This window comes from Angustibacter speluncae (assembly GCF_054777815.1).
In genome coordinates this window covers 35,600-215,626 of record NZ_BAAHAF010000086.1, presented here as the reverse complement: position 1 = coordinate 215,626, position 180,027 = coordinate 35,600, and the positions used below count along the sequence as shown (strand labels likewise).

Genomic DNA, 180,027 nt, shown 5'->3' with positions numbered 1-180,027 from the left:
GGCGGCCGCCACCGTCCCGCCGTCGCGCACCGCGATCGAGGTCACCGCGGCGGCGTCGAGCTGGGTCGCGGCGTCCGGCTGCGGGTTCGGCGCCCAGCGCAGCGCGAGCTCCTCCGCCGTGCGGGCCGCGGAGCTGCCCGGCAGCCGCGCCGCGACGGTCCCCAGCAGCAGCCGCGCCCGTGCCCCGTCACCGCGCTCGAGCGCCACCAGGCCGTCGAGCAGGTCGTGCACGGGATCGTCGGGGTGCGCCGGGTCGCTCGCGCGGGCCGCGACGAGCTCGCGCAGCACCTGCAGGTCGTCGACCAGGCCCGAGCGCCAGCGCGACAGCGCGCGGTCGTACGCCGCGAACGGGTGGGACGGGTCGCTCGCCAGCACCTCCTCCCAGAGCCCGACGGCGACGCCGTGCAGCCCGAGCTCGTGCATCGCCAGACCCTGGTGCACGAGGGCGTCCAGGTCGGGTGCACCGGCGCGCGGGGCGCGGCGGGGGTACGGGAGGCCGACGACCTCCGTGTGGAGGGCGACGAGCTCGGCCGCCAGCGCACCCAGGTCGCGCGGTCGCGTCCCGGGGTCGGGGTCGAGGGCGCGGTCGAGCAGGTCGGCCAGCGGCCGGGGGAGCGGGACGGCGGTGCGCGTGCGGCCGAGCCGGCGACGGCAGCCGTCGAGGGTGGCGCGGGCGTCCGGGCCGAGGCGGGTCGGCACCTTCCCGACGACGGTCTCGAGCACCGTGACGGCCCACGACCACACGTCCGTGGCCCGCGTGACCAGGCCCGGCCCGCGGCCGTCCAGGCCGTGGGCCTGCTCGGGCGAGCAGTACAGGGGCGTGTAGCCCGACAGGCCCGCCACCGTGGTGGCGCCCGGCGCCAGCGCGGCCAGGTCGGCGGGCAGCCCTGCGGCGCGCACCCGGGCGCGGGCCATGCCGAGGTCGGTGACCAGCGCCGTGCCGTCGCGACGCAGCATGACGTTGGCGGGCTTGACGTCCTGGTGCACCAGCGAGTGCTCGTGCGCGTGGTGCAGGCCCCAGGCGGTCTGGATCGCGACGTCGAGCACCCGGGCGAGCGCGGTGGGCTCGTCGCCGTCGTACAGCCGCCCGGACGCCATCGCGTCGGCCAGGCTGCCGCCGTCGACCCACTCGGCCACCACGCGGGGCAGACCCCGGTAGGTGCGGGCGACCAGGGCACCGACCACGTGCGGGTGCGGCGGCAGCGCGACCCAGGTGCGGGCCTCGTCGAGGAAGGCGAGCAGGGAGTCCTCGGTGAGCTGCTCGAGCCGGGGCGCCTTGACCGCCAGCTCGCGGTCCCACTCGCGGTGGCGCACCCGGTACACCAGGCCCTGGGCCCCGGCCGTGATGACGTCCAGCACCTCGAAGCTGCCGGACGCGTCGGAGACGACCTCGCCGACCTCCCACGTCGCACCGGGCGCGTCGAGCAGGTCGAGCGCCTCGCGCACGCCGGGACCGACGGCCTCGAGGGCGCGGTGCACCGAGCCCTCGGGGTGGGCGAGCAGGCCCCGCCACAGGTGGTGGAGCTCGGTGCCCGCGGTGGCGCGCGGGTCGGCGGCGGCCAGGTCGTGCGCCTCGCCGTACCAGAGGGTGCAGTGCGTGTGCGGTCGCAGGGCCGGTGGAGGCGGCGCCCCCGGGACCGGCGCGGGCGCCGCGAGCTGCGCCGCCAGGTGCGCGCGCAGACGCTCCGGGTCGTGGCCGCTGCGGCGCACCGCGGAGTCCAGGCGGCCCAGCTCGAGTCGGAGGTGGTCGACGTCCGGCGGCGGCTCCTGCCACGCGAGCGCGCGGCGCAGGTCGCCCGGCTCGAGCACCGACAGCAGCCCGAGCAGCATCGCGGGTGGAGCGACGTTGCGCAGGCCGGCGTGGTGGGCGCGCTCGCGCCCGAGCTGCAGCGCCATCCGCAGACCGGGGCTGACGGACGCGCGGACGGCGGCAGCGGGGTCGAGCACGTCCCGCAGCCTCGCACGCCCCGGCGGCCGGGTCGCGTCCGGTTCGCCTTCGGGCAGGTGACCGACGTCCGCACTCTCCCCCGAGTCGCCCCCGGCACGGGCGGACCGCAGGGTGGAGGCATGAGCGACGACACCACCGTGACCCAGTACACGCCTCGCGACCCCCGCACCGCCTACCCGCGGCCCGAGCAGCCGCCGCAGGACCAGGACGCACCAGGCCTGGCCCGGGAGATGACGCCGCAGCCGGACCACGGCGAGGACACCTACGTGGGTGCGGGACGGTTGGTGGACCGGGTCGCGGTCGTCACCGGCGGCGACTCCGGCATCGGGCGTGCCGCTGCCATCGCGTTCGCGCGCGAGGGCGCCGACGTGGTGCTGTCGTACCTGCCGGACGAGGAGGCCGACGCGCAGGAGGTGGTGGCGCTGGTCGAGGACGCCGGTCGCCGCGCGCTCGCCGTCCCCGGCGACCTGTCGCACGAGCAGGCGAACCTCGACCTGGTGGAGCGCACCGTCGCCGCCTTCGGCCGCGTCGACGTGCTGGTGGTCAACGCCGGCAAGCAGACGGCGGTCGACGAGATCGCCGACCTGAGCTCCGAGCAGTTCGACCAGACCCTGAGGACCAACGTCTACGCGCTGTTCTGGCTCACCAAGGCGGCCGTGCCGCACATGGCGCCGGGCACCAGCATCATCACGACCTCCTCGGTGCAGGCGTACACGCCCTCCCCGAACCTGCTCGACTACGCCACGACGAAGGCGGCGATCAACACCTACTCCAAGGCCCTCGCGCAGCAGCTCGCGCCCAAGGGGATCCGGGTGAACGTCGTGGCGCCCGGCCCGTTCTGGACGCCGCTGCAGGTGTCGGGCGGCCAGCCGCCCGAGGCGCGTCCCGAGTTCGGCGCGCAGGCACCGCTGGGCCGGGCCGGCCAGCCGGCCGAGATCGCGGCGACCTACGTGCACCTCGCGTCGGCGGAGTCGAGCTACACGACCGGTGCCACCCTCGCGGTCACCGGGGGCTCCCCGACACCGTGACGACCGGGCACGCCCGGCTCGGGTCGGGCCCGCCGCCTCAGGCGTCGAGGAGGACGAGCGGCAGCAGGTCGGGCATCTGCGTGACGACCACGTCGGCACCCGCCGCGAGCAGCGCGTCGGCCGGGGTGTGCGCGGCCCCGCCGGGGCTGTAGCCGACGACGCGGGCGCCCGCGTCGACGCCGGCGCGGACCCCGGTCACGGAGTCCTCGACGACGACGCAGCGCGCCGGGTCGACGCCGAGACCTGCTGCCGCAGCGAGGTAGACGTCCGGCCACGGCTTGCTGCGCGGGGTGTCCATGCCGCTGTGCACGTGGCCGTCGAAGGCGTCGAGCAGGCCGACCTTCGTCAGCTGCAGGTGCACCTTGTGCAGGTCGGCACCGGACGCGCACGCCACGCGTCCGAGCGCGGCCGCGACCGCGCGCACCGTCGCCGACGCGCCGGGCACCTCGACCAGGTCGCGCTCCAGCGCCGCGTTGCGGCGCGTCCGGAACGTCTGGAGCCAGGCCTCGTCAGGGCGGACGCCGGTGTGCTCCTCGATGACGTGCACCTCGTCCTTGAGCGCCTTGCCGACGAAGCGGCGGACCGACTCCTCCGCGGTGAGGTCCCAGCCCAGCTCGAGCAGCATCGCGCGCAGGACGCCGTTGGTGATCGGCTCGGAGTCGACGAGGACGCCGTCGCAGTCGAACAGGACGGCCTGGGGCGGGGGAGCGGGCATGGCTCCCGAACCTACGGCGTCGTGCGACGATCGCGACCATGGCCCCCCACCACGCGCACGCCGGCACCCACGACCCGCTGCGGCACCAGCTGGACGCGTTCGTCGAACGCCACCGGGAGTCGTTGCAGCACAGCCTGGACGGGCTCTCCGAGGAGCAGGCGCGTCGGTCGCTGGTGCCGTCCGCGACGACGCTGCTCGGGCTGGTCAAGCACGTGACGTTCGTCGAGCGGGTCTGGTTCGACGAGGCGGTCACCGGGCGATCGCGCGCCGAGATCGGCATCCCGCAGACCGTCGACGAGTCGTTCGCGCTGACCGACGACGACACGGTGGCGTCGGTGCAGCAGGCGCACCGCGACGCCTGGGCGGCCTCGCGCGCCGCGGTCGCCGACCTCGGCCTCGACCACGAGCTGCCGGGCAACCGCCGCGGCCCGCTGCCGCTGCGGTGGGTGCTGCTGCACGTGCTGGGCGAGCTGGCGCAGCACGCCGGTCACGCCGACATCCTGCGCGAGCAGGTACTGGCCTCGCCGGGGCCGCCGCCCTGACGTCAGCCCTGACCTCAGTCGCGCGCCAGCCAGCTCCGGAGCGCACCCAGCCGCGACGCGCGGGCCGGTCGCAGGTCGGTCGCCGTCGCGCTCACCAGGTGCTGCACCACCTCGAGCGAGCGGCTGCCGTCGAGCAGCTCGGGTGCCGGCGCCCGGCCGCCGAGGGGGACGGCGGGCACGTCGAGCTCCTCGTGGGCGAGACCGGCGACCTCGGTCTCGCCCTGGTGCAGCGCGAACAGCGTCGTGCCCCGTCGGCGGGCGTCGGCGAGGCGTTCGAGCAGCTGCTCGCCGGGGTCGTCGGGGGCGACGACGAGCAGCGTCGAGGACCGTCCCGCCTCGGCGAGCCGGTCGAGCCCGACGGCGAGGTGCGGACGCGCGCCCGGCGGCACCCGGTGCCGGACCAGGATGGGTACCAGCTCGGGCAGGCCCGCGCGCCGGGCGTCGTCACCGAGGTGCGCCGCCAGGTGCCACGGCTCGTCGTCAGGGGTGCCGACCAGCAGGAGGCCTCCGGCCGTCGAGGTCGTGCGCAGCCCCGACCCGAACGCCACGGCTCGCTCGAGCAGCGGGGTTCCCGTGAGCAGGCGGCGCAGCGTCGCAGCGCGGGTCTGGTCCACCCCCCAAGCCTGGCACCTCGCGCCGCGCCGGGTGGGACGTCGCTCAGGCGTGGTGGCGCGCGCGGTGCGCGGCGAGCACGTCGAGACCGAAGTCCGACACGGGGTCGCGCCACACCGAGTGCGCGTGGTTCGCGCCGCGCTGGGTGTTGTCCCACTCGGCGAGCAGGCGCGGCCCCTGCAGGCGGTAGTAGTGCGGCCGCCCCGGCTCGGTCGGGCCCGCCCAGGCGAGGTGCACCTCGTCGAGCGCGGCGTCGTCGTAGCGGGCGAGGGGCGAGACCTCGTCGGGCACGCGGCCGAGGTACGCGCCGAGCAGGTCGCGCAGCTGTCCGCGCTGCGACGCGTCGAGCTCGCGTCCGGCGACACCCTTGGGCTCCGCCGTCCAGGCGAGGACGGTGTGGTCGTCGTCGCTGAGACCCGCTGCGTCGTCGAGGGAGTCGCTGGCCGCTTGCAGCCGCTGCTGCTCGTCGGGGTCGGCGAACCGGCTGCGCCAGAGCCGGACCAGGGGGATGACGCGGTCGCCGGTTGCGACGCGGGTGCGGTTGCCGGTGACCAGGTCGGACGGCGCGCGCGGGCGCAGCAGCGCCCGCGCGGCCAGGTCGTCCGGCAGCGAGCGGACGAGGTCGCGGGCGAGGTCCTCGACGGCACCGAGCGGACGGCTGGTGGCGCCGCCGAGCAGCGGAGCCGACGCCGGGTCGGCGCCGACGAAGCACGGTGTGGTGGAGACGAGCTCGCCGCCGACGACCAGGTTGTTGAGCGACACGTGGTGCCCGCCGAAGCGCCAGCCCCACGGTCGCGTGCCACCGGGGTCGCCGAACACCCGCAGGTAGTACAGACCGGGGTCGCGTCCGCGCTCCCGGTCGAGGCGGGCGCGGAAGCCCTCCACGTGGTCGAGCACGTTCTCCAGCCCCATCGTGGTGGCGACGGTGACGTAGCCCGCCGTCGACAGGCCGGTGGCGACCAGGCGCAGGGCGGCGCGCTGCTGGGCCGGCCGCTGCTGGTGCACCGACAGGCCGCCGTGGTCGGTCGGGGTGTAGAACCAGCGTCGGCGCTCGTCGTCCGCGCCGTCGTCGGCGGGCGCGGCGCCGCGACCGAGGGCCCGCTGGTCCTCGTCGAGCAGGTGCAGCCACGCCAGCGCCGCCTCGGCCATCCTGTCGGCGACCGCGCGCCGTGCCGTGCCGGGAACGACGTCCTCCACGTCCGCACCGTACCCGCGGCCGGGGGCTACGCGGGGTCGTCGCGGTAGCGCCGCGCGAGCGCCGCGGCGCGGTCGTGCAGCGCGCTCCGCACGGACGGCGGCGAGAGCACCTCGGCGTCGTCGCCGAGCTGCCACGCCGCCCAGACCGCGTGCCGGTCGTCCTGGTAGGTCACCTGCAGGTGCAGCCAGCCGTCCGCGGACGGCGTCTCCGCCCGGACGGCGACCGCCGACGCCAGCAGCTCGTCGCGGCGGTGGCCGCGCACGCGCACGTCGACCACGACGTGGCCGTCCGAGAGGAACTGCTCGCAGCGGGTGCGCCAGAGCGTCGCCAGGTCGACGTCGTCGCAGCGCTGCGCGGGCTCGTCCAGCCGCTCGGCGGCGACGACACGGGAGAGCCGGTAGGTGCGGTCGGCGCCCGACCGTCCGGCGAGCAGGTACGTGCGGTCGCGGACGCCGACCAGGCCAACGGGGTCGACTGTGCGCCACCGCGGGTCCTGGCCGGCGGCCGCGTACAGCATCCGCAGCCGGCGGCCCTCGAGCACGGCGGCGCGGACCGTCTGCGCCACGTCGGCCGGGACGTCCTCGACGGCCGCCCGGCGCGAGAGCAGGTCGGTCTCGGGCTCGACGAGCAGGCGGCGCGACGAGGCCTCGGCGGCCAGCCGCTGCGCCTCGGGGAGCGCGTCGAGCACCTTGCGGCGGGCCGCCGCCAGGGCGGTGGCCGGGCCGAGCGACGCCGTGGACCCGCGTGCGCCGGCTGTGAGCAGGGCGAGGGTCTCGTCGGTGGTGAGCCCGGTGAGCTCGGTGCGGAACCCGGGCAGCAGCGCGAACCCGCCGTACCGCCCGCGCTCGGCGTAGACGGGCACGCCGGCGGCGGACAGCGCCTCCACGTCGCGCAGCACGGTGCGGGTCGAGACCTCGAGCTCACGGGCGAGCTGGTCGGCGGTCAGGCGTCCGCGCTGACGCAGCAGCAGCACCAGCGAGACGAGCCGGTCCGCGCGCATGGGCAGAAGGTACGACATACCTGACACAGGGTGTCGTGAATCACCGCTTCCCTCGGAGGACGGTCGGGCGACAGGCACGGCCTCTGACACGGAGGAGCGGACGTGACGGTGGAGAAGACGGCGGTCAACCCGGTGAGCTGGTCGCTGGCGCTGGGGTTCGACCAGGGAATGCTCGTGCAGGGCGGGACGCGGACGCTGCACTGCTCGGGCCAGACGGCGATGGACGCCGAGGGCACGCCGCGGCACGAGGACGACCTCGCCGCGCAGCTGGCGCTCGGCCTGGACAACCTCGAGGCGGTGCTGGCGGGGGGTGGCATGGCGCTCGGCGACCTGGTGCGGCTGGATGTGTACTGCACCGACGTCGACCGCCTGATGGGGGAGTACGGGGTGCTCGCCTCGCGGCTGGCGGCCGCGGGCTCGCGGCCGGCGACGACCGTGCTGGGGGTGACCCGCCTCGCCGTGCCCGGACAGCTCGTCGAGCTGTCGGGGACGGCGGTCGCCTAGCCGGGTGGTGCGCCGCCTGACGCGGACCGGCGCTGCCGAACCGCCTCGTACAGCACGACGCTCGCCGCGTTGGCGGCGTTGAGCGAGCTGGCCGAGCCGGCCATCGGGATGCGCACGGTCAGGTCGACGGCGTCGCGCCAGGCGGCGCTCAACCCTGTGGTCTCGTTGCCGACGAGCAGCAGCGTGGGCGCGGTGAGGTCGGCGTCGGACACGTCGGCCTCGCCGCGCTCGTCGGTGCCGACCACCTGCACCGGGACGCCGGCTGCGCGGTAGCGGTCGACCCAGTCGAGGACCGTGGCCGGGGCGGGGACCCGCACCGTCGGCACGCCGAACAGCGAGCCGGTGCTGGCCCGCACCGCGGCGCTGTCGTAGGGGTCGGCGGCGTGTCCCGCGACGACGACGCCGTGCGCGCCGAACGCGTCCGCCGACCGGATGACCGACCCGAGGTTGCCCGGGCTGGTGGGGCGGTCGAAGACCACGCCCAGGAAGTCGCGCGGGACGGGGACGCGCTCCAGGTCGTCGTCGGGGATGGCGAGCACCACGAGGAGCTCCGGTGCGTCGTCGGTCTTCTCGCCGAGCTCGGCCATCAGCTCGCTGCTCAGGGCGATGTGCTCGCCGCCCGCCGTGGCCAGCACGTCCTGCGCCCAGCGCGACAGCCGCCGGCTGCCGTCGACCAGCACCGCCTCGACCTGCCAGCCGTGCTCGAGCGCGACGGTCACCGGACGGACGCCCTGCACGACGAACGCTCGGAGCCGCTGCCGCTTCGTGCGGTTGGTGAGCAGCGCCTGCCACTGCTGGAAGCGCGCGTTGCGGGTGCTGACCTGCTGCAGCGCCGGGGACATGGTGTGACTCTAGGCGGTGCGCCGCGCCATCGTCTGGCAGACAAGAATTCGGGTGCGCGAGGTCGTCCTGGGTGCGAGGGTGGCGGCATGGACGTCGCGGACCTGGTCGACCTCGAGCGGCGGGACGAGCTGCCGCCGCTGCTGCTGTTCTGGGGGCACACGGGGGAGGGGGCCGGACCGTGGCTGCTCTCGCAGTGGTACCCGACACCGTTCACCGTCGACGGTGTGCGCTACGCCACGGCGGAGCACTGGATGATGGCCGCGAAGGCTCGCCTGTTCGGCGACGACGAGGCGCTGGCCCAGGTGCTGGCGTCGGACGACCCGCGGCGCGCCAAGGCGGCCGGTCGCGGTGTGCGTGGGTTCGACAGCCACCGGTGGGCGGACGAGGCCGACGAGGCGGTCGTCGCCGGGTCGGTCGCGAAGTTCACCAGCTCGGAGCTGCTGTCGTCGTACCTGCTCGGCACCGCGCCTGCGGTGCTGGTCGAGGCGAGTCCGGTCGACGCGGTCTGGGGGACAGGACTGGCTGCGGACCACCCGGACGCCCGCGTGCCCAGCCGCTGGCCGGGGACGAACCGGCTCGGCTTCGCGCTGATGGCTGCGCGGGAACGGATCTCGGCCACCCTGGCCTAAGGCGGACCTCTACCCGGGCAGGGGTTCGACCTCGACGACCTGGTGGGTGCCGAGGGGGCTGGTCCAGTGGTGGGCGACGACGTGGCCGGCCGGGTCGAGGCGCGCGGACACGCGCCAGAGGCCGGCGGTCTTCCAGCGGTGGCAGCGGCGGCTACGCGGCGAGAGGTTGGCGACGGACGTGGGGCCGCGCGGGTGCGGCACCTGGTGGTCGAGGTCGCACCGGGCGGCCGGGACGCCGCAGCCGGGGAAGGTGCAGACCGGGTCGCGGGCGCGGACGGTCTGGTCGATCTCGACGGTCGGGGTGTAGCCGCTCGTGGTGTGCCGTGGGCCGACTAGTAGCGCCTTGCGTGTCGCGGCGACCAGCGCGGCGCGCGTCCACCCGCTCGCTGGTGCGGCGCCGAGGCGGACGAGGCGGGTGAGGTGGCCGGTGTCGTCGGTGAGCAGCACGCACGTGGATGCGCCGCGGTCGAGCAGGTCACCGGCGGCGACGCGTGCGATGGCGGCGGTGCAGTGCACCGGTGCGCCGACACCGCGGACCTCACCGGGTGCGTCTGCTGCGTCGCCGCCGCCGAGGAGGGTGTCGACGTGCAGCACCACCCCGAGCTCGCGACGTGAGCCACCGCGCACGGGTGCGCCGTCGAGCACCGCTGCCTCCAACGCGTCGACCTCGGCCATCCCGAGCGTGCGGTCACCGAGCTCGTCCGTGCTCAGGGCACGGGCAGCGCCCTGGACCGCGTCGGCGATGGCGACGACCTGCTCGATCGGACCGGTCACGGTCAGCGTCGCGATCGCCGGGTTGCCGGGGTCGACCTCGACCCAGGTGCCGGTGCGTTCGCGGACGTCGCGGCGCACCTGCTCGTCGTGGTCGGTGCGGACTCGAGCCACCGCCTTGCGGACCCGGTTGGTGAACGTCTTCGGCTGCGGGCCGTCCCAGGGCCCGACCGGCCCGTTCCCCTGCAGCGGCGCGGTCGGCAGCGTGTCGAGCACCTCGGTCTCGACCTGTCGGGCGAGGTCGTGCGGCAGTCCCTCGGTCTCCCACGCCAGCACCCGGGCGCGGACGCCGTCGATCCGGCCGGCCTCCAGCGCCGCCAGCGTCAGCACCAGCGGACCGCAGAGCCGGGCGGCGGCGTCGACCTCGCGGGACGCGTGCCACCGCGCCAGCCCGGTCGCGGCGGCGACCTCGTCGGTCGAGATGGCGTGCAGGTCGTGCACCCCGACCACCCCGTCACGCGCCGCACCCACCAGCACCGGCAACCCGATCTGCCACGACTCGGTCGCGTGCACGTCGCGGGTGATCGCGTCGACCAGCCGCAACCTGGCCGCGTCGCGGGCGAAGTCGGTCAGGCAGTGCGCGCGCAGGTCGCCGACCAGGGTGCCCGCGTCGTCGTCCGACCTCATGCACCGACACTAGACCCGAGCACTGACAAAGGGTTTCGCGTCCGAACCGGCTGTGGACGACGACCCCGGGACCGGCAGGCTGTGGACGACGGGCGTGCCGGCGGCGCGGTACCAGAGGCGAGGTGCCCGGCACCTGCGGACGATCCGTGGCCCCCACCCGCACGACGAGGCTCGTGTCCTGTGAACACCTCGCACCTCGTCACCGCCCTCGTCGCCGTGCTGCTCGTCGCCGGCGGGTGCAGCAGTCCGGACCGGGCATCGGTCGTGCAGGACGACGGTGCGATGCGGGCGGCGCCACCAGCCGGCACGAGCACGACGCCGTCCGACGCGGCGCTGGGAGCAGAGGGCGGTGACCTCGACGGCGGGCGGGTGGGCGTCGACGCCGACGTCCCGGCCGTGGCGCGGCTCGACCCCGGGCTGCTCGACGCGCTCCGGGCCGCCGCCGAGGCCGCACAGGACGACGGGATCGTGGTCGAGGTGACCAGCGGCTGGCGGAGCCGCGCCTACCAGCAGCAGCTCCTGGACGAGGCCGTGGTCAGGTACGGCAGCCCGCAGGAGGCGGCGCGGTGGGTCGCGACACCGGACACCTCCGCCCACGTGTCCGGGCTCGCGGTCGACGTCGGCCCGACCGACGCGGCGTACTGGATGGCGCGGCACGGCTCGCGCTTCGGGCTCTGCCAGGTCTACGCCAACGAGATCTGGCACTACGAGCCGCTCGTCGACCCGGGCGGCACCTGCCCACCACCACGTGCCGACGGCACGTCGTGACGGGGGAGTCAGTCCACGATCGTGTCGCGTCCCTCGGCCTGCATCGCAGCGAGGCCGTCGAGCATCCGCTGCAGCACCTCCGGCTCGTGTCCCTCCCAGTCGGTCACCTCGCCGACGACGACCAGCGCCTCCTGCGACCGGAAGGAGCGGGTCGGGTTGCCCGGGAACCGCTTGTCGGTGACGTTCGGGTCGTCCTCGAAGGCACCGCGCGGTTCCACGACGTAGACGTGGCCGCGGTCGCCGGTGGTGAGTGCCGCCGCGAGCTCGGCCCCCCACGCGGCCGTCTCGACGAGCGAGCTGAAGTACACGTGGCGCAGCGGCTTGTCCGGACGGAAGTGCGACCGCCGGCCCGGGACGATCTGCGTGCCGACCGGCAGGGTGGCGGCGGTGCCGTGGAAGAACGGACCCGGGACCGCGTCGCAGCTGTCGAGGGTCACCGGCGGGTCGGCCGCTGCGTCGTCGCCGCTCACGAGCCGAACTCGCGCACGTACGAGTCGATCTCGCCGAGCACGCGCGCCTTGGTCGCGTCGTCGGCGAAGGAGCAGCGCACCGCGGTGCGGGCGAGGTCGGCGACGCCGTCGCGGTCGAGCGCGAGCAGGTCGGCCGCGATGGCGTACTCGCGGTTCAGCGTCGTGCCGAACATCGGCGGGTCGTCGGAGTTGACGGTGACGACCACGCCGGCGTCGCGGAACGCGCGGATCGGGTGCGCGTCGAGGGTGGCGACGGCGCGGGTCGCGAGGTTCGACGACGGGCACACCTCCAGCGGGACGCGGTGCTCCGCGAGGTGCGACAGCAGTACGGGGTCCTGGACCGCGGTCGTGCCGTGGCCGATCCGCTCGGCGCCGAGCAGCCGCAACGCGTCCCAGACGGTCTCGGGTCCGGTGGTCTCACCGGCGTGGGGGACGCTGTGCAGCCCGGCGGCGCGGGCGGCGTCGAAGTGCGGCGCGAACTGCGGCCGGGGGACACCGATCTCGGGCCCGCCCAGCCCGAACCCGACCAGGCCGTCGGGTGCGTGGTGGAGCGCGTAGTCGAGGGTGGCGTCGGCCGAGGGCAGTCCCGCCTCACCCGGGATGTCGTAGATCCAGCGCATCACCAGACCGAGGTCGCGCTCGACGGCGACGCGCGCGTCCTCGATGGCCTCGGTGTACGCCTCGATCGGCATGCCCACACCGTCCTCGTCCGGCCGCACGGAGGTGTAGGGGGTGCAGGTCAGCTCGACGTACCGGAGCCGCTGCCCGGCGGCCATCTCGCGCGCGATCTCGTAGGTCAGGTAGCGGATGTCCTCCGGGGTGCGCACCAGGTCGACGACGGCCAGGTAGACCTCGATGAAGTGCGCGAAGTCGCGGAAGGCGAAGAAGCGGCTGAGCTCGTCGGGGTCGCTCGGCACGGTGCCGGGGTGGCGCTCGGCCAGCTCGGACACGATCCGGGGCGACGCGGAACCGACGTGGTGCACGTGCAGCTCCGCCTTGGGCAGGCCGGCGATGAAGTCGTCCACGGGGAGAACTGTGCAGGACCGGCACCCGCTCGTCCACGGGGCGGCTATCGGCGCGACGGTCCGCGCGTCGACCGGCAGGATGCTGGTCGTGACGAGTGCGCTGGTGCGGCAACGCGAGCTGTGCGGACGAGCCCGGGACACCCACCTGGCGTGGCTGCTCGACGCCCTCGACGTCGACCTCGTGCTCGACGTGGGCGCCAACCGCGGCCAGTTCGGGCTCGCCGTGCGGGAGACGGGGTACACGGGGCCGCTGGTGTCGTTCGAGCCGGCGTCGCAGCCGCGCGCCGAGCTCGAGCGCGTCGCGGCCTCCGACGACGCGTGGTCGGTGCGGGCGGAGGCGCTCGGGTCGACGGCGTCGGACGCCGAGCTGCACGCCGTCGACGACGAGTCCGAGCTCGGGTCGCTGCGCGACGCGTCCGCCTTCGGACGGTCGTGGAAGGAGCAGCTCGGACGTACCCGAGCCGAGACGGTCGCCGTCCGCCGCCTCGACGCGCTCTGGGACGAGATCGCCTCGGGTGCCTCGCGGGTGCTGCTGAAGCTCGACACCCAGGGTCACGACCTCGAGGCGTTCCGCGGGGCGGGACGGCTGGTGCAGCCCGGGGGACCGGTGGTCGCCGTCCTCACCGAGGTGGCGTGCCTGCCGATCTACGACGGCGTCCCCACCATGGACGAGCACCTCGCCGAGACCGGCGCCGCCGGCTGGTCGCTCGCGGGCCTGTACCCGGTCTCGTTCGACGCCGCGTCGCTGCGCGTGATCGAGCTCGACGCCGTGCTGGTGCGGACGCCGTCCTGACGTCGGGCGTGCGGGTAGGGTGCGGCCACGGATCCGTCGGGGGAGGCGGTTCGAGGGGGAGCGGGGTGCGTCGTCGTGTACGGAGATCCACCGGAGAGCCTGTTCTGGCGACTGCTCCCGGTCGGCATCATCCTGCTGCTGTCGCTGTGGGGGCTCGTCCACCCGCGGTCGCAGTGGCGCCTGCTGTACAGCCGGCAGCGTCGCTACCAGCACATCCGCAACGAGGACGAGCAGGACTCCCGCGTGCGCCTGTACGGGATGTACGGCGTCTTCCTCAGCGTGGTGCTCGGCTGCCTGCTCGGCGTCGTGGTCGACCCGGCGAACCGCTGACCCCGTCCTCGCTCGGCGGCACCGGGGCTCAGGCGAGGTCGTGGACGACGAACGTGGCGAACCCCAGCTCGCCGCGCGCCGCACCCACCCACGCGTCCCGGTGCTCGCGCGCGACCTCGAGCACCTGCGCGCGGTCCCTGTCCGAGACGGCCTCGTGCACGGCCCAGTCGACGAGGGAGCCGCTCCAGCTGAGCTGGTAGTCGTCCCACTCGGTGAGCGTGCTGACGTGCCCGGCGGTCGGCTCGAACCCGTGCGACTGCAGGGCCTGCACGAAGCCGAACAGGCCCGGGTAGGCGTCAGCCGGCAGGTCCAGCGCGTCCAGCGTCGCCGGCGAGGGGCCCGCCTCCCAGATGCTGTCGCCGATCACGGCCTGACCACCGGGCCGCAGGTGCCGCCGCACCGCCCGGAGCATGTCGTCGAGCCGACCGAAGGCGTGGCTCGCGCCGATGCACAGCACCACGTCGAACGGCCCGTCGCTCCAACCGGACGCGTCGGCCTCGACCCAGCGGACGCGGTCGTCCAGGCCTCGGTCGGACGTCCGCCGGGCGGCCGTGGCCGGGAGCATGTGGTCGACCCCGACGCCCACCAGGCCGGGTCGGGCCAGCAGCAGCTCCTGCAGCCATTCGCCCTCGCCGCACCCGAGGTCGAGCGCGCGGGCGCCGTCGCCGAGACGCAGCCAGTCCAGCAGCTCCCGCACGCGTCCGCGCGACAACGGCGCGGCGATCGGGTGGCGGCGGTGGGCGACGTCGAAGATCTCGGAGCGCTCCATCACGTCGACGCTAGCCGGATCGGGGGACCAGGGTGCCGGGGGCGCGAACCGCGTAATGACATAATGCTCATTATCGGTACAGCGCCCGGAGGCGCTGGGACTGCGGCAGACGGATGAAACGTCGCACAGCGCTCCAGCCCGCACCGAACCGGGTCGATGGGGCACGGAGCCCGCCCACCGGCGGTTGGCCCACCGAACCAGGACGGAACCTCCATGTCCCGCGCACCACGTCGTTCCCGGCTCGGCGCGTCCGCCGTCGCCGCCGTCCTGCTGCTCGCCCCGGTCGTCGTGCTGGCGCCCGCCGCAGCCGCTCCGAGCCCGCACGCGAGCTGCGCCGACGTCCGGGCGGCGAACCCGGGTGCCCCCGACGGCGAGTACACGATCACCTCGTACGGGCGGACGCTGAGCGTCTGGTGCGCCGACATGGCCACCGCGCCCGTCGAGTACCTGACCCTGCAGCGCGGCGGCCCCGGCGTGAACGCGTCGTCCTCCAACAACAACTGGGCGCCGTTCGTGCAGACGCACTGGACCCGGATCGGCCTGAACCTGCCGACCGGCGTCGGCGCCCCGTTCACCTTCCGCCCGGGCGACGCACGCTTCAGCTCGACCACCGACGGGCTGGCGGCGATCGCCTACGGCAGCGGCAGCGGCTGCGGGTTCGCGCCCGGCCCGTTCAACATCGACCTGCGCGGCACGCCGTTCGCGGTCGGCCCCGGCGCGCTGGAGAGCACCGGCTGGCTGGGGCACGGCGACGTCTCGAGCTCCGACGGCGGCCAGGTGCTGTCCTCGCCGAACGCCCGGGGCGACTGCGGCGGCCTGGCCGTGCGGGCTCCCTACGAGCTCACCTGGATCGCCGCGGTGGAGCCGGTTGTGAGCACCTCGCCGAGCGACACCTCGGTCGCGTCCGGCTCGGACGCGGTGTTCACGGCGGCGGCGACCGGCGGCCCCGGCACCACCGTCGTCTGGCAGACCTCGCCCGACGCCACCACCTGGACCGACGTCCCGGGCGCCGGTGGCGAGACGCTCACGCTGCCCGCCGTCACGCGGTCGATGGACGGGCTGCGCGTGCGCGCCGTGTTCACCAACGACGAGGGCAGCGACACGACCGGCGCCGCCACCCTGTTGGTCGCGGCGGCAGCCCCGCAGGTCACCGACCCGGTCGCCACGTCGGTCTCCTCCGGCGGCACCGCGCACTTCGCCGTCACGGCCACCGGCGACCCCGCCCCGACCCTGCAGTGGGAGACCTCGCGCGACGGCACCACCTGGTCCCCCGTCGCCGGCGCCACCGCCGCGGCGCTCGACCTGCCCGGCCTCACGACCGCCGACGACGGCCTGCTGGTACGCGTGGTCGCCACCAACGAGGCCGGGTCGGACACCAGCGCACCGGCCGAGCTCACGGTCGACGCCTCGCTGCCGACGCTGACGGACCCGCAGGACCTGACCATCACCGCCGGCGGCGAGGCGCGGTTCTCGGTCGTCGCGACCGGTGACCCGGCGCCGGCGGTGCGGTGGCAGGTGGAGATCGCCGGCCTGTCCGGCTGGACGGACATCCCGTACACCGGCACCGAGCTCGCGCTGCCGGACGTGCCGTACCTGCCCTTCCAGCTCTCCTTCCGCGCGGCGGCGACCAACGCCGCCGGCGAGGTCTTCTCGGCCCCGGCGCTGCTCACCGTCGACGCGCTGGCGCCCGTCGTCGTCACCGCCCCGGCACCGGTCACGGTGGTCGAGGGCGACGACGCGACCTTCGCCGTCGAGGTCGACGGCGACCCGGTGCCGAGCATCCAGTGGCAGACCTCGACCGACGGCGCGGCCTGGACCGACGTCGACGGCGCGACGGACGACGCCGTGGTGTTCGCGGCCGCCGGCACCGCGCTCGACGGGCTCCTCGTCCGCGCGGTGCTGGAGAACCCGGGCGGCACGGTCGTGACCGACCCGGTCGTGCTCTCGGTGCAGGAGGCGGTCGTCCCGGTACCCGTGCTGCCGGGCACCGTGGTGCCCGTCCCGGTGCCGGCGCCCGTGGCGGCCGTCGTCGCGCAGCCGACCGTCGTCGCGCGGGCCGTGGTGACCCGGGCCGCGCAGACGCTGCCGCGCACGGGCGGTGAGGTGGCCGCCCTGGCCGCTGCTGCCGCGCTGCTGCTCGGCGGTGGCGGTGCGCTGACCCTGGTGTCGCGGCGGCGGCCCGCCTCGCGCTGACGCGACGGCGGCGGCGGCGCACCGATGAGTCGCGGCCGAGTGCGAGGTCCATCCCTGCGACCGCGGACCGCCCGCGTCGTGGACCCGCAGGAGGCAGCGTGCTGACCCAGGTGACGGACGGCGTGCACGTGCACCGCAGCGAGCTGCTGCGCAACAACGCCGTCGTCGTGGTAGGGCCGTCCGGCTCGCTCGTCGTCGACGCCGGCGTCACGGACGCGGAGCTGCGCTGCCTCGCCTCCGACCTCGACGCCCTGGGTGCCCCCGCGGTGGCCGGGTTCGCGACCCACCCGGACTGGGACCACGCGCTCTGGCACCCCGCCCTCGGCGCCGCGCCGCGGTACGGCACGGCCGCCTGCGCCGCGTTCCTGCACGACCTGCGGGCCGACCCGGGCTGGCGCACCAGGTTCGTCGAGGGGCTGCCGCCGGAGATCGCGGACGCGACGCCGGTCGAGCCCTTCGGCCTGGTGGACGCGCTGCCGCCCGGTGCGACCCACGTGCCATGGGACGGCCCGCGGGTGCGGGTCGTCGAGCACCCCGCGCACGCCGTGGGCCACGCCGCCCTGGTCGTCGAGGACGCCCGGGTACTGGTCGCCGGCGACATGCTCTCGGACGTGTTCGTGCCGATGCTCGACGACGGCCCGGACGCGCTCGAGCACCACCTCGTCGGCCTCGACGCCCTGGCGGCCGTCGCGGACGAGGTCGACGTCCTCGTGCCCGGCCACGGCTCGGTGGCGCGGGACGCCGAGGTGCGTGCGCGGATCGAGCTCGACCGCGCGTACCTGCTCGCCCTGCGCGACGGGCGGACGCCCGACGACCCTCGCCTCACCTCGCCCGAGCCCGGGTGGGAGTGGACGACCGGCATCCACGACGGCCAGGTGGCCCGGTTCGGGCGCGGCTGAATCCACGCGCCACCGGGCCGCTGATGGGACAGGATCGCGACCATGGCCTCCCGCACCTCGAACTTCTGCATCGACGCCGCCGACCCGTGGGCCCAGGTGCGCTGGTGGGCCCAGGTGCTCGACGACCACCGGTTCGTCGAGGACGACGAGATGGGCCCGGACGCCGAGGAGTGCTGGCTCGTCGGCCCGGACGACCGCGAGATCCTGTTCCTGCGCGTGCCCGAGCCCAAGACGGTGAAGAACCGGCTGCACTTCTGCCTACGGCCGACCGACCGCTCCCGCGAGGACGAGGTCGACCGGCTGCTCGGGCTCGGTGCCACGCTCGTCGCCGACCGGCGCAACGGGCCGGACGAGGGCTGGGCGGTGCTGGCCGACCCCGAGGGCAACGAGTTCTGCGTCCTGACGCGCTACTCCCCCAGCACCTGAGCACCCTCGCCACGCCACCACGCGGTGAGCCGCCAGGCCTCCGCGCGTCCCTGCTTCGCAGCGGCCCGGGCGACCGCCGGTCGCGTCGAGACGTCCATCAGGTTCGTCCCCATCGCCGCGAGCGAGGTCTCGTCGGGCACGACCGTCCGCACGTCGGCGCCCCCGGCCCGCAGCTCCTCGACCTGCCGGTCGAGGTCCATGCCCCACGCCGGCGGGTGCAGCGACCGGCCCCCGAGCGGTGACAGCACCAGCACCCGGGCGGAACCGGCTGCGAGGTCGGCGTTCTCGTTCCGCCGGTACCCGCCGTCGACGAGCGCCAGCCCGCCGGTGCGGAAGGCCGACCCGCCTCCCGAGGTGCTGGCGGCGACCGCGTCGACCAGGTCGACGCCGCTGTCGCGGTCGAGCACCACCGGGGTACCGGTCGTGGCGTCGACGGCGGTCAGCAGGACGAGCCGCTCCGGCCAGTGCCTGGCGGTGAACCGCGCCGCCACGGTCGCTCGCCAGCGGTCGGTGTGGTCGCGCGCCTCGAGCGCGAGCACGCCTGTGCGGGAGCGCATCTCGGCGGCGTCGGCCGACTTGGCGATGATCCGCCGGAACCGGTCGAGGTGGTCGGTGACCGAGCCGCCGGAACCCGTGGGGCGGGTCGCGGGTCGGTCGGTGCGCGCGGGCGGGACGGTCGTGAGGACGGCGTCGAGCAGCTCGGCCGGACCGGCGTCCGCGAGCTGCGCCGCGACGGTGGCGCCGGCCGAGGTGCCGACGGTGAGGTCGGGCCGGGTGACGTCGACCCCGGCCGCGAGGAGGCCGGCGAGCAGGCCGATCTCCCAGGCGTTGCCGGCGGACCCTCCGCCGCCGAGCACGAGGGCGCGGTCGCGGGGCGGGCCGGGCAGGAAGGGGATCGTCCCGTCGGGACGGACGAGCAGGGTGGTGCCGAACGGCGTGGTGGTCATGGCGGGTGCCTCTCGCTGGACGGGTGGCACCCCCGGCAGGTCAGGCCGGTGCGGTCGCGGACCGCGGGAGGGCACCCGGGACGGGTACGGCGTGCACGGGTCCCACCTCCTCGGGTCGGCTGGTCGACGAACGCACGGTCGCAGACGACCTCCTCTGGTGCAAACGCCTTTCGGGTCAGGCGTCCGCGTGCAGGTGGAGCTCGTTGCCCTCGGGGTCGGTGACGACCCACGCACCTGCCCGCTCGTCGGCCTCGCGCACCGCTCCCCCGGCGGCCGTCGCCGTGGCGATCCGGTCGTCGACCTGGCTGCGCGGGACGTCGAGGCGCAGGTGCACCCGTCCGCGCTGCTCCCGCCTGGCGGTGTCGTCGGCCTCCATCGGCTGGAGGAAGACCGGCACGTCGAGCAGGTCGGGGTCGACCACGTCGGTGAGGAAGTCGCGCGCGTCGTGCTCGTACCCGAGCACCGCGCGCCAGAACTCCCGGACGGTGGGGACGTCGACCGCGTCGATGCCCACCTGCAGGAAGCGCACCTCGTCCGGGGTCGCCACCAGGCCGAGCTCGTGCGCAGCGGCCTGGACGCCAGCGGCCAGCGACGTGAAACCTTCTGCCTCCCACAGGTCCTTGCCGCTGTCGACCACCACGGCGTCGTCACGCAGGTCGATCATCAGCGGCAGCCCGGCCGCGTCGGCCAGCGCCGCGGCGCGCTCCACGAACGCCACGAGCGCGGACCGCTCCCCCGTCCAGCGCGCCTTGGCCCCGAACACGACCCGCCAGTCGTCTGCGCCCGCGTCGTCCGGGAACCGGTCGTCGGCGGCCACGGGGACGAGGTCGGCCTCGTTGCCCTCGGGATCGGCGACGTTCAGGAAGTACGGCCACTCCTCCCCCGCCGGCGCCCGCTCGGGCGCGACCTCCCTGGCGGCGGCCCGGCCGAGCTGGTGCGGGCGCGAGACGTCGAGGTGCAGGCGGGTGCGCAGTGGCCGGTCGTCGTCGCGCAACCGCAGCCGCAGGACCGGGTCGCGCCGCAGCGGGTCGACCAGGTCGCCCCGTGCCTCGTAGCCGGTGACGCGACGCCAGAACCTGCCGACGGCGACAGGGTCCTGGACGTCCAGGACGATCGACAGCCGTTGCAGCGCAGCGTGATCTGCGGCCAGGCCCAGCGTCACTGCGGCCTCGTCGACCGCCGCCGCCTGGTCGTCCGACTCGGCGGTGACCCGGATGCCCGTCCGGCGGACGTCGACGTCCGGCAGCGGCCGGTCACCGGGGCGCGAGGCCAGCTCGCGCACCAGCGCCGCGGCGTCCGCGTGCGTCGAGGTGGGGAACCACGCGGTCGGGCGTCCGTCGAGCGTCTCCCAGATCACCCGCTCAGGCTCCCACGTAGTCGGCCAGGTGCTCCCCCGTCAGCGTCGACCGCTTCGCGACCAGCTCGGCGGGCGTGCCCTCGAACACGATCCGACCGCCGTCGTGGCCCGCGCCCGGGCCGAGGTCGATGATCCAGTCGGCGTGCGCCATCACGGCCTGGTGGTGCTCGATGACGATGACGGACTTCCCGCCGTCGACCAGGCGGTCGAGCAGCCCGAGCAGGTTCTCGACGTCGGCCAGGTGCAGGCCGGTCGACGGCTCGTCGAGGACGTAGACCTCGCCCTTGTCGCCCATCTGCACGGCCAGCTTGAGCCGCTGCCGCTCGCCGCCGGACAGCGTGGTGAGCGGCTGCCCGAGCGTGATGTACCCGAGCCCGACGTCGACCAGCCGCTCGAGGATCTTCGCGGCCGCGGGGATCGCGGCCTCGCCGCCGCCGAACAGCGCGCGCGCGTCGTCGACCGACATCTCGTGCACCTCGGCGATGTCCTTGCCGCCGAGGGTGTACTGCAGGACCTCGGCCTTGAACCGTCGTCCCTCGCACTCCTCGCAGGGCGACTCGACGGTGGCCATCGGGCCGAGCTCGGTGAAGATGACCCCGGCGCCGTTGCAGCCCTCGCAGCCGCCCTCGGAGTTCGAGCTGAACAGCGCGGGCTTGACGCCGTTGGCCTTGGCGAAGGCCTTGCGGATCGGTTCGAGCAGACCGGTGTACGTGGCCGGGTTGCTGCGCCGCGAGCCCTTGATGGCGCCCTGGTCGATGACGATGACGTCGTCGCGTCCGGCAAGGGACCCGTGGATCAGCGAGCTCTTGCCCGACCCGGCGACGCCGGTCACCACCGTCAGCAGCCCGAGGGGCACGTCGACGTCGACGTCGCGCAGGTTGTGGGTGCCGGCACCCCGGATCTCGACCACGCCGGTGCGCTCGCGCACCGCGTCCTTCACCCGCGCGCGGTCGTCGAGGTGGGTGCCGGTGATGGTGCCGCTGGTGCGCAGGCCGTCGACGTCGCCCTCGAAGCAGATCTCGCCGCCGCCCGACCCGGCAGCGGGGCCGAGGTCGACGACGTGGTCGGCGATCGCGATCGTCTCCGGCTTGTGCTCGACGACGAGCACCGTGTTGCCCTTGTCGCGGAGCTGCAGCAGCAGGTCGTTCATCCGCGCGATGTCGTGCGGATGAAGCCCGATCGTCGGCTCGTCGAAGACGTAGGTGACGTCGGTGAGCGAGGACCCGAGGTGGCGGATCATCTTGGTGCGCTGCGCCTCGCCGCCGGACAGCGTCCCGGCCGGTCGGTCGAGCGAGAGGTAGCCGAGCCCGATCTCGGAGAACGAGTCGAGCAGGTGCTGGATGCCGGCGACCAGCGGGGCGACGGAGGGCTCGCGCAGGTCGCGGACCCACGCGGCCAGGTCGCTGATCTGCATCTCGCACAGGTCGGCGATCGACTTCCCCTTGATCTTGGACGCGCGCGCCTCGGGCGTGAGCCGCGTCCCCTCGCAGTCGGGGCAGGTCTGGAAGGTGACCGCGCGCTCGACGAACCGCCGCACGTGCGGCTGCATCGCCTCGGGGTCCTTGGACAGCAGCGACTTCTGGATCTGCGGGATGATCCCGGTGAAGGTGAGGTTGACCCCCTCGACCTTGAGCTTGGTCGGCTCCGAGAACAGCATCGTGTCGAGCTGCTTCTTGGTGAACGCCTTGATCGGCTTGTCCATCGGCAGGCCCATGCCCTCGAAGAGCCGGCCGTACCAGCCGTCCATCGAGTAGCCGGGGATCGTGAGGGCGCCGTCGCGCAGCGACTTCTCGTCGTCGTACAACGCCGTCCGGTCGATGTCGTTGACCCTGCCCATGCCCTCGCAGCGCGGGCACATGCCGCCGAGGTAGACCTCCTGCTTGGCCACGCGGCGCTCGGTCCGTCCGCCCTTCTCGGTCGTCATCACCCCGCTCGCCTTGCGGGTCGGGACGTTGAACGAGTACGCCGTCGGCGGACCGACGTAGGGCTTGCCGAGCCGGCTGAACAGGATGCGCAGCATCGCGTTGGCGTCGGTCGCCGTCCCCACGGTGGAGCGGGGGTTGGCTCCCATCCGCTCCTGGTCGACGATGATCGCGGTGGTCAGGCCCTCGAGGTGGTCGACGTCCGGCCGGGCCAGCGTCGGCATGAAGCCCTGGACGAACGCGCTGTAGGTCTCGTTGATCATCCGCTGCGACTCGGCGGCGATCGTGGCGAACACCAGCGAGCTCTTGCCCGACCCCGACACCCCGGTGAAGACGGTGAGCCGCCGCTTCGGGATCTCGACGCTGACGTCCTTGAGGTTGTTCTCCCGGGCCCCGACGACGCGGATCATCTCGTGCGTGTCGGCGGCGTGCGGCGTCGTCTGCTTCCTGGCCATGCGCGGCAGTCTCCCCGATCGGTGGGCGCTGGTGTCGGTGTTCCGACCTCGGACGGCGCCCGAACTCAGCGCTGCTGCTGCTGGATCCTGACCATGTTGCCCGCGGGGTCGCGGACGGCGCAGTCGCGGGCGCCCCAGAACTGGTCGGTCGGCTCCTGCACGACGTCGGCGTCGCCGGCCTGCAGCCGCTCGAAGGTGGCGTCCAGGTCGGGCGTCGAGAGCATGATGGCGGCGTAGGTGCCCTTGGCCATCATCTCGGTGACGACGCGGCGCTCCTCGTCGGTGACGCCGGGGTCGGCGGCGGGCGGCGACAGCACGAGGTTGACGTCGGGCTGCCCGGGCGGACCGACGGTCAGCCAGCGGAGCCCGCCGTTCTCGACGTCGTTGCGGAGCTCGAAACCGAGGGTGTCGCGGTAGAAGCCGAGCGCGGCCTCCGCGTCGTCGTGGGGCAGGAACGTGGTGTGGATGCTCAGGTTCATGCCGACGACGCTAGGACCCGGCGTTCTGGCGCGCTTCTCGATTCCTGACCGGCCTGGTGACCTTCTTGACCTCGCACGCCGGCACGGCGTCGAGGTCGCCGACGACCTGCCGGCGGTAGGTGCTCGGGGGCACGCCGACCAGCTCGGTGAACCGGGTGCTGAAGGTGCCGAGCGAGGAGCAGCCGACCGTGAAGCAGATGTCGGTGACGCTGAGGTCGGTGCGGCGCAGCAGCGTCATCGCCCGCTCGATCCGCCGGGTCATCAGGTACGAGTACGGCGACTCGCCGAACGCCGCGCGGAACTCGCGGCTCAGGTACCCCGCGGACATGTGCACCCCGCGGGCGAGGGCCTCGACGTCCAGCGGCTGCGCGTAGTCGCGGTCGATGCGGTCGCGGACGCGGCGCAGCAGCACCAGGTGGCGCACCCGCTGCGGGGGCACCGCGGGCTCCGGCCCGCCCGGCTGGTCGCTCACGAGACCTATCCTGGCGCACTGCACGAGGCGTCCTGGCGTGTCACGCGTGTCGTCGCACCACTCCGGTGTCACTTCCGGCACTGAACTGGGGAAACGGTCAGCGAGCGAGGAGGGCCTCGACGAGCGTCTCGAGGCGGGCGCCGCGGGAGGCCTTGACCAGGACGGTGTCGGCGGGGCCGAGCCGGCGCACGACGTCCAGCGCGGCGGCCTGGTCGGGGACCCAGGTGGTGCCGGGCAGCACGAGCGGGCGCGCGGCCTCCCCGACGGCCACGACCTGCACGCCGAGCGAGCGCGCCACCAGCGCGACCGCCCGGTGGCCGCGCTCGGACGCCTCGCCGAGCTCGCCCATCGGGCCGAGCACGGCGTGCCGGTGGCCAGGTGGCGCGACCGCGGCGAGGGTGCGCAGCGCGGCGACCACCGAGGCCGGTGCGGCGTTGTAGGTGTCGTCGAGCACGACCGGGCCGTCGGCCGCCACGCGGCGCACGAGCCGCTGGTCCACCGGCTCCGCGGCGCCGAGCCGCTCGGCGACCAGGTCGAGCGGCACGCCTGCCGCGGTCGCCATCGCGGCGGCACAGGCCGCGTCTGCCACCTGGTGCTCCCCCACCACCCGCAACCGCACCGGCGCCGAAACGCCGTGCGCGTGCAGGACGAACGCGGGCCGGCCCTGGTCGTCGAGGCGGACGCCGGACCACGCGACGTCGCCGCTGCGCCCGAAGGTGATCACGTCGGCCGAGGTGCGGGACGCCATCGCGAGCACCCGCGGGTCGTCGGCGTTCAGCACGCAGGTGCCCGAGACCGCCTCCGCCAGCTCGCCCTTGGCGCGGGCCAGCAGGTCGCGCGAGCCGAAGCGCCCGAGGTGCGAGGTGCCGACCGCGGTCACCGCGGCGATCTCGGGCGGCGCGACGCCGGCCAGGTAGGTGAGCTGTCCGACGCCGCGCGACCCCATCTCGAGCACGAGGTCGGGACGCTCCCCTCCGGGCGTCCCTACCCCGTCCGTCCGGTCCCCGTCCAGGTCGGCGGGCGCGGTGAGCCGCAGCGCCGTCAGCGGGACGCCGAGCTCGTTGTTCTGGTTGCCGCGGGTCGCGACCGCCCCGGGCAGGCACGCCGCGAGCAGCCGCGTGGTGGTGGTCTTGCCGTGCGAGCCGGTGACGGCGAGCACCCGCGGGCGCACCCGGCGCACGACGTGGCGGGCCAGGTCGCCGAGCGCGACGACCGGGTCGGCCACCACGACCGTGGGTCGCGGGGTCGGCCGGCTGCCGAGCACGGCGTGGGCTCCGGCGACGTGGTCGTGGCCGTCGGCGCGCTCCCCCGCCAGCGCGACGAAGAGCCCGCCGGGCACCGGCGCGCGGCTGTCGAGGTAGGCCTCGCCGCGCACCACCAGGTCGCGGACCACCGCACGACGGGGGCCGGCCACCGTGCCGCCGGTCAGGGCGGCGATCTCGTCCAGGGTCGTCTCGAGCACACCACGACTGTCGGCCACCCGCTGGTGCCGCCGCCTCCACCTCGAGGACACCGCCGCGGTACCTGCGACGGATCCGGCCGACCCCGGTGGGCGCCGACGCTGGGTGCATGACGACGACCACGACCCGCGCCCCCGGCCCGGTGCTGCTGAGCGACCCCGCCGTCGCGGCCGTGCCGGTGCTCGGCCTCCCCGAGCCGCTGGTGCGGCTCGACCCGGCGTTCGGACCGGCCCGCGCCCTGGTGCGCGCCGGTCTGGCCGCGCGGCTCGCCGACGCCAGGTCGACCCTCCCGGACGGCATCGGGCTGCGGGTCGTCGAGGGCCACCGCCCGGCTGCCGCGCAGCGCGCGATCATCGCGCGCTACGCCGCCCAGGTGCGCTCCGCCCACCCCGGCGCGGACGAGCAGGTGGTGCACCGGCTCACCAGCCGCTTCGTCGCACCGCTCGCCGTGGCACCGCACGTGGCCGCGGCGGCCGTCGACCTCACCCTCGTCGACGCCGACGGCCACGAGCTCGACCTGGGGACGGCGATCGACGCGACGCCCGAGGAGTCGGCCGGCGCCTGCTTCCTGCACGCCGACGTCCCCGCGGCGGCGCGACGGCACCGCGACCTGCTGGTGCGCGTCCTCGGTGACGCCGGACTCGTGAACTACCCGACCGAGTGGTGGCACTGGAGCTTCGGCGACCGCTACTGGGCGCTGTCGACCGGTGCGCCGGCCGCCCTCTACGGCCCCGTCGTGGACGAGGACGCGCCGTGAGCGCCCTGCTCGACCTCGACGTCGCGCCGCAGGACGACCGCGCGCCCCTCGCGCGGCCCACCCGGCCGACGCTCGCCCTCGACCTGGACGCGGTCGCCCACAACACCCGGGTGCTCGCCGGACGCACCCGCGCCTCGGTGCTCGCGGTCGTCAAGGCGGACGGGTACGGCGCGGGTGCGACCGCGCTGGCCCGGACGGCGCTCGCGCACGGCGCGGTCGGCGTGGGCGTCGCGACGGTCGACGAGGCCCACGCCCTGCGTGCGGACGGCGTCACCGCGCCGCTGCTCGCCTGGCTGCCGACCCCGGGGGCCGACCTCGGTGCAGCCGTCGCGTCCCGCGTCGAGCTCGGCGTCGCGTCGGTGGACGAGCTGGCCGCCCTGCCGACCGGTGCGCGCGTGCACCTGCACCTCGACACCGGCCTGGCCCGCGACGGTGCCCCGGTCGCCCGCTGGCGGTCGCTCTGTGCGGCGGCCCGCGACGCCGAGCGCGCCGGCCGCGTCCGCGTGGTCGGCCTGATGAGCCACCTGGCGTGCGCCGACCAGCCGACGTCGCTGCGCAACCCGTTGCAGCGCAGGCGGTTCCGGCAGGGCATCGCGGTCGCCCACGCGGTCGGCCTGCGACCGTCCGTGCGGCACCTCGCCTCGACCGCCGCGGTGCTCGCCGACCCCGACTCCCACCACGACCTCGTCCGCGTCGGTGCCGGCCTGCTCGGCATCGACCCCGTCGGGTCGGGCCTGCTGCGACCGGCGGTCACGCTGACCGCGCCGCTCACCGCCGTCCGCTCGGCCGGCACGGGCACCGCCGTCGGCTACGGCGCGAGCTGGCGGACGCCGCGCCCGACCGTCCTCGGGACGGTGCCGCTCGGCTACGCGGACGGCCTGCCCCGCGACGTCGCCGGCGCGGCCGTGCAGGTCGGCACCCGGCGCGTGCCCGTCGTCGGGCGGATCAGCATGGATCAGCTCGTCGTCGACCTCGGCCCGCACGCTGCCGAGCGCCCCGGCGACCCCGTCACCGTCCACGGCCCCGGTGGTGCCGGCGAGCCGACGCTCCGCGACTGGGCGCGCTGGTCGGGCCGGCTCGAGGCCGAGGTGCTCGTCGGCACCGGCCCGCGCGTGCGCCGCACCACCACCTCCACCTGCCACCAGCACGAGATCACCCGGGAGTCCCGATGACCGTCCTCGCAGCACCGCCCACCGACCGGTGGACCCCCACCCCCCGCACCCGGGTCGCCGTGGTCGGCGGCGGCCGCAGCCCCGAGCACGACGTGTCGCTCGGGTCGGCACGCGCCGTCGCCGACGCCCTCGACGCCCTGCCCGGCCGCCCCTACGACGTCGTGCGCCTCACGATCGACCGGCAGGGCTGCTGGCGCGACGACGAGCACCGTCCGCTCGGGCTGGCGGGGGCGGTGCAGGTGCTGCGCACCTGCGACGTCGCGTTCCCCCTCGTGCACGGCGCGAACGGCGAGGACGGCTCGCTCGCGGCGCTGTTCGAGCTCGCGGGCGTGCGTTACGTCGGGTCCGGCCTCGGCGCGGGCGCCGTCGGGATGGACAAGTGGGTCACCAAGGCGGTCGCGCGCTCGGTCGGGGTCCGCACGGCGCCCGGCCGGCTGGTCGACCGGCGCACGGCCGGCGAGCTCGCCTGGGGCGGACCGGTCGTCGTGAAGCCGGTCGCCGCCGGGTCGAGCCTGTGCGTCACGCTGGTGCGCGAGGCCGTCGACCTGGCGCCCGCGCTGGCCGCGGCGTTCGCGCTCGGCCCGCGCGTGCTCGTCGAGGACGTCGTCGTCGGGCGGGAGGTCTGCGTCGCCGTGCTGGAGCGCCCGGACGGCACCCGGCTCGTCCCGCCGGTCGAGGAGGTGCTGTGCGACGGCGTGTTCGACCACTCGACGAAGTACGGCGGCGGGGCGCTCGTGCGCATCCCCGCGGCGCTGACGACTGCCGAGCACGAGGAGCTCGAGCGCGCTGCGCTCGTCGTCTTCGACGCCCTCGGCTGCCGCGGACTCGCGCGCGTCGACTTCTTCGTCACGGCAGACGGCCCGGTGCTGAACGAGGTGAACACGGTCCCCGGCATGACGCCCGGGTCGGCCGTCCCGCTGATGTTCGCCGCGGGCGGCACCGCCTACGGCGACCTGCTCGACCTGCTGGTGCGCGACGCGCTGGCGGGCGCGGTCGTGCCCGCGTGAGCGCGACCGCCGGTGTGGTTCGCTGGGACGCGCCGGACGACGACCGCGACGGAGGGGGGACGGGCGTGAGCGCCGCGACGACGACCGCCACGGCCCCCGACGCGCAGCCGCACGCCGCGCCCTCGCGACCGCAGCTGCACGGGTGGTGGCCCGAGCTGCTGCTCCTCGTGCTCGTGGTGGCCGCCGGCGTCATCGAGATCTCCGAGCGCACCGCGCTGCTCGGCTACGGCACCCGCACCACCGTGCTCGCCGCGGCCGGCGTGCTCGTCGTCGCGCTGGCGGTGGGGCTGGCCCGTCGGGCCCCGGCCGTCGCGCTCGGCGTCGTCTGGGTGCTCGGCGTGCTGCACCTGCTGTCGGCGGTGCCCCTGCTGCTCACCGAGGTCGCGCTGCTGGTCGTGGCCTTCGGCACCGCCCGCTGGGGCCGGATCCCGACGGCGGTCGCCGGGGCGCTGTCGGTGCCCGGCGGGGTCGCCGTCGCGGCGCTCGCCGTCGCGGCCGGCGTCTACCCCCGGCCGCAGGCCGACACCGAGCTGCTGCGCGACCTGCTCGACGTGGTGTCGAGGTTCGGGGGCTACGGCCTGGTCGGTGCGGTCGCCTTCCCGCTGGCGGTGCTCGGGTCCGCCTGGCTGGCCGGCCTGGCGCTGCGGTTCGCCGACCGCGCCGCCGCCTCGCGGCAGCAGCAGGAGGTGGCGCAGGAGGCCGAGGCGGCCGCCCGGCTCGAGACCGAGCAGGCCTTCGAGATCGCCCGGCTGCGGATGGACCAGGCCCGGCTCGCCCGCGACGTGCACGACGTCGTCGGCCACTCGCTCGCCGTGATCCTGGCCCAGGCGGAGTCGGCGCAGTACCTGCCCGACGACGACCCGGCCCGGCTCAAGCAGGTGCTCGCGACGATCGCCGGCTCGGCCCGGTCCTCGCTCACCGACGTGCGGCAGGTGCTGGCCGACCCCGCCGGCACCGACCGCCCCGCCCGGGTCGACGAGCTCGAGCGGCTCGTCGAGGGCGCCCGCGACACCGGCTACGACCTCGACCCGGTCGTGACGGGGGCGCCGCGTCCGCTGCCGCCCGAGCTGGCCGCCGTCGCGTACCGCGTGCTGCAGGAGATGCTGACGAACGCGCTGCGGCACGGCCGCCGGGACGCCCCGGTGCGGGTGGAGCAGCGCTGGCCCGACTCGTCCGACCGGGAGCTGGTGCTGCAGGTGCACAACGCGACGACGTCCACTCCGGCGGCGGCCGACCCCGGCTCGGGCCAGGGACTGGACGGCATGCGCCGTCGGCTCGAGTCGGTGGGTGGCCACCTCGCGGTCGTGCGCGACGACGAGCGCGGGACCTTCACGGTCACCGCGCGGATGCCGGTGCGCGCGTGATCTCGGTGCTGCTGGTCGACGACCAGGACCTGTTCCGCGCGGGCGTGCAGGTGATCGTCGACGCCCAGGACGGCATGCACGTCGTCGGCAGCGCGGGCGACGGCCTCGACGCGGTGCGGCTGGTCGACGAGCTGCAGCCCGACGTCGTCCTGATGGACGTCCGGATGCCCGAGATGGACGGGGTCGAGGCGACCCGGCAGATCTTCGCGCCCGAGCGGGTGGCGCGCCGCGACAAGCCGGTGCGGGTCGTCGTGCTCACCACGTTCGACCTCGACGACCGAGCGGCCACGGCGATCCGGCACGGCGCCAGCGGCTTCCTGCTCAAGGACACCACGCCGGCCCAGCTGGCCCACGCGATCCGCACCGTGCACGCGGGCAACGCGGTGCTGGCGCCGGGCGACCTCGCCCGGCTGCTCGAGCGCCAGCTGATGGGGGCGCCGCAGCCGCCGGCCGCGTTCACCACGCTCACCGACAAGGAGCGGGAGGTGTTCGACGCCGTGGCCCGCGGGCTGTCGAACGCCGAGACCGGGCGGCTGGTGTTCGCGTCGGAGTCGACGGTGAAGACCCACGTCGGCGCGATCCTGCGCAAGCTCGGCCTGCGCGACCGGGTGCAGATCGTGGTGTTCGCCCACGAGCACCGGCTGCTGGGCTGACCCGTCCCGCGCGTACCCTGAACCACGTGGTTCAGCACCAGACCCTCGACCGCACCTTCGCCGCGCTCGCCGACCCGACGCGCCGCCTCGTGCTGACGCGCCTCGGGCAGGGCCCCGCCACCGTCGGCGAGCTCGCCGCACCGGTCGGCATCACCGTCACCGGCATGTCCAAGCACGTGCGGGTGCTCGAGGAGGCCGGGCTGGTCAGCACCGAGAAGGTCGGCCGGACGCGCACCTGCCGGCTCGGCACCGAGCGCCTCGACGAGGCGATGGCGTGGATCGGCTTCTACCAGCGGATGTGGCAGCACCGCCTCGACGGCCTGCAGGCCTACGTCGCGACCGGGTCGGCGACGGTCGGGCTCGACGACGACGAGGCGCAGCCGCCCGGTCGCTGAGCGCCCCCGTCAGGCACCCGGCGGCAGCGACGGCCGGCTGGTGGTGGGGTACAGGCCGGTGACGAAGCCGAAGGTCCGCTCCCCCGTGCGCGGCAGCCGCGAGAACTCGTCGACCAGCTCCTGCACCCGCCGCCAGAACGGCTCGACGTGCTCGGAGCCGATCGGTGCGTACCGCAGGTTGGCGCGCAGCTGGTCGTCCCGGTGCGCCGGCCCGGACTCGGCCGCGGCGATCGGCAGGTAGTTCGTCACCAGCGGCAGCTGCTCGGGGTCGATCGCGCCGACGTAGTAGGTGCGGGCGGTGCGGCCGTAGAAGCGCTCGTCGATCGCCCGCACCCGGCGGGTGCGCACCACCTTGAGCACGCCCGCGTCGACCATCTGCTGCACGTGGTAGGCCACCGAGCTGCGCGGCCGGCCGACCGCCTCGGCCAGCTCCCCCACCGTGGCCGCGCGCTCGAGCAGCAGGTCGAGCAGGGTGCTGCGCAGCGGGTCGAAGACGGCCCGCAGCTGCGGCGTGGTGCTCACCCGCAGCAGGTCGTCGAGGTCGTAGTCCGGCGTCGACGACGCGTCCGGCTGATTGCTCGACATCTGTGGATCATTCCCCTACGGTCAACGATCGAGAAGGTTCGATCATAACGAGAGAGGGCGTGGACGTGGCCGACGTCGTGCTGGTGCCGGGGCTGTGGTTGCAGGGGTCGACGTGGGACGCGCTGGTGCCCCACCTGGAGCGGGCCGGGCACCGGGCCCGTCCGCTGACGCTGCCGGGCACCGACCCCGACGGTGGCCGCGCCGGCGTCGGCACCACCGAGCAGGTCGCCGCGGTCGTCGCCGCCGTCGACGAGACGCCGGAGGGCGTGCCCGTCGTGCTCGTCGGCCACTCGATGGGCAGCGCCGTGGTGCACGGTGCCGTCGACGCCCGGCCCGAGCGGGTCGCGCGGGTGGTGTACGTCGGCGGGTTCCCCGCGTCGTCCGGCAGGCCGCCCGCGTCCGGCTTCGGCACCGACGGCGACGACCTGCCCTTCCCCGGCTGGGACGCGATGGACGACGCCGACGTGCGCGACCTGGACGAGCCGACCCGCGCGACCGTGCAGGCCGCGATGGTGCCCTCCCCCGCCGGCCTGACCACCGACCCGCTGGTGCTCGGCGACGAGCGGCGGTTCGCCGTCCCGGTCACGATGGTCTGCCCGGAGTTCACGCCCGACCAGGTGCGCGAGTGGGTCGCCGACGGCGACCTGCCCGAGCTGGCGGCGGTGCAGGACGTCGACTACGTCGACCTGGACAGCGGGCACTGGCCGCAGGTCACCCGGCCCGCCGAGCTCGCCGAGGCGATCGCCGCCGCCGCGGCCCGCGCCGACGCCGACGCCGGCTGACCGGGGTGCGGCTGCTGCTGACGTCGGGCGGCGTCACCAACCCGAGCATCCACGCCGCGGCCGAGCGGCTGCTCGGCACGCCGGTCGGCGACTGCCACGCGCTCGTGGTGCCCACCGCGCAGTGGGGGCACCCGATGTGCGGCCCGGCGTCGGTGCAGCGGCTGGCCGCCGGCGGTGAGGGGTCGCCGCACCTCGCCGGGCTCGGCTGGGCCTCCGTCGGCGTGCTCGAGCTGACCGCGCTCCCCAGCATCGGCCCCGAGCGGTGGGTGCCGTGGGTGGAGCGGGCCGACGTGCTGCTCGTCGACGGCGGCGACGCCACCTACCTCGCGCACTGGGTGCGCGCGTCCGGTCTGCTCGAGGTGCTGCCCTCGCTGGAGCGCACGGTCTGGATCGGCGTGAGCGCCGGGAGCATGGTGATGGCGCCGCGGGTGGGCGAGCTGTTCGTCGAGTGGGCCGGCGCACCCGACGACCGCGGGCTGGGCCTGGTCGACGTCGCGATCTTCCCGCACCTGGACGCCTTCCCCCAGAACACGATGGCGGACGCCGAGCGGTGGGCGGCCGGGCTCGGCGTGCCGTCGTACGCGATCGACGAGCAGACCGCCCTGGTCGTCGTCGACGGCGTCGTCGAGGTCGTCTCGGAGGGACGCTGGCGCCGGTTCGAGGTCTGACCCCCGCGGGTGGCCGTCAGCCGTCCTGGGCGGCGAGCTCGCCCTCGCTGCGCAGGATGCAGAACTCGTTGCCCTCGGGGTCGGCGAGCACCACCCAGCCGCGGCCGTCCGGCGTCCGCAGGTCGGCCACCTCGCGGGCGCCGTGCGCGAGCAGGCGGGCCAGCTCCTCGTCGCGGGTGCCGTCGGCCGGGCGCAGGTCGAGGTGCAGCCGGTTCTTCACCAGCTTCTCGTCCGGCACCTCGAGGAACAGCAGCCGGTGCGAGCCGTCGGGCGAGACGACCATGCACTCCTCGTCACCGGGCTCGTTCGGGTCGCCGGGGACGTCGCCGTAGCCGAGGACGTGCGCCCACCAGGCCGACTGGGCGTAGGCGTCGCGGCTGTCGACCGTGGTGTGCGAGACGTAGGAGGTCATCGCCCCATGCTGGTCGGTCGCCCCCGCGGCGGTCGAGCGCGTTCGTGCGCTCAGGCCCGGTGGCGCGCCTTCTCGGCCTCGGCGGCCGGCTCCGGGCCGGTGCGTCCGGCCACGACGAGGGACCACAGCGCCCACAGCAGGCCCGGCACCGCGACGACGGTGACCGCCACGGCGATCGTCGTCCGCTCGGCGAGCGCGCCGGCCGCCAGCGCGCCCACGCCCTGGCTTGACATCAGCGCGCCCTGGGCGAGCGAGAACGCGGTCGCCCGGGTGGCGTGCGGCAGCCGGGACCCGAGGATGGTGCCGATCGAGACGGTCAGCGAGGCGAGCGCCCCGAGCAGCAGCAGCGGCAGCACGCCGAACACCAGGTCGGGACGGGTGAGCAGCAGGACGCCCGAGACGGTCAGGCACCCCACGACGGTCAGGGCCGAGACGCGCAGCAGCCGCTCGTGCGGGCCGGTGTGCGGCAGTGCGAACATCGCCACCAGCGCCCCGACGGCGATGACCGCCGACAGCAGGCCGGCCCGACCGGGCCCGCCGCCCGCGTAGTCCTGCGCGTACAGCACCACCAAGCCCTCGGCGGCCATCAGCGGCATGCACGACAGCACCAGCAGCAGCACGGCCGTGCGCAGCAGCCGGTCGCCGGCGTACACGCGTGCGGCGGTCGCCAGGTGCCGCGCCACCCCGCGCGGGTCGGACCAGGGCCGGGAGTCCTCCTCCTGCGTCGCGCGCGTGCGGGTGCGGATGGCCGCGACGAGCAGGCCGGACAGCGCGAACGTCGCGGCGTTGACCGTGAGCGCCCAGGACGGACCGACGACGGCGACGAGCCCGCCGCCCGCGGCGTACCCGACCAGCAGGCCGGCCTGGTAGGTGGCGTTGAACAGCATCAGCGCGTGCCCGTAGTGCTCGGGTCCGGCGAGGTCGGGCAGCGCCGCCGACCGCGCCGCCTCGAACGGCGGGCTGGCCGAGGACGCCACGAACACCAGCACCAGCACGGCCCACACCGGGAGCGGTGTCCAGGCGATCAGCAGGAAGACGGCGACGCGCACGACGTCGGTGACGACCATGACCGCGCGGTGGGTGAACCGGTCGGCGAGGGTCGACAGCACCTGCCCCAGCCCGAGCCACGGCGCGAGGGAGACGGCGGTGACGGCGGCGGTGGCGAGCGGCGACCCGGTGCGGTCGAGCACGAGGTAGGCCAGGGCGAGGCGGGCCGACCAGTCGCCGATCTCGCTGGCGACCTTGGCGAACCAGAGCAGGCGGATGTCGCGGTGCCGGAAGGGGACGACGAGGTCGCCGAGGCGTCGGCGCGTCCACGCCGCGAGCACCCTCGGGGCAGCCGTCCGCGGCTCGCTGTGCGAGGTCACCGGTCTCCCTGGTCGTGTCCCGTCCGCGGTGGCGCCCCGGGTCGGCCCGCCACCTCCCGACGCGCCGGGTGGGCGCGACGGCGTCGGATCACGAATGTCCGATCAACGGGCATGTGTACTGCATCGCGGACGCTCGCGGGAGGGTCGCGTCCCGATCCGTGGACGACGGACGGGCGCCCGTGCGGGGCGCGACCGTCGGGACGGGCGGTTAGGGTCGCGGCATGCACGCGCACCCGCTCGGGATCGACTTCGGCGGCTCGGGCATCAAGGGCGCCCCGGTCGACCTCGCCGACGGCGAGCTGGCCGCCGACCGCGTCCGCATCCCGACCCCGCAGCCCGCCACCCCGCAGGCCGTCGCCGAGGTCGTCCGCGAGCTGCTCGGCGGTTTCCCCGACCACGACGGCAGCGCCGTCGGCGTCACGGTGCCGGGGGTCGTGCGCCACGGCGTCGTCAGCTCGGCGGCGAACATCGACCACGCCTGGATCGGCACCGACGCCGACGCCCTGTTCACCGAGGTGCTGGGCCGAGACGTGCACGTGGTGAACGACGCCGACGCCGCCGGCGTGGCCGAGGCCCGGTACGGGGCCGCCAAGGGCGTCGCGGGGGTCGTCCTGGTCACCACGCTCGGCACCGGCATCGGCTCCGCGCTCGTCGTCGACGGCCAGCTGGTGCCCAACACCGAGCTCGGGCACCTCGAGGTCGACGGGCACGACGCCGAGTCGCGCGCCGCCGCCAGCGCCCGCGAGCGCGAGGAGCTGTCGTGGGAGCACTGGGCGCACCGGCTGACCCGGTACTACCGCACCCTCGAGCTGCTCTTCTCCCCCGACCTGTTCGTCGTCGGCGGCGGCGTCAGCAAGAAGGCGGACAAGTTCCTGCCGCTGATCGAGGTGTCGACCCCGATGGTGCCGGCGACCCTGCTGAACACGGCCGGCATCGTCGGCGCCGCCGCCCTCGCCCAGGTCGAGTCGGCGGCGCGGGCCCGCGCCTGACCGGCCGCCGGACGCGCGCGTGATCCTGGAGCGGTTGCACGTCGAGCCGCACCTGCGGCCCTCCGACGACCACTGGCCGCTCAGCGTGCCGGCGGTGCGCCAGCTCGCCGACGAGGGGCTGCGGCTGCACGCCCCGGTGACGTTCCTGGTCGGCGAGAACGGGTCGGGGAAGTCGACCATCGTCGAGGCGGCCGCCGAGTGCTTCGACCTCGACAACCAGGGCGGGCGGGCCAACCGCAAGTACGCCTCCGACCGGCCGCCCACGGCGCTGGGCGAGGTGCTCGGCGTCGAGCTCGGACCCGAGGGGCACGCCTGGCGGCGCCGCACCCGGCTGAAGCGGTACGGCTTCTTCCTGCGCGCCGAGACGGCCTTCGGCCTGATGAACGCGGTCGAGGGCTCGCCCGGGTACTGGGAGCAGCACACGTCGCTGATGAGCCACGGTGAAGGGTTCCTCACCGTGTTCGACGCGATGCTGAGGTCGCCCGGGATCTACTTCTTCGACGAGCCGGAGGCGGCCCTGTCGTTCCAGTCGACGCTCGTGCTGGCCGCGCGGCTGCACCAGCTGGCCGAGGAGGGCTCGCAGGTCGTGGTGGCCACGCACTCCCCCGTGCTGAGCGCGCTGCCCGGCGCCGACGTCGTCGAGCTCGGCCCGCACGGGCTGCGCCGCACCGCGTGGGAGGACCTGGAGGTGGTCGGGCACTGGCGCAGCTACCTCGACGACCCGGCGCGGTACCTGCGGCACCTGCTCGCCGACTGAGCGGCCCGGGAACAGGCCTGGACGTCCGGCGGTTCACGTAGTTGAATCCTGAAGGATCACCGAGGAGGACGCCGTGCCCGCGATCACCGTTCCCGACCTGACCGTCCTGCCGCGCATCACCCGGCCCGGCGCGGACGCCCCGCAGCGGCGCGTGCGGCAGGTGACGACCGCCCCGAGCGGCTACGAGGGCGAGGGCTTCCCCGTCCGCCGCGCCTTCGCCGGTGTCGACCTCGCCGACCTCGACCCGTTCATCCACATGGACCAGATGGGCGAGGTCGAGTACGCGCCGGGCGAGCCGAAGGGCACCGCGTGGCACCCGCACCGCGGCTTCGAGACGGTCACCTACATCATCGACGGCACCTTCGAGCACTCCGACTCCGAGGGCGGCGGCGGCGTCATCACCGACGGCGACACCCAGTGGATGACGGCCGGGTCCGGCCTGCTGCACATCGAGAAGCCGCCGGAGTCGCTGGTCGTGAGCGGCGGACTGTTCCACGGCGTCCAGCTCTGGGTGAACCTGCCGCGCGCCCAGAAGCTGCACGCGCCGCGCTACCAGGACCTGCGTGCGAAGCAGCAGTCGCTGCTCACCAGCGCCGACGGCGGCGCCCTCGTGCGGGTCATCGCCGGGGACGTCGACGGCCACCGCGGTCCGGGCAGCACCCTCACCCCGATCACCGTCGCCCACGCCACCGTCTCCCCCGGTGCCGGCCTCGAGCTGCCGTGGCAGGCCGACTTCAACGCCCTCGTGTACGTGCTGGCCGGTCGCGGCACCGTGGGCGCCGAGCGCCGCCCGGTGCGCAAGGGCCAGCTCGTCGTCCTCGGCCCGGGCGAGGCGATCACGGTCGCGGCCGACCGCAGCCAGAGCGCCAAGGAGCCCGACCTCGAGCTGCTGTTCCTCGGCGGCCGCCCCCTCCGTGAGCCGATCGCCGCGTACGGGCCGTTCGTCATGAACACCCGGGCCGAGCTGGTGCAGGCGTTCGAGGACTACCAGGCCGGCCGGCTCGGGCGGATCCCCCCGCAGCACGGGCCCGACCACGTCGTGACGACCTGACCGGGGCCCGCCCCTAGGGTTGGCGCCATGACCTCGACCGCCCCCCGGGCGACCGGCGCCGACGCCTGGTGGCGCGGCGCGTCGGCACCACGCAGCCTCGCCGACCTGCTCGTCCACCACGCCGAGACCGACCCCGACCTGCGCCTGGTGTCGCGGCGCGAGGGCTCGTCCTGGGTGCCCGTGACGGCGGCGGAGTTCCGGGTGGAGGTCGAGGAGGTCGCCCGCGGCCTGGTCGCCGCCGGCGTGCAGCCGGGCGACCGCGTCGCGCTGATGGCGAAGACCCGGTACGAGTGGACGCTGGTCGACCTGGCGATCTGGGCGGCCGGCGCGGTGGGCGTCCCCGTGTACGAGAGCTCGTCGGCCGACCAGCTGCGCTGGATCCTCGAGGACTCCGGCGCGGTCGCGGTGGTGGTCGAGAACCACGGGCACGAGCGGCTGCTCACGCAGGCCCGCGAGGCCATCGAGGGCGGCGGCCCGACGCACCACTGGGTGCTCGACGCGCGCACGCCCGAGGTCTCGCTCGACGCGCTGCGGGCGAGCGGGGCCGAGGTCGCCGCCGACGAGCTCGACCGCCGGCGTGCGGCCCTCGACCGGGGCACCCTGGCGACCCTGATCTACACCTCGGGCACCACCGGGCGGCCGAAGGGGGTCGAGCTCACCCACGGCAACTTCCTCGAGGAGATCTCCTCCGCGATCGAGTTCCTGCCGGAGCTGTTCGAGGACCCGCAGGCGTCCACCCTGCTGTTCCTGCCGCTCGCCCACGTCTTCGGCCGGATGATCCAGGTCGCGGTGCTGCAGGTCGGGGTGCACACGGGCCACAGCGACATCGGCCGGGTCACCGTCGACCTGCCCACCTTCTCGCCCACCTTCGTGCTCGCCGTGCCCCGCGTCTTCGAGCGGGTCTTCGACGGTGCGCGCCGCAAGGCGGTCAAGGCGGGGCGAGAGAAGGTCTTCGACGCCGCCGCGCAGACCGCGATCGACTACAGCAGGGCGCTCGACGCCGGCCGGGTGGGCCCGGTGCTGCGGGCGAGGCGGGCGCTGTTCGCCCGGCTCGTCTACGGCAAGATCCTGGACGCCCTCGGCGGCCGGGCCGCGTGGGCCGTCTCGGGCGGAGCCGCGCTCGGCGAGCGGCTCGGCCACTTCTTCCGCGGCATCGGCGTCACCGTGCTCGAGGGCTACGGCCTCACCGAGACCACGGCCGCGTGCACCGTCAGCACCCGCAGCGGCCAGCGCATCGGCACGGTCGGGCGCCCGCTCCCGCGGTTCGAGGTGCGCACCGCCGACGACGGCGAGGTGCTGGTGCGCGGCGGGCACGTGTTCGCGCGCTACTGGGGCAACGAGGCGGCGACCGCCGAGGCGCTCACCGACGACGGCTGGTTCCGCACCGGCGACCTCGGCCGCGTCGACGACGACGGCTACCTGTCGATCACCGGCCGCAAGAAGGAGATCCTGGTGACCTCCGGCGGCAAGAACGTCTCCCCCGCACCGCTCGAGGACGTCGTGCGCGGCAACCCCCTGGTCAGCCAGGCCCTGGTCGTCGGCGACGACCGGCCCGAGGTCGCCGCGCTGGTGACGCTCGACCCGGACGGCGTGCAGGCCTGGCTCGAGCAGCAGGGCCGCACCGGCACCGCGCTCGCCGACCTCACCGACGACCCCGACCTGCGGGCGCAGATCAGGACCTCGGTCGACGAGGCCAACCGCACCGTCTCCTCGGCCGAGGGGATCAAGCGGTTCCGCGTCCTCGCGACCGACTGGACCGAGGCGAGCGGCCACCTGACGCCGAGCCTGAAGCTGAAGCGGTCGGTGATCATGCGCGACTTCGCCGACGACGTCGAGGCCCTCTACGCCAAGCGGGGCTCTGCCGTCTGACCAGACCGCTCGTCCAGGTCAGAGGGCGGGCGGCCAGGCGAACCAGCCGAGGCCGCCGCGCCAGTGGCCGCCGGCGAGCAGGTGGCCGGCGACGGCCCGCTCCAGCGACGTCCGCTGCGGCAGGGCCGTGAGATCCGGCTCGCGCCGGCCGTAGACGAACTCGACGACCGACTGGTCGTCGGTGACCGTGCGCTCGACGTGGTGGAACAGGGCGCGGAACGCGGCGGTGTTCGAGCCCGGCCGCAGGTGCGGGCCGAGCTGGGGGTCGAGCAGCCAGGAGTGGCAGGTGGCCACCGCGACCGCCTCGTCCGGGAACCAGCGGGCGAAGAACTCGACGCCGCGACGCAGCGAGTCGGCGCACGCCTGCGGGGTGAACGGACCGCAGTAGTCCGGGATGTGCACGCCGAGCGCGTGGTCGCCGGCCGCCACCGGGGTTCCCTGCGCGGTGATCGACGCGGCGTCCTCGACGCTGAGCCGGCAGCGCTCCAGCTGCAGGCGTCCGAGCTGGACGATCTGGCCGCGCGCGTGCAGCGCGAGCCAGGACGCGTTCACCAGGCCGCCGCGCCCGGTGCGCCGGCGGGCGTGGGTGACGTGGCGGCCGACGTCGGGGTGCGGCGCGCGCACGACGTCGTCGAGCAGGCCCCGGGCGCGCCACCACGCGCGGGTGCGCGGGGCGACGGCCGCCAGGGCCAGCAGGGTCGCCCAGCGCGTCACCGGGTGGACGTCCGGCAGGTCGGGCGGCACCGGGTCGTGGTCGAGCGAGCCGAGGCGGGCGAGCAGCGCCCGCGCCGTGCGCTCGACGAGCCACCACGCCCGGGTGCCGGGCCCCGGGCGGGCGGCCAGGGCGAGCGGCACCTCGCGGTGGGGCACGGCCAGGTCGAGCAGCGCGTCGACCAGCGCCTGCCCCTCGGGCAGCGTGATCTCCTCGCCGGCCGGGGCCGGCCCCAGGGCCTCGAGCGCGGACAGCCAGGTGCGGCCGCCCTCGGTGCCGCGCAGCGCGTCGAGGTCGAGGTCGCCGTGGCCCGCGTCGGTGGTCACGAGGGGTGGGGTCCGGCCTCGGCGACGGGGACGGTGTCGTCCGGGTCGCTGCCGGGAGGGGGCGACCCGGGCGGTGCCGCCGCGACCGCCGCGGCCGCGATGGTCGACCACGCCTGCTCGCTCGAGCGCACCTGCGAGGCCGGGGCGCCGACCTGCCGCCGGTGCTTGAGCGCCGCCGCCGCGTCGGCCACGGCACCCTCCAGGTCGCCGGCGTCGAAGCGCACCTTCGCCCGGTGCTGGAGGACGGCGCCCACGAGCAGCGGCTCGTGCACCGCCCCGGCGTGCGACAGGGCGCTGGTGAGCAGCGCCTGCGCCACCGCGAGGTCGCCCTGCCAGTGCCGCACCTGGGCGAGCCGCACCGTCGCCAGCACCTCGGCGGCGGGGTCGTCGCCGCCCGCGCAGGCGTCGAGGTCGGCCTCGGCCAGCGTCCTGGCCTCGTCGAGCCGGCCGAGCAGGCGCAGCAGCGAGACCCGCTCGCCCCGGTGCTCGTCCTGCTCGCCCAGCGCGACCAGCCGGCGCTCGAGCGCGGCGGGGTCGGTCACGACCTGGCGCAGCGTCCGGTCGTCGGTGTGCCAGGCGTGCTCGAGCCCCGCCGGCCGCTCGCTCACCCGGGAGCGACCTCGTCGAGCGCGGCCAGGTCGTCGGCGGTCGGCTGCCAGCAGCCGGCGGCGACGTTGGCGCGCACCTGCTCCGGGGTCGTCGCGCCGGCGATGACGGACGCGACGGCCGGCTGGGCGGCGAGCCCCCCGATCGCGACGTCGAGCATCGACACGCCGCGCTCGTCGGCGAACCGGCCGATCGCCTCGATCCGGTCGAAGTCGGCGGCGGCCAGCCGCTCCGGGCGCGACGCCAGGCGGGTGCCGCCCGGCGCGTCCTCGCCCCGCCGGTACTTGCCGGTCAGCAGACCGGACGCGAGCGGGAAGTACGGCAGCAGCCCCACGCCGACCTGCTCGCAGGCGGGCACCAGCTCGTCCTCCGCGGAGCGGTCGAGCAGCGAGTACTCGTTCTGCGCCGACACGAACGGGGTCAGGCCCGACGTGCGCGCCGTCCAGTCGGCGTCGACGACCTGCCACCCGGCCAGGTTCGAGCTGCCGACGTACCGGACCTTGCCCTCGACCACGAGCTCGTGCAGCGCCGCGAGCGTCTCCTCGAGCGGCGTCAACGGGTCGGGGGTGTGCAGCTGGTACAGGTCGATCCAGTCGGTGCCGAGGCGGCGCAGGCTCGCCTCGACCGCGGTGCGCACGTAGCGGCGCGAGCCGCGGGCGCCCCAGTCCGGGCCGTTCGCGCCCTGCAGGTCGAGCCCGAACTTGGTCGCGACCACCGCCTCGTGGCGGCGGCGGCCGAGCGCGCGCCCGAGCAGCTCCTCGCTGCGGCCGGGCGTCCCGCCGTACACGTCGGCGGTGTCGAACAGCGTGATGCCCTCGTCGAGCGCGGTGCCGACGACCGCGTCGGTGGCGTCCGCGTCGATGCGTCCGCCGAAGTTGTTGCACCCGAGACCGACGACCGACACGGCCAGTCCGCTGGCCCCCAGCCGACGGTGGCCGGGGTGGCTCGTCCGTTCGGGTGAGGCTGCTCCGGACGGTGGGCTCTGGGGGGTCTGCGTCACACCAGGCACACTAGGGCCTCAGGTCGCGCGTGCGACCGGCCGATGGAACCGGTGCGGGGTCCGCCGCGTCCGTCTGGCGACGACGCGCTGCACCCGCCGACCGCGTACCCGACGAAGGCCGAGACGTTGACCTCCACCCGACGCCCGTTCCGCCCGCGCCACCTGCTGGTGGGCGCCCTGACCGCGCCGCTGCTGGCCGCGGGGCTGCTGCTCGCCCCCGTCGCGCAGGCCGTGGAGGGTCCGGCCGGCGAGGGCGAGACGGCGCCGCTGGACCCGGCCGGCGTGCACGTCCCCACCGCCGAGGAGCTCGCGGCGCAGCAGGCTGAGGCCCAGCGCCTGGCCGCCGAGGTCGTGAACAACCAGGACGCGCTGGCCAAGGCCAAGGCCGACATCGACCTGCTGACCACCCAGGTCGAGACCGCGCTCGCCGCCGAGCAGACCGCGCTCGCGGCCCAGGCCACCGCCGAGGCCGAGCGGGCGCTGCAGGAGCAGCGGCTCGCCGCCGCCACGGCGCTCGTCGGCACCCGCAAGGGCGAGCTCGGCCGCTGGGCCGCGCAGACCTACCGGCACGGCGGCACGACCGAGGGCGTCATGGGCTTCATGACGCTGCTCGAGTCCGAGAGCACCGACGACCTCGGCCAGCGGGTGCAGATGCTCGACACCGTGGGCGGCTGGCGCGGCTCGGTCGTCGACACGGTCGAGGAGGCCGAGGCGGTCCAGCGCGACGCCTCCCAGAAGGCGGCCGCCGCCTCGACCCGGGCCGGCATCGCCGCCGGCCAGGCCGTGCAGGCCAGGGCCGACGCCGACGCCGCCCTGGTGGCCCAGCAGACCAAGGTCGCCGAGTTCGGCGCGATCCTGGCCAAGGTGAAGACCGAGGCGCAGGCCGCCGGCGACAAGACCGAGGAGATGGCGCGCGTGCGCGCCGAGGCCGAGCAGCGCCGGCTCGCCCTCGAGGCCGCCCGCTACAAGGACAACCGGATCACCGGCCCGGTCGGCGACTGCCTCGGCAAGCCCACCGAGGTCTACGGCAACGGCATGATCCCGGCCGACGCGCTGTGCCCGCTGTGGGCCGCCCCGGGTCACCGGCTGCGCGCCGACGCCGCCCACGCGTTCAACCAGCTGAGCCAGTCGTACGCGGCCACCTTCGGCACGCCGCTGTGCATCACCGACTCCTACCGCTCGCTCGAGGGGCAGGTGGCGGTGCGCGCCGCCAAGCCGGGCCTGGCCGCGGTGCCCGGCACGAGCAACCACGGCTGGGGCACCGCCGTCGACCTGTGCGGCGGCGTGCAGACCTTCGAGACCCCGCAGCACCGGTGGATGCGCGACAACGCACCGCTGTACGGCTGGTTCCTGCCGAGCTGGGCGCAGCAGACCGGCAGCAAGCCCGAGCCGTGGCACTGGGAGTACGGCGGCTGAGCCCCCTCCTCCCCCACCCGCACCCGACGCCCCGGTGAGCCCTCGAGCCGCCGGGGCGTCGGGCGTCCGGGGCCGGTCTCGGGGAGGATGTCGGGAGTGGGCGGCGACGGGGCAGGTGACGGCACCGCGCCCTTCCGCCTCCGCAGCGTCGCGCTGACCGCCTACGGCCCCACGGTCGTGAACGCCCTCGGGCACGGCGCCGTGCTGCCGGTGCTGGCGCTGCGCGCCCGCGAGCTCGGTGCGGACGTCGGCACCGCGGCCCTCGTGGTGGCGCTGCTCGGCGTCGGGCAGCTGCTCACCTCGCTGCCGGCCGGGGCCCTGATCGCCCGCGTCGGCGAGCGGCGGGCGCTCGTCGGCGCCGGGCTGCTCGACATGGTCGTGCTGCTCGCGGCGGCCGCGGCCTCCTCGGTGCCCGCGCTGGCCGCGGCGGTGGTGGTCAGCGGGTCGACCTGGTCGGTGTTCCTGCTCGCGCGGCAGGGCTACGTCATGGACGCCGTGCCCGACACCCACCGCGCCCGCGCGATGTCGACGCTCGGCGGCAGCCATCGGATCGGCCTGCTGCTCGGGCCGCTCGCCGGTGCCGGCGCGATCACGGTCTGGGGCCTGCAGGCGGTGTTCGTCGTCGCGGCCGGCATGTCGCTGCTCGCCGCCGGGCTCGCGCTGCTCGTGCCCGACCACGGGCGCGAGCGGCGCGGCGCGGAGCACCCGACCCGGGTCGTCGACGTGCTGCGCGCCCACCGCCGGGTCTTCGCCGGGCTCGGGACGGCCGTGCTCGTCATCGGCGCCGCCCGCTCGCTGCGCACCGCGGTGCTGCCGCTGTGGGCGGAGTCGGTCGGGCTCGACGCGGAGCAGACCTCGCTGCTGTTCGCCGTCGCCAACCTGCTCGACGTGCTGATGTTCTACCCGGCCGGCGTCGTGATGGACCGGCGGGGCCGCACCCCGGTGGCGGTGGCCGTGGTGCTCGCCATCTCGCTCGGGGTGCTCGCGCTGCCGCTGACGTCCACGTTCGCGACCGTGCTCGCTGCGGCGTCGGTCATGGCGCTCGGGAACGGGCTCGGGTCCGGCATCGTGATGACCCTCGGCGCCGACTCCGCCCCGCCGCAGGGGCGCTCGCAGTTCCTCGGCGGCTGGCGGCTCTGCGGCGACGTCGGCGTCACCGGCGGCCCGCTGGCGCTGAGCGGCCTGCTCGCGGTCGTGCCCCTGGCGGTCGGCTGCCTGGTCGTCGGGGCCGTCGGGCTGCTCGGCGCCCTCTGGGTGCAGCGGCAGGTCGCTCCCGTCGACCGGGCCCGCCGCGCCGCCGGCCCGGGGGCATCGCCGGCGGCGGGATAGGTTCGGACGCCGTGACGGCCTCGCGCTACCTCGACGTCCCGACGCCCCTGGTGATGGCGCACCGCGGGTTCAGCCCGGAGGGGCTGGAGAACTCGATGGCGGCGTTCGCCGCCGCGGTCGACCTCGGGGTGACCCACCTCGAGACCGACGTGCACGTCACGGCCGACTCGCGGCTGGTCGCCTTCCACGACGACGTGCTCGACCGCGTCACCGACGGCGCCGGCTCGGTCGCCGCCCTGCCCTGGGACGTCGTCCGCCGCGCCCGGATCGGCGGCAGCGAACCGGTGCCCCTGCTCGAGGACGTCCTCGGCAGCTGGCCCGAGGTGCGGCTGAACGTCGACGTCAAGGCCGTCGGCGCCGTCGGGCCGCTGGTCGACGCGGTGAACCGCACCCGCTCGTGGGACCGGGTCTGCGTCGCGTCCTTCTCCGACGCACGGCGCCGCGCCGTGCTGCGCCGGCTGCCGACGGGCGTCGCGTCCTCCCCCGGCCAGGAGACCGTGGCGGCGTTCTGGGCCGCCAGCCGGGTGCCCACGCCGACCGCCGCGCTGCGCCGGCTCACCCGTGACGTCGTCTGCCTCCAGGTGCCGGAGCGGCACGGCCGGGTGCGGGTGGTCGACGAGCGGTTCGTCGCCGCCGCCCACCGCGCCGGCCTGCAGGTGCACGTGTGGACGGTCGACGAGGCCGACGACATGCACCGGCTGCTCGACCTCGGCGTCGACGGCCTGATCAGCGACCGCGCCGACACGGCGCTCGAAGTGGCCCGCGCGCGGGGTGCGCAGGGTCCATCATCGGACGCGTGACCGCGCCCCAGGGGACCGCCTCCCCGCCCGTCCCCGAGGGCGTCGAGCCCGACCCGTCCTCGCGCCGTCGGCAGCGACGGGCCTGGTACTTCTACGACTGGGCGAACTCGGCCTACGTCACCACGACGAGCACCGTCCTGATCGGCCCCTACCTCACCGCCGTCGCCCGGGCCGACGCCTGCCCCGACCTCGCGACGGGCGAGGTCTGCCGGGCGGACCTGTCGGTGCTGGGCATCCCGGTCGCCCCGGGGTCGCTGGTGGCGTACACCGTCGCGTTCTCGACGATCCTCGCCGCGCTGCTGCTGCCCGTCGTCGGTGCGATCGCCGACCGGTCGCGGCACCAGAAGCAGATGCTCGCCGGGTTCGCCTGGGTCGGCGCGGCGGCGGCCGCCTGCCTGGGCCTGGTCAGCGGCGGCAACTGGCAGCTCGGCGTGCTGCTGCTCGTCGTCGCCAACATCAACCTGGTCTGCTCGCTCGTGGTCTACGACGCCCTGCTCTGCCAGGTCGCGACACCGGACGAGCGCGACCGCGCGTCCAGCCGCGGGTGGGCGCTGGGCTACCTGGGCGGCTTCCTGCTGCTCGCGGTCAACCTGGGGGTGGTGCAGGGCCACGACGCGCTCGGCCTCACCGAGGGCGAGGCGGTGCGCCTCAGCCTCGCGACGGCGGGCCTGTGGTGGGGGCTGTTCACGCTGATCCCGGTGCTCGGGCTGCGCAACCGCGAGCCGCTGCACGTCCTGGAGGTCGACGGCGTCCCGGCCCGCGACGAGAGCGCGGCGGCCGCCGTGCGCGGGTCGTTCCGCCAGCTGCTGGTGACGCTGCGCGACCTGCGCGGCTACCGCAACACCTGGATGTTCCTGCTCGCGTACCTGTTCTTCAACGACGGCATCCAGACCGTGATCAGCAGCTCCAGCCTCTACGGGTCCGAGGAGCTCGGCTTCGAGCAGGCGCAGCTGATCCAGACGATCCTGCTGGTCCAGCTGGTCGCCGTCTTCGGCGCGCTGCTGTTCGGGCGGGCGGCGGTCCGGTACGGCGCCAAGCGGTGCGTGCTGGTCGGCATCTCGCTGTGGCTGCTCGTGGTGGTCATCGGGTTCGTCATGCCGGCCGGGCAGTTCGCGCTCTTCCTCGGGCTCGCCGTGCTCATCGGCGTCGTGATGGGCGGCACCCAGGCGCTGTCGCGCTCGCTGTACAGCCAGCTCGTGCCCGTCGGGCGCGAGGCCGAGTACTTCAGCCTCTACCAGGCCGCCGAGCGCGGGACGAGCTGGTTCGGCGCCGTGCTGTTCGGCCTGGTCTACCAGCTCACCGACTCCTACCGGCCGGCGATCGTCTCGCTCATGGTGTTCTTCGTCGTGGGCGGCCTGCTGCTCGCCCGGGTCGACGTCCGCAAGGGCATCGAGGAGGCCGGCAACACCGTCCCGAAGGTGGTCTGAGCGTCCCGACGCGCGGGACCGGCCGGATCGTCCTACTGTCGCGGGGCAGCCTTCACCAGACCTTCACGGCGGGGGTAGGAACAGCATCCGGCGGGCGCACGTTGACCGAAGTAACGGGCAGCGCGCCCGTGTGCAGCAGGTCACGGGGTACCCCCAGGAGGTGGCAGATGGCCGAGCGGAGCCTGAAGGGAAGCGGTCTCGGGACGTTCAGTCTCGAGTCCGAGGCAGGTGTGGCCGCGGCGCCGCGCCAGGTCGCCGAGTACGTCTGCGCCGCGGGGCACGTGACGACCCTCCCGTTCTCGGTCGAGGCCGACGTGCCGGCGCTCTGGGAGTGCCGCTGCGGCCTCGAGGCGCTGCTGCGCGACGCCGACCGGCCGGAGGCCGCGCCGGTGAAGCCGGCCCGCACCCACTGGGACATGCTCATGGAGCGGCGCACCGAGGCCGAGCTCGAGGAGCTCCTGCAGGAGCGGCTCGCCCTCCTGCGCAGCGGGCGGCTGCACAAGCGCAGCGCCTAGACGGCACGACCGGACGGCCTCCCGCCGTCCCACCACGACCGCAGGCCCTCGGGCGGGTGCTCCCCTGTTCCCCGCCCGGGGGCCTGTCGCCGTCCCCAGCCGGGCGTCCGTCTCCCCAGTTCAGTGACGGAAGTGCCACCGGAGTGGGAGGACGACACGCGTGACACGCCAGGACGCCTCGTCCGGTGGCAGGTGCCACTGCCCAGCCGACTCAGGTCACAGGTGCTTGCGGTCGTCGTCGACGACCTCGCCCCGCAGCACCTGGCCGCGCGGCGCGGAGGCCGGGCCGGGGTCGCGCACCGGCTCGCCCACGACCCGCGGGCCGGTGAACCGGGCGGCGCGGCGCTGCACCAGGTCGGCCAGCAGCCGGCGCGGGACGGCCCGGGTGAACGGCAGCAGGCACAGGATGCCGAGGACGTCGCTGAGGAACCCGGGCAGCAGCACGAGCACCGCACCCACCAGCACGAGCCCGCCGTCGAGCAGCCGCTGCCCGACCACGGGCGTCCGCGCGGACGCAGGGCCCCCGGCGACCACGCCGCCGTCGACGACGACCGGCGCCCCGAACCCCGCGGCCTCGCGCAGGCCGCGCCAGCTGCGCGGGACCTCCCGCACGAGCAGCGCGAGCCCGACGACCGAGCCGAGGACGAGCAGCAGCACGGTCCACCCGGCGCCGACCTGCTGCGCCACCAGCGCCACGACGACGAGCTCGAGCACCGGGACGACGACCAGCAGCGCGAGCAGCCACCGCGGCCAGCGCCGGCGCGGCGCGCTCACGTGTGCCACCGGCCCTCGCGCCGGCGGGCGAGCGCGTCGCGCGCCTGTCCGGCGCGCCGCCGCGCGCCCCACACGGTGACCTGGACGAGGGCCTCGCGGACGATGTCGCCGCTCATCTTGCTGACGCCCTGCTCACGCTCGACGAACTCGATGGGCACCTCGCGCACCTCGAACCCGGCCGCCAGGGCGCGCAGGGTGAGGTCGACCTGGAAGCAGTAGCCCTGGGAGCGCACCTCGTCGAGCGGGATCTTCTCCAGCACCTCGCGGCGGTAGGCGCGGAAGCCGGCGGTCGAGTCGCGCACCGGCACCCCCAGCGCCGCGCGGGTGTAGAGGTTGGCGCCGCGGCTCAGCCCCTCGCGACGCAGCGGCCAGTCGCGCACCGACCCGCCCCGCACCCAGCGGGAGCCGATGACCACGTCGGCGCGGTCGGGCCGGTCGAGCCGCTCCAGCAGCCGCGGCAGCTCCTCGGGCTGGTGGGAGCCGTCGGCGTCCATCTCGACGAGCACGTCGTAGCCCTCGGCGAGCCCCCAGCGGAAACCGGCGCGGTACGCGGCGCCCAGGCCCTGCTTGCCTGGCCGGTGCAGCACGTGCACGGCGGCGTCGCGGGCGCCGGCCTCGTCGGCCAGCTCGCCGGTGCCGTCGGGGCTGGCGTCGTCGACGACGAGCACGTCGGCCTCGGGGACGGCGGCGCGCAGCCGCGCGAGGGTGCCGGGCAGCGACAGCCGCTCGTCGTAGGTCGGGGTGATGACCAGGACCCTCACGCCGTCTCCTCCCCCTCGTTCGTCGTCGTGGCACCCGGACGGGTCGTCGCCCCCGCGGCCTCGCGGCGACGGCGCCGGACCCCGAGCAGGGCCCCCAGGATGCCAGCCGCCGCCAGCACCCCCTCGGGCCAGGTGCCGAGCCGCGAGGCGAGCGTGGTCGACGTCCGCAGCGGCACCTCGGCCTCCAGCACGGCTGCCTCGAACAACGCCGACCGCTCGAGCAGGGTTCCGTCCGGCGCGACCACCGCGCTCACGCCGACCGTCGACACGTGCAGCACCGCGCGGCCGCTCTCGACCGCCCGCAGCCGCGACATCGCCAGCTGCTGCACGCTCTCGTCGGACAGCCCGAAGGTGGCGTTGTTGGTCTGGACGACGAGCAGCTGCGCGCCGCCGTCGACCACGTCGGCGATCAGGTCGTCGTCGACCACCTCGAAGCAGATCAGGTCGCCCAGCCGCACGCTGCGCCCGTCGGCGAGGTCGACGTCGAGCACCCCGGGCTCGTCGCCCGCGGCGAAGTCGCCCGCCTGGTCGACCAGCGGGGTGATGCGGCGGAAGAAGTCGCGGTAGGGCACGTACTCGGCGAACGGCACGGGCGCTCGCTTGACGTAGTCGTCGACCGGGCCCTCCTCCGGCTGCCAGACCAGCGTGGTGTTGCGGGTGCGGCCGTCCTCGCCACGCACCAGGGTGCCGACCAGCGTCGGCGCGCCGATCTCGTCGACGGCCTCGTCGATGACCCGGGAGGCGTCGACGTTGCGGAACGGGTCGATGTCGCTCGCGTTCTCGGGCCAGACCACCAGGTCGGGCTGCTCGGACTCGCCCGACGCGACCCGCTCGGCCAGGTCGCGGGTGCCGCGGGCGTGGTTGTCGAGGACGGCGCGGCGCTCGGCGTTGAACTCCAGGCCGAGCCGGGGCACGTTGCCCTGGACGCCGGCCGCGCGCAGCGTCCCGGCCTCGGCACCGACCGGCGTGGGGACGACGAGCCCCGCCAGCAGGACGGCGGCGGCGGCGACGGCGCACGCGGCCACCGCGAGCGGCCGTCGGCGGCCCAGCCCGGCCGGCACGGCCTCCAGCAGCAGCAGGCCGACCGCCGCGACCGCCGCCGACACCAGCGGTGCACCGCCGAGGGCGGCGAGGTCGAGCGTCGGCGCGGTCGACTGCGAGAAGGCGAGCCGGCTCCAGCCGAACCCGCCGAACGGCACCCGCGCCTGCAGCGCCTCGACCGCGACCAGGGCACCGGCGCCGGCGACCACCCGCCACGCGACCGGGCGCAGCCGCGAGGTCAGGGCGAGCAGCAGCCCGAGCAGGCCGAGCAGGAGCGACTCGGCCGCCACCAGCGCGAGCCAGGGCAGGGCGCCCACCTGCAGGCTCGTCCAGTGCAGCAGGGGGGCGAGGAACGTGACGGCGTGGACGAGGCCGTGGGCGTAGCCGGCGCGACCGCGCCGGCCGCGGACCGCCGCGGCGAGGAGCGCGACGGAGAGGGGGGCGGCCCACCACCACGACCGGCCGGGGAAGGCCGTGGACGCCAGGACGCCCGCGGCGGCGGCGAGGGGGACGCTGAGGGCGAGCGGCACCGTCGGGCTGTCGCGCAGGACGCCGTCGGGGGTCGCAGGCACCGACCGAGGCTAACCGCGGCGCGAGCGCGGGGCGGCGGCGGGTGGCCGCCCGAGCGGGGTCGGTCGGCCCGCGCGCCCTTCGGGCCGAACCACGCCGTGCTGGGTGCGCGGCAGTGGCACGTTTTCTACGGAGCGCGCGGGCCCGACCTGGTCCCCGGTGCAGCCTGTCGGCCGCCGTGGTCTCGCCCCGGCGAGTCCCCTCCCACCGCTCGACGTGGCCGTCGTCGAGGGTGCGAGGTACCCGGCCGGGAGCCGAGCGCTGGTCGGACGTCGCGTGGACGACCGCGGGAGAAGTTACCGGGTGCAGCACGGGTGTCAACCCGCCCCTGACCTGCGGGTTCGGGGCGTCTGCGCAGGTCAGCGACACCGCCCTGTCACCCGGAATTCATCCGTACACCCGACCCCGGTCGGCGTGTCGCGCGGCGTGTCCGGTTGCGTTGCCGCGCAACGGGAGTCAGCCGGTCGGGCCCAGGACCTCGACCACGGCGGCCGCCAGGCCGTCGACCACCTCGTCGACCTCGGTGGGGGTGATGACCAGGGGCGGACCGAGCAGCACCAGGTCGCCGTCGGTGCCGTCGGCGCACCCGGTCGAGGAGTACAGCAGCACCCCGCGCCGGCGGGCCGCCGCGACGACCTGCTCGACCACCCGGTCGGCCCGGGCGAACGGCGCCCGGGTGCCCCGGTCGGCCACCAGCTCGACGCCCCGCAGCAGCCCGAGACCGCGGACGTCGCCGACGTGCGGGTGGTCGCCGAGGGCGGCTGCGAGGGCCTCGCCGAGCTGGGCCCCGCGCTCGGCCGACGCCTCGACCAGGCCGTGGTCGCGCAGCCGGGCGAGCACCGCGCGCCCGGCCGCCGCGCCGACCACGTGGTGCGAGTAGGTGAACCCGTGCGTGAAGCCGCCCTCGCGCAGGGCCGCTGCCACCTCGCCGCTGGCCACGGCGAGGCCGAGCGGCCAGTAGCCGGACGCGGCTCCCTTGGCGAGGGTGAGCAGGTCGGGGCGCAGCCCGAAGTGGTCGGACGCGAACCAGCGCCCGGTCCGCCCGAAGCCGGTCATCACCTCGTCGGCGACGACGAGCACGCCGTGGCGGCGGCACACCTCCGCGATCGCGGGCCAGTAGTCGTCCGGCGGCACGCAGGCGCCGAGCGCGGCACCGGCGACCGGCTCCGCGACGAACGCGGCCACCTGCTCGGGGCCGATCTCGAGCAGCAGCCGCTCGAGCTCGTCGGCGTGCCGGCGTCCGCAGCCCTCGGGGTGGGTGCCCGGGAACGGGCACCGGTACTCGTACGGCGTGGTGGTGTGCCGGGCTCCGCCCAGCCACGGCGCGTAGGGACGGCGCAGGCCGTCGCGGCCCGAGACGTCCAGCGCCCCGCGGGTGTTGCCGTGGTACGCGCCCTGCCGGCCGATCACGACGTGCCGGTCCTCGCCCCGCGCCAGGTGGTACGCCCGGGCCATCTTCAGGACGGTCTCGACCGCCTCGCTGCCGCCCGACACCGGGTACAGCGCCGGGTCGTCGACCGGGAGCAGCGGCGCCAGCTCGTCGGCGTAGGACTCCAGCGCCTCGGACGCGAACACCGTCCCGTGCGCGTACGCGACGCGGCCGGCCTGGTCGGCCACGGCGTCCGCGACCTCGCGGACCCCGTGGCCGATGCCCACCACCACGGCACCGCCGGCGGCGTCGAGGTACCGCCGCCCGGCGGTGTCGAACAGCTGGGTGCCGTCGCCGTGCGAGATGACCGGCGCGTCCGCGCCGGCGCGGCTGAAGACGTGCCCGGTCACCTCGCTCCCCTCCTGGCTGTCGGTCCGTCCGCCGGTGCCGTCAGGCGCCGACGGCCGCCATCGCCTCGCCGAGCACGCGCAGACCGGTCTGCACCTGCTCGGGGGTGATGACGAGCGGCGGCGACATCCGGATGGTGCGCTCGCCGCACTCCAGGACGAGCAGCCCGCGCTCGAAGCACGCGTGCTGCACGGCCTCGGCCTGCTCGGGGCTCGCGAACTCGACGCCGATCATCAGGCCGGTGCCGCGCACGTCGGTGACCAGCCCGGGGTGGCGGGCGTGCAGCTCGCGCAGGCCGGCGAGCAGGGTCTCCCCCACCGTGGCGGCGTGCTCGACGAGGCCCTCGCGCTGGATGACCTCGAGGGTGGCCAGGCCGGCGGCGCAGGCCACCGGGCTGCCGCCGTAGGTCGACCCGTGGGCGCCGGCGCCCCACTTCTCCATCAGCTCGGCCCGGGCCGCGAAGGCGCCGAGCGGCAGGCCGGAGGCGATGCCCTTGGCCGAGATCAGGATGTCGGGCTGCACGTCGGCGAGCTCGATCGCCCACATCCTCCCGGTGCGCCCCATGCCGGACTGCACCTCGTCGGCGACCAGCAGGATGCCGTGCTCGTCGCACAGCGCGCGCAGCCGCTGCACCCACTCGGCCGGCGGGACGATGTAGCCGCCCTCGCCCTGCACCGGCTCGAGGAAGATCGCGGCGACCTCGGTCGGCGGCACCTCGTAGCGGAACAGCTTCTCGAGCGCGGAGAACGTCGACTCCGGGTCGTGCGAGCGCGCGCCGGTCTCGGGGTCGACCACGTCGTACGCGAACGGCACGTGGTGCACGCCGGGCAGCAGCGGGCCGAAGCCCTTGTGGTACTTCGACTTCGACGCCGTCAGGCTGACCGCGCCGTAGGTGCGGCCGTGGAAGGCGCCGTAGAAGCTGATGACGTACGGGCGACCGGTCGCGTAGCGCGCCAGCTTGAGCGCGCCCTCGACGGCCTCGGCCCCGGAGTTGGTCAGGAACACGCGGGTGTCGCCCTCGATGGGCAGCGTCGCGGCGAGCGCGTCGCACATCTGCGAGTAGATCGGCAGGTAGAAGTCGCTGGCCGAGTAGTGCAGCAGCTCGCCGGCCTGGGCCTGCACGGCCTCGACCACCGTGGGGTGGCAGTGGCCGGTCGAGTTCACCGCGATGCCCGCGTTGAAGTCGAGGAACAGGTTGCCGTCGACGTCCTCGACGACCGCGCCGAGCGCGCGCCGCGGCGCGAGCGGGTAGGCGCGCGGCAGCGACGGGCTGGTCACCGCGGTGTCGCGGGCCAGGACGGCGCTCGCCGCCGGCCCGGGCAGCGCCGTGGCCACGTGCGGCACGCCGTGCTGCGCGATGCGGGTGTCGAGCGACTCGAGCGCGTCGGCGCTCGCGTCGGTCTGCGGGTCGACCTGGGAGGTCAGGGAGGTCATCGGGTCACCACCGTCTGGGACTGCTCGCGAAGGAACTGCTGGACGTAGTACAGGCCCCCACCGGCCTTGCCGGAGGTGCCGGAGCCCTTCCAGCCGCCGAAGGGCTGGACGCCGGGCCAGGCGCCGGTCGTGGCGCCGGCGGCGCGGTTGACGTACACCACGCCGGCCTCGATGGAGTCGAGGAACTGCTGGACCTCCGCCTCGTCGGCGGAGAAGAAGCCGGCGGTCAGGCCGAGCTCGGTGTCGTTGGCCAGGGTGAGCGCCTCGTCGAGGGTGTCGACGGGCACCACGGCCACGAACGGGACGAACAGCTCGTCCTTCAGCAGGCGGTCGCCCGCCGGCAGGTCGGTGACGACGGTCGGGGTGACGTAGTGGCCCTCGGCGCCGTCGGCGGAGCGGCCGACCACCTCGCCGCCGGCCACCACGCGACCGACCTCGCGGGCGTGCGCCACGGCGTCCTCGAAGCGCTGCACCGACGACGCGTCGACCACGGGCCCGACGAAGGTGTCGCGCGCGGTGGCGTCGCCGACCACGAGCTCGCCGGCCCGCTTCGCCAGGCCCTCGACGAACGCGTCGTACACCTCGCGCTGGACGTAGACGCGCGAGCAGGCCGAGCACTTCTGGCCGGAGAAGCCGAAGGCCGACCGGGCGATGCCGGCCACCGCGGTGTCGAGGTCGGCCTTCGCCGACACGATCGCGGGGTTCTTGCCACCCATCTCGCACACGACCGGCTTGGGGTAGTCGGTCGAGAAGGAGCGGTGGATCTGCATGCCCACTGCGTACGACCCGGTGAAGGTGAGGCCGTCGACGCCCGGGTGCGCGACCAGCGCCTTGCCGACCTCGTCGCCGCCCTGCAGCACGTGGAAGGCGTCGGCGGGCAGGCCGGCGTCGGCCAGCGCGCGGGCCAGGTGCTCGGCCGAGTAGGCGCCCTGCGGTGCGGGCTTCAGCACCACGGTGTTGCCGGCCACGAGCGCGCCGCCCGCGGGACCGGCCGACAGGGCCATAGGGAAGTTGAACGGGCTGATGACGCCCCACACGCCGAACGGGCGCAGCACGCTGCGGGTGCGCTCGGCGTCGGACAGCCGCTCCATCTCGACCGACCAGCCGTCGTGCTTCTCGACCTGGTCGCAGTAGTAGCGGATCAGGTCGGCCGACTCCTCGACGTCGCCGAGCGCCTCGAGCCGGTTCTTGCCGACCTCCTGGCTCATCAGGCCGGCCAGCTCGTTGGAGCGCTCGCTGATCAGGTCGGCGGCGCGGCGCAGGATCTCGACCCGCTCCTGCCACGGGCGGGCGCGCCACGCGACGGCCTCGCGGGCCGCGGCGGTGACGGCGTCGTCGACGTCCTGCGCGGTGGCCTCGTGCACCCGGCACAGCACCAGCGAGGTGTCGTTGGGGCTGCGCACCTCGATGGTGGGGCGGTCGCCGGTGCGCTGCTCGGCGCCGACGCGCACCGGCAGGGCGGCGCCGAACCACTCGCGCGCGGTGGTCAGGCCCTCCTCGTACGCGGTGTGCAGCTGCTCGTTGTCCGCGGACAGCGTCGCGTACGTGACGCGGAACCTGTCGGCCATCGTGCCTCCTCGTGGGTGGTGCGGGTGGTGGGTCGGGTGGTCGGGTGGGGTCTCAGCGGTCGGCGGTGGCGTCGACCAGGTCGAGGCCGGTGAGGGTGCGCAGGCCGGCCACGTCGGTGCCGTGCACCTCGCGCACGAGCACCCGCCCGTCGCGCGGCTCGAGCACGCCGTGGTCGGTGTACACGCGGTCGACGCAGCCGACGCCGGTGAGCGGGTAGGTGCAGCGCTCGACCAGCTTGCTGCGGCCCTGCTTGTCGAGCAGCGTCATCATCACCAGGGTCGAGCGGGCGCCGGTGGCCAGGTCCATCGCGCCACCGACGGCGGGCACGTCGTCCGGTCGGCCGGTGTGCCAGTTCGCGAGGTCGCCGGTGACCGACACCTGGAAGGCGCCGAGCACGCAGACGTCGATGTGGCCGCCGCGCATCATGGCGAACGAGTCGGCGCTGTGGAAGTACGAGGCGCCGGCCAGCTCGGTGACGGGCACCTTGCCGGCGTTCACCAGGTCGGGGTCGACGTCGTCGCCGTGCGCCTCCGGACCCATGCCGAGCATGCCGTTCTCGGTGTGCAGCAGCACGCCGCTGCCGGGCGCGACGTGCGCGGCGACCCTGGTGGGCATGCCGATGCCGAGGTTCACCACCGCGCCCGGGGCGATGTCGGCGGCGACCCGCCGGGCGACCTCGTCCGGCGTCAGCAGGGCGCTCACGGGACGACCACCACGCGGTCGACGTACAGGCCGGGGGTGACGACGGCCTCGGGGTCGAGCCCGCCGGTCGGGACGACCTCGCCCACCTCGACCGCGGTCGTGGTGGCCGCGGCGGCCATCACCGGGCCGAAGTTGCGGGCGGTCTTGCGGTAGACGAGGTTGCCGAGCCCGTCGGCGCGGTGCGCGCGGACGAGGGCGAGGTCGGCGCGCAGCGCCGTCTCCAGCACCTGCATCCGGCCGTCGAGCTCGCGCACCTCCTTGCCCTCGGCGAGCGGGGTGCCGTAGCCGGTGGGCGTGAAGAACGCGCCGATGCCGGCGCCCCCCGCGCGGATGCGCTCGGCCAGCACACCCTGCGGCACCAGCTCGAGCTCGATCTCGCCGGCGCGGTAGCGGCGGTCGAAGTGGTGGCTGTCGGCCTGGCGCGGGAAGGAGCAGACCATCCGGCGCACCCGTCCGGCACCGACGAGCGCGGCCAGGCCGGTGTCGCCGTTGCCGGCGTTGTTGCTGACGACGGTGAGGTCGCCCGCACCGGTCTCGAGCAGCGCCTCGAGCAGGTGCACGGGCTGGCCCGCCGGGCCGAAGCCGCCGACCATGACGGTGGCGCCGTCGCGGACGCCGGCGACGGCCTCGGCGGCGGTCTCGCAGACGGTCACGGGCACCGGTGGCCTCCCCCGGGACGCCGCCTGGGCGCGCGGCAGCGGACGGGCGAGGACATGCGGCCGAGGCTAGCAGGTGCGGGCGATTCTCCGGTGGAACTTGACGCAGACCGCAGGACGTCCTGTCGACGGCGGCCGCAGCGCGACAGTGACCGGTCCGTGGGCGTGCGCCGCGGGTCGGGCGTCCCGGGCGGTAGCGTTCCCCGGTGACCTACCGCGCGCTGCGCCTGCTGACCCTCGTGTGGCTCAAGGTGTGGTGCCGCATGAGCGTCAAGGGCGTCGAGCACGTCCCGCGGTCCGGTCCGGTGCTGGTGGCCTCGAACCACCTGTCCTTCCTCGACTCGATCGTCATCCCGGTGGCGGTGCCGCGCCGCGTGCGCTTCCTGGCCAAGAGCGACTACTTCACCGGCACCGGCCCGTCCGGTGCCTGGAACCGGTTCTTCTTCACGGCGGTGGGCGCCGTCGCCGTCCCGCGCGGGTCGCACGCCGACGCCCAGGCCGCCCTGCACCTGGCCAAGGACGTGCTCGACCGCGGCGAGGCCTTCGGCATCTACCCCGAGGGCACCCGCAGCCGCGACGGCCGGCTCTACCGCGGACGCACCGGCGTCGCCTGGCTGGCGCTCGAGACGGGTGCGCCCGTCGTGCCGGTCGCGGTACGCGGCACCGACCGCGTGCAGCCCGTCGACTCCAAGCTCGTGCACCCGCACAAGATCGTGGTCGAGTTCGGCGAGCCGGTGCCGGTCGAGGCCGTCGCGCACCTGGCCAGCGCCGGCCAGAAGCGGCGGGCCCTCACCGACCTGGTGATGGAGCGGGTGCAGGCGATGAGCGGCCAGGAGCCTGCCGGCGCCTACAACGACCACCAGTCGCCCACCGGCTGACCGGTCAGCGCTCGAAGACCGTCCGGCCGCGCAGCACGGACTCCCGGCACGCCGGCAGCGGTGCGCCGGGCGTGAGGTCGGGCAGCCCCGGGGTGCCAGAGCGCTCGTCGGTCGACCACGCCGAGACCCGCGCGTCGGCGGCCTGCACCACCAGCTCGCCCGCCTCCCAGACCGCGAACGTCGCCTCGGCACCGGGGACGAGCGCGCCGGCGCCGTCGACCAGCGCGGCGCGGTGCGCCCCGCGGGTGTGGGCGTTGAACGCCGCCCGGGCGCTGATCCGCTGCTCGGGCACCTGGTGGAAGACCGCGGCCCGGATCGTGCCCCACGGGTCGACCGCCGTCACCGGCGAGTCCGACCCGAACGCCAGGACGACGCCCGCGGCCGCCATCGAGCCGATCGGGTTGAGGGTGGGACCCCGGTCGGGACCGAGCCGCTGGGCGTACAGGCTCTCGCCGCCGCCCCACAGCGCGTCGAACGCGGGCTGCATGCTCGCCGCCACCGCCAGGTCGGCCAGCACCGCGGCGCTCGCGGCGTCGGCGCCCTCGACGTGCTCGAGCCGGTGCCGGCTGCGCCGCAGCGCGTCGGCCCCGACCTCGGCGGCCGCGAGCCGCAGGCCCTCGACCGTGGCGGCGACGCCGGCGTCCCCGATGACGTGGAACCCGCCCTGCACCCCGGCGAGGGTGCAGGCGACCAGGTGCGCGGCGACCTGCTCGGGCTGCAGGTAGAGGTACCCGCGGTGGTCGTGCCCGTGCGGCGCGGCCACGAGCGGGTCGTCGGCGTACGGCTCGGTGAACGCCGCGGTCCGCGAGCCGATGGAGCCGTCGACGTTGAGGTCGCCGGCGAGCCCGCGCACCGGAACCCCCGCCTCGCGGAGCGCGGCGACCAGGGCCTCGGCCTGCTCCTGCGACTCGGCCCGCTCCCCCCGGTACGGGACGACGTCGGGCAGGTCGTCGCGGCCGGTCAGCGCGACGAGGCCCACGAGGTCGCCGAGCGGCGCGATGTGCGGCGCGCTCATCTCGTGGACGGTGAGCACGCCCTGCGCGGCGAACCGGCGCAGCGCGGCCAGCTGGTACTCCTCGCGGGTGGCGGGGTCGAGCGCCGAGCGGGTCGCGTCGCGGACGACGGCGTGCGCCTCGCGCTCGACCCGGCCGCTGTCGTCCCAGCCGTCGTACCGGGCCAGGTCGAGCGAGGCGGCCAGGGCCGACGACACGACGGCCGAGTGCACGTCGACGCGGGCCAGGTAGACGCTGCCGCCGTGCGAGGCGCGGTCGAGCTCGGCGCGGGTGGGTGGGCGTCCCTCGGGCCAGGTGGTCTCGTCCCAGCCGGCGCCGAGCACCGGGCGGCCGCGCGAGGCCCGGGAGGCGGCCTCGACGGCCTGCAGCACCTCGGCGAGCGAGCGGGCACCGGCCAGGTCGACCCCGAGCAGCGCGATCCCGGTGTCGGTGGTGTGGGCGTGCCCGTCGACGAACGCGGGCGTCACGAGCGCGCCCCCGAGGTCGACCACCCGGTCCACCCCCGCGACCTGGGTGGCCGCGGCCTCCTCCGAACCGAGCCAGCCGACGACGCCGTCGGCGACGACCATCGCCGTCGCGAACGGGTCGGCCGGGGAGTAGATGCTGCCGCCCCGGTACAGGACGGTGCCGGTCGGCGGGAGGTCGTCGGTGGGTCGCACGGCGCCATCCTGCCCGCCGCGCCGCTCGCTACGGTGGCGGGGTGGACGAGCTCGAGGTCGACTACCGCCTGGCGGCGTACTGCGTCGTGCGCGACGACGCCGGACGCGTGCTGCTGGCCCGCTGGAACGAGGTCGCCGACCCGCTGTGGGCGGTGCCGGGCGGCGGGGTCGAGCTCGAGGAGGACTTCGCCGAGGCGGCCGTCCGCGAGGTCCGCGAGGAGACCGGCTACGACGTCGAGCTGGTCCGGCTGCTCGGCGCGGCAGCCGTGTACATCCCCGGTGAGGAGCGCATCGACCCGACCCGCCGCGGTGTCCCCGGCAAGGCCGCCCGCGTCGTGTACGAGGCGCGGGTCGTCGGTGGCGCGCTCGCGGCCGAGGTGGGCGGCAGCACCGACGAGGCCCGCTGGTTCGAGCCCGCCGAGGTGGGCGCGCTCCCCCGCGTCGCCCTGGTCGACAGCGCCCTGCGGCTCGCCGGGGTCGAGGTCGGCGGCGGCCCCGACGACGTCCTCCCCTCCGGGGTCTGACCGCGGCCCCTCCGGGCCGGCTCAGGGTCGGGGTGGGGGTCTCCCCGATGCCCGCTCCGCCTCGTGGCGAGGACGCTCGGTCCCGTGATCGACACGACCCCGCCGAAGCCGCTCGTCCCGGTGCCGCACGCCCTGCCCCGCCGGCGCACCGCCGAGACCGCGGACCGACCCTCGCCCGGCCGCCGCGTGGGGTGGACGGTGCTCGCCGTCCTGTCGTGGGGCGTGGCCGGGTACGCGCTGTACCTGGTGTCGACCGGCTTCGCGGCGATCCCGGACGGCCCGGGTGACAACGGCCTGCCGCTCGCGCTGCAGGTGCACGTCGCCAGCGCCGCCGTGCCGCTGCTGCTGTGGCCCGTGCAGACCGTCCGCGCGCTGCGCCGCCGGCACCCGGGCGTGCACCGGTGGGTGGGCCGGGCGTACGTCGCGGGCGTCCTGGTCGCCGGGACGAGCGGTGCGGTCGCGGCCGTGGGCACCACGGCCGGACCGGTGGCCGGCGCGGGCTTCCTGCTGCTCGGGCTCGCCTGGCTGGGGTGCACCGCCGAGGCGGTGCTGCGGGTGCGGTCCGGTGACGTGGACGGGCACCGGCGCTGGATGGTGCGCTCGGTCGCGCTCACCCTGGCCGCGGTCACGCTGCGCCTGTACCTCGGCACCGCGACTGCCGCAGGGGCGGACGTCGACGTGGTCTACCCGGCGATCGCGTGGCTGTGCTGGGTGCCGAACCTGGCTGTGGCGCAGCGGTGGCTCGTGCGGCACCCGCGCGCGTGAGGCTCAGCCCTCGCGCTGCAGCTCGATGAGCTTGCCACTGATCCTGGTGCGCTGCAGCGCCTTCCAGGTCGACTTCGCCATGTCGGCGGGCAGCTCGACGAGGGTGTGGTCGGGTCGCACGGTGATCTTGCCGAAGTCGCTCCGGCGCAGGCCCCCCTCGTTGGCCAGCGCGCCGACGACCTGGCGAGGCTCGACCTTGTGCCGCTTGCCCACCGAGATCCGGTAGGTCGCCAGCGGGGGCGTGTCGCCGCGCGGGGCACGACGGCCGGTGCCGGTCGGGTTCTCGGTGCGCGCACCCTTGCCGGTGGGACGCGAGGAGGGCGCCGACGGCGGGGGCACGACCTCGTTCGGGTCGAGCAGCAGCGTGGTGTCGCCCTGCAGCACCACGGCCAGGGCCGCCGCCACGTCGAGCTCGGGCACGTCGTGCTCGCGCACGTAGTGGGCGACGACGTCGCGCAGCACCGCGACCTGCTCGGACGCCAGGGCGGCCGTGATCTTGTCGTCGAAGCGGGCGAGCCGGCCGGCGTTCACCTCGTCGGCGCTCGGGCGCTGCATCGGGGTCAGCGGCTGCTTGGTCGCCTTCTCGATGTGGCGCAGCAGGTAGCGCTCGCGCGGGGTGACGAAGCTGATGGCGTCGCCCTTGCGGCCTGCGCGACCGGTGCGGCCGATGCGGTGCACGTACGACTCGGGGTCGGTGGGGATGTCGTAGTTGACGACGTGGCTGACCCGCTCGACGTCGAGGCCGCGGGCGGCGACGTCGGTGGCGACGAGGATGTCGAGCTTGGCGTCCTTGAGCTGCTGCACCGTGCGCTCGCGCTGCACCTGCGCGACGTCGCCGTTGATGGCGGCGGCCGAGTAGCCGCGGGCGCGCAGCCGCTCGGCGAGGGTCTCGGTCTCGTGCTTGGTGCGGACGAAGACGATGAGGCCCTCGAAGTTCTCGACCTCGAGCAGGCGGGTCAGCACGTCGAGCTTCTGCGGGTAGCCGACCTCGATGTAGCGCTGGGTGATCGTCGACGACGACGCGGCGCGACCGCCGACCTCGATCTCTGCCGGGTCCTGCAGGTACTTCTGGGCCAGCCGGCGCACCGCGGTGGGCATCGTGGCCGAGAACAGGGCGACCTGCTTGTCGTCCGGCGTGGCGGCGAGGATCGTCTCGACGTCCTCGGCGAAGCCCATGCTCAGCATCTCGTCGGCCTCGTCGAGCACGAGCACCTTGAGCGCCGACAGGTCGAGCGTGCCCTTGTCGAGGTGGTCCATCACGCGCCCGGGCGTGCCCACGACCACGTGCACGCCGCGCCGCAGCGCGCTCAGCTGCACGCCGTACCCCTGGCCGCCGTAGACCGGCAGCACGTGCACGCCCTTGGTGCGCGAGGCGTACCGCTCGAACGCCTCGCACACCTGGAGCGCGAGCTCGCGCGTCGGTGCCAGCACCAGCGCCTGCGGCGTCTTCTGCCTCAGGTCGAGCCGGTCCAGGATCGGCAGCGCGAAGGCCGCGGTCTTGCCGGTACCCGTCTGCGCCTTGCCGATCAGGTCGCGACCCTCGAGCAGGACGGGGATCGTCGCCGCCTGCACCGAGGTCGGGTTCTCGTACCCGACGTCGGACAGCGCACGCAGGACGCGCTCACCCAGACCGAGGTCCGCGAAGGTGGTGGCGGGCTCGTCGGGCGCGGGATCGGTCACCCGTCGAGGGTAGGCGCTCCGGAGGGTGGTGCCGCACCACCGAGCTCCTCGAACAGCGTGAGCTGGATCCCGCCGGGCGCCTCGAGCCGGGAGTTCAGCGAGTCCCACGGCGTGCGGGTCGGTGGTGCGACCACCGTGGCGCCGCCCTCGACGGCTCGCCGGGTGGCGGTCTCGGCGTCGGGCACCTCCAGCGCGAGGCGCAGGTGCGGCGCGACCCGTCGACCGACCTCGACCCGGTCGATCAGCTCGACCTGCGCGGTGTTCGACAGCTCCAGCGTGGCGCGGCCGGCGCCCAGGATCGTCACCTGCGCGCCCTCGTCGCCTGCGTACGCCTCCTCCTCGGGCATCCCGAGCACGTCGCGGTAGAACCGCAGCGCCTCGTCGTAGTCGTCGGCGTGCACCACCAGGCGCAGCTGCAGCACGGGTCGCTCGTCGCTCATGGAGCCATCGTCGTGGACACAGGAAGGGGAGAACAGCGGCGATCCGGCGGCACGCAGCCGCAGGAGCCCTCCGACTCCCCCGCCCGTGCCCACGAACGCGCGCGCCGGGCGGCGGGCGGGATCGGCAGACTGCCGCAGGTGCACGAGCCGCCGTCCCACGTCGCCGACGCCGAGGTGCTGCGTGCCGTGCGGGCGCACTGGGCCCCCGACGTCGACGCGGTCGAGCACCTGCCGGTCGGTTTCGGTGCGCACCACTGGGCGGCCTCGGTGGCGGGCGACCGGCGGTTGTTCGTGACCCTGGACGCGCTCGAGCCGCGGCACACGCCGGCCACCCTCGAGGGCGCGTACGCCGGCGCGGTCGCGCTCGCCGCGCAGGGGCTGGAGTTCGTGCTCGCGCCGGTGCGGTCCGCGTCCGGGACGTGCACCGTGCCCGTCGGCGGCGGCGCCCTCAGCGCCACACCGTGGCGCGACGGGACGAGCGGCGACGGCCCGCACGCCGACCTGGCGGACGCACGCCGGTCGGCGGCGCGGCTCTCCCGGCTGCACGCGGCCCGGGTCGGCGCCGACGTGCGGTCGTGGGCGCCGCTGGTCGGCCCGGACCTCGGCGACCGGCTCGCCGACCTCCTCGCCCGCGACTGGGACGGCGGACCGCACGGCGCGACCGCGCACGAGGCCCTGCTCGCCGGCCTCGACGACGTGCGCACCTGGACCGCCCGGTACCACCGGCTCGCGGCACGCACCGACCCCGCCACCTGGGTGCCGACCCACGGCGAGCCCCACACGCGCAACCTGCTGCGCACCGATGCCGGCGAGCTCGTCGTCGACTGGGAGTCGCTGGCCGTGGCGCCGCGCGAGCGCGACCTGGCGACGCTGGTCGACCACGGCCCGGGGTGGGAGGACGCCTATGCCTGGCCCGCCGGCCGCGTCGGGCCCGATCCCGACCTGCTCGAGCTGTTCGACCTGGAGTGGCGTCTCGACGAGATCGCCCAGTACGCAGTGCTGTTCGCGGGCGAGCACGCCGACGACGCCGACGCGCGCACCTCGCTCGGAGGGCTGCGGCACGAGCTGACCCGGCCGCCGAGAACGCGCTAGGCCGGCCGCGCGACGCCGACGTCGTGCAGGTGGTGCGCGAGGTCGTGCAGGCAGTACCGGCCGAGGGTCAGCAGCGTGAACCGCGAGCCGTTCGAGCGGGTGCCCGTGCGGTCCCACGCGTCGCCGTACGCGTGGCCGAACGCCTCGGCGAGCCCCCGCGCGTCGTCGGCGAGCTGGTGGGCGACGACGGCGGGGTCCTGCTCGTCGTAGCGGCCGCGCCGGGCCGACTCGTCCTGGTCCCAATTCTCGAACTCCGCGCCGTCGTGGTCGAGGACGAGCCGCACGCGTCCGGCGAACACCCGGCACACGTCGCGCACGTGGCAGCCGTACTCGAGCGGCGACCAGCGGTCGGGCGCGGGCCGCTCGCGCGCCCCGGGTCGCGCCAGCACCTCGGACCAGGGCGCGGTGAGCCGCTCGGTCGCGAGTGCGACCTCCTCGGCCGCGACGGCGGACGCCTCGAAGCCGCACTCGGGGCACGGGCGCTCGAGCACCCACGTCCAGTCCTTGGTGTCGGGAGCGATCGCGTCCTGGCCCATCCACCGATCCTCGCGCCGGCGTCGGCCGTCTGCCAGGGGCAGATCTGCCAACGGCAGCAACGGATCCGCCACCGCGCGGTTCCGCGCAGCATGGCGGGATGAGCGCACCCGACACCCGCACCGGTCCCCTGCCGGACCCCGTCAAGGACGGCCTCCTGCGCCAGCGGATCGTCGTCCTCGACGAGGCCCTCGACGACACCAACGGCACCCGCCTGCTCGGTCAGCTGTTCCTGCTGTCGGCCGAGGACCAGCGCAGCGACATCACGCTGTGGATCAGCTCGCCCGGCGGCTCGGTGCCGGCGATGCTCGCGATCGCGGACACGATGCGGCTCATCCCGAACGACGTGTCGACCCTGGCGCTCGGGATGGCCGCCAGCGCCGGGCAGTTCCTGCTGTCGGCCGGGACGCCGGGCAAGCGGTTCGCGCTGCGGCACAGCCGGATCCTGATGCACCAGGGGTCGTCGGGCATCGGTGGCAGCGCCGTCGACATCGAGCTGCAGGCGGAGGACCTGAGGTACACCCGCGACACGGTGCTGGGTCTGATCGCCGAGCACACCGGCCAGCCGCTCGAGCGCGTCCTCGAGGACTCGCAGCGCGACCGGTGGTTCACGGCCGAGGAGGCGCGCACGTACGGGTTCGTCGACGAGGTGCTCGACTCGCTGGAGCGGGTGCGACCGGCCGGTCGGCAGCCGGTGGGCCTGAGCGTGAGGGCCGCGCGATGAGCTCGTACACGATCCCGAACGTCGTGGTGGCGCACCCGCGGGGCGACCGCGTCATGGACGTCTACAGCCAGCTGCTGACCGAGCGCATCGTCTACCTCGGCACCGAGGTCGACGACGGCGTCGCGAACGCGCTGATCGCGCAGATCCTGCACCTCGAGTCGCAGGACCCGGACGCCGAGATCAACCTCTACATCAACTCGCCCGGCGGCCTGGTGACCGCGGTCTTCGCCGTCTACGACACCATGCAGTTCGTCCGCGCCCCGGTGGCCACGACCTGCATCGGGCAGGCGGCCTCGACGGCGGCGATCCTGCTCGCCGCCGGCGAGCCGGGCCGCCGCGCGGTGCTCCCCCACTCCCGGGTGCTGCTGCACCAGCCGTCCGCGCGGGGCCAGGGCACCATCCCCGACCTCATCCTGCAGGCCGAGGAGGTGATCCGGGTGCGGGCGCAGGCCGAGGAGGTGCTGTCGCTGCACACCGGGCGGACCGTCGAGGAGCTGCGGCGCGACACCGACCGCGACCGGGTGCTGACCCCGCAGCAGGCGGTCGACTACGGCGTCGCCGACGTGGTGATGCCGGCACGGCGGACGCCGCTGGGCGCGCTGACGGGCTAGGCCGCGCGCAGCTGGGCGACCGGATCGCCGACCGGGGCGAGCTCGGCGAGCCGGGCGCCGGCGCGCAGCTCCCCGACGGCCGTGGCGCTCAGGTCGACGACCGTGGTCCCCAGCGCGCCGGCGACGGCGGCGACCACCTCGGACGACGGGTCCTTGAGGCCGCGCTCGACCTCGGAGAGGTACTGCGGGGAGATGCCGGCGCGCTCGGCGGTCTCGACGAGGGTGCGGCCGCGGTCGTGCCGCAGGTCGCGCATCGCCGCGCCGAGCACGTCGCGCCACAGCGGCTCGGGCCGTCGGGCGCGGCGGGGGCGTCCGGGGGTGCGGGGCATCGTCAGCAGGTCACCCATGGGCCGACGCTACGCGCGTCGACGACGAGGTCGGGAGCGGTTCTGCTGACGGCGGAACCGGTGCGGCTCACGACCACGAGACCCGCTGCCCCTGCCGCCAGGCGGCGAGCACCTCGCGCCCGCGTCCGCGACCGACCACCTCGTCGCCGCGGTTCCACAGCCCGAGGTAGAGCTGGAGCCCGGTGCCGCTCAGCACCGCGTCGCCGTCGTCCTGCGTCGTCGGGCCGTGCGTCGTCGTGATCGCCTCGCCGACGTGCATCGTCCACTCCTCGTCGACGTCGGTCGGGCGCACGTGCACCGTCGCCGGAGTCCCCAGCACGGTCTTCGACCGGCCGCGGGTGACGAACCCGCAGAGCAGCTCGTCGAGGCCGTCGAGCGCGACCTCCGGCGTGATGCCGGCGGCGGCGGCCTCGAGCGCGGTCGGGGCGCGGCCGAGCGCGGCCGACCGGGCGTCGACCGCGTGCACGGTCGTCTCGTGCGCCTGCCGGCGGGCCCAGAACTCGCGGGGTGCCGGTGCGTCCCGCAGGAAGGTCATCGCCCGCAGGTCGGCCGGGGCCGCGCGCAGCGCGGCGAGCAGCAGCGCCAGCCCCTCGCGGTAGTGCGCGCGCAGGTCGGGGACGGACGCCAGCAGGTCGCGCTTCGACGGCACCGCCTCCGGGTCGCCGGCGGACAGGTGCGCCGCCGCCCAGCGGTGCACCATCGTCTGGTGGGCCAGCAGGTCGGCCACGGTCCAGCGCGGGCAGGTCGGCACCGGCGCCGCGAGGTCGACCTCGGCCACGTGGGCGGCCAGGCGCTCCCCGGCGTCGTGGACGACGTCGAGGTGCTGCTCGAACGCGAGGCGGGCCGGCACGGCGCCATCGTGCCGCAGTCGCGGTCCGCCGCCCACCCTCTTCACCGCCGCGCGGGTCGGGTCTACGGTGGCGAGCCTGCGGCGGGGCCCGGGCCCGGCCACGACCGGGGAGGCACCGGATGACCGCCACCAGACCCACACCCCGAGCGTCCCTGCCGCTCGCGCAGCAGCTGCGCCGGCGCAAGCCGCTGGCCGACCCGCGAGGCGGGTCGCACGCCGGGCCCGAGCTGGCCCGGACGATCGGCGTCTTCCAGCTGACGATGTTCGGCGTCGGCGCCACGGTCGGCACCGGCATCTTCTTCGTCCTGCAGGAGGCGGTGCCCGACGCCGGCCCGGCGGTCGTGGTGGCGTTCCTGGTCGCCGGCGTCGCCGCCGGGCTGTCGGCCGTCTGCTACGCCGAGCTCGCCTCGGCCATCCCGGTCTCCGGCTCGACCTACTCGTACGCGTACCACGGGCTCGGCGAGCTGGTCGCGATGTTCGTCGCGGCCTGCGTGCTGCTGGAGTACGGCGTGTCGTCCGCGGCGGTCGCGGTCGGCTGGAGCGGCTACTTCAACGAGCTGCTGCTCAACACCGTGGGCTGGCAGATCCCCGACGCGCTGTCGTACTCGCCGATCCCGTTCGAGTCCAACACGACCGGACTGGTCAACCTGCCGGCGATGGTGCTGGTCGCCATGTGCGCCGTGCTGCTCGTGCGCGGCGCCAGCGAGTCGGCGCTGGTCAACACCGTCATGGTCGTGATCAAGCTGGCGGTGCTCGTGCTGTTCGCGGTCATCGCGTTCACGGCCTTCGAGGGCGACCGCTTCGAGGCGTTCTGGGCGGCGGGCGCAGCCGGCGTCAGCGCCGCGGCGGCCACGATCTTCTTCTCCTTCATCGGGCTGGACGCCGTCTCGACCGCCGGCGAGGAGGTGAAGGACCCGCAGCGCACCCTGCCCCGGGCGCTGATGGCCGCCCTCGCGGTGGTCGTGGCGATCTACGTGCTCGTGGCGGTCGCCGGCGTCGGATCGCAGCCGCTGGAGGAGTTCTCGAGCGAGGACCAGCAGAGCGCCGGCCTGTCCGTCATCCTGACGAACATCACCGGGTCGACGGTGCCGGGTAGCGTGCTCGCCGCCGGCGCCGTGATCTCGATCTTCTCGGTCACGCTCGTCACGCTGTACGGGCAGACCCGCATCCTGTTCGCGATGGGCCGCGACGGCATGCTGCCGAAGCGCTTCGCCGAGGTGCACCCCCGCACGCTGACGCCGACCTTCAACACCGTGGTGGTGGCGGTGGTCGTCGCCCTCGTGGCGGGCTTCGTCCCCTCGGACTACCTGTGGGACACCGTCTCGATCGGCACCCTCTGCGCCTTCACGGTGGTCGCGATCGGCGTGCTCGTGCTGCGGCGCACCCAGCCCGACCTGCACCGGCCGTTCCGCGTACCCGGCTACCCGGTGACCCCGGTGCTGACGGTGCTGGCGTGCGCCTACGTCGCCTACGGCATCTCGTCGATCACCTGGGTCATCTTCGCGGTCTGGGTCGCGATCGTGCTCGGCTTCTACCTGCTGTGGGGACGCCACCACGCGACCCTCGGCCGCGACCCCGGACGCCACGAGCGCGCCGACGCCGACCGGGAGCCGTCGTGACGTTCGTCGTGGGGTGGACGCCCGACCCCTCGGGGCAGTCCTCGGTCGACCTGGCGGCGGTCCTGGCGCGCTCCTCCGGCGAGCGGCTCGAGGTGGTCGCGGTCGTGCCGGCGCCCTGGCCGGTGCCGGGACCGGGACGGGTCGACGGGGAGTTCGCGACCTGGTCGGCCGAGCGCGGCGAGCACGCGGTGGACGCGGCGACGGCCTACCTCGCCGAGCACGCGTCCGACGTCGAGGCGAGCGTCTCCTGGCGCAGCGCTCGCTCGCCGTCCGCCGGGCTGGAGCTCGCGGCCCGCGAGCACGACGCGACGACGGTCGTGCTCGGCTCGTCCAGCGAGGGCCCGCTCGGCCGCGTCGTCGCGGGCGCCACGGCGGCGCGGATGCTGCACTCGTCCCCCGTGCCGGTGGCGGTCGCACCACGCGGCTACCGCGCGTCCGCCGGGACGCGGGTGCGGCGGGTGACCTGCGCGTTCCGCGACGACCCCGGCGCGGTCGACCTGCTGACGCGCACCGCGGCCATCACCCACGGCGTCGGCGCGGTGCTGCGGGTCGCGACGTTCGGCGTCCGCGGCCGGACGATGTACCCGCCGGAGCTGGCGCCCTCGACCGAGGACGACGTGCTCGACGCCTGGCGCGAGCAGGCGGCCGCCGCGCAGCGCCGGGCCCTCGGCGCGCTCGACGGCGGTCCGGTGCCGCCCGGCGAGGTCGAGACCCTCGTCGGCGTCGGGCGCAGCTGGGCGCGCGCGCTCGACGACGTGCCGTGGGAGCCGGACGACGTGCTGGTCGTCGGGTCCTCGTCCGCGGGCTCGCTGGCGCGGGTGTTCCTCGGCTCGACCGCCACCAAGATCGTGCGGCACTCGCCGGTGCCGGTCGTGGTGGTGCCCGCGCGGGGGTGACGGCTGGCACGCCGGTCGCCCGTGCCGCAGGGTGGGACGAGACCCCCGACCCCGCAGGAGGACGACGATGAGGTACCGCACGCTGGGCAGCAGCGGCACGGTGGTGTCGGCGCAGTGCCTGGGCACCATGACGTTCGGCGCCGAGGCCGACGAGGAGACCTCGCACGCGATCATGACCGCGTTCGCGGAGGCCGGCGGGACCTTCCTCGACACCGCCGACGTCTACAGCAGCGGCGTCTCGGAGGAGATCGTGGGCAGCTGGCTGCGCGCCCACCCGACGCAGGCCGCGCAGACGGTCGTCGCCACCAAGGGCCGGTTCCCGATGGGCGACGGACCCAACGACGTCGGCCTGTCGCGGCGGCACCTGCGCACCGCGCTCGACGCCTCGCTGCGCCGGCTCGGCACCGACCACGTCGACCTGTACCAGGTGCACGCCTTCGACGCGCTCACGCCGCTGGAGGAGACGCTGCGCTTCCTCGACGACGCCGTCACCGCGGGGAAGATCTCGTACTACGGCTTCTCGAACTACCTGGGCTGGCAGGTGACCAAGGCCTCGATGCTGGCCGCGGCGCACGGCTGGTCGGCGCCGGTCACGCTGCAGCCGCAGTACAACCTGCTCGTGCGCGACATCGAGCACGAGGTGGTGCCGGCCTGCCAGGACGCCGGTCTCGGGCTGCTGCCGTGGTCGCCGCTGGCCGGTGGCTGGCTCACCGGCAAGTACGAGCGCGACGTCGACCCCACCGGTGCCACCCGGCTCGGTGAGGACCCGGCCCGTGGGATGGAGGCGTGGGAGGCCCGCAACGCCGACGACCGCACCTGGGCCGTGCTCGACGAGGTCCGCACGGTCGCGGTCGCGGTCGACGCCACCCCGGCCCAGGTCTCGCTGGCCTGGCTCGCCGCGCGTCCCGCCGTCACGTCGGTGATCCTCGGCGCGCGCACGGTCGAGCAGCTCGAGGGGCTGCTGCCCGCGGCCGACCTCGACCTGCCCGCCGAGCACCTCGACCGCCTCACCGAGGCCAGCGCGCCGCGGGTCGACGACTACCCCTACGGCACCGCCGGTGTCGCGCAGCGCCACCGCCCGCTGGAGGGCGGTCGCTGAGGCGGGTCTGGTCGCGGACCGTCGGCGCGCCTACGCTGGCGGCACGGCCCGGGCGGCCGGCCGCCTGCACCCTTCGGGGACGGTGAACGCCCGTCGCACCGCCGCTCCACCCCGTCCGTGACGAGCCGCCCAGGCGGACCGCCGCAGGCAACGCAGGCACCCTGTTCCGCCGTCCGCCGGGAACTGGCCCACGATGTCGCACCACCTGCCGTCGACCGACGACCTCAAGCAGCAGGCCCGCCGCCTGCGCGCCGCCCTCGCCGCGCGCGGCACCGAGCTGTCCCATGGCCACGCGCTCGAGCTGGTCGCGGCCCAGCACGGCGTCCGCGACTGGAACACGTTGAGCGCGAAAGAGTCTGCTCCGACCGTCGCCGGGGGTGACGGGTTCGGCCCGGTCATCCCCGTGCTGCGGATCTTCGACGTCGCGAAGGCGCGGGAGTTCTACCTCGGCTTCCTGGGCTTCACGCAGGACTGGGAGCACACCTTCGACGACCACTCCCCCTCGTACCTGCAGGTGAGCCGCGCCGGCGCGGTGCTCCACCTGTCCGAGCACCACGGCGACGCGACACCCGGCGCCACCGTCCGCATCCTGGTGCCGGACGCCGCCGCCGTGCAGCGCGAGCTGGTCGGCCGCGACTACCGCTACGCGCGACCCGGTCTGGAGACGATGCCCTGGGGCCTCGAGGTCCAGGTCGGCGACCCGTTCGCCAACCGCCTCGTCTTCCACCAGCTGGTCGAGGGCGGCGACGAGGTCGACCACGACGAGGCGGCCGCCGCCCCGATCGAGCACGAGCTGCGTGTCGAGGGCAGCCCGGAGCACGCGTTCCGGGTGCTGACCGAGCGGATCGGGACGTGGTGGGACCCGGTGTACGCCCCGTCCGGGCTGCGCGACGTGCAGATCGAGCCGCGCGTCGGCGGCAGCAGCACGATGCTGCTCGACGGCGGCGGGTCCTACCGCTGGGGCACGGTCACCGCCTGGGAGCCTGGAGCGCGCTACGCGCAGACCTTCTCCCTCGGCGGCGACGCGAACCACCCCACCGAGGTCGACATCGCGTTCGAGCCCGACGGCGACGGCACCCTCGTCCGGTTCCGCCACGGCGGCTGGACGGCGGCCAACGTCGCCGGCCGCCCCCGCTTCACCGACTGGCCCGTGATCCTCGAGCGCTACGTCGACGCCTGCCGCCTCCCCTGACCGCTGGCACGCCGGCCGGTTGGGCAGGACTGCAGGCAGGTCCGTCGTCGGCGGCCTGGGAGAGGCCGCAGAGGGTCGACCTGCCTGCAGGTCTGCCCGGTCGGCGCGCGCGACGGACGTGCGGTGCGGCACCGGCGCACGGTTCGCCGTCACGGCCGGAGTGATACGGGAAGACTTGCGGCGAGATGGCGCGTGGACGGGACGTCCTCCCGTACACTCGCCCGCATGACGCAGCTGCCGCAGCCCTACGCCTACGCCCGTCGCGAGGTCGTCGAGCCCGACTGGACGCGCTTCCCGGGCTGGAAGGACGTCACCGCCGCGGAGTGGGACAGCGCCCAGTGGCAGCGGGTGAACTGCGTGAAGAACGTCAAGCAGCTGCGCGCCCTGTTCGGGGAGCTGCTCACCGAGGAGTTCTACGCCGACGTCGAGCGCGACCAGGCCGAGCGGGCCACGATGTCGATGCTCGTGCCGCCGCAGATGCTGAACACGATGGTGCCCGCCACCGACGGCCCGATGCCGGCCGCCGGCGAGGACTTCACCGCGGCGTTCCGGGCCGACCCGGTGCGCCACTACATGCTCCCCGTCTTCAGCGACCGCCGCACCGACTGGGCGAGCCACCCGTTCGCGACCCGCGACAGCCTGCACGAGCACGACATGTGGGTGGCCGAGGGCCTCACCCACCGCTACCCCACCAAGGTGCTCGCCGAGCTGCTGTCGACCTGCCCGCAGTACTGCGGCCACTGCACCCGCATGGACCTGGTCGGCAACTCCACGCCGCAGGTGCCGAAGCTGAAGTTCGAGCTGAAGCCGGTCGACCGGCACGGCGCGATGCTCGACTACCTGCGCCGCACCCCGTCCGTCCGCGACGTCGTGGTCTCCGGCGGCGACGTCGCGAACATGCCGTGGAAGAACCTCGAGGTCTTCCTCGGCCAGCTGCTCGAGATCGAGAACATCCGCGACATCCGGCTGGCCACCAAGGCGCTGATGGGCCTGCCGCAGCACTGGAGCGCCCCGGACGTCGTCGAGGGCGTCGCCCGCGTCGCCCGCACCGCCCGCGACCGCGGCGTCAACCTGGCGATCCACACCCACGTGAACAACGCGCAGTCGGTGACGCCGGCGGTCACGAAGGCCACCCGCCTCATGCTCGAGGCCGGCGTGCGCGACGTGCGCAACCAGGGCGTGCTCATGCGCGGCGTGAACGACTCGCCCGAGGCGCTGCTCGACCTGTGCTTCGCGCTGCAGGACGGCGCCTCGATCACGCCGTACTACTTCTACATGTGCGACATGATCCCGTTCAGCGAGCACTGGCGGATGTCGCTGGCCGAGGCCCAGCACCTGCAGCACGCGATCATGGGCTACCTGCCCGGCTTCGCGACGCCGCGCATCGTCTGCGACGTGCCGTTCGTCGGCAAGCGCTGGGTGCACCAGGTGCACAGCTACGACACCGAGCACGGCATCTCGTACTGGACGAAGAACTACCGCACCTCGATCGAGGCCGAGGACGCCGACGCGCTCAACCGCGAGTACGTGTACTACGACCCGATCTACACGCTGCCCGAGAGCGGCCAGGAGTGGTGGCGCACCCACGGCGGCGACGCCGAGGCGCTGCAGGAGGCCGCAGTGCTCGCCGCCGCGTCCAGCCGCGAGGTCGCTGCCGAGCAGGCCGACGCGCCGAGCCACGCCGTCCACGCCTGACGGTGGGACGCGCCCTCAGATGCTGGGGGCGCGTCCCTCGTAGGGGGTCGACAGCACGACCGTGGTGCGGGTCGAGACGTTCGCCGTCGACCGGACGCGGCTCAGCAGGTCCTCGAGGGCCGCGGGGCTCGCGACGCGGACCTTGAGGATGTACGACTCCTCCCCCGCCACCGAGTAGCAGGAGTCGATCTCCGGCACCGCCTCGAGCCGCTGGGGGACGTCGTCCGGTGCCGCCTTGTCGAACGGGGTCACCGAGATGAACGCCGTCAGCGCCAGACCGAGCTTCTCGGGGTCGACCACCGCCGCGTACCCGGTGATCACGCCGCGCTCCTCGAGCCGGCGCACCCGCTGGTGCACGGCCGAGGTCGACAGCCCGGTGGCGCGCGCGAGGTCGGTGTAGCTCATCCGGCCGTCGGCGCCGAGCAGCCGCACGATCTCGCGATCGGTCTCCTCCATGCCGGAAGACTAGTGGTGGACGGCGCGCGCCCCGGCGGCCCGACGGCGAGGATGACCGCGTGCGCGACGACGGGGGCAGCGGCTCGTTCGGTGACGGCCTGCGCGCGAGCGCGCCGCTCGTGCTGCCCACCGCCGCGATCGGTGTGACGTTCGGGCTGCTCGCCGAGCCCGTGGTGGGTGGCCTCGCAGCCGTCCTGATGTCGGCGCTGGTCTGGTCGGGCACCGCCCAGCTCGCCGCCCTCACGGCGCTGTCGGGAGGCGCCGGCTGGCTCGTGGCCGGCGGCACCGGGCTGCTCGCGAACGCCCGGTACCTGCCGATGGGGTTCGCGCTCGCGCCGTCCCTCGGTCGGGGGCGCGGGCGCGACGCCGTGACCGGGCTGCTGCTCGCCGACGCCTCGTTCGCTCTCGCCCACCGGGCAGACGGTGGCTACGACCGCTCTCGGCTCGAGGGGGCGATGCCGCTGCAGTACCTCGCCTGGCTCGGCGGGACGGCGGCCGGCGTCGCAGGGGCCGCCGTGGTCACCGACCCCGGCGCCTTCGGGCTCGACGCGCTGTTCCCGGTGTTCTACCTGGCGCTGCTGCTGCCCGAGCTGCGCCGGTCGTGGGTGCCGGTGGCCGTGGCGCTGCTCGCGGCCGCGGTGACGCTGGCGCTCACGCCGGTGGCGCCGCCCGGGGTCCCGGTGCTCGCGGGCGTGCTGGCCGCGCTGCTCGGCCTGCGGCGGTGGGACCGGTGACCTGGGCCGTCATCGCGGTGCTCGCCGTCGGCACCGCGCTGCTGAAGACGCTCGGTCCGGTGCTCGCGGGCGGACGACGTCCGCCGGAGCGGCTCGAGCGGGTGGTGGATCTGCTGGCGCCTGCGCTGCTCGCATCGCTGGTCGTCACGAGCACGTTCACCACCGACGGCGCGGTCGTCGTCGACGGAAGGGCGGCCGGGGTCGCCGTCGGGCTGGGGCTGCTGCTCGTGCGCGCACCCCTGCTGGTGGCCCTGGTGGCCGGCGCGGTCACGGCTGCCGCGCTGCACGCGTGGCTGTGACCCCCCGCACCGTCACCGCGCACCCCTACGATCGCTGACGTGGCCGACCGCCTGATGCTGCTCGACTCCGCGTCCCTGTACTTCCGCGCCTTCTTCGGCGTCCCCGACACGATGGTGTCGCCCCGGGGCGAACCCGTGAACGCGCTCCGCGGGTTCCTCGACATGATCGCCCGGCTCGTCGAGGAGTACGAGCCCACGCACCTCGTCGCCTGCTGGGACGACGACTGGCGTCCGGCGTGGCGGGTCGAGCTCATCCCCTCGTACAAGACGCACCGCGTGCTCGGCGGCGACCCTGGCCCCGGCGCCGGCGGGGCGAACCCGCTCGACGTCGTCGTCGCCGAGGAGTCGCCCGACGCGCTCACGCCCCAGGTGCCGGTGATCGCCGAGGCGCTGGCGGCGTTCGGCATCGCGCGGGTCGGCGCCCCGCGGTGCGAGGCCGACGACGTCATCGGCACGCTGGCCACCCGGGCGCCGAAGGGACGCGAGGTCGACGTCGTCACCGGCGACCGCGACCTGTTCCAGCTCGTCGACGACGAGCGGAAGGTGCGGGTCCTCTACACCGCCAAGGGTCTTCGCAACATGCAGCTCATCGACCAGGCCGACCTGCAGGAGCGGTACGGCGTCGCGACCGGTGCCCAGTACGCCGACCTCGCCACCATGCGCGGCGACACCAGCGACGGCATCCCCGGTGTTCCCGGCATCGGCGAGAAGGGCGCCGCCATCCTGCTGGCGAAGTTCGGCAGCCTGCAGGGCATTCGCGACGCCGCGGCCGACCCGTCGTCGGGGCTGACCAAGGCGCAGCGGGCGAAGATCGAGGCGGCGTCCGACTACCTCGACGTCGCGCCGACCGTGGTGCAGGTGCTGCGCGACGCCGACCTGCCCGACCACGACGACACCCTGCCCACCACCCCGGCCGACCCCGGGGCGCTGGCAGCCCTCGGCGAGCGGTGGGGCGCCGAGTCGAGCATCGAGCGGCTCACCGCGGCGCTGGCCGCCCGCGCCTGAGCCGAAAGCGCCGGACGCGCAGGCGTTCCCGGCGCATCCTCGACGCGCGGCGCCGACCGGTGCCGCACCACCACGCGAGGAGGGAGTGGCCGTGCCGATCGAGCGAGGCTGAAGGTCAGCCACTCAGGAGACGGCCATGCCCACCACCAGCACGCGCTGGCGCCGGTACTACCGGCGCCGGTTCCTCAACCGCGCCCCCCGCGTCGCCGCTGAACCGGCACCGAGACCGCAGTAGTGGGGCGTCCGCGCGTGGCGCACGCCCCACTACTGCGGTCTCGACGACGGTCGGCAGCGGCACCAGACCGTGGCGCGTCAGGGCCAGGTGGTGGCGTGGCGGTCGAAGGCGTCGGCCTGCTGCACCGGCACGACGCAGAAGAGCAGGCCTGCAGGGTCACGCAGCACGGCGTACTCGTCGTGGCGCTGCTCGACCCGGGCGCCCAGCCCGACGAGCCGCTCGACCTCCGCCGCCACGTCGTCGGTCTCGACGTCGAGGTGGACGCGGGAGGGCGTGCCCTCGCCGGTGCGCTGCACCGCGAGGTCGACGTCGCCGTGCAGCCCCAGCCCGCCGTACTCGCCGTGGTCGCCGGACGTGGTCGGCTCGCGTCCCGTGGCGCCGGCCCAGAACGCCAGGGTCGCGTCGTGCTCGGGCGGGGCGACGTCGACCAGCACGACGCCGACGCGGCTGCGGTGCGGCACGGTCAGGTCCGCCCGCGCGAGCGCAGCCGGCCGGTCGGCATGGGCGGCGCGGTGATCCGCTCGCCGGTGGCGCCGACCACGGAGCCGAACCGGGGCGCGTGGGCGTTCCACAGGGCGCGGGCGGAGACGATCTCGTCGTGGCTGCGCCCCACCAGGTTCCACCAGATGGTGATCTCCTCGTCGAACGGCAGCCCGCCGAGCAGGAGCACCCGCGCGCCGGGGGTGGACCGCACCTCCAGCCCCTCCCGCCCGTGCCCGAGGTACACCAGCTCGTCGGGGCGCAGCTCCTCGTCGTCGAGGGCGACCTCGCCGTCGACCAGCAGCACCGCGTACTCCCACACCCGCTTCAGCGGCAGCCACGCCGACGCGTCGCGACCCGCACCGGGCTCGACCTCGACCACCGCGCCGACGATCGGCGTGTGCGCCGTCGCGGGCGACACGACGCCGGCCAGGTGGCCCAGCAGCACCCGCGCGCTCAGACCGGGCAGCTTCACCAGCGGCACCTGCTCGTGGTGCTCGAACGCCGGCGCCCCGTCGCGGGCGCTCTCCGGGAGGGCGACCCACAGCTGCAGCCCGTGCAGCCCGGGCGGACGCTCGACCGGCGACTCCTCGGCGTGGCTGATGCCGTGCCCGGCGGTCATCAGGTTCAGCTGGCCCGGGACGATGGTCTGCTCGTTGCCCAGCGAGTCGATGTGCAGCACCTCGCCGTCGAGCAGCCAGGTGACCGTCTGCAGGCCGGTGTGCGGGTGCGGGCCGACCAGCATGCCCTCGCCCGTCGTGACGTCGTCCGGGCCGAAGTGGTCGAGGAAGCACCAGGCGCCGACCATCCGGCGCCCCTTCGTCGGCAGGTAGCGGCGGACCGTCGCGCCCTGCCGCGGCTGGGCCTCGGTGGGGGCGAGCCGCGTGGTCAGCTGCACCTCGCGGCCGGGCAGCCGCTGCACCACCTCGCGGTCGGCGGGGTCGTGCCCGGCGCCGCACTCGACCGCCTGGGGGCGCTGCTGGAGATCGGTCACCCGTCCACTGTGCCACCACCGGCGCGGCGGCGGACCCCGACCGTCAGCGGACGCTGCTCCACGCCATCACGCCGCGGTCGACCGCGGCCAGCGCGGCCCGCGCGGCGGCGGCGACCTCGGCGTCCTCGGGCGGGGCGTCGGCCGCCTCGCAGGCCAGCGCGATCTGGGCGAGCAGGTCGATCGCCTGCCGGGTCCAGCGCACGAAGTCGCCGGGCGTGAGGTCGCCGTCCTCGAGCACCTGCTCGAGGTGCTGGCCGCGCGCCCAGCGGTGCAGCGGCACCGTCATGCCGAGGTCGGGGGCGCCGGTGAGGTCGACCCGGTGACGGGCCTCGGTGTCCTGCAGGTCCGACCAGACCTTCGTGGTCGCGTCGAGCGCGGCCCGGGTCGCGCCGCCGGGCACCGCCGGCGCCGCCCCCACCTGCTCGCGCCGCGCCTCGTAGACGACGGCGGACGCCACCGCGGCCATGCCCGGTCCGTCGAGGCCGCGCCACGCGCCCGCGCGCAGGCACTCGGCCACCAGCAGGTCCTTCTCGGTGTACACGCGCCGCAGCCGCTCCCCCGCGGTCGTGAGCCCGACCCCGCCGCGCACCTCGTCCGCGCGCCGCAGGTAGCCCAGGTCGAGGAGCAGGTCGCAGACGCGGTCGAACGTGCGGGCGATCGTGCTCGTCCGGCCGTCGATGCGGCGCGCGACCGCAGACCGCTCCTTGCGCAACCGGTGGTACCGCTCGGCCCAGCGGGCGTGGTCCTCGCGCTCGGGGCACCGGTGGCACGGGTGGGCCTTGAGCTGCGCCCGCACCCGGGCGACCTCGGCCGCGGCGTCCTCGGGCACCTCGCGTCGCCGCCGCTCGCGCGGCGGGTTGTCGGCCAGGCGCCCCTCGGCCAGGACGTTGCGCAGCGACGACGCGAGGTCGCGCCGGGCCGCGGGGTTGCGGGCGTTGAAGTTGCGCGGCACCTTCAGCGTCGTCACCGGCCGCACCTCGTCGGGGACGTCGTGCAGCGCGAGCCGCCGCACCTGCCGGTCGAGGGTCAGCACCGACGGACGCGGGCCGTCCAGGCCGCCGGCCGTCCCGGGGTCGAGCACCACCGCGTAGCCCGAGCGCCGGCCGGAGGGCACCAGGATCACGTCGCCGATCCGCAGCCGCTCCAGCGACTCCAGCGCGCGCCCGCGCTGCGCCTTCGACGCCTCGCGGGAGGTCTCCTTCTCGAGCTCGCCGACGCGGCGTCGCAGCGCCATGTACTCGCTGAAGTCGCCCAGGTGGCAGGTCATCGAGGCCCGGTACCCCTCGAGCGCCTCGTCCTGCTCGCGCACCTGGCGGGCCAGTCCGACCACGCCGCGGTCGGCCTGGAACTGCGCGAACGAGGTCTCGAGGATCTCGCGCGCCGCCTCGCGGCCGACCTGGGCGACCAGGTTCACGGCCATGTTGTACGTCGGGCGGAAGCTCGACCGCAGGGGGTAGGTGCGCGCGGACGCCAGGCCGGCCACCTGCTCGGGGTCGAGCGCGGAGTCCCACACGACGACGGCGTGGCCCTCGATGTCGATGCCGCGGCGGCCCGCGCGCCCGGTGAGCTGGGTGTACTCCCCCGCGGTCACCGGCACGTGCGCCTCGCCGTTGAACTTGACCAGCTTCTCGAGCACGACCGTGCGCGCGGGCATGTTGATGCCGAGAGCCAGTGTCTCCGTGGCGAACACGGCCTTCACCAGGCCGCGGGTGAACAGCTCCTCCACGACCTCCTTGAAGGTCGGCAGCATCCCGGCGTGGTGCGCCGCCAGCCCGCGCTGCAGGCCCTCGACCCACTCGTGGTAGCCGAGCGTCGCGAGGTCGCGGTCGGCGATCTGGGCGACCTTGCGCTCGACGACGGCGCGGATCTCGGCCCGCTCCTCACGCGTCGTCAGCCGGACGCCGGACGCGAGGCACTGGCGCACGGCGGCGTCGCAGCCGGCCCGGCTGAAGATGAAGGTGATGGCGGGCAGCAGGCCCTGCGCGTCGAGCCGCTCGACCACCTGGGCGCGCGACGGCCCACGGAACCCGCGGTGGTGCCGGAACGACCCACCCTCGGACCGACCGCCGCCGTCGCGGCCTCCCGCCCGGCCCCGCGGGCGTCCGCCGTGCCGCCGGTCGCGCCCGCGGAACGGGACCACCTCGCGCTGCAGCCGCCGCACGTCCGGGTTGACGGCCTGGCGACCGTCCTCGTCCTCGACGAACAGGTCGAGCAGGCTGACGCCCGCGCGCTCCCCCGGCGCGCCCGACGACCCGACCACGACGTGCTGCCACAGCGGCACCGGACGGTGCTCGGACACGACCACCCGGGTGTCGCCGCGGACGGTGTCGAGCCAGGCGCCGAACTCCTCGGCGTTCGAGACGGTCGCCGACAGCGACGCGAGCTGGACGTGCTCGGGCAGGTGCAGGATGACCTCCTCCCACACCGGTCCGCGGAACCGGTCGGCGAGGTAGTGCACCTCGTCCATGACGACGAAGGCCAGGCCGCCGAGCGTCGGGGAGCCGGCATAGAGCATGTTGCGCAGCACCTCGGTGGTCATCACCACCACCGGGGCGTCGCCGTTCAGCGAGGTGTCACCGGTGAGCAGACCCACCGAGGCGGCGCCGTGCCGGGCCACGAGGTCGGCGTACTTCTGGTTGCTGAGCGCCTTGATCGGCGTGGTGTAGAACGCCTTGCCGCCGCGCGCGAGGGCGAGGTGCACCGCGAACTCGCCGACGACGGTCTTGCCGGCCCCGGTGGGGGCCGCCACCAGCACGCCGTGCCCCTGCTCGAGCGCCTCGCACGCCTCGACCTGGAACGGGTCGAGGTCGAAGCCCAGCAGCTGGGCGAACCGCTCGAGCTCGGGGAAGCGGTCGAGCTCGGTGGCCATGCACCGAACCTAATCGGTGCCGGCCGCCAGCACCCGCAGGGCCCCCGGGACGACCTCGCAGTCCAGCGGCGCGGGCCCGACCCGCTCGCCGTCGGCGTAGATCGTCATCGCCCGGCCCGGCAGCTCGACCCGCACCCGGCGCGCCCGGCGCACCGTCACCGCCGGGTTCTTGACGTGGTCGCCGGTGTAGACGGTCGGGAAGACCCGGACGAAGCGCGCCGTCGAGATCGGGCCGAGCACGACCACGTCGAGGAGCCCGTCGTCGAGCAGCGCGTCGGGCGCGATCTGCATGCCACCGCCGAACGAGGTGCCGTTGGCGACCGACACGAGCATGCCGCGCACGTCCTGCACCTCGTCGTCGAGGGTGAGCCGGTACTCCATCGGCCGGAACACCGGCAGCTCGCGCGCGATCGCCAGGTTGTAGCGGACCGGTCCGCGCGGCCAGCGCCAGCCGTTGGCGCGCTCGTTCACCAGCGCGTCGAAACCGGCCGACAGGACGCCGACGAACCAGCGCGAGGTGCCGTCGGAGGTGGTGGCGCGCGCCAGGTCGACGGTGCGCGTGCGCCCGACCGCGAGGTGCTCGAGCAGCCGGTCGACCGCGGCGACCGGTTCGCGGGGCGTGAGCCCGAAGGCGCGTGCGTTGTCGTTGCCCGTGCCGGCCGGGACGACGCCCAGCGGGACGCCGGTGCCGGCGACGGCGTTCACCCCGAGGTGCACCATGCCGTCGCCGCCGACGACGACCAGCGCGTCGACGCCGGACGCGACCGCGCGGGCCGCCTCCTCGCGCGCCGCCTCGGCCGTCGGGGCGCTGATGTCGAGCACGGTGGCGTCCGAGGCCGTGAGCCGGTGCAGCGCCAGCGCCGTCGCGACCCGTCCGTAGCCCTTGCCGCTCGTCGGGTTCGCGACGACGGCGATCCTCACAGCGGGCTGGCCCGGTCGTCGTCGAGGTCGTCGAACAGCTCGTCGGCGTCGCGCCGCCGCCGCCGTCGGTCGTTGAGCAGGCAGACGCCGATCGCCAGCGCGAACAGCACCAGCAGCGGCGTGGCCAGCAGGAACATCGACAGGACGTCGGGGGTGGGGGTCGCCAGGGCGGCGAAGGTGAACGCCGCGACCACCACCCACCGCCACGCCTTCAGCACCCCGCGACCGCTCACCAGGCCGAGGAAGTTCATGCCGACCAGCACCACCGGCACGAGGAAGGACAGCCCGAAGGTGAGGATCACGCGCATGATGAAGCCCAGGTAGACCTGGGCGTCGATGATGTTGCTGAACCCCTCGGGGGCGAAGCTGACCAGGAACCGGACGAAGTTCGGGATCGCACGGAACGCGAGGTACGCGCCGCCCGCGAACAGCGGCACGGCGGCGCCGACGAAGCCGAGCGCGTAGCGGCGCTCCCGCGTGGTCAGGCCCGGGGTGACGAACGCCCACAGCTGGTAGATCCAGATCGGGCTCGACACCAGCACGCCGATGAAGAACGAGACCTTGAGCTTGAGGTCGAACGGCTGCGCGACCGTGCCGAAGTTGACGCTGATCAGGTTCTCGTCGCGCAGCTCGAGCAGCGGGGCGCTGAGCGCCTCGAGCACCGGGTCGTAGAGGAACCAGCCGGCGACCGCACCGGCGATCAGCCCGAGGCACGCCTTGAAGATCCGGTTGCGCAGCTCCTTGAGGTGCTCGCGCAGCGCCATCCGGCCCTCGGGATTGCTCCTGCGGCGCGGCGAGATGGCCACCATCGTCGGCGGGCGTCAGACGGGGTCGGGGACGGGTGGGTCAGCCGTCGCGGCGCACGTCGTGGTCGGCGTGCGGCTGGCGGGTGGCCTGCTGGTCGTCGACGACGCGACCCTCGAGCGGCGACCCCGAGGCGTCGGTGCGGCGCGACGGACCGTCGTCGTCGCGCATCTCCTTGACCTCGCTCTTGAAGATGCGCATCGACCGGCCGAGGCTGCGGGCGGCGCCCGGCAGCTTGTTGGCGCCGAACACCAGCACGATGATCAGCACGAGCACGAGCAGCAGCCACGGGTTGTCGGCCAGGTTCCTGAGCACGTCAGTTCCCCTTCGGATCGGTTGCGGTCATCGTACGTCCTGCCGCGCCCAGGGGGTCCGCGGGCGGGTCGAGCGTCGCGAGGAACGCGGAGTCCTCGTCGGCGCGGGTGACCAGCCACTCGTCGAAGGCGGCGCCGGCCTCGGTCTGCGCGGCGGTGGCGCGCCGGGACGCCTCACCCACCTCGCGCAGCACGGCGCGCACCCGCTGCCACAGCCGCCAGCCGAGGGCGCCGAGCAGGAGCAGGGAGGCCAGCACGAGCACCAGCCACATCCACCAGGTCACGGCGCGAGCCTAGTCCCCGGACCTGGGAGCGCCCGGTGAGCGGGCGGTGAGCCGGCGGTGGGCATCCGCCGCCGGGCCCCCCGGCAGCCCGGCGACGTGCGTCCCGCGTGCGTCCGGCGCGAGGGCCGGTGCGACGGGAGTCGTGCGCCGCGGTCAGCGGCGGGTGCGCTCGCCCTGGGCGCCGGTGCGCGGGGCGGAGCCGTGCAGGCCGGCGGCGGCGGCCGCGGCGAGCAGGTCGGCGCTGTCGAGCCAGAGGGCGAAGTCGAGGACGTCGTCGTAGCCGATGGCCGGACCGGTGTGCTCCTCGAGGGCCTCGTCCGGGACCGTCCAGGTCTCGGCCACGACGCCGCCGGTGCGGAGCAGCTTCACGATCTCGGGCGCGGCGGGCTTGCGGACCTCGTCGCGGCAGGTCGTGCAGGTGAACGTGTAGTACGACCAGACCGGCACCGAGCAGACCACGAGCCGCACCTGCGGCGGAGTCAGGTCGATGTCGCCGCAGCACGGGCACGACGCCTTGATGGTGGTCATGTCGTGCTCCCCTCCTGGTGCCCCGGCCCGAGCCGGCTGATCGGTCCCGCCGGGTGCTCCCGGCGTTGACAAGGACTTCGGCGCGCAGCGCGTCCGGCTTGAGCCCGCAGGCTCTGCCAACAGGGTGAATGCGGGCTGCTCCGGCGCGAGACGCGCGTCACGGGCGGTACGCCCGGGAGGCGACGACCCCTCAGGCGCCGTAGCGGGCGAGGGCCTCGGTCGCGGCGGCGGCGACCTCGGCGGCCAGGTCGGCCGGCTCGGTCACGGTGACGGCGCCGCCGGAGCCGAGGGCGAGCCGGCGCACCCAGGCCGCGTCGCCGGCGCGGAGCCGGACGCGGGTGCGCCCGTCGCCGGCGTCGACGACCTCCTCGGTCGGGTAGAAGTCGGCCACCCAGCGCGCGGACGGCGCGAGGTCGAGGGTGACGAGCAGGTCGTCGGGCGAGGGCTGGAAGAGCCGCTCGTCGAGGTCGCGGCTGCGGGCCTGCGGGGGCGGGGTGCCGTCGACGTCGAGCACGCGGGCGTCGAGCACGCGTCCCATCCGGAACAGCCGGACGGCCTCGGCCCGGTGGCACCAGCCCTCGAGGTAGATGTGGCCCTCGAGGCTGAGCAGGCGCATCGGGTCGACGTCGCGCTCGGTCGCCTCGTCGCGGCCCGGCACGTGGTAGCGCAGGTGCACGCGGCGGTGCCGCTCGACGGCGTCGCGGACGCGGTCGAGCAGCGTCGCGTCGACCTCGTCGTCGAGCACGACCTCGACCACGCCGGCGGCCTCGCCGGCCTCGCCGGTGGCCTCGGACAGCTTGGCCAGGGCGCCGTCGAGCGCCTCGCGGTCGCCGGCGCCGGGGGTCTCGGCGAGGGTGCGCAGCCCGACGAGCAGCGCGACGGCCTCGTCGAGGCCGAGCCGCAGCGGGCGCGAGATCGCGTCGGCGTTGCCGACGAAGACCTGCCCGCCCTCCCAGTCGGCCTCGATCAGGTCGTCCGGCAGCCCGCCCGGCAGGCCGCAGACGAACAGCAGCTCGAGGTCGGACACCAGCTCGGCCTCGGTCAGGCCGAAGTGCGCCGCGGCCTCCTGCACCGGCACGCCCTGCCGCTCGAGCAGGTACGGGACCATCGACAGCAGCCGCGAGAGCCGGTCGGTGGCGCTCTGCTGCGCCGGCGGGCGGCGCCCTCCCCCGCTCACGACCCGCTCCCGTGGCTCGCGACCGCGCGCCGCAGCCGCTCGACGACCGCGTCGCGCAGGTCGTCCGGGCCCTCGACGAGCGCGGACGTGCCGAGGGCGGCGACCTCCTCGGCGAGGTCGTCGAGGTCGGTGAAGTCGATCTCGACGACCGAGCCGTCGTCGTGCAGCGCGTCGGGGCTGACGTCCGCGCCCGCGCGCCGCCGCAGCGACAGGCCGCTGCCGGGGTCCAGCCGCACCCGCGCCGTGCGCGAGCCCCCGGCGGCCCCCGACCCGGCCAGGACGCGGCGCACCATCGCCCGCGCGTCGACGTCGTCCGGCGGCGACACCGACCCGGCGGGGCCGACGGTCTGCGGACGGCCCTCGATCCGCGAGAGGCGGAACACCCGGGCGTCACCGCGGTCGCGGTCGTGCCCGACGAGGTACCAGCGGCCGTGCCAGTTGGTGATGCGCCACGGCTCGACGGTGCGCTCGGCCGGATAGCCCGTGCCGCCCGTCCGGTACCGGAAGCGGACGGGTGCGCGGTCGCGGGTCGCCTCGTAGAGCGGGCCGAAGGCCGGCTCGGCCGTGCGCACCCGAGACTCGACGCCGACGACGGCCTCGTCGGTGCTGACGCCGAGCGACTTCAGCTTCACCATCGCCCGCCCGGCCGCGCCGGCCAGCGTCGCCTGCTGCCAGGCGCGCGAGGCCAGACCGAGGACGGCCAGCTCGGCGGGGGTGAAGGAGATCTCGGGGAGCGCGTAGGCCTCGCGGTCGATGCGGTAGCCGTGCTCGTCCTCGAACCAGGCCGAGGAGCTGCCGGTGAGGACGGGGACGCCGAGGTCGCGCAGCTCGTCCTTGTCGCGCTCGAACATCCGGTCGAAGGCGGCGTCGGTGGCCGCCTCGCCGTACTGCGGGACGGCCTGGCGGATCTGCTCCTTGGTGAGCCACTGGCGCGTCGCGAGCAGTGCGATCACGAGGTTGAGCAGACGCTCGGTGCGGCGCGCGGACATCGTGCGCCAACCTATACCGGCGGCGGCCGTGGTGCGGCCCGTCCGCCGGTAGCGTCGCCCCCGTGACGACGCCCTCCTCCCCCGGCCCCGACGGCAGCGACGACCCCGCCGGCGTCGTGCGCTGGCGTCGCGCCGTCGTCACCGGCCTGCGCGCCGGCTGGCCGGGGGCGCAGGAGCTCGACGTCGAGATCACCGACCCGGACGGCGGGACGCGGCCCGCGCGGGCGCTGGCCTACCCGGCACTCGTGGGACGGCCGCAGGTCGGCGACGCCGTGCTGCTGAACACCTCCGCGCTCGACCGCGGCCTCGGCACCGGTGGGTACGGCCTCGTCGTCGCCCTCCCCGACCGGTTGCCGGCCGACCCGCCCGGCGGCCCCGGCCACCTGGTGAAGGCCCGGTACAGCCCGCTGCAGGCGATGGTGCTGGGCGTCGACGAGCAGGAGTCCGAGCACCACGAGGTGCTGCGCGAGGCCGACGACCTGGCCGGGCTGCCGGTGGTCGTGGCCGACCTGCACTCCGCGCTGCCGGCCGTGCTCGCCGGCGCCCGCTCGGCCGGGGGTGGGCGGCGTGCGGTCTACGTGATGACCGACGGCGGCGCGCTCCCGGTGTGGTTCTCGCGGACGGTGGCCACGCTGCGGCAGCAGGGCTGGCTCGCCGCGTCGGTCTCGGTCGGGCAGGCCGTCGGCGGCGACCTCGAGGCGGTGACCCTGCACTCCGGGCTGCTCGCGGCACGGCACGTGCTCGACGCCGACCTGGTCGTGGTCGCCCAGGGGCCGGGCAACCTCGGCACCGGCACCCGCTGGGGCTTCTCCGGCGTCGCCGCGGGCGAGGCCGTGAACGCCGCCGCCGTGCTGGGAGGCGCACCGGTCGCGAGCCTGCGGGTCTCCGGCGCCGACCCGCGCGGGCGGCACGTCGGCGTCTCGCACCACAGCCTGACCGCCTACGGGCGGGTCGCCCTGGCGCCCGCCGACGTCGTCGTCCCGGCGCTCGAGGGCGTCCCCGGGGCGGACGACGCCCTCGCCGCCACCGTGCGCGAGCAGGCCGCCGCCCTCGGCGCCCCGCAGGGACGCCACCGGCTCGTCGAGGTCGCCTCCGACGGCCTGCTGGACGCGCTGCGCGAGGTGCCGGTGCGGCTGTCGACCATGGGCCGCGGGCTCGACGACGACGCGACGCCCTTCGTCGCGGCAGCAGCGGCTGGTGTGCACGCAGCTCTGCTGTCTGCTCGCTGACGCTCGCGCGGACCCGGCCCCACCGAGGGTCGACTCCTCCCACCTCGACTCGGTCGCTTCGCTCCCTCGCTCGGCGCGCCGGAGCCGACCGGGGCCGGATCCTGATCGGTGGTGGTCGCGTCCCTACCTGACAGCCACCAGGTCGACGACGAAGATGAGGGTCTCGCCGGGGGCGATGGCGCCGCCGGCGCCGCGGTCGCCGTAGGCGAGGTGCGCGGGGATGACCAGGCGACGGCGGCCGCCGACCTTCATGCCGGCGATGCCCTGGTCCCAGCCGGCGATGACCTGGCCGACGCCGAGCCGGAAGTCGAGGGGCTGGCCGCGGTTCCAGGAGGCGTCGAACTCCTCACCGGTGGAGAACGCGACACCGACGTAGTGGCACGAGACGGTGTTCCCCGCGGTCGCCTCGGGGCCGTCGCCGACGACCTCGTCGTGGACCTGCAGGTCGGTCGGCGGCTCCCCGCCGGGGAACTCGATCTCGGGACGGGTCAGCTCGGGCACGCGGTGCCTCCTGGGGTCGAGGTGCGGTCGGTGTGGGGGTGGTGCTCGGTCACTGGGCGTCGAGGATGTCGATCACGAAGATCAACGTGTTCTCGACGGGGGTGGTCGCGCCCTCGCTCGCGACGTCCGGCGGGACGACGAGCATGATCTGCGACCCGACGGGCTGGTCGACCAGGCCGGCGTCGAGCGCCTTCATCACCTGGCCCTGCCCGATCGGCAGCGGCACCGGGGCGCCCTGCGCCCACGACGACTCGATCACCTCGCCGGTCTCCCACGCCACCAGGACGTAGTGCGCAGTGAGCGTCTGGCCACTCTGCACCGGAGGGCCCCCGCCGGTGATGAGCCTGTTGAAGAGCAGATCCGTGGGCGGCGGGCCGGCCGGCACCGCCACGGTGGGGGTGCCGTCGGCGCCGAGCGTCACGGTCGGCAGGCCGGCCATCGGCGCTTCCGGCGTGCCGGTCGCCCGTGCGAGGACGGGCGTGGTGTCGATGACGTCGATGACGAAGATCAGGCTGTCCTCGGCCTCGATGCCGGCGCTCGGCTGGCCGCCGTTGGCGCCGTAGCCGTCCTCGGGCGTGATGCCGACCATCACGCGCTCGCCCACCTTGGCGCCCTCGAGCGCGGTGATGAAGCCGGCGATCAGCGCGCCCTCCTTCAGCACGAAGCTGGCGGGCTTCTCGTTGCCGTAGGAGGTGTCGAACTCGGTGCCGTCGCGGCCGTTGACGCCGAGGTAGTTCAGCTCGACGCGGTCGCCGAGGGCGACCACCTTCGCGTCCGGCGCCCCCTCCTTCAGCACGCGTCGCTCGGTCGCGGCGGCCTCGAAGCGGCCGTCCCACGACAGCTCGGGCTTCTCACCGTCCTCGCCGGTCACGTCGACGTCGGCGATGTCGCTGGTGACGACGTCCTCCGTGCTGGGCGACGGGTCGTCGCCGGGGGCGTCCTGGCAGGCGGAGAGCAGGAGCGCGGGCAGCAGGAGCAGACCGATGAGGAGGCGACGCACGTCCAGCACACTAACCGCCGAGCCTGGGAGGAGCCTGCACCACCCCGCGTCGGGCGACGCGCGTCACATCCCCGCGATGAGCCGCTCCACCCGCTCGTCGACGCTGCGGAACGGGTCCTTGCAGAGCACCGTCCGCTGGGCCTGGTCGTTCAGCTTGAGGTGCACCCAGTCGACGGTGAAGTCGCGCCGCTTCTCCTGCGCCCGGCGGACGAAGTCGCCGCGCAGCTTCGCCCGCGTCGTCTGCGGCGGGACGCTCGTCGCCTCGAAGACCTCGATGTCGCTGGTCACCCGCTCGACCATGCCCTTGGCGGCCATCAGGTTGTACAGGCCGCGCCTGCGCGAGATGTCGTGGTAGGCCAGGTCGAGCCGCGCGATCCGCGGGCTCGACAGCGGCAGGTCGTGCTTGGCCATGTACCGCGAGAGCATCCGGTGCTTGATCGCCCAGTCGAGCTCGCGGTCGACCAGGGAGTGGTCCTGCTCGCGGACGGCGCGCAGCCCGCGCTCCCACAGGTCGAGCACCCGCTTGGTGGTGGGCGTGTGCAGGCCGTGGTCGTCGACGAAGGCGGCGGCGCGCTCGAGGTACTCGGTCTGGATGTCGAGGGCGCTGGCCTGCCGGCCGTTGGCCAGCCGGACGGTGACGCGTCCGGTGAGGTCGTGCGAGATCTCCCGGATCGCGCGGATCGGGTTCTCCAGGGTGAGGTCGCGCACCGGGAGACCGGCCTCGATCATCCGCAGCACCAGGTCGACGCCGCCGACCTTGAGCATCGTGGTCGTCTCGCTCATGTTCGAGTCGCCGACGATGACGTGCAGGCGCCGGTACCGCTCGGCGTCGGCGTGCGGCTCGTCGCGGGTGTTGATGATGGGGCGCGAACGCGTCGTCGCGCTGGAGACGCCCTCCCAGATGTGGTCGGCGCGCTGCGAGAACGTGTAGAGCGGTCCGCGCGGCGTCGACAGCACCTTGCCGGCGCCGACCAGCACCTGCCGGGTGACGAGGTAGGGGATCAGGACGTCGGACAGCCGCGAGAACTCGCCGCCGCGGCCGACGAGGTAGTTCTCGTGGCAGCCGTAGGAGTTGCCCGCCGAGTCGGTGTTGTTCTTGAACAGGAACACCTCGCCCTCGACGCCCTCCTCGCGCAGCCGGCGCTCGGCGTCGACCACCAGGCCCTCGAGGACGCGCTCCCCCGCGCGGTCGTGCACCACGAGCTCGCGGACGTCGTCGCACTCGGGCGTGGCGTACTCGGGGTGCGACCCGACGTCGAGGTAGAGCCGGGCGCCGTTGCGCAGGAACACGTTCGAGGAGCGGCCCCAGGACACGACCTTGCGGAACAGGTAGCGCGCCACCTCGTCGGCGGAGAGCTTGCGCTGGCCGTCGGCCACGCAGGTGACACCGAACTCGGTCTCGATGCCGTAGATCCGCCGGTCCATGGGGCTCCCTCGTCGCGTGCCGCCAGCCTACGTCGCGACCGCTGGCTACGTTGGGTGGCGTGAGCGAGCCGGGTGACGTGTCGACCCGGCGCGGTGCCCCGCCGGTCCTGGTGCTGACCGGCAGCGTGGTCGGGCTGGGCCTCGCCGTCGGGCTCGTCCCCCGCGTGCTGCGCGACCCGTCCGCCTCGGCCGTCTACGCCGTCTCGGCGGGGCACCACGCGATAGCCGCCGCCGTGGTGGTGCTGGCGGCGGCGGCCGTCGCGCCGCTCGCGCTGGTCGCGGTCCGGCTGGGACGCCGTCACCGCTGGGCCCTCGCCCTGCTGGTCGCACCCGTCGCAGCCGGCCTCGCCGTGCTCGGCCTGACCGGGGGTCGCGGGGACGCCGCACGGGTGGCCGCCTCGCTCGAGGCCCGGGTCGGCGTCCTCGACGCCGGGAAGGTGCTCACGGCGGCCGCCGCCGCGTCCCTGCTGTCGATGGTGGTCTCGGTGACGCTCGCCGTGCTGGTCGGGCTGTGGTGGGACCGGCGGCACCCGGCTCCCCGACGTTCCGGCGCCGACCTGCTGCGGGCGGCCGCGGGTGCGGTCGCACCCGCCGAGCGCGCCCGCGCCCGCCGCCGGGCCCTCGTGCAGGGCGCGGTCTACGCGTTGGTCTGGGCCGTGGTGCTCGCCGTGGTGGTCCCGACGGTGCCGCGCTGAGCCCTCAGCGCACGGGACGGCGCAGCACCGGGACGTCGCGCCCCTCGGCGTCGACCACCCGGCCGGCCTCGGCGTAGCCGAACCGCCGGTACAGGGCCAGGTCGTCCGAGGCCGCGGTGCCGGTCGAGAGCTCGAGCAGCCGCACGTCGGTGCGGCGGCCGACCTCGGCGTGCAGCGCCTCCAGCAGCGTGGTGGCCAGGCCGCGCCCGCGCAGGTCGGGCGCCACCACGACACGGCCGACCCGGCCGGTGCCGTCGGCGCCCACCGTCAGCCGGATCGAGCCGACCAGCCGACCGCGACGGCCGTGCTCGCCGTCGCTCTCGGTGGTCGCCAGCAGCCAGGTCGTGGCGGGGTCGTCGACGACGCGCTGCAGGTCGTCGACCTCGTCGGTGAGCTGGCGCAGGAACGGGTCGCGGCGGCGCTGTGCCTCCGCCACCCAGGCGGCCCGCTGCAGCGTGAGCAGCTCGCCGACGTCGTGACGTCGTGCGGGCCGCACCCGGACCGGGACCGCCGAGCCCATCAGCCGTCGTCCTCGCCGTCGGCGCCCGCGGACGGCGCCGGCCGTCCCGGCTGGTCCTGGGCCTGCGTGGCCGTCCCGGTGCCCTCGCCCGACGGCGGCGGCACCGCCTCGCCGCCGGTGAGGGTGTCGTGCGAGCCCGGGCCGGGGTCGTCGGTCGGCGGCACGTCGCGGTCGGGGTCGTCGTCGGCGGGCAGCCGCTCGAGCAGGGCGCCGGCGACGCGCCGGAACGCGCGCCGCGGTCGCTGCCGGTCGAGCACCGCCACCTCGAGGTCGCGGGGCGCCAGCGTGCGGCTCTCGCCGCCCGCGGGGTCGGCGCCGAGCGCGCGCACCGCCAGGCCGAGGACCTCGGACAGCTCCAGACCGGGACGCCAGGCGTCGCCGATCGCCGCCGCCACCGTGTCGGACGACCCGCCCATCACCACGAAGCCGGTCTCCTCGTTCACCGAGCCGTCGTAGGTGATGCGGTAGATCTGGTCGCCGTCCGGGTCGGGGGCGACCTGCGCGACCACCAGCTCGACCTCGAGCGGCTTGTGCTCGGTGGTGAAGGTGGCGCCGAGGGTCTGGGCGTAGGCGTTGGCCAGGCCCCGGCCGGTGACGTCGGTGCGGTCGTAGGAGTAGCCGCGCAGGTCGGCGTAGCGCACGCCCGCCACCCGCAGGTTCTCGTACTCGTTGTACTTGCCGACCGCGGCGAAGGCGACCTTGTCGTAGATCTCGGAGACCTTGTGCAGCGCGCGCGAGGGGTTCTCGGCGACGAACGCGATGCCGTGGTCGTACGGCAGGACGACGACCGGCCGACCGCGCGCGATGCCCTTGCGGGCGTAGTCGGCGCGGTCCTTCATCACCTGCTCGGGCGAGACGTAGAACGGCGTGGTCATGCGCGGGCCTCCCCTGCACCGGTGGCGCCCGAGCCGCCGGGGTCGCCGGCGCGACCGGCCACCACCCGCTCGACCACCGCGGACAGCTCGTCGTCGGGCACCCGGCGGTAGCCGTCGACGGTGACCGTGGCCACGACGGGCCAGATCCGCCGGGTGAGGTCGGGACCGCCGGTCGCGGAGTCGTCGTCGGCGGCGTCGTACAGCGCCTCGACGGCCACCCGCACCGCGTCGTCCGGACCGTGGGTCGGCCGGTAGAGCTTCTTCAGCGCCCCGCGGGCGAACAGCGAGCCGGAGCCGACCGAGTGGTGGCCGTGCTCCTCGTACCGCCCGCCGGTGACGTCGTAGGAGAAGATCCGGCCCACGCCGGAGCCGAGGTCGTAGCCCGCGAACAGCGGCACGACGGCCAGGCCCTGCATCGCGAGCCCGAGGTTGCCCCGGATCATCGTCGCGAGCCGGTTCGCCTTGCCGTCGAGGCTGAGCAGCGTGCCCTCGATCTTCTCGTAGTGCTCGAGCTCGACCTGGAACAGGCGCACCATCTCGATGGCGAGCCCGGCGGAGCCGGCGATGCCGACGCAGGAGTACTCGTCGGCCGGGAAGACCTTCTCGATCTCGCGGCTCGCGATCACGTTGCCCATCGTCGCCCGGCGGTCGCCCGCCATCACCACGCCACCGGGGAAGGTCAGCGCGACGATCGTGGTCGCGTGCGGCGCCTGCGGCACCTCGCCCGCGGGCAGCGGACGGCGTCCGGGGACGAGCTCGGGCGCGTACTCGCCCAGGAAGTCGGTGAACGACGACGTGCCGGCGGCGGTGAACGCTGACGGGAGCCGTCCGTACGGCGAGCCGTCGGTCACTGGCCGCCCTTCTGCACGAAGCCGCGGACGAACGACTCCGAGTTCGACTCCAGCACGTCGTCGATCTCGTCGAGCAGCGAGTCGACGTCGTCGGTGCTGACCTGGCTCGCGGGGGCGGTCGGCGGCGGCGCCGGAGCCTCGTCGGGCTCGTCGCCGTCACGCCGCTGCGGACGCTGCTGCTCCTGGCCGGACATCGGACCTCCCGGGTGCACCGCGTCCGCGGAGGGACGCGTCGTGCACCGATCCTAGGCAGCCCGTCCGACGCCCGTCCCGGCGACCCGCCCCGCGGGTCAGCGCTGGGACAGCGCGCGCACCAGGTCGGCCGCGGTCTCGCAGCGGTCGAGCAGGGCGCCGACGTGCTCGCGGGTGCCCCGCAGCGGCTCGAGCATCGGGACGCGCTGCAGCGACGGGAAGCCCGGCACGTCGAAGATCAGCGAGTCCCAGCTGGCCGCGGTGACATCGCTGCCGAAGCGGGCCAGGCACTGGCCGCGGAAGTACGCGCGGGTGTCCTCCGGCGGCGACGACACGGCGGCGCGCACGTCCTCGGGGTCGAGCAGCCGCTCGACGGCCCCGCGCTCCAGCAGCCGGTGGTACAGGCCCCGCTCGGGCCGCACGTCGGCGTACTGCAGGTCGATCGCCTGCAGCCGGTGGTGCGACCAGTCCAGGCCCTCCCGGTCGCGGAAACCCTCCAGCAGGCGGAGCTTGGCCACCCAGTCGAGCTCGCGCGCGCACGACATCGGGTCGCGCGCCAGCCGGTCGAGCAGGTCGCCCCACCGGTGCAGCACGTCGCGCGTCTGCTCGTCGGCGTCGTCGCCGAGGCGGTCGTCGACGTGCTCGAGCGCGGCCTGGTGGTAGCGCTGCTGCAGCTCGACGGCCGTCAGCCGGGTGCCGTCGCGCAGCGTGACGAGCGTCCGCAGGGACGGGTCGTGGCTCACCGCGTGCAGCGCCGCGACCGGGTGCTGCACGGTGAGGTCGGGCAGGGTGCGCGCCTCGACCATGGCCAGCACCAGCGCCGTGGTGCCCGTCTTCAGGTAGCCGGCGACCTCGCACAGGTTCGCGTCGCCGATGATGACGTGCAGCCGGCGGTGCTTGTCGGCGCTGGCGTGCGGCTCGTCGCGGGTGTTGACGATCGGGCGCTTCAGGGTGGTCTCGAGACCCACCTCGACCTCGAAGAAGTCGGACCGCTGGGCGATCTGGAACCCGGGCCGGTCACCCGCCTGACCGAGCCCGACGCGCCCGGCACCGGTGAGCACCTGCCGCGAGACGAAGAACGGCACGAGCCCGCGGACGATGTCGGGGAACGGCGTGGCCCGGTCCATCAGGTAGTTCTCGTGGGTGCCGTACGAGGCGCCCTTGTTGTCGGTCGTGTTCTTGTACAGGTTCACCGCCGGCTGCCCCGGCACCTCGGCCAGGCGCCGCACCGCGGCGAGCATCACCAGCTCCCCGGCCTTGTCCCAGCGCAGGCAGTCCAGCGGTCCGGTCACCTCGGGGCTGGAGTACTCGGGGTGGGCGTGGTCGACGTAGAGCCGGGCGCCGTTGGTGAGCACCACGTTCGCCAGCGTCGGGTCGTCGAGCTCGTCGCCCAGGTCGCCGCCCGGCACGTCGGTGAGCTGGCTCGGGTGCGCCTGCTGGCGGCCGAGCTCCCAGCCGCGGGCGTCGCGCAGCGGCTGCTCGTCCTCGTAGTCCCAGCGCGCGCGCCCGACGCGGGCACCCAGCGGCGCGGCGTAGGCGTTGACGACCTGCCCGGAGAGCAGCATCGGGTTGGCGGCCGGGTCACCGGCGGCCGAGACCCCGTACTCGGTCTCGATGCCCATCACCCGGCGCACGCTCATGCCGCGAGCCTACGGAACGCGACACGGTCGGCACGCGCGGCGGTGGGCGTCAGGCGCCGGAGCAGACCGAGCCGTCCGCTCCGACGTCGTCCTTCCCGTACTCGGCCGCTGCCACCAGGCCGTCCAGCCACCGCTGGCGTGCGGCCGGCTTCGTCACGATGTCCTCGAGCGAGAGCTCTCCGTAGTCGCGGATCGCCAGACCCGCCACGCAGTCCGCCTGCCCCTGGCTCAGACCGGCCTGCACCAGCTGGTAGCTGCTCAGGAACAGGATGGTCGTGAGGTCGATGCCACCGCCGACGCAGTCGCGGATGCCCTCGACCAGCGTCGTCTGCAGGGTGGTGGCCGCCGACGAGCCCACCAGGTCGGTGTCCGGAAGCGCCGTGAGGCGGCCCTGCACGCAGGCCAGCTGGTCGGGCGGCATCAGGTTCTCGCCGTTCTCCTGCACCACCCTGCGCAGCCGGTCGTCGACCGCCGCGCGATCGACCACCTCGAGCCCGGTGTACCCGTCGTAGCGCCAGCCGTCGTCGGTGCGCACCGCCCGCACCAGCTGGGCCATGCCGGCGTTGTCGCCGTCCCGGAAGACCAGCCTGGCGGTACCGACGTCGCCGGAGACGTCGACCGAGTCGATCTCGACGTCGGTGGCCGGCTCGACGTCGGCGACCGCCTCGCGGCACGCTGCGACGTCGGCGGTGCCGAGCGACTGCTGCAGCGCCCTCGTCGTGTAGAGCCTCTCGCACTGGTCGGGGTCGGACGAGGTGGCCATCTCCGTGAGCAGCGCCGTGACCTCGTCCTGCGGCGACGTCGTGGTCGTGGGTGCCGGGTCGCCCGTGCCCGTGCTGCCTCCCGGCGTGCACCCCGCCAGCGCGACCACCGCCACGAGCACCACCACCGTCACCGCACGCCCGCGCACCGTCGTCCCCCTCGTCCGGATCCCCTGCGCACCGGAGCCTACGGGGTCGCCGGACGACGACGCCCGCCCTCGTCCACAGCGGGCGAGGGCGGGCGTCGAACGAGTCGCTGCGGGTCAGAGGTACTGGCCGGTGTTCGAGACGGTGTCGATGGTGCGACCCGGCTCGTTGCCCTTCTTGCCCTGGATGATCGTGCGGATGAACACGATCCGCTCGCCCTTCTTGCCGGAGATGCGGGCCCAGTCGTCGGGGTTGGTCGTGTTCGGGAGGTCCTCGTTCTCCTTGAACTCGTCGACGCAGGCCGCGAGCAGGTGGTCGACGCGGATGCCCTTCTGCTGCAGCGTGAGCCAGTCCTTGATCGCCATCTTCTTCGCACGGTCGACGATGTTCTGGATCATGGCGCCCGAGTTGAAGTCCTTGAAGTACAGGACCTCCTTGTCGCCGCCGGCGTAGGTGACCTCGAGGAACTGGTTCTCCTCGGTCTCGGCGTACATGCGCTCGACGGTGGCCTGGATCATCGCCTCGACGGTCGCCTCGGCCGAACCGCCGTTCTCGGCGAGGTCGTCGGCGTGCAGCGGCAGCCCGGGCGTCAGGTACTTGGTGAAGATGTCGCGCGCGGCCTCGGCGTCGGGCCGGTGGATCTTCACCTTCACGTCGAGCCGGCCCGGACGTAGGATCGCCGGGTCGATCATGTCCTCGCGGTTCGAGGCGCCGATGACGATGACGTTGTCGAGCCGCTCCACGCCGTCGATCTCGGCGAGCAGCTGCGGCACGATCGTGGTCTCGACGTCGGACGAGACCCCCGACCCGCGGGTGCGGAACAGCGACTCCATCTCGTCGAAGAACACCACCACCGGGGTGCCCTCGCCGGCCTTCTCCCGCGCCCGGGCGAAGATCAGCCGGATGTGCCGCTCGGTCTCGCCGACGTACTTGTTCAGCAGCTCGGGACCCTTGATGTTGAGGAAGTACGCGTTCACCTCGCTCTGCCCGGCGCGCGCGGCGGCCTGGGTGGCGAGCGAGTGCGCGACCGCCTTGGCGATCAGGGTCTTGCCGCACCCCGGCGGACCGTAGAGCAGGATGCCCTTCGGCGCCTTGAGCCCGTGCTCGCGGAACAGCTCCGGGTGGTTGAACGGCAGCTCGACGGCGTCGCGGATCTGCTCGATCTGCCCGGACAGCCCGCCGATGTCGGCGTAGTCGATGTCGGGGACCTCTTCGAGGACGAGCTCCTCGACCTCGGCCTTGGGGATCTTCTCGTAGACGTAGCCCGACCTCGGCTCGAGGGTGAGTGCGTCGCCGACCCGCAGCCTCTCGTCGCGCAGCGAGCCCGCCAGCTTCACCACGCGCTCCTCGTCGGCGCGGGCCAGCACGAGGGCGCGGTCGTCGCCGAGCAGCTCCTTGATCGTGACCAGCTCGCCGGTGCGCTCGTACCCCACCGCCGTGACGACGTTGAGCGCCTCGTTGAGCATGACCTCCTGGCCGGGCCCGAGGGCGTCGCGGTCGATGGTGGGGCTGATCGCCACCCGCAGCTTGCGCCCGGCCTGGACGACGTCGACGGTGCCGTCGGCGTGCGACTCGACGTAGGTCGCGTACCCGTTCGGCGGCTGGGCCAGCCGGTCGACCTCGGTGCGCAGCGTGACCAGCTGCTCGCGGGCGTCGCCGAGGGTGCGCTGGAGGCGCTCGTTGCGGTTCAGCAGGTCGTCGGCCTGGCGCTGCAGGAGGGCGACGCGGTCCTCGAGCGTGCGCACCCGTCCGGGCTGCTCGGTGACGCGGCGGCGCAGCGAGGCGATCTCCGAGCGCAGCAGCTCGACCTCGCGCTGCGTGGCGGCGTCGTGGCCGCCGGGCTCGCCGGTGTGCTCGACCATGCGGACCTCCCGGTGTCGGTGGGTCACCCCAACCTAACCCGGCTCCCCGGGCCCGGGCCCGGCGACCCGCCCGTTCGTGTCCGACCCGACACCTCGTGCGGGCCGGGCGGTCTCAGCCCTCGGACGTGGTGGCGGTGTCGTCCAGCGGCGCGGTGCCGCGGACCTGGTCGCGCCGCACCCGCCGCACCTTCTTGTCCGACACGGTGCGCTCGCCGAGCTCGTCGGCCGAGAACTCCTGCCCGGCCCAGTGGTCCTCGCCGAGCTCGCTGCCCTTGGCGGGGCGCCGGCGTCGCGCGGGCGCGGTCACCCCGTCGGCCATCCGGCGCGTGGTGAGCAGGAAGCCGGTGTGCCCGACCATGCGGTGCTGCGGGCGGACGGCCAGGCCCTCGAGGTGCCACCCGCGCACCATCGACTCCCACGCCGCGGGCTCGGTCCACGCGCCGTGGCCGCGGACCTCCTCGGCCAGGCGCGACAGCTGGGTCGCGGTCGCCACGTAGCCGATGAGCACGCCGCCCGGCGTCAGCGCGGTCGCGGCGGCGTCGAGGCACTCCCACGGCGCGAGCATGTCGAGCACCACCCGGTCGACCGTGCCGGGCTGCTCGGTCTCGGGCAGCACGTCGGCGAGGTCGCCCACGCTGACCCGCCAGGCCGGGTGCGGGCCCCCGAAGAAGGTCTCGACGTTGCCGCGGGCGATGTCGGCGAAGTCGGCCCGGCGCTCGATCGAGTGCAGGTGCCCGGCGTCACCGACCGCCCGCAGCAGCGACATCGACAGCGCGCCCGACCCCACGCCGGCCTCGACCACCCGCGCACCCGGGAAGACGTCGGCCATGGCGACGACCTGGCCGGCGTCCTTGGGGTAGACGACGGCGGCGCCGCGCGGCATCGACAGGACGTAGTCGCTCAGCAGCGGCCGCAGCACCTGGTACTCGGTGCCCGCGGTGTTGGTGACGACGACGCCCTCGGGCCCGCCGATGAGGTCGTCGTGCAGGAACATCCCGCGGTGGGTGTGGAACTGGGAGCCGGGCGTCAGCGTGATGGTGTGCAGCCGGCCCTTGGGGTCGGTGAGCTGCACCCGCTCCCCCGCCCGCAGCGGCCCGCGGCGCGCGGCCGCCCCGGTGGGGCCGGCGTGGGACGCGGTGTCGTCGGGCTGGTCTGGCACGACGACGGAGTCTAGGCGCAGCCCACCCTCGCCGGCCGGGCGGCCGTCGGCGGCGGGTCGTCGGCGGCGGCTCGTCAGCGGCGGACGGGGGCGACCAGCGCCCGCACCACGTGCTCGACGTCGACCACCCCGACGACGCGGCCGGCGTCGGTGACGAGCAGGCGCTCGCGCCCGGCACGCTGCACGGCGGCGATCAGCGCGTCACCGGCGAGCGAGACGTCGAGCACGGCGCCCGGCTCGTGCGGACGGGACACCGACTCGACCGGCACCTCGTGGCGGCGCGGGACGGGGACCGCTGCCGCCGCGACGTCGTCGACGACACCCGTGACCGCGCCGGCGGCGTCCAGCACGACGACCGCCTGCCCGCTCGCGGGTGGCAGGTCGGCGACGGGGGTGCCCGGCGCCACCGCGACCACCGGCCGCATCACGGACCGCAGGTCGAGCCGCTCGGCGCGGCCCCGGACGCGGGCGCTGCTGATGGCCTGGCCCGCGGCCGACCAGAGCATCGCGCCGATCAGGGCGGCCCAGACGACGCTGAGCAGCCGCGGCTGGCGTCCCTCCAGCAGCGGCCAGGCGGCGATCGCGACGGCCAGGACCGCCACGACGCGACCGCCCCAGCCGGCGGCGACCGTCCCGCTCGCCCGGCTGCCCGTGATCCGCCACACCAGCGCCTCGAGCACGCGTCCGCCGTCCAGCGGCAGGCCCGGCAGCAGGTTGAACCCCGCCAGCAGGGCGTTGGTCAGCGTGAAGGCCAGCAAGAGCCGCGTCGCCACGAGCGCGCCCGTGTCGTCGGGTCCGGCCGTGCCGACGACCCCGAGCGCCAGCCAGCCCCCGAGCGCCAGCGCTGCGTTCGCCAGCGGCCCGACGACGGCGACCCAGACCGACCGGCCCGGCGAGACGGCCTCGGACTCGAACTGGGTGTGGCCGCCCCAGAACGTGATGACGATGTGGGTGGGCGGCAACCCGACGAGTCTGGCCGCCGCCGCGTGGGCGGCCTCGTGCACGACCACCGCGACGAAGAAGGCGAGGGCGTAGCCGACGCCGACGGCGTACGCGAGGGCGCCGAGCTGCGGCGCCAGGCCGCTGCCGAACAGGACGGTGACCAGGGCGGCCACCAGCAACCAGCTCTGCGCGACGTAGACGGGCACGCCGGCGACCTGCCCCAGGCGCACGCCGGGGGTGCGCTCGGTCCGGGCCATCGCACCTCCTGCCTGCCGGGACGGGGCCGTCCCTCCGCCAGCCTACGGAGCGGGCGGCGGGCCGCCGGTCGGCCGGGTGGTGGGCGTGGGCAGCGCGGTGCCGGCCTCCGCGGTCGGGTCGTGCGCCGCGGCGGACGCCCGCACGGTGCCGTCACGCACCTGCTCGGCCCAGTGGCAGGCCACCAGGTGACCCGGCTCGACCTCGCGCAGCGCCGGAACCTCGTCGTGGCACCGGGTGGCCTGGCGGAACGGGCACCGGGTGTGGAACCGGCAGCCGCTCGGCGGGTTCGCCGGGCTCGGCAGGTCGCCGGCGAGCAGGATGCGCTCGCGCCGGTCCTCGACGTCGGGGTCGGGCACGGGGATCGCCGACATCAGGGAGATCGTGTACGGGTGCAGCGGCTGCGCGTACAGGTCGTCGCTGGACGCCTGCTCGACGAGCGTGCCGAGGTACATCACCCCGATGACGTCGCTGATGTGCCGCACGACGGCGAGGTCGTGCGCGATGACGACGTAGGTGAGGCCGAGGTCGTCCTGCAGCTCCTCGAGCAGGTTGATCACCTGCGCCTGCACCGAGACGTCGAGGGCGCTGACGGGCTCGTCGGCGATGACCAGGCGCGGGTTCAGCACCATCGCGCGGGCGATGCCGATGCGCTGGCGCTGGCCGCCGGAGAACTCGTGCGGGTACTTCGCCGCCGCGCTCGACGGCAGGCCGACGACCTCGAGCATCTCGAGCACGCGCTCGCGCCAGCGTGCCTTCGGCACGGCGTCCTCGCCGCCGGCGTGCGCGCGCAGGGGCTCGGTCAGCAGGCTCTCGACGCTCTGGCGGGGGTCGAGGCTCGCCATCGGGTCCTGGAACACCATCTGCATCTGCCGGCGCGCGCGTCGCAGCCTCTCGCCCTTGAGCGTGGCCAGGTCGGTGCCGTCGAGCAGCACCTTGCCGCCGGTGGGCTGCTCGAGCCGCAGGACGGCTCGTCCGAGCGTCGACTTGCCGCAGCCGGACTCGCCCACCAGGCCGTAGGTCTCGCCGCGGCGCACCTGCAGCGAGACGCCGTCGACGGCGCGCACGTGCCCGACCGTGCGGTCGAGCACCAGGCCGCGCCGGATCGGGAAGTGCACCTCGAGGTCGCGGACGTCGAGCAGCACCTCGCCGCGCGGGCGGTCGACCGGGGGTGCGGCGCCGGCGGGCACCGCGCCCTGCTCGCCGGCCTTGCTCAGGTCGGGGGTGCTCACCGCAGGTCCTTCCTCGGGGCGGGGACGGCGTCCGGGTGCGGTGCGGCCTGCGCGACGTCGGCCGGGTTGGCGCACCGCACCAGGTGGCCGGGCCGCTGCGGGTCGGGACGCAGCGCCAGGCCCGGCTCGCTGCAGGCCTCGACCTCGTGCGGGCAGCGCGGCGCGAACGCGCACTTCACCGACCACGGGACGGTGTCGCGCGGCGTGCCGGGGATGGGCCGCAGCTTCTCGCCGCGCGGCTGGTCGAGCCGCGGGATCGAGGCCAGCAGCCCCTCGGTGTACCGGTGCCGTGGGACGCCGAACAGCTCTGTGCGCGAGGCGTTCTCGACGACCCGGCCGGCGTACATCACGTTCACCTCGTCGCAGAGCCCGGCGACGACGCCGAGGTCGTGGGTGATCATGATCATCGCGGTGCCGGTCTCCTTCACCAGCTGCCGCAGCAGCTCGAGCACCTGCGCCTGGATGGTGACGTCGAGCGCGGTGGTGGGCTCGTCGGCGATGAGCAGCCGCGGCTTGCAGGCCAGCGCGATGGCGATCATCGCGCGCTGGCGCATCCCGCCCGAGAGCTGGTGCGGGTACTCCGACAGCCGCCGGCGCGGGTCGGGGATGCCGACCCGGCGCAGCAGGTCCTCGGCCTCCTCGCGCGCCGCCGACCGGTCGAGGTCGGTGTGCGTGCGCAGCACCTCGGTCACCTGGGTGCCCACCGGCACCACGGGGTTCAGCGAGGTCATGGGGTCCTGGAACACCATCGCCATGTCGCTGCCGCGCATCCGCGCGAGCTCGCGGTCGGACGCCGTCAGCAGGTCGCGGCCGCCGAAGCGGACCTCGCCCTCGACCTGCACGCCGCGGCTCGGCAGCAGGCCCATCACGGCCAGCGAGGTGACCGACTTGCCGCTGCCGGACTCGCCGACCAGGCCGACCACCTGGCCCGGACGGACCGAGAACGAGACGCCGTCGACGGCGCGCACGTCCGGCCGGCCGCGCCGGGTGAAGCGCACCGTGAGGTCGCGCACGTCGAGGAGCGGACCGCCGGAGCGCTCGGGCTCCACGCGTCCGGGGTCGAGGTCGGTGACGTCGGTGCTCACCGGGTTCACCTCCGGAACTTCGGGTCGAGGGCCTCGCGCAGGGCCTCGCCCAGCAGCGTGAAGCCGAGGGCGGTGACGGCGATGCAGGCGCCGGGCCACAGCGCGAGCTGGGGGTCGGTCTCGAGGCGGCTCTGCGCCTTCACCAGCATGCGCCCCCACTCGGCGACGGTCGGATCCGGGGCACCCAGGCCCAGGTACGACAGCGCCGCGACCTCGATGATCGCGGTGGCCAGCACGAGGGTGGCCTGCACGATGACCGGGCCGAGCGAGTTGGGCAGCATGTGGCTCATCACGACGGTGCGCCGACGCAGGCCGAGCGAGACCGAGGCGAGGACGTAGTCGGCGTTGCGCTGGGCGAGCAGCGACCCGCGCAGCAGCCGCGCGAAGATCGGCACCTGCACGACCGCGATCGCGATCATCAGCGGCAGCCCGAGCACCCAGCTGCCCAGCGACGGCTCGAGGCGGCTCATCTGGGGGCTCAGCAGCGCCGCGATGCTCACCGCCATCAGCAGCGACGGGATCGACAGCATGATGTCGACCCCGCGCATGAGCAGCGTGTCGACCCAGCCGCCGAACGCGCCGCTGGCCAGGCCGAGCAGGGTGCCGAAGAACAGGCCGACCGCCGTCGACACGACGCCGATCACCAGGCTCTGCCGGGCCCCGTGCACGAGCTGGGTGAACAGGTCGGAGCCGAAGGAGTCGAGGCCGAGCAGGTGCTCGTCCGACGGGCCGGGGACGCTGCTCGGCGTGATCTGGTTGCCCCACTGCGCTCCCGCCGGGTCGTACGGGGCGATCAGGTCGGCGAACACGGCGACCAGGATGAAGGCGAGCACGATCAGGGCGCCGAGGATGGCGACCGGGTTGCGCACGAGGCGCTGCATCGCGCCCTTGAGCAGGCTGGTGCCCCGCTCGTCCTCCCCGCCGGCGGCGGGCAGCTCGCCGAGCGCCTGGCCCGCGGACTGCGGACCGCCGGACTGCTCGATCATGCTCATGACACACGCACCCTCGGGTCGATGATCCCGTAGCTGAGGTCGACGACGAGGTTCACCAGCGCGTAGACGAGCGCGATGAACAGGATGAAGCCCTGCAGCACCGCGAAGTCGAGCGAGCTGATCGCCTGGAAGAGGTACTCGCCGATGCCGTTGAAGGCGAAGACCGTCTCGGTCAGGACGGCGCCCGACAGCAGCAGGCCGGTCTGCAGGCCGATCGTCGTGGCCACCGGCAGCAGCGCGTTGCGCAGCACGTGCCGGCGCGAGATCAGGCCGCGGGCCAGGCCCTTGGCCCGCGCGGTGCGCACGTAGTCCTCGCCCAGCACCTCGAGCACCGAGGCCCGGGTGATGCGGACGATGATCGCCAGCGGGATCGTGCCGAGCGCCAGCGCGGGCAGCACGAGGTGCAGGACGGCGTCCCAGGCGGCGTCCCACTCGCGGGTGAGGATGCCGTCGAGCACGTAGAAGTTGGTGACGTGCGTCGCGTCGATGCGCGCGTCCTGGCGTCCCGCCGTGGGCAGGAACGCGAGGTCGGCGAGGTTCAGCGGGCCGAGCTGCACGTCGAGCCCGACCGCGAACACCAGCTTGAGCAGGTAGGCCAGGAAGAACACGGGCACGACCACGCCCAGCAGCGAGCCGCTGACGACGAGCGAGTCGACGGCGGTGCCGTGGCGGCGGGCCGCGGCGTAGCCGAGCGGGACGCCGACGACGACCGCGAACAGCAGCGCCGCGACCGACAGCTCGATCGTGGCGGGGAACCGCTCGAGGAACGTGGCGAGCACCGGCTGGCCGGTGCGCGAGCTGCTGCCGAAGTCGCCCTGCAGCAGCGCGCCGACGTAGGTGACGTACTGCTCGTGCAGCGGGCGGTCGAAGCCGTAGAGCCGGTTGACCGTCGCGATCGACTGGTCGGTGGCGCGCTCCCCCAGCAGCGCGCGGGCTGGCTCACCCGGCAGGGCGTGCACCCAGAGCAGCAGCAGCACCGACAGCCCGATCAGCACGGGGACGAGCAGCAGCAGCCGGCGCAGGACGAATCTCAGCACGCGAGGGCTCCCTCTCGGGACGACGCCCACCCCGGTGGGGTGGACCGTCCGGTCAGGGGTGCGGGGTGCCCCGGCCGCGGCCGGGGCACCCCGTTGATCACCTGGTGGGCAGGAACAGCCTGGTCAGGGGTCGGGTCAGTCGTCGCTGACCGTGACCTCGTTCCAGACCTCGTCCTGCACCGGGCTGGCCGAGTAGCCCTCGACGCCGGGCGCGAACGCCAGCGACGGGACCGGGCTGGCCAGCGGGACGCCGGGCAGGAACTCCATCACCTGCTCGTTGATGGCCTCGTACGCCGGGGTCTGCTCGTCGATGGTCGGCAGGCCGCGGGCCTCCTCGAGCGCCGAGAACAGCTCCGGGTTGTCGAAGCCCCACTCGTTGCTCGCCTTGCCAAAGAAGACGCCGAGGAAGTTGTCGGTGTCGTTGTAGTCACCGGTCCACCCGAGCAGGTGGATGCCGTGGGCCTCGCTGCCCTGGATCTTGTCCAGGTACTCGGGGTTCCACTTGTCCGCGGTCGGGGTGACGACCAGGCCGACGGCCTCGAGCTGGGCCTTGATGGCCACGTAGGTGTCCTCGGGGCTCGGCATGTACGGCCGCGAGACGCCGGTCGGGTAGTTGAACTCGATCGTCGCGCCGGTCGCACCGGCCTCGGCCAGCAGCTGCTTGGCCATCTCGGGGTCGTAGTCGTAGGTGGTGACGTCGGAGTTGTAGCCGTTCACCGTCTCCGGGATGAACTGCGTCGCGGGCGTGGTGCCCTCGGGCAGCGACTGGGAGATGACGGCCTCCTTGTCGATCGCGTACGCGATCGCCTGGCGGACCTTCGGGTCGTTCAGCGGGGCGACCTTCTGGTTCATGCCCAGGTACAGGATGTTGAAGGCGGGGCGGTTGACGATCTGGAAGCCCTCGGACTCCAGGCCCTCGACGTCACCGGGCGCGACCAGGTCGTAGCCGTCGATCTCGCCGGCCTTGAGCGCCTGCACGCGCGCCTGCGCGTCGGAGATGGTCTGGATGATGACCGTGTCGAGCTGGGCCTTCGTGCCCCAGTAGTCGTCGTTGCGCTTGAGCGTCACGCTCTGCCCGCGCTCCCACGAGTCGAACACGAACGGGCCGGTGCCGGTCGGGTGCTCGGTGGCGTAGGCGCTGAACCGCGGGTCGTCCTCGGTGCCCTCGACGTTGTCGGCGTCGTACTCCTCCATCGCGGTCGGGCTCTGCATCGAGAACGCCGGCAGCGACAGCGCCTGCACGAAGGCGGCGAACGGCTTGGTCAGCGAGATGGTGACCTCGGCGTCGGAGGCCGCCTCGCAGCCGCCGTAGATGCCGCCCTGCAGGGCCGGGTCCTCGGACTCGGCGAAGCCCTTGAACAGCGACTGGTAGTAGTACGAGAGGTTCTGCGACTGCAGGAGACCGGTCCAGTTGTACCAGCGGTCGAAGTTGGCGCAGACGGCGTCGGCGTTGAAGTCGGTGCCGTCGTGGAACTTGACGCCCTCCTCCAGCTCGAAGGTGTAGCTCAGGCCGTCCTCGCTCTGGGTCCAGCTCTTCGCCAGCAGCGGGGCGGGGTCGGCCGTGCCCGGCTCGGTGCCCACGAGGCCCTCGTACATCTGGCGGGCGACGCGGAAGGTCTCGCCGTCGCTCGCGAACGCGGGGTCGAGCATGCCGGGGTCGGACGAGGCGGCGAACACGAAGGTGCCGCCGGCCGCCTCCTCGCCACCGCCCTCGCCACCGCCGCCGGTGTCCCGCTCGCTCTGGGCGCAGGCCGACAGCGCCAGCCCGGCCACCGCCACCACAGCGAGGACCCGGGCCGCACGGCCTCGGGTTCCGGTGCTGCGAAGTCGCATCGTTCACCTCATCCAGCAGGGCGAGCCAGCTCTTTCCGGCTCGCCGGACGTCGCCGTCCCGGTCCGGGCGGCGGGTTGACCATAGTGCGAGATGGCCGGTGGCAGACCACGGGGTGGGACACGGTGACGTCACGGTTCGGTCACGGGCTCCGCGCCCCGCGGTCACGCGTCCGCGGTCGTCCCGAGCCCGACGAGGGCGAGCAGGTCGGCGGCGCGGACGCCCTCCAGCGAGGGCAGCACGGTGCGCCCGGGAGCGGCCGGCACGGGCACCACGTGGGGCACCGCGAGCGTGCGCAGGCCCGCCGCCTCGGCCGACGCCAGACCGGTGGGCGAGTCCTCGACCGCGAGGGCCCTGGCGGGGTCGACGCCGAGGGGCGACAGCCGCCGCAGCGCGGTGAGGTACGGCTCCGGGTGCGGCTTGCCGTGGGTGACCTCGTCGCCGGTCACCACCGTCGCGAGCAGGCCGGTGGGCAGCTGGCCGACGAGGGCGTCGGCGAGGGGCGTCCACGACATCGTCACCATCGCCTGCGGGACGCCGTGCCCGGCCAGCTCGTCCAGCAGGTCGCGCGCACCGGGGCGCCACGGCGGGTCGTGCAGCACCCGCTCGACGACGTGCCCCATGAGCCGCTCGACCACGGCGTGCGCCTCGAGCCGGACGCCGCCCTCGTCGCGCAGCACCTCGGCCGACACCAGCAGCGGGTTGCCCACGAGGCTGTGCGCGAGGTGGTCGTCCCAGTGGTCGCCGTGCTCGGCGACCAGGGCGTACTCGGCCTCGATCCACGCCGGCTCGGTGTCGACGAGGGTGCCGTCCATGTCCCAGAGCACGGCGGACGGCAGCGGGGCGGGCACGCCACGACGGTACGGGACCGGGTGCCGGCGCCCCCGGCGCGCCCGACCCGTGGACCGCAGCGGCGCGCGGAAGATCCATACTTGGACGGCTGTTGCCGCCTGTGCACCCCCGCACGCCCGTGCACGGCACCGACCACCCGAGGAGCCCGCGTGAGCGAACCCAGCGAGCCGACCACGACCGCGGACCGGCGCCCCGACGCCACCGAGGAGCTGTCGGCCGCCCTGCGCTCGCGCATCCTCGTCCTCGACGGCGCGATGGGCACGGCCATCCAGCGCGACCGGCCCGACGAGGCCGGGTACCGGGGCGAGCGGTTCGCCGACTGGCCGAGCGACCTGGTCGGCAACAACGACCTGCTCACGCTGACCCAGCCCGAGATCATCGCCGGCATCCACCGCGAGTACCTCGACGCCGGCGCCGACGTCATCGAGACGAACACCTTCAACGCGAACGCGATCTCGCTGTCCGACTACGGCATGCAGGAGCTCGCCTACGAGCTCAACCTCGAGTCGACCCGGTTGGCGCGCCGCGAGGCCGACGCCGCCACCGCCCGCACCCCGGACCGGCCCCGCTACGTGGCAGGGGCGCTGGGACCCACGACGCGCACCGCGTCCATCTCCCCCGACGTCAACGACCCGGGCGCCCGCAACGTCTCGTTCGACGAGCTCGTGGCCGCGTACCTGGAGGCGGCGCGCGGGCTGGTCGACGGCGGGTCCGACCTGCTGTTCGTCGAGACCGTCTTCGACACGCTGAACGCCAAGGCCGCGATCTTCGCCCTCGAGACGCTCTTCGAGCAGGAGGGCCGGCGCTGGCCGGTCGTGGTCTCGGGCACCATCACCGACGCGTCCGGCCGCACGCTGAGCGGTCAGGTGACCGAGGCGTTCTGGGCGTCCGTGCGGCACGTGCGGCCGATCGCGATCGGCCTGAACTGCGCCCTCGGTGCCACCGAGATGCGGCCGTACATCGCCGAGATGTCGCGCGTCGCCGACTCGTTCGTGTCCTGCTACCCGAACGCGGGTCTGCCGAACGCCTTCGGCGAGTACGACGAGCAGCCGGACGAGACCGCCGCCGTGGTCAAGGAGTTCGCGGAGGCGGGCTTCGTCAACCTGGTCGGCGGCTGCTGCGGCACCACCCCCGAGCACATCGCCGCGATCGCCGGGGCGGTCGAGGGCCTGGCGCCGCGCGAGCCGGCCGAGGTGCCGCCGGCGCTGCGGCTCGGCGGCCTCGAGCCGTTCACCGTCGACGACAGCTCGCTGTTCGTGAACGTGGGCGAGCGCACGAACATCACCGGCTCGGCCCGGTTCCGCAACCTGATCCGGGACGGCGACTACGACACCGCGCTGTCGGTCGCCGCGCAGCAGGTGGTCGCCGGCGCGCAGGTCATCGACGTGAACATGGACGAGGGGATGATCGACGGCGTCGCCGCGATGGACCGCTTCCTCAAGCTGGTCGCGAGCGAGCCCGACATCAGCCGCGTCCCGGTGATGGTCGACTCCTCGAAGTGGGAGGTCATCGAGGCCGGCCTGAAGAACGTCCAGGGCAAGCCGGTGGTGAACTCGATCTCGCTGAAGGAGGGCGAGGAGCCCTTCCGCGAGCACGCGCGGCTGTGCCGCAAGTACGGCGCAGCCGCCGTCGTGATGGCCTTCGACGAGCAGGGGCAGGCCGACGACCTCGAGCGGCGCAAGGAGATCTGCGGCCGCGCCTACCGGATCCTGGTCGACGAGGTCGGCTTCCCGGCCGAGGACATCATCTTCGACCCGAACGTCTTCGCCGTGGCCACCGGCATCGAGGAGCACGCCACCTACGGCAAGGACTTCATCGAGGCCACCCGCTGGATCAAGCAGAACCTGCCCGGCGCCAAGGTGTCCGGGGGCATCTCGAACGTCAGCTTCTCGTTCCGCGGCAACAACCCGGTGCGCGAGGCGATCCACGCGGTCTTCCTGTTCCACGCCATCGAGGCCGGTCTCGACATGGGCATCGTCAACGCCGGTGCCCTCGTGGTCTACGACCAGGTCGAGCCCGAGCTGCGCGAGCGCATCGAGGACGTCGTGCTGAACCGCCGTCCCGACGCCGCCGAGCGGCTGCTCGAGATCGCCGAGAAGTACAACCGCACCGGCGAGGTCGTCGAGGCCGACGCCGAGGAGTGGCGGTCCCTGCCTGTGGCGGAGCGCATCTCGCACGCGCTCGTCAAGGGCATCGACGCGTTCGTCGAGGCCGACACCGAGGAGCTGCGGGCCGAGGTCGAGTCGCGTGGCGGCCGCACCATCGAGGTGATCGAGGGCCCGCTCATGGACGGCATGAACGTCGTGGGCGACCTGTTCGGCGCCGGCAAGATGTTCCTGCCGCAGGTGGTGAAGTCGGCGCGCGTGATGAAGAAGTCCGTCGCCTACCTGATCCCCTTCATCGAGGCGGAGAAGAAGCCCGGTGACGTCGAGAAGGCCAAGGGCAAGATCGTCATGGCCACGGTCAAGGGCGACGTGCACGACATCGGCAAGAACATCGTGGGCGTCGTGCTGCAGTGCAACAACTACGACGTGGTCGATCTCGGCGTCATGGTGCCGGCGCAGAAGATCCTCGACGCCGCCAAGGAGCACAAGGCCGACGTCATCGGGCTCTCGGGCCTGATCACCCCGTCGCTCGACGAGATGGTCGGTTTCGCCGTCGAGCTCGAGCGGCTCGGCCTCGACCTGCCGCTGCTCATCGGCGGGGCCACCACCTCGCGGGCGCACACCGCGGTGAAGGTGGCCCCGCGCTACAGCGGTCCTGTGGTCTGGGTGAAGGACGCGTCGCGGTCGGTGCCCGTGGTGTCGCAGCTGCTCTCGGACGAGCGCCGCCCGGCGCTGCTCGAGCAGGTCGCGGCCGACTACGCCTCGCTGCGCGAGCGGCACGCGGCCAAGCAGGACGGCCGGGCGCTGCTGCCGTTCACCGAGGCGCAGGCGGCGCGCAGCCCGATCGACTGGGACGCCTACCGTCCGCCCCGTCCGCGGATGCTGGCCCAGCAGGCCCGCGACGTGCACGAGGGCCCCACCTTCGACCACCGCGACGAGAAGCTCGCGCAGTACGTGCGCACCTTCCACGACTACCCGCTCGGCGAGCTGCGCGAGTACATCGACTGGCAGCCGTTCTTCAACTCGTGGGAGATGAAGGGCCGCTACCCCGACATCCTCAACAACCCCGCGACCGGCGAGGCGGCCCGGCGGCTGTGGGACGACGCGCAGGCGATGCTCGACCGCGTCGTCGACGAGCGCTGGCTGCGGGCGTCCGCGGTGATCGGGTTCTTCCCGGCCGACGCCGACGGCGACGACATCCGCGTCTACGCGGACGAGCGGCGCGGCGAGCCGGTGGCGGTGCTGCACCAGCTGCGGCAGCAGGGCAGGCACCGCGAGGGCGTGCCGAACCGCAGCCTCGCCGACTACGTCGCCCCCCGCGAGACCGGGCTGCACGACTACGTGGGCGGCTTCGCCGTGACGGCCGGGCTGGGGTCGCAGGAGCGGGTCGCGGCGTTCAAGGCCGAGCTCGACGACTACAGCGCGATCCTGCTCGAGTCGCTGGCCGACCGGCTCGCCGAGGCGTTCGCGGAGCGGATGCACGAGCGCGTGCGCCGCCAGCACTGGGGCTACGCGCCCGACGAGCGGATGCCGAACACCGAGCTCGTCCAGGAGCGGTACCGCGGCATCCGTCCCGCGCCCGGGTACCCGGCGTGCCCCGACCACACCGAGAAGCAGACGCTGTGGCGCCTGCTCGACGTGCAGGCCAACACCGGCATCGAGCTCACCGAGAGCATGGCGATGTGGCCCGGCGCCTCGGTGAGCGGCTGGTACTTCTCGCACCCCGACTCGCAGTACTTCGTGGTGGGTCGCCTCGGGCGCGACCAGGTCGCCGACTACGCCGAGCGCAAGGGCTGGACGCTCGCCGAGGCCGAGCGCTGGCTGTCGCCCAACCTCGGGTACACGCCCGACGACTGACACGCCCCGCCGTGCGACCCGGGCGGGGCCCCGGACCGTAGGGTGGAGAGGTGGAGGACCGGCGATGAGCGAGCCCCAGCTGCGCGACCCGATCGTGCTCGCGGCGTTCGAGGGGTGGAACGACGCGGCCGAGGCGGCGAGCGGCGCCCTGGCGCACCTGCACGAGGTGTGGGACGCCCAGCCGCTGGTGGCGATCGACCCCGAGGAGTACCACGACTTCCAGGTCACCCGGCCGCAGGTGTCGCTCGAGCCCGACGGCCGCCGCCGGATCACCTGGCCGGCCACCCGGCTGAGCTGGGCCAGGCCCGCGGGCTCGGACCGCGACGTCGTCCTCGTGCGGGGCATCGAGCCGTCGATGCGCTGGCGCAGGTACACCGACGAGGTGCTCGGCCACCTCGTCAAGCACGACGCCTCGACCCTGATCACGCTCGGGGCGCTGCTGGCCGACGTGCCGCACACCCGGCCGATCCCGGTCACCACGACCTCGGACGACCCCGAGCTGCTCGAGCGCCTCGCCCTGCAGAAGTCGACCTACGAGGGCCCCACGGGCATCGTCGGCGTGCTGCAGGACGTCGCCACCCGGCGCGGGCTGCCGGCGCTGTCGCTGTGGGCGGCGGTCCCCCACTACGTCGGCCAGCCGCCCTCGCCCAAGGCCGTGCTGGCGCTGCTGTCCCGCGTCGAGGAGCTGGTGCAGCTCACGCTGCCGCTCGGCGACCTGGTCGAGGAGGCCGAGGCGTGGGAGCACGGCGTCGACGAGCTGGCGAGCGAGGACGAGGAGATCGCCGAGTACGTCCGCCAGCTCGAGGAGGCCAAGGACGCCGCCGAGCTCCCCGAGGCGTCCGGCGAGGCCATCGCGCGCGAGTTCGAGCGCTACCTGCGCCGCCGCGACGACAAGTAGCGGTGTTCGTTCACCACGTTCAGTAGGTGAGCGCCTACCGAACGTGGCGTGCACGCCCAGTGAGGTGGGTGTCGGCCTCGCGAAGTTCGACCCACGACCGCGTCACTGCAGCTGAGCCGTCGCGCGTCGACCGCACACAGGTTCGCGGTCGCACAGGCTCTTCGAGACCTGTGCCGACCGCCGAGGTGTGTGCGAGGGCAGCGGCCGGATCGGACCGCGGCCGCCGGTCATCGGGCCATCATCGTGCCGCCGGCGCCTGATCCCGGACATAGCGAGGCGAGCACCTGCTTCACGTGGCTCGCACGCCACGTTCGGGAGGCGATCACCAACTGAACGTGGTGAACGAGCAGCTCAGAAGCGGACGCCCAGGAGGGCGTTGGCGGCGCGGGACACGATGCCGGGGCCGGCGGGGTCGTCGCCGCCGCGGGTGAGGGCGGTCTCGGCCCAGCGGTCGATGGCCTCCAGCGCGCGGGGCGCGTCGAGGTCGTCGGCCAGGGCCTCCCGGACGGCCTGCACGGTGGCGTCCGGCGAGGGGCCGCCGTTGCCGGCGAACGCGGCGAACCACCGGTCGAACCGCCGCTGGGCGCGCGCGAGGTCGCCGTCGTCCGGGTCGGTGTCGAACGTCCAGTCCGAGCGGTAGTGGTGCGCCAGCAGCGCCAGCCGGACGACCATCGGGTGCACGCCGTCGGCGCGCAGCCGCGACACCAGCACCAGGTTGCCCTTGGACTTGCTCATCTTCTCGCCGTCGAGCCCGACCATGCCGGCGTGGGTGTAGCTGCGTGCGAACGGCCAGTCGCCGGTCAGGACGTGCGCGTGCGAGGCGCCCATCTCGTGGTGCGGGAAGGCGAGGTCGGAGCCGCCGCCGTTCACGTCGATCGGCGACCCGAGGTGCTCGAGCGCGATCGCGATGCACTCGATGTGCCAGCCGGGGCGGCCGGGCCCGAGGTCGCCGCCGTCCCAGCTGGGCTCGCCCTCGCGGGCAGCGCGCCACAGCAGAGGGTCGAGCGGGTCGCGCTTGCCGGGCACGTCGGGGTCGCCGCCGCGCTCGGCGAACACCGTCAGCATCGTGTCGCGGTCGAGGTTCGACACGGCACCGAAGCGGTCGTCGCTGCCGATCGCGAAGTAGGTGTCGGGCCCGTCGCCGTCGGCCTGCACGGGGTACGCGGCTCCGGCCCGCGTGAGCCGGCCGACCGCGCGCACCACGAGCGGGATGGTCTCGACCGCACCGAGGTACTCGTCCGGCGGCAGGACGCCGAGCGCCGTCATGTCCTCGCGGAACAGGGCGACCTCGCGCTCGGCGAGGTCGCGCCAGTCGACGCCGGTGGCGGTCGCCCGCTCGAGCAGCGGGTCGTCGACGTCGGTGACGTTCTGCACGTAGCGCACCCGGTGCCCCGCGTCGCGCCACGCCCGGTTCAGCAGGTCGAAGGCGACGTAGGTGGCGGCGTGCCCGAGGTGCGTCGCGTCGTAGGGCGTGATGCCGCAGACGTACATCGTGGCCACCTCGCCCGGGACGGTCGGCCGGGTGCCGCCGGTCGAGGTGTCGTGCAGGCGGACGGGCAGCCCCTGCCCGGGGACGGCGGGCACCTCGGGCGCGGGCCAGGAGATCACCGGCCGAGCCTAACGACCGCTGTCAGAACGCCGGCCACGGGATGGTCGGCCCGTCGCCGCGGCGCTGCGGGAACAGGCCCGTGCGCAGCAGGACGTGGCAGCGGCGGCGCAGCGCCGCGACCTCGTCGTCGTCGAGCAGCTCGCCGAGACGCTCGCCGAGGTCGTCGGCCAGGGCGCCGTGGACGCGCTCGACGGCGGCCAGCAGCGGCTCGGGCACGGGCTCCCCGGACCACCCCCACAGCACGGTGCGGAGCTTGCGCTCGGTGTGGAAGGTGAGCCCGTGGTCGACGCCCGCCAGGCGCCCCTCCCCCGCGTCGAGCACGTGACCGCCCTTGCGGTCGGCGTTGTTCGCCAGCGTGTCGAGGACGGCCATCGCCGCCAGCCGGTCGTCGTCGGCGTGGCAGAGCACGACCTCGTTGCCACGCTCGTCGTAGGCCTCGACCACGACCTTCCACCCGTGCCGGGGGCCGTCGTCGTCGAGGTCACCGGCCTCGACGACGTCGACCACGCCGGCGCCCGGCTCGACCGGCTCGCCGGGCAGCGGGCCGACCCAGCGCTGCACGCTCCCGAGCCCGAACGGCCCGTCGCGCAGCACCGTCTCGGGCACGACGCCGAACCCGAGCGCGTCGTCGAGCAGGTACGTCGCCACCTCGCGGCGGTGCAGCGTGCCGCGCGGGAAGTCCCCGAGCGGGCGCTCGCCCGCTGCGGGCTTGTAGACGACCGGCAGCTCCTGCGGGCCGAGGGTCGCGAACAGCGTCGCGTTCGAGGCGTCGGCCAGCCGGCCGACGACGTCGAGGTCGCCCTCGAGCAGCGACGGGAGCGCCGGGCCGGTGGCGGGGTCGGTGCTCAGCGGCGGTACCCGTTCGCCCGCGGGCAGACGTGGCCTGACGGGTCGAGGGGCTCGGTGCAGAACGGGCACGGCGGCCGCCCGGCAGCGACGACGGCGAGGGCCCGCTTCGCGAAAGCCCGTGCACCCGAACCGGTCAGCGAGACGCGCAGCACCTGGCGGTCGCCGCCCGTGCCGGCCGGGACGTCGTCGTCCTCGTCGTCGGCGTCCTCGCCCTCCTCGAAGCACTCGATGACCACCCGGTCGCGCTCGCCGTCCCAGACGAGCGACATCGTCCCGACGCGGAAGTCCTCGTCGATCGGGGTGTCGAGCGGCCCGAGGTCCTCGGTGTCGGCCGGTGCGAGGGCCGGGACGGCCGGGTCGCCGCCGGTGCGGCGCAGCACCTCGTCGAGCAGCTCCTCGACCCGCTCGGCCAGCGCCGCCACCTGCGCCTTCTCGAGCGCCACGCTGGTGAGCGCGCCGGAACCGCGTGCCTGCAGGAAGAAGGTGCGGCTGCCGGGTTCACCGACGGTGCCGGCGACGAACCGGTCCGGCGGGTCGTAGTCGTAGACCATGCCAGGCATGCTCGGAGCCTAGTCGCCGGTCCCGGCGCCGCCACCCACGGCCGCGTCGGACGACGGCTTGCGGCGTCGGCGCTTCGGCGGGACGACGAGCGAGCCGAGCCCGCTGCCGTCGCCGTTGGTGGCCAGGACGAACGGCCGCAGCGGCGCGTAGCGCACCACCGACACCGAGCACGGGTCGACGACGATGCGCTGGAAGCCGTCGAGGTGCAGGCCGAGGGCGTCGGCGAGCACCGCCTTGATCACGTCGCCGTGGCTCACGGCCACCCAGATCGCGTGCGGCCCGTGCTCGGCCTCGACCTCGGCGTCGTGGCGCCTCACCGCCGCCACCGCGCGGTGCTGCACGTCGGCCAGGCCCTCGCCGCCGGGGAACACCGCCGCGGACGGCCGCTGCTGCACGGTCGACCAGACCGGCTCCTTGGCGAGGTCCTTGAGGGCGCGGCCGGTCCAGTCGCCGTAGTCGCACTCGGTGAGGCCCTCGTCGATGACCACCTCGGGCCGCGGGACGGCGCGGGTGCCGCCGCGCCCGACGAGCGCCGCGGCCGTCGCCACCGTGCGCTCGAGCGGGCTCGCCACGACCCGGACGAGCGGCAGCGGGTCGAGCCGCTCGGCCAGCGCGACCGCCTGGCCGCGTCCGTGGTCGTCGAGCGTGGTCCCCGGGGCACGGCCGGCGAGCACGCCGGCCGTGTTGGCCCCGGTGCGCCCGTGGCGCACGAGCAGTAGGGTCGGCACGAGCCCAGGGTAGGCGCGTCGCGCGGGCCGGCCGCGGTCGGGAGGGCCACACTGGCGGCGTGATCGTCGACGTCGCCTCGTACAGCGGTGGGCAGCGGCGTCCGTGCGCCGACTTCTCCGACGAGCTGGCCGCGCGACGCGCCGAGGACGACGGCTTCATCTGGATCGGCATGAAGGAGCCGACCTACGAGGAGTTCGAGCGGGTCGCGGACGAGCTCGGGCTGCACCCGCTCGCCGTCGAGGACGCCGTGACGGGCCACCAGCGGCCGAAGCTCGACGTGTACAAGCGCTCGGCCTTCCTGGTGCTGAAGACGCTGCGCTACATCGAGGCGACCTCCGACGTCGAGACCGGCGAGATCATGGTCTTCCTCGGCGACCGCTTCGTGGTGACGGTGCGTCGCGGCGAGGGCGTGCCGCTGACGAACGTGCGCCGCGACATCGAGGAGAGCCCCGAGCAGCTGGCGCACGGCCCCGGTGCGGTGCTCTACGCGGTGATGGACGCGGTGGTCGACGGCTACACCCGCATCGAGGGCGAGCTGCAGGACGACCTCGACCGGATCGAGGCCGACGTGTTCGCGGGCGACCGCGGCACGGACGCGGCGACGATCTACCGGCTCAAGCGCGAGGTGCTGGAGTTCAAGCGGGCCGCGCAACCGCTGCTCGAGCCGGCGCGCCGGCTCGCCCGCGACGAGGTGGCGTACGTGGCGCCGTCCGCGCGGCCGTTCTTCGCCGACATCCTCGACCACCTCGCGCGGGTGGTCGACCACGTGGAGTCGTACGACCGGCTGCTCACCGACGTGCTGTCGGCGCACCTCGCGCAGGTCTCGGTGCAGCAGAACGCCGACATGCGCAAGATCTCGGCCTGGGTCGCGATCGCCGCCGTGCCCACGATGCTCGCCGGCATCTGGGGCATGAACTTCGAGCACATGCCGGAGCTGCCGCAGGTCTGGGGCTACCCGGCCGCGCTCGCCCTGATGGTGACGGTCTCCGGTCTGCTGTACGCGACGTTCCGCCGCACCGGCTGGCTCTGACCCGCCGCCGTCCGCCGGGTCAGCCCGCTGCGGCGGGCACGGCCTCGAGCACCCCGGTGAGCAGGAGCACGGCCACGACGGCCGCCAGCGCGAGCCGGTAGACCACGAACGGGCGGAAGTCGTGGGTGCTGATGTACCGCAGCAGCCAGGCGATCACGGCGTACCCGACGCCGAAGGCCACGAGGGTCGCCAGCGCGATCGGCCCCCACGCGGGCTGCACGGGGTCGTCGGCGATCTTCGTCAGCTGGTAGGCGCCCGACCCGAGCACGGCGGGGATCGCGAGCAGGAACGAGTACCTCGCGGCGGCCTCGCGGGTGTAGCCCATCGCCAGACCGGCGGCGATCGTGCCGCCCGAGCGGGAGACGCCGGGCACCAGCGCCAGGCACTGGGCCAGGCCGTAGAGCAGGCCGTGCCTCCAGGTGAGCGAGTCGAGCTCGCGCACGGTGCGGGCGCGGCTGTCGACGAACCCGATGACGAGGGCGAAGCCGGCGAGCATCGCGACCGTCAGCCACAGGTTGCGGAAGGTCGACTCGATCGAGTCCTGCAGCAGCAGGCCGAGCACCACGATCGGCACCGACCCGATGATCACCAGCCAGCCCATCCGTGCGTCCGGGTCGCTGCGCGGCAGCCGCCCGACCAGCGCCAGGCACCACGCCCGGACGATGCGGGCGATGTCCTTGCGGAAGTAGATGAGCACCGCGGTCTCGGTGCCCAGCTGGGTGATCGCGGTGAAGGCCGCACCGGGGTCGTCGCCGCCGAAGAACTGGCCGACGATCGACACGTGCGCCGACGACGAGATCGGCAGGAACTCGGTGAGCCCCTGCACCAGCCCCAGGACGAGCGCCTCGAACCAGCCCATCAGGCGGGCTCGACGTCGGTGGGCTCGACGTCGGTGGGCTCGACGTCGGCGGCCTCGAGCACGCCTGCGGCGTCGGCGGCGTCGCGGGTCACCTGCAGCACCTCGCGGCGCGCCCCCAGCGTCGGCGCCATCGTCACGACCGACAGCGTGGTGACGCCCGCCTCGGCGTAGGAGCCGATGCGCGCGGCGATGCGGTCGGGGGTGCCGAGCAGCGAGCTGGCGTCGATCATCTCGAACGGCACGGCCGCCATCGCCTCGCGGTGCCGCTTGGCCAGGAAGTGGTCCTGCACCTCGTCGGCCTGCTCGCCGAAGCCCATCCGGGTCGCGAGCCGGTGGTAGAAGTTCTTCTCCCGGCTGCCCATCCCGCCGATGTAGAGCGCGTAGTAGCCGCGCAGCTCGTCGGCGCACGCGCGCGGGTCGTCGCCGACGACCACCGGCGTCGACGTCATCAGGTCGAAGCCCGCCAGCGGGTCGGCGCCGTCCGCACCGCCGTCGTGGCCGCCGAGGCGACGGCCCTCGCGCAGGGCGTCGACGGTCGCGCCGGAGTGCTCGGGGCTGAAGAAGATGCCCTGCCAGCCGTCGGCGATGCGTCCGCAGAGCTCGAGGTTCTTCGGCCCGACCGCGGCCAGGTACACCGGGATCCGCTCGCGCACGGGGTGGACGGTGAGGCGCAGCGCCTTGCCCGGGCCGTCCGGCAGCGGCAGCACGATGTGCTCGCCGTCGTAGGCGACCTTCTGCCGCGCCAGCGCGGTGCGGACGACCTCGACGTACTCCTTCGTGCGCCCGAGCGGCTTGTCGAAGCGGACGCCGTGCCAGCCCTCGGAGACCTGCGGGCCGCTGACGCCGAGCCCGAGGCGGAACCGCCCACCGGACAGGGTGTCGAGGGTCGCGGCCGTCATCGCGGTCATCGCCGCCGACCGCGCGGGGATCTGGAACACGGCCGAGCCGACGTCGATGCGGCGGGTCTGCGCCGCCACCCAGGTGAGCACCGTGGCGGCGTCGGACCCGTACGCCTCGGCGGCCCAGCAGGAGTCGTAGCCGAGCCGGTCGGCCTCCTGCGCCAGCGCGAGGTTGTCGGCGTCGTTGCCGGCACCCCAGTAGCCGAGGTTCAGTCCCAGTCGCATGGCCGGAACTGTAACGAGCGCACGGGGTGCCGCCGCGGCACCCGGACGTGACCTGCCGCACGGCGCCGCGGCAGCGCCCTACGCTGTGCCCCGTGGAGCAGCGTCGGGTGGGCCGCAGCGGCCTGCGCGTCTCGCGGCTCGGCCTCGGCACGATGATGTGGGGCCGCGACACCGACGAGCACGAGGCGCGCGAGCAGCTCACCGACTTCGTCGAGGCAGGCGGCACGCTCGTCGACGCGGCCGCCACCTACGGCGGTGGTGCGGGTGAGGAGCTCCTCGGGTCGCTGCTCGGCGAGGTCGTCGACCGGTCCGAGCTGGTGATCACCACCAAGGCGGGGCTGCGCCGCCACGACGGCGAGCGGGTGGTCGACGCCTCGCGCCGGCACCTGCTGGCCTCGCTGGAGTCCTCGCTCTCCCGGCTGCGCACCGACCACGTCGACCTGTTCCTCGTCCAGGCCCACGACCCGGGTGTCCCCGTCGAGGAGACGCTGGCCGCGCTCGACGACGTCGTGCGCCGCGGGATGGCGCGCTACGTCGGCGTCGGCGACCACGCGGGCTGGCAGCTCGCCCTGGCCGCGGCGAAGGCCTCCCCCGCGGCGCCGGTGGTCGTCGACCAGGTCGAGGTGTCGCTGCTCGCCCGCGACGTGGAGCGCGAGGTGCTGCCGGCGGCGCGCGCCGTCGGTGCCGGCGTCATCGGCTGGTCGCCCCTCGGGCGCGGCGTGCTGACCGGCAAGTACCGCCACGGCACCCCGGCCGACTCCCGCGCCGCCAGCGAGCACTTCGCCGGCTTCGTGCGTCCCTACCTGGGTGCGGCGCAGGCGCAGGTGGTCGAGGCGGTCTGCACGGCGGCCACGGGCCTGGATGCCACGCCGCTGGAGGTGGCGCTGGCGTGGGCGCGCGACCACGCCGACGTCGCGTCGGTGGTGGTGGGTGCCCGCACCGCGGCCCAGCTGCGGGCCTCGCTCGCGGCCGACGACCTGGTGCTGCCCGACGCCATCCGGCAGGCGCTCGACGACGTCTCCGCGCCCCGCTGACGACGCCGACGACCGCGCGGGCGCCGGCTCAGGACGGGCTCATCCGCTCCTCGAGCTCGTCGTCGACGTGGTCGTCGAAGTCGTCCTCGTCGGTGTCGTCGTCGTCCTCGAGGTCGTCCGGGTCGGTCTCGTCGTCGAGCTCGTCGTCGTCCTCGTCCTCGTCGTAGAGCTCGAACGGCGTCGTCTCGCCGTAGGCGTCGAACAGCGCCTCGTCGTAGGTCTCGAAGGCGTCGGCCAGGGTGTCGTAGGCGGCGACCACCGCGGGGTCGGACGAGCCGCGGCGCACCGCCGACGCGGCCAGGTGCACCTGGAGCGCGTCGACCAGCCGGTCCAGGGCGGCACGCGGATCGGTCGTCATGGTCCCGACCGTAGCGCCCGGCGAGGCACAATGGCAGGGATGAACGGAGCCCGCGGATGACGCCGCCTCCCCCGACCGCGACCACGCGCGCCCCGAAGCAGTACGAGTACCAGGTGCTCACGCTCCCCCGCACGACCTCCCGCTCGGAGGTGCGCGCGCTGCTCGCCGAGAAGGCCGAGTACGGGCGCTGGGAGCTCGCGGAGGTCGTCCTCTACTGGGGCGGCCACCGCAAGGTCACCCTGCGCCGCCGCATCATCCGCGTCCAGCGCTCGGTCTGACCCGCCCGGGCCGGCGGCGTCAGGACGCGCGCACGAACCGGTCGAGCACGCGGGTGCCGAACTGCAGCGCGTCGAGCGGCACGCGCTCGTCGACGCCGTGGAACATGCCCGAGAAGTCCAGTCCCGCAGGCAGTCTCAGCGGCGCGAACCCGTAGCCGGTGATGCCGAGGCGGCTCATCGACTTGTTGTCGGTGCCGCCGGACAGGCAGTACGGGAGCACCTTCGCGCCGGGGTCCTCGGCCAGGACGGCGTCGACCATGGCGTCCTTGAGCGGGCCGTCGAACGAGGTCTCGAGCGAGGTGTCGCGGTGCACGACCTCGACGTCGACGCCGTCGCCGGCGAGCCGGCGCACGGTCTCCATCAGCTCGTCCTCGTGCCCGGCGAGCGGGCGGCAGTCGAGCAGCGCGGACGCCGTCCCGGGGATGACGTTGTGCTTGTACCCGGCGTCCAGGACGGTCGGGTTCGTGGTGTTGCGCAGCGTGGCGCCGACCCAGCGCGCCGTGGTGCCCAGCTTGTCGAGCAGCTCCTGCGGGTCGGACGGGTCGAGCTCGACGCCGGTGATCTCGCTGATGCCGTCGAGGAACTGGCGCACCGTGGGCGTCCACTCCAGCGGCCACTCGTGCGCGCCGACCCGGCCGACGGCGGCGGCGAGCCGGGTGACGGCGTTGTCGGTGTTCACCTGGCTGCCGTGCCCGGCGCGGCCGTGCGCGACGAGCCGCAGCCACGCGATGCCCTTCTCGGCCGTCTGCAGCAGGTAGCAGCGCTGCCCGTCGACGTCGATGGAGAAGCCGCCGACCTCGCTCACGGCCTCGGTGACGCCCTCGAACAGCTCGGGCCGGTGGTCGACCAGGTACGACGCGCCCTTGCCGCCGCCGGCCTCCTCGTCGGCGAAGAACGCGACCACGAGGTCGCGCGGGGGCTTGCGGCCCTCGCGGGCCAGCTGGCGGACGGTTGCGAGGATCATCGCGTCCATCCCCTTCATGTCGACCGCCCCGCGGCCCCACAGGCAGTCGTCGCGCTCCTCGCCCGCGAACGGCGGGAGCTGCCAGTCGTCGGCCTGCGCGGGCACGACGTCGAGGTGCCCGTGCAGCAGCAGCGCGTCGCGCCCGGGGTCCTCGCCCTCGAGCCGCAGCACGACGCTGGCGCGCCCGGGCTCGGACTCGACCAGCTCGGCCTCGACCCCGACCTCGTCGAGGCGTCCGAGCACGTACTCGGCTGCCTTGCGCTCCCCCGGCCCGGAGTCGTCGCCGTAGTTGGAGGTGTCGATCGTGAGCAGGTCGCGGCACAGCTCGACCACCTCGTCCTGCGCCGTGGTCGAGGTGCCGCCGGTCGTGGTGTCGTCCGCCATGGTCGGCACGCTACCCGCGCCGCCGGGTCGGAACCCGGTGAGGGACAGGGTCGTGCCGGTGCTAGAGTTGGCGCCGCCTCGCGGGCCACGGCCCGCGGTTCACTCGTCCGAGTGGCGGAATGGCAGACGCGCTAGCTTGAGGTGCTAGTGCCCTTTATCGGGCGTGGGGGTTCAAGTCCCCCCTCGGACACCAGCAGAGCCCCGCTCCCCCCAGGGACGCGGGGCTCCGTGCTGTCCGGGCGCCGCCACCCGCCGACTCACGCGGTGCGGACCACCCCGGCCGGCTCGAGCCGCACGCTCGACCACCCCACCCAGCAGTCGTCCCGCAGCGTGGCCACCTCGGTGCCGCAGCCGCCGCACACCCGGTTGGGGCCGTCGAGGCCGTCGTGGCCGCAGCACCCGCTGCTGCGGCCGCGGTCGGGGTGCGGAACGACGCCGCTGAGGTCGTCGGGGTGCAGGACGACCACGGGCGCCACCGTCTGGCCATCGCCGGTGTCGGCGTCGAGGGCGAAGGTGCCCGCCGCGAGCAGCGGGGTCGGCGAGTCCCACGACCGCTCCCCCGTCGGCACGGGCAGGTCGACCTCGCGCAGGACCCCGGTGAGGGCCAGTCCGCACCCGCGGCACGCGAAGCGAACCGCGGTCGGCTCGGGCGTCGCGCTCACCCGGCGACGTCCTCCCGGGTGCCCGGCTTCAGCAGCAGGAACAGGCCGCTGTAGGGGCTGAGCCACACGCCGAAGCTGTGCAGGTCGTCGACCCAGCCGATCTCGCCGCCGTCGCGGGCGTCGACGACGCTCATCCGCGGGGTGAACGAGTCCGAGCGCACGGTGCCCTCGATCCGCTCCCCTGTGAAGTTCAGGACGGTCACCTGCAGCAGCGCGTCCTCGAGGGCGGGGTCGCCGCCGTCGAGGCGGTGCACCAGCACGAGCATCCCGGGGTGCGCGACGTCCGGGACGTCGACCTGCGAAGCGGACGCGATGCCGTGCTCGGCCCGCAGGGCGAGCAGCGCCTTGAGCCGCGTGACGAAGGAGTCCTCCTGCTGCAGCTGCGCCGGGAGCGACCCGTAGAGCGAGCGCCCGCGCGGGATGCCGCTGGCCGACCGCTCGGCGGAGGGGTCGACGTCGAGCAGGTCGTGCGCGCCGCGCTCGATCCAGCGGGTGTCGCCGGTGCCGGTCAGCTCGGCGACGGAGTCCTGCGGCAGCGTCAGCATGCCGACGAGGTCCCAGCCCGACAGCGCGAACACCCCGGGCTGCCAGGCGTTGAACATGGCCAGCAGGAGGTGGGCGCGGCGGATGCGCTCGAGCGAGTCGTCGGTGATCTCGTCGAGGGTGGTGTGGCCCTGGATCGCCGCGATCACCGACGCGTTCGTGCAGGCGATGCCGTTGGTGGTGAAGACCAGGTTGTAGTCGGCGGCGGGCGCGGTGAGGTGGCGCAGCATGTCGCCGCGCACCGTCTCGGCGAGCTCGGCGCCGGTCGTCTCGCGACCGCGGAAGGTGTAGGTGTCGTCGGCGTGCACGTTCGCCCAGTGCACCAGCTCGTAGGTGAGCTCGTCGTGGTTCTGCATGCCGTGCACGAGCGTCACCGGGTCGACGCCGGTCTCGAGCGAGGTGCGCAGCGTCAGCCGCAGGAACTCGGTGTCGCCGGTGGCCAGGGCGTGGTGGTACGCGGGCCGGTTGACGAAGTCGTAGGACAGGTCCGCACCGACGCGGCCGGTGTCGCGGATGTCCTCGATGCCGAGGTTGAGCTCCTGGAAGGTGAAGCCGCCGACCTTGCGCACGGTGCTCGCGATGATGTGGTTCGCGGCCTGCGACAGCGGGTGGCCCTCCGACCACGCGGGCAGCCCCTCGGCCGACTTCTCCACGCCGAGGAAGCCGTTGGCGTCCAGGCGCAGCGCGCTCGTGCCGAGCTCGGCCAGGCTGTGCAGCGCGTCGCCGATCACCAGCCGGACGCCGGCGAAGGTCGGGTCGATCCAGTTGATCGACGGCTGGCCCATCTTGAAGTAGTGCAGGTACACCCACCGGCGCACCCGGCCGTCGACGCCGGTGACCGGGGCGGTGACGCTCCAGTTGGTCTCCTTGACCCCCGGCGAGTAGAAGATGACGCGCTGCAGCGCGCCGATGATGTACCCCTCCGCCGCGAGCGTCGCCTCGGTGGCGGCGTCGAGGTTCACCGCGTCGCGGCCCTCCGGGACGTCCGGGAGCAGGTCCCAGTCCTCCGGGAGGATCTCGACCATGTGGTAGATCCCGGGGTAGTCGCCGTGCGCCATCTCGGCCAGCCGGAAGTCGGCGCCCTTGCCCGTGTGCCCCGGCACGATGTCGTCGATGACCGAGCCGCCGTGGGCGTCGGCCACCTCGCACAGGTGGCGGAACTCGTCCTCGGTGCCGAAGGCCGGGTCGATCTGGGTGCTGATCCGGTCGAAGTGGCCGTCGACGCTCGGGGTGTCGTCCCAGCCGGTGATGCCGCCCGCGCGCTTCACCGGACCGGTGTGGACGCCGTCGACGCCGATCTCCTGGAACACCTCCCACAGCCGCTCGTCCCCGAGCGCGCCGAGGAAGGAGGTGCCGGGGGCGGTGATGAGCGAGATCGGGTACGCGGTGAACCAGACCGACGCGGTCGCCACCGCGCGGCGGGCGTCCGGCCGCGCGTACGGGTTGCGCCACATCGCCGGGCTGCCGGACAGCTGGCGGCTGAGGGCGTCGGCCTCGGCGAGCATCGACTGCTGCTCCAGCCAGGCGACGTACGCCGGGTTGGTGCCGTCGGCGGTGCGCCGGTGCGGTGGCCGCCGGGTGCGGCGCTCGAGCACCGTGCGCGGGCGCAACCGGCCCGGCCGGGCCTGGAAGCGCTGCTCGTCGTAGGTGATGTCGGAGACCTCGTGCGCCACGACGTCCTCGGGGTCGAGGGCGGGGTCTGCGGCGGGGTCGACGAGGTCCTCGGGGGTCGCGGCGGGCGCGGTCTGCTCGGCGTCGGACGTGGCCATGCGCCGAACCTACGGGAGCGGCGGCACGCCGTCTCCCCGGGTCGGGTCCGCCGACCGGGACGTCCCGGGCGCTTCCCACGCACACCGCTGCTCTGGTACAGATGCCCCGACCGGCACCGTGCTCAAGCAGGGAGCCGTCCGTGCCGATCACGGCTACGAGCCCACCGCCGGGCGCGACCCCAGCGGAGGTCGTCGTCGCGGGAGGAGGAGGTCGTGCCGGTGTCGCCTGCGCGCGAGCCCTCCGACCCGCCACCTGGCAGCCGCGTCGCGGGGCTGCGGCCGCTGCGCCAGCGCCGCGTCCCCGTCCTGCCCGGGACGGCCGTGCCCGAGCTGCGCCCGGTGCCGACCGACGCCCGGTCGGGCGAGGACTCCTCCGACAGCCTGGCGGCGGCGCGCTCGCTGCTCGCGACCACGCTGGAGTCGATCACCGACGGGCTGCTCGTCGTCGACGGGCGCGGGCGCGTCGTCGGTCGCAACCGGGCCTTCGACGACATGTGGGGCATGCCGCCCGAGCTGCAGCACGCCCCCCACGACTCGGTGCTCATCGAGTACGCCCTCACCCGGGTCGTCGACCCGGCGGGCTTCGTCTCCCGGGTCGAGGCCGTCTACTCCCAGCCCGAGCTGGTCACCCAGGACGAGGTGCACCTGCTCGACGGCCGGGTGATGGAGCGCTACTCGGCGCCGCAGCGCACCGACGGCCGCGTCGTCGGGCGCGTGTGGCGCTTCCGCGACGTCACCGCCGACCGGCGGCTGCGGGCCGACCTGGAGCGCCAGGCCTTCACCGACCAGCTCACCGGCCTGCCGAACCGCGCCCGGTTCATGTCCGACCTGCAGCGCGCGCTCGACACCTGGCTGGAGCAGCGCGGTCGCCTCGCGGTCTGCCTGCTCGACCTCGACGGCTTCAAGTTCGTCAACGACGCGCTCGGTCACCGGGCAGGCGACCGGCTCCTGCAGGTCGTGTCCGGGCGCCTCGCGTCCCTGGTCCCCCGGGGGGCGACCGTGGCGCGGCTCGGCGGCGACGAGTTCGGTGTCGTCCTGCCCGGCCGCGCGGCCGGCGACGTCGCGGCGCTCTGCCAGCTCGCGGTCGACGCGATGAGCCGGCCCGTCGAGCTGTTCGAGGGGCCGGTCAAGGTCGGGGCGAGCGCCGGCTGGGCGAGCCTCGGGCCCGACTCCCCCGCCGACCGCGTCGACGCCGAGCGGCTGCTGCACCAGGCCGACGTCGCTATGTACCGCGCGAAGGAGACCGGTCGCGGCCGGGTGGTCGCCTGGAGCGAGGACATGCGCCGCGAGGACCCGCACGCCGGCCGCGAGGAGGTCGAGGCGCTGCTGGCCGACCACTCCGGCATCGTCGTGGTGTACCAGCCGATCTGCGACCTGCGCACCGGACGCGCGGTCGGCTTCGAGGCGCTGTCGCGCTTCCCCGGCCGCGAGCACCGCACCGTGCCCGAGTGGTTCGCCGTCGCCCGTCGCGTTGGCCTCGGCGACGAGCTCGAGGCGCGCGCCGTCGACCTCGCGCTGCAGCAGTCGCTCGAGCCCGACCAGTACCTCACCGTCAACCTCAGCCCGCGGGCGCTGCGCGCCGACGTCGTCCGCGCCGTCCTCGACCGCGACCTGACCGGCGTGGTCGTCGAGGTCACCGAGGAGTCCGACCTCGCCACCGACGCGATGGTCGCGGCGACCGACTGGCTGCGCACCCGGGGCGCACGCATCGCGATGGACGACACCGGTGAGGGTTTCGCAGGGCTGCGCCGGCTGGTGCACCTGCGCCCCGACCTGGTCAAGCTCGACCGGACGCTCGTGAGCGACGTGCACCAGCACCCCGACAAGGCCGCGCTCGTCGAGGCGCTGGTGGCCTTCTGCCGGCGCACCGGCGCCGAGCTGTGCGCCGAGGGCGTCGAGACCGTCGAGGAGCTCTGGGCGCTGCGCGACCTGCACGTCACGTTCTGCCAGGGCTGGCTCGCCGGCCGGCCCTCCCCGCTGCCGGCGCCGCCGCACCACTCGTTCGTCGCGGCGTGCCACGGCGTGCGCACCGTGCGCGGCGACGTCGGTCCGGCGCTGCGCCTGCTCGAGGCGGCCACCAGCCGGTACGACCTGCGGCAGGCGCTGGACGAGTCGATCGTCGCGCTCGACGTCGACGGCGTCGCGTGGTCGGACGTGCGCGGCGACGTGCTGGTTGCGGTGCACTCGCTCGACGACGTCCCCGCCGGCACCTACCGGATCGCCGACTACCCGGCGACGCAGGTGGCGCTGACCACCGGGCGGATCATCCCGGTCGACGTCGACGACGCCCTCGCCGACCCGCAGGAGGTGCGGCTGCTGCTGGAGGTCGGCTACCACGGCGTGCTGCTCGTGCCCGTGCCCGGCCCGGACGGCGGCTCGGCGAGCCTGCTCGAGCTGTACTCGCGGCAGCGGCGCACCTGGCACGACGACGACCTCGGGCTCGTGCGCTCCCTCGCCGCGGCCCTGGCGCACGCGGTGGCCGTCGGCCCCGCCCACTGAGCCCGCTGCCCCGACGCGTCGAGACGCGCCCGGTGGGCCCCAGGATGCGCCCGTTGTCCGGTGTGGGCCTATATTCCGGCAGGTGGCCGTCACCGACGTCGACCTCGATCCCCGGGCCGGGGCGCAACGCGGCCCGGCGACGCGGGCACGCCGCGGACCGGGTTCGTGGGTGGCCCTGGCCTACCTGCTGCCGGCCCTCGCCGTGTTCGCGGTCTTCATGTTCTGGCCGCTCGGTCGCTCGGTGCTGCTGTCCTTCCAGGGCAGCGACATCTTCGGCCGTCCGTCCGGGTTCGTCGGGGCGCGCAACTTCGAGCGGCTGCTGACGGGCGACTCCTTCGGCCAGGTCCTCGCCGTCACAGCCGGTTTCACGGTCCTGACGGTCATCCCGAGCATCCTGCTCGCGCTGCTGCTGGCGCTGCTGCTGCACCAGCGGATCCGAGCCGTGCGCTTCTTCCGCACCGCCTTCGCGCTCCCGTTCGCGTTCTCGGTGGCGACCGCCTCGGTGGTCTTCAGCGTCCTGTACAACCCGGCCGTCGGCGTCCTCAACGGCATCCTCGTGCAGCTCGGGGCCGGCCGCGTCGACTGGCTCACCGACCCCTCGACGGCGCTGCTGTCGGTCAGCCTCGCCACGGTGTGGATGCAGCTCGGCTACAACCTGCTCGTGCTGTCGGCCGGCCTCGGTGCCGTCGACGACGACGTCATCGAGGCGGCGCGCATCGACGGGGCGTCCGGCCTGCGGCTCCAGCGCTCGATCGTGGTGCCGCTGCTGACGCCGCAGCTGTTCTTCCTGCTGGTGACCGGCACGATCACCTCGCTGCAGAGCTTCGGGCAGATCCACATCCTCACCCGGGGCGGGCCCGACAGCGCCACCACCACGCTGGTGTACTCGATCTACGACCAGGCGTTCGCGAACAACAACAGCAACTTCGGGTTCGCGTCGGCGCAGGCGCTGGTGCTGCTGCTCGTCGTGCTGGTGATCACCGCGATCCAGTTCGGGGTGCTCGAGCGACGGGTGTTCTACCGGTGAGCGGTGGCCGCGCCGGCCGGGTGGTCAGCTACCTGGTGCTCGGTGTGCTGTTCGTCGTGCTGCTGTTCCCCGTCTACTACGCGGTGGTCGGCAGCCTGATGGGACCGCGCGACATCAACAGCTTCCCGCCCTCGCTCGTGCCGACCGACGGGCTGCACCCGGAGAACTACGCGAACGCCCTGGACGTCATCCCGCTGGTGCGCCAGTACGGCAACAGCGTCACGGCCGCGCTGCTCGTGACCGCGGGCCAGCTCGTCACCAGCGTCCTGGCCGCGTACGCGTTCGTGTTCCTGCCGCTGCGGGCGCGCGGGGTGTGGTTCGCGCTGTTCCTCAGCACGATGATGGTGCCCTGGGAGGCCATCATCATCCCGAACTTCCTGTTCGTCTCCGAGCTCGGCCTCACCGACACCGTCGCCGCCCTCGCGCTGCCGTTCCTCGCCACCGGCTTCGGCGTCTTCCTGCTGCGGCAGGCGTTCCTGGCCTTCCCCACCGAGCTGCGCGACGCGGCCCGCGTCGACGGCGCCGGCCACCTGCGGTTCCTGCTGAGCATCCTGGTACCGCTGTCGCGCCCGACGCTGGCGGCGCTGGCGATCTACTCGTTCCTGTCGGCCTGGAACATGTACTTCTGGCCGCTGCTGGTCACCCGCCGACCCGAGAGCCAGACGATCCAGATCGGCATCACCCAGCTGCAGAGCGTCGACGCCAACGACCCCGGCATGGTGCTCGCCGGCGTCGTGCTCGCGCTCGCCCCCACGCTCCTGCTGGTGCTCTTCGGCCAGCGGTTCATCGTCCGCGGCCTGACGGCCGGGGCCGTGAAGTGACCCACCGCACCACCCGCACCACCACGAGGGAGCAGCCATGAGGACGAGGACACCTGCCAGGGCGCTGCTGGGCGCCGCCGCGCTGAGCGTGGTGCTGGCCGCCTGCGGCGGCGGGGGGTCGGGCGGCTCCCCCGCCGAGGCGCCCGAGAGCAACGCCCTCGACGACGTCGAGGGCGTCACCGAGGTGACGTTCTGGCACAGCATGGACGGCAGCAACGGCGAGGCCCTGCAGGGTCTGGTCGACGAGTTCAACGCCGACAACGAGGGGAAGATCGCCGTCGAGGCGGTCTTCCAGGGCAACTACGACGACACCATCACCAAGTACAAGGCGTCGGTGCAGTCGGGCTCGACCCCCGACCTGGTGCAGATCTACGACATCGGCACGCAGTTCATGATCGACTCCCAGCAGGTCGTGCCGATGCAGGAGTTCATCGACCGCGACGACTACGACGTGTCCGACCTGCAGCCGAACATCGCCGGCTACTACAGCGTCGACGACAGCCTGTGGTCGATGCCGTTCAACACCTCGATGCCGGTGCTCTACTACAACAAGACCCTGTTCCAGCAGGCCGGCCTCGACCCGGAGTCGCCGCCCACCTCGCTCGAGGAGATCCGCGCCGCGGCCGAGAAGCTCTCGGCCGCGAACGGCGGCCCGGTCGAGTACGGGTTCGGCGCCGCGATCTACGGCTGGCTCGTGGAGCAGTACGTCGCCGCCAACGGCGCGGAGTACTGCGACCAGGCGAACGGCCGCGAGGGCAAGGCCTCCGAGGTGCTGTTCGACGGGCCGGAGGCCGTCGAGATGGTGCAGTGGTGGCAGGAGATGGTGGCCGACGGCCTGGCCGCCAACACCGGTCGCGACACCAAGGCCGCGCAGAACGCCTTCAAGGCCGGCCAGGTGGCGATCACGCTCGAGTCGACCGGCCAGGTCACCGGGTTCACGACGGCTGCGCAGGAGGGCGGCTTCGAGCTCGGCGTCGGCTTCTACCCCAAGAACGGGGGCGACTCGGGCCCGATCATCGGCGGTGCGTCGCTGTGGATCGGCGGCGAGGGCCACGACGCCGCGCAGCAGGAGGCCGCGTGGAGGTTCGTGCAGTTCCTGGCCGAGCCCGAGAGCCAGGCCACCTGGCACACCGGCACCGGCTACTTCCCGATCTCGCAGGCCGCGCTCGACGTGCCCGAGGACGTGCAGTGGCGCGAGGAGTACCCGCAGTTCGACGTGGCGGTGCAGCAGCTCGAGCAGACCGAGCTCAGCCCCGCCACCCAGGGCTGCCTGCTCGGCGTGATGCCGCAGTCGCGCAAGGCGAGCGAGGACGGCCTCGAGAAGGCGGTGCTCGGCGGCGACCCGCAGCAGTCGATGACCGAGGCGGCGGACGGCCTGGCCGAGCAGATCCAGCAGTACAACGACAGCACCGGGGGCTGACCCCCGGCTGCCGGGCGCACGCGGAGGGGCGACGGGTCGCGGACCCGTCGCCCCTCCTGCCGTCCCGCGCGGGTGCTCAGGCGGCGTGCGCCCGCAGCGCCTCCAGCGCCTGGTCGGCGTGCGCGGTCATGCTGGTCTCGCTCTTGAAGGCGGCGAGCACGCGCCGGTCGGTGCCGATCACGAAGGTCGCCCGCTTCACGGGCGCCGCCTTCAGCCACTTCCGGCGGACGCCGAACTGCTCGGCCACGGCGCCGTCGGCGTCCGAGAGCAGCGGGTAGTCCAGGCCGGAGCCCTCGACGAAGGCCGCCTGCGCCTGCACGGGGTCGGTGCTGATGCCGACGCGCTGGCCGCCCGCCGCGGCGAACTCGGCCGCCAGGTCGCGGAAGTGGCAGGCCTCGGCGGTGCACCCGCCGCTGCTCGCCACCGGGTACCAGAACAGCGCGACCGGCCCGTCCTGGAGCAGCGTGCTCAGCCGGCGGGGCGTGCCCGTCTCGTCCGGCAGCTCGAAGTCGGGGACGGTGTCTCCTGCGCTCAGCAACGGTCAGCTCTCCCTCGTGGTGGTGGACCTCTTCGGCGGCAGCGGGACGAAGCCGCTCGTCCGGCGGACGTACTCGTCGTAGCCGGGACGGCGGTCGCTCATGCCCTTCTCCAGCAACGGCTTGCCGCTGCCGTTGGCGAGCAGCCACGTCATCACCAGCGGTGACAGCACGGTCAGCACGCCCGGCCACGCCTGCGCGCCGACGAGGAAGATCCCCCACCAGACGCAGGCGTCGCCGAAGTAGTTGGGGTGGCGGGTGTACCGCCACAGCCCGGTGTCGAGCACCTTGCCCTTGTTCGACGGGTCGCGCCGGAAGGCGTCGAGCTGGGCGTCGCCGACGGCCTCGAAGAACAGCCCGACCGCCCAGACGGCGACGCCGACCCAGGTGAGCACCCCGACGGGGCCGGGGGCGAACATCCCCACCTGCACCGGCAGCGAGACGAACCACAGGATCAGGCCCTGCAGCAGGTAGACCTTGCGCAGCGCCACCAGGTTCCGGTTGCCGCCGCTGCGCTCGAACATCGCCTGGTAGCGCGGGTCCTCGCTGCCGCCGCGCGACCGACGGCCGATGTGCACGCCGAGCCGCACGCCCCACACCACCGTCATGACCACCAGCAGCCACCGGCGCAGGTCGTCGCCGGTGCCGGCGGACAGCACGAACGCGACGAGCGCGACGACGGCGAAGCCGAGGCCCCAGGTGACGTCGACGACGGCGTGCCGACCGAGCCGCAGCGCGACCACGAAGGTGATTCCGAGCGCGACGACGACGCCGCCGGCTGTCCACGGCAGCGCGGCGAGGAGCTCGCCCCAGGGGTAGTCGCTCACCCGGTCACCAGCTGCGCACCCACGGCAGGCCCGACGTGCCGTCGTCGGCCCTGCGCACCATCAGGATCTGGTCGACGCCCATCCGGCCCTCCTCGAACGCCAGCGCCCCACCGACGAGGTACAACCGCCACACCCGCGCGACCTCCTCGCCGACCATGTCGACCACGGAGTCCCAGTTGGCCTCGAACGTGTCGTACCAGGCGTGCACGGTGCGCACGTAGTGCTCGCGCAGCGCGTGCACGTCGCGCACCTCGAGACCGGCGTCCTCGAGCAGGTCGACGGTGCGGCCCACCGGCCGCATCGACATGTCGGGCGCGATGTACGACTCGATGAACGGGCCGCCGCCGGGACGCGTGCGGCGCGACATCTGCTGCACCAGCACGCGGCCGTGCGGCTTGACCAGGCGGTGCAGCGTGGCGGCGTAGGTCGGGTAGTTGCCGTCGCCGACGTGCTCGCCCATCTCGATCGACGCGACCGCGTCGAACGGGTCGTCGGGCACGTCGCGGTAGTCCTGCAGCCGGATCTCGACGCGGTCGCCGAGCCCCTTCTCGCGCACGCGCTCGAGGATGAAAGCACGCTGCTCCTTCGACAGGGTCACGCCGGTGACGCGTGCGCCGAAGTTCTCGGCGGCGTAGAGCGACAGCGACCCCCAGCCGCAGCCGACGTCGAGGAAGCGGTCGCCCTCCTGCAGGCCGAGCTTGCGGCAGACCAGGTCGAGCTTGTCGCGCTGGGCGTCCTGCACCGTGTACGAGGGCTCGTCGCTGGTCCAGTAGCCGCACGAGTACGCCATGTGCGGGTCGAGGATCAGGGAGTAGAAGTCGTTCGAGAGGTCGTAGTGGTGCGAGATCGCCTGGCGGTCGCGCAGCTTGGTGTGCAGGCGCCCGCGCAGCCGGGCCTGCGACGCCGGGGGCGCCGGCGGGCGGCCCAGGACGCCGAGGTCCTTGGCGGTGCGCAGGCCGTTCGCGACGACCGCCGGGGTGAGCCGGCCGGTCGACCCGGTCTCGCGCGCCCGCGCCCAGACCCGGCGGAACCCGTCGAGCAGGTCGCCCTCGACGTCGAGCTCCCCGGTCACGTACGCCTGCGCGAGCCCGAGCTCGCCCGGACGGAACACGATGCGGCGCAACGCGTCCGGCGAGCGCAGCACCGCGACAGGTGCGTCCTGCGGCCCGGCCTCGCTGCCGTCCCAGGCGCGCAGGCGCACCGGCAGGGCTCCGCCGAACAGCGGCTCGACGACCGCGGCGAGGCGCGCGGCCACGCCGCCGTCGGCGGGCCCGGCCGAGGTGGTCGGGGCGGGCAGGGTGGCGGTCATCGGTCTCCTCGGGGGTGCGTCATGACGACCTGCTGGACGTCGAGGTAGGTGGAGGCGAAACCCGCCTCCGAGTAGGCGAGGTAGAGGCTCCACATCCGGCGGAACACCTCGTCGAAGCCGGCGGCCGCGACGTCGTCGGCGCGGGTCTCGAACCGCTCGCGCCAGATGCGCAGGGTGCGGGCGTAGTGCTGGCCGAACGACAGCCGCTCCTGCACCACGAGCCCCGCGGCGAGGGCGTCGGCGGTGATCGACTCGGTCGACGGCAGGAAGCCGCCGGGGAAGATGTACTTCTGGATCCAGGTGAAGGTGTCGCGGGTCGCGAGCATCCGGGCGTGCGGCATCGTGATGGCCTGCACGACGGCGCGGCCACCGGGCGCGGTGCGCGCCGAGAGCGTGGCGAAGTAGTCGGGCCAGTAGGCGTGCCCGACGGCCTCGATCATCTCGACCGACACGACGGCGTCGTAGTGCCCCGTGGTGTCGCGGTAGTCGCAGACCTCGACCTCGACCAGGTCGGCGAACCCGGCCGCCTCGATCCGGCGGCGCGCGAGGTCGGCCTGCTCGACCGAGAGCGTGACGGTGCGGACGCGCGCGCCGCGGGCGGCGGCGCGCAGGGCCAGCTCGCCCCATCCGGTGCCGATCTCGAGGACGGTGCTGCCCTCGCCGACGTGGGCGGCGTCCAGCAGCCGCTCGATCTTGCGCACCTGGGCGGCGTGCAGCGCGGCGGCGTCGTCGAGGTGGTCGTCCTCGCGCGAGAACAGCCCGGAGGAGTAGGTCATCGTCGGGTCGAGGAACAGCTCGAACATCTCGTTCGACAGGTCGTAGTGCGCCGAGATGTTGCGGCGGGTGTTGGCCTGGCTGCCCAGGTGCGCGCTGGGGAGCGCCTTGACCGCGAGCCGGCGGAACGCCTGCAGCCGCGACGGCACGAGCGAGTCCATCTGGCGCGCGAAGACCGTGAGCACCCCCGCGAGATCCGGTGCGTCCCAGTCCCCCGCCATGTACGACTCGCCGAACCCGATCAGCCCGGACGCCCCGACCCGGCGGGCGAAGTCGAGCGGCCGGTGCAGCACCAGCAGCGGCGCGTCGGGGCCGCCGCGGCCGGCGACCCGACCCCCGGGCAGGGCCACCCGGACGTCGAGCCGCTTCACGACGTCGTCGAAGAGCCGTTCGGCGACCGCGGCGCGCAGCCCGGACGACGGGACGTGCGCGACGTCCGGCCAGCGCAGGGGGTCGACCACGACACCGGGCCCGCCGGCGGACGGGAGGCCGTCCGCGGGGACCGTCGTGGGGTGGGGCGCGGTGGTCATGCGGAGCTCCTCGTGAGGACGGGGACGTGGTCGTGCGGGACCTCGTCGGCCGGGGGACGCGGTTGGACGGGCAGGCGGCGCAGCCACAGCCGCACCCCCTGCCAGCGGATCAGGGCGAGGGTGCGGACGGCCTCGACGGGCGAGGCGAGCACGGTGCGCAGGACCCGGCCGGCGGTGGCGGGCGCGCCGGTGCCGCGGACGGACGCGACGAACGGCGCCTGGCCCTCGCGGTGCAGGGTCACCGACAGCCGCAGCCGGTCCCCCGGCTCGGGCAGGCTCATCGTGTAGCTGCCCGAGGTGTCGTTGAACGGCGAGACGTAGAACGCCTTGTCGACCTCGCCGCGGCCGTGCGCGTCCGCGCGCACGGTGTAGACGTGGCGTCCGCCGTAGGTGTTGTGCACCTCGGCGAGGGTCGCCACCGGCAGGCCGTCGTCGTCGGTGCACCAGAACACGCTGAGCGGGTTGAAGACGCGTCCGAGGCTGCGCGGCGCGGTGAGCAGCGTGATGCGTCCGCCGCGGAGGTCGACGCCCTCGGCGGCCAGGTGCCGCTCGACGTTGCGCCGCAGCGTCGACGAGGGGTCACCGAGGTGGTCGCGCGCCTCGAACCGCACGAACGGCCGCAGCGCGGCGGGCACCCGCGGCAGGTGGTCGACGTCGACCAGCCACCACCGGGACGAGTAGGTGAACGCGTTGCGCAGCGGGGTGCTGCGCACGTGCGTCACGCGGGTGCGGTAGATCCGCGCGGTCGTCACCAGGTGCTCCCCAGCCGGTGCGCGGCGGCGCGGCCGGAGCGGGCGCCGTCCTCGTGGAACCCCCAGCCGTGGTAGGCGCCGGCGAACACGACGCGGTGGTCGTCGAGCTCGGCCAGGCGCGCCTGCGCGGCCACCGACTCCGGCGTGTACACCGGGTGCTCGTAGACCATCGCGTCGACGACGGTCGCCGGGTCGACCCGGTCGGACGCGTTGAGGGTCACCAGGTACCGGCCGCGCGCGTCGAGGCGCTGCAGCCGGTTCATGTCGTAGGTGACGACGACGTCGTCGGCACCGCCGGAGCAGCGCGACATGCGGTAGTTCCACGAGGCGGCCGCCCGGGGGGCCGCGGGCAGCAGCGAGGTGTCGCCGTGCAGCACGGTCGGGTTCACCGAGTACGGCATCGCGCCGAGCACCTCGCGCTCGGCCGGCGTCGGCTCGGCCAGGAGGGCGAGCGCCTGGTGCGGGTGGGTGGCGACGACCACGGCGTCGTAGCGCCGCAGGTCGCCGTCGGCGTCGACGACCTCGACGCCGTCCGCGGTGCGCCGCACCGAGGCGACCGGCGTGTTGAGCAGCACCTCGTGCAGCTCCTTGGCGACGCGGTCGACATAGCTGCGCGAGCCGCCGGTGACGGTGCGCCAGCGCGGCGAGCCGCCGATGCCGAGCATGCCGTGGTGGTCGAGGAAGCTGAACAGGTACCGCGCCGGGTACCGCATCGCGGTGGCGGGCGGCGTCGACCAGACGCAGGCCACCAGCGGGGCCAGGAAGTGGTCGCGGAAGTAGGTGCTGAAGCGGCCCTGCCGGGCGAAGTCCTCGAGCGTGGTCTCGTCGGGCAGCCCGTCGGCGCCGGTCGCGGCCAGCAGCCGGCGCGCGCGCCGGTGGAAGCGCACGACCTCGCCGAGCATCCGCAGGTACCGCGGGGTGACCAGGTTGCGCGCGCGGGGGAACAGCCCGGGCAGCTTGCGCGCCCCGGCGTACTCGAGCCCGCAGCCCTCGCAGCTGACCGACATGCTCATCTCGGACGCCTGGGTGGCGACGCCCAGCTCGTCGAACAGGCGCAGCAGCACCGGGTAGGTGCGCTGGTTGTGCACGATGAAACCGGTGTCGACCGCGACCACGGCGCCACCGGGGTCGTCGACGTCGTGGGTGTGGGCATGGCCGCCGAGCCGGTCGTCGGCCTCGTAGAGGGTCACCGTCGCGGTGTCCCGCAGCGCCCAGGCCGCGACCAGGCCGGCGACCCCGCTGCCGACGACGGCGACGCGTCGCCCGTCCCCGGTCCCCCGGGCCTGCGTGCCGTCCACGGCCACCGCCTCGCTCTCCGCGCCGGTCCGCCGGACCGCCTGCTCGTCGGCGCCGCTGCTCGGCGCCCTCTGGCTCCGGTTCGGGGCCGCGGCCCCTCCGGTTCGGTCCGGGACGGCTCCGGGCCGTCGTTCGCGCGCCAGCCTGGGCCATCGGCGGGATCGGCGCAGCATGAAGTGGGCCGTCCGGGGTAGGGGGCGTCGTTCGGCCGGCTCGACCAGCCCCGCCCCACCCGGCACGGTCCCAGCCTTGACAGACGGTGATCAAGGCAACAGCCTTGATCAACGACGAACAACCCTGCAGCCTTTCCGGAGGACGCCGTGCTCGTGCTCACCGCCGACCAGCGCCGCAGCCGCCGGGGTGCCGACCTGGTCGACGACGCCCTGGAGCTGCTCACCGCCGACGAGCGCGCCGGACGCTGGGAGCGCCGCCCGGAGCGCACCGCGGGCGACGAGGTGCAGGGCGTGCTGGCCGACCCGGCGGACGCCGTCGAGCTGGTCCTGGTGCTGGTGCGGGACGGGCGCTGGAGCGTGGGGCTGGGGGTCGGCGAGGTCCGCCGGCCGCTCCCCCGCTCGGCCCGCGCCGGCGCCGGGCCCGCGTACGAGGCGGCCAGGACCGCCGTCACCAGCGCGAAGGGCTCCCCCACCCGGCTGGCCGTCGTCGCCGCCACGACCGACCCGCGCCGGGCGCGCGCGGTCGAGGACGCCGAGGCGGTCCTCGGGCTGCTCGCCGCCGTGGTGCAGCGGCGCACCCCCGCCGGCTGGGAGGCGGTCGACCTGGTGGCCGCCGGGCTGACCCGCACCGAGGCGGCCGACCGGCTGGGCATCACCCCGCAGGCGCTCAGCCAGCGCCTGCTCGCCGGGTCGTGGCCGCAGGAGGAACGGGCCCGCCGCGCGGCGGCGCACCTGCTGTCGCAGGCCGACGGCAGGATGGAGGCGTGAGCGAACCGGTGCTGCTCGGCCTGCTGGCCACCTGCGTCGTGGGGGTGCTCGCCTGGGTCCTGCCGGTCGGCCGGCCCGGCACCACGGTCGCCGCCGCCGGGGTGCGGCAGGTGGTCGCCGTCCTGGTGCCGCTCGCGCTGGCCGCGACCGCGCTGCTGGCTGCCACGGGCGCGGGCGGGCCCGACCCCCGCTGGTCCGGCGCCGGGGCCGTGCTGGCGGTCGTCACGGCGGTCGTCGGCGGCGGTCCGGTCACCTCCTGGCTGCTGGCCCGCGTCCCCGACGGCCCGCTCGCACCCGACCCGAACGCACCCGACCCGAACGCACCCGCGCCGAGCGCACCCGGGCCGACCCCGCCGGACCCCGCGGCGCCCTCACCAGCCGAGGTGCTGCGCGGCGGCGCCACGATCGGCGTGCTCGAGCGGACGGCGATCGCGGCGTCGGTGCTCGTCGGCTGGCCGGAGGGCATCGCGGTCGTCCTCGCCGTCAAGGGCCTCGGCCGCTACCCCGAGCTGCGGTCCCCCGGCACCTCCGAGCGGTTCATCATCGGCACCTTCGGGTCGGTGCTGTGGGCGCTCGCCTGCGTCGGCGTGGTGGTCCTCGGGCGCTGACCTCCACCTCCGGCGCCGCTCAAGTCGGGCGCCCGGCGGGTCGATCACCTCCCACCGGGCACGCGCGCGCCCGGCCGCCAGGGGGGACTCCACGTGCACGACGTGCTGCCGCAGGACAGCCTGCGCCGTCCTGCGCCCGGACCGCCGCAGCCGCCGTCCGCCACCCGGCCGGGTCTGCGGCCCGCGACCTGGGCGCTCGCCCTGCTGGTGCCCGCGCTCGCCCTCGGCGGCGCGGCCCTCGCCCGCAGCGGCGGCAACGAGCCGCCGGCGGGCGCCGACCCGAGCCACGCCTCCTCGCACGCCTTCCTCGACGTCGACCCGGTCACGGGCGCGCCGATCGGCTACGACCCGTGCCAGCTGGTGATCCCCTACGTCGTCCGCCCGGACGGCGCACCCGCGGGGACCGAGGGTCTGGTCGCCGAGGCCGTCGAGGAGGCGGGCCGGGCCACCGGGTTCGTCTTCCGCGACGACGGCGGCACCGAGCACGGACCGGTGTACGAGCCGTACGCCACCGACCTCGTGGGCAGCCGCACCGTCGTGATCACCTGGTCGACCGACGCCGAGTCGCCGGACCTCGAGGGCGACGTGGCCGGGTGGGCGATCAGCCACGTGCGCCCGGCCCTGCCCGGCCGGGCGGCGTACCGGGCCGACGGCGTCATCGCGCTGGACGCCGCCTGGGCCTCGACGGTGGTCGACGAGCCCGGCGGACGCGCCGCCGTGCGGAAGGTCGTCCTGCACGAGCTGGGTCACGTCCTCGGCCTCGACCACGTCGACGACCCGACCCAGGTGATGCACCAGGGCTCGCCGGCGCGGGCGTACGGCAGCGGCGACCTCGCCGGGCTCGCGGCGCTCGGCACGTCGCGCTGCGCGGGTTGAGTCAGCCGGTCGCGCGGGTCGCCCAGAACACCACGGCGCTGGCCGCGGCGACGTTGAGCGAGTCGACGCCGCCGCTCATCGGGATGCGCACGACCAGGTCGGCGTCGTCGACGGTGACGGCCGTCAGCCCCTCGCCCTCGGTGCCGAGCACCACGGCCAGCCGCTCCGGCGGGTCGGCGGCCAGGTCGTCGAGGCTCACCGCGTCGGGGCGCAGCGCCATCGCGGCCACCGTGAAGCCGAGGTCGCGCAGCGTCCGCACGCCCCCGGGCCAGGGGTCGACGCGCGTCCACGGCACCTGGAACACGGTGCCCATCGAGACGCGCACCGAGCGCCGGTAGAACGGGTCGGCGCAGCGCGGCGTCACGAGCACGGCGTCGACGCCGAGCCCCGCGGCCGACCGGAACATGGCGCCGACGTTCGTGTGGTCGACGACGTCCTCGAGCACCGCGACCCGGCGGGCGCCGGCGAGCACCTCCTCGACCGGACGCAGCGGCGGCCGGTGCATCGAGGCGAGCATCCCGCGGTGCAGCTTGAAGCCGGTGATCGTCTCCAGGACGTCGTCGTCGGCGACGTACACCGGCGCTCCGGCGGCCAGGGGGTGGTCGAGGAGGTCCTGCGACTCGGCGAACCAGCGGTGCCCCATGAGGAACGCGCGGGGCCGGTGGCCCGCGGCCAGCGACCGCGCGATGACCTTGCGCGACTCGGCCATGTAGAGGCCCTCGGCCGGGTCCTTGACCCTGCGCAGGGCGACGTCGGTGAGCTGCAGGAACTCCGCGACCCGCGGGTCGTCGGGCGAGGTCACGAGCTGCTGCTCGGCCACCCGCCTCACCCCGCCACGATGCGGACGATCGCCACCACGCCCACCACGACGATGACGGCGCGCAGCGCCGTGGGGTGCAGCCGGCGGCCGACCTTGGCGCCGAGCAGGCCGCCCAGCAGCGACCCGACGGCGATGAGACCCACGACCGCCCAGTCGATCCGGTCGAACGCGACCAGGCAGAACACGATCGCCGCGACGGCGTTGACGACGAGCGACAGCACGTTCTTCAGCGCGTTGACCCGCTGCATCGGCTCCGGCAGCAGCGCACCGAGCAGGCCGACGAGCAGGATGCCCTGGGCCGCCCCGAAGTACCCGCCGTACACGCCCGCCAGCCCGACGCCGCCCATCGTGGCGACGGTGCGGCCGCGGCTCTCGTGGTCGTCGGCGAGGCCCTTGGCGGCGCGCCGCCGGGCCAGCGCCGCCTGCAGCCGCGGCTGCACCACCACGAGCACGAGCGAGATCGCCAGCAGCACGGGCACGATCGCCTCGAACGCCTCCGGCGGCAGCACGAGCAGCAGGACGGCCCCGCCCACCGAGCCCAGCAGCGACATCGGCACCAGCAGCGCGACCCGCCGGCGCTGACCCTCGAGCTCGGCGCGGTAGCCCCACGACCCGCTCGCCGCACCGGGCACCAGGCCGATGTTGTTGGAGATGTTCGCGACGACCGGCGGGTACCCGAACGCGAGCAGCGTCGGGAACGTGATCAGCGTGCCCGAGCCCACCACCGTGTTGATCGTCCCCGCCGCGAGCCCGGCGAGCAGGATGAGCGCCGCCTCAGCCAAAGGCACGCGCGCTCCACCGCTCCCCGTGCTGCTCGACGACCAGCGGCAGGCCGAAGGTGGCCGTCAGGTTCTCGGCGGTGAGGGTGTGCACGAGCGGCCCCTGCGCCACGACCTTGCCGTCGCGCAGCATCAGCACGTGGGTGAACCCGGGCGGGATCTCCTCGACGTGGTGCGTGACGAGCACGAGCGCGGGCGCCTCGAGGTCGTGCGCGAGCTCGGCGAGCCGGGCCACGAGGTCCTCGCGGCCGCCGAGGTCGAGCCCGGCGGCGGGCTCGTCGAGCAGCATCAGCTCGGGGTCGGTCATCAGCGCGCGGGCGATCTGCACCCGCTTGCGCTCGCCCTCGGACAGCGTGCCGAACCGGCGGTCGACCAGGTCGGCGACGCCGAGCGCGTCGAGCAGCTCGACGGCGCGGGCGTGGTCGAGCTCGTCGTACTGCTCGCGCCAGCGGCCGGTGACGCCGTAGGAGGCGGTGACGACGACGTCGCGCACGCGCTCCTCGCCGGGCAGGCGCTCGGCCAGGGCGGCGCTGGACAACCCGATGCGCGGGCGCAGCTCGAACACGTCGACGGTGCCGAGCACCTCGCCGAGGATGCCGACGACGCCCTGCGTGGGGTGCATGCGGCCGGACGCCACCTGCAGCAGCGTGGTCTTGCCGGCGCCGTTCGGCCCGAGGACGACCCAGCGGTCGCCCTCCTCGACCTCCCAGTCGATCCCCTCCAGCAGAGCGGTCCCGTCGCGCACGACCGTGACTCCCGCCAGCTCGAGGACGTCGCTCATGCGGGCGAGCCTAGTCACCGTGGCGGACGGCGCCGCCCGGGGCGTGGCCGCGCGCGCGTCCTCCTACCCTGGGCAGGTGCTCGACCTGCCGCGCTCGGTGCTGCTCGCCCTCTGGGGCACCGCCGTCCTGGAGGGACGTGCCGACCCCGCCCGCGCCGTCGAGGTCGTGACCGGCGCCGACGAGCCGCACCTGGTCACCGGCGAGGACCAGCCGTTCTCCGCCTCGCCGCTCGGGCCGGGGCTGCGCGACCTGCTCGAGCACCTGCCCGGACGCACCGCGGGGCTGCGGGCGGTGCTGCCCGTGCCGGGCGACGCGCTCGGGCTGCCCGCCGTCCCCGACGCGGTGCGCGCGGCCGTCGACGCCGAGGAGGCGGTGGTGGCCCTGCCCGCCGGTGTCGGCGCGGACGCGTGGACCTGGGTGCCCGAGGTGGAGGCGTTCGGGTCCGAGCTCGACCAGGGCCACCAGGTGCGCTGGCGCTGCTGGCGCCACCCCGCCGGGTCCCGGACGCCGGCGACGGCCTACGTCGACCTCGGCGAGGCCGAGCGCGACCTGCGCACCGCCCTGACCCGGTCGGCCGACGCGCTGGCCGGGCTCGACGTGGCCCGCGCGCTCGACGACGCCGCCGAGGGCCTCGTGGGCGTGCGGGCGGCGGCCGCCGACGGTCGCGAGCTGCCGCCGGGCCTGGCCCCCCGGGCGGTGCGGGTGCTCGGCACCGCGAGCCGCGTGCGGGGCATCGTGGCGCTGGCCGGCGTCGACGACGGCGGCGCCGTCAGCGGGTGGGAGGCGTCGCAGCGCTCGACGCTGCTGCGCGACCTCGACGTCGTGGCCCGCCGCGCGCTGGTGGCCGCCGCCTCACCCCAGGTCGGCCCCGGCTGAGCGGTAGACGTCCAGCGTCTGGTCGGCGATGCGCTCCCACGAGAACTGCTCGCGGGCCCGCACCCGGCCGGCCTCGCCGAAGCGGCGGGCGCGGCCGGCGTCCGACACCGACTCGGTGAGGGCGTCCGCCAGGTCCGTCACGTACCGCTCGGGGTCGACGGGCGTCCCGGTGCCGTCGTCGACCTGCTCGATCGGCACGAGCCAACCGGTCTCCCCCGGCACCACGACCTCGGGGATGCCGCCGGTCGCGGTGCCGACCACCGCGGCGCCGCACGCCATCGCCTCGAGGTTGACGATGCCGAGCGGCTCGTAGACCGAGGGGCACACGAACGCCGTGGCGTGCGACAGCAGGCGGCACAGGTCCTGCCGCGGCAGCACGCGGTCGACCCACACCACGCCGTCGCGCCGCTCCTGCAGCCGGTGAACCCCCTCGGTCACCTCCGCCATGATCTCCGGGGTGTCGGGCGCACCGGCGCACAGCACGACCTGGACGCCGGACGGCAGCCGGTCGAGGGCGCGCAGCAGGTACGGCAGGCCCTTCTGCCGGGTGATGCGCCCGACGAAGACCAGGAGCGGGCGCTCGGGGTCGACACCCAGCCCGCGCACCGTCTCGGCCGCCTCCGGCGAGGTGTCGCGGACCCAGGCCTCGGTGTCGATCCCGTTGTGCACCACCTGCACCCGGTCAGGGTCGATGTCGGGGTAGCAGCGCAGGATGTCGGCGCGCATGCCCGCGCTGACCGCGATGACGGCCTGCGCGCCGAGGAACGCCGTGCGCTCGCAGAACGAGGAGACGGCGTACCCGCCGCCGAGCTGCTCGGCCTTCCACGGGCGCAGCGGCTCGAGGCTGTGGGCGGTGACGACGTGCGGGACGCCGTGCAGGAGCCCGCCGAGGTGACCGGCCATGTTGGCGTACCAGGTGTGCGAGTGCAGCACCGCGGCACCGGCGGCGTCCGCCGCCATCCGCAGGTCGACGCCGAGCGTCGAGAGGGTCGCGTTGGCGCTCGCCAGCCGGCCGTCCTCGGGGTAGCCGACGACACCGGCCTCCTCGCGCGGGTCGCCGAAGCACCGGACCGCCACGTCGACGCGGTCGCGCAGCACCCGCGCGAGCTCGGTGACGTGCACCCCCGCGCCGCCGTAGATCGCGGGCGGGTACTCCTTGGTCAGCAGGTCGACTCGTGCCACGGACGCAACGGTAGTGCCGCCGGGCCTCCCGCCCTAGGGTGAGCGCATGCCGGGTCCCAAGGTGCTGGCCATCGTCCTCGCCGGTGGAGAGGGCAAGCGCTTGATGCCCCTCACGGCCGACCGCGCCAAGCCGGCGGTGCCGTTCGGCGGCGCCTACCGGCTCATCGACTTCGCGCTCTCGAACGTGGTGAACGCCGGCTACCTCAAGGTGGTCGTGCTGACGCAGTACAAGTCCCACAGCCTCGACCGGCACGTCACGATGACGTGGCGCATGTCGACGATGCTCGGCAACTACGTCACGCCGGTACCGGCGCAGCAGCGGGTCGGCAAGCACTGGTACCTCGGCTCGGCCGACGCGATCTACCAGAGCCTGAACCTCCTCGTCGACGAGGAGCCCGACATCGTCGTCGTCGTCGGTGCCGACCACGTGTACCGCATGGACTTCTCGCAGATGGTGCGCGACCACATCGAGTCCGGCGCGGCCTGCTCGGTCGCCGCCATCCGGCAGCCGATCTCGATGGCCGACCAGTTCGGCGTCATCGACGTCGACCCGGCCGACCCCTCGCGCATCCGCGCGTTCCTGGAGAAGCCGACCGACCCCACCGGCCTGCCGGACGCCCCGCACGAGATCCTCGCGTCGATGGGCAACTACGTGTTCAGCGCCGACGCCCTCGTCGACGCCGTCACCCAGGACGCCGCCGACGAGTCCTCGGCCCACGACATGGGCGGCAACATCGTCCCCTTCTTCGTCGACCGCGGCGAGGCCGCCGTCTACGACTTCAAGGACAACCTCGTGCCCGGCGCCACCGAGCGCGACAAGGGCTACTGGCGCGACGTCGGGACGATGGACTCCTACTACGACGCGCACATGGACCTGGTCGCCGTCCACCCGGTGTTCAACCTCTACAACTACGACTGGCCGATCTTCACGCAGTCGCCGCCGCTGCCGCCGGCGAAGTTCGTGCACGGCTGGCACGGCCGCATCGGGCACGCGGTGAACTCGATCGTGTCGGCCGGCGCCGTCGTCTCGGGCGCCACGGTGGAGAACTCGGTGCTCGGTCCGGAGGTGAACGTGCACTCGTGGGCCTCGGTCACCGACAGCGTCCTGATGGAGCGGGTGACGGTCGGGCGCCACGCGACCGTGCGCCGCGCCGTCATCGACAAGAACGTCGTGGTGCCCGAGGGTGCCTCGATCGGCATGGACCTCGAGCACGACCGCGCCCGCGGCTTCCACGTCACCGACTCGGGCATCACGGTGATCGGCAAGGGCCAGGAGGTCCGGCTGTGACGGCCGTGGCCCGCGCGTGAGCCGCTCGCTGCTGCTCGTCGTCGCGGTCCTGGTCGCCTGCGGTCTCCTCACCGCCGGCGCGTTCTGGCTGCTCGACGTGATGCTCGGCGACATGCCGCACCCGCTCTGGGGGTTCGTCGGGGGCGCCGCCGTCGGCCTGCTGTCGTACCTGCGCACCGGCTGGTCCGACCGGCGAGACCGCCGCCGGACCGGCTGACCCACCGCCCTACCCTGCGTCCATGGCTCTCGACGGGCAGCGGCCCGGGACGCTCGCCGCCGACCTCGCCGTCACCGACCGCACGCCCACCCTGCTGGTGACGGTGCGCGGCGAGGACCGTCCGGGTGTGACGTCCCGCCTGTTCGAGGCGCTCTCGGGACCCGGAGTACGTGTGCTCGACGTCGAGCAGGTGGTCGTGCGGGGCAACCTCACGCTGTCGGTGCTGGTCACCTGCCCGGGCGACACCGGTCCGCTCATCGCGGCCGCCACCCGCGCCGGACGCGAGCTCGACCTCAAGGTGAAGTGCTCGACCGGCCGCGGCGACAACCGCGAGCGGCCGAGCGGGCGGCTGGCCGTCACGCTGATGGGCGCCCCGCTGACGCCGGTCGCGGTCGCGGGGATCTCGACGACGATCGCGGCCAACGGCGCCAACATCGACCGCATCCGCCGGCTCTCGCGCGACCCGGTCACCACCGTCGAGCTCGACGTCTCGGGCGCCGACGCCGTCGGGCTGCGCCGCGCGCTGGTGCGCGAGGCGGCCGTGCGCGGCGTCGACGTCGCCGTCTCGCCGTCAGGGCTCGCGCGCCGCGGTCGCCGCCTCGTCGTGATGGACGTCGACTCGACCCTCATCCGCGACGAGGTGATCGAGCTGCTGGCCCGGCACGCCGGTCGCGAGGACGAGGTCGCCGCGGTGACGGCCGCCGCGATGGCCGGCGAGATCGACTTCACCGAGAGCCTGCACCAGCGGGTGGCGGCCCTGGCGGGCCTCGACGTGCGCGTGCTGCAGGAGGTCCGCGACGCCGTCCGGCTGACGCCCGGCGCCCGCACGCTGTGCCGGACGCTGCGCCGGCTCGGCTTCACCCTCGGGCTCGTGTCGGGCGGGTTCGCCGAGGTCGTCGAGCCCCTCGGCCGCGAGCTCGACTGCCAGTACGTGCGGGCCAACCGGCTCGAGGTGGTCGACGGCCGCCTCACCGGACGCCTCGACGGCCCCGTGGTCGACCGCCAGGGCAAGGCGGCCGCGCTGCGCGAGCTCGCCGCGGCGGAGGGTCTCGCGCTGGCCCGCACCGTGGCGATCGGTGACGGCGCCAACGACCTCGACATGCTGGCCGAGGCCGGCCTCGGCGTCGCCTTCAACGCCAAGCCGGTCGTGCGGGCCCAGGCCCAGGCGAGCGTCAACGTGCCCTACCTCGACACCGTCCTGTACCTGCTCGGCATCAGCCGCGAGGAGGTCGAGGAGGCCGACCAGCTGGCCTAGGCTCAGCGGCTCAGCCGGGCGTGTGCACCTCGAGCAGCCGCCCGGCACCGGCGGCGACCGACGCCCAGCCGTCCGCCAGCTCGATCGCCGCGAGGGTGCTGGTGCGGAAGTCGGGGACCCGCCCGGTCAGGGCCGCGGCGACCTCCGACGTCGTCGGCTCGTGGCCGACCAGCAGCAGCGCCTGTGTCGTGGGGTCGGCGCCGGCCAGCAGGTGCAGCACCTGGTGGGCGGAGGTGTCGTAGAGCTCGGGCCGCGCCACAGCGGCCACGGCGTCGGCGCCGTGGGAGGCCAGCCCCTCGCGCACCAGGTCGGTGGTCTCGCGGGTGCGGCGGGCGTCCGAGCACCAGATCGCGTCGGGCACCCAGCCGCGGCCGGCGAGCCAGGTACCGACGCGCGGGGCGTCCCTGCGTCCCCGCGGCGCGAGCGGGCGGTCGTGGTCGGCGACGCCCTCGGGGGTGTCGGCCTTGGCGTGGCGCAGGAGCAGCAGCAGGGCCATCACCCGATCCTCGCTGATCGCCCGTCGGGTCGCCAGGGTCGGCCGGGCGACGTCCCGTTACGGTGAGCGGATGGACGCGCCGACCACCACGCCCGCGCGCCGGCGCCGCTCCACCGACAGCGGCCCAGGGCCTCTCGTGGTCATCGGCGGCGCCGAGGACAAGGTGGGCAGGCGCACCGTGCTGCGCCGCTTCGTCCGGCTCGCGGGCGGCAAGGGCAGGGCCCGCATCGTCGTGGTGCCGACGGCCTCCTCGGTCGAGCAGGAGATGGTCGAGGTCTACAGCGACCTGTTCACCCGGCTCGGGGCGGTCGAGGTGACCGCCGTGCGCCCGTCGAGCCGCGCGGCCGCCGACGACCCCGAACTCGCCGCCCGGACCGCCTCGGCCACAGGCATCTTCATGACCGGCGGCAACCAGCTGAAGCTGTCGCAGTACCTCACCGGCACCGCGCTCGGCGACGCCGTCCTGGCCGCGAACAGCCGCGGCGTCGCCGTGGCCGGCACCTCGGCGGGCGCGTCGATGATGAGCGCGCACATGATCTCGCTCGGCGGCGAGGGCGTGACGCCGCGGCACCGCACGAGCCAGCTGTCGGCGGGCCTCGGCCTGCTCGAGGGCGTCGTGGTCGACCAGCACTTCGACCAGCGCGCCCGCTACGGCCGGCTCATGTCGCTCGTCGCGACCTCGCCCAACCTGCTCGGCCTCGGCATCGACGAGGACACCGCCGCCGTCGTCACCGAGCGGCGCTGGCTCGAGGTGGTCGGGTCGGGGTCGGTGTTCGTGCTGGACGCGCAGCACGCGGTCTCGGACGCGCACGAGGCGCGATCGGGCGCGCCGCTGCTGCTGTCGGGTGCCGTGGTGCACACCCTGCCCGCCGGCGCCCGCTTCGACCTCGAGCGCCGGACCCTGGTGTCGTTCACCGAGCAGCACCCGGACCGCTCGATCCAGGTGCACCACGCCGACCGCGACGAGGCCCGGATGCTCGCCGGCCGGTTGCGCGCCACCGTGCACCGGCAAGAGGATCACTGACCGAGGACCCCAGCCAGCCGGCCCCGACGGAAGGACGCCCGCACGATGAGCGAGACGACGAGCGAGCGGCCCACCCCGACGGCCCCGGCCGCACCGGACCTGGCCGTGCTCGAGACGCGGGTCTACCGCGGGCCGAACGTGTGGTCCTACGACCCGGCGGTGCACCTCGTCGTCGACCTCGGCGTGCTGGAGCAGTACCCGACCGACCTGCTCGACGCCCGGCCGGAGGGGTTCACCGACCCGCTGCTGGCGCTGCTGCCGGGCATCGAACGGCACTCGTGCTCGCGGGGCAGGCAGGGCGGGTTCGTCGAACGGCTGCGCGAGGGCACCTGGCTCGGCCACGTCACCGAGCACCTGGCCCTGCAGCTGCAGCAGGAGGCCGGCCACGACCTGACCCGGGGCAAGACCCGCCAGGTGCGCGGCCGTCCCGGCGTCTACAACGTGGTGTACGCCTTCACCGACGAGCGGGTGGCGCTGTCGGCGGGCACCCTCGCCGTCCGCCTGGTGAACCACCTCGTGCAGGCGGAGGAGGGTTTCGACCCGGTCGCGGCGATCGAGGAGTTCCTGCGCCGGGCGCAGCGGATGGGCTTCGGGCCCAGCACCCAGGCGATCCTCGAGGAGGCGGTCTCGCGCGACATCCCCTGGCAGCGGCTGAACCAGTACTCCCTGGTGCAGCTCGGCCAGGGCGTCCACGCCCAGCGCATCCGGGCCACGATGACGTCGAACACCTCCGCGCTGGCGGTCGACATCGCGGGCGACAAGGAGCTGACGACGAAGCTGCTCGGGTCGGCGGGCCTGCCGGTGCCGCGCGCCGACGCCGTCCGCACGGTCGACCAGGCGGTGTCGGTGGCGAAGCGGATCGGCTTCCCCGTCGTGGTGAAGCCGCTCGACGGCAACCACGGCCGCGGCGTCTGCCTGAACCTGCAGGACGAGGACGAGGTGCGCGCGGCGTTCGACGTCGCCCGCGAGCAGTCCAAGCGCGGCACGATCGTCGTCGAGTCGTTCATCACCGGCCGCGACTACCGCTGCCTCATCATCGGCGGGCGCATGCAGGCGATCGCCGAGCGGGTGCCGGCGCACGTCGTCGGCGACGGGACGCACACGGTCGCCGAGCTGGTCGAGATCACCAACGCCGACCCGCGGCGCGGGGTCGGGCACGAGAAGGTGCTCACCCGCATCGCCGTCACCGACGCGGCCGTCGAGCTCGTCCGCGAGCAGGGGTTCGGCATGGACGACGTGCCGCCCGCCGACACGATGGTGAAGCTCGCCGAGACGGGCAACATGTCGACCGGCGGCATCTCCATCGACCGCACCCTCGACGCCCACCCGGACAACGTCGAGATCGCCGAGGAGGCAGCGCGTCTCATCGGCCTCGACGTCGCGGGCATCGACTTCATCTGCCCGGACATCACCGAGCCGGTGCGCGAGACCGGCGGTGCGATCTGCGAGGTGAACGCGGCCCCGGGGTTCCGCATGCACACGCACCCGACCGTCGGCGACCCGCAGTTCATCGCCAAGCCCGTCGTCGACTCGCTGTTCCCGCCGGGCGCGCCGTCGCGCGTCCCGATCATCGCCGTCACGGGCACCAACGGGAAGACGACGACGTCGCGGATGATCGCGCACGTCTTCAAGGGACTCGGCCGCAAGGTCGGGATGACCTCGACCGACGGCGTCGTGATCGACGAGCGGCTGGTGATCAAGGCCGACGCGTCGGGTCCGAAGAGCGCGCGGATGGTGCTGCAGAACCCGCGCGTCGACATGGCGGTGTTCGAGGTCGCGCGCGGCGGCATCCTGCGCGAGGGGCTCGGGTACGACCGCAACGACGTCGCCGTCGTCACCAACATCGCGGCCGACCACCTCGGCATGCGCGGGATCGAGACGATCGAGCAGCTGGCCGCGGTGAAGCGCGTCATCGTGGAGGCGGTGCCGCGCAACGGCGCCGCGGTGCTGAACGCCGACGACCCGCTGGTGCGCGAGATGCGCCGGCACTGCTCGGGCGAGATCGTCTGGTTCTCGCTCGGCGCACCCGGGTCGGAGGGGCGCGAGATCATCGACCGGCACTGCCGCCGGGGCGGCAAGGCGGTCGTGCTCGAGCCCAGCGACCGCGGCGAGATGATCGTGATCCGGCACGGCAAGCGCTCGATGCAGCTGGCCTGGACGCACCTGCTGCCCGCGACCTTCGGCGGCGCCGCGCGGTTCAACGTCGCGAACGCGCTGGCGGCGGCCGGGGCGGCGTTCGCGGCCGGTGCCCCGCTGCACGACATCCGGCAGGGACTGCGCACGTTCGCGACGTCGTACTACCTGTCCCCCGGCCGGATGAACCTGATCCAGGTCGGCTCGCCGAACGGCATGGTCGACGTCGTGGTCGACTACTGCCACAACGCCCCCGGCATGCGCGAGCTCGGCGAGTTCGTCGAGCGGTACACCGACCAGCGCGCGGGCGACCTCGCCAAGCCGTCGCGCATCGGCATGATCGCCACCGCGGGCGACCGTCGCGACCAGGACATGCGCGAGCTCGGCGAGATCGCGGCCGAGCACTTCGACGTCGTCGTGGTGCGCGAGGACAAGAACCTGCGCCGCCGCCCGCTCGGCGAGACCGCCGGGCTCGTCGCCGAGGGCGTGCGGGCCCGGATGGACGCCGGTGGTGCGCGGTGCAAGCAGGTCGAGGTCGTGCTGGACGAGAAGGACGCGGTGCGGCACTGCATGACCCGTGCCAACCCCGGCGACCTGGTGGTGCTCTGCGTCGACCAGCACAGCGAGGTGATGTCCGAGCTGGAGGGCTGGAGCCACCACGCCCAGGCCGGTGCCCGCACCACCGAGGACTCGGTGTCGGACCCCGACCTCGACCCGGTCGAGCTCACCGAGCAGGCCGAGCAGCACTCCCGCGATGACCAGCCGACCCCGGCCTGAGCACTCCGCGTACCTGTTCGTCACGCTGCGCGGGTCGTGACGTGCGCGAGGTGACGGATGCGTGCGCGACGTCCGTTCAGCCTGCGGACGAGCGGCGGTACGTCACCTGCTCCACCTCGTGGCGCAGGCCGAGCGAGCGGTAGAGGCCGTGCGCCTGCTCGCTCTGCCATCCGATGCGCAGCGACGTCGCGCCGCACTCGGCCAGCCGGCGCAGCCCGGCACCCACCATCGCCTTCGCCACCCCGCGACCGGAGTGCGCGTCCTCGACCCGCACCGGCTCCACCAGCCCGATGCGCGTGACGGGGTCGCCCCAGCACAGCGCGTACCCGGCCACCGACCCGTCCGGCGCCACGACGGCGAGGTCGAGCGCCGGGTCGTAGAGCGAGCACCGCGCCAGCCGCTCGGCGACGTCCGGCCCGTTGCGGCCCGCCATCGGGTGCAGCTCGTCCGGGCGCGTCGACCGGTCGGCGAGGACGTACGCGTCCGGCAGGTCGCGCACCGGCTCGAGGTCGGACGGTGCGCCGCGCAGCGACCCGGAGCGGTCGCCGGCGACGAACCCGGCGGCGGTCAGCCGGGCGGTGGACGCCTCGTCCGCGACGTCGACGAGCGACTCGACCGCCTCGGCGCCCAGCTCGTCGACCGTCCGCAGGCCGTGCTGCCAGACCTCGTCGACGTCGACGTCCGCGCCGGGCACCACGAGCAGGTCGAGCCCCCAGGCGTGCGACCACCAGGTCAGGAGCGCGACGGCGACGGGCTCGCCGTCCTGCAGCCAGAACCGTTGCGGCAGCGTGTCGCTCGGACGGGGTCGGCGCGACCACCAGTGCAGGTCGGCGGCCTCCCAGACGCCGGCGGCGGGGTCGACCGTCCGGGCGCGCTGCAGCAGCCGGGTCGCCAGGTCGAGGGCCTCCGGGCCGCGCGCGTCACGCGTCAGCTCTGGCAGTGCGGGCACCAGTAGAGGTTACGAGCGGCGAGCTCGGCAGTGACCACCGCATTTCCGCAGATCCGGCAGGCCTGGCCGGTGCGGCGGTACACGTAGTGCGCCTTCTCGCGGGTGACCCGTCCACCCGGGCGGTCAGCGGGATCGGTGGTGACGATGCGCCCGGCGCGCACGCCCGCCTTCATCAGGACCACCAGGTCGTCCCACATCGCCTCCCACACCGCGCGATCCAGCTCGCGTCCGGGTGTGTACGGCGGCACGCGGTGCCGGAACAGGATCTCGGCGCGGTAGACGTTGCCGATGCCGGCCACGACCTCCTGCTGCATCAGCAGCCCGGCGATCGGCGCGCGGCTGCGGGAGATCCGCGTCCACGCGCGTTCCGGGTCGGCGTCGCGGCGCAGGGGGTCCGGGCCGAGCCGCTCCTGGATCGCGCGCACCTGCGCGCGGGTCAGCAGCTCGCACGCCGTCGGTCCGCGCAGGTCGGCGTAGGCGTCCTCGCCGACGAGCCGCAGCCGCAGCGCGCCCCACGGTGCGGGGGCGGGCAGGCGTCCGCTGACGAACTTGCCGTAGAGCCCGAGGTGCACGTGCAGGTGGCGCCCGGCGCCGTAGTCGTGGAACAGGTGCTTCCCCCACGCGTCGGCGCGGCGCAGGACCGAGCCGTCGATGAGCTCGGCGCCCGCCGCGAACCGGTCCTGCAGCACGGCGGTGCGCAGCTCCTGCCCCTTGAACAGCCGGTTGTGCTCGCGCGCGAGCCGGTGGATCGTGTGGCCCTCCGGCACCGCTACTCCCCCGCCGCCGGCAGCGCGGCGCGCAGCCGCTCCCCGTAGGACGCGGCCTCGGCGTCGTCGGCGTACGTCGTCCGCGGCCAGAAGAACCCGCGCAGGCCGTCGCCCTTGGTGCGCGGGACGACGTGCACGTGCAGGTGCGCGACTGACTGGCTCACGGTGTTGTTCATCGCGACGAACGTCCCCTGCGCGCCGAGCCCGTCGACCGCGGCCTGCGCCGTCCGCTGCGCCGCGTCGAGCAGCGGGAGCTTCAGGTCGTCCGGCAGGTCGAGGATCGTGACGACGTGGCGCCGCGGCACCAGCAGCACGTGGCCCTTGAACACCGGTCGGGTGTCGAGGAACCCGACGACGTCCGGCTCGTCGAGCACCCGCGTCGACGGCACCTCGTCGGCGACGATCCGGCAGAACAGGCAGGTCACCTCGCGACCCTAACCACGGCCGCCGGGCTCGGCGCGGCAGGATGAGGGCGTGCAGGGACCGGACGGGCTGCCCGACCCCGCGCTCGTCGTCCTGGTCGGGCCGGCGGGCTCGGGCAAGTCGCACTGGGCGGCGGCCCGCTACCGTGCGGCCGAGGTCGTCTCGTCGGACGCGCTGCGGGGCGTCGTCGGCAGCGGCACCGCCGACCTCGACGCCACCGACGACGCGTTCGCGGTGCTCGACCTGGTCGTGCGCGCCCGGCTCTCCCGCCGGCTCACCACGGTCGTCGACACCCTCGGGCTGGACGACGACCGCCGGCGCGGCTACCTCGCGCTCGCGCGGGAGAACGGCGTGCCGGCGGTCGTGGTGCTGGTGTCGACGCCGGAGGCGCTGTGCCGCAGGCGGAACGGGCAGCGGTACCGTCCGGTGCCGGCTCCGGCGCTGGCGCGCCAGGCGCGGCGGTCGCGGGAGGTCGCCGTCGCCGTCCGCGCGGAGGGCTGGGACGTCGTGCACGTGGTCGACGGCTCGGACGCGGCACCCGCTCCGGTTCCTGCGCCGGTTCCTGCGACGTCGACCGAGCAGGCGCGGGCCGACGGGCTCGGCGTCGTGCTGCAGGTGTCGCGCTTCCCCTGGGGCGAGGACCCGGGCGGCTGGCTCGCGTCGGTGGCTGAGGCCGCCGAGCAGGCCGGCTTCGGCGGGCTGTCGGTGATGGACCACCTGCTGCAGATCCCGCAGGTCGGTCGGGCCTGGGACCCGCTGCCGGAGGCGTGGACGACCCTCGGGTTCGTCGCCGCCCGCACGTCGCGGCTGCGGCTCGGGACGCTGGTGTCGCCGGTCTCGCTGCGCGCGCCCGGCCTGGTGGCGAAGGCGGTCGCGACCCTCGACGTGCTGTCCGGCGGACGGGCGTTCTGCGGCCTGGGCGCGGGCTGGTTCGAGCGGGAGCACACCGGCTTCGGCCTGCCGTTCCCGCCGGCGGCGGAGCGCGTCGACGCGCTGGCGGCCGGGGTCGAGACCGTGCGCGCGCTCTGGGCGCCGGGCACCAAGGCGTTCGCCGGCCGGTACGCGTCGCTGCAGGAGACCGCCTGCTACCCCAGGCCGCTGCACGACGTCGAGGTCGTCGTCGGCGGCTCCGGTCCGCGGGTGCTGCGGGTCGCCGCCGAGCTCGCCGACGCCGTGAACGTCCGGACCCAGGTGCTCGACGAGGTGCTCCCCCGCTGGCGCGACGCGTGCGACCGGGCCGGTCGGGAGCCGCGCCTCACCGTCCTCGACACCCCGGTCGTCGGCACCGACCGCGACGACGTCGCACGCCGCGTCGAGCGCCTGCGCGGACGCACGTCCGCGGCCGCGTTCGCCGCCCGGCAGCACGCCGGGACGGCGGTGCAGCAGCGCGACCGCTACCTGCGGCTGGCCGACGAGGGCGTCTCGACGGTGTTCGTCGGCGTGGCCGACCTCGACGGCCCGGACGACCTCGAGCGCCTGGCACCCCTGGTGCAGGGCTGACGGGACGAGGACGATCGGCGGATGGAGCGCAGCACGCAGGTGGAGGTCCTGGCCCCCGCGGACCGGTTGTGGGCGGTCGTGCAGGACGTCGATCGCTGGCCCGCTCTCGTCCAGACCGTCACCGCGGTCGAGCGTCTCGACAGCGGGCCGCTCGGCGTCGGCAGCCGGGCCCGGATCACCCAGCCGCGGCTGCCCACCAGCGAGTACGTGGTCACCGCGCACGAGCCGGGACGCTCGTTCACCTGGGAGACCACCAGCCCCGGCGTGCGGGTGACCGCGCTGCACGAGGTCGTGCCGGTGGACGCCACGGCCTGCCGGCTGCGCCTGGTGGTCCGCCAGACCGGCGTCGTCGGCGTGCTCTCGGGTCCGTTCCTGCGCGGTCTGACCGACCGCTACCTCGCCGCCGAGGCGGCCGCCCTCAAGGCCGCGGCCGAGGGGACCACCTGACTAGACGGCTCAGCCGTTGCCGTCCTCGATGACCGAGAGCACGTTGCCGGCCGGGTCGGTGAACCAGGCGATCAGCGGGCCGCCTCCGCGGAACACGCCCTTGGCGTCGGTCTCGTTCGGGGAGCCCTCGTAGCGCTCGAACACCACGCCGCGGGAGGTGAGGTCGTCGACCGCGGCCTCCACGTCGACCGCAGGCAGGTTCAGCACCGTGAACGAGGCCGGCTCGTGCGCGGTGCCCTTCGGGTAGACCAGGGTGCGGCCGCCGCCGACGTGGAGCCACAGCATCCCGTTCTCCTCCTCGCACTCGAGCCCGAGGACGTCGGCGTAGAACCGGTGCGCGCGGCCGACGTCGTCGACGGAGAAGCCGTGGAAGGCCTTGGCGTGCTGCAGGTGGCTGCTCATGGACTCAGCCTCGCGGGTGGACGTCCTCCGCGCCAGACCCCGAGCCGCCCGACGCGCGCAGCTCGTCGGCGTAGTACCGCAGCGCGGGGTCGTAGCCCTCGGCGTCGGAGCCGGCGAGGTGGCGCGAGAGCTCCTCGACCGCGACGGCCACCGCCTCGGACGTGCGACCGAGGTCGTGCAGCACGAGGGCGCGGAACGCGGGCCCGGCGGTGGAGTCGGGGCGCTCCGCGGCGAGCTCGTCGAGCACCTGCAGCGCGGCGGCGGGCTCGCCGACGACGCGCAGCGACGACGCGAGGCCGATCCGCGCACCGGTGCGGTGCGGCTCGAGCAGACCGTCGGCAAGGGCCTCGCGGTACAGCGGGATCGCCTCGGCCTCGAGCCCCAGACGGTCGTGGGCGCAGGCGTGCTCGTACGCGAGCCGCGCGTCGCCCGGGTGCTCGGCGTGCAGCTGCCGGTAGGCGACCAGCCCGTCCTCGAGCGGCAGCGCCCTCGCGGCCGCCATCTCGTCCTCGCGCTCGTGCAGGCCGCGGGCCGCGACCACCTTGGCCCGCACCTGGGCCGCGCCGTCCGGGACGGCGCCCACCTCGTCGAGCACGGCGTAGACGCCCTCGCGCTCGGCGTGCGACATCAGCGCGACCACGTCGCCGTCGCCGGCCTCGCCGAGCAGCGCCCGCAGCCCGTCGACCTCGGTGGGGTACGACGGCACGTCGAGCACACCCACCGCGGCGGCGCCCGCCCGCAGCAGCGTCTCGAGCTCCTCGGGCGTCTTGCCGCGCAGGTACCGGGACTTGTGGACGACGGCGATCCGGTCGGCCCCGATCCCCGCCATCTCGCCCATGCCCTGCAGGATCTCGTCGGTGCGGTCGCCCACCCCACCGAGACCCAGGACGAGCCGCGACCCCGGACGCACCAGGCCGCGCGCGACCTTCAGCAGGGCCTCCAGCCCGGCCTCGTTGTGCGCCAGGTCGATGATCGCCGTGCACGACCCGGTGCGGTCGCCGTCCGGAGCGCCCAGGGGCAGCGGGACGGTGAAGGTGTTCATCCGGCCGGGGTTCTTCTCGGCGTCCGGCGTGAACGTGCGCAACCCCTCGACCACGGCCTCGACCGGCAGGCCGAGACCGAGACCCGCTGCGGCAGCGGCCATCGCGTTCGCCACGTTGTGCTCGCTCAGGCCGCACAGCGTGACGGGCATGTCGAGCACGTCGACCAGCCGGAGCGGGTCGGCGCCGTCCTCGAGCACCGTGAGCGCACCGTCCATGACGGTGAGCGCCCGTCCCCCGTGCCCGAGCGCCTCGCGCAGGGCGGGCGACTCGGCGTCGAGCGAGAACACGAACGGACGGCCGGGCGAGCCCGCCCGCATCGCCAGCACCCGCGGGTCGTCGCCGTTGAGCACCGTCCACCCGGTCGGCTTGGTGACGTGGGTGACGATCGCCTTCACCTCGGCGAGCTGGTCGACCGTGTCGATCCCCTGCTGCCCCAGGTGGTCGGCGCTGACGTTGGTCACCACGGACACGTCGTTCGCGACGACGCCCATGCCCTTGAGCAGCATGCCGCCGCGCGCGGTCTCGAGGATGCCCATCTGCACCCCCTCGGCCGCCAGGACGCTGCGCCCCCCGGCCGGTCCGGAGTAGTCGCCGGGCTCGACGAGCTCGCCCTGCACGACCACGCCGTCGGTCGAGCTCCACGCCGTGCGGAACCCGGCGGTCATGCACAGGTGGGCCAGCAGGCGGGTCGTGGTGGTCTTGCCGTTGGTGCCCGTGATCGACGCGACCGGGATGCGCGGACGCACCGCCTGCGGCCCGCGTCCGCGGTCGGCCGACCGCACCCGCCCGGCGGCCTCGGTGCGAGCCGCGACCAGCGCCTCCGCGGTGGCGTCGTCCGACGCCGCGGCGTCGAGCAGGGCGGCGACCTCGCTGCCGAAGGCCTCGGCGCGCCCCGAGCTGCGCCACGGGAAGGCGAGCACGACGTGCGTGGTGCCGGCGCCCGCGCGGGTGCGCAGGGCGAGCCGCTTCACGCCGGTCTCGTCGGCGAGGCGACGGGCGACCGTCTTCACGACCCGCAACAGGAACGCCTGCCGCACAACGGTTCCCGCTGCGCCCGGCCGTGCGCGCGACAGCCCGCACAGCCGCGCCACCTCGCGCGCCCGCGCCTCCGGGACGTCGGCCACGGCGGCCAGGTCGAGGGTGACCTTGCAGGCCGCCCGCGGGAAGTACAGGTTCGGTCCCTCGAGGAGGCGGACCTCGACCAGGGTCCGTCGGTCGTCGCTCACGGCGTGGCCGGTGACGGTCAGGAGCCCATGGCGTGCACGCCACCGTCGACGTGCACGATCTCGCCGGTCGTGGCAGGGAACCAGTCCGACAGCAGCATCGCGCAGGCGCGGGCAGTGGGCTCGGGGTCCTTGACGTCCCAGCCGAGCGGCGCGCGGTCGTCCCAGGTGTTCTCGAAGACCTCGAAGGCCGGGATCGACTTGGCCGCCGTGGTGCGGATCGGCCCGGCCGCCACCAGGTTGCAGCGGATGCCCTCGGGCCCGAGGTCGCGGGCCAGGTAGCGCGACGTCGACTCGAAGGCGGCCTTGGCCACTCCCATCCAGTCGTACACCGGCCACGCGAACGAGGCGTCGAACGTGAGGCCGACGACCGAGCCGCCGCGCGACATCAGCGGCTTCGCGGCGACGGCCAGCGACTTCAGCGAGTACGCCGACACGTGCAGCGCCGTCGAGACGTCCTCCCACGAGGCGTTCAGGAAGTCGAACGCGCCCTGCGGGGCGAACCCGATCGAGTGCAGGACGCCGTCGAGGCCGTCGACGTGCTCGCGGACGTTGTCGGCCAGCGCGTCGAGGTGCGACTGGTCGGACACGTCGAGCTCGACCACCGGCGCGGTCTCGGGCAGCCGCTTCGCGATCACCTGGGTGATGCGCATCGTGCGCCCGAACGAGGTGAGCACGACCTGCGCGCCCTCCTGCTGCGCGATGCGCGCCACGTGGAAGGCGATCGAGGTGTCGGTGAGCACACCGGTCACGAGCAGCCGCTTGCCGTCCAGGAGTCCCATGTCGTCAGTCCCTCTCGCGCGTCGGTGAACTCGTCGTCAGTGGCCCATGCCGAGGCCGCCGTCGACCGGCACCACGGCCCCGCTGATGTACCCGGCACCCGGACCGGCCAGGAAGGCCACGGTCTCGGCGACGTCGTCGACCGTGCCGAACCGCTTGCCCGGGATCGCGGCCAGGTACGACTGCTGGGTCTCCTCGGGCAGCGACGCCGTCATGTCGGTGTCGATGAAGCCCGGGGCGACCACGTTGGCCGTGATGCCGCGCCCGCCGAGCTCGCGGGTCACCGACCGGGCGATACCCACCAGCCCCGACTTCGAGGCGGCGTAGTTCACCTGGCCCGGGGAGCCGTAGAGGCCGACGACCGAGGAGATCAGGACGATCCGACCGCGGCGCAGGCGGATCATGCCCTTGGACGCGCGCCGCACGCACCGGAACGCGCCGGCCAGGTTGGTGTCGACCACGGACGCGAAGTCGTCGTCGCTCATCCGCAGCAGCAGCGTGTCCTTGGTGATGCCGGCGTTCGCCACCAGCACCTCGACCGGGCCGTGCTCGGCCTCGACCTGCTCGAAGGCGGCGTCGACCGACCCCGTGTCGGTGACGTCGCACGCGACGGCCAGCGCGCCCTCGGGCGCGTCGCCGCTTCGGGAGGTGACGGCGACCTTGTCGCCCTGGGCCAGGAACCGCTCGGCGATCGCCCGGCCGATGCCGCGGTTGCCGCCCGTCACGAGCACGCTGCGCGGCTCGGCGCCGCCGATCTGGTCAGCCATGGCGGTGACGCTACCGGTTCGGCGGGTCCGGGTCCGTCCACAGCCCGACGGCGTCCGCGCCACCGGCCGCGACGGGACCGTACGGTCGGACGATGCGCCTGTTCCGACGCGCCGACGGCCCCCGGCCACGCACCGCGACGATCGCCGACCAGCCGCTCTACCAGGCGCTCGACCGCGGCACGTTCGAGGACTTCCTCGGCGTCTACACCGCGCGCGACGCGAACCTGCGCTGGTCGGGCAGCAGCCTGCTGGCCAAGGCCCTCGCGAACAAGGAGGCGGCCGTCGCCGTCCGGATCGCCGAACGGGCCCTCGACGACGGCGCCACCGCCCTGCCGGACGAGTTCCCGCTGCACCACCTCGTGCAGCACCGGCGCCCCGACCCCGTCGGCGGCCCCCGGCTGCTGACCCGGCTGGTCGAGGCGGGGCACGACGTCAACCGGGTGCTGCCGGGCAACGGCCCCGTCCTGCTGCACCTCGGCGCCCAGCTGCGGCAGAGCGAGGACGAGCAGCGGCCGTTCGTCGACGTCCTGCTCGCCCGACCCGAGCTCGACCTGACCGTCCCGAGCGGGTACGCGGGGGGTACGACCGCGATCGAGGTGCTGCGGAAGTGGCGCGAGCACCGCCCCGAGCTGGTCGCGCGGTGCGAGGAGCGGCTCGCGCGCACCGGGTAGTAGGTTCGCCGCTCGTGCGTGCCATCCAGATCACCGAGTTCGGCGGCCCCGAGGTCCTCACCCCCACCGACCTCCCCGAGCCCGAGCCCCGCGACGGCTTCTCCCTCGTCGACGTGACCGGCGCCGGCGTCAACTACGCCGACACCCACCAGGCCGAGGACTCCTACCTCGCGCCGCAGACGCTGCCCCTCGTCCCGGGCGCCGAGGTCGTCGGCACCCGCCGGTCGGACGGGCAGCGCGTCGTCGCGCTGCTGATGGGCGGCGGCGGGTACGCCCAGGTCGCCGCGGCCCCGGACGTGGCCACCTTCGAGCTCCCGGACGAGGACACCGTCTCGGACGCCCAGGCGCTCGCGCTGGTGCTGCAGGGCACGACCGCGTGGCACCTGCTGCGCACCAGCGCCCACCTGGCCGCCGGCGAGTCGGTGGTCGTGCACAGCGCCGCCGGTGGTGTCGGCTCCCTCGCCGTCCAGCTCGCCCGGCAGTGGGGCGCCGGCCGCGTCATCGCCACCGCGAGCAGCGAGGAGAAGCGGCAGCTCGCGCTCGACCTCGGCGCGCACGTCGCCGTCGACACCTCGAGCTGCGCCGACGCGGCCGCCGTCACCGAGGTGCTGAAGGAGGCCAACGGCGGCAAGGGCGTCGACGTCGTGCTCGAGATGACCGGCGGCCACGTCCTCGACGGCTCGCTCGACGCCCTCGCTCCGTTCGGCCGGGTCGTCGCGTACGGCATGGCCTCGCGCTCGGCGCCGAAGCCGGTCAACCCCGGGGCGCTGATGGCGACGTCCCGCGCGCTGATGGGGTTCTGGCTCGTCCACACCCTGCGTCGACCCGGCGGCCTGCACCCCGCGATGGCCGAGCTCGTGTCGCTCGTGCGCGCCGGCGTGCTGAACCCGGTGCACGGCGGCACCTACGCGCTCGACGACGCCGCGCAGGCGCACCGCGACATCCGCTCCCGCGCCACCACCGGCAAGCTGGTCGTCGACCCTCGCCGCTGACCGATCGCGGTCCGGGAAGGCGGTCGGAGCCGCCGCGGCGCACCGGCTAGGGTCGCGGACGTGCGACCTGTCGACGACGACTTCACGTCCCTGCCCCTGCGAGCCCTCGCCGACGCCGGCCTGAGCCGCGCCGACGCGCTGGGTGCCGAGCACGCCGCGTTCCGGCTCGAGCGCAACCGCCGCTCGGTCGTCGAGCTGCGCGACGCGAACCTGTCGTCGTCGCGCGACGACACCGACTCCGGCCTGTCGGTGCGGGTCCTCGTCGACGGCACCTGGGGGTTCGCCGCGGCCGCCGACCTCACGCCGGAGGCCGCGGCCCGCGCGGCCGAGCAGGCGGTCGACATCGCGCGCGTCTCGAAGCCGCTGTCGACCGAGCGGGTCGAGCTCGCCGACGAGCCCGTGCACGCCGACGTCCAGTGGGTCTCGAGCTACACGACCGACCCGTTCTCGGTCTCCTCCGCCGACCAGGCCGCGCTGCTGGCCGAGTGGTCGCGCGGGCTGCTCGCCGACGGCGTCGACCACGTCGAGGCGGTCGTCATGGCCGACAAGGAGCAGAAGTTCTACGCCGACTCCGCCGGGACGACCACCACCCAGCAGCGGGTGCGGCTGTTCCCCTGGCTCGAGGTCGTCGTCGTCGGCGACGAGGGCATGGAGACGATGCGCACCGTCAACCCGCCCGTCGGGCGCGGGTGGGAGTACATGACCGGTACGCCGGCCGACGGCGCCTGGGACTGGGCGGCCGAGCGGGCGCAGCTGCCGTCGCTGGTGCGCGAGAAGCTCGCCGCCCCGTCGGTCGAGGCCGGCCGGTACGACCTGGTCGTCGACCCCACGAACCTCTGGCTGACGATCCACGAGTCGATCGGCCACGCCACCGAGCTCGACCGCGCGCTCGGCTACGAGGCGGCCTACGCCGGCACCTCCTTCGCCACGCTCGACCAGCTCGGGTCGCTGCACTACGGCAGCGGGCTCATGCACGTCACCGGCGACCGCACGGTCGAGCACGGGCTGGCGACGATCGGGTACGACGACGAGGGCGTGCAGACCCAGCAGTGGGACCTCGTCCGCGACGGCACCCTGGTCGGCTACCAGCTCGACCGGCGGATGGCCCGCCAGAACGACCTGGGCGACCCGCCCGGACGCTCGAACGGCTGCGCCTTCGCCGACTCGGCCTCGCACATCCCGATGCAGCGGATGGCGAACGTCAGCCTGCAACCCGCGGCCGACGGCCCCGACCTCGACGGCGTGCTCGCCCAGGTCGAGCGCGGCATCTACGTCGTCGGCGACAAGTCGTGGTCCATCGACATGCAGCGCTACAACTTCCAGTTCACCGGCCAGCGGTTCTACCGGATCGAGAACGGGCAGCTCGCCGGCCAGCTCAAGGACGTCGCCTACCAGGCGACCACCACCGACTTCTGGCGCTCGATGTCGGCCGTCGGTGGCCCGTCGACGTACCTGCTCGGCGGCGCGATGAACTGCGGCAAGGCCCAGCCGGGGCAGGTGGCGGCCGTGAGCCACGGCTGCCCCGTGGCGCTGTTCCGCGGCGTCAACATCCTCAACACCGTCCAGGAGGCCGGCCAGTGACCGCCACCCGCAGCTCGTCCAGCCCCGACCTGGTCGAGCAGGCGCTCGAGCTCGCAGCCCGTGCCGACGACCACGCCGGCACGTCGGTGCTCGTGCACGAGGAGTCGACCGCGAACCTGCGCTGGGCGTGCAACACCCTGACCACCAACGGCATGAGCACCGGCCAGACCGTCACGGTGGCGACCGCCGTGCGCACCGACCGTGGCACCTGCGTCGGCACGGTGAGCCGCAAGGGCGTCGGCCCGGACGACCTGGCGTCGCTCGTTGCCGAGGCCACCGCGGCGGCGCGGTCGGCACCCGCCGCCGAGGACGCCGCCGAGCTCCCCGCCGGCCGCGAGGACGCCGCCTTCGGCGAGGCCGCCGAGCACACCGGGCCGTCGGTGCTGTCCGGCGTGGCGGGCCAGCTCGGCGAGGCGCTGCAGCAGGCCCGTGCGTCCGAGCGCGAGCTGTTCGGCTTCGCCGAGCACACCGTGACCACCACCTGGCTCGGCACCAGCGCGGGTGCGCGCCGTCGGCACGTCCAGCCCAAGGGCACCCTGGAGATGACCGGCAAGTCGCACCAGCGGTCGCGCTCGACCTACGACTGCCGGTACACCACCGACTTCACCGACGTCGACGTGCTCGCGATGGACGCCGGGCTGGTGCAGCGCCTGGAGTGGCAGGGACGCCGCATCGACCTCGAGCCGGGTCGCTACGACACCGTGCTGCCCGCCGGGTCGGTCGCCGACCTGCTGATCTACCTCTACTTCGTGTCCGACGCTCGCAGCGCGTACGAGGGCCGGACCGTGTTCTCCAAGAAGGGGTCTCCTGGAACCACCCGCGTCGGCGAGCGGCTCACCGATGTCCCGCTGACGATCGGCGGCGACCCCACCTACCCCGGCCTCGAGTGCGAGCCCTTCGTGGCGACGGGCTCGTCGAGCCCGCACCACTCGGTGTTCGACAACGGCCTCGACATGCCGGCGGCGACCTGGGTCGACCAGGGCGTCCTCGCGGCGCTGCCCACCTCGCGGTTCACCAGCGCGATGACCGGCCTGCCCCTCACCCACGGGCTCGACAACCTGGTCGTCACCTCGCCCGAGGGCCGCGGCGGGCTTGACGACCTGGTCGCCTCGACCGCGCGCGGGCTGCTGGTCACCTCGCTCTGGTACATCCGCGAGGTCGACCCGGTCTCGCTGCTGCTGACCGGCCTCACCCGCGACGGGGTGTACCTGGTCGAGGACGGCGAGGTGCAGGGCGCGGTCACGAACTTCCGGTTCAACGAGTCGCCGGTCGACATGCTGCGGCGGGTCGACGCGATCGGCGAGACCGGCATCGCGCTGAACCGCGAGTGGAACGAGTTCTTCTCGCGCACGGCGGTGCCGCCCATGCGCATCCGCGGCTTCAACATGTCGAGCGTGAGCCAGGGCACGTGACCCGACCGGGCGCGCGGCCGCACCCGGACGTACCGTGGTGCGGTGGCCCGTGGCAAGCAGCGCGACGAGGTCGAGGTGCAGTCGCTGACCTCGGCCAGGCGCCCGCACAGCGAGGACCAGCGCGACCGGATGATCCGGTACGCGATCTCGATGACGATCCGCACCGCGTGCGTGGTCCTCGCGGTCGTCGTCGAGGGTCCGCTGCGCTGGGTGTTCGTCGTCGGCGCCGTGTTCCTGCCGTACGTCGCGGTGATCGCGGCGAACGCGGGGCGCGAGCGCGGCGGTCCCGGGCCGGCGGCGCCCACGGTGGTGCCGATGGGCGCGCTGCCGCCCGCCCGACCGGACGACGAGCTCCCGCCCCGTTGAGCCCCCGTTGAGCGAGCGTTGACCGGACGACGACGCGTCGCCAGGGACCTCCGGGCAGCGGTGCGGAACCCGCGCGCATCGCACTGACACTGACACCGATCCGTGTCATACTCGCTGTGCGCGCTCGCCTCCCCCGTCGAGCGCCTTGACGCCGGGTGGCACCCCCCCGTTGCCACCCGGCGTCGCCTCGTCCGCAGCCGGGTCACCGAGCACCTCGCCGACGACACGCCGGACGACACGCCAGGCCGGCCGCGACACCCCGCAACCCGCCCGGCCCGTCGCGTTCACCTCCCCGCCACCTGTGTTTCACTGGCTGCGACGGCAGGCCGTCGGCCCGTCGTCCCCACCTGGCCCGCACGCGAGGCACCTGCAGGAGGCGTCATGACCACCCCGACCGGTCCGACCGTCCTCTCCCCGCTCTCCTTCCCGGCCCGACCTGCGGGCGGGCCCGGCCCCGCGCACGTCGCGCCGGGCACGCGCCCCGAGAGCGAGCAGCACGAGCCGCCGGGCGACCCCGTCTGCAGCGCCCGGCGCTGCCGCGAGCACGCCGAGTGGGCGCTGCGCTGGAACAACCCGCGGCTGCACACCCCCGAGCGCCGCAAGACCTGGCTCGCGTGCGACGAGCACCGCGAGCACCTGAGCGAGTTCCTCTCGCTGCGCGGTTTCCTGCGCGACGTCGAGCCGATGGCCGACGTCCGCGGCGCCACCGCCTGACGTCCGGGCCCGGCCGCGTTCTACCGTGGCAGGGTGTACCGCTTCCTGCTGTCCGGGCGCTGGCTCGGACTGCTCGCCCTGGCCGTCGCGGTCGCGGTGGCGTGCGTGGTGCTCGGCAGCTGGCAGTGGAGCCGTCGCGAGCAGCGGCTCGCCCGCAACGCCGAGGTGGTCGCCAACTACGACCGCGAACCGGTGCCGCTCGCGCAGGCCGTCCCGGACCCCGAGCGGTTCCCCGCCGGCGGGACCTGGACGCCGGTGGAGGTCCGCGGCGAGTACCTCGTCGACGAGACCGTGCTGGTGCGCAACCGCAACCGCGACGGCGTCCCGGGGTACCAGGTGCTCGTGCCGCTGCGGGGCGAGGACGACGTGGTGCTGCTGGTCGACCGCGGGTTCGTGACCATCGGCGAGACCGGGGAGCGGCCGGACGAGGTGCCCGCCCCGCCGTCCGGCGTCGTCGACGTCGTCAGCCGGCTGCGCCAGCCCGAGCCGCCCACCGACCGCCCGGCGCCGGCGGGGCAGACGCTGCGGATCACGCCGGCCACCCTGCTGCCCGAGGCGGTCGACGACCCGGACGCGGTGCTCGTCACCGGCGCCTACGGCGACCTGGCGTCGGAGACGCCGGCCCCCGCCACCAGCCCGCTGCGCGAGCCGCGGCCTGCGCTCGACGAGGGTCCGCACCTGTCGTACGCCCTGCAGTGGGTGGTGTTCGCGCTCGGGGCGCTGGTGGGGTTCGTCCTGCTCGCGCGTCGCACGGCCGAGGACGAGGCGGCCGACGCGGCCGGCGCGGTGGCCGCACCGCCGTCCCCATCGCGGCGTCGTCGACCCACCGCCGAGGAGGAGGAGGACGCCCTCCTGGACGCCGCGGAGCGCACCCGCGGACGATGACCGCGCGTCCGGACGCTCGCGCGCGGCGACCGCGAGATCGGGACGAGTCGGGCACCGGTGCGACCGTTCGGGTGCGAACCGACGCGCAGTGAGGTCGTCCCGGCGCCCAACCGGGGTGGCGATGCGGCACGATGAGGCCCATGGATCTCGGGCTCGACGACCGCGTGTACATCGTGACCGGCGCCTCGCGCGGTCTGGGCCTGGCCTGCGCCCAGCTGCTCGCCGACGAGGGCGCCCGGCTGGTGGTGGCCTCGCGCGACCGCGAGGCGATCACCGCCGCCGCCGACCGGCTCGGCTCGTCGGACCGCGTGCTGGCCCTGCCGGTCGACCTCGCCGACCCGCAGGCGCCCGAGCAGTGCGTCGCGGCCGCGGTGGGTCGCTTCGGCCGGCTCGACGGCGCGCTGATCAGCGTGGGCGGACCGCCGGCGGGCACGGTGCTCGAGACCTCCGACGACGACTGGAAGCAGGCCTTCGACAGCGTCTTCCTCGGCGCGGTGCGCACCGCCAAGGCGGTCTCGCGCGGTGTCGGCACCGAGGGCGGCTCGATCCTGTTCGTGCTGTCGTCGTCCGTGCGCAGCCCGATCGGCGGCCTGGCGATCTCGAACGGCCTGCGTCCGGGCCTGGCGATGGTCGCCAAGACGCTCGCGGACGAGCTCGGCCCCCGCGCCATCCGCGTCAACGCGGTGCTGCCGGGCCGCATCGACACCGACCGCGCCCGCGAGCTCGACGCCGGCCGCGGCGGCGACCCGGCCGAGGTGCGCCGGCAGAACGAGTCGGGCATCCCGCTGGGCCGCTACGGCTACCCCGAGGAGTTCGCCCGCGCCGCCGTGTTCGTCCTGTCCCCCGCCGCCAGCTACGTCAGCGGCACCGCGCTCCCCATCGACGGCGGGATGCTCCGCACCATCTGAGCCGGGACCACCTGCGCAGGAGCTGCCCCTTCACGGCCCCGTGAAGGGGCGTCTTGCGACCACGTGGCCGCGAGTGGTTGCTTCGCGGCGACGGAGGCAACCACTCGTGGCCGCCTGGACCCGAACGGGACGTCAGCGCGCGGGGGTCGACGTCTCCTGGTCGCGGAACTGGGTGCGGTACAGGTGCGCGTACAGGCCGCCGAGCTCGAGCAGCTCGTCGTGCCGGCCCACCTGGACGATCCGGCCGCGGTCGACCACGACGATGAGGTCGGCGTCGCGCACGGTCGAGAGCCGGTGCGCGATCACCAGCGAGGTGCGGCCCGCCAGCGCGGTGTCGAGCGCGCGCTGGACGGCGGCCTCGGACTCGGAGTCCAGGTGCGCGGTGGCCTCGTCGAGGACGACCACCGACGGCGCCTTCAGCAGCAGCCGCGCCAGCGCGAGGCGCTGCTTCTCCCCGCCCGAGAGCCGGTGGCCGCGGTCGCCCACGACGGTGTCGAGACCGCGCGGCAGGCTGCGCACCAGCTCGAGCACCTGGGCGTCGCGCAGGGCGTCCTCGAGCTGGGCGTCGGTGGCGTCCGGCCTCGCATACAGCAGGTTGGCGCGCACCGTGTCGTGGAACATGTGCGCCTCCTGCGTGACCACGCCGACGCGGCCGTGCAGGTCCTCGAGCGACGCCTCGCGCACGTCGACGCCGCCGACGCGCACCGCGCCCTCCTGCGGGTCGTACAGCCGCGCCACCAGCGAGGTGAGCGTCGACTTGCCGGCCCCGCTCGGACCGACCAGCGCCACCATGTGCCCGGGGGCCACCTGGAGCGAGACGTCGTGCAGCACCGGCCCGTCGCCGACCTCGCGGTCGCCGGCGCCGCCCACGGTCTCGAGCGAGGCCAGCGACACCTCGTCGGCGCCCGGGTAGCGGAAGGTCACGTGGTCGAGCTCGACGCCCAGCGGGCCGTCGGGCAGCGGCACCGGGTCGGCCGGGTCGTCGACGAGCACCGGCAGGTCGAGCACCTCGAACACCCGCTCGAAGCTCACCAGCGCGCTCATCACGTCGACGCGGACGTTGGCCAGCGCGGTGATCGGGCCGTAGAGCCGGCCGAGCAGCGCGGCGAGAGCGAGCAGCGTGCCGATCGTCAGGGTGCCGGACGCGGCGAGCAGGCCGCCGACGCCGTAGACGAGCGCCGTCGCCAGCGCGGCCACCAGCGTGAGCGAGGTGAAGAAGACCCGCCCGATCATCGCGATCTGGACGCCGATGTCGCGCACCTGGCCCGCGCGGGAGGCGAACTCGGCGTCCTCGTCGCGGCGGCGCCCGAACAGCGTCACCAGCAGCGCGCCGGCGACGTTGAACCGCTCGGTGGCGCGCGTGGCGAGGTCGGCGTTCAGCTGCATCGAGTCGCGGGTGAGCCCGCTGAGCCGGCGGCCGACCCGGCGGGCCGGCAGGTAGAACAGCGGCAGCAGGAGCAGGGCGGCGACGGTGATCGGCCACGACAGCGCGAGCATCGCGCCCGCGACCAGCACGAGCGACACCACGTTCGACACCACGCCGCTGAGCGTGGACGTGAACGCCTGCTGGGCGCCGATGACGTCGGTGTTGATGCGGGTGACCAGCGCGCCGGTCTGCGCGCGGGTGAAGAACGCGATCGGCTGCCGCTGCACGTGCGCGAAGACCCGGGTGCGCAGGTCGTAGATGAGGCCCTCGCCGATGCGGGACGACAGCCACCGCTGCAGCAGGCCGACGGCCGCCTCGACGAAGGCCAGCCCGGCCACCACGAGCGCGAGCGTCACGACCACCCGGCGGTCGCCCGGGACGACGCCGTCGTCGACGATGCGCTGCAGCAGCAGCGGCGTGACGACGACGAGGGCCGAGCCGCCCACCACCAGGACCAGGAACGCGGCGATCGACGCGCGGTAGGGCCGGGCGAAGCCCACGATCCGCCGCACGGTGGCGCGGCTGACCCGCTGGTCGGCGACGGACGGGTCCTTGCGCAGCGAGGACAGGGTGCCCCACTGCCGCATCGAACCGGGCGAGTGCATGCTCATCGGGGCCTACAGCGTCCCGGACGGGTCCGCTTGTTCCGCGACGTCGCTCACGCCCGCCCGGCGCCGAGCGCGCGGGCCAGGTCGCGCAGCCGGTCGCGCTGGGCGGCGCGCTCGGCGGCCCGCTGCTCCTGCGGCGTGCGGGACGGGGCGCCGGACAGCAGGTGCTTGGTCGCGGTCGCCGCGGCCGCCGGGGCCGCGAGCAGCGACGCGACCAGCTCGTCGACCGCCTCGGCCAGCCGCTCCCCCGGCACCGCCCGGACGGCCAGACCGCCGGCCACGGCCTCCTGCGCCCCAACGGCCCGGCCGGTGGCGCAGACCTCGAGGGCGCGGGCGTACCCGAGGGCCTCGACCAGCGGCCAGGTGCCGGCCAGGTCGGGCACCAGGCCGAGCGAGGTCTCCTTCATCGCGAACGCGACGTCGTCGGCGACGACCCGCAGGTCGCAGGCCAGGGCGAGCTGGAAGCCGGCGCCGACCGCATGGCCCTGCACCGCCGCGACGGTGAGGGCGTCGACCTCGCGCCACCACGTGAACGCGCCCTGGTACCAAGCGATCTCGTGGTCGATCGCGTCGTCGTCGAGGGCGGCGAGCTGCGGCAGGCCGCGCTCACCCTCGCCCACCTGCCCGGTGAACATCGCCCGGTCGAGCCCGGCCGAGAACGACGGGCCCTCGCCCGAGAGCACCACGACCCGCGGCCCGGCGTCGCGCACGGCCTCGCCCACGGCCTTGAGCGCGCGCCAGGTCGACGGCAGCTGCGCGTTGCGTCGCTCGGGACGGGCCAGGACGACGTCCCAGCGCTCCTCGCCGCGGACGAGCCGGATGCCGACGTCGGTGCACTGCTGCTCGAGGCTCACGAGCAGGAGTGTGTCAGGCCAGCTCGACCAGGTCGGCGTAGTCGGGGCCCCACAGGTCCTCGACGCCGTCGGGGAGCAGCAGCACGCGCTCGGGCTCGAGCGCGTGCACCGCGCCCTCGTCGTGGGTCACCAGCACCACGGCGCCCTTGTACCGGCGCAGCGCGCCGAGGATCTCCTCGCGGCTCGCGGGGTCGAGGTTGTTGGTCGGCTCGTCGAGCAGCAGCACGTTCGCCGCGCTCACCACGAGAGTGGCCAGCGCGAGCCGGGTCTTCTCGCCGCCGGACAGCACCCCGGCGGGCTTGTCGACGTCGTCGCCGCTGAACAGGAACGAACCCAGCACCTTGCGCACCTCGGTCTCGCCGAGGTCGGGTGCCGCGCTCTTCATGTTCTCGAGGACCGTGCGCGAGGTGTCGAGCGTCTCGTGCTCCTGCGCGTAGTAGCCGAGCCGCAGGCCGTGGCCGGGCTCGACCTCGCCGGTGTCGGGGGCGTCGACGCCGCCGAGCATGCGCAGCAGGGTGGTCTTGCCGGCGCCGTTCAGCCCGAGCACCACCACCTTCGAGCCGCGGTCGATCGCGAGGTCGACGTCGGTGAACACCTCGAGCGAGCCGTAGGTGCGCGACAGGCCCGACGCCCGCAGCGGCGTGCGCCCGCACGGCGCGGGGTCGGGGAAGCGCAGCTTCGCGACCTTGTCGTGGGCCCGCACCTCCTCGAGCCCGCCCAGCAGGCGCTCGGCCCGCTTGGCCATGTTCTGCGCGGCGGTGGCCTTGGTCGCCTTGGCGCGCATCTTGTCGGCCTGCGTCAGCAGCGCGGCGGCCTTCTTCTCGGCGTTCGCCCGCTCGCGGTGGCGGCGCCGCTCGTCGGCCTCGCGCTGCTGCAGGTAGGTCTTCCAGCCGACGTTGTAGACGTCGAGCACGGCGCGGTTGGCGTCGAGGTAGAACACCTTGTTCACGACGGTCTCGATCAGGTCGGTGTCGTGCGAGATCACCACCAGGCCGCCGGAGTAGCCCTTGAGGTGGTCGCGCAGCCACACGATCGAGTCGGCGTCGAGGTGGTTGGTCGGCTCGTCGAGCAGCAGGGTCTGCGCGCCCGAGAACAGGATCCGCGCGAGCTCGACCCGACGGCGCTGGCCGCCGGAGAGGGTGCGCAGCGGCTGCGCCAGCACCCGCTCGGGCAGACCGAGGTTGCCGGCGATGCGTCCCGCCTCGGCCTCGGCGGCGTAGCCGCCCTTGGTGGTGAACTCGGCCTCGAGCCGGCCGTACCGCGCCATCGCGGCGTCGCGCCGGTCGTCGTCGGCCGACGCCATCGCGCCCTCGGTGTCGCGCATCGCGGTGATGACCTCGTCGAGGCCGCGCGCCGACAGGATGCGGTCGAGGGCGTACACCTCGAGGTCGCCCGTCCGGGGATCCTGCGGGAGGTACCCCACGTCGCCCGTGGCGTTCACCGACCCGGCGTGCGGCTGGCCCTGGCCGGCCAGCACCTTGGTCAGGGTCGTCTTGCCGGCGCCGTTGCGCCCGACCAGCCCGACCCGGTCGCCGGGCCCGACGCGGAACGTGACGTCCTGCATCAGGATGCGGGCGCCCGCGCGCAGCTCGACGCCCTGTGCCGTGATCACGTCGTCCTCCTCCGCCCGCTCGCCCGGTCCGCTTCTCGATGTCGCTCGTCGGTGGGCGCGCCCAGCGGGTACCGCGTGGCTAGTCTACGGCTGGCGGTCGGCCCGACCGAACCGCGTCGCCGCGCGACCGGTGCCACCAGGTGCGCCACGAGGAGGTCCGGTGAGCTTCAACGAGGGCGTGAGCATCGACACGTCGCGGGCCTCGCGCGGACGCGGCGGGCGCACCGGCGGCGTCGTCGCGGGCGGCGGGGTCGGCGGCCTGCTGCTCGTGCTGCTGTTCGTCTTCCTCGGGGGCGACCCGAGCCAGCTGCCCACCTCGCCGGGCGGGGGCGGCGGTGGCCAGCAGGAGGGCGCCGGTGACCTGTCCCGCTGCCAGGACGCCGAGGACGCGAACACCGACGTCGAGTGCCGCATCATCGCCACCGAGAACAGCCTCGACGCCTACTGGCAGGAGGCCCTGCCCGCGGCCGGCGGCTCTTACGAGCGGCCCTACACCGTCGTGTTCAGCGGCCGGACCGACACCGGCTGCGGCGCCGCGACGTCCGCGGTCGGGCCGTTCTACTGCCCGACCGACACCTCGATGTACTTCGATGCCGACTTCTTCCAGGTGCTCACCGACCAGTTCGGCTCCAGCGGCGGTCCCCTCGCCCAGGAGTACGTGGTGGCGCACGAGTTCGGCCACCACGTCCAGAACCAGCTCGGCGTCCTGGGCGCCGCCCAGCAGGACCCGCAGGGCGAGGAGTCCGGCGCCGTGCGGGTCGAGCTGATGGCCGACTGCCTCGCCGGCGTCTGGGCCCACCACGCGGCGACCGTCGAGGACCCCGACACCGGTGTCCCGTTCCTGCAGCCGCTCACCGACCAGGACATCGCCGACGCCCTGTCGGCGGCCTCGTCGGTCGGCGACGACCGCATCCAGGAGCGCACCCAGGGCAGGGTCAACCCCGAGGCGTGGACGCACGGTTCGTCGGAGCAGCGGCAGAAGTGGTTCTCGACCGGCTACTCCAGCGGCGACCTGAACGCCTGCGACACCCTGGACGCGGCCGACCTCGGCTGAGCCCTGCCCTTATCGGCCCCCTACCCTCTCGGCATGACCGCCGCCCCCGACGACCGGCCCCGCCGCCGCCGGCTCCCCGCCCGCGACCTCGCCCTGGTCTCGACCTTCGCCGCGCTCATCGCGGTGCTCGGCCTGCCCGGTGCGATCGCGATCCCGGGCAACCCGGTGCCGGTCACCCTGCAGACGATGGGCGTCATGCTCGCCGGCTCGGTGCTCGGCGCGAAGCGCGGCGCCCTGGCGGTGCTCACCTTCCTCGCCCTCGTCGCGGCGGGCCTGCCGCTGCTGTCGGGCGGACGCGGCGGCCTCGGTGTGTTCGTCGGGCCGAGCGCCGGCTACCTCGTCGGCTTCGTCGTCGGCGCCTTCGTGATCGGCTGGCTCGTCGAGCGGCGCCTGCCGCGCTACCCGCTGTGGTGGGGCGGCCTGGCGAACGTCGTCGGCGGCATCGTCGTGGTCTACGCGATCGGCATCCCCGTGACGGCCCTGGTGACGGGGACGTCCGGCCTGCTCGCCACCGCCGCCGCCACGGTGGCGTTCCTGCCCGGCGACGCGCTCAAGGTCGTCGTCGGCACGGCGGTCGCCGCAGCCGTGCACCGGGCCGTGCCGGAGGTGGCACCCGCGCCCCGGCGCGAGCGCGAGCGTGCCGCCGCCTGACCGCCCGGCGGTCGACGACCCGTCCGGCGGCGTGGTCCTCGCCGAGCCGGACCAGCGGCGCCTGCTCACCCGGTTCGCCGACCTCCTCGACGCCGGCGCGCCGGTCGCCGTGCTCGACCCCACCTGGCCCACCGCTCCCGCCGAGGACGCGCGGCGGCAGGTCGCGGCCGCCGTGGCCGACGGCCGGCTCGGGGCCGGACGGCTCGCCGTCTTCACCTCCGGCAGCGCCGGGACACCGGCCGGGGTGCTGCGCACCCACGACTCGTGGCGCGCGAGCCTCGACCCCCTCACCGCCCTGCTCGGCCTCACCGCCGCCGACGTCGTCTGGACGCCGGGACCGTTGTGGTCGTCGCTGTCGCTGTACGGCGCGTGGCACGCGTCCACCGTCGGGGCCGGCACCGTCGTCGGCGACGAGGACCCGGGCGAGGCCACCGTCGTGCACCTGGTGCCGTCCGGCCTCGACCGGCTGCTGCGCCGCCCGCTCCCGCGGTTGCGGGCGGTGGTGCTCGCCGGCGAGCCCGTCGAGGACCGGCACCGCGAGGCGTGCCGCGCCCGTGGGTGGGCCGTGCACGAGTACTACGGCGCGGCCGAGCTGTCGTTCGTCGGCTGGTCGTCCGACGGCCCCGGCTGGACGCCCTTCCCGGGCGTGGAGGTCGACCTGCGCCGCGACGGCCTGTGGGCGCGCTCCCCCTACCTCGCGCTCGGTCCGCTCGACCCCGGCTCCGTGCGTGGCCGGCGCACCGACGACGGCTGGGCGGGCGTCGGCGACCACGCCGTCCGCGTCCACGAGCGGTACCGCGTCACCGGGCGCGGCTCCGCTGCGGTCACGACCGGCGGGCACACGGTGGTGGCCGAGCACGTCGAGCAGGTGCTCCGCGCCGTCCCGGGGGTGCGCGACACCCTGGTCGTCGGGCGGCCGCACCCGGACCTCGGCGAGGTGGTCTGCGCCCTGGTCGTGGGCACGGCCTCCGCGCACGACCTGCGCGCGGCCCTCGACCGGCTCCCTCCCCCCGCGCGGCCGAGGCGGTGGGCGCGCCCGGCGGACCTGCCGAGGACCGCGTCCGGCAAGCCCGACCGCGCCGCGGCACGCGCCGCGGTGGCCGACGGGACGGTCCCGACCGGCGCCCTGCGCTGACCGCCTCCTACGCTGACGGGCGCCATGCCCCCACCCAGCCTGCTCGACCCGCGCACGCCGGTGGTCGTCGCCGCCCGGCGCACGCCCGTGGGCACCGCCGGGCACGCCCTGCGAGAGCGCACCGTCGTCGACCTCGCCGCCGCCGCGCTCGCCGCGCTGCACGACGACGTCCGCGCGCTGGGCATCACCGCCCCGGTCGACGAGGTCGTGCTCGGCAACGTGATGGGCCCGGGCGGCGACCCGGCGCGGGTCGCGGCGCTGCAGGCCGGGCTCGGCGTCCAGGTGCCGGGCGTCACGGTCGACCGCCAGTGCGGCAGCGGCCAGGAGGCCGTCCACGTCGGTGCCGCGACCGTGCTGGCGGGCGCGGGCCTGGTGCTGGCCGGCGGCGCCGCCAGCGCCAGCACCGCGCCGACCCGCACCTGGCCCGACGGCACCCCGTACGCCCGGGCGCCGTTCGCCCCGGTCGACCTCGGCGACCCCGACATGGGTCCGGCGGCCGAGGCCGTCGCCGCGCGCTGCAGCGTCACCCGTGAGCGGCAGGACGCCTGGGCCCTGCGGTCGCACCGGCGCGCCGCCGACGCCTCCGCCCGCGGCGCGTTCACCGCCGTGCTCGTGCCGGTCGGCGGCACGACCGCCGACGAACGCGTCCGGTCGGGCGCCTCACCCGCGTGGTTCGCCCGGCTGCGACCGGCGTTTGCCGCGGACGGGACCGTCACCGCCGGCAACGCGTGCGGCGTCAGCGACGGCGCCGCGGTCGTGGGCCTCGTGCCCGAGGCGACGCGGGCGGTGCTCGGCGTCCCGGGCCTCGCCGTCCGCGGCTGGGTCGCCCGCGGCACGGACCCGCGGCTGCCGGGCCTCGGACCGGTCCCCGCCGTGCGCACGCTGCTGGAGCGCACCGGCGTCGGGCTCGACGACCTCGCCGCGCTCGAGGTCACCGAGGCGTTCGCCGCGCAGGTGCTCGCCTGCCTCGACGCGCTGGGTCTGGACGAGCAGGACGACCGCGTGAACGCCCAGGGCGGCGCCATCGCGCTCGGGCACCCGTGGGGCGCGTCCGGTGCGCTGCTGGTGGTGCGCCTGTTCGCTCGCCTGGTGCGCGAGCCGGCCGCCCCCGGGTCGCTCGGGCTGGCCACCTGCGCCGTCGGCGGCGGCCAGGGACTGGCGCTGCTGGTGGAGCGGGTCGGGTGATCCGGCTCAGCGGCGCGGGCGTCCGGTACGGCGAGCGCTGGGCGCTGCGCGGGGTCGACCTCGAGGTCGCCGAGCGCAAGGTCGCGGTGCTGGGCGCCAACGGCTCGGGCAAGTCGACGCTGGCCCGGCTGCTGAACGGGCTGGTCGAGCCCACCGAGGGCACCGTCACGGTCGGCGGCGACGACACCGTCCGCCGCGGCCACCGGGTGCGGCAGCGCGTGGGCTTCGTCTTCACCGACCCCGACGCCCAGATCGTGATGCCGACGGTGGCCGAGGACGTCGCGTTCTCGCTGCGGCGGCTGCGGCTCCCCCGCGCCGAGGTGGCCGAGCGGGTCGGGGCGACGCTGCGGCGCTTCGACCTGGACGGGCACGCCGACCACCCCGCGCACCTGCTGTCCGGCGGGCAGAAGCAGCTGCTGGCGCTCGCCTCGGTGCTCGTGACCGAGCCGGAGGTGCTGGTCTGCGACGAGCCGACCACGCTGCTCGACCTGCGCAACACGCGGCGGGTCGGCGAGCTGCTGCTCGCGCTGCCCCAGCAGGTCGTGCTGGTGACCCACGACCTCGACCTCGTCGGCGGCTGGGACCGGGTGCTCGTGGTCGACGGCGGACGCGTCGTCGCCGACGGCTCGCCGGCCGAGGCGGTCGCCCGGTACCGGGCGCTCGTGGCGGACGGCGCGTGACCCCCGCGGGCGCGTTCCGGCCCGGCACCTCGGTGCTGCACCGCGCACCGGCCGGCGCGAAGCTCGCCGCGCTCGCAGTGCTCACCACGGTGCTGGTCGTGGTCCGCTCCCCCGCGGCGGTGCTCGTCGGCGCCGCCGTGGTGGTCACCCTCTACGGCCTCGCCCGCTGGACGCCCGCGGTCGCGCTGGCGCAGGTGCGTCCGCTCTGGTGGTTGGTGCTGCTGCTCGTCCCGTTCCAGCTGCTGACCGCCGGGTGGCGCGCGGCCGTCGTGGTGGTCGGGACGCTGCTGGTGGCGGTGGCCGCCGCGTGCCTGGTCACCCTGACGACGCGGGTCAGCGACCTGCTCGACGCGCTCGTGGCGGTGCTGCGTCCGCTGCGGGTGCTGGGCGTCGACCCCGACCGGGCGGGTCTGGCGCTGGCCCTGGCGGTGCGCGCGGTGCCGGTCGTCGGCTCGCTCGCCCACGACGTGCGCGACGCCCGGCGCGCCCGCGGCCTCGATCGCGCCGTCCGCGCCGTCGCGGTGCCGCTCGTGGTGCGCAGCGTCCGGCACGCCCAGCGCACGGGCGAGGCGCTCGTCGCGCGCGGGCTCGACGACTGACGCGACGAGGGCGGCACCCCCCTCGGGTGCCGCCCTCGTCGTGCTCGTGCGCGTCAGACCTGCGCGGACGCCTCCCCGCGGCGGCGGGCGACCAGCAGCCCGCCCGCGACCACCAGCGCGACGCCGGTCGACAGGACGCCGGCCACGCCGCCGCCGGTCCGCGGCAGGGCCGAGGCCATCGCGGCGGGCACGGCCCGGGCCACGGCCACGCCGGGCGCGGCGGCCTGGACCACGGTCTTGACCGACGGGGCAGCCACCACCGCGCGCAGCGAGGTCCGGACGGTGCTGCCGTCCGCGGCCAGCCCGTTGGCCTGCAGCGTGATCGTGCCGGGCAGCAGGCCGGTCAGGGGCAGCAGCCCGTCGATGCTGCCGTCGGCGTCGACGGTGAGCTCACCGAGCGACTGGCCGGTGCCGAGCACCCACACGTCGACGGTGCTGCCGGGCTCGAAGCCCGTGCCGGTCACCCGCACCCAGCCGCCCTGCTCGAGGCGCACGGTGCCCTGGTCGCCGGCGAGAGGCGCGCCGGTCGCGTCGACGCCGGTGAGCCGGACGGTGACGCCCGCGACCTCGACGCCGACGCCCTGGCCGTCCGAGACCACCTGCGGGGTCGTCCGGACGCCGTCGACGACGGTGGTGACGGGGCCCGGAGCGCCGACGACGTCGTCGGGGACGGCCTGGCGGACCGGGCTGCCGGGCAGGGCGGACGAGGACGCACCGGGGCCGGCGGCGTTCACGGCCTGGACGACCACCGGGTAGGTGCGGCCGTTGTCGAGGCTGTGCACGGTGAGCGTGCCGTCGACCAGCGCGGCCGGGGTGGTCCAGGTGGTGCCGCCGTCGAGCGACGCGCGGTACCCGGTGACCGGGGACCCGCCGTCGAAGCCGGGGGCGCCGACCTCGAGCACCAGGGTGCGGTTGCCGGCGACCACGCCGGTCAGCGAGGGCGCGCCGGGCACGGTGAACGGGGTGCCCGTCGTCGTGGCCGAGGCGGGGCCGGTGCCGGTGGCGTTGGTCGCGGACACCCGGAACAGGTACGGGCTGCCGTTGGTCAGGCCGGTCACGGTCCAGCTGGTCGCCGAGGACGCGGTCGCCGAGGCGGTCGTCCAGGTCGTGCCGCCGTCGGCGGACACCTCGACGTGGTGGCCCTGGGCCGGCGTGCCGCCGCTCCAGGTCGGTGCCGTCCACGACAGGTCGACGGCGCCGTCGCGCCCGGCGGCGGTCAGGCCGGTGGGGGCACCCGGGGCGCTCGGCGGCACGTCGACGGCGACGGTGAGGTCGCGCTGGGTGCTCAGGCCGTTCGAGGTGGCGCTGACCGGGACGGTCAGGCTGCCGCTCTCGGTGCGCGCCTCGAGCGCGGCGTCGTCGGGCACGACGACCCAGCGGCCGGAGGCGGCGTCCAGGTGCACGGTGCCGAGCGGGGTCTGCTGGGCGTGGGTGTAGGTCTGGCCGCCGATCGTCGCCGCCCGGGCGGTGCCGCCCGGCAGGCCGAAGGTGACCGCGTCGCCTTCCGGGTCGGCCGCGGCGACCGTGCCGGTGACGTCGGTGAAGGTGTCGTCGGGCTGGTTGTTGGTGAACCGCGCCTCGGGGGCCGCGCCGGTGAAGGCCGGGCCGTCGTCGACCGGGGTCACGTCGACCGGGATCGTCGCGGTGCCGGTGCCGTTGGCGACGCTGCTCACCGCCACCTCGACCGTGCGCGAGGTCGCGGGGGTGTCGGAGGAGTTGGCGTAGGCGAGCTTGCGGGCGATCTGCTGCACGACGTCGTCGGAGGCGCGGGTGCCGAAGACCTTGATGTTGTCGATCAGCAGCCGGGCGCCGGCGGCCTGACCGCAGGTGGCGTCGTAGGTGCCGCCGACGAAGACGAACCGGAAGGTGCCCGAGCGGGGCAGGACCGTCTCGCTGGTCGCCCACGGCGTCGAGGCCGAGTAGCCGGTGACGGCGTCGATGACCTCGATCTGGGTGCCGTTCTCGTCGAGCAGGTAGCCGAACACGTGCGCGGCGTCCTCGCCGGCGAACGCGCGCCAGTCGAAGTAGAGGGTGTCGCCGGCAGCGGCCTCGAACTCGCCGGAGGCGACCGCCGGGCCGTGCACCACGTCGCAGGGCGCGGCGGTGGTCATGCCGGAGCTGCTGAGCTCCATCGCGTACGTGCCCTCGGTGGGCTCGCCGTCGGTGGTCGCGCGGACGGCGTACGTCGGCGCGCCCCAGCCGTCCATCGTCGGGTTGTTGTCCTGGTTCGACACGTTGCCCGGGTAGGTGCTCGTGTCCTGGGTCGTGAAGCCGGCGAGCTGGGTGACGCCGAGGTCGACCCGCTGCTCGTAGACCGTCCAGTCGCCGAGGCCCTGCTCGAACCCGGCGTTGTCGACCTTGGAGGTGAAGTTGACCCGCAGGGTGCGGCCCTGGGCGCCGTCCTCGACGGCGTCGACGGTGCCGATCGGGTCGGCGGAGGTGCCGTTGCCGCGGTACACCGTGCCGCCGACCACGGAGACGACGCCGTCGGTGGTGACCGGCGAGGCGTCCTGCAGGAGCGAGAGCGACTCGCTGGGCGAGGACCCGGTGATCCCGAACTGCATGTGCTGGCCGGCGTAGGTCACGCCGCCGGAGATCGTCACGCCGGACGCGATGGCGGTCGGCGCGGACTGCTCGGTGTACGCGCCGTGGGCGGGGACGGTCACCAGCGGCACGGCCGAGGCCGCCGTCGGCGCCAGCGCCCCGAGCCCGAGGGCCAGGGCGAGGGTCACGGCGGCGGAGCCGGCCGTGCGGAGCGGGCGGGAGGTCATCTGCGTCCTGTCGTCGACGTCGCGAAGGCACCGGACAAGCCGTCGTGGCGCCGACGAGAGCATCGGTGCGCTCACCGGGGGTGGTTGAGGTCTCAAGCGACGCAGCGGGACGGCGTCACCCGATCGGGCTGTGCGATGCTGCGCCGATGGGGCGTGACACGCGCGACCTGGCCGCGTCGGTACTGATCGGCGCCGCACCCGAACGGGTGTGGGACGTCGTCGCCGACGTGCGCCGCACGCCAGAGTGGTCGCCGGAGTGCCGGCGCGTCCTCGTGCGCGGGCCCGTCGCCGTCGGGTCGCTGCTCGTCGGCGTGAACCGGCGCGGACCGGTCGTCTGGCCGACCCGCTCCCGGGTGCACCTGCTCGACCCCGGCCGCGCGATCGGCTGGACGGTGCGCGAGAGCGGCGCACGATGGACCTACCGGCTCAGCCCGCACCCCGACGGGACCCTGCTCGAGCAGCACCGCTCGGTGCCGGACGGCGTGCCCGTGGTGGCCGACCTGTTCGCCCGGCTGCTGCTCGGCGGGCAGGACGGCCACGGCGACGAGCTGGAGGCGGGCATGCGCACCGGCCTGGGGCGGATCCGGGCGCTCGTGGAGGGGTGACCCCGGACGGCGGGGGGCCGTCAGTGCATCGACACGTGCACGTGGTCGAAGTGGTTCGCGGTCTCGGACCCACGGTCCTCCATGCCCTTCCAGGCGTCGAAGGAGGTGCCCGAGTACCAGATGCGCTGGCGCCAGATCAGCTGGTGGATGCCGAGCTCGTCGGCGTTCTGCTGCAGCCAGCGGGCGATCTCGTCGCCCTTCGCCCCGCGCACCATGATGTCGAGCGCCTTGCCGACCCCGTGGTCGCCGTCGTCACCCGGGCGCAGGCCGCCGTGGACCAGGCCGGGGAACTGGGCGCAGACGGCCCGGTGCACCGCGATCGTGCTGGCCCGCAGGCCGTTCTCGACCGAGGACTGGCCCGGGCACGGGGCGCCGGACAGCGTCGGCGGGGGCGAGGTGCTGATCGCAGCCGTGAGGATCCAGCCCAGGGCGGCACCGGTGGCGACCTCGCTGTACCCGCGCTCGGTGCGACCGGTGACGGCGAGCTGGGCGCCGCGCGCGAGCGACGACAGCCTCGCGCCGCCGGACGTGGGCTCGGACAGGACCGAGGTGTCCTCGACCGCGTAGACCACCGTGGTCTGCGGCACCAGGACCGGGGCGGCGACGACCGGTGCCGCGACGTCCGGCGCGGCCCGCACGGCGTCGCGCGACACCTGCTGGACGGCCGCGGCGCGCTGGTCGGTCGCGGACGAGCGGTCGGCGGGGGCGGCCAGGGCGACGTCGGCCAGCGGCGCCGCCACCTGCGGGAGGTCGACACCCCCGTCGGCCGCGACCGGGCCGCTGAGGGCTGCGCCGCCGGCGAGGCACAGCAGCAGGGCCGAGGCCCCGGCACGCTCGCGGACGCCGCGACGGGTGAGCAGCGAGACCGTGCCGCGCAGACCTCGGGGCTGGGCGGGACGGCGGTGGGTGGGTGCGCTGGTACGGCGTCGCGCACGCGTCATGCAGGACCACCACTCGCGGATCTCGGGGGGCTCCCGGGTCACGGGAGGGTCACGGACGGAGTCGAGTAGACCACACCGCAGGCCCCCCGACCGAGCCGGCCCGGGCGGTCGCGTGCTCGGTCCGGACGCCCGGCGTGACCGGCCTCACGCGCTCACGCCGGCTCGGTCAGGCCGATCCGGACGCAGCGCGAGCGCTGCAGCGCCTCGCGCAGCACGTCGAGGCGGGGGTCGCGGACGTCGAGGAGCGGGCTGCGCGGCAGGTCGGCGACGCGTCGCAGCCGCGGGTCGTCGAGGACCTGGGCCACGAGCGCGCGGTCGCCACCGACCACGAGCACCTCGTGCCGCGCCCGCGGCCGGTCCGACGGGGTCTGCGACCAGGTGGCGTGCGCGGCGTCGGCGGCGG

176 protein-coding genes, 1 tRNA gene and 2 pseudogenes are annotated in these 180,027 nt (G+C 74.8%); 80 read left to right on the top strand and 99 right to left on the bottom strand.

Translation table 11 applies throughout. From position 1 onward, the window contains the following. Window positions 1–1,947: serine/threonine-protein kinase (locus ACYVKY_RS11280; protein WP_460435066.1), on the bottom strand; the 1,947-nt coding region annotated here is incomplete at its 3' end. Between the two features lie 120 nt (window positions 1,948–2,067). Here ACYVKY_RS11280 and ACYVKY_RS11275 point away from each other — a divergent pair. Beyond that, complete coding sequence (locus tag ACYVKY_RS11275) at window positions 2,068–2,976, top strand: glucose 1-dehydrogenase (RefSeq protein ID WP_460435065.1); 909 nt, start codon at window positions 2,068–2,070, stop codon at window positions 2,974–2,976. A 37-nt stretch (window positions 2,977–3,013) separates the two neighbouring features. Here the strand turns inward: ACYVKY_RS11275 and ACYVKY_RS11270 are convergent, their stop codons facing one another. Further along, a complete protein-coding gene (locus tag ACYVKY_RS11270) occupies window positions 3,014–3,691 on the bottom strand; it encodes an HAD family hydrolase (protein WP_460435064.1) in 678 nt (225 codons plus the stop codon). A gap of 38 nt (window positions 3,692–3,729) precedes the next feature. On the opposite strand from ACYVKY_RS11270, the gene ACYVKY_RS11265 reads away from it, so the two are divergent. After that, window positions 3,730–4,233, top strand: coding sequence for a DinB family protein (locus tag ACYVKY_RS11265; RefSeq protein WP_460435063.1), 504 nt, complete (start codon window positions 3,730–3,732; stop codon window positions 4,231–4,233). 14 nt (window positions 4,234–4,247) lie between these two features. Here the strand turns inward: ACYVKY_RS11265 and ACYVKY_RS11260 are convergent, their stop codons facing one another. From ACYVKY_RS11260 to ACYVKY_RS11250, 3 genes are read right to left on the bottom strand one after another with little or no spacing between them, the layout of a single operon-like run. Further along, window positions 4,248–4,847 carry a hypothetical protein gene (locus tag ACYVKY_RS11260; protein WP_460435062.1) on the bottom strand — a complete coding sequence of 200 codons (600 nt, stop codon included), beginning with the start codon at window positions 4,845–4,847 and terminating at the stop codon, window positions 4,248–4,250. A 43-nt stretch (window positions 4,848–4,890) separates the two neighbouring features. Continuing rightward, complete coding sequence (locus ACYVKY_RS11255; protein WP_460435061.1) at window positions 4,891–6,042, bottom strand: DUF3500 domain-containing protein; 1,152 nt, start codon at window positions 6,040–6,042, stop codon at window positions 4,891–4,893. Between the two features lie 26 nt (window positions 6,043–6,068). After that, window positions 6,069–7,043, bottom strand: a complete 975-nt coding sequence (locus tag ACYVKY_RS11250) for a helix-turn-helix transcriptional regulator (RefSeq protein WP_460435060.1) — start codon at window positions 7,041–7,043, stop codon at window positions 6,069–6,071. A gap of 108 nt (window positions 7,044–7,151) precedes the next feature. Between ACYVKY_RS11250 and ACYVKY_RS11245 the strand changes: the two genes are divergently transcribed. Next, window positions 7,152–7,547, top strand: coding sequence for a RidA family protein (locus tag ACYVKY_RS11245; RefSeq protein ID WP_460435080.1), 396 nt, complete (start codon window positions 7,152–7,154; stop codon window positions 7,545–7,547). Here ACYVKY_RS11245 and ACYVKY_RS11240 read toward each other — a convergent pair. Beyond that, window positions 7,544–8,389, bottom strand: a complete 846-nt coding sequence (locus ACYVKY_RS11240) for an RNA methyltransferase (RefSeq protein ID WP_460435059.1) — start codon at window positions 8,387–8,389, stop codon at window positions 7,544–7,546. The genes ACYVKY_RS11245 and ACYVKY_RS11240 overlap by 4 nt on opposite strands. Before the next feature lie 87 nt (window positions 8,390–8,476). Here ACYVKY_RS11240 and ACYVKY_RS11235 point away from each other — a divergent pair, with 87 nt between their 5' ends. Next, entirely contained in the window at window positions 8,477–9,019 is a 543-nt protein-coding gene (locus tag ACYVKY_RS11235) for an NADAR family protein (protein WP_460435058.1), read from the top strand. A gap of 9 nt (window positions 9,020–9,028) precedes the next feature. Here the strand turns inward: ACYVKY_RS11235 and ACYVKY_RS11230 are convergent, their stop codons facing one another. Continuing rightward, a complete protein-coding gene (locus tag ACYVKY_RS11230) occupies window positions 9,029–10,417 on the bottom strand; it encodes a hypothetical protein (RefSeq protein WP_460435057.1) in 1,389 nt (462 codons plus the stop codon). Window positions 10,418–10,597: 180 nt separating this feature from the next. On the opposite strand from ACYVKY_RS11230, the gene ACYVKY_RS11225 reads away from it, so the two are divergent. Continuing rightward, window positions 10,598–11,185 carry a M15 family metallopeptidase gene (locus ACYVKY_RS11225; protein ID WP_460435056.1) on the top strand — a complete coding sequence of 196 codons (588 nt, stop codon included), beginning with the start codon at window positions 10,598–10,600 and terminating at the stop codon, window positions 11,183–11,185. Between the two features lie 8 nt (window positions 11,186–11,193). On the opposite strand, the gene arr is transcribed toward ACYVKY_RS11225, so the two are convergent. Both arr and ACYVKY_RS11215 read right to left on the bottom strand, forming a co-directional pair. Then, the gene (gene arr / locus ACYVKY_RS11220) at window positions 11,194–11,622 is read right to left on the bottom strand and encodes an NAD(+)--rifampin ADP-ribosyltransferase (RefSeq protein WP_460435079.1); all 429 of its coding nucleotides are present in this window, start codon (window positions 11,620–11,622) and stop codon (window positions 11,194–11,196) included. Between the two features lie 29 nt (window positions 11,623–11,651). Then, window positions 11,652–12,680, bottom strand: a complete 1,029-nt coding sequence (locus tag ACYVKY_RS11215) for an adenosine deaminase family protein (RefSeq protein ID WP_460435055.1) — start codon at window positions 12,678–12,680, stop codon at window positions 11,652–11,654. Between the two features lie 88 nt (window positions 12,681–12,768). Here ACYVKY_RS11215 and ACYVKY_RS11210 point away from each other — a divergent pair, with 88 nt between their 5' ends. Next, entirely contained in the window at window positions 12,769–13,473 is a 705-nt protein-coding gene (locus tag ACYVKY_RS11210; RefSeq protein ID WP_460435054.1) for a class I SAM-dependent methyltransferase, read from the top strand. Window positions 13,474–13,548: 75 nt separating this feature from the next. Then, on the top strand, window positions 13,549–13,803 hold the full coding sequence (locus ACYVKY_RS11205) for a hypothetical protein (RefSeq protein WP_460435053.1): 255 nt from the start codon (window positions 13,549–13,551) through the stop codon (window positions 13,801–13,803). A gap of 28 nt (window positions 13,804–13,831) precedes the next feature. Here ACYVKY_RS11205 and ACYVKY_RS11200 read toward each other — a convergent pair whose 3' ends face one another. Then, window positions 13,832–14,572, bottom strand: coding sequence for an SAM-dependent methyltransferase (locus tag ACYVKY_RS11200; RefSeq protein WP_460435052.1), 741 nt, complete (start codon window positions 14,570–14,572; stop codon window positions 13,832–13,834). 213 nt (window positions 14,573–14,785) lie between these two features. Between ACYVKY_RS11200 and ACYVKY_RS11195 the strand changes: the two genes are divergently transcribed. The 3 genes from ACYVKY_RS11195 to ACYVKY_RS11185 all read left to right on the top strand — a co-directional run bounded on the left by ACYVKY_RS11195 (window position 14,786) and on the right by ACYVKY_RS11185 (window position 18,090). Next, window positions 14,786–16,765 (top strand): GON domain-containing protein, encoded by a 1,980-nt coding sequence (locus ACYVKY_RS11195; RefSeq protein ID WP_460435051.1) that lies wholly within the window; start codon window positions 14,786–14,788, stop codon window positions 16,763–16,765. A 98-nt stretch (window positions 16,766–16,863) separates the two neighbouring features. Then, window positions 16,864–17,664, top strand: coding sequence for an MBL fold metallo-hydrolase (locus ACYVKY_RS11190; protein WP_460435050.1), 801 nt, complete (start codon window positions 16,864–16,866; stop codon window positions 17,662–17,664). Window positions 17,665–17,706: 42 nt separating this feature from the next. Next, a complete protein-coding gene (locus ACYVKY_RS11185; RefSeq protein WP_460435049.1) occupies window positions 17,707–18,090 on the top strand; it encodes a VOC family protein in 384 nt (127 codons plus the stop codon). On the opposite strand, the gene ACYVKY_RS11180 is transcribed toward ACYVKY_RS11185, so the two are convergent. From ACYVKY_RS11180 to ACYVKY_RS11155, 6 genes are all read right to left on the bottom strand, one after another. Further along, entirely contained in the window at window positions 18,072–19,037 is a 966-nt protein-coding gene (locus ACYVKY_RS11180) for a patatin-like phospholipase family protein (RefSeq protein ID WP_460435048.1), read from the bottom strand. The genes ACYVKY_RS11185 and ACYVKY_RS11180 overlap by 19 nt on opposite strands. Window positions 19,038–19,212: 175 nt before the next feature. After that, a complete protein-coding gene (locus tag ACYVKY_RS11175) occupies window positions 19,213–20,394 on the bottom strand; it encodes a VOC family protein (protein ID WP_460435047.1) in 1,182 nt (393 codons plus the stop codon). 4 nt (window positions 20,395–20,398) lie between these two features. Further along, a complete protein-coding gene (locus tag ACYVKY_RS11170) occupies window positions 20,399–22,771 on the bottom strand; it encodes an excinuclease ABC subunit UvrA (protein WP_460435046.1) in 2,373 nt (790 codons plus the stop codon). Between the two features lie 65 nt (window positions 22,772–22,836). Continuing rightward, window positions 22,837–23,250 carry a VOC family protein gene (locus ACYVKY_RS11165; RefSeq protein ID WP_460435045.1) on the bottom strand — a complete coding sequence of 138 codons (414 nt, stop codon included), beginning with the start codon at window positions 23,248–23,250 and terminating at the stop codon, window positions 22,837–22,839. A 10-nt stretch (window positions 23,251–23,260) separates the two neighbouring features. Continuing rightward, entirely contained in the window at window positions 23,261–23,722 is a 462-nt protein-coding gene (locus tag ACYVKY_RS11160; RefSeq protein WP_460435044.1) for a helix-turn-helix transcriptional regulator, read from the bottom strand. A 97-nt stretch (window positions 23,723–23,819) separates the two neighbouring features. After that, a complete protein-coding gene (locus tag ACYVKY_RS11155; RefSeq protein ID WP_460435043.1) occupies window positions 23,820–25,184 on the bottom strand; it encodes a UDP-N-acetylmuramoyl-tripeptide--D-alanyl-D-alanine ligase in 1,365 nt (454 codons plus the stop codon). A 107-nt stretch (window positions 25,185–25,291) separates the two neighbouring features. On the opposite strand from ACYVKY_RS11155, the gene ACYVKY_RS11150 reads away from it, so the two are divergent. The 6 genes from ACYVKY_RS11150 to ACYVKY_RS11125 all read left to right on the top strand — a co-directional run bounded on the left by ACYVKY_RS11150 (window position 25,292) and on the right by ACYVKY_RS11125 (window position 30,530). Further along, on the top strand, window positions 25,292–25,939 hold the full coding sequence (locus ACYVKY_RS11150; protein WP_460435042.1) for a M15 family metallopeptidase domain-containing protein: 648 nt from the start codon (window positions 25,292–25,294) through the stop codon (window positions 25,937–25,939). Further along, a complete protein-coding gene (alr, locus tag ACYVKY_RS11145) occupies window positions 25,936–27,111 on the top strand; it encodes an alanine racemase (protein ID WP_460435041.1) in 1,176 nt (391 codons plus the stop codon). The genes ACYVKY_RS11150 and alr overlap by 4 nt, the downstream gene beginning before the upstream one ends. Then, window positions 27,108–28,118, top strand: a complete 1,011-nt coding sequence (locus tag ACYVKY_RS11140) for a D-alanine--D-alanine ligase family protein (RefSeq protein WP_460435040.1) — start codon at window positions 27,108–27,110, stop codon at window positions 28,116–28,118. The genes alr and ACYVKY_RS11140 overlap by 4 nt, the downstream gene beginning before the upstream one ends. Before the next feature lie 65 nt (window positions 28,119–28,183). Further along, window positions 28,184–29,482, top strand: a complete 1,299-nt coding sequence (locus tag ACYVKY_RS11135) for a sensor histidine kinase (RefSeq protein WP_460435039.1) — start codon at window positions 28,184–28,186, stop codon at window positions 29,480–29,482. Beyond that, entirely contained in the window at window positions 29,479–30,135 is a 657-nt protein-coding gene (locus tag ACYVKY_RS11130) for a transcriptional regulator (protein WP_460435038.1), read from the top strand. The genes ACYVKY_RS11135 and ACYVKY_RS11130 overlap by 4 nt, the downstream gene beginning before the upstream one ends. A 26-nt stretch (window positions 30,136–30,161) precedes the next feature. Next, entirely contained in the window at window positions 30,162–30,530 is a 369-nt protein-coding gene (locus tag ACYVKY_RS11125; RefSeq protein WP_460435037.1) for an ArsR/SmtB family transcription factor, read from the top strand. Window positions 30,531–30,539: 9 nt separating this feature from the next. Here ACYVKY_RS11125 and ACYVKY_RS11120 read toward each other — a convergent pair whose 3' ends face one another. Beyond that, window positions 30,540–31,115 (bottom strand): helix-turn-helix domain-containing protein, encoded by a 576-nt coding sequence (locus tag ACYVKY_RS11120; protein WP_460435036.1) that lies wholly within the window; start codon window positions 31,113–31,115, stop codon window positions 30,540–30,542. A gap of 59 nt (window positions 31,116–31,174) precedes the next feature. Between ACYVKY_RS11120 and ACYVKY_RS11115 the strand changes: the two genes are divergently transcribed. Together ACYVKY_RS11115 and ACYVKY_RS11110 are read left to right on the top strand one after the other, a co-directional pair. After that, the gene (locus ACYVKY_RS11115; protein WP_460435035.1) at window positions 31,175–31,897 is read left to right on the top strand and encodes an alpha/beta fold hydrolase; all 723 of its coding nucleotides are present in this window, start codon (window positions 31,175–31,177) and stop codon (window positions 31,895–31,897) included. 5 nt (window positions 31,898–31,902) lie between these two features. Then, window positions 31,903–32,565 (top strand): Type 1 glutamine amidotransferase-like domain-containing protein, encoded by a 663-nt coding sequence (locus ACYVKY_RS11110; RefSeq protein ID WP_460435034.1) that lies wholly within the window; start codon window positions 31,903–31,905, stop codon window positions 32,563–32,565. 16 nt (window positions 32,566–32,581) lie between these two features. Here ACYVKY_RS11110 and ACYVKY_RS11105 read toward each other — a convergent pair whose 3' ends face one another. Together ACYVKY_RS11105 and ACYVKY_RS11100 are read right to left on the bottom strand one after the other, a co-directional pair. Next, window positions 32,582–32,977, bottom strand: coding sequence for a VOC family protein (locus tag ACYVKY_RS11105; protein WP_460435033.1), 396 nt, complete (start codon window positions 32,975–32,977; stop codon window positions 32,582–32,584). Between the two features lie 50 nt (window positions 32,978–33,027). Further along, window positions 33,028–34,344: an MFS transporter gene (locus ACYVKY_RS11100; RefSeq protein ID WP_460435032.1), complete on the bottom strand. Its 1,317-nt coding sequence runs from the start codon at window positions 34,342–34,344 to the stop codon at window positions 33,028–33,030. A 221-nt stretch (window positions 34,345–34,565) separates the two neighbouring features. On the opposite strand from ACYVKY_RS11100, the gene ppgK reads away from it, so the two are divergent. The 4 genes from ppgK to ACYVKY_RS11080 all read left to right on the top strand — a co-directional run bounded on the left by ppgK (window position 34,566) and on the right by ACYVKY_RS11080 (window position 39,010). Beyond that, window positions 34,566–35,333: a polyphosphate--glucose phosphotransferase gene (gene ppgK / locus ACYVKY_RS11095; RefSeq protein ID WP_460435031.1), complete on the top strand. Its 768-nt coding sequence runs from the start codon at window positions 34,566–34,568 to the stop codon at window positions 35,331–35,333. 19 nt (window positions 35,334–35,352) lie between these two features. Beyond that, on the top strand, window positions 35,353–36,090 hold the full coding sequence (locus ACYVKY_RS11090; protein WP_460435030.1) for an AAA family ATPase: 738 nt from the start codon (window positions 35,353–35,355) through the stop codon (window positions 36,088–36,090). A gap of 73 nt (window positions 36,091–36,163) precedes the next feature. Continuing rightward, the gene (locus tag ACYVKY_RS11085; RefSeq protein WP_460435029.1) at window positions 36,164–37,141 is read left to right on the top strand and encodes a pirin family protein; all 978 of its coding nucleotides are present in this window, start codon (window positions 36,164–36,166) and stop codon (window positions 37,139–37,141) included. Window positions 37,142–37,168: 27 nt separating this feature from the next. Further along, window positions 37,169–39,010 carry an AMP-dependent synthetase/ligase gene (locus ACYVKY_RS11080; protein WP_460435028.1) on the top strand — a complete coding sequence of 614 codons (1,842 nt, stop codon included), beginning with the start codon at window positions 37,169–37,171 and terminating at the stop codon, window positions 39,008–39,010. A gap of 18 nt (window positions 39,011–39,028) precedes the next feature. Here the strand turns inward: ACYVKY_RS11080 and ACYVKY_RS11075 are convergent, their stop codons facing one another. Genes ACYVKY_RS11075 through ACYVKY_RS11065 form a run of 3 tightly spaced genes read right to left on the bottom strand, consistent with a single transcriptional unit; the run spans window position 39,029 to window position 41,564 of the window. Beyond that, window positions 39,029–40,048: an acyltransferase domain-containing protein gene (locus tag ACYVKY_RS11075; protein WP_460435027.1), complete on the bottom strand. Its 1,020-nt coding sequence runs from the start codon at window positions 40,046–40,048 to the stop codon at window positions 39,029–39,031. Then, on the bottom strand, window positions 40,045–40,656 hold the full coding sequence (locus ACYVKY_RS11070; RefSeq protein WP_460435026.1) for a hypothetical protein: 612 nt from the start codon (window positions 40,654–40,656) through the stop codon (window positions 40,045–40,047). Before ACYVKY_RS11070 ends, ACYVKY_RS11075 begins: the two co-directional genes overlap by 4 nt. Beyond that, a complete protein-coding gene (locus ACYVKY_RS11065) occupies window positions 40,653–41,564 on the bottom strand; it encodes an aldo/keto reductase (RefSeq protein WP_460435078.1) in 912 nt (303 codons plus the stop codon). The genes ACYVKY_RS11070 and ACYVKY_RS11065 overlap by 4 nt, the downstream gene beginning before the upstream one ends. Window positions 41,565–41,780: 216 nt before the next feature. On the opposite strand from ACYVKY_RS11065, the gene ACYVKY_RS11060 reads away from it, so the two are divergent. From ACYVKY_RS11060 to ACYVKY_RS11040, 5 genes are all read left to right on the top strand, one after another. Further along, window positions 41,781–43,070, top strand: a complete 1,290-nt coding sequence (locus ACYVKY_RS11060) for a D-alanyl-D-alanine carboxypeptidase family protein (RefSeq protein ID WP_460435025.1) — start codon at window positions 41,781–41,783, stop codon at window positions 43,068–43,070. A gap of 87 nt (window positions 43,071–43,157) precedes the next feature. Beyond that, window positions 43,158–44,399, top strand: a complete 1,242-nt coding sequence (locus ACYVKY_RS11055; protein WP_460435024.1) for an MFS transporter — start codon at window positions 43,158–43,160, stop codon at window positions 44,397–44,399. Window positions 44,400–44,410: 11 nt separating this feature from the next. Beyond that, entirely contained in the window at window positions 44,411–45,199 is a 789-nt protein-coding gene (locus ACYVKY_RS11050; protein WP_460435023.1) for a glycerophosphodiester phosphodiesterase, read from the top strand. After that, a complete protein-coding gene (locus tag ACYVKY_RS11045) occupies window positions 45,196–46,626 on the top strand; it encodes an MFS transporter (protein WP_460435022.1) in 1,431 nt (476 codons plus the stop codon). Before ACYVKY_RS11050 ends, ACYVKY_RS11045 begins: the two co-directional genes overlap by 4 nt. Window positions 46,627–46,793: 167 nt before the next feature. Further along, window positions 46,794–47,141 (top strand): RNA polymerase-binding protein RbpA, encoded by a 348-nt coding sequence (locus ACYVKY_RS11040; protein WP_460435021.1) that lies wholly within the window; start codon window positions 46,794–46,796, stop codon window positions 47,139–47,141. A 216-nt stretch (window positions 47,142–47,357) separates the two neighbouring features. On the opposite strand, the gene ACYVKY_RS11035 is transcribed toward ACYVKY_RS11040, so the two are convergent. From ACYVKY_RS11035 to ACYVKY_RS11000, 8 genes are all read right to left on the bottom strand, one after another. Then, the gene (locus ACYVKY_RS11035; protein WP_460435020.1) at window positions 47,358–47,915 is read right to left on the bottom strand and encodes an FxsA family protein; all 558 of its coding nucleotides are present in this window, start codon (window positions 47,913–47,915) and stop codon (window positions 47,358–47,360) included. Then, window positions 47,912–48,676, bottom strand: a complete 765-nt coding sequence (locus tag ACYVKY_RS11030) for a polyprenol monophosphomannose synthase (protein WP_460435019.1) — start codon at window positions 48,674–48,676, stop codon at window positions 47,912–47,914. Before ACYVKY_RS11030 ends, ACYVKY_RS11035 begins: the two co-directional genes overlap by 4 nt. Continuing rightward, the gene (gene lnt / locus ACYVKY_RS11025) at window positions 48,673–50,289 is read right to left on the bottom strand and encodes an apolipoprotein N-acyltransferase (RefSeq protein ID WP_460435018.1); all 1,617 of its coding nucleotides are present in this window, start codon (window positions 50,287–50,289) and stop codon (window positions 48,673–48,675) included. Before lnt ends, ACYVKY_RS11030 begins: the two co-directional genes overlap by 4 nt. A 454-nt stretch (window positions 50,290–50,743) precedes the next feature. Further along, window positions 50,744–52,066 (bottom strand): aminotransferase family protein, encoded by a 1,323-nt coding sequence (locus tag ACYVKY_RS11020; RefSeq protein WP_460435017.1) that lies wholly within the window; start codon window positions 52,064–52,066, stop codon window positions 50,744–50,746. A 40-nt stretch (window positions 52,067–52,106) separates the two neighbouring features. Then, complete coding sequence (locus tag ACYVKY_RS11015; RefSeq protein WP_460435016.1) at window positions 52,107–53,498, bottom strand: aspartate aminotransferase family protein; 1,392 nt, start codon at window positions 53,496–53,498, stop codon at window positions 52,107–52,109. Further along, window positions 53,495–55,066, bottom strand: coding sequence for an aldehyde dehydrogenase family protein (locus ACYVKY_RS11010; RefSeq protein ID WP_460435015.1), 1,572 nt, complete (start codon window positions 55,064–55,066; stop codon window positions 53,495–53,497). The genes ACYVKY_RS11015 and ACYVKY_RS11010 overlap by 4 nt, the downstream gene beginning before the upstream one ends. A 52-nt stretch (window positions 55,067–55,118) precedes the next feature. Next, a complete protein-coding gene (locus tag ACYVKY_RS11005; protein WP_460435014.1) occupies window positions 55,119–55,769 on the bottom strand; it encodes a sugar phosphate isomerase family in 651 nt (216 codons plus the stop codon). Further along, window positions 55,766–56,428 carry a sugar phosphate isomerase family gene (locus tag ACYVKY_RS11000; protein ID WP_460435013.1) on the bottom strand — a complete coding sequence of 221 codons (663 nt, stop codon included), beginning with the start codon at window positions 56,426–56,428 and terminating at the stop codon, window positions 55,766–55,768. The genes ACYVKY_RS11005 and ACYVKY_RS11000 overlap by 4 nt, the downstream gene beginning before the upstream one ends. 203 nt (window positions 56,429–56,631) lie before the next feature. Here ACYVKY_RS11000 and ACYVKY_RS10995 point away from each other — a divergent pair, with 203 nt between their 5' ends. After that, complete coding sequence (locus ACYVKY_RS10995; RefSeq protein WP_460435012.1) at window positions 56,632–57,303, top strand: lysophospholipid acyltransferase family protein; 672 nt, start codon at window positions 56,632–56,634, stop codon at window positions 57,301–57,303. 4 nt (window positions 57,304–57,307) lie between these two features. Here ACYVKY_RS10995 and ACYVKY_RS10990 read toward each other — a convergent pair whose 3' ends face one another. Beyond that, the gene (locus ACYVKY_RS10990) at window positions 57,308–58,975 is read right to left on the bottom strand and encodes an amidohydrolase (protein WP_460435011.1); all 1,668 of its coding nucleotides are present in this window, start codon (window positions 58,973–58,975) and stop codon (window positions 57,308–57,310) included. Between the two features lie 41 nt (window positions 58,976–59,016). On the opposite strand from ACYVKY_RS10990, the gene ACYVKY_RS10985 reads away from it, so the two are divergent. Both ACYVKY_RS10985 and ACYVKY_RS10980 read left to right on the top strand, forming a co-directional pair. Next, a complete protein-coding gene (locus ACYVKY_RS10985) occupies window positions 59,017–59,499 on the top strand; it encodes an NUDIX hydrolase (RefSeq protein ID WP_460435010.1) in 483 nt (160 codons plus the stop codon). Between the two features lie 84 nt (window positions 59,500–59,583). Next, window positions 59,584–60,264 carry a DUF2306 domain-containing protein gene (locus tag ACYVKY_RS10980; protein ID WP_460435009.1) on the top strand — a complete coding sequence of 227 codons (681 nt, stop codon included), beginning with the start codon at window positions 59,584–59,586 and terminating at the stop codon, window positions 60,262–60,264. 3 nt (window positions 60,265–60,267) lie between these two features. On the opposite strand, the gene ACYVKY_RS10975 is transcribed toward ACYVKY_RS10980, so the two are convergent. Both ACYVKY_RS10975 and ACYVKY_RS10970 read right to left on the bottom strand, forming a co-directional pair. Further along, on the bottom strand, window positions 60,268–61,944 hold the full coding sequence (locus tag ACYVKY_RS10975) for a DEAD/DEAH box helicase (protein ID WP_460435008.1): 1,677 nt from the start codon (window positions 61,942–61,944) through the stop codon (window positions 60,268–60,270). Beyond that, complete coding sequence (locus tag ACYVKY_RS10970) at window positions 61,941–62,384, bottom strand: VOC family protein (protein ID WP_460435007.1); 444 nt, start codon at window positions 62,382–62,384, stop codon at window positions 61,941–61,943. The genes ACYVKY_RS10975 and ACYVKY_RS10970 overlap by 4 nt, the downstream gene beginning before the upstream one ends. Window positions 62,385–62,522: 138 nt before the next feature. Here ACYVKY_RS10970 and ACYVKY_RS10965 point away from each other — a divergent pair, with 138 nt between their 5' ends. Further along, a complete protein-coding gene (locus ACYVKY_RS10965) occupies window positions 62,523–63,476 on the top strand; it encodes an aminoglycoside phosphotransferase (protein ID WP_460435006.1) in 954 nt (317 codons plus the stop codon). Here the strand turns inward: ACYVKY_RS10965 and ACYVKY_RS10960 are convergent. After that, the gene (locus ACYVKY_RS10960; protein WP_460435005.1) at window positions 63,473–64,012 is read right to left on the bottom strand and encodes a DinB family protein; all 540 of its coding nucleotides are present in this window, start codon (window positions 64,010–64,012) and stop codon (window positions 63,473–63,475) included. The two genes, ACYVKY_RS10965 and ACYVKY_RS10960, sit on opposite strands and share 4 nt — an antisense overlap. 98 nt (window positions 64,013–64,110) lie before the next feature. Between ACYVKY_RS10960 and ACYVKY_RS10955 the strand changes: the two genes are divergently transcribed. Both ACYVKY_RS10955 and ACYVKY_RS10950 read left to right on the top strand, forming a co-directional pair. Further along, on the top strand, window positions 64,111–64,734 hold the full coding sequence (locus ACYVKY_RS10955; RefSeq protein ID WP_460435004.1) for a ClpP family protease: 624 nt from the start codon (window positions 64,111–64,113) through the stop codon (window positions 64,732–64,734). Beyond that, window positions 64,731–65,345, top strand: a complete 615-nt coding sequence (locus ACYVKY_RS10950; RefSeq protein ID WP_460435003.1) for a ClpP family protease — start codon at window positions 64,731–64,733, stop codon at window positions 65,343–65,345. The genes ACYVKY_RS10955 and ACYVKY_RS10950 overlap by 4 nt, the downstream gene beginning before the upstream one ends. Here ACYVKY_RS10950 and ACYVKY_RS10945 read toward each other — a convergent pair. After that, on the bottom strand, window positions 65,342–65,692 hold the full coding sequence (locus ACYVKY_RS10945) for a helix-turn-helix domain-containing protein (protein WP_460435002.1): 351 nt from the start codon (window positions 65,690–65,692) through the stop codon (window positions 65,342–65,344). The genes ACYVKY_RS10950 and ACYVKY_RS10945 overlap by 4 nt on opposite strands. 67 nt (window positions 65,693–65,759) lie before the next feature. Beyond that, window positions 65,760–66,542, bottom strand: a complete 783-nt coding sequence (locus ACYVKY_RS10940) for a maleylpyruvate isomerase mycothiol-dependent enzyme family protein (RefSeq protein ID WP_460435001.1) — start codon at window positions 66,540–66,542, stop codon at window positions 65,760–65,762. Window positions 66,543–66,661: 119 nt separating this feature from the next. Here ACYVKY_RS10940 and ACYVKY_RS10935 point away from each other — a divergent pair, with 119 nt between their 5' ends. The 6 genes and pseudogenes from ACYVKY_RS10935 (at window position 66,662) to ACYVKY_RS10910 (ending at window position 73,043) form a co-directional block, all read left to right on the top strand. Next, window positions 66,662–68,161 carry an amino acid permease gene (locus tag ACYVKY_RS10935; RefSeq protein WP_460435000.1) on the top strand — a complete coding sequence of 500 codons (1,500 nt, stop codon included), beginning with the start codon at window positions 66,662–66,664 and terminating at the stop codon, window positions 68,159–68,161. Then, window positions 68,158–69,057, top strand: a complete 900-nt coding sequence (locus ACYVKY_RS10930) for a universal stress protein (RefSeq protein ID WP_460434999.1) — start codon at window positions 68,158–68,160, stop codon at window positions 69,055–69,057. The genes ACYVKY_RS10935 and ACYVKY_RS10930 overlap by 4 nt, the downstream gene beginning before the upstream one ends. A gap of 67 nt (window positions 69,058–69,124) precedes the next feature. Further along, a complete protein-coding gene (locus ACYVKY_RS10925) occupies window positions 69,125–70,156 on the top strand; it encodes an aldo/keto reductase (RefSeq protein ID WP_460434998.1) in 1,032 nt (343 codons plus the stop codon). A 193-nt stretch (window positions 70,157–70,349) separates the two neighbouring features. Continuing rightward, window positions 70,350–70,886, top strand: a pseudogene (locus tag ACYVKY_RS10920) (glyoxalase superfamily protein); the annotation flags it as partial. Next, window positions 70,887–71,348 carry an SRPBCC domain-containing protein gene (locus tag ACYVKY_RS10915; RefSeq protein WP_460435077.1) on the top strand — a complete coding sequence of 154 codons (462 nt, stop codon included), beginning with the start codon at window positions 70,887–70,889 and terminating at the stop codon, window positions 71,346–71,348. A 225-nt stretch (window positions 71,349–71,573) separates the two neighbouring features. Next, window positions 71,574–73,043, top strand: a complete 1,470-nt coding sequence (locus tag ACYVKY_RS10910) for a KamA family radical SAM protein (protein WP_460434997.1) — start codon at window positions 71,574–71,576, stop codon at window positions 73,041–73,043. 15 nt (window positions 73,044–73,058) lie between these two features. Here ACYVKY_RS10910 and ACYVKY_RS10905 read toward each other — a convergent pair whose 3' ends face one another. Next, complete coding sequence (locus ACYVKY_RS10905) at window positions 73,059–73,499, bottom strand: Lrp/AsnC family transcriptional regulator (protein WP_460434996.1); 441 nt, start codon at window positions 73,497–73,499, stop codon at window positions 73,059–73,061. Between the two features lie 59 nt (window positions 73,500–73,558). On the opposite strand from ACYVKY_RS10905, the gene ACYVKY_RS10900 reads away from it, so the two are divergent. The 3 genes from ACYVKY_RS10900 to ACYVKY_RS10890 are packed head-to-tail and all read left to right on the top strand — an operon-like array spanning window position 73,559 to window position 75,537. Then, a complete protein-coding gene (locus ACYVKY_RS10900; RefSeq protein WP_460434995.1) occupies window positions 73,559–74,233 on the top strand; it encodes an AzlC family ABC transporter permease in 675 nt (224 codons plus the stop codon). After that, a complete protein-coding gene (locus tag ACYVKY_RS10895; protein WP_460434994.1) occupies window positions 74,221–74,532 on the top strand; it encodes an AzlD domain-containing protein in 312 nt (103 codons plus the stop codon). Before ACYVKY_RS10900 ends, ACYVKY_RS10895 begins: the two co-directional genes overlap by 13 nt. 54 nt (window positions 74,533–74,586) lie before the next feature. Then, a complete protein-coding gene (locus tag ACYVKY_RS10890) occupies window positions 74,587–75,537 on the top strand; it encodes a 5'-3' exonuclease (protein WP_460435076.1) in 951 nt (316 codons plus the stop codon). Window positions 75,538–75,849: 312 nt separating this feature from the next. Here the strand turns inward: ACYVKY_RS10890 and ACYVKY_RS10885 are convergent, their stop codons facing one another. From ACYVKY_RS10885 to ACYVKY_RS10840, 10 genes are all read right to left on the bottom strand, one after another. Further along, window positions 75,850–76,233 (bottom strand): VOC family protein, encoded by a 384-nt coding sequence (locus ACYVKY_RS10885; RefSeq protein ID WP_460434993.1) that lies wholly within the window; start codon window positions 76,231–76,233, stop codon window positions 75,850–75,852. 2 nt (window positions 76,234–76,235) lie between these two features. Continuing rightward, the gene (locus ACYVKY_RS10880; protein ID WP_460434992.1) at window positions 76,236–77,246 is read right to left on the bottom strand and encodes a pirin family protein; all 1,011 of its coding nucleotides are present in this window, start codon (window positions 77,244–77,246) and stop codon (window positions 76,236–76,238) included. 43 nt (window positions 77,247–77,289) lie between these two features. After that, complete coding sequence (locus tag ACYVKY_RS10875; protein ID WP_460434991.1) at window positions 77,290–80,115, bottom strand: DEAD/DEAH box helicase; 2,826 nt, start codon at window positions 80,113–80,115, stop codon at window positions 77,290–77,292. A 9-nt stretch (window positions 80,116–80,124) separates the two neighbouring features. Beyond that, window positions 80,125–81,036, bottom strand: coding sequence for a YegS/Rv2252/BmrU family lipid kinase (locus tag ACYVKY_RS10870; RefSeq protein ID WP_460434990.1), 912 nt, complete (start codon window positions 81,034–81,036; stop codon window positions 80,125–80,127). After that, window positions 81,033–81,845 carry a twin-arginine translocase subunit TatC gene (gene tatC / locus ACYVKY_RS10865; RefSeq protein ID WP_460434989.1) on the bottom strand — a complete coding sequence of 271 codons (813 nt, stop codon included), beginning with the start codon at window positions 81,843–81,845 and terminating at the stop codon, window positions 81,033–81,035. Before tatC ends, ACYVKY_RS10870 begins: the two co-directional genes overlap by 4 nt. A gap of 37 nt (window positions 81,846–81,882) precedes the next feature. Further along, a complete protein-coding gene (gene tatA, locus ACYVKY_RS10860) occupies window positions 81,883–82,155 on the bottom strand; it encodes a Sec-independent protein translocase family protein (protein ID WP_460434988.1) in 273 nt (90 codons plus the stop codon). A 1-nt stretch (window position 82,156) separates the two neighbouring features. Then, window positions 82,157–82,438 carry a hypothetical protein gene (locus ACYVKY_RS10855; protein WP_460434987.1) on the bottom strand — a complete coding sequence of 94 codons (282 nt, stop codon included), beginning with the start codon at window positions 82,436–82,438 and terminating at the stop codon, window positions 82,157–82,159. Window positions 82,439–82,591: 153 nt separating this feature from the next. Beyond that, window positions 82,592–82,966, bottom strand: a complete 375-nt coding sequence (locus ACYVKY_RS10850; protein ID WP_460434986.1) for a hypothetical protein — start codon at window positions 82,964–82,966, stop codon at window positions 82,592–82,594. A 190-nt stretch (window positions 82,967–83,156) separates the two neighbouring features. After that, window positions 83,157–84,143, bottom strand: a complete 987-nt coding sequence (locus ACYVKY_RS10845) for a helix-turn-helix transcriptional regulator (RefSeq protein WP_460434985.1) — start codon at window positions 84,141–84,143, stop codon at window positions 83,157–83,159. Then, entirely contained in the window at window positions 84,140–85,132 is a 993-nt protein-coding gene (locus tag ACYVKY_RS10840; protein WP_460434984.1) for a helix-turn-helix transcriptional regulator, read from the bottom strand. The genes ACYVKY_RS10845 and ACYVKY_RS10840 overlap by 4 nt, the downstream gene beginning before the upstream one ends. Window positions 85,133–85,194: 62 nt before the next feature. Between ACYVKY_RS10840 and ACYVKY_RS10835 the strand changes: the two genes are divergently transcribed. Continuing rightward, entirely contained in the window at window positions 85,195–86,361 is a 1,167-nt protein-coding gene (locus tag ACYVKY_RS10835) for a DUF3866 family protein (protein ID WP_460434983.1), read from the top strand. Window positions 86,362–86,484: 123 nt separating this feature from the next. Here ACYVKY_RS10835 and ACYVKY_RS10830 read toward each other — a convergent pair whose 3' ends face one another. The 3 genes from ACYVKY_RS10830 to pafA form a co-directional block, all read right to left on the bottom strand. Next, window positions 86,485–86,862: an FKBP-type peptidyl-prolyl cis-trans isomerase gene (locus tag ACYVKY_RS10830; protein WP_460434982.1), complete on the bottom strand. Its 378-nt coding sequence runs from the start codon at window positions 86,860–86,862 to the stop codon at window positions 86,485–86,487. 49 nt (window positions 86,863–86,911) lie between these two features. After that, on the bottom strand, window positions 86,912–87,862 hold the full coding sequence (locus tag ACYVKY_RS10825) for an FKBP-type peptidyl-prolyl cis-trans isomerase (protein WP_460434981.1): 951 nt from the start codon (window positions 87,860–87,862) through the stop codon (window positions 86,912–86,914). 63 nt (window positions 87,863–87,925) lie between these two features. Next, entirely contained in the window at window positions 87,926–89,287 is a 1,362-nt protein-coding gene (gene pafA / locus ACYVKY_RS10820; RefSeq protein WP_460434980.1) for a Pup--protein ligase, read from the bottom strand. Between the two features lie 59 nt (window positions 89,288–89,346). Between pafA and ACYVKY_RS10815 the strand changes: the two genes are divergently transcribed. Beyond that, complete coding sequence (locus ACYVKY_RS10815; protein ID WP_460434979.1) at window positions 89,347–89,982, top strand: hypothetical protein; 636 nt, start codon at window positions 89,347–89,349, stop codon at window positions 89,980–89,982. A gap of 4 nt (window positions 89,983–89,986) precedes the next feature. Here the strand turns inward: ACYVKY_RS10815 and ACYVKY_RS10810 are convergent, their stop codons facing one another. The 15 genes from ACYVKY_RS10810 to ACYVKY_RS10740 all read right to left on the bottom strand — a co-directional run bounded on the left by ACYVKY_RS10810 (window position 89,987) and on the right by ACYVKY_RS10740 (window position 106,214). Then, window positions 89,987–90,502, bottom strand: coding sequence for a GNAT family N-acetyltransferase (locus ACYVKY_RS10810; protein ID WP_460434978.1), 516 nt, complete (start codon window positions 90,500–90,502; stop codon window positions 89,987–89,989). Then, window positions 90,502–91,377 (bottom strand): proteasome subunit alpha, encoded by an 876-nt coding sequence (gene prcA, locus ACYVKY_RS10805; protein WP_460434977.1) that lies wholly within the window; start codon window positions 91,375–91,377, stop codon window positions 90,502–90,504. Before prcA ends, ACYVKY_RS10810 begins: the two co-directional genes overlap by 1 nt. After that, a complete protein-coding gene (gene prcB / locus ACYVKY_RS10800) occupies window positions 91,374–92,228 on the bottom strand; it encodes a proteasome subunit beta (RefSeq protein WP_460434976.1) in 855 nt (284 codons plus the stop codon). Before prcB ends, prcA begins: the two co-directional genes overlap by 4 nt. Next, entirely contained in the window at window positions 92,225–92,422 is a 198-nt protein-coding gene (locus ACYVKY_RS10795) for a ubiquitin-like protein Pup (RefSeq protein WP_460434975.1), read from the bottom strand. Before ACYVKY_RS10795 ends, prcB begins: the two co-directional genes overlap by 4 nt. A 96-nt stretch (window positions 92,423–92,518) precedes the next feature. Further along, entirely contained in the window at window positions 92,519–94,060 is a 1,542-nt protein-coding gene (dop, locus tag ACYVKY_RS10790) for a depupylase/deamidase Dop (RefSeq protein WP_460434974.1), read from the bottom strand. A gap of 49 nt (window positions 94,061–94,109) precedes the next feature. Next, entirely contained in the window at window positions 94,110–94,970 is an 861-nt protein-coding gene (locus ACYVKY_RS10785) for a hypothetical protein (RefSeq protein WP_460434973.1), read from the bottom strand. 114 nt (window positions 94,971–95,084) lie between these two features. Beyond that, entirely contained in the window at window positions 95,085–96,830 is a 1,746-nt protein-coding gene (gene arc, locus ACYVKY_RS10780) for a proteasome ATPase (RefSeq protein ID WP_460434972.1), read from the bottom strand. 112 nt (window positions 96,831–96,942) lie between these two features. After that, a complete protein-coding gene (locus ACYVKY_RS10775) occupies window positions 96,943–97,989 on the bottom strand; it encodes a tRNA (adenine-N1)-methyltransferase (RefSeq protein ID WP_460434971.1) in 1,047 nt (348 codons plus the stop codon). Between the two features lie 74 nt (window positions 97,990–98,063). Continuing rightward, entirely contained in the window at window positions 98,064–99,188 is a 1,125-nt protein-coding gene (locus ACYVKY_RS10770) for a zinc metalloprotease (RefSeq protein WP_460434970.1), read from the bottom strand. Between the two features lie 42 nt (window positions 99,189–99,230). Beyond that, window positions 99,231–100,376 carry an ABC transporter ATP-binding protein gene (locus tag ACYVKY_RS10765; protein WP_460435075.1) on the bottom strand — a complete coding sequence of 382 codons (1,146 nt, stop codon included), beginning with the start codon at window positions 100,374–100,376 and terminating at the stop codon, window positions 99,231–99,233. Window positions 100,377–100,414: 38 nt separating this feature from the next. Then, window positions 100,415–101,467, bottom strand: coding sequence for an ABC transporter ATP-binding protein (locus ACYVKY_RS10760; protein ID WP_460435074.1), 1,053 nt, complete (start codon window positions 101,465–101,467; stop codon window positions 100,415–100,417). Window positions 101,468–101,508: 41 nt separating this feature from the next. Beyond that, complete coding sequence (locus ACYVKY_RS10755; RefSeq protein ID WP_460434969.1) at window positions 101,509–102,495, bottom strand: ABC transporter permease; 987 nt, start codon at window positions 102,493–102,495, stop codon at window positions 101,509–101,511. After that, entirely contained in the window at window positions 102,492–103,532 is a 1,041-nt protein-coding gene (locus ACYVKY_RS10750) for an ABC transporter permease (protein WP_460434968.1), read from the bottom strand. Before ACYVKY_RS10750 ends, ACYVKY_RS10755 begins: the two co-directional genes overlap by 4 nt. A 135-nt stretch (window positions 103,533–103,667) precedes the next feature. Then, complete coding sequence (locus ACYVKY_RS10745; RefSeq protein WP_460434967.1) at window positions 103,668–105,365, bottom strand: ABC transporter substrate-binding protein; 1,698 nt, start codon at window positions 105,363–105,365, stop codon at window positions 103,668–103,670. 162 nt (window positions 105,366–105,527) lie between these two features. After that, entirely contained in the window at window positions 105,528–106,214 is a 687-nt protein-coding gene (locus ACYVKY_RS10740; RefSeq protein ID WP_460434966.1) for an HAD family hydrolase, read from the bottom strand. A gap of 150 nt (window positions 106,215–106,364) precedes the next feature. Between ACYVKY_RS10740 and metH the strand changes: the two genes are divergently transcribed. Both metH and ACYVKY_RS10730 read left to right on the top strand, forming a co-directional pair. Continuing rightward, the gene (gene metH / locus ACYVKY_RS10735) at window positions 106,365–110,177 is read left to right on the top strand and encodes a methionine synthase (protein ID WP_460434965.1); all 3,813 of its coding nucleotides are present in this window, start codon (window positions 106,365–106,367) and stop codon (window positions 110,175–110,177) included. Window positions 110,178–110,241: 64 nt separating this feature from the next. Continuing rightward, on the top strand, window positions 110,242–111,075 hold the full coding sequence (locus ACYVKY_RS10730; protein WP_460434964.1) for a PAC2 family protein: 834 nt from the start codon (window positions 110,242–110,244) through the stop codon (window positions 111,073–111,075). 351 nt (window positions 111,076–111,426) lie between these two features. Here ACYVKY_RS10730 and mshC read toward each other — a convergent pair whose 3' ends face one another. From mshC to ACYVKY_RS10710, 4 genes are read right to left on the bottom strand one after another with little or no spacing between them, the layout of a single operon-like run. Then, window positions 111,427–112,683, bottom strand: a complete 1,257-nt coding sequence (mshC, locus tag ACYVKY_RS10725) for a cysteine--1-D-myo-inosityl 2-amino-2-deoxy-alpha-D-glucopyranoside ligase (RefSeq protein WP_460434963.1) — start codon at window positions 112,681–112,683, stop codon at window positions 111,427–111,429. A 22-nt stretch (window positions 112,684–112,705) separates the two neighbouring features. Continuing rightward, the gene (locus ACYVKY_RS10720; protein WP_460435073.1) at window positions 112,706–113,533 is read right to left on the bottom strand and encodes an SCO1664 family protein; all 828 of its coding nucleotides are present in this window, start codon (window positions 113,531–113,533) and stop codon (window positions 112,706–112,708) included. Continuing rightward, window positions 113,530–114,093 carry a DUF3090 domain-containing protein gene (locus ACYVKY_RS10715; RefSeq protein ID WP_460434962.1) on the bottom strand — a complete coding sequence of 188 codons (564 nt, stop codon included), beginning with the start codon at window positions 114,091–114,093 and terminating at the stop codon, window positions 113,530–113,532. Before ACYVKY_RS10715 ends, ACYVKY_RS10720 begins: the two co-directional genes overlap by 4 nt. A gap of 9 nt (window positions 114,094–114,102) precedes the next feature. Beyond that, the gene (locus ACYVKY_RS10710) at window positions 114,103–114,822 is read right to left on the bottom strand and encodes a histidine phosphatase family protein (protein ID WP_460434961.1); all 720 of its coding nucleotides are present in this window, start codon (window positions 114,820–114,822) and stop codon (window positions 114,103–114,105) included. A gap of 59 nt (window positions 114,823–114,881) precedes the next feature. On the opposite strand from ACYVKY_RS10710, the gene corA reads away from it, so the two are divergent. Then, on the top strand, window positions 114,882–115,853 hold the full coding sequence (gene corA / locus ACYVKY_RS10705) for a magnesium and cobalt transport protein CorA (protein WP_460434960.1): 972 nt from the start codon (window positions 114,882–114,884) through the stop codon (window positions 115,851–115,853). A 19-nt stretch (window positions 115,854–115,872) separates the two neighbouring features. On the opposite strand, the gene ACYVKY_RS10700 is transcribed toward corA, so the two are convergent. Then, window positions 115,873–116,712 carry an undecaprenyl-diphosphate phosphatase gene (locus tag ACYVKY_RS10700; RefSeq protein WP_460434959.1) on the bottom strand — a complete coding sequence of 280 codons (840 nt, stop codon included), beginning with the start codon at window positions 116,710–116,712 and terminating at the stop codon, window positions 115,873–115,875. After that, window positions 116,712–117,836, bottom strand: a complete 1,125-nt coding sequence (locus ACYVKY_RS10695; protein WP_460434958.1) for an LLM class oxidoreductase — start codon at window positions 117,834–117,836, stop codon at window positions 116,712–116,714. The genes ACYVKY_RS10700 and ACYVKY_RS10695 overlap by 1 nt, the downstream gene beginning before the upstream one ends. Before the next feature lie 92 nt (window positions 117,837–117,928). Here ACYVKY_RS10695 and ACYVKY_RS10690 point away from each other — a divergent pair, with 92 nt between their 5' ends. Then, entirely contained in the window at window positions 117,929–118,870 is a 942-nt protein-coding gene (locus ACYVKY_RS10690) for an aldo/keto reductase (protein WP_460434957.1), read from the top strand. Window positions 118,871–118,898: 28 nt separating this feature from the next. Here the strand turns inward: ACYVKY_RS10690 and ACYVKY_RS10685 are convergent, their stop codons facing one another. Further along, window positions 118,899–119,228: a primosomal protein gene (locus ACYVKY_RS10685; RefSeq protein ID WP_460434956.1), complete on the bottom strand. Its 330-nt coding sequence runs from the start codon at window positions 119,226–119,228 to the stop codon at window positions 118,899–118,901. Window positions 119,229–119,284: 56 nt separating this feature from the next. Here ACYVKY_RS10685 and ACYVKY_RS10680 point away from each other — a divergent pair, with 56 nt between their 5' ends. After that, a complete protein-coding gene (locus ACYVKY_RS10680; protein ID WP_460434955.1) occupies window positions 119,285–119,506 on the top strand; it encodes a DUF5703 family protein in 222 nt (73 codons plus the stop codon). A 19-nt stretch (window positions 119,507–119,525) separates the two neighbouring features. Here the strand turns inward: ACYVKY_RS10680 and ACYVKY_RS10675 are convergent, their stop codons facing one another. Continuing rightward, window positions 119,526–120,854 (bottom strand): M20/M25/M40 family metallo-hydrolase, encoded by a 1,329-nt coding sequence (locus ACYVKY_RS10675; RefSeq protein ID WP_460434954.1) that lies wholly within the window; start codon window positions 120,852–120,854, stop codon window positions 119,526–119,528. Window positions 120,855–120,959: 105 nt separating this feature from the next. On the opposite strand from ACYVKY_RS10675, the gene ACYVKY_RS10670 reads away from it, so the two are divergent. Further along, window positions 120,960–121,047: transfer RNA gene (locus ACYVKY_RS10670), tRNA-Leu, on the top strand. A gap of 64 nt (window positions 121,048–121,111) precedes the next feature. Here ACYVKY_RS10670 and ACYVKY_RS10665 read toward each other — a convergent pair. Beyond that, window positions 121,112–121,516, bottom strand: coding sequence for a hypothetical protein (locus ACYVKY_RS10665; RefSeq protein WP_460434953.1), 405 nt, complete (start codon window positions 121,514–121,516; stop codon window positions 121,112–121,114). Next, complete coding sequence (gene treS / locus ACYVKY_RS10660; RefSeq protein ID WP_460434952.1) at window positions 121,513–123,828, bottom strand: maltose alpha-D-glucosyltransferase; 2,316 nt, start codon at window positions 123,826–123,828, stop codon at window positions 121,513–121,515. The genes ACYVKY_RS10665 and treS overlap by 4 nt, the downstream gene beginning before the upstream one ends. Before the next feature lie 213 nt (window positions 123,829–124,041). Between treS and ACYVKY_RS10655 the strand changes: the two genes are divergently transcribed. From ACYVKY_RS10655 to ACYVKY_RS10640, 4 genes are all read left to right on the top strand, one after another. Continuing rightward, window positions 124,042–126,327 (top strand): putative bifunctional diguanylate cyclase/phosphodiesterase, encoded by a 2,286-nt coding sequence (locus ACYVKY_RS10655; RefSeq protein ID WP_460434951.1) that lies wholly within the window; start codon window positions 124,042–124,044, stop codon window positions 126,325–126,327. A gap of 82 nt (window positions 126,328–126,409) precedes the next feature. Then, window positions 126,410–127,354 (top strand): carbohydrate ABC transporter permease, encoded by a 945-nt coding sequence (locus ACYVKY_RS10650; RefSeq protein ID WP_460434950.1) that lies wholly within the window; start codon window positions 126,410–126,412, stop codon window positions 127,352–127,354. Continuing rightward, window positions 127,351–128,175 carry a carbohydrate ABC transporter permease gene (locus tag ACYVKY_RS10645; RefSeq protein WP_460434949.1) on the top strand — a complete coding sequence of 275 codons (825 nt, stop codon included), beginning with the start codon at window positions 127,351–127,353 and terminating at the stop codon, window positions 128,173–128,175. Before ACYVKY_RS10650 ends, ACYVKY_RS10645 begins: the two co-directional genes overlap by 4 nt. 37 nt (window positions 128,176–128,212) lie before the next feature. Next, window positions 128,213–129,595: an ABC transporter substrate-binding protein gene (locus ACYVKY_RS10640; protein WP_460434948.1), complete on the top strand. Its 1,383-nt coding sequence runs from the start codon at window positions 128,213–128,215 to the stop codon at window positions 129,593–129,595. 76 nt (window positions 129,596–129,671) lie between these two features. On the opposite strand, the gene ACYVKY_RS10635 is transcribed toward ACYVKY_RS10640, so the two are convergent. From ACYVKY_RS10635 to ACYVKY_RS10610, 6 genes are read right to left on the bottom strand one after another with little or no spacing between them, the layout of a single operon-like run. Further along, the gene (locus ACYVKY_RS10635) at window positions 129,672–130,130 is read right to left on the bottom strand and encodes a peroxiredoxin (RefSeq protein WP_460435072.1); all 459 of its coding nucleotides are present in this window, start codon (window positions 130,128–130,130) and stop codon (window positions 129,672–129,674) included. 6 nt (window positions 130,131–130,136) lie between these two features. Next, a complete protein-coding gene (locus tag ACYVKY_RS10630; protein ID WP_460434947.1) occupies window positions 130,137–130,958 on the bottom strand; it encodes a DUF1295 domain-containing protein in 822 nt (273 codons plus the stop codon). Between the two features lie 4 nt (window positions 130,959–130,962). Further along, entirely contained in the window at window positions 130,963–132,267 is a 1,305-nt protein-coding gene (locus ACYVKY_RS10625) for a class I SAM-dependent methyltransferase (RefSeq protein ID WP_460434946.1), read from the bottom strand. After that, entirely contained in the window at window positions 132,264–133,571 is a 1,308-nt protein-coding gene (locus tag ACYVKY_RS10620; protein WP_460434945.1) for a class I SAM-dependent methyltransferase, read from the bottom strand. Before ACYVKY_RS10620 ends, ACYVKY_RS10625 begins: the two co-directional genes overlap by 4 nt. Then, on the bottom strand, window positions 133,568–134,326 hold the full coding sequence (locus ACYVKY_RS10615) for a DUF1365 domain-containing protein (RefSeq protein WP_460435071.1): 759 nt from the start codon (window positions 134,324–134,326) through the stop codon (window positions 133,568–133,570). The genes ACYVKY_RS10620 and ACYVKY_RS10615 overlap by 4 nt, the downstream gene beginning before the upstream one ends. Next, window positions 134,320–135,621 carry an NAD(P)/FAD-dependent oxidoreductase gene (locus ACYVKY_RS10610; RefSeq protein ID WP_460434944.1) on the bottom strand — a complete coding sequence of 434 codons (1,302 nt, stop codon included), beginning with the start codon at window positions 135,619–135,621 and terminating at the stop codon, window positions 134,320–134,322. The genes ACYVKY_RS10615 and ACYVKY_RS10610 overlap by 7 nt, the downstream gene beginning before the upstream one ends. 318 nt (window positions 135,622–135,939) lie before the next feature. On the opposite strand from ACYVKY_RS10610, the gene ACYVKY_RS10605 reads away from it, so the two are divergent. The 3 genes from ACYVKY_RS10605 (at window position 135,940) to ACYVKY_RS10595 (ending at window position 138,044) form a co-directional block, all read left to right on the top strand. Then, entirely contained in the window at window positions 135,940–136,560 is a 621-nt protein-coding gene (locus ACYVKY_RS10605) for a hypothetical protein (protein WP_460434943.1), read from the top strand. Then, window positions 136,557–137,168, top strand: a complete 612-nt coding sequence (locus tag ACYVKY_RS10600) for a hypothetical protein (protein WP_460434942.1) — start codon at window positions 136,557–136,559, stop codon at window positions 137,166–137,168. The genes ACYVKY_RS10605 and ACYVKY_RS10600 overlap by 4 nt, the downstream gene beginning before the upstream one ends. 93 nt (window positions 137,169–137,261) lie before the next feature. Further along, a complete protein-coding gene (locus tag ACYVKY_RS10595) occupies window positions 137,262–138,044 on the top strand; it encodes a zinc metalloprotease (protein WP_460434941.1) in 783 nt (260 codons plus the stop codon). A 1-nt stretch (window position 138,045) separates the two neighbouring features. Here the strand turns inward: ACYVKY_RS10595 and ACYVKY_RS10590 are convergent, their stop codons facing one another. From ACYVKY_RS10590 to ACYVKY_RS10580, 3 genes are read right to left on the bottom strand one after another with little or no spacing between them, the layout of a single operon-like run. Beyond that, window positions 138,046–138,873, bottom strand: coding sequence for a TrmH family RNA methyltransferase (locus tag ACYVKY_RS10590; protein ID WP_460434940.1), 828 nt, complete (start codon window positions 138,871–138,873; stop codon window positions 138,046–138,048). After that, a complete protein-coding gene (locus ACYVKY_RS10585) occupies window positions 138,870–139,652 on the bottom strand; it encodes a sulfite exporter TauE/SafE family protein (RefSeq protein WP_460434939.1) in 783 nt (260 codons plus the stop codon). The genes ACYVKY_RS10590 and ACYVKY_RS10585 overlap by 4 nt, the downstream gene beginning before the upstream one ends. Beyond that, complete coding sequence (locus ACYVKY_RS10580) at window positions 139,639–140,424, bottom strand: ABC transporter ATP-binding protein (RefSeq protein ID WP_460434938.1); 786 nt, start codon at window positions 140,422–140,424, stop codon at window positions 139,639–139,641. The genes ACYVKY_RS10585 and ACYVKY_RS10580 overlap by 14 nt, the downstream gene beginning before the upstream one ends. Before the next feature lie 76 nt (window positions 140,425–140,500). Here ACYVKY_RS10580 and ACYVKY_RS10575 point away from each other — a divergent pair, with 76 nt between their 5' ends. After that, a complete protein-coding gene (locus ACYVKY_RS10575) occupies window positions 140,501–141,301 on the top strand; it encodes a hypothetical protein (protein WP_460434937.1) in 801 nt (266 codons plus the stop codon). On the opposite strand, the gene glgA is transcribed toward ACYVKY_RS10575, so the two are convergent. Next, window positions 141,278–142,483 carry an alpha-maltose-1-phosphate synthase gene (glgA, locus tag ACYVKY_RS10570; protein ID WP_460434936.1) on the bottom strand — a complete coding sequence of 402 codons (1,206 nt, stop codon included), beginning with the start codon at window positions 142,481–142,483 and terminating at the stop codon, window positions 141,278–141,280. The two genes, ACYVKY_RS10575 and glgA, sit on opposite strands and share 24 nt — an antisense overlap. A 46-nt stretch (window positions 142,484–142,529) precedes the next feature. Here glgA and glgC point away from each other — a divergent pair, with 46 nt between their 5' ends. From glgC to serB, 3 genes are read left to right on the top strand one after another with little or no spacing between them, the layout of a single operon-like run. After that, complete coding sequence (gene glgC / locus ACYVKY_RS10565) at window positions 142,530–143,771, top strand: glucose-1-phosphate adenylyltransferase (RefSeq protein WP_460434935.1); 1,242 nt, start codon at window positions 142,530–142,532, stop codon at window positions 143,769–143,771. A gap of 16 nt (window positions 143,772–143,787) precedes the next feature. Next, the gene (locus ACYVKY_RS10560; protein ID WP_460434934.1) at window positions 143,788–143,988 is read left to right on the top strand and encodes a hypothetical protein; all 201 of its coding nucleotides are present in this window, start codon (window positions 143,788–143,790) and stop codon (window positions 143,986–143,988) included. Between the two features lie 22 nt (window positions 143,989–144,010). Continuing rightward, entirely contained in the window at window positions 144,011–145,243 is a 1,233-nt protein-coding gene (gene serB, locus ACYVKY_RS10555; protein ID WP_460434933.1) for a phosphoserine phosphatase SerB, read from the top strand. A gap of 10 nt (window positions 145,244–145,253) precedes the next feature. Here the strand turns inward: serB and ACYVKY_RS10550 are convergent, their stop codons facing one another. Further along, window positions 145,254–145,739, bottom strand: coding sequence for a SixA phosphatase family protein (locus ACYVKY_RS10550; protein ID WP_460434932.1), 486 nt, complete (start codon window positions 145,737–145,739; stop codon window positions 145,254–145,256). Window positions 145,740–145,809: 70 nt separating this feature from the next. On the opposite strand from ACYVKY_RS10550, the gene ACYVKY_RS10545 reads away from it, so the two are divergent. Both ACYVKY_RS10545 and cphA read left to right on the top strand, forming a co-directional pair. After that, window positions 145,810–146,763, top strand: coding sequence for a cyanophycinase (locus ACYVKY_RS10545; protein WP_460434931.1), 954 nt, complete (start codon window positions 145,810–145,812; stop codon window positions 146,761–146,763). A gap of 45 nt (window positions 146,764–146,808) precedes the next feature. After that, window positions 146,809–149,673 carry a cyanophycin synthetase gene (gene cphA, locus ACYVKY_RS10540; RefSeq protein WP_460434930.1) on the top strand — a complete coding sequence of 955 codons (2,865 nt, stop codon included), beginning with the start codon at window positions 146,809–146,811 and terminating at the stop codon, window positions 149,671–149,673. A gap of 76 nt (window positions 149,674–149,749) precedes the next feature. Here cphA and ACYVKY_RS10535 read toward each other — a convergent pair whose 3' ends face one another. From ACYVKY_RS10535 to ACYVKY_RS10525, 3 genes are read right to left on the bottom strand one after another with little or no spacing between them, the layout of a single operon-like run. Further along, window positions 149,750–150,622, bottom strand: coding sequence for a GNAT family N-acetyltransferase (locus ACYVKY_RS10535; RefSeq protein WP_460434929.1), 873 nt, complete (start codon window positions 150,620–150,622; stop codon window positions 149,750–149,752). Further along, the gene (locus ACYVKY_RS10530) at window positions 150,601–151,389 is read right to left on the bottom strand and encodes an Fpg/Nei family DNA glycosylase (RefSeq protein WP_460434928.1); all 789 of its coding nucleotides are present in this window, start codon (window positions 151,387–151,389) and stop codon (window positions 150,601–150,603) included. The genes ACYVKY_RS10535 and ACYVKY_RS10530 overlap by 22 nt, the downstream gene beginning before the upstream one ends. A 2-nt stretch (window positions 151,390–151,391) precedes the next feature. Then, complete coding sequence (locus ACYVKY_RS10525) at window positions 151,392–151,814, bottom strand: HIT family protein (RefSeq protein ID WP_460434927.1); 423 nt, start codon at window positions 151,812–151,814, stop codon at window positions 151,392–151,394. Window positions 151,815–151,863: 49 nt separating this feature from the next. Between ACYVKY_RS10525 and ACYVKY_RS10520 the strand changes: the two genes are divergently transcribed. Together ACYVKY_RS10520 and ACYVKY_RS10515 are read left to right on the top strand one after the other, a co-directional pair. Next, entirely contained in the window at window positions 151,864–153,312 is a 1,449-nt protein-coding gene (locus ACYVKY_RS10520) for an LLM class flavin-dependent oxidoreductase (protein WP_460434926.1), read from the top strand. Window positions 153,313–153,333: 21 nt separating this feature from the next. After that, on the top strand, window positions 153,334–153,759 hold the full coding sequence (locus ACYVKY_RS10515; protein WP_460434925.1) for an SRPBCC family protein: 426 nt from the start codon (window positions 153,334–153,336) through the stop codon (window positions 153,757–153,759). Between the two features lie 9 nt (window positions 153,760–153,768). On the opposite strand, the gene ACYVKY_RS10510 is transcribed toward ACYVKY_RS10515, so the two are convergent. From ACYVKY_RS10510 to fabG, 4 genes are read right to left on the bottom strand one after another with little or no spacing between them, the layout of a single operon-like run. Then, complete coding sequence (locus tag ACYVKY_RS10510) at window positions 153,769–154,161, bottom strand: VOC family protein (RefSeq protein WP_460434924.1); 393 nt, start codon at window positions 154,159–154,161, stop codon at window positions 153,769–153,771. Window positions 154,162–154,165: 4 nt separating this feature from the next. Beyond that, entirely contained in the window at window positions 154,166–156,430 is a 2,265-nt protein-coding gene (locus ACYVKY_RS10505) for a tetratricopeptide repeat protein (protein WP_460434923.1), read from the bottom strand. Between the two features lie 17 nt (window positions 156,431–156,447). Continuing rightward, the gene (gene fabI / locus ACYVKY_RS10500; RefSeq protein WP_460434922.1) at window positions 156,448–157,209 is read right to left on the bottom strand and encodes an enoyl-ACP reductase; all 762 of its coding nucleotides are present in this window, start codon (window positions 157,207–157,209) and stop codon (window positions 156,448–156,450) included. Window positions 157,210–157,245: 36 nt separating this feature from the next. Next, the gene (gene fabG / locus ACYVKY_RS10495; RefSeq protein ID WP_460434921.1) at window positions 157,246–157,974 is read right to left on the bottom strand and encodes a Rossmann-fold NAD(P)-binding domain-containing protein; all 729 of its coding nucleotides are present in this window, start codon (window positions 157,972–157,974) and stop codon (window positions 157,246–157,248) included. A gap of 92 nt (window positions 157,975–158,066) precedes the next feature. Here fabG and ACYVKY_RS10490 point away from each other — a divergent pair, with 92 nt between their 5' ends. The 8 genes and pseudogenes from ACYVKY_RS10490 (at window position 158,067) to ACYVKY_RS10455 (ending at window position 165,503) form a co-directional block, all read left to right on the top strand. Beyond that, entirely contained in the window at window positions 158,067–158,645 is a 579-nt protein-coding gene (locus ACYVKY_RS10490; RefSeq protein ID WP_460434920.1) for a hypothetical protein, read from the top strand. A gap of 14 nt (window positions 158,646–158,659) precedes the next feature. Then, window positions 158,660–159,637, top strand: a complete 978-nt coding sequence (locus ACYVKY_RS10485; RefSeq protein ID WP_460434919.1) for a quinone oxidoreductase family protein — start codon at window positions 158,660–158,662, stop codon at window positions 159,635–159,637. 60 nt (window positions 159,638–159,697) lie between these two features. Beyond that, complete coding sequence (locus tag ACYVKY_RS10480) at window positions 159,698–161,218, top strand: TldD/PmbA family protein (RefSeq protein WP_460434918.1); 1,521 nt, start codon at window positions 159,698–159,700, stop codon at window positions 161,216–161,218. Continuing rightward, a complete protein-coding gene (locus ACYVKY_RS10475; protein ID WP_460434917.1) occupies window positions 161,215–162,630 on the top strand; it encodes a metallopeptidase TldD-related protein in 1,416 nt (471 codons plus the stop codon). Before ACYVKY_RS10480 ends, ACYVKY_RS10475 begins: the two co-directional genes overlap by 4 nt. 42 nt (window positions 162,631–162,672) lie before the next feature. Beyond that, on the top strand, window positions 162,673–162,996 hold the full coding sequence (locus ACYVKY_RS10470) for a DUF3099 domain-containing protein (RefSeq protein WP_460434916.1): 324 nt from the start codon (window positions 162,673–162,675) through the stop codon (window positions 162,994–162,996). A 480-nt stretch (window positions 162,997–163,476) separates the two neighbouring features. Beyond that, window positions 163,477–163,710 (top strand): annotated as a pseudogene (locus ACYVKY_RS10465) (hypothetical protein); the annotation flags it as partial. 33 nt (window positions 163,711–163,743) lie between these two features. Beyond that, on the top strand, window positions 163,744–164,595 hold the full coding sequence (locus ACYVKY_RS10460) for an SURF1 family protein (protein ID WP_460434915.1): 852 nt from the start codon (window positions 163,744–163,746) through the stop codon (window positions 164,593–164,595). Window positions 164,596–164,735: 140 nt separating this feature from the next. Further along, window positions 164,736–165,503 (top strand): Rossmann-fold NAD(P)-binding domain-containing protein, encoded by a 768-nt coding sequence (locus ACYVKY_RS10455; RefSeq protein WP_460434914.1) that lies wholly within the window; start codon window positions 164,736–164,738, stop codon window positions 165,501–165,503. A 132-nt stretch (window positions 165,504–165,635) separates the two neighbouring features. Here the strand turns inward: ACYVKY_RS10455 and ACYVKY_RS10450 are convergent, their stop codons facing one another. The 3 genes from ACYVKY_RS10450 to ACYVKY_RS10440 are packed head-to-tail and all read right to left on the bottom strand — an operon-like array spanning window position 165,636 to window position 170,003. Continuing rightward, window positions 165,636–167,534, bottom strand: coding sequence for an ABC transporter ATP-binding protein (locus tag ACYVKY_RS10450; protein ID WP_460435070.1), 1,899 nt, complete (start codon window positions 167,532–167,534; stop codon window positions 165,636–165,638). A 53-nt stretch (window positions 167,535–167,587) separates the two neighbouring features. Further along, window positions 167,588–168,391: an enoyl-CoA hydratase/isomerase family protein gene (locus ACYVKY_RS10445; protein ID WP_460434913.1), complete on the bottom strand. Its 804-nt coding sequence runs from the start codon at window positions 168,389–168,391 to the stop codon at window positions 167,588–167,590. A 13-nt stretch (window positions 168,392–168,404) separates the two neighbouring features. Beyond that, window positions 168,405–170,003: an ABC-F family ATP-binding cassette domain-containing protein gene (locus tag ACYVKY_RS10440; RefSeq protein WP_460434912.1), complete on the bottom strand. Its 1,599-nt coding sequence runs from the start codon at window positions 170,001–170,003 to the stop codon at window positions 168,405–168,407. A 160-nt stretch (window positions 170,004–170,163) separates the two neighbouring features. Here ACYVKY_RS10440 and ypfJ point away from each other — a divergent pair, with 160 nt between their 5' ends. Genes ypfJ through ACYVKY_RS10410 form a run of 6 tightly spaced genes read left to right on the top strand, consistent with a single transcriptional unit; the run spans window position 170,164 to window position 175,307 of the window. Continuing rightward, complete coding sequence (gene ypfJ / locus ACYVKY_RS10435) at window positions 170,164–171,057, top strand: neutral zinc metallopeptidase (protein WP_460434911.1); 894 nt, start codon at window positions 170,164–170,166, stop codon at window positions 171,055–171,057. Between the two features lie 33 nt (window positions 171,058–171,090). Further along, a complete protein-coding gene (locus tag ACYVKY_RS10430; protein ID WP_460434910.1) occupies window positions 171,091–171,708 on the top strand; it encodes a biotin transporter BioY in 618 nt (205 codons plus the stop codon). Continuing rightward, window positions 171,695–172,843 carry an acyl-CoA synthetase family protein gene (locus ACYVKY_RS10425; protein ID WP_460434909.1) on the top strand — a complete coding sequence of 383 codons (1,149 nt, stop codon included), beginning with the start codon at window positions 171,695–171,697 and terminating at the stop codon, window positions 172,841–172,843. The genes ACYVKY_RS10430 and ACYVKY_RS10425 overlap by 14 nt, the downstream gene beginning before the upstream one ends. 24 nt (window positions 172,844–172,867) lie before the next feature. Then, window positions 172,868–174,028 carry a thiolase family protein gene (locus ACYVKY_RS10420; protein WP_460434908.1) on the top strand — a complete coding sequence of 387 codons (1,161 nt, stop codon included), beginning with the start codon at window positions 172,868–172,870 and terminating at the stop codon, window positions 174,026–174,028. After that, window positions 174,025–174,708, top strand: a complete 684-nt coding sequence (locus tag ACYVKY_RS10415; protein ID WP_460434907.1) for an energy-coupling factor ABC transporter ATP-binding protein — start codon at window positions 174,025–174,027, stop codon at window positions 174,706–174,708. Before ACYVKY_RS10420 ends, ACYVKY_RS10415 begins: the two co-directional genes overlap by 4 nt. Further along, complete coding sequence (locus ACYVKY_RS10410; protein WP_460434906.1) at window positions 174,705–175,307, top strand: energy-coupling factor transporter transmembrane component T; 603 nt, start codon at window positions 174,705–174,707, stop codon at window positions 175,305–175,307. The genes ACYVKY_RS10415 and ACYVKY_RS10410 overlap by 4 nt, the downstream gene beginning before the upstream one ends. A 53-nt stretch (window positions 175,308–175,360) precedes the next feature. Here the strand turns inward: ACYVKY_RS10410 and ACYVKY_RS10405 are convergent, their stop codons facing one another. Further along, complete coding sequence (locus ACYVKY_RS10405; protein WP_460434905.1) at window positions 175,361–178,078, bottom strand: fibronectin type III domain-containing protein; 2,718 nt, start codon at window positions 178,076–178,078, stop codon at window positions 175,361–175,363. A 146-nt stretch (window positions 178,079–178,224) separates the two neighbouring features. On the opposite strand from ACYVKY_RS10405, the gene ACYVKY_RS10400 reads away from it, so the two are divergent. Continuing rightward, window positions 178,225–178,683, top strand: a complete 459-nt coding sequence (locus ACYVKY_RS10400; protein WP_460434904.1) for an SRPBCC family protein — start codon at window positions 178,225–178,227, stop codon at window positions 178,681–178,683. A gap of 20 nt (window positions 178,684–178,703) precedes the next feature. On the opposite strand, the gene ACYVKY_RS10395 is transcribed toward ACYVKY_RS10400, so the two are convergent. Both ACYVKY_RS10395 and ACYVKY_RS10390 read right to left on the bottom strand, forming a co-directional pair. Beyond that, window positions 178,704–179,666, bottom strand: coding sequence for a hypothetical protein (locus tag ACYVKY_RS10395; RefSeq protein WP_460434903.1), 963 nt, complete (start codon window positions 179,664–179,666; stop codon window positions 178,704–178,706). A 110-nt stretch (window positions 179,667–179,776) separates the two neighbouring features. Then, the coding region (locus ACYVKY_RS10390) for a Vms1/Ankzf1 family peptidyl-tRNA hydrolase (protein WP_460434902.1) at window positions 179,777–180,027 on the bottom strand (251 nt) is incomplete at its 5' end.

Coding starts and splice junctions, on each gene's coding strand:
- ACYVKY_RS11275 (WP_460435065.1), top strand. CDS start 2,068: ATGAGCGACGACACCACCGTGACCCAGTACACGCCTCGCGACCCCCGC.
- ACYVKY_RS11270 (WP_460435064.1), bottom strand. CDS start 3,691: ATGCCCGCTCCCCCGCCCCAGGCCGTCCTGTTCGACTGCGACGGCGTC.
- ACYVKY_RS11265 (WP_460435063.1), top strand. CDS start 3,730: ATGGCCCCCCACCACGCGCACGCCGGCACCCACGACCCGCTGCGGCAC.
- ACYVKY_RS11250 (WP_460435060.1), bottom strand. CDS start 7,043: ATGCGCGCGGACCGGCTCGTCTCGCTGGTGCTGCTGCTGCGTCAGCGC.
- ACYVKY_RS11240 (WP_460435059.1), bottom strand. CDS start 8,389: ATGTCCCCGGCGCTGCAGCAGGTCAGCACCCGCAACGCGCGCTTCCAG.
- ACYVKY_RS11235 (WP_460435058.1), top strand. CDS start 8,477: ATGGACGTCGCGGACCTGGTCGACCTCGAGCGGCGGGACGAGCTGCCG.
- ACYVKY_RS11230 (WP_460435057.1), bottom strand. CDS start 10,417: ATGAGGTCGGACGACGACGCGGGCACCCTGGTCGGCGACCTGCGCGCG.
- ACYVKY_RS11200 (WP_460435052.1), bottom strand. CDS start 14,572: ATGGAGCGCTCCGAGATCTTCGACGTCGCCCACCGCCGCCACCCGATC.
- ACYVKY_RS11195 (WP_460435051.1), top strand. CDS start 14,786: ATGTCCCGCGCACCACGTCGTTCCCGGCTCGGCGCGTCCGCCGTCGCC.
- ACYVKY_RS11185 (WP_460435049.1), top strand. CDS start 17,707: ATGGCCTCCCGCACCTCGAACTTCTGCATCGACGCCGCCGACCCGTGG.
- ACYVKY_RS11180 (WP_460435048.1), bottom strand. CDS start 19,037: ATGACCACCACGCCGTTCGGCACCACCCTGCTCGTCCGTCCCGACGGG.
- ACYVKY_RS11170 (WP_460435046.1), bottom strand. CDS start 22,771: ATGGCCAGGAAGCAGACGACGCCGCACGCCGCCGACACGCACGAGATG.
- ACYVKY_RS11165 (WP_460435045.1), bottom strand. CDS start 23,250: ATGAACCTGAGCATCCACACCACGTTCCTGCCCCACGACGACGCGGAG.
- ACYVKY_RS11150 (WP_460435042.1), top strand. CDS start 25,292: ATGACGACGACCACGACCCGCGCCCCCGGCCCGGTGCTGCTGAGCGAC.
- ACYVKY_RS11140 (WP_460435040.1), top strand. CDS start 27,108: ATGACCGTCCTCGCAGCACCGCCCACCGACCGGTGGACCCCCACCCCC.
- ACYVKY_RS11120 (WP_460435036.1), bottom strand. CDS start 31,115: ATGTCGAGCAATCAGCCGGACGCGTCGTCGACGCCGGACTACGACCTC.
- ACYVKY_RS11105 (WP_460435033.1), bottom strand. CDS start 32,977: ATGACCTCCTACGTCTCGCACACCACGGTCGACAGCCGCGACGCCTAC.
- ppgK (WP_460435031.1), top strand. CDS start 34,566: ATGCACGCGCACCCGCTCGGGATCGACTTCGGCGGCTCGGGCATCAAG.
- ACYVKY_RS11080 (WP_460435028.1), top strand. CDS start 37,169: ATGACCTCGACCGCCCCCCGGGCGACCGGCGCCGACGCCTGGTGGCGC.
- ACYVKY_RS11055 (WP_460435024.1), top strand. CDS start 43,158: ATGTCGGGAGTGGGCGGCGACGGGGCAGGTGACGGCACCGCGCCCTTC.
- ACYVKY_RS11040 (WP_460435021.1), top strand. CDS start 46,794: ATGGCCGAGCGGAGCCTGAAGGGAAGCGGTCTCGGGACGTTCAGTCTC.
- ACYVKY_RS11015 (WP_460435016.1), bottom strand. CDS start 53,498: ATGACCTCCCTGACCTCCCAGGTCGACCCGCAGACCGACGCGAGCGCC.
- ACYVKY_RS11010 (WP_460435015.1), bottom strand. CDS start 55,066: ATGGCCGACAGGTTCCGCGTCACGTACGCGACGCTGTCCGCGGACAAC.
- ACYVKY_RS10970 (WP_460435007.1), bottom strand. CDS start 62,384: ATGAGCGACGAGCGACCCGTGCTGCAGCTGCGCCTGGTGGTGCACGCC.
- ACYVKY_RS10960 (WP_460435005.1), bottom strand. CDS start 64,012: ATGGGCCAGGACGCGATCGCTCCCGACACCAAGGACTGGACGTGGGTG.
- ACYVKY_RS10955 (WP_460435004.1), top strand. CDS start 64,111: ATGAGCGCACCCGACACCCGCACCGGTCCCCTGCCGGACCCCGTCAAG.
- ACYVKY_RS10950 (WP_460435003.1), top strand. CDS start 64,731: ATGAGCTCGTACACGATCCCGAACGTCGTGGTGGCGCACCCGCGGGGC.
- ACYVKY_RS10945 (WP_460435002.1), bottom strand. CDS start 65,692: ATGGGTGACCTGCTGACGATGCCCCGCACCCCCGGACGCCCCCGCCGC.
- ACYVKY_RS10935 (WP_460435000.1), top strand. CDS start 66,662: ATGACCGCCACCAGACCCACACCCCGAGCGTCCCTGCCGCTCGCGCAG.
- ACYVKY_RS10925 (WP_460434998.1), top strand. CDS start 69,125: ATGAGGTACCGCACGCTGGGCAGCAGCGGCACGGTGGTGTCGGCGCAG.
- ACYVKY_RS10910 (WP_460434997.1), top strand. CDS start 71,574: ATGACGCAGCTGCCGCAGCCCTACGCCTACGCCCGTCGCGAGGTCGTC.
- ACYVKY_RS10905 (WP_460434996.1), bottom strand. CDS start 73,499: ATGGAGGAGACCGATCGCGAGATCGTGCGGCTGCTCGGCGCCGACGGC.
- ACYVKY_RS10890 (WP_460435076.1), top strand. CDS start 74,587: ATGCTGCTCGACTCCGCGTCCCTGTACTTCCGCGCCTTCTTCGGCGTC.
- ACYVKY_RS10875 (WP_460434991.1), bottom strand. CDS start 80,115: ATGGCCACCGAGCTCGACCGCTTCCCCGAGCTCGAGCGGTTCGCCCAG.
- tatC (WP_460434989.1), bottom strand. CDS start 81,845: ATGGTGGCCATCTCGCCGCGCCGCAGGAGCAATCCCGAGGGCCGGATG.
- ACYVKY_RS10850 (WP_460434986.1), bottom strand. CDS start 82,966: ATGACCACCATCAAGGCGTCGTGCCCGTGCTGCGGCGACATCGACCTG.
- ACYVKY_RS10840 (WP_460434984.1), bottom strand. CDS start 85,132: ATGTCCGCGCGCCGCACCGAGCGTCTGCTCAACCTCGTGATCGCACTG.
- pafA (WP_460434980.1), bottom strand. CDS start 89,287: ATGGACCGGCGGATCTACGGCATCGAGACCGAGTTCGGTGTCACCTGC.
- ACYVKY_RS10810 (WP_460434978.1), bottom strand. CDS start 90,502: ATGGGCTCGGCGGTCCCGGTCCGGGTGCGGCCCGCACGACGTCACGAC.
- prcA (WP_460434977.1), bottom strand. CDS start 91,377: ATGACCACGCCGTTCTACGTCTCGCCCGAGCAGGTGATGAAGGACCGC.
- ACYVKY_RS10795 (WP_460434975.1), bottom strand. CDS start 92,422: ATGTCCGGCCAGGAGCAGCAGCGTCCGCAGCGGCGTGACGGCGACGAG.
- dop (WP_460434974.1), bottom strand. CDS start 94,060: ATGAGCGTGCGCCGGGTGATGGGCATCGAGACCGAGTACGGGGTCTCG.
- arc (WP_460434972.1), bottom strand. CDS start 96,830: ATGGTCGAGCACACCGGCGAGCCCGGCGGCCACGACGCCGCCACGCAG.
- ACYVKY_RS10770 (WP_460434970.1), bottom strand. CDS start 99,188: ATGGCCCGGACCGAGCGCACCCCCGGCGTGCGCCTGGGGCAGGTCGCC.
- ACYVKY_RS10755 (WP_460434969.1), bottom strand. CDS start 102,495: ATGAGCATGATCGAGCAGTCCGGCGGTCCGCAGTCCGCGGGCCAGGCG.
- ACYVKY_RS10745 (WP_460434967.1), bottom strand. CDS start 105,365: ATGCGACTTCGCAGCACCGGAACCCGAGGCCGTGCGGCCCGGGTCCTC.
- ACYVKY_RS10730 (WP_460434964.1), top strand. CDS start 110,242: ATGAGCGAGCCCCAGCTGCGCGACCCGATCGTGCTCGCGGCGTTCGAG.
- ACYVKY_RS10715 (WP_460434962.1), bottom strand. CDS start 114,093: ATGCCTGGCATGGTCTACGACTACGACCCGCCGGACCGGTTCGTCGCC.
- ACYVKY_RS10700 (WP_460434959.1), bottom strand. CDS start 116,712: ATGGGCTGGTTCGAGGCGCTCGTCCTGGGGCTGGTGCAGGGGCTCACC.
- ACYVKY_RS10695 (WP_460434958.1), bottom strand. CDS start 117,836: ATGCGACTGGGACTGAACCTCGGCTACTGGGGTGCCGGCAACGACGCC.
- ACYVKY_RS10685 (WP_460434956.1), bottom strand. CDS start 119,228: ATGACGACCGATCCGCGTGCCGCCCTGGACCGGCTGGTCGACGCGCTC.
- ACYVKY_RS10680 (WP_460434955.1), top strand. CDS start 119,285: ATGACGCCGCCTCCCCCGACCGCGACCACGCGCGCCCCGAAGCAGTAC.
- ACYVKY_RS10675 (WP_460434954.1), bottom strand. CDS start 120,854: ATGGCGGACGACACCACGACCGGCGGCACCTCGACCACGGCGCAGGAC.
- treS (WP_460434952.1), bottom strand. CDS start 123,828: ATGGCCACGTCCGACGCCGAGCAGACCGCGCCCGCCGCGACCCCCGAG.
- ACYVKY_RS10640 (WP_460434948.1), top strand. CDS start 128,213: ATGAGGACGAGGACACCTGCCAGGGCGCTGCTGGGCGCCGCCGCGCTG.
- ACYVKY_RS10625 (WP_460434946.1), bottom strand. CDS start 132,267: ATGACCGCCACCCTGCCCGCCCCGACCACCTCGGCCGGGCCCGCCGAC.
- ACYVKY_RS10620 (WP_460434945.1), bottom strand. CDS start 133,571: ATGACCACCGCGCCCCACCCCACGACGGTCCCCGCGGACGGCCTCCCG.
- ACYVKY_RS10580 (WP_460434938.1), bottom strand. CDS start 140,424: ATGAGCGACGTCCTCGAGCTGGCGGGAGTCACGGTCGTGCGCGACGGG.
- glgC (WP_460434935.1), top strand. CDS start 142,530: ATGCCGGGTCCCAAGGTGCTGGCCATCGTCCTCGCCGGTGGAGAGGGC.
- serB (WP_460434933.1), top strand. CDS start 144,011: ATGGCTCTCGACGGGCAGCGGCCCGGGACGCTCGCCGCCGACCTCGCC.
- ACYVKY_RS10550 (WP_460434932.1), bottom strand. CDS start 145,739: ATGGCCCTGCTGCTGCTCCTGCGCCACGCCAAGGCCGACACCCCCGAG.
- ACYVKY_RS10545 (WP_460434931.1), top strand. CDS start 145,810: ATGGACGCGCCGACCACCACGCCCGCGCGCCGGCGCCGCTCCACCGAC.
- cphA (WP_460434930.1), top strand. CDS start 146,809: ATGAGCGAGACGACGAGCGAGCGGCCCACCCCGACGGCCCCGGCCGCA.
- ACYVKY_RS10515 (WP_460434925.1), top strand. CDS start 153,334: ATGGAGCGCAGCACGCAGGTGGAGGTCCTGGCCCCCGCGGACCGGTTG.
- ACYVKY_RS10510 (WP_460434924.1), bottom strand. CDS start 154,161: ATGAGCAGCCACCTGCAGCACGCCAAGGCCTTCCACGGCTTCTCCGTC.
- fabI (WP_460434922.1), bottom strand. CDS start 157,209: ATGGGACTCCTGGACGGCAAGCGGCTGCTCGTGACCGGTGTGCTCACC.
- fabG (WP_460434921.1), bottom strand. CDS start 157,974: ATGGCTGACCAGATCGGCGGCGCCGAGCCGCGCAGCGTGCTCGTGACG.
- ACYVKY_RS10490 (WP_460434920.1), top strand. CDS start 158,067: ATGCGCCTGTTCCGACGCGCCGACGGCCCCCGGCCACGCACCGCGACG.
- ACYVKY_RS10455 (WP_460434914.1), top strand. CDS start 164,736: ATGGATCTCGGGCTCGACGACCGCGTGTACATCGTGACCGGCGCCTCG.
- ACYVKY_RS10450 (WP_460435070.1), bottom strand. CDS start 167,534: ATGCACTCGCCCGGTTCGATGCGGCAGTGGGGCACCCTGTCCTCGCTG.
- ACYVKY_RS10430 (WP_460434910.1), top strand. CDS start 171,091: ATGACCGCCGCCCCCGACGACCGGCCCCGCCGCCGCCGGCTCCCCGCC.
- ACYVKY_RS10420 (WP_460434908.1), top strand. CDS start 172,868: ATGCCCCCACCCAGCCTGCTCGACCCGCGCACGCCGGTGGTCGTCGCC.
- ACYVKY_RS10405 (WP_460434905.1), bottom strand. CDS start 178,078: ATGACCTCCCGCCCGCTCCGCACGGCCGGCTCCGCCGCCGTGACCCTC.
- ACYVKY_RS10400 (WP_460434904.1), top strand. CDS start 178,225: ATGGGGCGTGACACGCGCGACCTGGCCGCGTCGGTACTGATCGGCGCC.